The following is a 230686-nucleotide window of genomic DNA, read 5'->3' on the forward strand; positions in this document are numbered from 1 at the left end:
ACGATATGAAGCGGGTCATACTCGAGCTGTACCGGCAGCTTCAAGCAAGCGGGCTAAATGCCCAGATCAGCGCGCCGGACGGCGTCGAGATTACGGCGCTACTGGACGACGACGTCTACAAGACGTTCACGAATAATGAACGTTATACGGGCGGGTCGAACAGTCTGGGAGTCGGCAAGTACCGGGAATATATTAAGGACCTGCTTGGCGACCCGGAGCTGAAGGAAGCCGTGGGCAATAAAATCGCTTCGCATTCCTACTGGTCCGATTACAGCAACCCTGGCGATGACCGCCTCGGGTATCTGAGGGATCTTCTGAACGCCAATTTGATCAAATACGGCGCCAAGTATTGGATGAGCGAATATTGCATACTCGGTAGTTACGGACCCGGCCGCGATCTTGGCATCGATCCGGCATTGTACATTGCCAGAACGATTCATTTCGATTTGACCCGTGCCAATGCATCGGCTTGGCAGTGGTGGACGGCCGTTTCCAAAGAAGATTACAAAGACGGCTTGATCTATACGGATTACAACAATCCGGGCGACGAGCAAACTATTTTGGCTTCGAAAATGCTATGGGCGCTCGGCAACTATAGCAAATTCATTCGTCCAGGCGCCGATCGCGTCGCGTTAACAGGGCTGGATGAAGAGGCACGGAGCGGACTGTTCGGCTCCGCATACCGGCATGACGGAGAGAAGACCGTGACGGCCGTATTCGTCAACGACAGCGCGGAAGATAAACGCGTTAAGCTTGCTTTAAACGGAATCAACAAGCACGAGTCCGTCTTTGTCATGAAGCCGTATATGACTTCGGCCGACCAGGATCTTGCCAGAGGCGAAGATGTTCCGGTTCAGGCGGACGGTACGTTCGAAACGATCATACCGGCCCGTTCCGTCGTTACGCTGAACGGAGATATCGTAAAGGCGAACAAGAAGCCGGACGCTCCGGAGATCGTAAGCGTCAAGCCGCTGAACAAAGGGCTGCAAGTCGAATTCAGCGCCCCGAAAGGCGCGTATGAATATGAAGTGAGATACGGAGTGAAAAACAACATCCGGGAACTGAAATTAACAGAAATGACCGATGATGTTGTCGTCCTTGAAGGTTTGAAGAACGGTGACGAATACTTTGTTACTGTACGAGCCGGGAACGCTATGGGCTTCGGCCCGCCATCGGGGCGAGCCTATGGTATGCCGCAGCTGCTTGCACCGACGGGCGTAACGGCCAAGGGCGTCGATGGCGGCTTTACGGTGACCTATGATGCCGAGATTGGCGTTCCCGCCTATCGCGTTCGATACGGCACGCAGTCGGGAATATACGATCAACAATCGATAGCCGAAACGCCTGACGGCACCATTCAAGTCGACGGGCTCGTGAACGGCATGTCCTATTACGGGGTCATAGAAGCGGTTGACGGGCAAGACGCAAGTCCGTCATCCATCCAATTCCAAGTGAAACCAGATGTACCCGCCCCGGGCAAAATCATTGCCATACCGGGAAATCAAAAAGCGCTCATCGCATTTGCCCCGGTAGAAGGCGCCGTAGGCTATACCGTAGAAATGGTTTCCGGCTCGCCAAATAGCGATCCGGTGCAAAGCGGCAATAATGAAGTCGTGCTGGACGGGTTAACGAACGGATCGCCGATTGCCGTTCGCGTGGCTACCGTCGGCAAAGGCGGCAAAGGAACCGGTTATACGGAAACGGAGGTTACTCCGAGAGACGAAGAGGTCCGGTTCGAGGACGGTTTCAACCAAGCGGATCCGTCCCGATATCAGCAGGATGTAAGCCAGTGGGTGATCGATGACGGCTTGTTGAAGCATGATGGTAAAGACCAAGGCGAACTCAGCATCAAAAATATGCAGCTAATCGACGGCTCCGTTACGGCGGTCGCCAAGCATGCATCGGCGGACGCGGATTGGGGAATCGCTTTCCGCGGGAGCAGCTATTCGAAAGGCTATATGTTCGGCTATGAGAACGGTGTGCTGTTTATTCGGAGAGACGGACAAAATTTGGTTCCTCCGGTTGCTTTCGCGGCAAAACCAGGCGAGTATTATAAGCTGGAAATCCGGCTGAACGGGAAGCAAATCCAAGGTTATGTCGATGGAAATAAGGTATTCGATCTGACCGATACGGTTTACACAAGCGGGCGCGTTGGACTTCATAGCTGGTCCGGTGCGCAATTCGCCTACTTGAAGGCGGTTCGGGAAGCGGATAATCTGACATCGGTGCCTGAAATCTACCAGATGAAGGAGGGCGATGGTCAAGTCGCGCTGCAATATAGGGAAGTAGACGGTGCGGAAGCCTATGTCATTCGGTACGAGGAAGCAAGCGGAAGCGGCTCCGGTCCCGCCGAGGTGGCAGCGGCTCCGGGATTTACGACCGTTACGGGGCTCCAAAACGATATAACGTATTCGTTTAAGGTGGTCGCGATTCGGAGCACGGAAGAAGCGGAGTCGGCTCCCGTGGAAGCGACGCCAAGCCGGAGCGCCGGTACTGTGCTATACTACGTCGACGCCGGCGACGGGACGCCAAGCCAATTGGAGGATGGGGAAGTTCTCGGAGCGCTTCAGTCGCAAGAAGAGCAGGAATATGGCAGCGACCCCGTTACGGGCATGAAATGGGGGTACGAAGCCGATAACGGACTGACCTGGGCGCACACCTCTCCGACCGACGCCTATGAATCGATTCGCCAGTACGACGGAAACGAGAATGGCAAAGGTCTTGCTTATCGCTTCCAATTGCCAAGCGGTACGTATAAGGTGACGATCGGCTTCTTCGATCCATGGAAGGCAAGCGACCGTGTGATGAGTGCGACGATTAATGGAGAGATGAAACTGACCGATTATGTCATCGGTTCGAACCGGGAAGCGAAAGCGTTTGACAATATCGAAGTGAAGGATGGGGAGCTTGTCGTGAAATTCGTCAAGGCGGGCGGCTCCAAGCCGATGGTAAGCTGGATCAAAGTCGAAAAGTGATGCGATCCTGAGAGTGGATACCGCAACGAACACGATATGATAGAAATTCAGGGAGGTGGCTATTTGCCGCCTCTCTTTTTTTTTCAACGACTAACCAATCGACATACAAAACGGCGTAGAACATAATAACTGGAATTTCTCCCGTTAATGAGCCGCTCCACATCCACGTTATCGAATAGATTGAATTTCTCCTGTTAATATCTCCGTTATACGGTCGGGTGGGTGAGATTGTTTTCATTAACATGAGGAATTCCCTTTAATTCAAACATAGTTGACTTGTATGTTAGTTGATTAGTCCGTCGTAGTTTTTTTGCGTCGACCAGACAAGTTTGTAATCTTGCCATATTAATTGTAATTTTGTCGAATACGATATCATTGTCCGCCGCAAACATCGCAGCAAGTATGGTTTTGTCCGCATGCGGGGCGTCTAACGACAAAGGCAACGAAGAGCAGAACGGCAATGCCGCAATTGATGCGGACAAGGGCGCCAATGCCGATGGACCGGTCACGATTCGGCTTGCGTTGAATAAAGGCGAGGTATCGGATGACGAGGTAAAGGAATTTGAAACGAATAACCCTAATATCAAAATCGAAAGAGAGGAAATGGATCCGCAGTCGGTCCGAATCCGGGCGACGGTATCGGCACATTGGAAGGGTTCAAGCTCCAGCCGTCGTCACCGCTTATCAATGCGGGAACGCCGATGGCGACACCGGGAGTAACCGATTTCTACGGAAACCCGATTTATAATCAGGCACCGGACATTGGCGCTTACGAGGTGCCGATTGTAACCAACGGAGGCTTTGAAGCAGGAGCGTTAAGCCCCTGGTATAAATGGAACGACGCAGCGATTTCCACTACGAATACAAGAACCGGAAACAAAAGCTTAAGGATTGGAAACGGTCCGGCTTCGGTGGAACAGGTTATCGCGGTGAAACCTAACACCACCTACGCGCTGACCGGCTATGCGATGGTGCCGGCAGGACAAGAGGCGGTTATCGGCGTCAAGAATTACGGCGGTACCGAGGTCTTTACGACGATTGCAAGCACCAGCTATACGAAGGGGAAAGTAATGTTCACCACGGGATCGACTAATACGGCGGCAACCATTTATCTCTACCATCCTTCCGGCACTGGGAACGTTTACGGAGACGACTTCTCGGTAGCGGAGGAGACGGCAACCGTCTTGAATGGCAATTTTGAAAGCGGCGCGCTTAGTCCATGGACAGCTTGGAACAGCGCAGGTATTTCGACGACAAATGCAAGAACCGGAACGTATTCAGCCCGAATCGGCAGCGGCCCGGCTTCGATCGAGCAAGCCATTGCCGTTAAGCCTAACACGACTTATGTGCTAAGCGGCTACGCAATGGCACCGTCTGGGCAGCAAGTGATTATTGGCGTTAAGAATTACGGCGGATCCGAGGTTACGACAGCCATTGCAAGCACGGCTTATTCGCAAGGCACGGCAACCTTTACGACTGGAGTTGCCACCACTCAGGCGACCATTTATATTTATCACCCGTCAGGCACAGGAAATGGTTATGCCGACGATGTCACGGTTACCGAACAATAAACGAAGAGGGCAATCGGCTAACCCGGGTTTCATGACCGTCGGGCTAGCCTTTTGCGTTCAACGCATTGACGTTTCTTGAAAAGTCTGTATTAATTATCATGAAATGTTACTGTCTATTGAAGATAAGGAGTGCGCCATGCTGACCAAAGAACAAATTCAAATCCGCGATCCGTTCGTACTGGCTGTCAAAGCCGACAAGAAATATTACCTCTACGGAACGACGGATAAAAATGTATGGGAAGGAAAAGCGACCGGCTTCGATGTGTATGCGAGCACCGATCTTGATCGCTGGGAAGGGCCGTTCTCCGCTTTTCGGCCGGAAGAAGGCTTCTGGGCGGACCGGCATTACTGGGCGCCGGAAGTTTATCTTTATGACGGCAAGTATTATATGTTCGCCAGCTTTAAGGCTGAGAGCAAACGCAGGGGCACGCAAATTCTCGTATCGGACGATCCGGTCGGGCCCTTCCGGCCGCATTCGGACGGACCCGTTACGCCCGGCGATTGGGAATGCTTGGACGGCACGCTGCATGTCGACGAGGCTGGTCAGCCTTGGATGGTATTTTGCCATGAATGGCTGCAGGTGCAGGACGGCGAAATGTGCGCCATCCCTCTCGCGAAGGACTTGAAATCGGCTGCCGGAGAGCCCGTGCTGTTATTCCATGCTTCCGATGCGCCGTGGGCTGTAGGAAGCGAAGATGCTTCTAACGGGAAGAAGAACTTCGTAACGGACGGGCCATTCTTGCACAGCGCGGCAAACGGGGATCTCCTGATGCTGTGGTCAAGCCACGGCGCGAACGGTTATGCGATCGGCATCGCCCGTTCGGACTCAGGCGATATCAGAGGGCCTTGGGTGCAAGACCGCGAGCCGTTATTCGGACAGGACGGCGGCCATGGCATGCTGTTTACTACGTTTGAAGGGGAATTGAGGCTTGCTATTCATAGGCCCAATAACACTCCGAATGAAAGACCGCTATTTTTGCCGATTGCCGAGGAGAAGGGCAGATTAAGCATCAAACGGGAATTCAGCAATCCGATCGCCCTGCAAAGGGCGGACCCATGGATTTACAAGCATACGGACGGCTACTATTACTTTACCGCTTCCGTTCCCGCATACGATTGCATCGAGCTTAGAAGGGCAAGAACGATTCAGGAGCTCGGTTCCGCCGAACCGGTTGTCATTTGGCGCAAACACGATAAGGGCAGAATGAGCGGACATATTTGGGCGCCTGAAATCCATTATATCGACGGCAAATGGTACATCTATTTTGCCGCCGGCGGATCGGACGAGTACGAGACGGAATGGGAGATTCGCATGTACGTCCTTGAAAACGATGCCGCCAATCCTCTGGAACCGACATGGGCGGAGAAGGGCCAGCTCCGAACGCATTGGGAATCATTCGCTTTGGATGCTACTACCTTCGAGCATGGAGGCGCAAGGTATTTGGTTTGGGCGCAGCAGGGACCTGCCATGCAGGGAACCAATCTGTATATCGCCGAAATGTCCAATCCATGGACGATTAAAGAGAAGCAGGTCCTGCTCTCGAAAGCGGAATATGCATGGGAAACCGTTGGCCACAATGTAAACGAAGGACCTGCCGTGCTCAAGAGGAACGGGAAAGTGTTCATCAGCTATTCGGCAAGCGCTACGGACAGCAATTATTGCATGGGGCTTCTGACAGCTTTGGATACCAGTGACTTATTGGATCCTCAATCATGGACCAAATCGCCGGAGCCGGTGTTCCGGTCAAGCGAAGTAACCGGGCAATATGGTCCGGGTCACAACAGCTTCACCGTTTCGGAGGATGGGGCGGCCGATATTCTGGTCTATCATGCGCGAAGTTACAAGGAAATCGTGGGCGAACCGCTCTATGACCCCAATCGTCATACACGCACGCAAGAACTCTATTGGAATGAGGACGGAACTCCGAACTTCGGCATTCCTAAGTGAGTACCGAGAAGGAATATGTTGACTAGCGTTGAAGATGCGCTCGGCAATGAGTGATCCTAAGCTCGATCCGCTGCATAAAGCGCGGCGATAGCCTTTGGCTCCGACAAATGATTTGGAGGCGGCTTCCCTAGCCGCGCTCCATATTCATTCGCTGGGCGTTCCAACGCAACGCCAGTCTGTCGTTAGGAGACCTATTTCTTGATCAGATTCAAGAGAAGCGCCTGCTCCTCCGTTAATATAAATTCCTCCTGGGGCCAAAATTCCTCATCTTCGTCTCTGCCGAAGAGACGAAGCAGCTCCTTCCATACCCCTTTTTCCATTGCTTCCGAAGCGGAAATCATGATCTTCAATGTTGTCACCTCCTGCAAGCACTATACGTTTCATTACACTTATCATTGGGGAAATAAGCATTGTCTTATTCTTAAAATAATCTTTCACGGCAAAGTCCTCGCTCCGGGAGAGGCGATTCAAGCTGTAGGCAAGCTATCGCGACGTATGTGGTTGTGCATCGCAACGGAGCTTAGCTCCTGGACTGCTGCAGCTTCCGATAGGCACGGGGGGACAGGCCTGACAGCTTCTTGAACACTTTGCCGAAGTGGGAAAAGTTCTCGAAACCGCATTGCTCCGACACCTGCGTGACGCTCCAGTCCGTTTCCCGCAGAAGGTATTCGGCCTCTTTGACGCGGGTGACGTTGATGTATTGGGTAAAGCCGAAGCCCGTCACTTCCTTGAAGACGCGGCACAGGTGGCCTTTGCTTATAAAAAATTGCTTGGCAAGATCGTCCAGTTGAAGAGGTTCCCTGAAGTGCAAATTAATGTGACGGGTGATATCCGTTACCTTCCGCTGGACCGGAGTAAGCTCAATATCCGGCATAGCCTTGCGTTTCAAGAAGTGGCGGGCAATGAACAGAAGCAATTCTATCGTCATGTTGCGGATATGCAGTCGATAGCCCGGGGGACATTCGCTTAGTTCTCTAAGCAGAGACCCAAGAAGCTGCTCCACGTGCATCCGTTCCTTGAGGTTCAGCTTAACGACCGGATGGTCAGCGGCGAAGGGGGCAAACAGAAGATCCTTATCCTCCGACGATAATTCGGATAAATAGGCTTGCTCGATATGAAGGACCACGCGTTCATGATTCGGTGTGCTCCGTTCGGTCGTCTTATGAACGGCGTTGGAACCGATGAGCACCAGATCGCCGGGATGTACGTGGTAGACTGAATCTCTTATAAAGAAGTTCCTTTCCCCGCTAAACAAATAATAAACCTCGTATGCCATATGGTAGTGGCTGTTATTCATGGAATGATAGCCGATTCTCCGGTCGAATTCGATCCACAAAGGATCGTTTATCGTGCCGAAGGTTAGACTTCCTGGAAGTAATGGATCAGTCATGGAAGGCTCCTTTCGCAGATAAAAAGACTTCTTCGTCATCCAGTATATCAATATAAACGGTATTCCAGGTATATTTGTGCATAAATGCGGGGAAATCAATCCTTTATTCATGCTAATCTTAATACAAGAGAAGTAATAAACAAGGATCACGCCATGACGAAGATTAAAAATCTCATAGCTTTGAGTATACGGAGGAATAAACATGCGAAAATTCGAATGCGACGAAATCGAAGTAAGAGAGCTTATTGACCGGGTAGCACGCAGAACGATGAATATGGATTTCACTTGGAACTGGTCTTGCGGGGTAGCTTATTACGGGATTAGCAAGGCGTGGGAAGTCACGGGTAATCAAGATTACATCGACTTTCTGGTCAAATGGGTCGACGAATATTTGGAGCTCGGGCTGCCGCCTATGATGGTCAATGCTTGTGCCATGGGTCATACGATGCTGACGCTGCATGAGGCGACGGGCGACTCCAAGTACCTTGACCTGGCGCTGCTGAAAGCCGAATATTTGCGAAAGGATGCCATCCGATTCGGGGAGGGCGTGTTCCAGCATACGGTTTCCTCCAAAAATGACTTCCCTGAGCAGGCATGGGCGGATACGTTGTTCATGGCCGCCTATTTCTTGCTCCGGCTTGGATTCAAGCTGGACAAGAAGGAATACATTGACGATGCGCTCAATCAATTTTACTGGCATGAAGAGTACCTGCAGGACACGAAGACGAATTTGTTCTATCACGCATGGGACAATGTCAGAGGGGATCATCTCTCCGGTATTTACTGGGGTAGAGCCAATGCATGGGCCGCATATACGATGGCGCAAGCTTATAAGATGTTGAATCCCTTTATGCCGATGTGGATGCAAATCGGAGGAGCGCTCGGCGATCAGTTAAGCGCTCTCGTCAGGCTGCAATCGCCGAACGGGCTGTGGCGCACGGTATTGAACGATGAGTCCTCCTACGAGGAAACGTCGGCCTCCGCCGGCATAGCCGCTTCGCTCGTCATCAATGGCCATCCGCTGCATCAAGACTATATGGCCAAAGCCTACAAAGGCATATTGGCCAACATCGATGAAGACGGCTCGGTCCGGAACGTTTCCGCAGGTACGGCGGTCATGTATTCCGCCCACGATTACAAAGTCATCTCCAAGAAGAGAGTGCAAGGCTGGGGCCAAGGATTAACGTTGGCCTATCTGGTAGCGCTGCTTCAGAACAAGGAAGTCGTCAGTAATATATAGTTTAAACGCCCTGCGTATGCATGCTCCGGAATTGCTGCGGAGTCATGCCGACGAGGCGTCTGAAGCAGGAGCTGAAGTAGCTGGCCTGCGAGAAGCCAGTCTCGAACGCGATTTGCTTGACGGTTAACGAAGTGGAAGCCAGAAGACGTTTCGCTTGGATCAATCGCGATTCCAACAGGAAATCGGGAAAGGACATGCCGAATGTCTGACCGAACTTCCGGCTAAAGTAATGCGTGCTGTATCCCGCGAGAGCGGCGGCTTGTTCGATGGAGAACGGCTCGCTGCTGCGGGAGCGCACGTAGTTGGCGACGGCACGGATTTTATCGGCGGCTAGGTTGATCGGCTCGTTCAATCGGTCAGCTCCGAATTGCAGCTGGGTCAGCATTTCGTACAGCGTCGATGCGACGCGAAATTCATCCTCGATCCGGTAGGACCTCCCGAGTACAAGCAACTTGTCCATCAGCGCCTCGACTGGAGGCATATCCGCAATGGAGAACAGCCAGGGCTCGTCAATCCCTTTCCCGTCGAACAATTCCTCAAGTCGTTCCCCGAAGAAATGAACCCATCTGATATTCCAAGGCTCATAAGGGTCCGATCTATAGCTTTGCCGGAGACCGGGTCCATACAGAAATCCTTGTCCACCTGCCAGCTCATACCGTTTGCCTTCGGTGAACACGCAGCCTTTGCCATCCAGCACGATATGCAAATTGTAGAAACGGTCCAAATTGAATTCCGTCGTTCGATAACTTCGATTCACGCTATGTTCGGGAAAATCGCGGTAACCGCCGATAAAATCGGGAAAGCACACATGTCTCGGAAACAGAGGCTTTGGGAGAAAGATATGTTCGCGCATGTCGGTGCTCCTTTTCTTTGGTCGCATGATATTATAACAAGTTGCTCTTTTTATGAACATTATACAAGAAAAGTGATGTTTCATGATGACAATATTTTAATAGACATCGCATGTATTTGTTATTTTAATGCACCTATTGATCTTCTAAAATGGAGTTGTTACGGAAAGAAACAGCGTACAAGGGAGAGATGATGGATGCAGCAATTGCTATATGGCGTTGCCTATTATGACGAATATATGCCCTATGAACGGCTTGACGAAGATATCCGAATGATGAAAGCGGCGGGCATTAATCTCGTCCGCATCGCGGAGTCGACATGGAGCACGCACGAGCCGCAGAACGGCGTCTTCGACTTCACGAGCGTCGATCGCGTCCTTGACGCCATGCACAAGGCAGGCATTAGCGTCATTGTCGGAACGCCGACCTATGCGGTGCCGACATGGATGGTGAAGGAGCATCCCGACGTGCTGGCGGAGACGCCGAACGGTCCCGGCCGATACGGCGCCCGGCAGATCATGGATATTGCGAACCCGACTTATCTATTCTACTCTGAACGCATCATTCGCAAGCTGATCGGGCGCGTATGCGGACATCCCGCGGTTATCGGCTATCAGGTCGACAACGAGACGAAGCATTACCATACGAGCGGTCCGAATGTGCAGCTCCAGTTCGTCAAAGCGATGAAAAATAAATTCGGGACGGTTGAGCGGTTGAACGAGGAGTTCGGCCTCGATTATTGGAGCAACCGGATCAACGGCTGGGAGGATTTTCCCTCCGTCGTCGGCACGATCAACGGCAGCTTGGGCGCGGAGTTTGCGCGCTTCCAGAGGGGGCTCGTCACCGAATTTTTGGCTTGGCAAGCCTCAATCGTGAACGAATACAAACATGCGGATCAGTTCGTCACCCATAATTTCGACTTCGGCTGGCGGGACGGCTCGTTCGGCGTTCAGCCCGACGTCGATCACTTCGCGGCGGCGGAAGCGCTCGACATTGCGGGCGTCGATATTTACCACCCTTCGCAGGATTTATTGACAGGCAAGGAAATTTCGTACTGCGGCGACTCGACCCGTTCGCTCAAAGGGAGCAATTACTTCGTGCTGGAGACGCAGGCGCAGGCGTTTCCGCATTGGACGCCTTATCCAAGGCAGCTGCGGCTGCAAGCGTTCAGCCATCTTGCTTCCGGCGCCAACATGGTCGAGTATTGGCATTGGCATTCGATTCATAACTCCGCAGAGACGTATTGGAAAGGTTTGCTCAGCCATGATCTCGGTCCGAATCCGACCTACGAGGAAGCGATGACGATCGGGCGCGATTTCGCGAGGCTGTCTTCGAAACTGATTCATTTGAAGAAGAGCAACCGGGCGGCCATCCTCGTGAGCAACGAAGCGTTGACAGCGCTGGAATGGTTCCGATTGCCGGGGGGCAAGGCTGCTTACAACGACATCGTCAGGCTGATGTACGATCGTCTGTACGAGATGAACATTGGCTGCGATATTTTGCACCCGGGATCGCAAAACTTCGAAGATTACGATCTGATCGTAGTACCCGCTCTATATGCCGCTTCGGACGAGCTGCTCTCCCGCTTGAACCGATACGCGGAGAACGGCGGCCGCATCGTGTATACGTTCAAGAGCGGATTCGCGAATGAACATATCAAGGTTCGTACGGATGCTCAGCCCGGTCTGATCGGCGAAGCATGCGGCGTGCGATACAGCCAATTCATCGAACCGAAATCGGTATCGCTTAAAGGCGATCCGTTCGGGGTGGGAGCGGACAACAACGACGTTACGGTATGGATGGAGCTGCTTACGCCGACGACGGCGGAGGTGCTCGCTTGGTACGATCATCCGCAATGGGGCCAATATGCGGCTATTACCGAGAACCGCTACGGCAAAGGGATCGCGACGTATATCGGCTGCCTGCCGAGCGAAGCGGTTATGGGCAAGGTGCTGGAACGGGCTTGCAAGGACGCGGGATTGTGGGGCTTGGATCAGGAGCTTGCGTTTCCATTGATCGTGAAGAGCGGAACGAATGAAGAGGGACGGACGATCCGGTACTATTTCAATTATTCGGCGGGCACGAAATCATTCGCCTATCCTTACGCGAAAGGCACGGAATTGCTAGCTGATCGTCCGGTTTCCCAAGGAGAGCTGATCGAGCTGGAACGGTGGGGAGTCGCGATTATCGAAGAAGAAACGAAGATCTAAGGTTAAGAATTACGAATCTCTATTTTGAAGGGTCTGCCATTCGGCAGGCCCTTTCTTCATGGTTACAATCACGCTAAAGCAACCAATGACAACGATCGCAACTAATGACAATGCCCTGCAAATCCCCGCCGGAATGGCATGCGGCCGCCAATCTGATCAAGCAGGGACTATCGACGGCAATCAAGGGGCGCTCGTATGATGAAGCTGCAGATCCAATCACCCAAGCGCTTGCGGCTTGCAACGAGGAAACGAAAGGAAGGAAGCAGCATGTTAAAAAGGAATACAACGGCAATGCGCGTCTCTGCGCCGCCGGCCTCAATGTCGTCGACATTGGTCGGCAGGCTCATGCGGAACCGGTGGCTCTATATGATGGTTCTCCCGGGCTTATTGTACTTTCTCGTCTTTAAGTATTGGCCGATGTACGGCATCTTCATCGCCTTTCAAGACTTTCAGCCGTTTCTGGGCTTCTGGGACAGTCCGTTCGTAGGCTTTAAGCATTTCGAGCGTCTTTTCGGCGATTCCAACTTTAGGCTCCTGTTTCGGAATACGCTCATCCTGGCCACGTACAACATCCTGTTTTTCTTTCCGCTGCCGATTATCATCGCGCTTATGCTGGGCGAGCTAAGGCAGGAATTCACGAAGCGCATCGTACAAACGTTGGTGTACATCCCTCACTTTATGTCTTGGGTTGTCGTCGTGGGCATTGCCTACATGTTCCTGACGACGGAAGGCGGCATTATGAACGAGCTGCTGGTCCGTTTCGGCGGCGAAAAGATTAATTTTCTCGTGAGCAACGAGTGGTTCCGGACGATCATTACGGCCGAGGTGATGTGGAAGGAAACGGGCTGGGGAACGATCATTTTCCTTGCGGCGTTGTCCGGCATAGACCCGCAGCTGTATGAAGCGGCGCGGATGGACGGCGCGAACCGGCTGCGCCAACTGTGGCATATAACGCTGCCGGCCATTCGCAGCACCATCATTATTCTGCTCATCCTGCGTCTTGGCCACTTTCTCGATACGGGTTTCGAACAAATTTTCCTGATGCTTAACGCGATGAACCGCGAGGTCGGAGAGGTGTTCGACACCTACGTCTACTCCGTCGGGATCAGCCAGGGACAGTACAGCTTCAGTACGGCTGTCGGCGTCTTCAAGTCGATCGTCGGCTTGATCCTTGTCGTCGCAGCGAACCGTCTGGCCAAAAGATTCGGAGAAGAAGGCATCTATTAGAAAAGGAGCGTTGAACCGTTATGCCGATCAAGCAAAGCTGGGGGAGCCGGATATTCGATAGCTTGAACATCACATTGTTGCTTGCGTTCGCTTTGATTACCGTCATCCCGTTCATTTATGTCATTGCCGGCTCGTTCGCCACGCAGAAAGAATTGCTGATGCGCGGGTTTATCCTATTCCCGACCGAATTTTCCCTTGATGCGTACAAGTATATTTTCTCTACCCAAACGCTTGTCAGGAGCTTATCCGTAACCGTTTACATTACTGTCGTCGGCACGCTGATCAACATTTTCTTTACCTGCTTAATGGCGTATCCGTTAGCCCGCAAGGACATGGACTTCCGCAAGCCGATCTTAATGCTGATCGTGTTCACGATGCTGTTCAGCGGCGGGATGATTCCGACGTTTCTCGTCGTGAAGGAGCTGGGAATGATCGATACCTATTGGTCGCTGCTGATCCCGGGCGCGATCAGCGCCTTTAACTTGATTATAATTCGTAACTTCTTTCAGCAGCTGCCCGACGGGCTGGAGGAATCCGCCAAGATCGACGGCTGCAACGACCTGGGCATCTTTCTAAGAATCGTGCTTCCGCTATCCATGCCCGCGATTGCGACCTTCTCGTTATTTTACGCGGTAGGCCACTGGAATACGTTTTTTAACGCGGTGCTGTATATCAACGACAATACGAAATGGCCGATTCAAGTGCTCTTGAGACAGATTGTTATCTTGGCTTCAGGCGGCATTGGCGATTCGAATGCCATGGAGTCGGATTACGTCACTCCGCCGGATCAAGCGGTTAAGATGGCGGTAATCGTGGTATCTACTCTTCCGATCTTGCTTGTATACCCCTTTCTTCAGAAGCATTTCGCCAAAGGGGTATTGCTGGGCTCGGTTAAGGGATGAAGATATAATAGAGAGATGGCAAAGGGAGGATTTAAGCATGAACAGAAGACATCGGAATAGAAGATTGGCGAAAGCCGGAGTACTGCTAGCCGCAATCGCACTGAGCGTTACCGCCTGCGGGGGGAACAATGAAGAAAGTCCGAAGAGCAGCAACGGATCGGGGGGCGCGCAAGGACCGCTTCAGCTGACGATGATGCTGCCTACCTACAATCCCGAACAAATGCCCGCAGACAGCTCTGTTCTGAAGATGCTGGAGGAAAAGACGGGCACTAAGCTTAGCGTGTCCTGGGTGCCTTCCTCGACGTATACGGATAAGCTAAGCGCTACCGTCGCATCCGGCGAGCTGCCGAAAACGTTCGTCGCGCTGGAAGCGAAAGCCTCCTTCATTGTCAACGCTGCCCGTTCCGGCATGTTCTGGGAGGTCGGTCCGTATCTCAAAAACTATCCGAACTTGAGTAAAATGTCGGAGATCGTTTTAAATAACATCTCGATCGACGGCAAAGTTTACGGTCTGTACCGCGAGCGGGATCTTGCGCGTTTCGGGTTAATGATCCGACAAGACTGGCTGAGCAATCTGGGCATCCAGACGCCGAAGAACGTAGATGAGCTTTATAATGTTCTGAAAGCCTTTGCATCGGGAGATCCGGACAAGAACGGCAAGCACGATACGATTGGACTCGCCGTAGGCATGCAGGGGAATAATATAGCCGGCTTCAAGGACATTCTCGTCTATATGGGAGGTCCTAACGAATGGGAGCTTCAGGAGGGCAAGCTGGTTCCTGCTCATATGACGCAAGCTTATATGGATACGATGAAGTTCTACAAGAAACTGTACGACGAGAAAATCATTAACCAGGACTTCGCGATCGTCCAGGACGGCCGATCCGTTATGAATAAAGGCCAGGCAGGACTCTGGATCGATAATATGCTGGACGGCAAAGCCATCGAGGATAACCTTAAGAAGGTCGATCCGAACGCCAAAATGAACCTAGTCAATCGTATCTCTGGTCCGAAGGGCGATAGAACGCGTGCCGGATCCGGTTATTTGGGCATGTACATGATCCCGAAAACGAGCGTGAAGACGGAAGCCGAGCTTGAACAGATTCTGGCTTATTTCGATAAAGTGTCCAAGAAGGACAATCAGAACCTGATGAAATACGGCATTGAAGGGAAGCAGTATACGCTGGAGAACGGCGCATATACGCCGAATTCCGATCCGAAGGTTAGAGCCGAAATTACGGACGGCAACCAGTTTATGATTTTGCAGGACGGGGTCGTCAATTACGGAACCGAGCTTGAGCAGCTCAGCACGAAGCTGTTCCAGGACAATGCGACGATTGCCGTGACTAACCCTGCCGCGCCGTTCATCTCCAATACGGAGATCGAGAAGGGCAAGGAGCTCTCCAAGATCATAGCCGACGCTACCGTGAAATTCATCATGGGGTCGGTTAATGAGGACGATTGGACCGGCGCGGTCGATCAATGGCTGCAAAGCGGCGGCAGCAAGGTAATCGAGGAAATGAATGCCGAATACGCCAAGCTGGCAGGGAAATAAATAACGATGCCGGAGATGAGACGTCCGGATCCGCGTCATGGCTTAACACGGAGTTTTCTTGTACACTTGAAGTACTTGTAAGTTGTAAGGAAGACTACCAATTGGAGGCATTATGAGATTCCGGTCCTCGTCTTATTTATTGAAGCTGATGTTGTTGTCTATCTTGATCGGCACCTTGCCGGTCATCGTTCTGGGCACGTTCGCCTATTATAATGCCTCCCGAACGGTGCAGGAGAAAGTAGACGAGAGCAATAAGCTGCTGCTGCAGCAAATGCAGATGCGTGCCGAACAAACGCTCAGAACGATCGATAATTCGGCCACGCAGCTGCTGCAGTCGCCGATTGTTATAAGCGCTTTCAAACGTGATTTATCGAATAATGATTTCCAAATGGTGCATGAGCTCTATAAAGGCATTTCGCAAATTCAGACTTACGAGCTTGGGATCAAGGATGTGTTTCTGTTCAGCCTGAACAATAACTGGATGGTTTCGAGCAGCGGCGTCAACGAATACAGCGCCCCGGCGTTCAGGCCGGTGCTCGAAGCCTTCTCCCGGAGCGCGGCAGGTTCTTTCTGGAGCAGCGGATCGGAACAATTTCCGAATTCGTTCGAGTCGGTATACTTCGTGAAGAAATATCCCTTTAATTCTCTTAACCCGACAGGGATCATCTGCGTCGTATTGTCGTCCGATGTGATGAAAGAGCTGGATGCGTTTCTAAACGGCAAGTTCGGCAGCGCGTTCATCGTGGATCAAGACGCCAATATTATCGTTCACCGCGACCGTACCCAGCTTGGAAGCAGTACCCGGGAGCAGCCCTACTTGGAGTCCTTGGCCGAAACGAAGGGGACGATCGGGCAATATGCCGCGAAGCGCGACGGGGAGGACGTCACGGTCACCTACCGGAAGTCCGCCTACAACGGCTGGAGCTACGTATCTGTCATCTCCAACGATCAGGTGAACGAACAGAACAAAATTATCGGCTGGATCACTTTGCTGGTATGTCTGGTCATCCTGCTGGTAACGCTGGCCGTTGCCTGGTTCGGATCGAAGAAGATGTACAGTCCGATTCAATCCTTGTATTCCGCGCTCACCGGCGTTCCTTCTTCGAATGATAAGGAGAAGCCGAGCGGCGAGCTGCAGGTGATCGGAGACCGCGTCGATTATTTGATTCGAAACCAGTCACTCATCATGAACGAGCTTAAGGGACAGCAGATCCAGCTTAAAGAATTTTTTATGCAAAAATTGTTCAGCGGTACGATCCAGCCTGCGGATTTTGCGGAGAAACTGAGTCTGTACGGTCTGGAAAAGCCGTGGCCTTCCATGTGCGTCGTTGCCATTCAGATCGATACGCTCAAGGATACGAGGTATGAAGAAGGAAATCGGGATTTGCTCATGTTCGCCATCAGCAATATCGTCGGCGAGCTTGTCCTGTCCGAGCAAAGGCTGGTTCCGATCGTCAAATCGGATTGCCAGGTGACGCTGATCGGCTCCTCGAAGGCGGGGGAGGGCTTCAAAGAGCAGATTTTCAACTTGTCCGACGAAATCCAGAAAGCAATTTACCAATACCTGGAGATTAAAGTGAGCATCGGAATCAGCCGTCCGATGAGCTCGTTCGCGGATACCCAGCAGGCGCTTCATGAAGCGATGACCGCGCTTAAGGTCAGGGTAGGACTGGGACAAGAGTCGATTTTGTTCATTGAGGACGTTCAGCCGCAGAAGAGCAATCTGAACAGATTTCCGAATGCGGGAGAGCAAGCTCTGCTCGATGCGATCCGGGCCGGCAATGCGGAGCAATCGGAGAGCGCTTTGAAGCAATTGATCGGAGAGCTGTTCCAGCCCCGTGCGCAGAATCGGGATTATCAATTATCCTTGCTGCGGCTATTGATCGATCTTCTTAAATTCGGGCAGGAACTGTCTATTCCTATGGACCAAATTACAGAGGATGAAGCCTCCTTAATCCAGTCGCTGTTCAAGCTCCGGAACGTACAAGAGATGGAGCATTGGTTCTGGTCGATATTCGTGCTTCCTTACATTCAGGAATTGGGTACTCGCCGTGATTCCCAATTCAAGCATATATCCGAAGCGGTAATCGACATGATTACGCGGGAGTTTGATTCGGGGCTTACCTTGGAGGAGTGCGCTTCCCGCATCAACTATCACCCGCACTATGTGAGCCGCGTGTTCCGTCAGGAGACCGGCATTAATTTCGGCGAATATTTATCGCAGTACCGGATCGACATGGCCAAGAAATGGCTGAAGGAGTCCGACTTGAAGATCGTAGAGATCGCCGAGCGGCTGCAGTACAACAACTCCGCCAACTTCATTCGCTCCTTCCGCAAGACGGTAGGCATGACGCCGGGGCAATTCCGTGAAGAGGCGTAATTGCAATCACAACCTTCAACGCCTCCACGCCTTGTAACACTAATATATCCGCTTATTAAATGAAAACGGGATGGAGCAGGCGTTTTTTTTCGCTCCATCCCGTTTATATTTGATGCTTGCTTTAGCAGAATGTGGGTAAGCGAAAGCCACCGGACCTCTAGGCTCACGGGGGCCTTTCGGTCATATCCATGTCATGCATTGTCTCCGACGACATGCGTAAAGGCGGCTTCCCTGGCCGCATTGTGAGCAATTCTATGCAAGTAGTTGTTTTTCTTATGTTTGCCAATATACTTGATTTGAACGTCAACCTCGGGGAACAAACGACGTAGATTGGCTAGAGCGGCTAATAGTTCGTTTCTTCCTTGTTCGTCATGCGGATGCGAAAAACGGTCTTGTGCCAATATACGCAAAATACGGCTGCAATCGGTATAAATGACGGCGATTTTCGGTTGAAGCTTCAATAATGCCTTCGTAAGCGTTTCTAGACTAAACACGATCGCCTGCATTTCGCCGTAGTTCGAGCCTTGATCCCGTTCCAGTTGCAGTTTCTTGGCGGTTACGCTTACCATTCGATTATACGCCGTGCAGCAAGCGGCTCCGTAAATGTTGCGGGATGCGAAACCGGCGTAATCGCAGTAAAGGAACATCGTTCCTTTATTTACGATGTGTTGTCTGAGACTTGGGTTTGCGAGAGCTTTTTTGATAAGCAGGTCCTTTATTGCATCCATGAGCGCATCTCCTATAAATAGACGGAACGGTTTGATGATTATGCGATCAGGATAAACCGAACGGTTAACGTTTAAACCGTACGAAAGGAATTTCGTGGGAATCATCGGTTTACAGGAAGGAATAGGATCGCTTATCGTGAAATACATCGTTAAATGGAAAACGAGAAAAGGTGAACGAATATGACGGATTATAATAAAGCGGAAGAGCCGCATCGGGCGGAAGGGCTGCTCCGAACGAAGCTCTATTTGCCCGATAGTACCCCATCACATATCACGCGAAGCAGGTTGTATGAACAGCTTGCACGTTCGATGGACACTCGTCTCACAACGGTTGTCGCGCCGCCGGGGTTCGGCAAGTCGACGCTTGTGAGCGGCTGGATTCGGCAAGCCGGGCTGAGGAGCGGCTGGGTGTCCCTCGATGCCAAGGATAATGATCCCCTGCGATTTTGGCGCTATTTGCGGGGCTCGGCCTTGCAAGCGCTTCATGTCAATCTGTGTGGAGAAACCGGCCTTGGTGGGTTCGAATCCGCCGAAAGGATATCGGCGCAGTTGCTGCATACCTTGATCGAATTATCGGATCAAGGCGAATCTTTAATGCTTGTCCTCGATGATTACCATGTGATTGCAACGGAAGCTATACACGAATCGCTCTATGACTGGCTGGGCAAATTGCCCTCGACGGTCCACCTTGCGTTAATCAGCCGGCATGAAATTCCGATTCCGTTAGGCGCCTTGCGGGCCAATGGAAGGCTGAATGAGCTCAGCTTGACCGATCTGCGTTTCACGGATGAGGAGATTGATTCTTTTTGGCACAAACAGACCGGAGCTCCTCCGGATGGCAAAACCCTTCGTCATCTCGTCCGCAATACGGAAGGATGGGCTGCCATGCTGCAGCTATCGGCTCTATCCCATTCTGCAGGACAATACAGCGGCGCGATCAAGCCGCTAACCGGACGCAATCGGCATGTGGCCGATTATTTGATGGAAGAAGTATTCCGTCATATGGACGAAGAAACGAAGCGCTTCATGTTTCGGTCCTCGATTCTTGATCGTTTATGCCCTTCATTGTGCAGCGAGGTTTTGAATGAGCCCGATGCGGGAGATAGAATCCAAGAACTCGTGCGCCGTGGATTGTTCCTGATTCCGCTTGATGATGAACGGGAGTGGTACCGGTATCATCATCTGTTTGCGGATTTCCTGCGCGTCAAGCTCCAGGATGCGGAACAAGCAGAGACCGCCTTGCTGCATAGCCGAGCGGCTGCATGGTACGAACGCCACGGCTTTCTGGAGGAAGCCATCGAGCATGCGCTATCCGCAGGGGAGGAGCGCAGGGCGGCAACTTGGGTGCAACGGCATGCCCATGTCTGGTTGAAGGACAGAGAGACGGCGATGCTTCGCCGCTGGCTCGAGCGATTGTCTGCGTATACCGCGAACGAACCAGGCAATCTGTTGCTTTTGCTCTGGATTGATCTGATGGAGGGACGGACAGAAATGGCCGAGATGTTGCTCCGCAAGCTGAATACGGCGCTTGAGCGTATGAAAGCCGAGCCGCAGGGATCGGAATTTCTCCGTATGAGGGAAGAGGTCCGGATTCTTGAGAACTTTCATTCCGTCATGAGCGGAAATTTTGATCGTGCGCTTGCGCTAATTCAAGAGTACGGAGAGAGAGAGGACCTGCCGGGTCCAGAGACGCCGCTGCTGCTTAGCCTGGGACTTGAGCTTAATGAGGGAACGGTTCCGTTTATTCGAGGGAAATTCGGCTTTAACGGCCGGATTGATTATGCCGAGAGCTATCATCGCGCATACGGGGAATTTATCGAGAAGAACGGTATGCATGAGAGTACCTTTACTTCCTACCAGCAGACCGCAATGGCAGAGATTTGTTATTTGAACAACAAGCTGCCTCTCGCAAGAAGCTATGCGGAAGAGGGACTCCGGTTGGGAAAGAAATTCGGTACGGTCGGTTCTTATGTTCCGTCCGTACTCGTCTTATCGAATATTCTAATCGCGGACCGGCGCAATCAAGCATCGATAGACTTCATAGAAGAGGCGATGAGGCATTTGCGAAACCGACATCAGCATACGTCCGGATGGTACCGGATACTTGCGGCAAGCATGGTATGGCATCAGCTTCAAATAGGGGATCTGATAACTGCGCGCGAATGGGCGGATGAGCGCAAACAACGGACGGCTGCGGAACGGACGGCCTCTAAGAGCGTCCTATTTCCTAACGATGAAGATTTCATTTATATCCGGATTTTAATGGGGATAGGGGAATGGGAAGAGGCCTGCGAGAGAGCGCTTCATGCACGGACGATCGCAGAGACGGGAGGGAATCGATTAAGCGAACTTCAGGCTCTCCTCCTGCTCAGCGAGATTTATGCGTACAGGAACGATTCCGTCGAGAGCGGACGACTGCTGCTTGCGGCGGTGCGGATTGGCTGCCGGCAGGGATGTATCCGGCCATTCCTGGATGCGGGACCTGCTGTTATGGAGCGACTGGGCAAATACGAGGCGACGGTTTCCCATTCCTCTATGTGGTCAGAAAAAGAGCGGGTCTTTATTCGAATGTTGGGCCATCGTTCGGAAAATGCCGCTATAGGGGATGTTCAGGCAGATGCACGGTCTTCCAGGGGCTCCTTAGATGCCCTGACCGCAAGGGAAAGGGAGGTGTTGATTCTTATGGCGCAAGGTTTATCGAATAAAGCCATTGCAGCCGAGCTTGTCCTTACGGAAGGAACCGTGAAACTCCATCTCCATCGGGTGTATAGCAAATTGCAGGCGCAGGGCCGGGTACAAGCTCTTCGAATTGCGGAGAATAGCGGGCTGCTGGGAAAGTTATAACCTTCTTCTATATCCTTCGATAGACGCTCCCCTCCTCATGCGGAGGTAAGATGAGAGTATAACGAAAGAGGAGGGGAAATAACGGTGAGAACAGACTACGATGTCATTATTGTCGGCGCTCGAATAGCAGGCGCAACGCTAGCCTATGAGCTGGGGCAAGCCGGTTATAAGGTGCTGCTCGTCGATAAAGGTCGTTTTCCCAGCGACGTGCTGTCCACGCATAACTTGTTCAACAATTCACTGGCGATGTTGAGAGAGATGGGCGTATTGGATAAGCTGCTCGCTACGGGAACGCCCACCTATAAGCAGGCCTATGTACAGTTAGAGGATGCCGTCATTAAAGGGATATTTCCCGAGGTGAACGGAGAATCCGAATGCCTGTGCATTCGCCGGACCTATCTGGACCGCATTTTATTCGAACATGCCTGTTCGCTGGAAGGCGTCCATGCTCTTCAGCAATTCCGGGTGACCGGACTGCTGCGCGAAGGAGAGGTCGTTACGGGAGTCGAGGGGATCGAGTACGGCGGAGAAGCCGTGCGATATACAGCCAAGCTTGTTGTTGGGGCGGATGGCAGACGGTCAACGATACGCTCATTGGCAGGAAGCAAATGCCTGGCGTCTATCCCGACCGACTTTGCCTCTTATGTCGGTTACTTCAAAGGATTTTGCCAAGAAAATGAGCCGTGCACGGAGTTTTATAAGCTAGGGGAGCATATCGCGATCGTGTTCCCGACCAGTGATCAGCTTCATGTTGTCGGACTCATGTTTCCGCTCGCGAACGCGGACTTGGCGAGCCGAATGAAGGCGAACGCCGAGACGGTCTTTCGGGAAGTCATACAGTCCGGTTTCGGAGAAACATCCTTTGCCTTGCGGTTTCAGGAGGCGGAAGCGGCTGGTCCGATTCGCGGACTGCTGGGCTATGACAACGATTGGCATGAAGTAATGGGCAAAGGGTGGGCTTTGATTGGCGATGCTCTGTCTTTCAAGGATCCTGCGGTCGGGCAGGGCATGCATGATGCCATGTACAGCGCCAGGCTGCTGAAGGAGGTACTTGCCTCGCATGGTTTAGAGAACTTCCAGTGGGAGAAGATGGCGGCGCAATATGAAAGCGAGCTGACGGACAAGTGCCAGCCTTTGTTTCAAGTAGCTTGCGAGATGACTCGCAATGTGCCGTATACACCGGAGCAAAACATGGTTAATCGCCTCATCGCCGCTCATCCGAGGGCAACGAGCGCTTTTCTCGGCATGTATAATCATGCGAACGGGCCTGGGGAGCTTGGGAGATTGATCGGCGAAATGCTATCCCAGTAGCGTTACAGACGGTGAAAGCCACAAGACGCTCCTGAAACTGGAGGATCTTGTGGCTTTGTCCGGTTTTCTTAAGTGCGCTTGCGGCTTGAAGCGCCCCTTATTTTTGCAAGCCGTTCAGGTCATTCCTATCCGGGCGGACCGGTATTGTCCCGGCGTAATTCCCGTTTGTTTTCGAAACAGGCGAATGAAATAGTTGGCATTCTCGATGCCGATCCGCTGACCGATTTCGCCTACGGAAAGTTCCGTGTTTTCAAGCAGCGATTTGGCCGTCCGGACCTGCAGATCGTGAAGGTACTGAAGCGGGCTCATGCCGGTATATTTTTTGAGGCACCGGGCGACATAGTCGAAATGGAAATGAAGCGTCTGCTCCATATGCTTCGCATCGAAGGGGCGGGTCAAGCGCTGCTGCAGATAGGCGATCGCTTGGTCGCACAGCAGTCTGGAGCGGGGGGCATATTGCGTGCGAACCGCCGTTTGAAGCTCTACGAACAAACCGGCAAGCTGCGTCTGAAGCGGCAAGGAGTTTGCGGGCGATAAGGCATGATGCAGCTCCAGCATCCGTTGAAGCAACGGGACGATGTCAAGCGTGTTAACGCTGGTGAATTTCGGAACATACATAACCTGCCGGTGCGGAGCGACATCGTGATCGGTCCCTTTGGCTGAGGGAATGGACCACGGAATTTGCCCGCTATCGACCGTTCGGACAGGTGCAGGATGGACAAAGTGGATCCAATAAATTTCGGTTGTTTCTTCGCATGGACGATGCCCGACATGCACGCGGTTGGGCTCGAGGACCAGCATGGAGCCCTCATTGATTTCATACGGCACGTCATCCTCCGTCATATATAAAGTCCCTTTCATGACGAACAGCATGTCGTAAACATTGAACGAACGGACAAAATGCTGTTGACCAGGCGGCCAGAACGAGTGCCCAATCGTCAACAACTGCGGAAGCGGCGGGATCGTTAGTTCCAGACAATGAATGGCCGGCATCTCCTTTCTCATCGAAGCGTTTCCTAATTGTATCATGCAAAAATCCTGGAAGGTAGAAAACGTGCTATAAAAAGTCGCTTTTGAACCTGTCCGGGCTAATGGCGAAACGTATATAGTTAAGTTATACGAACCGGAAAGGAAGAGATAATATGCGATTCCGCCAAGTCCATCTTGATTTTCACACCACCGAGGCGATTGCCCCGATCGGAGCCCGCTTTGACAAGAAGCAATTTCAGGAAATGCTGAAGCTGGGCCGTGTGGATTCGATTACGGTTTTCTCCAAATGCCATCACGGCTGGGCATACCATCCGTCGGAGGCCAACGAGATCCATCCGGGATTGAGTTTCGATTTGCTTGGGGCCGTTATCGAGGCTGCCCATGAAATGAATGTAAAGACACCGGTCTACCTATCGGCCGGACTGGATGAAAAGCTAGCCAGGCGCCATCCGGAGTGGCTCATTCGGGACGAGAACGATCAAACGAATTGGGTCAAGGGCTTCATGGAACCAGGCTATCATCAGTTTTGCATGAATTCGCCTTACCTGGACATCCTGCTAGATCAGATCCGCGAAGTGTTGTCATGCTATGAGGTCGACGGCTTGTTTCTCGATATCGTCGGGGTGCGCGAATGCTACTGCCATAATTGCGTCCAGAGCGCGCAGAAGGAAGGCATCGATCCGCGAGATGTGAAGGCGATGCGGCAATTATGGGAGAAAACGTATGCTAACTATACCGCAAGGGTGAAGGAAACGGTCGAATCGGTTAAGCCGGGTCTGCCGATCTTCCATAATGGCGGACATATCGCGCGAGGCCGACGCGATTTGGCTGCCATGAACACTCATTTGGAGCTGGAATCGCTGCCGACGGGCGGCTGGGGCTATGATCATTTCCCGCTTTCGGCCAGGTATGCACAAACGCTTGGCGTCGATTTTCTCGGCATGACCGGCAAATTCCATACGTCGTGGGGGGAATTCGGCGGCTATAAGCACCCGAACGCGCTCCGTTACGAAGCAGCGCTCAGCATTGCCAACGGCGCAAGGTGCTCGATCGGCGATCAACTGCATCCCGACGGTCATATGGATGAAGCGACCTATGCGCTTATCGGAGCGGCTTACCGCGAGGTCGAGAGCAAGGAAGCCTGGTGCGTGAACGCGACAAGCATCGCAGATGTGGCGCTTTTGTCGCTGGAGGCAACCGGCGTGCATCCGGAGGCAGAGGCGGCGCAGCGCCAGACGCATTCCGATGCAGGGGCTGTACGCATGCTGCTTGAGGGGAAAATCCTGTTTGATGTCATCGATAAGGAGCATGATTTTACGGCCTACAAGGTGTTGATACTGCCGGATTATGTGGCGGTAGAAGACGAGCTGCGGGGCAAGCTGGAGCCGTACTTGCGGCAGGGCGGTAAGATTCTCGCTACAGGCTGGTCAGGGCTTGATCCGGAAGGCAGCCATTTCGCGATCGACCTTGGGGTACGGCATATGGGGGCCAACCCATACCGTCCCGATTATTTCCGCCCGTTCTTTAAGCCGGGGAGCTTGGGAGAGGCTTCCTACATTTTTTATTCTCAAGGACAGAAGATTGAGCTTGCCGACGGAAGCGAGCTTGGACGGCGCGAGGATCCCTATTTCAACCGCGATGTGTTTGAATTCTGCTCGCATCAGCATACCCCGAACAGCTATGCCGATGGAGGGCCAGGCATGGTGGAGAGCGACAGCGGAATCTATATCGCTTGGAACGTATTCGAAGATTACGCGACCAAAGGCAGTCTGATCTTGAAGGAAGCGGTTCTGCATGCGCTGAATCGTCTGCTTCCGGGCAAGACTATGCAAACGAGTTTGCCTGCTCAGGGTGTGGTTACGCTCCAGGAGCAGAAGGAAGAGAAGCGGCTGATCAATCATTTGCTGTACGCATCCCCGGTCCGCCGAGGGGATGGCATCGAGGTGATCGAGGATATCGTTCCGCTATACGATGTTAAGGTTTCTATCAGGACGATCAACCCCGTGAAGAAGGTGTATCTGGCCCCGCAGATGACGCCTCTGCCGTACAGCTACGAGGACCGGACTGTTTCCTACACGGTGCCCGTACTGGAGTGCCATCAGATGGTTGTAATCGATTATAATATAAATAAATAAGTACTACTTACTCTATCTAAAAGGATGAACAAATATGGACTTTAAACCGCTAGCCTCATTTATCGACCGGATCACCTCCTGGCGTATTCCTTGGGCGGAGGTTCAGGTCATTCACCGCAACGAAACGGTATTCCGCTACCGGAACGGCTACGTCAACCTGGAGGAGAAAACGCCGATCGACGAAGGACGGATAATCCATATTTATTCCATGACGAAGATCATGACCTGCGCGGCTGCGCTGCAGCTCGTTGAGAAAGGAGCAATGCTGCTGAACGATCCGATATCGGCCTACTTGCCGGAATACGCCGAGATGAACGTAAGGAAGACGCTTCCCGACGGCGAATTCGTGCTCGAGAGAGCTTCGAGGCCGATCTTGGTGCGCGATTTGTTCATGATGACGGCCGGCTTCTCCTATGATCTGGGGGCGCCTTCCATTCGGGACGTCGTAGAACGAACAAACGGCAAAGTGCCGACACGCTCCTTCGCGGAAGCGCTCGCCAAAGAGCCGCTGCATTTCGAGCCGGGTACCCGGTGGAATTACAGCCTATGCCATGATGTCCTCGCGGCACTCGTGGAAGCAGTGGACGGCAGGCGCTTCGGCGCTTATATCGAGGATGAAATTAGCGGGCCGCTGGGCATGCGCGATACGTGCTTCGATCTCTCGGACGAGCAGAAGAGCCGGTTGGCTCCGCAATACGAATATAACGAAGCGCTGGGCAAACCCGTGCGGAAGGACGGAAACGGCTACCGGATCGGAACGGAATTCGAGAGCGGCGGTGCCGGCTTGCTGTCAACCGTAAGCGACTATGCGCTGTTCCTGAATGCGCTCACGAATCACGGAACGAGCCTAAGCGGCGTACGCATTCTATCGCCGGCGTCGGTAGATCTAATGCGGACGGATCAATTGACCGATCGCATGCGCGACGATTACGGCTGGGAGCAGTTGAAAGGGTATGGTTACGGATTAGGCGTCCGTACCCATACCGCCAAGTCGGACAGCGGATCGCTGAGCCCGCTCGGCGAATTCGGATGGAGCGGCGCCGCCGGATGTTTGGCGATCATCGACCCGGATTCGCAACTGACCGTCATGTACGCGCAGCATCTGCTGAACAATCAGGAACCTTACGTGCATCCGCGTTTGAAAAATATTGTGTATGGCTGCATGTAACGTGCCGACAGGATAGGTAGGGGCCGATAACGTAAGAGGCGATCGAATTCAACTTCGGTCGCCTCTTGCGTTTATTTGACTGCATTGTTCGTTTAGAAATGGGGTGATCCTCATTCAACTGCAAAATGCGATATGAACGATGGAATGAACCATTGTTTCATCCTCTTAATGCATAATCGTAAGTCGCACTCTTCCAGCTTAACATGTTCTCTCACTCGTTCAAGGGAAAATATGTCGAAACATCGTCGAGTTATGTTAAGGGTGTAAACAAACATAATATCGAGAACAACGTCGTCTGTCGATCGTTTATACGTCACTTTACGTGTCATGATTATTTCCATTTAATGAAATTCCGAGGAAAGTGTCTTATGTTTTCTAACACGATCAGGAGGGCTGGAGAATGTATCGGTTATTTAGCGTTTCAGTCAAAGTGATGGACAGGCTTCGTTATACATACAAATTTATTTTAATCGGACTGCTTGTACTTATTCCAATGTCGGTTATGATTTATATTTTCCAGGATTCCATGAAAGGTTTGATTGATTTTTCGAAAAAAGAAAAACTGGGCGTTGAGTACATAGCGCCTGTATAATTTGATCGGTGAGAACGCGAAGCCGTTTCCCGCACAAGGGCTGAATCGGAAACAACCCCGAAAAAACGAGCTTATGATATAATTTTCAGAAATGCGTATGGTCCCCGTTTTGAAGAAAAGGAGGAACGAGAAACATGAGAGCGATCGTACTTGACGGTCCGGGTACACCGGACGCTATGAGGCTTGCAGAAATGCCTATGCCCGAACCAGGAACGGGTGAAATTCGCGTGCGCGTTCGGGCGGCATCGCTTAACCCGGCCGATTATAAAATTGCCGCAGGCGGCCATCCCAACTGGACCTACCCGTTCATACCCGGTCTTGATGTCGCCGGCATCGTAGAGGCAATCGGCGAAGGCGTTACCCAATGGAAAGCCGGCGATCGCATTGTCTACCACGGCGATCTAACGAAACCGGGAGGATTCGCGGAGTATGCCATTACAACGGCTCATACGGCAGCAGCCATTCCGCAAGGTCTATCCTTCGAATCGGCAGCGGCTTTCCCCTGCGCGGGACTAACGGCTTATCAGGCGGTTGTGCGTAAGATGCGAATCGGAAAAGGGCAGACCGTCTTCATACACGCAGGTGCAGGAGGCGTCGGCGGTTATGCGATTCAGCTTGCCCGACTGTTCGGTGCTTCACGGATCATCGCGAGCGCTTCGCAGGTTAATTTCGACTACGTGCACAGCTTGGGTGCGGATGTCGTCATCGACTACAATACGGAGGACGTGCATGGCCGCATTATGGAGCTGACGAACGGACGCGGCGTAGACGGTATCCTGAATACCGTGAATCGCAAGCTGGCGCAGACTGATCTAACCGCGCTTGCCTTCGGCGGACAGCTGGCATGCATTGCCGGCGCACCGGAAGTCGTCGCGGATTTTCAGCCGAGCTGGAAGACGTTCACCGTGCATAAGCTGATGCTAGGCGGAGCCCACATATCGGGGGACCATGCTGCGCAGGAAGGTTTGGCGCGTATGGCTGGTGAATTTATGGCGTTAATGCTCGAAGGCAAAATCGACCCGATGATCGGCGAGACGATCAGGTTAGAAGAGATTCCCGAAGCGTTGTCGCGGCTATCGCAACGACATGTCCGCGGTAAGATCGTCGCAGTGCTTGACGGGAATGGGAATCAATAACCGGCTGGGCGAAGGGTTCGTTCATGGCGTGGAATGTACGAAGTGGCTATATGGATCATTGCAGTAACTTTAGGTTGTTTCGCGCGATATCGAGAGCTATATTGGATATTCGCAACATAGACTTCTGTTTTGCACCCAAAAATGCCGTCAAGCGCTCAAAGTTACTGCGAAAATCAAACATAGCTCGACACCACCATTATTCCGCCCCAAGTTACTACGAAAATCCAACATAGCAGCCAGAGGATAGCTGCATACGCACAAAAGGGCTGTCCCTAAGCCAATGGCTTTTGGGACAGCCCTTTTTTTTGTGCGACTGCTCCATCTATTTGATAAAAGTGGAAAGGAACCTATGAATCTACCATCACGAATACTGCCACTTGGAACAATTGCCTATAGTCTATATAATGGGAGCACAATGCGTTTACGTCCCGTGCCGCTGCAAGGCTCATGCCGGACGGAGAGGAGGAAGGCCGTGTTTTATTCGCTTCGCAACCGCTTGATTGCAATCTTCGTTCTGCTGTTCGTACTCGCTTTCTGTACGATGTCGATCCTGATCTTCAACCAGTCTCGCTCCATTATCCGCTCTTATATCGAATCGTCCGCCCTTGAGAAGATGGATGAGTACGGCTCCTATATCAGCATGGTTCAGACGCAAGTATACGACCTTGCTTCCATTGTCTTCAATAGCGACACGGCAAAAAACTGGGATGCTCTGATCTCCGACCCGGATGCCGGCTCGGGGGAGAAAAACGCCGCGCATTACCGAATGAGCCAGTTTCTAACGCAAACGACGAACAGTTATACGAGCGTATCCTCCGTTACGGTCTACCGCCGCGAAGGGATGTGGGTGAGCAGCGGCAATCAAGTCGTGTTCGATCAATCGCTGGTGGACAAGCCTTGGTACCAAGATCTTATTAAACGTTACGAGTATTGGGTGCCCGCCCAGATGGACGAAGCCGAGATGAGGAACAACAATCCGCATCCCGTCATCGGCATGCTCATGCCGATCGGCTCGTTCGAGCCGGCTAATGCGAGAAGCATTATGAAGGTGAACGTAACGGCCGACTACTTCCTTGATCCTCTGGAAAGAATCCACTTGGGAGCGGGTGGAAGCATTTATTTGCTCGATCAGGATGGACAACCGATGCTGAGTCAGACAGAATACAACGCACACGAGAATATGCGCGAAACGGTGGATGCCGTTCGAGCCGGGTCCGGCAAGCAAGGCGTCGTGTATGTAACGAGCGATCAAGGGGATAAGGAGATTCTGGTCTACAAAAAGCTGGCAAAGACGAATTGGATGCTTGTCGGCTTCGTATCCGAGAAGGACTTGTATGCGCCGCTTATGAAGCTTCGCAATACGATCTTCATCCTTGCGACGGTGCTGATCGTCCTGTCGCTTCTGCTTGCTACGTGGCTGTCGCACGGCATAACGAAACCGCTTTCCCGGTTAATTACCGCGATGCGATACGTGGAGAGGGGCGACTTCGAAATCGCTGAGAGCCGCATTCCTGCCGCCAACTTCATCCGGAACGAAATCGATTATGCAAGCTCTACGTTCCGGCAGATGGTCGTTAGGCTAAGGCGCCATATAAAAGACGAGTTCGAGCTGAAGCTGCTGCGCCAGCAGGCGGAATACAAAACGCTGCTTATGCAAATCAATCCGCATTTCCTGTTCAATACGCTGGAGCTGATGAGCAGCCTTGCCATGCAGAAACGAACGGACGATACGGTGGAGGTTATTGAATCGCTTGGCAAAATGATGCGTTTCTCGCTGCGGATCAACGAGGATTTGATTCGGCTGGACGAGGAGCTCAAGTACGTGCGCTATTATGTGTCCATCCTGCACATCCGCTTCGGGGATAAGGTAAACATCGATATTGACGAGGAAGATGTCGGACAATTGGTCATCATTAAGTTCATCCTTCAACCGCTTATCGAGAATGCCGTTAAATACAGCTTTGAAAGCGGTACTGAAGCCCGGGTGCGCATAGGAGTGAGACGAGAACGAGGCAGCGTCCGTCTCACCGTATCCGACAAGGGACCGGGTATGCCGGAGAAGCTGCGGCGGCAGCTTGTCGAGCAATCGGTCCGCGCCGAGCTCGACTATATACTGAATAATAACGGAGGCCAAGTAGGTCTTGGCAATGTGTTGGCCCGCTGCCGGCTCTATTACGGCTCGCTCTTCGACGTTCGAATCGAAGCCGGCGAAGATGGAACCGGCACGACGATTGAACTCATTTTGCCCGAACAGGAGGAACAACGGCATGTATAAAGCATTGATCGTAGACGATGAACTCGAAATTCGCCAAGGACTTCGCTTAAAGATCGATTGGGAGAACCTTGGTTTTCATATAGCGGGTGAAGCATCGAACGGAAAAGAGGCATTGGACTTTCTATCGAATGAAGCGGTGGACGTCGTGCTTACCGACATGAATATGCCGGCCATGGACGGCATGGCTTTTCTCGACGCCTGCCGCGAACAATTTCCGACCCTTCGCACGATAGTCATAACCGGTTACGAAGACTTTCAATATGCGAAGTCGGCAGTGCGCAACCATGCCCGCGATTATTTATTGAAGCCGGTGGCAAGAGACGAGCTCGCGAGCGCCGTGACCAAAGTGAAGGAGGAACTGGACAACGAACGGCGGAGCCAAAACCAGGAATCCGTCATTCGTTGGCGATTGTCTCAGTATTACAAAGAAATGAAGGAGCATTTCATCGTACAGCTCGTCAAGGAGCAGCCGGAGCTGGACAGCTTCATGCGGCATCGCTCCCGCTTATTCGAGCTCGAATCGTGGCATTCGCAGGGCGTTTTCTTCATGGCTGCGGGCTTGCGATCCAAGCAGTTGACGGATAACGCCCAGGCGCGAACGCCGGATAAGTTCCGTTTGCCGTTCGATATTTTGTGTCGCGAGATCGCCGATCAGTTCGAGGGAAACGTTCAAGCGTTTCGGGATGCGTTATATCCCGGATTCATGTTTTTCGTCATTGCGGAGGATGAGGAGATCCGAGCTTCCGTCTCGCGGGCGCTTCGGGACAACGTTGCGGCGTTCATGGATTTTGAACTCAAGCTTGGAGAAGGGCAGCCAGTCACCGGCTTCGAACGATGGAAAAGCGGTTTTCTGTCCGCGCTTGCAGCTTGGAATATGCCGGATACGATGGATCGGCAAGCTGCTAAGCCGCCGGCAGGCCAGACCGTGCTATCGGAGAATACCGTGAAGCTCATGGAAAGGTACGTCGTTCGCGGCGAGACCGAAACATTCCGGCGGGAGGTCGGGCGAGAGCTCGAGGAGGCGTTCCGTTCATCGCAGCCGGCCTATGTGAAGACCGTCTTCCAGCTGTACCTGATGCTTGAGCCGATCGCGGGAGAAGCGGGCATCCGGCTGGAAGCAGACGAGCAGCTATGGCTTAGGCCCGACATGGTCCTCAGCCTGGACACGCCGGACAAAGCGCTTCATTTTCTGACCCGGATTGCCGACAAAATCATACGGCTGACGGCTGCCGAATCTGGCGCGGAAGAAGCGAAGTTCGTCCAGGCGGCCTGCCATTTTATCGAAGAAAATTATATGTACGATCTGAATTTGACGATGATTGCCGAGAAGTTCAACTATAATCCTTCCTATTTCTCCGAGATGTTCAAGAACAAGGTCGGGAAGACGTTTGTTCAATATTTGAACGAAACGCGAATGGCGCATGCGGTTCGCCTGCTGGAGGATACGGCCCTTGGCTTATGGGACATCGCGGAGCTAACGGGCTTCTCGGGCGCGAGCTACTTCAGCTCGCGCTTCAAGCGGATGTTCGGCGCCAGTCCTTCCGAATATAGACAAAGAAATAACGCATCTGTAAAAATCGATAGCGACATCCCGAATAAATAGCATTCATCGGCCTCCTCCCGTCGCCTATAATGAGCGTACAACAGGAAAGGAGGCCGCTTCCCATGCGAGCTACACGAAAAACGATGCAACGGCAGCACAACTTGACCGCTTACGGCTTTCTGCTGCCGTGGCTGATCGGGTTCTTCTGCCTTACGCTTGGTCCCATGTTAGGCTCGCTTTATTTGTCCCTAACGAAATACAATTTGCTAAGCGCTCCAAAGTGGGTCGGATTGTCCAACTACGTGACCATTTTTACGGATGACCAGACCTTCACGAACTCCCTGTGGCTTACCTTCAAATATGTCTTTATGTCCGTGCCGCTTCGCCTCGCGTTCGCGCTTTTGGTTGCGATGGCGCTTAATAAAGGTATTCGGGCGTTAGGCATTTACCGCACCATTTATTATGTGCCTTCGCTGCTTGGCGGCAGCGTCGCGATTGCCATCGTATGGCGGCAGATCTTCGACGGGAGCGGCTTGGTCAACCGTTTTCTGGGCTGGTTCGGCATTGAAGGACCTTCCTGGATCTCGCATCCGGATTACATCGTCTATACGATTATTTCGCTTTCGATCTGGCAGTTTGGTTCGGCAATGGTCATCTTCCTCGCCGGACTCAAGCAAATTCCGGGCGACCTGTACGAGGCTGCGCAAGTAGACGGGGCGGGCAAAGCGCGAAGCTTCTTCCGCATTACGCTGCCGATGCTGACCCCGGTTATTTTCTTCAACCTGGTCATGAGCATCATTAATTCGTTCCAGGCGTTCACGCCGGCCTTCGTGATCGGGGACGGACGAGGCGGACCGCTCGACGCTACGATGTTCTATACGCTGTACCTGTACATGAAAGGCTTCTCCTTCTTCGAGATGGGTTATGCTTCCGCGCTTGCCTGGATCATGCTGCTTATCGTAGGGGGATTCACGGCGATCGTATTTATGACGTCCAAATTCTGGGTATTCTACGGCGATAGCAAAGACGGGAGATGAAGCAAATGCAGATGAAAGCAATTGGCCTAGGCCTCTCCAAACACGCGCTGATTATCCTCTTCGGTATTGCCATGCTATACCCCGTGCTTTGGCTGATCAGCAGCTCGTTCAAGCCGAACGACATGATATTCACGCAGACAGGCTTGTGGCCTAAGGAGTTTACGCTCGATAATTATCGGAATGGCTGGAGAGGACTTCAGGACGTTTCCTTCGGAACCTTTTTCGCCAATTCCTGGATCGTCTCGATACTAAGCGTGCTAGGCAACGTCATTACATGCTCTTTCGCGGCTTTTGCATTTGGCAGGCTGAGCTTTAAATTTCAAAAGCTATGGTTCGCGCTGATGCTGGTTACGATCATGCTGCCTTACCATGTCACGCTTATTCCGCAATACGTCATCTATAGCGAGCTGCATTGGATTAATACTTACTTTCCGCTCGTGCTGCCCAAATGGCTGTCGCATGATTCGTTTTTCATCCTGATGATGGTTCAATTTATTCGAGGCATTCCGAGAGAGCTGGACGAGAGCGCGACGATAGACGGCTGCAGCCAGCGCCAAATTTACTTCCGGATTATTATGCCGCTTCTTACGCCGGCTCTCATATCCGCAGCGATCTTCACGTTTATCTGGTCGTGGGACGACTTCTTCAGCCAAATGATCTATTTGAGCGATATCAAATTGTTTACGGTGCAACTGGGCATCCGCTCCATGTTCGATCCTTCCGGTCAATCCGATTGGGGCGCGCTTCTTGCGATGTCGACCTTGTCGCTTGTACCGATTACATTGATCTTCTTGATCTTCCAACGGTATTTCATGGAGGGCATTGCGACGACAGGACTGAAATAAGGGGTCTGAAAAACGCGCGATCCGAAAAAAAGACAAGCGATGACCTAAAGAAATCAAATTCCAAGATCGGCGCTTCGCGATTAACCTAATTCATGTAATCGGATTCAACATAACTCGGGAGGTTGATTAGGATGAAGAGAAAGAGCTTATGGATCGGTATATTGGCTTTAATGATGGTTGTGCTTTCGGCTTGCTCAGGCGGAACTGGCAGTCCGGGCGCTTCGAACTCCGGCAATACGTCGAACAACGAGCAGAACGATGCGACGGAAAGCACTGAGCAGGTCGAGCTTCGCGTCATGTGGTGGGGCGATCAGAAACGGGCCGACATCACGAACCAAGCGCTTAAGCTATTCGAGAAAAAGTATCCGAACGTCAAGATCGTCGGCGAGTTCGCGCCTTCGACCGGTTATTTCGACAAGCTGAACACGCAGCTCGCCTCGGGTACCGCGCCGGACGTTTTCTTTCTTGGCGGCAATGTCGTCGATTACGCGATAAAGGATGTACTGCTGGATCTGACGCCCTATGTTGGACAAGAGCTGAATCTGACGGACATGGATCAGACGATGGTCCAATACGGAACGTTGAACGACAAGCTCGTGCATATCTCGGCTGGAGCGAACGCACGCGGTGTCATCATTAATAAATCGATGTTCGATCGTGCCGGCATACCCGTTCCTCAGGACGGCTGGAACTGGGAGGAATACGCTGCAATTAGCAAGCAAATTACCGATAAACTGGGCAGCGGCTATTATGGCACGTACAACCTGGCGGTAGATGGCATGGATATCGGACTTAAGCAAAATGGCAAGCAGCTGTACGACATGGCGAACGGCACGCTTGGCTTCGAAGAGGCGGACGCGCTCAAGTGGTTCCAGTATTGGGATGCAACGTCGAAAGCAGGCGGCGTCGTTCCTGCCGAGCTGCAAGTGTCCAATCCGCCAGGGGATACGAGCAAATCATTAATTATTACAGGTAAAGTCGCGATGAGCCTGATTCCGTCCAATCAATTCGCGGCACACCAAAGCTTGACCCAGGATGAGCTCATCATGGTGCAGCTGCCGCGCGGAGACAAAGGCACCGGCGTCGTCTTCGAGTCCAGCCAAGGACTGTCGGGCTATGCGAAAACGAAACATCCGAAAGAAGTCGCGCAGCTGATGAGCTTCTTCATTAACGATCCGGAAGTGGCGAAGATTCTCCGCAGCGACCGCGGCGTGCCTGTAACGGCCAGCAATCGCGCCTTGCTCGAGGGCGAAGCCAGCGCTGCCGACAAGATCGTCTACGACTATACGAGCCGCGTATCCAAAGCGACGGAGACCGAGCCGTTCGCCGTCAGCTACAACCCTCCGGGGAATACGGAATATTCGAAGCTCGCGGAATCGACCATGTACGAAATCGGATTCGGCCGCAAAAGCGTAGGGGAAGCAGTCAGTGCTTTCTATAGCGGAACGGTGAAAATTTTCAACAACAACCAGGAATAAAAAATATGCATAACGGGCTGTCTAGCGGCAGCTCGTTTCGCTATTGATGCGTAAAGGAGACGATCAACATGAAAGAAGCGCTGTTGCTGGACAAATTAAGGAGCTTGACCGTCGATGAACGGGTCGGCGAGCCGAAGAAGGAATCCGACCGCAGCGTAATGGCGGAATGGTGTAAATCCGGCGTGAAATTCGCGACCTCAACAGGCCGTCTGGAGCAGGTTTATTATGCCGCGTTGCGTTCGTTGCTAGATTGCATCGTACCGACGGGCGGCGAGAAGCCGATCTTGCATGAAGGCGGCATTTACCTCGGCTGTTGGTTGGAAAGCACGGGCACGATTAACGCCGAGCTGCTCTCGCGGTTCATGCCTTCGGTATCCGAGTCGACCTATCTTGCCTTTGCCGAGCATCAAAGGGAGGACGGGATGCTTCCTTATAAAATAACCGAGCAGGGTCCGTCGTATAGGCAGATTCAGCTTGTAACACCGCTAGCGCGTTCAGTCTGGAACCATTATTCGCAGAATGGCCGGGACAAGTCATTTCTGAAGACGATGTACGCGGCAATGATACGATATGACGAATGGCTGGCAAAATATCGCGATACGTTCGGCACCGGCTGCGTGGAGGCATTCAGCGCATTCGATACCGGGCATGATCTGTCGCCCAGGTTCTGGCATGTGCCGGATACGCCTCACTTGGGCGATGCGACGCAAGTAAATCCGGACTCGCCGATCTTGCCGTTTCTTGCGCCCGATCTTACCGCCAACGTCTACTGCCAAAGACTATATTTGGCGCGGATGGCCGAGGAGCTGGGGGAGTCGGGGGATGAATGGAGAGCGAAAGCGGAGCAGTCGCTGGATAGCTTGTACCGGTATTGCTTCGATGAAACGGACCATTTCTTCTACGATCGGGACCAGAATGGACAGTTCGTACGGGTGCAGTCCGATGTACTGCTGCGCGTCATGGCGTGCGAGGTAGGCGACCGGACGTTTTTTGATTCGATGCTGCGCCGTTATTTGCTCAATACGGGCAAGTTTTTCGCTAAATATCCGTTTACCTCGCTGGCGATGGACGATCCTCGTTTCGATCCTTTCTCCAGCTACAACAGCTGGGCGGGACCGTCCAATTTCCTTAGCTTGATTCGCGCCTCGCATGCTTTCGAACACCATGGGCGCCACGTCGAGCTGACTTGGGTGATTCAGTCGATCTTGTCTGCCGCGACCCGGTTTACCCGTTTCGCGCAAGCCGTTAGTCCTTGGACGGGGGAAGAAGGTTTCACCGAAGCGTATTCGCCTTCGATTCTATGCGTGCTTGACTATGTGGAGCGGCTATGCGGCATCATGCCGCGTCCTTCCGGTGAGCTGTGGTTTACCGGGCTTCGTCCGTATGCGATGGATCACGGCGAAGAGCCAACGGGAGATACCGCGTACGGCAGAACGGTGGATCAGAACGTATACGAGCTGCTTAATGGCGAGGACGGATCGGTCATCTACCGAAACGGAGAGCGCTGGATCTCATTCCCGGGAGGCATACGCGTCATAACCGATCGAAGCGGCATGCTGCTTGGTATTATTGGAATGGTTGCGAGGAAGGTGGAAGGGACGATCGCTTGGAACGGCTTGGACATTCCGTTCAGCGTTTCCGGCAATGAGCAAGTGGTTCTCGCAGGAAGTCAGTTCAGGGCTGGTGGGCCCGCAATCGGAATCGTTCCGCCTACTTACCGTTAATGTGCAAAGGGGAGCATAAGATGATGCTGGATTGCAAAGACATTCAAATTCGCGATCCGTTCGTGCTGCCGGTCCAAGGCGAAGGCAAATACTATATGTTCGGCAGCACCGACAAAAACATATGGGGCGCGGGAACGGGTTTCGATGCCTATGTCAGCCGTGACTTGCTTCATTGGGAGGGGCCTCATCCCGTCTTTCGGCCTGATGTGGACTTCTTCTCGGATACGAACTTCTGGGCGCCGGAGGTGTATGCCTACGACGGCCGTTATTATATGTTCGCCACGTTCCGCAGACGGGACAATGCACTGCTTGGGACCGCGGTACTTACGGCTGATCAACCGCTCGGGCCGTTTGTCCTCCATAGCGACGGTCCCGTGACGCCCGCTAGCTGGAGCTCGCTTGACGGCAGTTTGTTCGTGGATGAAGACGGCGTGCCGTGGATGGTCTTTTGCCATGAATGGCAGCAGGTCGGAGACGGCGAGGTTTGCGCTATTCGCCTAAGCAGCGATCTGAGCCGCGCGGAATCGGAGCCTGTCCTGCTATTCCGAGCGTCGGAAGCGGCGTGGGCCACGCCTTATGTGTCGCCGCGCTATCCGGATACGGCCAACTATGTGACGGACGGCCCTTTTTTATTCAGGGGGGAGACCGGTCAACTGTATATGCTGTGGGCGAGCTTCATCGACAACCAATACGCCTTGGGCGTGGCACGATCCGAATCGGGCCAAGCGACGGGACCTTGGGTACAGCAGGCGGAACCGCTTTTTCGGAACGACGGCGGACATGGCATGGTATTCCGCATGTTCGACGACCGGCAGATGCTCACCATTCATGCACCGAACCGGACGCCCGACGAGAGGCCGATTTTCCTGGAGCTTATCGAGCGAGATGGCGTTGTACGCGTAAAGGATTCCGACCAATAGGCGTAGAAAAACCGCAATTCATGGCGAATTGCGGTTTTTGTGCGCCTAGTGAATAGCCAACTTTAATTAATCTGAACCAGCTGCCATTGCTGATTGAGATCGCCGCGGTATAGATTTTGCTGAATCTTCGCTCCATCGGCTGCGGAGGAACCTACAACTTCGACTGCTTTGTTGCTGTTCACGTTGAGGACGCTCCAATAGCCGTTGCTCATCTTGATCAATCGGAACTGCTGCGCGGAATTGGAGAGATCCTGCATAAGTTGAATCGCTTCTCCGTTGTTTTTCGTTCCGTTACGAACATCCATGACCTTGTTGTCTGACGAGCTGACGCTTCGCAATTCGTAATAGTTATTGTAGGTGCCTTGATCCGTGACGACCCAGCGCTGTGCTGTCGTATTGTTGTCTGTCCACTGTTGAAGTTGCAGCGCGTTCGTGTTCTGGCCTCCTGGAACCTCGAGTATTTTGCCCGAAGCACGGTTGACGAGCTTGTAAGTTGCGCCATTCGCGACTCCATTCCATATGCCATTCCAAGGATTAAACTGCGCGCGTTCATAGTACCATTCGAAAATAAAGCGTGCCATGCCGTCCCTGGCCGTATTGCCATCATACATTAAACCGCCTGTCGGGTCTGCGAATGAGCTTCGCGTGCCGGGATCCAGCAAAAATCCGTTCATATGGACGGCGATGCTCACATTGCCCGCAGCCGTGAAGATCGCTTTGGTGTTTTTGCCGAAGCCCGCGTTCGAGCCGTTGAACAGATCCCAATAAGAGGAGTCTCCCGGCTGGGTCTTGAACCAGGTTGTCTCCGTAATATTGATTGGATAACTGTCGGCGCAAGGCTTAATATTAGTATCCCACTGCTGCTGCAAAGTTGCATAATTATCATTGGCGCCGTAGCCCGGGTACCAATGGACGGAATAACCGACATTGTTGAGCGGATCCGTAAGCGGATACGCAGCGCACAGCTGATAGTATTGATCCCAACCAAGTCCCGATGCCCAGATGACGTTATCCGCACCTTTGCCGCGAATCGTAGAGATCATGGAATTTTGGAAATTTTTGAGCGAGTTCCAGTATGCAACGAAATTGGATTGGGAAGGATGACCGCCCCATACCCCGTTGACATCGGATAGTACCGGCTCGTTAACGAGCTCGAACATCACATTGTCCGCGCTCTTGATGCCCGGCTGATCGGCGAGGTAACCCCAAATCTGATTGAATTTAGCGAGATTGTCCGGCGTTGTTGCTTGGTTATTGCTTAAAGTGAAATCAAGGCCGAGCGTGACATACAAGCCTTTGGTCTTGGCGTAGTTGATATAAGGAATGATGACGTTCTGAGTAACGGCCTGCAGTCCGGCAAAATTGTACGTGCCCGCCGCAACGTCGCCCATGTCTTCCCGGTCAATGAATAGACGTACCTGATTCATATACCATCCATGGTTGTTGCCGTATTTGGCAGAGGTGCTCGTAAAGGTGTCGGTAATATCCTTCAAATACGCCAAGATGGCCGCATGCCGGTTCCCGCCATTCTGGTTCAGATAGTAGTTGCTGTTCTGGTACGTCCAGTAAGAGCCCGAAGGCTGATGCCACCCGCTCAGCAACACGGGCTGCCCGCTGCTGTTCACCAACTGGTTGCCGCTTACATGGAGCTTGGACATCGGCATGCCGACCCACGCTTCTGCCTTTTTGCCGCTCAGCAGCATCGGCGACATCACCAGCGCCATAAGCAGCAGAAGCTTAACTGCCAAGCTGACTTTCTTCTTGATCATTAATACTCATCTCCTTTTTTTGTTTGGTATATGTAAATTCATGGTAGTACATAGGCAGGGTGAGGCGGACGGCAGATGGAGCGCCTAGAGCTGAGCAAGGAGAGAAAATAAATGAGGTGTGATACTTTCAGGAGAAAATGTATGCGTTTTCAAAAACGAGTGTACTATTCGGGAGATAACGCCGGCAACCTGTCTAATTATGGTTTTATGACCCTTCTAACTCTAACTTTGACGTACGAGCGAGAAGTATCCATTGACAGGTTGTTTACTCAGCGTGGAAAGTTTATACTTTTCGGCAGTTAACCAAGTAACAATAGGAAGGGGAATGAAATACGATGAGTTCAATTGACCATGATTCGATCAGACAAGCCGCTCCGCCAGGATTTGACCAGTACAGGGAGGACATTTCCCGCGGCAAAATAGAAACAATTGAATATTTCTCTGCGACGGTAGGCTGCAAGCGCCAAGCGATGATTTACCTCCCTCCCGGTTATTCCGAAGATCTAAGGTATAACGTTCTTTATCTATTGCACGGAATCGGAGGCGACGAGGCGGAATGGTACAAACATGCGGAGCCGCAGGCGATCCTTGATAATTTGCATGCAGAACGCAAGCTTGCGCCCATGATCGTGGTATTGCCCAACGGTCGTGCCATGGCGAACGACCGGGCGGAGGGAAATCTATTCGACCCGAACAAATTAAAGGCGTTCGAAGACTTCGAATTCGATTTGCTGCATGATCTCATCCCTTATATAGAGTCCAACTATTCGGTTCTGATAGGGAGAGAGAAGCGTGCTCTTGCCGGTTTATCGATGGGAGGAGGGCAATCGCTTAATATCGGTTTAGGAAATCTCGATCGATTCGCCTGGATTGGCGGTTTTTCTTCCGCCCCAAACACGAAGGAGCCCGAGCTGCTTGTCCCGAATCCGGAAGAAGCGTCGTCGAAGCTCAGACTGCTCTGGCTGTCATGCGGGCTTCTGGACAATCTTAAGCATGTCAGCGATCGGACGCATGCCTATTTGGAATTGAACAATGTGCCGCACATTTGGTACGAGGAGAGCGGAGGCCATGATTGGCCGGTATGGAAAAACGATTTATACCATTTTTCCCAACTCATTTTTAGGTAATCTGTCTAGCGGCTGTCGGTACACCGGTGAATAATAACCGGGGCTACGAAGATAATTGGAATTGGGAAAATTTTATTCAGGTCACGAAACGTTCATGACTTGGTAGGACGGTTGCGGGAAGTTAACCCGTTACCGTTCTTTTTCGTATGTCGCATATTTAGCCGCATTCCCGAGACATCATTTCCGACCGCAGCACGGTGTTCCCGGTTCGTGAAGCGGTTGTACCTCACCCCTGTAAAACGAACGACATGTTGACTTAGCGTGAGACTTGAGATCAAAAAATGACAACGCTTTCTTTAAAATGTTGGCTTACGAAGCTTTCTCCCTCTGATGTAGACTTGATATCAAGGGAGGGGCATATATGGATCTTGGCACACAAATGACAAACGGTTCAGCCGTTAAACAAAGTCGAACGGATTATTGGAAGCGATTCAAAAAACAAAAGGTACTTCATCTTTTCGTGGGGCTCGGAATGATTTTCCTGCTGATCTTCGCCTATTCTCCAATGTTCGGCATCGTGATGGCGTTCAAAAATTATTCCGTCTCCACCGGAATAAGAGGAATCTTCACAAGCGAGTGGGTCGGCCTTAAACACTTCGACGAGTTCGTCAACGATTATCAATTCGGAACCATTGTCCGCAATACGCTGGTCTTAAGTTTTCTCAAAGTGATCTTTGCCTTTCCGGCTCCAATACTGCTGGCGATTTTGCTGAACGAAGCGAAAAACCTACGGTTCAAGCGGTTTGTCCAAACCGTCAGCTACTTGCCCCATTTTATTTCTTGGGTAGTAGTAGTAGGAATAGGTTTCGCTTTCCTGTCTTCTGATATCGGCCTTGTCAATAAGGCGCTGATGAGTCTCGGTTGGATCGACAAGCCGCTCGACATTCTTACGAACCCCGATCATTTCTGGGGGCTTGCGGTAGGAAGTGCAGTGTGGAAGGAGATGGGTTGGTGGACAATTATTTTCTTGGCCGCCATAGCGGGAATTAATCCTTCCCTGTATGAGGCCGCGCAAATCGACGGCGCAGGGAGATTGGCGCGTATTCGCCACATTACGTTGCCCGGCATGCAGGGAACGATCATCGTCGTGCTGATCCTGACGATAGGCAGCATACTGGGCGGAGGTCTGGTAGGCTCCAATTTCGAACAAGCTTTCCTGCTAGGCAACAGCATCAACAATCCAACCTCGGAGATCGTGCAAACCTACGCGTTCAAGGTGGGATTAAGGGACGGGCGCTTCTCGTACGCGGCTGCCATCGATTTGATCCAATCTGTGATCTCCGTGACGCTAATCTTCTCCAGCAACTATATCGCCAAGCGATTGTCGGGATCTAGCTTATTCTAGGAAAGGGGAGACAGGCGATGACACTTAGCCAACGACAAAAGGATCGCATAATGGATGCAGGAGTCGCGATCGTACTGTTCATGATCATGCTGTGTATGCTTTATCCGTTTTATTACGTTCTGATTTTATCATTTAACAAGGGGACTGATTCGCTTCTCGGTGGCGTTTATTTGTGGCCACGGACCTTCACATTCGAGAACTATGCCCGCTTTTTGAATGATCCTCATTGGTATCAAGCCTTTTTGGTAACCATTTCGAGAACCGTTTCAGGAACCGTGCTGGGGGTTTTGTTTACCTGTCTTGTGGCGTACGGGCTCTCGCATCGCGATCTTATGTTTCGTAAATCGTATTTCACGATCGTTATTTTTGCGATGTATTTCTCGGGAGGACTTATTCCCTACTATGTGGTGCTTCGCTCACTTGGGCTTCTGAATTCGTTTGGCGTATACATCATCCCATCCATGCTGAGCACATTTTTCTTGTTGATTGCCATCTCGTTTTTCCGGGAGATTCCTCAAGAACTGAAGGAATCCGCGCATATAGACGGAGCCAGTGAAATCGTCATTTTTTACAAAATCATAATGCCGGTATCCATGCCCCTAATCGCGACTATGGCTCTTTTCACAGGTGTTGGTCAATGGAATTCCTGGCTGGATTCCGCTTATTTCGTACAATCGGAACAATTGAGAACGCTTGCATTCAGAATGATGGAAGTGATCAACAAGAGCAGTGCGCCCGTAGACGCTCTTGCCGCAGCGAATAAAGCGGCAGCCGGTGTTACGAGCTATTCGCTTCAGGTAGCGGCAATGGTTGTCTCCATTGCACCAATTGTATGCGTATATCCATTCCTTCAAAAGTTTTTTATCCAAGGTATTATGTTGGGTTCAGTAAAAGGTTAACCGATTCGCATAATATTAAAGCGCATGCTTTGATATATAATAAAACATTCATTGGAGGGGTTACATTGAACAAATTCAGAAGCAAGAAATTTTTGTTCTTATCGCTGGCAGTTATGCTGGTGCTTAGTTTGCTGGCCGCATGCTCCCAAAATACAGCTGATCCCGGAGAAAGCAAGGAACCCGGGAACGAAACGAGTTCGAACAGCGGAGAAGAAGTAAAGGAGCTTTCGTTGTTTATCGATGCTCCTTGGTATCCTGTAAAGGAATGGAAGGGTTCGGTTGCCGAGAAAATTACAGAGAAAACAGGCATCAAGCTCAAAGTTACGGTTGCAACCGACGATAAGCAACTTCCCCTCATGATCGCTTCGGGAGATCTTCCGGATCTTGTGTTCACCAACGCCAACATCGACCGGATGTCCGATTCCAAGCTCTCCTATCCGTGGAACGAGCTGATCGAGAAATATGCGCCTGAATTCAAGATCGACAATACAAGAATTGCAATTCATACGATGGACGACGGGAATTTCTATACGGTCCGCAACGCTTTTGCGACGCAGGAGGAAATGGCGCAGAACAAATATGCGATAGGCAACGATGGCAATCCCGGGATCGCCGTGCGTGAGGATATACTGAAAGAACTCGGCAATCCGTCCATTCAGTCGCTGGACGACTTTACGAAAGTACTGGGAATGGTTAAAGAAAAGTATCCCGATATGGTACCGCTCATTATGGATAAAGATTGGATCGAGCAATACTTCATTCAGCAGATCGGCGTGGAAGCACTTATGGATGGCTGGTACGAGCAAGACGGAGAAATTGAATATGCCATTAAGCATCCGAAAATGCTCGATTACTTCAAATTTATGAATAGCTTGTATCGAAACGGTTATATTCTGGCGGAGAATTTCGCTCATGCGAATGACCAAATCGACGATCAATACGCAACTAGCGGGAAGGCATTTGCTCATAGTCATACAGTAAGCGCGGCGGATATGGATAATATCGCTGTTAAAAAAAATGGAGGAGCTTATACGTTCAAGATGCTGCCGAGCGCCTTGTCAAGCGATGCTAAGTCGGTTAGTACGGGTCTTGGCTTTGCCGGCACCTTCATCACAAAGGAAAACCAAGATCCTGAAGCTTCAATTAAGTTCATTGAGTATTTGGCTAGCGACGAGGGCAAGAAATTGACGATGTTCGGGGTTGAGGGCGAGCATTGGACTTGGAACGAAGAAGGATATCCGAATCTGAACTATGATCCGTCGGACAGCGAATTCGTGAACAGCAACGGCATCAAATGGTGGTATTTGTATAATGACGGGATCACTGAAGGCATGCTTGGATATGTTCCGGGTACGCAAAAGACGCAAGCCTTGATGGAAAGGAAAGAGATGACGATATATAAACCGGAAATTGGCTTAATCCAGACGCAGCCGGATTCGGAGGAAAAAACGATTAAAACAAAAATTGACGAAATGATCAAAAATGAAAAGGTGAAAATTTATTTGTCAAAAACAGAGGAAGAAGCCATTGCCAATTACGAAAATATGATTAAAACCGCAGAGAGCATGGGCCTGCAAAAGCTGGTGGATTGGGCAAATCAAACGTATCAGAAGAAAAAGGATTTGTTTAAGTAAGAGGGTTGTCCGGTAGAGGCTGTAATTGCTTCTCCCGGACTTTGCTTGCTCATGGTAATGTAAAGACAAGACATAGCGATTAAGATCGGAGTGAGTTTGTCCCCATGAGCATTACGCGTAAAATGATTTTGGGATATATCATTCTTATTTTCATTCCGGTTCTCGTCTTCGGGTACCATTACTACACGCAAACTTATGGCAATCTGACCAGGCAGTTCGTGGAAAGCCGGCAAAAGATTCTCGAGCAGGCATATGCCAACATGAAAAGCGATTTTATACGCATTCAATCGGTTCAGCGTTTGCTGCAATATAATCCTTATGTCACGGATTATCTGGATGGCGTGTACCAGACCGACGCGGATAGCGTATATGCGCTTATTCGCTACATTCGGCCGCTGTATACGCAGTCGTTATTCGCCAATCCGGAGATTGAATCGATTGTCATCTACAAGATGAAAAATCGCGTTTTGCCGGTAACGGATCTTTTCCGTGATCAATCTTTGCTAAACGCGCAAATCGAAGAGAAAGTCGAACATTTGAAACCGGGCAAAGGGTTGTGGATACGCGAAGAGCCCGAAGCGTCTAAGCCTGACTTGATCTATTATCAGCATATTTACAATACGCAATTTACGGAAAGAATCGGGCTTCTGGAGATTCGGATTCGCAATAGTCTGATTGGGAATTTTTACGCTGCGGCCGGAGTGGAAGGGAATTGGCACGCCTTCTTGTTGTCACCTGATGGTCGACCGCTAAACGAAAGCGAGGCGGCATCGGCGCTTGACGAACAGACTCTACATCGGTTGGGGCAAGACGATAGCGCATTTTTCATCAATCGAAAGTCGATTGTCAACGGATTAAATATCGATGAACTGAACGTTAGAGTCGTTGTAGCGGGACAAGCCGGCGAAGTTTTTTATTCGATCAAGCAGCGAGAACGCATTTTAGTAACATTAATCGTCCTTTTGTTGGTCGGCTTGTCCGCTGCTTATTACGCGATGGCATCGACCATAACCAAACGGATTCTGAGATTAGCCAGATTTATGCGAACGTTGAATAACGATAATTTGAGACAGCACATCATTAAGCACGACAAGTTAGATGAAAGGGATGAAATTGGTTTTCTTACAGCCACCTACAACTCCATGGTTCAACGCGTGGACGAATTAATTAATCATGCACACCGCGCCGAGCTTCGGAATAAAGAAGCCGCTTACATGGTACTGCAGGCGCAGATCAAACCGCATTTTTTGTACAATACCCTTGAAACGATCCGAATGGTCGCCGAATCGAACAACGACAGAGAGGCCGCGGATATATCATTCTGGTTTGGGAAGCTAATGCGATACAGCCTGTCATCGAAGCAGGACGTGACGACTCTTGAGAGAGAACTTGAAATGATCACCTTCTATTTGAAAATCCACAAGATGCGCTTGCAGGCCAGACTAACTTACGAAATTGACGTTTCAGTCGAGGCGAAGCATATTGCGTGTCCTCGCTTTATATTGCAGCCGATAGTGGAGAATAGCATCGTGCATGGCGCGTCCGCCGTTCTCCGGCCCGTACATATTCGGCTTCAGGTCGAAGAGACGCCTGAAGAAATCCGGATCAGGATAGAAGACAACGGCCCTGGAATTGCGTTAGATAAACGGCTCGCCATTCAAAATCAAATAACGAATGGATCAGAGCTAAGATCGGAAGGGGAAGAAAGCCGGGGTATAGGCATTTATAATGTAGGCGAGCGTATCAAATCATTTTTTCGCGGCACTTCAAGGCTAGACCTTGAAAGCAGGCAAGGGGAGGGGACCTGCGTCACTATCATCATCGATAAAGGGGAGGCGAAGAATGAAAGTATTGATCGTGGATGACGAGCCATTGATTTTGAACGGCATTGTCAAGATCGTCAACGAGTCGATGCCTCTCGGTATGGAGGTTCGAGCTGCTTCCAGCGTGCCCGAAGCGCTTGATGTGATGAAAGCCTATCTGCCGGATGTTACCGTGACGGATCTGCACATGCCCGAGAAGAACGGATTCGATTTGATTGAAGAAGCCAGAGAATCGGGATTATGCGACCGCTTCATCATTTTGACCGGATACGAATACTTTGAATATGCGCGGAGAGCGCTGCGTGCGGGGGTCGTCGACTATTTGATGAAGCCGGTCGATAGGGATGAAATCGCGGAACTGCTGAAACGCATTGCCGAGGAGCTTCCCATCGAGCGTGATTCCAGCGGCTACGCTATTCATGCACAGCGCATCTTGGCCTACTTGGACAAGCATTATATGCAGGATCTTTCGCTGGAGCATCTTGCAGGGCTGATGGATCTACATCCGCACTATATCAGCAGATTGTTCAAGAAGGAAACGGGAGAAAACTTCGTAAACTATTTGAACGGCCTGCGGATTCGCGAAGCGAAGAAGTTGCTCAACCATCAGCAGCATCTTACGGTCAATGCAATCGGTCAGCGAGTAGGTTTCGAAAGCAATCATTACTTTTCTAAAGTATTCAAGAAATTTACGGGGGTTACCCCCGGCGCCTATCGTGAAGACTGCACTTAAACTGATACGGAATAGAGGTGTATGGCCATGTTCACCAATTTTAAACTGGATGATGTGAAGCTGATTGATCCCTGCTTTGTTCGCCGCCGGGAACTCGTTAAGCAATATGTGGCGGACTTCGATATCGACAGATTGATGCATACGTTCAGAATCAATGCGGGGATAGCTTCGAACGCAGAGCCGTTAGGCGGATGGGAGGATGTCGGGAGCGGGCTGCGAGGGCATTTTGTCGGTCATTATTTGTCGGCGTGCTCCAGATTTGCATTTGCAGACAAGGATGAACGTTTGAAGGCTAAAGCGACGGAGATCGTCGATATTATGGAGCAGTGTGCCAAGCCGAGCGGCTATTTGAGCGCATTCGAGGAAGAAAAGCTGGATGTGCTGGAGCTGGAGGAGAATCGGAACGTCTGGGCGCCTTACTATACGTTGCACAAAATTATGCAGGGGCTGATTGACTGTCATATCTATTTGCGCAGCTCCAAAGCGCTGACGCTTGCCCTGAAGCTGGCGCATTACATTCATGGTCGATTTCAGAAGCTTTCCTATTGGAAAATAGATGGGATGCTCCGCTGCACGAAGGTTAATCCGGTCAATGAATTCGGCGGCATCGGCGATTCTCTCTACACCTTATACGAATTGACCGGAGACAAGTCTATGCTTGAACTGGCCCGCGTATTCGACAGAGATTACTGGACCCTGCCGCTTGCAAGCGGCAGGGACTTGCTGGACAATCTGCACGCGAACACCCACCTGCCCATGATTATCGCCGCCATGCACCGATACAATATTACCGGCGAGGAACGGTTCAGGACGGCAGCCGTTAACTTCTATTCCTTTCTGCAGGGCAGAACCTTCGCGAACGGGAATAACAGCTCCAAGGCAACCGCTTATATCGAAGGCGGAGTATCCGAGAAGTCGGAGCATTGGGGTGGCTACGGTAGGCTGGACGATGCGCTGACAGGCGGCGAAAGCGAAAGCTGCTGCGCGCATAATACGGAACGAATTCTAGAGCGTTTGCTGGAATGGACGGGAGACGCGCGATATGCCAGACATTTGGAATCGCTGAAATACAACGCCGTGCTGAACAGCGCCAGCGATCGCACCGGCTTGTCGCAATATCATCAGCCCATGGGATGCTGCGCCGTCAAGAAATTCAGCAGCTTGTACGATTCCTTCTGGTGCTGCACCGCCTCGGGAGCGGAGGCGATGAGCGAGCTCCAGAAAAATATTTGGTTCAAAAGCGATGAGGCCATATTGCTTAATGCATTCATTTCTTCCTCGGTCAGCTGGAATGAAAAAAACGTGACCATCACGCAGCAAACCCGTTTCCCTGACAGCCTGAACTCCACGCTAGTTATCCAAGCGGCAGAGCCGACAGCGTTCAGGCTGATGCTGAGAGCGGAGGCGGTCAAGGCCGTAGCTGTCAATTCCGTTCATGTGGAGTTGGAGACAAATGACGGATATACCGTCATTCACCGAGTATTCCAAGATGGGGATATGATCGAGATCGACATTGAGGCATCCCTGCATCTGGTACCGTTGCAAGGCGATAAGGGCCGAGCGGCGGTTATGTACGGCAATGTTCTGCTGGCCGGGCTTACGGAGAGCCGTCTGCCGAAGGGCATCACTGATGAGGATATAGGAGAGCGCTTCGTCAGAACTTCTCCGGATATGCTGAAATTTGCCGTGGATGACGGTCATGTAGAGCAAATTTCCTTTGTCCCTTTGTACCGGATAGAAGAGGAAACGTATACCGTCTATCACGATCTGGATCATACTCTTCCGCGCAGCAATGGCCGCTTCTCCTTCGCACAGGACGGAAGCGCGGCTTACGAAGAAGCGTGAAAACAACAATTATTCATAATAAAGCAACGTAAAGCTATAGGCTGGAAAATCACGTTTATGATTTAATTTGAATAGGAAAAAACATTTGCCAAGTACACTGGTATGAGGGCACCGTACCCTGTCGGGTCTAGCGAAAGGATGAATATTCATATGGTAAAGCAGTATCTCTCGTCTCCAAAATCCCTTTTCCGCTTACAATGTAATGCAAAGCATAAATATCGCGCACACCTGGTCCCCACATGTGCATATTTGGGGGCTTATAACCTCTACAGGTACAAATCAAATGATTACTGATAGTTGAATGATAGAATGAAGTTGATTTCATAGGCTGTACCCATAACCTTTCATTTTGACATAAACGACATTTTGCATATTTGACCCTATCTCTTTTAGCTAGCATACCGCACAACTGCAAAGGCTTAAAATATAGGAGTTTTAGATTAACTCATCTTATGCAAAACCGACCAAACCAAAAACCCGTCAAAGCATAGTTGTTCATAAATAGCGGAAATAACTATGTTTTGCAGGGCATAATGGCATGATATGTAAGGTTGTTTCATCCTTTCACCAACGTTACACTTTTAGCAACGATATAAAAATGAAAGAAATGGAGAGATGATTCGATGGCCATGATGCAAATCAGCTTTTTTTCGGAATGCATGAAGAGGGAGGTAACTTTAAATGCACTGCTGCCGCTCGATCAACCCATTTCTCCTGGGCGGGAAGACGCGGCCGGTAAGCCTCTTAAGGCGCTGTATCTGCTTCACGGCTATTGCGGCAGCCATACGGACTGGATCAGCTTTTCGCGTATTCGAGAGCTATCGGACCGGCATCGCATTGCGGTATTTATGCCCGCCGGAGAAAACCGGTTTTATTTGGACGACGAAGAAAGTGATATGAGGTTTGGCGAATATGTCGGACGAGAGCTTGTGGAATTTACGAGGCGAACATTTCCCATCTCACACGAACGCTCCGACACATTCATAGGAGGTTTTTCTATGGGCGGATATGGGGCCATTCGCAATGGACTTCATTACGCGGATCGCTTCGGCCGGATCATCGCCTTATCATCGGCAATTCTGCCGTACAAAATCGCGAATATTCAGCCAGGTTATCATAACGGCATCGCGGGTTATGGATATTACAGAAGTGTATTCGGCGACCTTAGCTCCCTGCTTGGAAGCGATAAGGATCCCGAGGAGCTAGTTCGTCGGTTGAAGCAAGGTAATGGGAACATGCCGCATATTTATATGGCTTGCGGCACGGAAGATTTTCTGCTCGATGTCAATCAACGATTCCATCGTTATCTGAAAGACGAAGGGATCGAACATACCTACAAGGAAACCGCAGGCGCTCATACCTGGGATTTCTGGAACGATCGGATTGGGGAAGCGCTGGAATGGGCGTTGGGAGACCAAAGCTCACGTGACTAGTTATTAATTCAAAGTGTGCTATGATTTGACAGGTTGTTTGTCTTGAAGTGTACAATTACACTTTAAACATGTGAAGAATTTGAAAGAGTACGATAATAAATAAAGACCATCATATTCAATGAATGGTCTTTTTTGGGTTAAATATATTTTAGAATATCATTATTTTTTATTTTAAAATAACTAAATTAATAATAAAACAACCTTTTTGAATAAAAAAACACATCGTGATTGCAGCTTGATTCATTTAATATGGATACAGATCAACTGATACGACGCCGACATCTTTAAGAAAGATCATTCGAAGGAGGAGATTGATGATGAGGAAGAGGCTGTCGATTGTTATGTTAGCGGTTACATTGTTAATGGGGTTGCTTAGTAACGCCACGACGATGCATGCGCAGGATGAGGGGGAAGGAACATTCGACAATCCGCTGATCTGGGCGGATGTTCCCGATCCGGACGTTATTCGTGTCGGAGATGTTTATTACATGTCCAGTACGACGATGCATATGAACCCCGGCGTGCCGATTATGAGATCGTACGATCTCGTCAATTGGGAAATCGTCAATTATGTATACGACATTCTCGCCGACAACGACGAGCAAGCGCTTCGGAACGGTTCCAGTAATTATGGCCAAGGCTCGTGGGCAAGCAGTCTTCGATATCACGAGGGCATCTATTATGTAGCGTTCGCTTCTTACGATACCGGCAAGACGTATATCTACCAAACGGAGGATATCGAGAAAGGACCTTGGACGTCCTCATCTCTTGATGGCGTCTATCACGACATGTCTCTGCTGTTCGACGACGACGGCCGCGTGTACATGGTGTATGGCGGCGGCGATATCCGAGTGATTGAGCTGACTTCGGATGCAACCGCTATCAAACCGGGCGGGATGAACAAAGTCATTATCCCTGATGCAAGCCTGGTTGCAGGCCCTAACGTCGGTTTGAAGGCTGAAGGCGCGCACATTCAGAAAATAAACGGCTACTACTACGTCTTCACGATTACGTGGCCGACCGGCGGGATGCGCACCGAGCTTGTACATCGGGCGGATGCGATTGATGGAACTTATACGGGCCAAGTGGCCCTTAGAGATGCCGGCATCGCGCAAGGCGGAATTATCGATACAGTCGACGGCAAATGGTATGGGCTTCTGTTCGGCGACCGCGGCGCAGTCGGACGCATTCCGTATCTTGTTCCCGTCACATGGGAAGACAACTGGCCAGTATTCGGGGTTGACGGCAAAGTGCCGCTAACGATGGCCGTTCCGATCGAAGGAGCAGCATCGAACAGCCAATGGGTCGCTTCCGATGAGTTTTATCAAAGTCCGAATAAGGTTGGAGCTTCGCATACCGTGTTCGAGAACGACTCGCTAAACGGATCATTGCAACCGCTTGCAGGATCGATTGTCGATCTGCCGGCAGCTGCAATTGAACCGTTAGCTTCTACCAACGAGGGGCAAGAGCTGCTGGTGAATGGAGGATTCGAAGTCGGACAGGAGCCGTGGACCGGTCATGACAATGTGACGGTTGCCGTATCGATCAATGAAGCATACAGCGGAACGAACAGCTTGTTCATCAGCAACAGGGGGGCAACCGGCTCGGGACCTCAGCAGTCGCTTGCCGGCAAGCTGAAAGCGGGGGGCATCTATGCCTTTTCCGTCAAGGTGAAGTATGACGGAGACAGCGCCGTTCCCGCAACTAAGCAATTCAATATTGCATATCAAGATGGAAACTGGCAGACGATCAAGGTGCTTGGGTCCGCAACGATTACCAAAGGGACGTGGGGCACGATCGAAGGCACGTATACCGTTCCAGAGGATGCCGCGCTGCAATCGCCGCTTATCTTCATCGAAACAGTGTGGACGTCCGCTCAGGATCCGGTCAAGGATCGGATGGATTTTTACGTGGATGACGTATCGTTCAGAGATGTGACGCCGGATTCCAATTTGCTCGTTAACGGGGGCTTCGAGAATGGAACGGAGCCTTGGACAGGGCATCAGAATGCCGAAGTCTCGGTAACGAACGACGAAGCTTACAGCGGCTCGAGCAGCTTGTTTATAACTGGAAGAGAAGGAACGGGCTCGGGACCGCAACATATCATTGCCGGCAAAGTGAAGGCCGGCGGCGTATACAAGTTTTCAGCCAAAGTAAAATACAACGGAGACAGCGTCGTTCCCGCCTCTAAGCAGTTCAACCTTGCTTTCCAAGACGGAGACTGGACGACGATCAAAGTGATGGGCTCGGGAACGATTACCAAAGGTCAGTGGGGGACGATCGAGGGCACGTATACGATACCGGAGGATCTCGAGCTTAAATCACCGCTTATTTTCATTGAGACGGTATGGACGTCTGCACAGGATCCGGTCAAGGATCGGATGGATTTTTACGTGGACGACGTGAGGCTCGAGGACGTGACGCCAGCAGGCGGAGCGGATGGAGCGCAGCCTGGCGAGTACGATGACAACGGCTCGAATTTGGCGTTGGCATGGCAATGGAACCATAATCCGGACAACCGGAAATGGTCGCTGACTGAGCGCCCCGGATACTTGCGCCTGACGACGGGCAGGAAAAGCACGAACTTGCTCGATGCCAGAAATACGCTTACCCAGAGGACGTTCGGGCCGGAAAGCTCCGGCAGCATCGCAATCGACGTCAGCAAGATGAAGAACGGCGACTATGCGGGCCTTGCTGCCTTGCAGGCGCAATACGGCTACGTCGGGGTCAAGATGGACGGCAATGCCAAGTCTATCGTGATGGTGGACGGCAGCTCCGGCTCGGCGGTAGAAGTAGAGGAAGTTCCTTTGACGCAGGACAGGGTGTATTTCAAAACCGAGATGGATTTCAAAAACCAGACGGACAAGGCGTATTTCTACTACAGCCTGGACGGCATCGGTTGGACATCGATCGGCAGCGTGTTGCAAATGCGTTACACGTTGCCGCATTTCATGGGCTACCGGTTCGCCCTGTTCAATTATGCGACGAAAACGACAGGCGGTTATGTCGACTTTGATTATTACCGCATCGATAATGAGCTAAGGGGCGAGGGGAGTTCCGCGGACGTGCTGCAAGCCGAGCTCGGCGACGTTGACAATGTCATCGGAGTTCCAAATATCGAGCTGGACGTTCCTGTTACAATGGATGCGCTTCCGGCCGGCACCTACGAATCGATAGAAGGCTCCTTTAACATCCCGAATGAGCTTGAAGTAACGGGCGTGACCTTTAACGCGGACAATATCTCCGGGAATGCCGCTTTTGACTTTGCCGACCATAGGCTGCAGCTCGAAGTGACTGGCGAAAATGTGAATTACACGAGCGAAGCTTCGGACTTGTTCGCAACGATCCATTTGAAGGTGGCAAGCTTCGTCCCGACGGACAAAACGGTTCTAATCGAAACGGATTACATTCAAGCGGAGGGCGGAGACGTCGTTTATAACGTGCACGATGCAGCCGCGGACATTCATCTGAAAGCTCTGAATACAGAAGCGATCGCGAAGCTTCCAGGCTACTCGAATCCGCTCATGGATCATAAGCTTGGCGCCGATCCTTCTGCTCTCGTGTACGACGGCAGAGTGTATATTTATATGTCGAGCGACGAGTACGAGTATGATGCTAACGGTAATGTGAAAAGCAATTCGTTCAGCAATTTGAACCGAGTGTTCGTCATCTCTTCGGACGACATGGTGAATTGGACGGATCATGGCGCCATCCCGGTGGCAGGAGCGAACGGTATCGCCAAATGGGCGAATTTCTCCTGGGCGCCGGCAGCCGCGCATAAAGTCATTAACGGGCAAGACAAGTTTTTCCTCTATTTCGCCAACGGCGCGGGCGGCATCGGCGTGCTGACGGCGGATAGCCCGATTGGTCCTTGGACCGATCCACTGGGCAAAGCTCTGATTACCGGCAGCACGCCTGGCGTGCCGGGTGTCGTATGGCTCTTCGATCCGGCCGTACTCGTCGACGACGACGGCAAAGGTTATCTGTACTTCGGCGGAGGCATTCCCGGCGGCAACAATCCGACGCAGGAACAAGTCGCGAATCCGCGAACGGGGCGGGTTATGGAATTGGGTGACGATATGATCTCAACGGTCGGTTCGGCGGTATTGATCGACGCGCCGTTCCTGTTCGAAGATTCGGGCATTCATAAATATAACGGCAAATATTATTACTCTTATTGCTCGAATTTCTCGGGAACGCATCCGGAAGGAACGCCGCCAAAGGGAGAAATCGCGTATATGGTCAGCGACAGCCCGATGGGACCGTTCACGTACGTATCGCCCATATTGAAAAATCCGTCCGTGTTTTTCGGTGTCGGGGGCAATAACCATCATTCGATCTTCGAATTTGATGACGAGTGGTATGTTGTTTATCATGCGCAGACTGTCAGCAGGGAACTGCTGGGTGACGGCATGGGCTATCGTTCGCCGCATATCAATAAGGTAGAGATCTATGAGAGCGGAGCGATCAAGGATATCAAGGGGGATATGGAAGGCATTTCCCAGTTGAAAAACCTTGACCCGTTCGTCAGAACGGAGGCCGAGACGATTGCGTGGAATGCCGGAATTTTGACGGCCAAGTCGGATGCCCCTGGCGCGCAGGTTGAAAGCTTGAACCTGCATGTGGCGGATATCGAAGACGGCGATTGGATTGCTGCGGCGAACGCAGACTTCGGTGACAGCGGCGCGACAACGTTCCAGGCGAACGTCAGGTCCTCAGCCGGAGGCTCGATCGAAATTCGACTGGACAGCCCGCTCGGTGAAGTTGTCGGCACGCTTGAAGTGCCGGCTGGAGGCGAAGAGCCTCAGTGGCAACTGCTTGAGACGGACATCGCTCCTGTAATCGGCGTTCATCATTTATTCTTCATGTTCAAAGGAGCAGGCACTGATCCATTATTCGACTTCGACTATTGGGGCTTCGAAGAGGGGGATGTAATCGGCTGCGAGGTTATCCCGGTCGAATCAGCAACCATTGTAAGCAGCACAACGGCGATCAAAGTTAATGAGCAAATAACGGTAGGCTCGGCGATAACGCCTTGCGATGCGACCGATCCGGTCTATCGTTGGGAAGCAAGAGGCAGTATGGCTATAGTCGGCGATGCCGACAAGGATATGGTAGTCATCAAAGGGTTGTCGAAAGGCATGGGGACGCTTAGCTTAAGCGTGACCGCGGGCGGCGCGGAAGTGTCGGACGAGATGGAATTTACCGTCATTTCATCCGGCGGCGGCACGGAAACGCCTAGTCCGACGCCAATACCATCAGCAACGCCAAGTCCGACGCCGACGCCGACGCCAACGGCAAGACCTACGGCCACGCCAGCAACCGGCAATGACGGCAGCGGCATGGAAATCCTTATTAACGGCAAAGTCGAAAATGCAGGTACGGCAGTTGCTTCCGACAGGAACGGTCAATCGGTAACGACCGTTACGCTTGATCCAGGTAAGCTTGCGCAATGGCTTGAAGCGGGCGAAGACGGTGCAATCATCTCGATTCCGGTCACGGGCGGCGCACATATTGCAGTGGGTCAATTGAACGGCCAACTATTCAAGGTCATGGCTGGCAAACAAGCGGTGCTCGAGCTTGTAACGGATGCTGCGACTTATATCTTTCCTGCAGAGCATATCGAAATTGACGCGATTGCCGCTCAATTAGGCGTTTCATCCGTAGATTTGCAAAAGATAATGATTCAGGTGGAGATCGCGGGACCGACTGCCGACCAGCTGCTAGCGGCTCAGAAGGCGGCGGAACAAGGAGACTTCACAATCGTGATACCGCCAGTGTCGTTCACGGTTAGAGCGGTATTCGGAGAGAAGTCGATTCCGATTGAACGGTTCGGCGGATTTGTGGAACGTTTGATCGCGATACCGGACAACATTAATTCTGGCCTTGTCACGACGGCGGTCGTTATAGAAGAGGATGGAACGGTACGTCATGTGCCGACGAAGATCGTTGTCGTAGGCGGCAAACCGTATGCGAAGGTGAATAGCTTGACCAACAGCATGTATGCACTCATCCAGCATTCCATTGCTTTCTCGGATGTCGAGGGACACTGGGCGAAGGAAGCCGTCAACAATCTCGGCTCCCGCATGGTTGTGTCCGGCAGCGGGAACGGGTTGTACCTGCCAAGCGCAAATATGACGCGCGCCGAATTCGCGGCGATCGTTGTCCGGGGACTCGGTCTGAAGCCCGCGGAAGAGACTTCGGAATTCGCGGACGTGCAAGCAAGCGACTGGTACAGCGGCGCGGTTGCCACCGCCCGCGCTTACGGGCTGATCAGCGGATTCGAAGATGGCACGTTCCGTCCGATGGAAAAGATTACGCGCGAGCAGGCCATGGTTATTTTGGCAAAGTCCATGGAGCTTACGGGACTGAAAACAAAGCTTGCCTTACAATCGGCGGGAACGGCACTCGTTCCGTATGAAGATTCGGCAACTATATCGGCTTGGGCGAAGGAGGTTGCCGCTTTGAGCATCGAAGCGGGCATCGTAACGGGAAGGAGCGCGACGGCACTTGCGCCGAAAGCTTACATTACGAGAGCCGAAGTAGCGATTATCGTGCAGCGGTTGCTGCAAAAGTCCGATTTGATGTAAAGGATGTGCAAAATATCATAAATAGAATCAATCACGGCAGCCGACGAGTTCGGCTGCTTTTTTTGCATAAAGTAAAGATTGGATAACGTTATCAATTATTGCCCCTTGATTTTTTCGTCAATAATCAAGGAGAATAATAATTATGCATGAATAATTCGTTGCCGAGAAATGGGGATGTCATCATGCGGAAGCGAATAGGGAACAAGGCTGCTATCATGCTTGCCGTATTAATGTTTGTGCAGACGATTGCGGCATGCGAGGATCAGCGCCCGGCTGAGGAGCCGGATAAGAGCGGTACGGAAGAAGCGATCTATTCGGATCCGGGCTTAACCAAATACAATCCTCCGATCGAGATTTCGCTCGTACGGAATGTAAATGAAGATTTCAGCGACTTGATAAGCAATTTCCCGGGGGAGACGCTCGAAGACAATCGTTGGAGCCGGCTCTACGAGGATGTTCTGGGCATTCGGGTAAAATATGAATGGACGGCTAAAGACGATCTCTATTATCAGAAATTAGGTTCGGCGTTGGCATCGGGCAACATCCCCGATATCGTAAGAGTGAATGCACAGCAGCTGCGGCAGCTGGCGAACGAAGGTTTAATTCAGGATTTGACCGACGTATATGAGGAGTATGCGGCGCCGTTCACCAAGGACGTTTTGAGCCAGGAAGGGACCGGACCGTTCGAGGCGGCAACGATTGACGGGAAGCTGATGGCCGTACCGGAAACGGCGGCATCTGTCGAAGGAGTCCAATATTTGTGGATTCGGACTGATTGGCTAGGCAGGCTCGGACTTAAGCCGCCGAATACGATGAATGATTTACTTGCGATTTCGAAAGCGTTTACAGAAAACGATCCGGACGGAAACGGCAAGCATGATACGTTCGGACTGGCGCTCACGCAATATTTGTGGGACCCTGTCATGGGTGCGCTGGACTTTATGGCCGGCTACGGCGCTTATCCGAATATTTGGCTCGAGGATGATACCGGCAAGCTCGTGAATGGAGCCGTACAGCCTGAAGTTAAGCGAGCGCTCGCCGTGCTTCAACGCATGTACCATGGCGGTCAGATCGATCCGGAATTCGCGCTGAAGGACGGCCGCAAAGAAAAGGCGCTGATCGCGGAAGGGAAAATCGGCATCATGTACGGTGAGCAATGGGGATCATTCGTGGTTCAATCGAGCATTGAGAACGATTCCGATGCGGACTGGCAGCCGTACCCGATTGTGTCGGATACCGGCAAGTTGCCCAAAGTGCCGCTCCGATTTGCGACTAATCAATTTCTAGCCGTCAAGAAGGGGGTCAAGCATCCCGAAGCAATCGTGAAAATGATTAATTTGCACCTGGAGAAAAATTGGGGTGTAACGGCCGAATACGAAACGTATTACAGCACCCCATACCCGGCATGGCAGCTCTCTCCCGTTACTCCTTTTCCTTTGCTCAAAAATTACGAGGCGTTCCTCCAATTAGAGGAGTTCAGGACTACGGGAGACGAAGCAGTGCTTCACGATGAAGCCAAAGCAATCCAAAAAAACATCGATGCTTATTTGACGAGAAACGACACATCCGGATGGGGCTGGGAACGGACCTATGGACCGAAAGGGGCGTTCTCGATACTTAGACAATACGAAAAAAACAACCAGTTGCTTTTTGAGAGTTTCGTCGGCGTTCCGACGGAAGCGATTATCGAGAAGCACTCCATACTTGATGAGTTGAAAAACAAAACGTTTATGAATATTATTCTCGGACGGCCTATCGAGGAATTTGACCGTTTTGTCAAGGAATGGCATCGATTAGGCGGAACGGAAATGACGGCCGAGGTCAACGAGTGGTTCGCGGAGAAAGGCAGGAAGCCTTAAAAACGTGAGGCTTCGCTCGCGAACCTCACCTATTCGCTCCACGGACAAAGCTGCTTGCGAGGAGTTGTGTAAGATTGCTCAAGATACCTGTCAATTCCATGCGCCACGCCTTGTTTCTTAGGCTTGTCATCATGCATCTCGTCGTGATTCTGCCAATTATCATACTTGGCGTTTATTTGTATAACTGGAGCTACACCAACGCGAGCCAAGACATCTCGAGAAATACGTTGGCGCAGCTGTCATCGTATCTCGAAGACATGAACCGTGAGGTTGAATGGCTGGAGGTCCAGCAGTTCGATATGCTGCAGGATGGAGAGCTTACTAGGGTCGCGGTAACGTGGGATATGATGGACAGCGTAGAGAAGAAGGAAAGCATGGACTACTTGGTTCATCGGCTGACATCCATTAAGAACAGCAGCGCCTATATGAAGGATATATACATTCACATCCCCTCCATAGGCAAAACGCTTTCGTTCGGCAATGCCGTTCACGATTTGGAACGAGGCAGGTATGATCAAATTCGAGCTTTGTCTGAACGAAGCGGGGCAAAACGTCTGATCAGGCAGGGCGATTCGCTGCATCTCAGCGCTTTCAAGTACGGTGGGAAGAAGGGAAAAGAGCCGCTCTACATCGTACAGATTGAGCTTGATACGGCGAAGCTGAAGGAATCGCTGAACCAACTGAGCGTTTATCCCGAAAGCGGTTCATTCCTCATCGCCGAAGAGGCGGATTTCACGTTGCTTGGGAGCGATAAGTCGCCTCATATTTTAAACGAATATTTGCAAGCGCCGCGGCTTTCGGAAGAACGTTCCATGCTATTGAAAGCAGATGGACGATCCTACCATATCGACAAAGCGGAATCGTCTGAATTAGGCCTTGCGGTCGTGACTTTTTTGCCGGAGGAGACAGTGAAGAGGCCTCTTAACAAGTTCAATAAGTGGGCATGGCTGTTCACGGCAACCTCGATTCTTGCGATCGTCGTCTACTCGCTTTCGACCTACCGGCTCGTTCATCGGCCGCTGCTGCTGCTTGTTCAGAGCTTCCGCAGAATGGAAGGAGGGACGCTGGATATCCAGATCGAACACGAGAATAAGGATGAATTCGGTTATTTGTACGATCGATTCAATCAGATGTTGAACAAATTGCAATTGCTGATCGACCAGGATTTCAAGCAGAAGCTTATGATGCAGAAGGCGGAGCTGAAGCAGCTTCAGTCCCAGATTAACCCGCACTTCCTGTATAACAGCTTCTTCATACTCAATTCGCTCGCCAAGACGGGAGATACGGACCGTATCGAGCTGTTCACTAATATGCTAGGCGAATATTTCAGATTCATTACCCGTAACGGGGAAGATAACGTCTACTTATCGGAAGAGATCAAGCATGCCAGAATGTATACCGAGATTCAGAAGCTCAGGTTCTCCAGACGCATCAGCGTACAATTCGACGAACTACCGAAGGAAATGGAGCGTATTCGCGTGCCAAGGCTCGTCGTTCAACCGATCATCGAGAATGCATACGAGCATAGTCTCGAGAAAATGTCGGAGGAAGGATTTCTTCGCGTCTCGTTCGAGAGGCATGAGCCGGATTGGATGATCATCGTCGAGGACAACGGAAGCCAGATCGATGATGCTGCGATTCAAGCGTTGAACGACCAAATGACGAACAACGGCGAAGCGCATGAAATGACAGGCATCATTAATATTCATCGCCGCATTATGTTGACTTACGGTGAAGGCAGCGGATTATTTTTGTCCAGAAGCAAGTTGAACGGCTTGCGAGTCGAAATACGGATCAATCCAAAGGAGGCGGATGGAGATGCACCGACTGCTGATCGTCGATGACGAGGAAATTATTACAGACGGCCTCTACGAAGTGTTAAGCAATCTCATGCCGGATCAATTGGACGTATGCAAAGCTTATTCGGCCAAGGAAGCGTTGGATTGGATGGCGCGCACGCGCATCGATATCGTCATGACCGATATCGCCATGCCGGGCAAGAACGGCCTGGAATTGTCGGAAGAAATATTGACGTATTGGCCGAGGTGCAAAGTTATTTTTCTTACCGGCCATAGCGAATTTGACTACGCCTATAGAGCTTTCCAGATGCCTGACGTCCGTTATTTGCTCAAGACGGAAGGCTATGCGAAAGTGACAGAGGCTATACGGGGCGCCTTGCTCGACATTCAGCGCAGCAATCTCGAGAGCATGATGCTGGAGCAGTCGCGAGAGCAGAAGTATGCCTACGAATTTATGGCGCAAGGGGATTACATGAGGCAGCTGCTGCAAGAGAGCGACGCTCTTTGCGCGGAGCAAGGGCGGGTCATCGAGGAATTCGGCCATCTAAATATTGGTTTGGATCCGATGAATCCGGTTATGCTGGTGCTTGCTCGTCTGTCGTACCCTCCTGGGATAATGTATACAGAGAGAAGCAAGCTCCTGGTTTCAGCGAGAACGGTATGGGATTCTTTTCTGTTGGACCACGCGGATAGCATTGGCATCGTTGATAGGCATGGCGACCTGATGTGGTTTATTCAGCCATCCAGGGAGGTAAGCGGTATTCAAGGGGGGGACTTTATCCGCTATATGGAGGGAGTGCTCGAGCTTATCCAGGAAGCCTGCCTTACGTCTCTCGGATTAGAGATTACGTTGACAATAAGCGGTGCATGCTGCGATTGGATTGCCGTCACCCAGCAGTATGAAAGGCTGCGCCAGCTCCAGCAGTTGAAGATCGGCGACGGCATTTCCATGATTTTGCGGGATCGCGACGAGAATATGGACGGCTTCGGCGGAAAAGAAACATTCGTGCCGGGCCGCAAGGCGGAGATCATGGCCGCGCATCTGGAAGCGGGCCGGGCGAACGAGTTCTATGCGGATTGGGATCAGTTGTCGAGGGCTGCGCTGCAGTATAACGAGCATGCGCAACGATCGATTGAAGCGTACTATTCCGTTGCCCTGATGCTCTATTCGTGCTTGAACCGTCTGGGACTGCAAAATCGCCTCGACGACCACGCGAAGCTGATGCGGCTCGATTGCCATGCCTCCATGAAGGATGGATTTGCTTATTTGAAGCAAACGGCGGATGCGATCTTCCGCTACAAGAAAAGCGACGAACGGGATAGAACCTCGCAAGTGATCGACCGGATCTGTCAGTATATTGACGATCATCTGAGAGAAGATCTATCCTTAGTTCGACTAGCGGAAATCCATTACTTCAATCCGTCCTATCTGTCGCGCTTCTTCAAACAGGAACGAGGCATTAATCTATCCGAATATATCGATACATGCCGGGCCAGAAGGGCGAAAGAGCTGCTGCGTGACAACGATCTGAAGGTCAGGGAGGTCGCCGTGTCGGTCGGGTATGAAGCGGCTCATTCGTTCACGCGCTTCTTCAAGAAGGTAACGGGCATGACGCCCCAGGAGTACCGTGATTCTCTTAGCGCCAGCTAGTATTTTTATTTCAGGGGGCTGCCTCCATAACAGAGTTATGATGATTCATACCTTGCTGCTCTAAAAATTCATATTGGGATCGACCTCGTTATCCGCGCGCTGTTGTGGAAGGCGAGGTCTTTTTTTCGATATAGGGCTTGTCTGTTTCTGCAGAACTTACGCTCATCGCAATAGAGAGAATAAAAATGTTGTCCGATGAAGAAAGCGGCAATCGCCCCCTCGTATATGTAGGGGAGACGATTGCCGCTTTCACAATTCGCGCAATGTGCTAATAGATACGGTAGTTACCGCTTAAAGCCAATAGGGTAAAGAAGTACAGGCAATTGTCGTAATAACGCCGAACGCCGGTACGCAAGGGGGTATTCCAAAACAAATGGACAAAATGAGCGGCATCCGGACCGTCCGCGGCAAGCGACGCCATCGCATTCGTCGCCAGTAGGCCGATCGGATGCAGCGACGGTTCTTCGAAAGGCTTGCCGTCGATCGTGTAACGGCGATAGTCGGATACGTCGATATCGCGGAAGAACGCTTGAATGCGATTCGACTGCTCGACTTGCCACGGGTCCCTTCGGAACCATTCATAGTCAAGACCGATGTTCGCCGCAACTCGGTAGGCGTCGCTGAAGAAGTGACGGAAATCGCCGTGGGGCTGCGGTACGGCAGGTGTCCCGTCGTAGTTCGCGTATTCGGGCGAGAGTCCCGTTACCGGATGGCAGGCTTTCTGCAGATAAGCGCGGCTCGCCTCGGCGGCTTCTCTCCAGAAGGGCCTATCCTGCTCGTCCGCATGAAGCGCGAACAAGTCGTAGAAATGGGGCAGATGATAGGAAGGGTCGCTGAACGGCGATTCTGGTATGAACTTAATCAATTTGGTAGCCGGATCCCACATCGGATCGCCTTCGCCGTTCTCTCCTTGGTGTACGCAGGCGCGCAGAATCGTCTTCGCTTGCTCGGAATAGTCGAACGGCTCCGGCCCGTCACCCCATCGTTTCGAGGCGAAGATCAAAGCCATAGCGAAAAACTCTTCCCCGTCGGGCGCGGGCCCCTGAGAGATACGCGTACCGTCAGGCTTGCAGTGCCAGGCGAAGTAGTGCTTGTAGCGGCCTCCCTTATGCTGCATGAACGTCTTTGCGTAGTTCCATAGACGATCGAATTCATCCTTCTTATTCATTTGAACGGCCATCATCATCCCATATGACATGCCCTCGGATCGAACGTCCGAATTGCCTGTATCGAGGAAATAACCTTTATCGTCACCCAAAGGATAATAGATGCGCACGTCAGCGTCGCCATAAAACAACTCGTTCCATGCTTGCTCCAGCTTGGAGTCGATTTCGAGAGTCGAATACCCGAGCTCCTTGAACAAATTCCTGTAATCGCCTGTATGGAAAGCGCCTTGTATTGCGTTTGACACTGTCATAACCTCCATTGCTAATTTTGAACTCATCATAACATGGTCGAAGGTTAAGGAATTAAAGCGTTTTCTTTAAAAAATATAGCGTTTCCGATTATTCGAAGAGTGAGGGTTGTCTGTATGCATAGCGTAATCATTGTGAACGACGAAATATGCACACAAGGAAGGCGGCCGTTTTTCTGCTTCGACGGCGGTCGACGTCCCATTCCCATTTCTATTGTTGTATAATGGAAATCGCGTATGATCTAGCAGGAATTAATTCATGATGACCAATGTAAGAGGGGGATAGAGTGTGGATAAAAAAGCATCGGAAATTGCAGCAAATGAAATGCCGGAAGGAGCCCAGATTCTCTATGGCGAGTTTGCAGAGGGAGGAACTTATTATTCCTGTACTTACCGACCTGACGTCGTTTATGCGAACTATGGCGATGTAGTAAGAAGACTTCAGATTATTGTTCCTGGGCGGAGCGGATACAAATTTCCTTTAGTCGTTTTCGTTCAAGGCTCAGCATGGAGAAAGCAAGACCTCAACGCCGCCATTCCAAATCTCTGCCATATTGCAGCAAAGGGATATGTCGTAGCAAGCGTTGAAATTAGGGACACGGACATCGCACGATTTCCGGCGGCTATCGAGGATGTGAAATGTGCGATCCGGTTTATGCGGAAGAACGCAGAGGAATACGGAGTCGATCCGAATCGTGTTGCGGTATGGGGAGATTCTTCAGGAGGACATCTGTCCTTAATGACGGGACTTACCATAGGCGAATATGATAACGGCCTTTACAGCGAACAGTCGGATGAGGTTAGCGCGGTAATTGATTATTATGGAGTCTCAGACCTGCTTACATTAGGCAAGTATAACGATATTCTTGACCATGACGCAGCAGATTCTCCTGAAGGGTTATTTATTGGAGGAAAAGTAAAGGAGCATGTGGAGTTGGCGAAAAAGGCAAGTCCACTTTATCAAAATCTGGACAAAAGGCTTCCTCCGTTTCTCATTATCCATGGTGACAGCGATAAGATTGTTCATGTGAACCAGAGTATCGAGATGTATAAGGCGCTCAAAAATCATGGACAGCAAGTATTGTTTTATAAGGTTGTGGGCGCGGATCATGGGATAGGCATATGGAATCCTCAGGTTCTTGCTATTACAGCAAAGTTCTTATCCGCTAACTTACATCGGCCATTTTAAATATATGAGGCAAGGCACATGCTTCAAAGAAAGGAGCATACAGGAGAAGCCTGCCGAAATTACATTGAGAACAATGGCGATGTCCACAAATTGCGGAAGGATGCTTCGTTCCGCATATTGCAGCGTCATTCCAAAAGAACAGCTATTATAAGCGGCGGCCTGATCTCGGTAATATACCGGGGAGAGGCCGCCGCGTTTTTTTGAATCATAGTCCATTCGATATTAGCATACATCAACAAAGCGACTTCAAGAGGATAGCCGCATACATGTTCGGTGACGATGCCGAAACGTTTCTAGCGCTTGTTGATTTCCAGTCAGCTAATTTGGAGGAGATCGAGCCCTATTCGTCCGAAGCGCCGTATGGGATGTTGGTTCGCCGATCGGGCCGAGTATTCCAGGGAACAACCGAATGAGGTCATTAAATTTCTTGTGCAGCACTATTTCAAACACCACATAAGAATTGAGGAGACGTATATTCATGCAGAATCGAATGAAGTTCCGTTTGCCTCGCATATTCGGCGACGGAATGGTGTTGCAACGAAACACACAAGTGAAAATATGGGGGTGGACGCAAGGAGCCAGTGATAACCTACGGGTACATCAATAACAAAATTGCTTGCATGTGTAGTATTGCATTCAACATAGTAAATATGCGCCATCCGTACCGCTCCATGTAAGCATGTCTAGAATATTCATAACAAGGAAGATATGAATGATATTCGAGATCAAGAAGACGACGATTGCCGATTACGCTGATTCTGCCTCCGATAGACGTGCAAACCCGGAATTGGAGAGGTAATTATATAGAGTTTGTCGGGTTGTTAATTTGACTTAAAGTCGATAAATTGATGTAATAGTGAGGCCGAGGGATTATGCGCAATGCGATAGCAAATAAAAATGTTATTCGAAGAAGAAAGCGACGATCGTCCCTCGAGCTATATAAGGGAGTGAACGCCGCTTCTGTTTTTTCACCCAGATGGTTAAGAGATGTGGCAATTGATGTACCCATCATAACATGGTCGACGGTTAATGGAATTAAATCGATTTCTTTAAAAAATATAGCGTTTCCGATTATTCGAAGAGAGAGGGTTGCCCGCATGCATAGCGTAATCATTGTCGATGACGAGATTTATTTCCGCAAAGGTCTTATAAGGATGATTGATTGGGAAGGAAACGGCTATCAAGTGATAGGCGAGGCCGACAACGGAGAAGACGCGCTTGCGATGATCCGGGATAAAAATCCCGATCTGGTCATCACCGACATTCGGATGCCCGTTCTGGACGGTCTAGACTTAATCCAGGCGGCAGAGAAAGAGAAGCTTGATACGGAATTTGTCATTATTAGCGGACATAACGATTTCCATTACGCGCAGCAGGCCGTTCGTTTCGGCGTGCTGGATTACGTGCTTAAGCCGGTAGACGAGGACGACATCGTGGACGCGCTGGGCAAGCTGCGGGACAAGCTGACGAAGAAGCGGCAGCTTCAGGAGCGAAGACGCATGCTGTTGAGCGAGAAGCAGATCGAAGCGCTGATTCGCGGGGAATCCGAGGGAGCGGCGACAGAGGATTGGATGGAGCATGAGATGGCGTCTGGACCTCAGACGTTCACGTACGCGATGATCGAGCTGAACAATGTTCACCCGTGGAGCGACAGGAAGCAGCCATCGAAGGAAGAGCTGCGCGCAGCTATTCGGGAAGCGGTGCGGCAATTGGTTCCAAGCGCCTCCGATCCCATTCTCTATGAGCATCGCAGAACATACGGGTTGATCGTTCCGGGCCTGTATCTCACCGAAGCCGGAGGCAACGTACGTGCGTTTATGGAGCTTCTGTTATTGCGCCTTGACGAGCGGTATGAGCTCGAATTCCGTGCTTATACGGGAACAACCGTCCAACAATTGAACCATATCAAGGAATCGTATATAAGCGCCAAGGAAGCATTGAGTTACAAGTATTATAGAAGCCCCGATCGCGTCATTGCCATTTCGGATGTGAGCGGAACGGAACTTGTATACGGTCAATTGGACGATGACGTATGCCGAAGGCTGGTGGAGGCCGTTGAGGAGAACGATTCGAACGAGATGAAACAGGTAATCGACTCGTTATTTTCAGAATTTCGCGATAAACGGTTTTCACCTGAAGCAATCAAGACCGGCATTGTCCAATGCGTTCTTGTAATTTGCAAATCGATTAGGGGCATGGAAGGGGACGAAACCGAGCTTTCGTCCTTCGAACCGGTCATTAATTGGCATGACCATAACGTCACGCTGGAGGAGATCAGGCGCTTGCTTACCGCATTCGTCTTCGAGGCCGGCGATCTGGTGGGCACGCTGTATCGGACTTACGGCAAGGGCCGAATACACAAAGTCAAAACGTACGTGGATCAGAATTACAGCAAAAATATTAGCTTGAAAACCATAGCCAGCCAATTCTACATGAACCCCGCTTATTTGGGGCAGCTCTTCAAAAGAAATTACGGGTTGTACTTTAACGATTATTTGCAGAAGCTGCGCATTGCGGAAGCCAAAAAGCTGCTTCGGATAAAGGATCTGCGAATCTACGAGGTGGCTGAGCGTGTGGGCTTTAACAATCCTGATTATTTCGTTACCCAATTCGATAAGCTGGAGCGAATGACGCCATCCGAATATCGAAATAAATTAAACCTGCAATAGATTATTTGGGGAGAAATCAATAATTTTTGAGGAATTCGATGCAGTTAGGCGGGTAAACGAACGATGTAATCGCTTTTATACTTAGGTTGTACGTACATTTAGATTAAGAGAGGGGTAAGAAGAAAAGTGAAGAAAAACAAAGTTTTGCTTCTCAGCCTGGCTGCTGCCTTAATGCTGTCCGCCGTGACGGCCTGCTCCGGCAACAACAGCAACAACACGGACAAGCCAACTGCAACGAACGCCGCAACCGGTGATAACGGCGGATCGGAGCCGACAAAGGAAAAGGTAACGTACACGATCTACAACGGCGTGGCGGGATCCAAGGACGGCAACACAAACGAGACGACGATCGGCAAAATGCTCGAGGACCAAACGGGCGTCAACTTCAAGCTGGAGTTTCTCGTTGGCGACTTGAACACGAAGATCGGCACGATGATCGCGGCCAACGAATATCCGGACGTGCTTATTCCGGACGCGGCGATGGAAGAAGTTATGAATGCGGGAGCATTCATTCCGCTAGACGAGTTGATCGAGGAACATGGTCCAAACATCAAGCGGGTATACGGTAATAAGCTTGATCAAATGAGATCGGCTGACGGCAAGCTTTACATTCTTCCGATCGCCGCCCAGGTTGGCGAGTTCATTCCGGATCCGGAAGCGGGCGCAGGATTCTGGATTCAGCGCCGCGTGCTCGAGGAAGCGGGTTATCCGGTCGTTAAGACGCTTGACCAATACATCAAGCTGATCGAGGACTATGAGGCGAAGCATAAGGACGAGAAGCTGACAGGCCTCATTTCGCTTACGCATGACTGGAGATTCTTTGCAACGGCCAATCCGCCGATGCACTTGATGGGTTATCCGAATGACGGCAACGTCATGATCAATGGGGACACTCTGGAAGCGAAGACGTATGCCGGTGACGAAGCTACGAAGAAATGGCTGAAGACGCTGAACGATCTAAATGCGAAGGGCTTGTTCGACAAAGCTTCGTTCGTAGACAATTATGACCAATATATCGCGAAGTTGACGTCGCACAACGTGCTTGGCTTCTTCGATTACAAATGGCAAGTGGATAACGCGCTTAACGTGCTGAAGGATGCGGCGCGCAAGGATCCGTCCTTGGATAAGTACAGATACTTCCCGCTGCCGATTACATTCGACGAGAGCATTACTGACGCTTACATCGATGCAGAAGGAGGCGTTGTTACAAACCGCGGTATCGGCATCACGGTCAGCGCCAAAGATCCGGTCCGCATTATCGAATATTTCGACAACTTGTTGAAAGAAGAGAACCAAATCCTGACGTCGTGGGGTATTAAAGGCGAAACGTACGAGGTCAACGAAGAAGGCCGCTACTACCGTACACAAGAGCAAATCGACAAAATCAACGAAGCGTTCAACGAGGAATTCGGCTTCAAATATTATAGCTGGAACTGGCCAATGTACGGCGCCAACTCGACACTTTCCGACGGCAATGCCAAGGGCGTAGCCATTCAGCCGGAAGTGTTCCAAATGAGCCTGACGGAAGCGGATAAAGCAATTTTGGGCAAATACGGCGTTCAAACGTATTCCCAAATGTTCGCAAAGCCTGTATTCCGCCCATGGTATCCGGCATGGGGCTTCGCGAAGGAGCAAAATTCGCCGGAAATCATGTGGGAAACGAAAAAGGACGAGCTGACGAAGAAGTACTACCCGAAAATGGTTCTTGCTGATCCTGGCAAGTTCGAGTCGGTATGGGAAGATTACATGAAAGAATTCGGCAAACTGGATACAGCTGGCTATGAGAAGTGGACGACGGAAAAAGCCAAGGCGAAAGTAGAAGCTGTTAAATAATTTTTGTTAGAGATAGGCCGGGCCATGCACCTGTATTCACGTCCGGCCTATCGCTATTTCCGTACAGATGATTAGGTACCGGAAGGAGAGGAATTCATGGAGACTAACGCGATAGAGACAACGAGTATGCCGCCTTTGAAGGAGAAACCGAAAGGGATCAAGCTGTTCTTTGTGAAGCTGCTGCAGCAGCGTGCGCTTGTAATAATGTCAGTGCCATTTTTGATCTGGCTCATCCTATTTAAGTATGTTCCGATCTGGGGCTGGACGATCGCTTTCCAGGATTACAAGCCTGCACTCGGGTTTTGGGATCAGAAGTGGATCGGCTTTCACCATTTCGAATTTTTGTTCGGGGACGATCGGTTCCTGCGGGTACTTCGCAATACGCTTGCGATGAGTGCCATTAACCTTGTTTTTGGTTTTTTGACTGCGATTATTCTTGCGCTTCTGTTGAACGAGATACGGAAGGTAGCTTTCAAGCGGGTCGTACAGACGGTTAGTTATTTGCCGCATTTTATTTCTTGGGTCGTGGCGGCCAGCATCATCCAAACGACGTTGTCGCCAGACGGCATCATCAATGAACTGTTGGTTTGGTTTGGATTTGTGAACGAAGGAAATGAAATCTTATTTTTGGGCATTCCTGAATACTTCTGGACGATCTTCGGAGCAAGCTCGATATGGAAGGATATCGGATGGAACACTATCGTTTACTTGGCCGCTATGACAACCATAGACCCTGCGCAATACGAAGCGGCGGAGATCGACGGCGCGAACAGGCTTCAGAAGATGACGTTCATTACGCTGCCTGGCATCAAATCGGTCGTCATCGTGCTGTTAATCATGAATATCGGATATTTGCTGGAATCGGGGTTCGAGCCGCAATATTTATTGGGCAACGGCATGAACGTGGACTATTCCGAGAACATTGACATATTTGTTTTGAAATACGGCATCGCGCAGAGCAACTTCTCCCTTTCTATCGCGGCAGGCATGTTTAAGACGGTAGTAAGCTTCATCCTGTTGTTCGTAGCGAACAATGTTGCGAAACGCATGGGCGAATCCAGACTATTCTAGAACAGGAGGAAAATCAGATGGCTGCAAGCGATGTGAAACTGAACAAGAAATACAAAATCCAAACCTCGATCGGCGATCGTATATTCGACATCTGCAACTATACTTTTATGATTTTGTTGATGATCGTCACGCTATATCCGTTTATTAACGTATTGGCCGTGTCGCTCAACGACGCACAAGACTCGCTTAAAGGCGGCATTTACTTGCTGCCAAGGGTGTGGTCGCTGGACAACTATCAATACATTTTCAAGGAAGCGACGATCTTCCATGCCACATTGATCTCGATTTTACGTACGGTCATCGGAACGGTCTTGACGGTGCTATGTTCCGCCATGGTGGCCTTTTCGATCAGTAGGCAGGACTTTGTGCTGCGGAAGTTTGTTACGGTTGCTTTTATATTGACCATGTATTTTAACGGCGGCCTGATTCCTACTTTTTTGTTGATGAGAGATATGAATCTGGTAGGCAGCTTTTGGGTTTATATTTGGCCGGGCTTGATCGGCGTCTTCAACTTGATCATTATCCGTTCCTTTATCGAGAATTTGCCGGAGAGCATTCTTGAATCGGGCAAAATCGACGGTGCCGGCGATTTCCGGACGTTCTTCAGCATCGTGCTGCCGCTGACGACTCCCGTGCTCGCCACAGTGGCCTTGTTCTCGGGCGTCTCTCAATGGAATTCCTGGTTCGACGTGTTCCTGTACAACTCTTCGCATATCGATCTAAGCACGCTGCAGTACGAGTTGCAGAAGATCCTGCAAAACTCCAACACGACTGCCGGTACGTCGGGCATGGACGGCATGATAAGCGGCGCGAACGGAGCGCAGCAAAATACGGTCACGCCTCTATCCGTACGGGCAACTATGACGATCGTTGCTTCCGTGCCGATTATTATGGTATATCCGTTCCTGCAAAAGTACTTTGTCAAAGGCATGATGGTAGGCGGCGTAAAAGGCTAAAGGGTGTTGCCCCGGGTCTCGAAACGTTATTCCGTTTCTTAAACAGCAAAGTAAGACAGAATCAAGCACCCATGTTGGGTGCTTGATTCGTTATGATGTGTTTCGGACCTATCGTTTTTCCCGAATCCTAGAACTTGACGGGTAATGAATGAGTGTCAGGCAGGTTGTTCCTGACCCTAGTTGACCTTACTATGTTCAGTAATAGGGAAAGAGGTGACAGCTTGCTGACGGCAAAGAAGCGTCTTGGACTCGTATTCGCCCTGGTTGGGACGGCTGTGGCCATGTTCCTTCTCGTCCAGTCGAAGGCTGATCGGAACGAAGCGGAGCAAGAACCAACCCCTGCTGTATTGTCGGCTTATCTAAAGGAAGAGACGGTAGAGGTAAGCAAGGAGAAGGACAAAACCTATGACGTGAAATTACTCATCGACGACTTCCCGGATGGGGCAGAAGTTACGCAAATTCGCGTCTTGCTGCACATTCCGGCCGCGTTCGAAGCCAATGCGATCGTTCCGAACCCGAGCAACGTATCGGCGGCAACCGTCGCGTTCCAGCCTTCAGAGGAAGGCCTGGAGCTTCGGATCGGCAATGACGACGGTTCGGTTATTTCATTCGCCAACCTGGATGGCAGCAAAGAGCTAGCAACGATTACATTAAAACAAAAACGGGAGTTGATTCTGACAATGAAAGAAGAATTGAATGTAAGCAGCCTGGAGATCGTAGAATCCGATAATAAAAGCACGGCGTATGACGTGAGCGGAGCATCCGCCAAGCTGAGCTATGAGCCGCCGGCCAGCGCGATCGGCAAGCTTCCGCAGAACGGCAATCCGATCGTGTCGCATAAATTCGGCGCCGATCCTTACGCGCTCGTACATGATGGCCGCGTCTACATCTACAGTACTTACGACGTGCTGGAGTATGACGCAGCCGGTGAAGTGAAGGACAATTCATACGGTTCGATCAACCGACTGTCCGTCGTTTCTTCCTCCGATTTGATGAACTGGACGGATCACGGCTTCATCAACGTCGCTGGTCCAAAAGGCGAAGCCAAATGGGCTACGCAATCATGGGCGCCGGCAGCCGCCCATAAGGTTATCGACGGCAAGGACAAGTTCTTCCTGTACTTCGCGAACAACGCCAGCGGCATCGGCGTGCTGACGAGCGACAGTCCGACCGGTCCTTGGATCGATCCGATCGGCAAGCCGCTTATTTCGAGATCGGCGCCGGCTGCTGAGGGCGTAACTTGGCTCTTTGATCCGGCCGTGCTGGTCGACGACGACGGCAAGGGGTATATTTATTTCGGCGGAGGCGTTCCCGAGGGCAAAGACGAGAAGCCGGATACGGCGCGCGTCATGCAGCTTGGCGACGATATGATCAGCGTCGTCGGCGAAGCGGCCGTCATTCCGGCGCCGTTCATGTTCGAGGATGCCGGCATCAATAAAGTCGGAGGCACTTATTATTATACGTACTGCTCGAACTTCTACACCGGCGTTCGCCCTGAAGGAAGCCCGCCGGCAGGAGAAATCGCCTACATGACGAGCAATAATCCGATGGGACCGTGGACGTACCAAGGCACCATTCTGAAAAATCCCGGCCACTTCTTCGGCGTTGGCGGCAACAATCACCATGCCATGTTCCAGTTCGAAGACGAGTGGTACATCGCTTATCACGCCCAAACGTTGTCCAAAGCGATGGGCGTTCCGAAAGGCTATCGCTCAACGCATCTGAACAAAGTAAGCTTCGGAGCGGACGGAGCAATTCAAGCGATCGAAGCGGACTTAAAGGGTGTTCCGCAGCTTTATAAGTTTGATCCGTTCGTTCGCGTGGGAGCGGAGACGCTCGCATGGAGCGCAGGCATCGATGCGTTGCCGCAGAAGATGGATGATAGAGGGACGGCAGTCGCGGAAGTTGCGATTGGGGCCGTTCATAATGGCGATTGGGCGGCTGTGGCTGGCGTTGACTTCGGTAATGGAGCGTCCACATTCACAGCGTCCGTAGCGGGCGGAAGCGACGATGCCGTTATCGAGCTTCGTCTGGACAGTCCGGATGGTAAGCTGATCGGTTCGCTTGCCGTGCCTGAGGCGAACGGCTCTTCAAGCTGGAGCGAAGCAACGACGGCAGTGGAGGGCGCGGAAGGCGTTCACGATCTGTATTTCGTGTTCAAAGGCAAGGCAGATACAGAGCTGTTTACATTCAATGCATGGCAGTTCAGCAAATAAAGCAGCATACGTGGTTTGAGCAGCGCCAGTCGGATCATCCGGCTGGCGCTGCTCGTTTCATGTCATGAATTCCGCTTGCGTCACCGTGTAAGAGCCAATTTGATCTTACAGAGAGAGGCTGCGTTTGTGACCGCGTCTGTAAGTGCGCATAGGCACTTACAGAACGAATACGGAAGATCGAGTCCGCTTGCGCCTCTTAGCTTTGATGCAACGCTAGTGATTATCGTCCGGATGTCCTTTTTCTCCAAAACCTATCGTTTATAGGGTGAACGAACAAGAAACGAACAGGTACTTCTTCAGAAATGAAAACGTTAAAATGATAAATGACAACAATAAACGAGGAGGACAGCGATGTCGGCAAAGGTAAAGTTACCGATGGAAGTAAGCGGCGAGACGATACTGAAGGCGATCGGCCTAAAGCGTGTGTTCGGCAAAGGCAATGCCGCCGTCACCGCGTTATCGGACGTCCATTTGGAAATACCAGCCGGATCGATGGTGGCGCTCAAAGGCAGGTCCGGCTCCGGCAAGACAACCTTGCTGAATATGCTTAGCGCGCTTGACGAGCCCACGGAGGGACAGGTTTTTTTTCAAGGTAGAGAGATTACGCGTATGTCCGGCAAGGAGCGAAGCGCTCTAAGACGCAAGGAGATCGGCCTCGTATTCCAGTCCTTTGGGCTCATTCCGCTCATGAACGCATATGAGAACGTTGAATTCGGTCTGCGGGTTGCGGGCACGCCGGTTAAGGGCAATCGAGCGGCTGCGGAGCGTGCGCTGGAACAGGTCGGCATGAAGGAAAGGATGAAGCATCGTCCGGCCGAGCTATCCGGCGGAGAGCAGCAGCGCGTGGCGATAGCCAGGGCAATCGCCCATGAGCCCGTTCTGCTCATCGCGGACGAGCCAACGGCCGAGCTGGATAGCCGAATGGGCATTCAAGTTATGCGGGTATTCCGGGAGCTCGTGAATCGTTCCGGCATGACCGTCGTTCTTACGACGCATGACCCGGAGATTATGGAGCTTGTCGATCATGTCATTTCATTGGAGGATGGAACAATTGTATCGCAATCGAACTACGAATAACGGACGCGGAAGTTTGTTTCCGGGCGTGCGTCGTGCGGCAATCGCGCTTGCTGCTATGCTGGCGCTGTCCGGGTGCGGGCTGCTCCCCTCCGAACAGGAAGCGTTGCAGCCGCCGCTTGTACAGCCAGCGCAAGAGCAGCTCGATATCGTGGAGGCAAGCCTTGGATCCATTCAGACGTATTTGAAAGGAACGGCCCATTTCGTCTCCTCGAGCGCGGAGAATCTGTCGTTCAAGGATTCCGGAGGCCGTCTCAAATCGATTAAAGTGACGGTTGGCCAAGAAGTGAAGGCCGGCGATCTTCTCGTTGAGCAGGAGACGGGGGACCTCGAGCTTCAGGTTAGTCTGCAGCGTCTTAATTTGGAACGGGCGCAGCTGTTGTATAAGCAGGCTCACGACTCCGATGCATCGCCAACGGATCTCCGTTTGCGCGAGATCGACCTTGAACGCGAACGAATGTCGCTGCAGGCGATGGAGACGCGTCTTGCGAAATCGCGGCTGTATGCATCCATCTCGGGAACGGTAACCTTCGTGGAATCGCTGAATGCAGGCGATTTTGTCAACGCTTATCAAGCGATCGTATCGATCGCGGATACGTCTCGCATACAACTCACTTATGTCGCTGCGGATATGAAGGAGGTTCAGCCTGTTGAAGCGGGCATGCCCGTTAGTCTGAAGTATAAAGGCAAGGCGTATACAGGCAAAGTGCTGCAATCGCCTTCCAACGTACCGATCGGCGCGGACGGCGCCAAGGCCGAGCGCAATGCGGTAACGATCTACATGAGCATGGAAAATCCGCCGGCCGGCATCAATATCGGCGACAGCGCCGAGCTTACGATTGAGCTGCAGAAGCGCGAGAACGTCATCGTCTTGCCACGTTCGGCGATCCGCTCTTATATGGGACGCTATTACGTGCAAGTGGCAGAAGGCGAACGCCGCAAAGAGGTTGACGTCGAGGTGGGGCTGATGACGCCAACCGAAGCAGAGATCGTTAAGGGACTCGAGGAAGGACAGCAGGTCATTCTGAACAACTAACTAACAATGAAGACCGGGTACAAAGGATGTACCAGGCGCAAGGATGGGGTGTACGTATGGCCTTATGGACGATGATCATCCGCAAGATGGCAAACAACAAGTGGCTGCAGCTCAACCTATGGATCGGCCTCACCGTATGCGTGGCCTTGTTCAGCTCCATGCCGCTATATTCGGAAGCCATCCTGCAGCGGACGCTGCAAAAGGAACTTCAATCCGTACAGCTTCAAGACGGCGTGTATCCGGGATATGTCCGCATCGTCACGACCGTATCCAGGGCGGAAATGGACGAAAAGTCGATCGAGGCCATTAAGCGGGCCGATCGATTCGTGCAATCGATTCCGGATAGGGCGGGACTTGAATCTTTATCTTTTTATCAACAACGCTTCACACAGCGTATGAAGGTGTACGGAGCGGACGCTACGGATCAAGAGAAGCAATCGCAGAAGGCGGCGGGCAGCATCAAATCGCTCTCCGGCCTTGAGAAGCGCGTACGCTTGATCGACGGGGCCATGCCGGTTGTTCGCGCCGACGGCATTTACGAGGCGCTGGTTACGCAAAAATTTCTGATCGCGACGAAGCGCGACCTCGGGGAAGAACTGATCGCGGAAGCGCCGGACAAAACGAAGTTTCGCGTCATCCCGGTCGGGATTATGGAGACGAATCCTTCCGCCGATCCGTATTTGCCATTCCTCACGTCTGAGGACAGCGACGGCTTCATCATTCCTTTCGATCAATTTGAGAGCGATTTCATACTCGGAGGAAAGACGAAGCTGGCGAGCCTGGATTGGCGTTTAGCGCTGCAATACGAGCATTTGTCGATCGATACGATCGATGCGTTCGTAAAGGCCGATAAGGACATCAGACGTTACTTCCGCGGCCGCATCGGCGTCGACGAGGTGAACATCCCTGCCGCCTCGACGGTAGAGGCGTATCAGGGCAAGCAGGAGAAGCTTGACGTCATGATGCTTTCGCTCTATTCCCCTGTCATGCTGATGCTCGCCTTCTATCTCTATATGGCTGCCAATCTCATTATTGAACGCCAGAAAACGGAGATATCCGTCCTGCGCAGCCGAGGCGCCAGCCGCCTGCAGATTATGACGGCTTATACGTTCGAGAATCTGATACTTGGAGTCAGCGCACTTGCGGTAGGTCCGTTTCTCGGTATTCTGTTCACGAAAGTGCTCGGCGCATCGAACGGCTTCCTGGAATTCGTCGATCGATCGGCACTCGAGGTGAGTCTTAATAGCAGTGCTTATACGGTATCGGCGGTGGCGGTGGCGGCCGCAGTGGCACTAATCCTGATTCCGGCGTTTATGGCGACCAGAGTCAGCATCGTAAGCCATAAGCAGCAGAACGCCCGCCTTAATAAGCTATCGTTCTGGCATAAGACGGGCCTTGACTTTATCCTCGTCGGCTTAGCCGTGTATCTGCTATACAATTTCAACAAACGGCAGGAGGACTTGCAGCGGTTGGGACTTGATTCGGATGCCTTTCAGCTCGATCCGCTGCTGTTCTTGATGCCTTCGCTGTTCGCGCTCGGGGGCGGGCTGCTACTGCTGCGAGTATATCCGTGGTTTATTCGTCTCGTTTATGTGGCCGGCCGCAGATGGTGGTCGCCAGCGCTGTACAATACGCTCGTGCAGATTAGCCGCTCATCCGGACAATACCAGACGATTAAGCTATTCCTAATCATGACTGTCGCGACGGGTCTTTTCAGTGCCAACGCGGCCCGTACCATTAATGACAACATGGAGAGCAAGATTCAGTATGCCATCGGCGCCGATATGGCGATTATGACCCGTTGGGAAAGCGATGCGCGCCCATCGACCTACATGTCGACGTCCACGCCGCAAGGGCAGTCGGACACGACCAGCTCCAGCTCGAACCGGGTTCAATACATCGAGCCGCCGTTCCAGCCGTTCGAAGAGCTGGAAGGCATCGAAGCAAGCGCGAAAGTGTTCAAAAAAGAGAATGCGCGTTTCGTAACGCCTGCCAGCGGAGCGAGCGGATCAACCGCTCTCTTCGGCATCGACACGATGGATTTCGGACGGACGGCATGGATGAAGGATGGGCTGCTCGAACACCCGATCAACGGCTACTTGAATTTGCTTGCGCCTAATACGAAGGCGGTTCTTATCTCTCGCTCGATTGCGGAGAAGACGAAAGCGAGGCCAGGCGATACGATTGCCTTATCGTGGGACGGCCTCGATCAAGCGCAATTCATCGTCTACGGCATTATCGACTACTGGCCAAGCTGGAATCCGTTGCCGACCGGCGCCGGCAATAACAGTAAGGAAGTTATGCCTAACTTGATCGTTGGCCATCTTGGGACGATCCAGAACAGGCTTGCGGCAGAGCCATACGAAGTGTGGTTGAAGCTGAAGGACGGTGTCGCAAGTCAATCCGTCTATGACCAGCTTGCGGAGAAGAAGCTGAGAATCATCGGTCTACAAGACGCTACGCAACAATTGATTCAATCGAAAAACGATCCGTTCAGGCTTGCGATTAACGGGGTTATGACGCTCGGTTTCGTCATCTCGATGCTGATCAGCTTCTTCGGCTTCCTGCTGTTCTGGGTGCTCACACTCTCGGGCAGAACGCTACAATACGGCGTGCTGCGGGCAATGGGCATACCATTCGGGCAAATTATCGGCATGCTCGTCAGCGAGCAGCTGCTCACATCGGGTGCGGCGGTCATTCTTGGCGTCATTATCGGCAATACGATAAGCGAACTATTCGTACCGTTATTCGAAATATCGTTTGCGACCAAGGATCAAGTGCCGCCTTTCGAAATGATTCAACAGCTTAGCGACTATCTTCAGCTTTACAGCATCATCGGCTTAACGCTGACGCTTGGCTTGCTCATTCTCGGTTACCGCTTATCGCGAATCCGGATTGCGCAAGCACTTAAGCTGGGAGAGGAGTAAACGATGATTAAAAGCGAGGGACTCGTCAAAATTTACAAAATGGCAGACCTTGAGGTATTTGCCCTGCAAGGTTTGGACCTTCAGGTCGAGGACGGGGAGCTGATGGCGATCATCGGTAATTCCGGCAGCGGCAAGTCGACGCTTCTGAACATGCTCGGGGGTCTGGATAAGCCGTCTGCCGGCAAGCTGTTCGTAGATGGCAAAGATTTGCTGAAGTTCGGCGAGAAGGAGCTCGTGGCCTACAAGCGCGATACGGTCGGCTTCGTATGGCAGAATAACGCGCGCAACCTTATTCCCTATTTGACCGCGCTTGCGAATGTAGAGCTTCCGATGCTGCTGCGCGGCAAGCGGCGGAGGGCGCGGGCAATGGAGCTGCTGGAGGCGGTGGGCCTTGGCCATCGGATGAAAAACAGACTAAGCGAGTTGTCCGGCGGCGAGCAGCAGCGGGTAGCGATCGCGATTGCGCTGGCTAATGAGCCGAAGCTGTTGCTCGCCGACGAGCCGACGGGCTCGCTGGATACGAAAACATCGAATCAAGTGCTCGATTTGTTTCGAACGCTAAACCGATCGATCGGTATCACGATCGTGATCGTAACGCACGACCCGGCGCTGGCGCGCAAGGTAGATCGGGTCGTTCAGATTCGGGACGGCAAGACGTCGGCGGAGATGATCCGCAAAATCTCGTACACCGAGGAACTGGCCATGCTGGACGCCGAAAGCGCCATGCTGGAGGCCGAGAGCCATACGGAGTATGCCGTGCTTGATAAGGCAGGACGGCTGCAAATTCCTTCCAGCTTCCTTGATGTGGAAGGATTCAAAGACAATAACAAGGTACGCGTGGAGATGGAGGATGGCCGCATCGTCCTCTATCCGCAGTCAGGGAAGCAGACAGGCTGAGTTTTCCGAGCGCCATGTAGATTCGCCGCAAGGCGAGTTTGATGGATATATATTTTGAGGAGAGGTGTTGTTCACAAGATGAAACGTATAAAAAGATTCATGGCTTTGGGACTAGCTGCAGCGCTTATGTTAAGTGTTGCGATGGTAGGTTCGCTTACGTCCCGGACGCAAGTCCATGCGGAAGCTGCGGTTTCTAGTGAAGCGGAGGCGAGTGATGAGCCATCCGAAGCGCTTGATCGCATCGCAACGGACTTTGAGGACGGAACGGTGCAAGGCTGGCAACCTCGAGGCGGCAGTGTACTTCTGTCGGCATCCGGCGATGCGGCCTATTCCGGCGAATACGGGCTTAAAGTGGAAGGAAGAACGCAAGGCTGGAACGGCCCAACGTTTAACGTGACGTCGTTCATGCAAGTCGGCAAGACGTACGGCATTACGGCATGGGTTCGTCTGCCGGCGGGCTCGAGTGCCTCGTCCGTCGCCATGCTTGTCGAGCGGACGACCGACGGCACGGCATATTACGAATCTGTCACGTCCAAAACGGCGACGGATAGCGGCTGGGTGAAGCTGTCGGGCGAGTATACACTGAAAAATCCAGTATCGAACGCCGGCGTCTACTTCGAATCGTTCGATAATCCTACGTTATCGTTCTACGTGGACGAGTTCGTCATCGAGCGCGTTCCCGATCCGATTCCGATCGAGATCGAGCAGGATATACCGAATTTGAAGGACGTGTTCGCTGACGATTTCCTGCTTGGTGCAGCTTTGCTCGCTAACGAGATCGCAGATGCTGAAGGACCGGACGCCCAACTGGTCAAGAAGCATTTCAACAGCCTTACTGCAGGCAATGAGATGAAGTGGGACGCAACTGAGCCGGTCGAAGGGCAGTTCACTTTCGCCAATGCGGACAAAATCGTTGGTTTTGCGGAGGAAAACGGCATAGCGGTGCGAGGTCATACGCTGATTTGGCATTCCCAGACACCGAACTGGGTGTTCTATGACGAGAACGGCAATCTGGCCAGCAAGGAATTGCTGTTCGCGCGCATGAAGAGCCATATCGACGAGGTCGTCGGCCGCTACAAAGGGAAAATCTATGCCTGGGACGTCGTAAACGAGGTCATTGAGCCGGGCGACCGTAAGCCGAACGGCCTGCGCAACAGCTTATGGTATCAAATCGCAGGCGAGGAGTTTATCGAGAAAGCGTTCGAATACGCCCATGCTGCGGATCCCGATGCCGTTTTGTACATCAATGATTACAACACGCATTTTACGGATAAACGACAATTTATATACGACCTGATCAAGCGCCTCCAAGACAAGGGCATTCCGGTGCAGGGCGTCGGCCATCAAACGCATATCGGCATCGCGAGCCCTTCCATTCAGGAACTCGACGATATGCTCGCGGCTTTCCGCGATCTTGGCATCGAGCAGCAAGTTACCGAGCTGGATATGAGCGTTTATACGAATGACGCGGAGTCATACGAGTCATTCCCTCTGGAATTGCAAATCAAGCAGGCGAAACGTTACCAAGCGATCTTCGAAGTGTTCAAGAAGCATGCGGATCAGCTTACGGCCGTCATCTTCTGGGGCAAGGACGATTTGAATACTTGGCTGCGAACTTTCCCGGTCGATCGGAACAACTGGCCGCTGCTGTTCGACGAACGTCTCCAAGCGAAATATGCGTACTGGGCGCTTGTCGATCCGAGCAAAGTGCCGGTCGAGACACAAAAGGCAGCTGCGGTTGCCGGCACTGTGAAGGTGGATGGAAATCTGGATGATACATGGAAGTCGGCAAAGCCGGTAACGATTCAATCGGAAGGGAGCGCGGTTGCTTCCTACAGGACACAATGGTCATCAGGACAGTTGCATCTTTGGGTCGATGTGATGGATACGACCGTCAACGGCAACGATGCTGTCGAAGTGTTCATCGACGAGAATAACGGCAAGACGACATCCTACGAGGCGGACGATATGAAGTATACGTTCCTCAGGAGCGGCGCGAATCCGCACAAGCCGGCTGAATACAAGGCCGTCAAGTCCGCGACAGGCTACGTTATCGAGGCTTCGATTCCGCTGGCTAGCGCGGCACTTGCTCAAACGATCGGCTTCGACATAAGAATCGCAGATCGTTCCGGCAGCGACACCGCATTGACTTCGTGGAACGATATTCACCATAAGCAAGATGCCGATACGTCGGGATTCGGCGAGCTGGAGCTGATCGAAGGCCCTCGTCTGGCGAAGGCTGTAAGCGGGACGCCGGTCATTGATGGCGACATCGACGGCATTTGGACATGCGCGACCGCCCTGACGACAGACCGATGGGTACAAGGAACATCGGGTTCTTCAGCCAAGGTCCGAACGCTCTGGGACGGCAATCGCTTATATGTACTGGCGGAAGTAACCGATTCGCTGCTTACGAAACGCAGCGCCAACGTATGGGAGCAGGATTCGGTAGAAATATTCCTCGACCAGAACAATGCAAGAACGAATCCGTACGACGCGGACGACGGCCAGTACCGGATCAACTTCGACAACGAGCAGTCTGTTAGCCCGGGTTCTTCCAGCGGCAGACTCGTATCCGCAGCGAAGCTTACCGATAACGGCTATATCGTCGAAGCTTCCATCGCTTGGACCGGAACACCTCCGATGGCCGGCAGCTTGATCGGCTTCGATGTTCAGGTCAATAACGATCAGGACGATGACGGCGTTCGCGACAGCATCGCGATCTGGAACGATATGACTGGCATGTCATGGCAGAACTTGTCCGAAATCGGACTGCTGGAGATTATGAAATAATTGAAGTAAGCCGGTTGCTTATCTCGGATAAGCAATCGGCTCTTTCTATAGTAAAAAACCGCGTCGGCATAATTAACGAACAAAGTTGTTATCTGAGCTTACGTCGAAGTCGAAGGAATAGGATGAAAATTCCCGCTTAAAGCAAGCAAACTGGGTTAGTGGGGCAGAGTTAGGTTGGAAAATACATCCTATACAAGCGCATGAACCGGGTGAGAGGTTCAGTTTTCATCTAGTCGAAGCCTTAGGATGGGAAATCCCGCTTAAAGCGAGTGATTTAGGTAGTGTGACGAGATTAGGATGGAAAATACAACCTATAAAGCCCAGCTTACTCTAACTTTCTGAAGGGCAGCAGGGCTTTCTTTCGGATCACTGGAGCCAGATTACTGTAAGCGCTTACGCGGTTTTGGAGAACATTTTACGATATTCGTTAGCGCTTACACCCGTGTACGCCTTGAACTTCTTGTAAAACCAATCCATCTCCGTATAGCCGATCTCGTTCGCGATTTCATACACTTTCATGTCCGTATTCTCAAGCAATAGCTTTGCTTTTTCCATACGCTGTTGAAGCAAATATTCGTTGAAGGTCATATTTTCCTGAAATTTGAATTTTTGACCCAAATAAGAGCAATTGAAATGCAGGCTGTTGGAAATTTGCTTTAAGGTAATGTTTTGATTCAGCGCCTCATCGACATATTCCTTGACCTTCTCGATGATATTCGGTTGAGGCTGGGAATCCTTTTCCGACGGCGTCCATGATAGCGCTTTATTTTTGTCGATCGCGCAATCAAGCTCTCCTTTTACGGCGAGCAGACTTGACGTCAGCTCGATAGAAGAAATAGGGTCCGGCAAATAATCGCTTACTTGATAATAAAGAGCCTTCCGGGCAAGTTGGAAATCGTTGCTTCCGCCTATCAGGACAATCGGCACGCGGCTTTTCTGGCGAATATAATCGCAAAGATACAAGGCGTCGTTATGAGAGCCGTTCATGCCGATCAAGATGAGCGAAAAAGGATTTCGGTCAAGAAATTCGATAGCGTCCGCAGAGCTGTTGGCATAAGCGTCCAACTCGAATCCAATCCGATGCCACTCCGGCTTATGTTGCAACATCTCCATCGACGAAGGGGAGTCAAAGTCGACAAGCATCACTTTATACACGATGGTTACCTCCTAATTGCATTTGTGCGAGGCGTAAACGGCTATCGCCGTCCTGGCGGCAAAAGCTAACGTTTCGCGGTGAAATTTAAGCACAGTATAATCAGCAGATTATATACTTTCTTAAATTTGTACTTAGGGGTTTCCCTAGCGGGAGAATGACTACGCTTTAATTATGTGAATTGGACGTAAACGAAACAATGTGCTTTTCTTTGCATCGCCCACAGGTTTTTACTTCTTGCTCAAAAAACATTTTTTCGTGAAATGAAATGATTTCCAATCTAGAGTTTGACGGGTGATAGACCTGATTTCCAACAGGTTGTTGTTGGCCTTATGAAAGCGCTACACTTTCGGTGTAGTTCAATATGTTAAGGGGGATTCGCAATGAAGATTCGCAAATTAATGGTGCTGTTATGCGCATTCGTTCTCGTACTTTCCGCATGCAGCGGCGGTTCGGGCAACGGCAACAGCACGAACAACGGATCAAACCAAGCTACGAACAACGGCTCTGGCAACACGGCCACAGCTGCGCCGGAGGGTGAAGGAGAAGAAGATGCCAGCTCGCCGGAGATGGACTTCGACTTGGGCGGCAAAACGATCAAAGTCGTATCCTGGTGGGATATGACGATTCCGGAAGACAACCCCGACAATATTCAACGCAAGAAAAATCTGGATGAATTGATGAAGAAGCATAACTTCAAAATCGAATACGTCGCGATTGACTTCGGCGAGTACCAACAGAAGGTAACGGCTTCCTTGCTGGCCGGCGAGCCGATCGGCGACATCGTCCGAATGGGCAGAAACTATACCATTCCTACGCTGGTGAAGCAAGATTTGCTGTGGCCGGTTGACGAATATACGAAAAACACGAAAGTGTTCAATCAGCAGACAACGAACGAATACTTTACCTACGAAGGAAGAGGCTACGCTTTCACAGAAGGCCAGGGCAACCTAGTTCAAGGCATTTTCTACAACCGCACGCTTATGAATCAGCTTGGCATCAAGGCGTTGCAAGAGTATGTGAACGAGGATAACTGGAATTGGGATACGTTTTTACAAGTTGCGAAAGAAGCGAACAAAGATACGAACAATGACGGCAAGCTTGACACATGGGGACTTGCAAACTCACAGGTCGTGGAGCATGCGCTGTACTCGAACGAGGCTCACCTGACCAAAGGCAACAAACAAAATTTGGATGACCCTGCTACGCAAGAAGCGTTGAATTTCTTGTCGAAAATGGCAACGGAGCAAGTGTACAGACCGGGAGAGGGCGGCGATTGGACAGAGCCGGGTCAATTTTTCCGTCAAGGCAATACCCTGATGTATGCCGGCGCTCTTTGGGAGCTGAACGGCTTCAAGACGGATATGCCGGATGCGGACATTGGTTTCGTTCCGTTCCCGAAAGGTCCAAGCGCGACAGAATATCATTCCTACGAAGCCATGTACCAAGCGCTTACGATTCCGAAAGCGGTCGAGAATCCGGAGCAGCTGCTCTACATTTGGGAGAAAATCAACGATATCGATTCCGAATACGATTATCCGGATCAAGCTGCGTATGAAACGGCGTTCTCTAACGAAGATGACATTAACAATGCTCGGAAAGTGGCACCTGGCCTGATCGTATACGATCACGGCACGTACGGCGACGCTTTGAAGTTCTGGGATTTCGTTGGTGAGATCAACAGCGGGGTATCGGTGTCTACCGTCGTCGAGAAGTACAAACCGGTGTTCCAAGCGGCGATCGATGCGGTGTACGGTTCTTAACATGTTATAACAAGTGACCGACAGTCCCCATTTAGAAGTCATTCTAATGGGGACTGTCATTGAATTTAATCTCTTGCAGCAGGAGGGAGAAAAGTTGAACTTCAGAAAGAAGAACTACGTCGCGATTCTACTCGTTCTCGCCGTACTGGCAACGTCTATATGGGCGTTCTACCCTTCGGATTCGAAGGGTAGCGGACGCGCCATGGCAATGGCGGATTTCAGCGCCGTTACGGCATCAGCAGGAGAAGACAGCTATGATGCGTATTTGAATACCTACTCGGATGCTGAACGGCCAGGCGATGTAATCCGAATAGAGGGCGAGAGCTACTCAGCAACGGCCGGCGATGGATTCGTCATATCGGATCATCTTGACGGATTGGACGGCAAAGCAGTTGTAACACCGGAATCCGGCTCAATTAGTTGGGATGTGCAGGTGAAACAAGCGGGTCTGTACAATTTGAGAATTCATTATTTGCCGATCGAGGGCAAGAGCTCTGCGATCGAAAGGCAGTTTGCCATAAACGATAAAGTCCCTTTTCAGGGCGCGGAGATATTATTATTCGATCGAGTTTGGGGTAATCGACAGGACGAAATCGGGCGTGACGATCGCGGCAACGAAATCAGGCCTCGGCAGGTAGAGAAGCCGGCATGGCAGCTCGGAGCCTTCAACGATCGGAATGGATATTATGATGAGCCTTACTCCTTTTACTTTGAGAGCGGGGAGCAATCGATTTCCTTGACGGCCTTAAGGGAACCGATGGCGATTGATTATATTGAGCTGTACCAGGACCAAGCTTTGTTGACATACGAGGATTTGAAGAAAAAGTATGAGGCCGATGGAATCAAGCCGGTATCGGATCATTATATTGAAATCCAAGCCGAGGACGCGGTCGCAAAGTCATCGCCTACGTTGTATCCTCTGGCAGACCGGTCGAGTCCGACTGTCGTTCCGTACAATGTGTCTAAGCTTCGAATCAATACGATCGGCGGGACGAACTGGAAGCTTCCCGGACAGTGGATCGAATGGGAGTTCGAGGCGCCAGAGGACGGCTTATACCAAATCGCGTTGAAGCAGAAGCAGGATCAGCTGCGGGGCGTGTACGCTACGCGAAGCTTGACGATCGATGGACAGACGCCGTTTCAGGAAATGAAGCGCCTGCGGTTCAACTTCGACATGGAATGGAAGATGAACGTGCTTGGTGAAGATGAGCCGTATTTGTTCCATTTGACGAAGGGAACGCATCGTATTCGCATGATGGTGTCGCTCGGCGATATCGCGCCGCTCATTCGCACGATCGAATCGAGCGTGCTGAAGTTGAACGAGTTGTATCGCAAAATATTGATGATTACGTCGAATACTCCCGATCCGTTCCGCGATTACCAACTGGAGAAGCGGATTCCGGACATGGTACCGACGTTCGAGGAGCAAGCCGTCATCATTCAAAGCGTAGCCGATTATTTGGAGCAATCGACTGGCGAACGCAGCGACAAAGTAGCTGTTCTTCATACGATGGTCGGCCAATTGAAAGAAATGATCGAGAATTCGGAGACTGTCGGCAATCGCTTAAGCGCATTCAAGACGAATGTCGGCGGACTTGGCACATGGATTCTTACGGTGCGCGAGCAGCCGGTTGCACTAGATTATTTGATCGTATCCTCGCCAGGTACAAAGCTTCCAAGAGCGGAAGCGACGTTCTTCGAGGAGGTCAAGCATGAGCTTGGCGCATACGTTGCTTCATATACCGAGGATTACGACAGCATCGGCAATACGAGCGAAGAGCAAGACAGCAAGATTACGGTTTGGGTTACGACAGGCAGGGATCAGGCGCAGGTGCTAAAGAGCTTGATCGACGATTCCTTCACGCCGGATTCGAAAGTCGCGGTAGACTTAAGGCTTGTTCCAGGCAACATATTGCTGCCGGCAACGCTTGCTGACGAAGGACCGGATGTTGCAATGCAAATCGGAGAAGATGTTCCCGTGAATTATGCCATGAGGGGAGCGGCGGCAGACTTGACGCAGTTCTCTGACTTCGAGGAGGTCGCAGCTCGTTTCCATGACAGCGGACTTACGCCTTACAAGTATGACAGCGGCGTTTATGCCCTGCCGGAGCAGCAATCGTTCCCGATGCTCTTCTATCGCAAGGATATTCTCGAAGAGCTGGGACTTACGCCTCCGCAGACATGGCAGGATATTTACAATATGATTTCGGTCCTCCAAAAGCATAATATGGAGTTTTGGCTTCCGATCGAGGCTTCTAATGCGAGTCTGGTGCCGAACGCGACGTTCTCTGCGCTGCTTTATCAGAACGGCGGCGAGTTCTATCAGGATGAAGACAAAAAGACCGCGCTCGATACGGATATCTCCATGGAGATGTTCAAGAAGTGGACGCAATTTTATACCAACTACAAATTCCCTGTCATTGCGGACTTCCCGAACCGGTTCCGTACGGGAGAAATGCCGATCGGAATCGCGGATTACACGACCTATAATATGCTGACGGTATTGGCTCCGGAAATTAAAGGGCTGTGGGATTTCACGCTCGTTCCGGGTACGGAGCAGGCGGACGGCACCGTCAATCATCAGGTAGCCAGCCATACGACTGGCGTCATGCTGATGGAGAACGCCGATAACAAAGAAGCGTCGTGGGAGTTCATGAAATGGTGGACCAGTAAGGAAACCCAAATCGCGTACGGTCGCGAGATGGAAGGCTTGATGGGCGAAGCTGCGCGTTATCCGACAGCTAACGCCGAAGCGCTCGAGGAATTGCCATGGCCGGTCAAGGATTATAACAATTTGGCGAGCCAGTGGGAATGGGTAAGAGGCATTCCGCAAGTGCCCGGCGGCTACTTTACAGGACGCCATCTGGACAACGCCTTCCGCAGAGTCGTCAATGCGAGCGAGAACCCTCGAGAAGCCTTAAACGATTACGTCTTGTATATTAACGACGAAATCGAAATCAAGCGCAAAGAATTCAATTTACCGTATTAGTTTGGGGGTGGAATCCATTGCAAGCCGAAACAACCAGTCAAGCCGTGCCTAACCTTATCCATCCGAAGAAAAAATCGAGAATGGCCAATGTATGGACGGAATTGAAGAAAAACAAGCATTATTATTTTCTGATGAGTCCGTACATGTTGATTTTCTTCACGTTTACGGTCATTCCGGTCGTGTTTTCTTTAATTCTTAGTTTCTTTTATTTCAACATGCTCGAATTTCCTCGTTTCGTCGGATGGCAGAACTATTCCAGGCTGTTTCTGAACGACGATATTTTTATGATCGCAGTGAAGAACACCTTTCTCTTCGCGATCATAACCGGACCGGTCAGCTATATCGCGTGCTTCTTCTTCGCATGGATTATCAATGAGCTGTCGCCGAAAGTGCGGTCGGTCATGACCTTGATCTTCTACGCGCCGGCTATTTCCGGCAACGTATTTTTCATCTGGCTGATCGTATTTTCGGGCGACCGCTACGGCTATTTGAACGGACTCCTGATCAAATTCGGATTTATACTTGAACCGATTCAATGGCTGACCAATGAACAATACATTCTTATCATCGTTATGATCGTACAGCTATGGCTCAGTCTGGGCACTAGCTTCCTCGCTTTTATCGCTGGTCTGCAGACGATCGACCGGACGCTGATCGAGGCGGGCGTCGTCGACGGAATCAAGAACCGCTGGCAGGAGCTATGGTTCATTACGCTTCCTTCGATGAGGCCGCAGTTGCTGTTCGGCGCCGTCATGCAGATTACTGGATCGCTGGCTGTCGCGGATATTACCGTTGCGCTGGCGGGTTTCCCGAGCGTCAACTATGCAGCGCATACGATCGTTACGCACTTGATGGACTACGGCACCATTCGTTTCGAGATGGGCTACGCCTCGGCTATTGCGACAGTGCTGTTCGGTATTATGATCGGGACCAACAAATTGACGCAAAAATTGCTCAGAAAGGTAGGTGAGTAACGTTGGTCGTTAAAATGATGGCCGCATTCCGAACGCCGAAGAGGCTTAACCGTTCGTTTGCCGTCAGCTTTATCTTGTTCGCGTTTCTCGCCGTGTTCGGTGCGTTCATGGCGCTTCCGCTGCTTTATGCGGTGAATAACGCCTTCAAGCCGCTGGACGAATTGTTCATTTTCCCGCCGCGCTTCTTCGTGAACAATCCGACATTGGATAACTTTTACGATTTGATCGCCTTGATGGGCAATTCCTGGGTACCGTTGTCCCGTTATATCGCCAATACGTTGCTTATTACGCTAATCGGCACAGCCGGACATATATTGCTTGCTTCCGCAGCTGCGTACCCATTGGCGAAATACAACTTTCTCGGGTCAAAGGCGCTGTTCTCGATCGTCGTCCTGTCGCTTATGTTCTCGGGACATGTTACGGCTATTCCGAACTACATGGTGATGTCTTGGCTGGGCTGGATCAATTCCCATGCTTCGATTATCGTTCCATCGCTCGCGTTTCCGCTCGGGCTGTTCCTGATGAAGCAGTTCATCGAGCAGCTTCCGACGGCTCTGCTGGAAGCGGCTAAGATCGATGGCGCGAGCGAATACCGGATCTATTGGAGCATCGTCATGCCGAATGTGAAGCCGGCTTGGCTGACTCTTATGATCCTGCAGTTTCCTGCGTTATGGGGAACCGATGGGGGAAGCTTCATTTACAGCGAGAACCTGAAGACGCTCCATTACGCGCTCGGTCAGATCACTTTGGGAGGTATCGCTCGTGCAGGCGTCGGCGCTGCCGTCGCTCTTATCCTGATGGTCGTTCCGATATCGCTCTTCATCATCTCTCAGAGCAGCGTCATCCAGACGATGGCGACTTCCGGGATGAAAGATTAGAAGGGAGACTTGCACGATGTTGAAGAGCAAGACAAAACTAAGAGCTTATCTTCTTGCGGCGATATGCTGCGTATTCGGCTTAAGCGCGGGAGGTTCGCTTGCGCATGCGGCGGATGGAGGGGCCTCCTACAATTATTCCGTTTGGGGCGATACGGTCGTATCACCTTCCGCTTATGAAGCGACGGAATTGTTGACAGGCGATAAGCTGGGTGTCGGGGTATTCAAAGATCCGAGCGATCTTCATGTAACGCCGGATAACGAAATATACGTTCTCGATTCCGGCAACAATCGGATCGTTGTGTTGGATGAGGACTACAGCGAGGCGGCGGTTATCGACTCCTTCGAGCGCGACGGTCAGACCGAAACGTTCCTGAACCCGCAGGGGATCTTCGTTTCGGATGAGAAGCATCTGCTGATTGCCGATACCGGGAACAAGCGCGTCGTGCATCTCGACGACGAAGGCGGCTTGGTGAATATTGTTGAGAAACCCTCGTCCGAGCTGCTGAAGGAGAATTTCGATTTTCAGCCAGTCCGAGTCATCATGGACAAGGCGCAGCGCATCTATGTGATGGCGACAGGCGTGTTCGACGGTCTGATGGAATTTAGCGCGGAAGGCTCGTTTACATCGTTCATCGGAGCGAACCGCGTAGGGGTCGATCCGGTGGAGCTGTTCTGGAAGCGGCTGTCGACGAAAGCGCAGCGCAGCCAAATGGTCATGTTCACGCCAACGGAATTTACGAACATGGATATTAACGACGAAGGCTTCATCTACGCGACGAGCGGCGATACGGGCGACTCGATTCGGAAGCTGAATGCGCAAGGCAGCGATATATTGCGGAGAACGGGCTATTTCAAACCGATAGGCGATATTAATTATAGGCCTGCAGACGGACGTTCCAGGCTTATTGATGTCGATGTTACAGACAGCGAGATATACTCTGTCCTTGACTCGAAGAAAGGCCGAATCTTTACGTACAACGGCGATGGACACTTCATGTACGTGTTCGGCGGCATGGGCAACCGGATCGGCGAATTCAATACGCCGGTCGCTATAGAACGGGTCGGGGACGATTTCCTCGTACTGGACAAGGCGTTCGGTGAGATAACCGTGTTCCAAACGACGGAATACGGGCGGACGTTGAATGAAGCCGTCAGGAGCTACTACCGCGGCGAGGAAGAAAAGTCGTTCGAGCTCTACGAACAAACGATTAATATGAACGCGAATCTGGATTTCGCTTATTCCGGTATCGGCAAGTCGATTCTAAGGCAAGGCGATTATGACGATGCAATGCGTTATTTCAAGCAAAGTTTGGACCAGCGCAACTATTCGAAGGCGTTCCTGCTTCACCGCAAGCAAGTGCTGAGGGAACATTTCGGCATCATTATGACCGTCATCTTCGGCTTGATCGCCGTCGTCCTGCTCGCAAGGGCATACCGGAAAATGTTGGATAGAAAGAGGGGCGTTTCGGTTGAATAAAGAGCTTATTAAATTTCCGTTGTATTTGATCACGCATCCCTTTAACGGTTATTGGGAGTTGAAATACGAACAGAGCAAGAAGCTGAATCTTATGATGTCGTTCGGTATTCTGCTGTTGCTCATCCTGACCAACGTCCTAGGCAGCCAGTACAGCGGTTTTCTGGTCAATATTTATAATCCCGACCAAATGAACAGCCTGATGGAAATTACGTACGTGATCGTTCCGGTCTTGTTCTGGTGCGTGGCCAATTGGTCGCTCACGACGCTGATGGATGGAGAAGGGAAGTTTGTTGATATTTTCACGTCGACCTGCTTCGCGCTCGTGCCGATGGTCATTATCAACTTCCCATGGATATGGCTGAGCAACGTTATTTCCTTGCAGGAGACGACATTTTATTATTTTTGCAACAGTTTCGCCGCTTTATGGTCCATGTACCTGTTGTTTGTTGGAAATATGACCGTGCATCAATTTACGCCTAGCAAAACAATCCTAACGATTGCGCTGTCGCTTGTGGCGATCGGCTTCATGGCGTTCCTTTGCCTATTGTTCTTTAGTTTGCTCCAACAAATTGTGTCTTTCGTCACTATTATTTATCAAGAAATCACCTTGAGGAACTGAGGAAGGAGGAACGAAAGATGCGTATGGCCAGAAATGCCGTCTTGTCTGCGGTTCTTGCTGCAGGGCTGCTGGTCGCCGGTTGTTCCGGCGCGGGCAACGCCAATCAAACGAACGATGAGCAGCAGCTGGAGGCTGCATTCGAGCAAGGCAAGGCGCTTAACGCTTCGTTCACGGATTCGCGTATCGCGGGAATGAAGGGGATCGCCGAGAACGACCTGCTTCGACTGTTCATTAACGACGAGACGGGTGCTATAGCTGTGCTTAACAAAAGCAGCGGCGAGATATGGCATAGCAATCCGCTCGAAGCTGAGGCCGATCCGATCGCGACCGGAGTTAACAAGGGCTTACTGTCCTCGCAATTGAAGATCGATTACTATAACAGCTTCGGACAGGTTAATTCGATCAATACGTTCCTGGACAGCGTCGCATACAAGCAGGTTAAATATGAATCGATCGACAGCGGTGTTAAAGTGACCTATAAATTCGGCAAAGCGGAGAAATCGGCCATGGACCTGCCTCTCATGCTGAGCGCAGCGCGTCTCGAGGAGTTGTCCGGCAAGCTGGATAAAGCGGGACAACGCGCTTTGCGCATCGGCTATAAGGAGGATCCAGGTAAAGGGGTCTATGTTCGGAATGACCAAGCGCTGAACGGTCTTCAACTCGAACGCGCATTCAAGGCGTTCGAGGAAGCCGGCTATACGGAAGAGGATTTGCAGAAGGATATGGCAGAGCTGAACTACACGCAGGAATCGCCGGCGCCGAGAGTCTTTATGGCTTCTATCGAATATAAGCTGGACGCCGACAGTCTCGTCGTCAAGGTTCCGGTCGAGGAGATTAAAGCTCCAACTGAATATCCGGTCAGCACCGTCACGTTGCTCAGCTTCTTCGGAGCCGGGGGGACGGATGAGGAAGGCTCGATATTCGTGCCGGACGGTTCGGGCGCCCTGATCTCGTTCAATAACGGCAAAACCAAATATCCGGCCTATCAGCAGATGGTATACGGATCCGATCAAGCGTTGGAAGTGGTCGAAAATGCCGTTAACGAGCAGCCGGTCAGGCTGCCCGTATTCGGCATCATCAGGGAAGAAGGCGCGTTCCTAGGCATAATCGAAGAGGGTGCATCGGCTGCTAGCATCAATGCCGATATCAGCGGCAAATTGAACAGCTATAACTATGTGTATCCGACCTTCAACGTAACGAGCAAAGGGGAGCTTACGCTCCAAGCGAACGGGTCGGAGCGGACGCTGCCGAAGTTCCAAGAGCGTCCGACGAACAGCGATTTTACGGTGCGTTATGCTTTCCTTAGCGGAGAAGACGCTACGTATCAAGGAATGGCCGTCTATTACCGTCAGCATTTGGAACAAAGCGGCGGACTACCGAAGCCTAAGGCGGAGAGCGGCGAAGAGAACCTTCCTTTCTACCTTCAAGTTGTTGGAAGCATTGCGAAGCAGAAGCATTTCGTAGGCGTTCCGTACAAAACGCTAGAACCTCTTACGACGTTCGTGCAGACGGAGCAAATGATCGGCGAGATGAAGGATCTCGGCATAAACCATATCAAGCTTCGTTATTCTGGATGGTTCAACGGCGGACTCGACCACAAAGTGCCGGACGACCTATCGGTAGACAAAGGGATCGGCGGCGCCAAAGGCTTGCGCGGCTTGGTGTCATTTGCGAAAGAGCAGGATGTGGAGCTGTATCCGGACGTTGCTATTTTGACCGCTCATACGAGCAAAGGTTTCGACGAGAAGGATGACGCTTCACGGACGCTGCGCGCCGTTCCTGCGGCATTTTATCCGCTCGATCTGGCGCTCAATCGCCGGGACCGGAGCAAGTTGCCTTCCTATGTTGTCTCGCCAAGGCTCGTCGGATCGTACGTAGATACCATTTTGAAGGGAATGAAGGGCTACGAAACGGGCGGCATCTCTCTGAGGGATATGGCTGATCAATTAAATAGCGATTTCCGCAAAAACAATCTGATCGACCGTACGGAATCCGAGGATATTTCGGTTGAAGCTCTGAACGACATTCGCGAGGGGAATCTGAACATTATGGCAGAGGGAGGCAACGCTTACGCCCTTCCTTACTTATCGGATGTAACAAACGCGCCGATGTCGAATAGCAACTTTAAGCTCGAAGACGAAGCGATACCCTTTTACCAAATGGTCGTTCGCGGTCATATCGGCTATACGGGCTCGCCTTACAATTTGACGGCTTATACGAACGTTCGGCAATATATTTTGAAAAGTTTGGAATACGGCGCCGGCGTTTACTTCGAATGGATCCATGAGCCTAATTACAAGGTGAAGGATACGGAATCGAATGAATTGTATGCCGTCAATTACAAGCAGTGGCTAGAGCAGGCCGCCGACATTTACGAAGAAGTAAACGGCGTGCTGAAGGACGTGCAGAACGAGCGCATCGCCCTGCACGAGAAGCTTGGCGAAGGTTTGTTCAAGACCGTCTACGAAAGCGGGAAGTACGTCATCGTCAACTACAACGACACTGGGGCAACAGTGAACGGGATGACGATAGAAGCCGAGAGTTATGTGACGGGTGGTGAACAATCTTGAAACCGATAGCGAAGCGTCTATTTCGATCAAGGACGTACAATGAGCAGAAGGCGTTATGGGGATTCATGTATGTATTGCCTTGGCTGCTTGGATTTTTGTTTTTCTTCTTGATTCCTTTATTGTATTCGCTGCAATACAGCTTGAGCGAAATTGAAGCGAATGCCAATGGGATGACGATTAAGTTCATCGGCTTTGAGAATTTTAAAGAAGCGCTAACGGTGAATACGAGCTTTAACCGTATTTTGACCGAATCGGTCATCGATATGGTCGTTAACGTGCCACTTATCGTCATCTTCAGCTTGTTCCTGGCCGTATTGCTGAACCAAAAATTCGTCGGCAGGGGTATTGCAAGATCGATCTTCTTTCTTCCGGTTATTCTCGCCTCGGGCGTCATTGCAAATCTGGAAGCGGAGAGCCTTGTGCAAGCGATTAATGAACAGAACGCCACCGGTGGCGTATTCACAACCGGTACGATGGAACTGATGACAATTATGCTGAACTCCGGCATGAACGAAGATATCGTCATGTATTTGATGGATGCGGTCGAGAGGATTTACCAAATCGTCAGCCAGTCGGGCGTACAGATTCTCATATTCCTGGCGGGCATTCAGACGATTTCACCGCAGCTGTATGAAGCGTCCAAGATTGAAGGCGCGACTGGATACGAGGCGTTCTGGAAGATTACGTTCCCGATGGTCAGCCCGCTTATACTCGTTAACGTCATCTATACGATTATCGATTCGTTCTCCAGGAACGATATGACGACGCTCATTAGAGAAACCGGCTTTACGAGCTTTAACTTCGGTCTCAGCTCGGCCATGGCTTGGATCTATTTCCTGGTCATCATGATCATCCTGTTGATCAGTACGTACATCATATCCAAACGGGTCTTCTACCAGGAATAGAAGGAGAGTGAGAACGTTGCTTATGGAGCGATTGTTATCGTTGGAAAGCTGGAAGCGAGGGCTGTGGACGATTGTTCGGCTAGTGCTGATCATTGGCTTGTCATTCGTCATCCTGTATCCAATCATTCAAAAAATATCTACATCGATCAAGGATAAAGCCGACATGTATTCACCTATCGTCGTATTTATTCCCGAGCATTTTACGCTCGACAATTTCAAGCAGGCGATTACGATTATGGATTATTGGAAAACGCTGGTGAACACGATCGGGTTGTCGACCATGACGACAATATTGACCGCCGTATCATGCGCCTTTGCCGGTTATGCGTTCGCCCGGCTGAAGTTCAAAGGAAGCAACTTGCTGTTCGCGGGAGTCATTCTAACGATTCTTGTTCCGCCTACGACCATTTTAATTCCGATCTATATGAACTTGAAGGATTTTACGCTGCTCGGCTTGGTGCCGCTATTGACCGGCGGCAAATCGATTAATCTGCTGGACTCGTACTGGCCGTTCATTCTGACGTCGATAACGGCGAACTCGCTTAAAGCGGGGCTGTACATTTTCATCTTCCGGCAGTTTTTCCGGGGCATTCCGAAGGAGGTCGAGGAAGCGGCCTACATTGACGGAGCGGGCATCGGCTCGACGTTTCTGCGGATAATGCTTCCGAACGCCACACCGTCTATCATTACGGTATTGCTCTTCTCGTTCGTGTGGCAGTGGAACGACAGCTTCTTCACGACGACGTATTTGACCTCGAGTAAGGTCATGTCTACGCAATTGACGTCTCTGCCTTACAACTTGCAAATAATGCTTGAAGGCGGCGCCACGACCAACAAGGATCCGTTCTTCATGAGCATGGTGCAGGATACCGGCATTTTACTTGCGATTCTGCCGCTCGTTATTCTATATTTGTTCGTTCAAAGGTACTTTGTCGAAAGTATCGAGCGTACGGGTATCGTCGGATAAGGGCTATTGCGTCGCATCAAGCCAAGCGCCTTGCGGGGCCGGCCACTTCGGCCGGCTGCCCGCAGGGCGCTTGTTGCTGTTATACCCCTTCTGGAAAATATGCGTTGGTAGTATGTGTTGTAGCCGGGGTTGGGGATGAGTGCGAGTGCGAGAGTGAGTTAATCTATGTTGGATTTTTGCAGTAACTTTAGGTAATTAATGTGGAATTTTTGAGCTAAGTTGGAAATTTGCAGTAACTTCAAGCGAAAACCGTTCAAAAAGGCTGAAATGGGGGAGCTATATTGCAAAAATCCAATATAGACTTGCATTAGCGGCAAAAGGTGATGTATATATTACAAAAATCTACGCCTGTTGATTATCTAAAAAATGGTAGCAAAAAGACCGCTCATTTCTGTATAGTGTTTGTACCCCTACAAACTCTACGGAAGGTGAGACGGTCTCATGAACCATCGTACAATGTTAGCACCTATTCTGCAATCCATCATTCCCAAAGAAGAGATTCAACTCCTGTTACAGCAAGAAAACTATGTGGATACAGCGAGGAAATATACAGTCTACGAGCTCTTACTTTTCTTGCTGAAGCGGCGCTTCAACAATGGGATGGCTATCGGGACGGAGAAAAGCGAATGGTTGCCTGTGGGTTGCCCAAAGCAGATCACTCCACAATCTCCAAAAAAGCGAATGATGTTCCGTTCGGCGTTTTTAAACAACTGCTTCATCTGCTAATTAATAAATGCAACCGCACCACACGCAGACGCCTTCGAATTCCGAAAGAGCTGCTTGCGGTCGATTCAACTACAATTTCTGCCGGTCACAATCGGTTACCTTGGGCGCCATCGGTCAAAGGAGAGAAGAGCGGCATTAAGCTGCACGTGTCTTTGTTGACAGAGACAGGCGAACTCCACCGTGTAACGGAATCGACAGGAAAACAGCATGATTCGACCATGTGTATTGCGGTAACGGACTCGAACTTCATTCTGGTTGCGGATCGTGCATACGGGAATCACAAACAGTTCGATGCCTACATGGAGCAAGAACAACGGCAGTATTTTGTCATCCGGGTGAGAAATAACACGGTGCTGCATCAACCTGTTTATCGTGAACGAAAACGGCCCTATAAACATACGATTGAGCAAGATTTAACTTGCCAACTCGGAAAAAAAGCGACCTTAACCCGAAATCGATTTCGGGTCGTGAAGTTGAAGGATCCCAAAGGTAACCCGATAATTCTGGCGACCAACTTACATCGCCACTCGGCAGAGCGTATTGCTGAAATCTACCGACAACGCTGGCAAATCGAAGTGTTTTTTCGGTGGATTAAACAGCATCTGAATGTGCCCACGCTATTTGGAAAGACACCGAATGCTGTTTACGGACAATTGTACACCGCGTTAATCGTATACGTGCTGCTTCAGTACGTGTTCGTGCAGGGAAATAAACAGGTTCACTCAAGTGCACGGTTATCTTTTGCAGAGTTTGATCGACTAATCAGCTTTGCTGCATTACCACCCGAATGGGTGGTTTATTTGGCGCATCATCTTACATTTCCATAAACTAGATATTGGTAAATCAACAGGCGTACAAAAATCCAATATAGCCGCTAGGGGTAGGAACCTATTCTTGAATGAACGCTGCCTGTATGTCGGATATAGCTAAATGAGAGGTGGATTGAAATGAATCGAGTAAACAATAAATTCGTTTACATCGCAATATCAGCTATCGCACTAATTGCAGTTGTGGCAGTACTTCTATTGAACCGGTATCAACCTGAAACAGAAGGCGCCTTGAATGAAGCGGCTGCGCTGCAGACGGAAGTTCCGAATAGCGTTAATGCAGAGGATGAGTTGCATACGACAACGGTCGTAGAAAGCGGGACGCCGCAGCCCACATCGGAGCCGACTCCGAAGCCGACACCGACGCCGGAGCCGTCGGTCGAACAGGAGATCCCGTCACTTGCGGAGACGTTCGCCGGTTACTTCCCGATCGGAGCGGCCATCGAGCCTTCTCAGACGGAGGGGCTGAAGGCGGAGCTGCTTAAGAAGCATGTGAATTGGCTCGTAGCGGAAAACGTGATGAAGCCTGATGCAATCCAGCCTACGGAAGGCAGCTTCAATTGGACGAATGCGGATCGTCTTGTCGCTTTTGCGAAGGAGAACGGTATGGAGGTTCGTTTCCATACGCTTGTCTGGCATAGCCAAGTGGGCGCCTGGTTCTTTAAAGACGCCGAGGGCAAACCGATGGTTGACGAAACCGATGAGGCGAAGCGGGAAGCCAATAAGAAGCTGCTGTTAAAGCGGCTCGATACGCATGTCCGCACGATCGTAGAACGATACAAGAACGATATCCATTCGTGGGACGTCGTGAATGAAGTGATTGAGCCGGCCGATCCGGACGGCATGCGGGCCAGTGAATGGTACAAGATAACGGGTACGGACTTTATCGAGACGGCGTTCCGCGCGGCGCGCGAAGCGGGTGGACCGGAAGTGAAGCTGTACATCAACGATTACGGTACCGATAATCCAGCGAAACGGGACAGGTTGTACGAGCTAGTGAAGGAGATGCTGGACAAAGGCGTGCCGATCGACGGTGTCGGTCATCAGACGCATATCGACGTGTACGGACCGACGGTGGATTCCATCGTCGGATCGATGGAGAAATTCGCTGAGCTCGGTCTTGATAATCTCGTTACCGAGTTGGATATGAGCCTCTATGCGTGGAATGATCGCAGAGATCTTGGCAACGACATTCCGGATGATCTGCTGCAGAAGCAGGCGGACCGGTATCGCGAGCTGTTCGAGGCTTTCAGGGCGAACAAGGATATGATCGGCGGCGTCGTGTTCTGGGGCATTGCGGATGATCACACTTGGCTGAATAGTTTCCCGGTGACGCGTACTAATGCGCCGTTCCTGTTCGACAAGCAGTTGCACGCGAAGCCGGCATTCTGGGCTGTTGTCGACCCGGCGGGGCAAGCACAGCCATAAAGGTATAGGAGGAGTGGCACAATTCATGCCGCTCCTTGCTTTTTCACGTGAAGAAGCAGTTGTCAAGATTACGAAGCAAGAGAGGGGGTGAAGAAATATGGATAATCAATTGCTCGACTACTACCTAGCGCTCAAGAGCCCGGAAGCAGGCGAATGGAATTCATCACCGGAAAATTTGCATGCAGAGTGGCGAACGAGAGATTACATCAGAAAGTACGTTCCGCTCGAGGTGGGCTTCGAAGCGTGCAACATCGGAATCGGGACGGGAGATTGGGACGACTTCCTTGGCTATTGGCTGAAAGGGAGAGGACGGTTGACGAGCATCGATATCAATCGCGATATTTGCGAGCTATTCGCGTACAGGCAGCGGAGTGAGGGGCATCCCAATCCGTCGAACGTCATGAACAAAAGCTTATTCGATCCGGACTTGCCTCAGCAAGCGTTCGATCTCGTGACGATGATTGGCTCCACTATCGACGAAGCGGGGCAGATGAAGGACGGTTTGGATGCGTGCTTCGGCTTGCTGAAACCGGAGGGACGTCTCATGTTCATGGCTAGCCTTAAGAGTGTATCGCTTGATAGCCTGGAGCAAGCATTGAGCGATTTCGCCTATCGAATCGAACAATGGGAACGTTACGAAGAGATGCCGCAGTATCCGTTCTTCATCTGTATGATTCGAAGAGACGAATTAACTGAATAATTGGAGGTGTTTCATGTTAGGTGTTGGAGTAGCTTAATCGATAACCTATAAGTTGCTGGGTGAATCCCTATAGATAGACGGGTTGTTGCCGAAGCGTATGCAGGCTAGACTGTTGGGATGATAGACCATTCCAGGTATACAAAGGGGAGTTAGCAATGGACAAGACGACGATATCGAATCCGATTATCTGGGCCGACGTCCCGGATCCGAGCGTAATCCGTGTGGGAAGCACTTTCTATATGGTGAGCACGAGCATGCATTCGATGCCCGGCTGCCCGATCATGAAGTCTGATAACTTATTGGACTGGGAGCTCGTGAATTACGTCTATGATACTTTCGAGGATAACGACGCCCATAATTTGCTAGACGGCAAAGGCATTTATGGTAAGGGGTCATGGGCTGCCAGCTTGCGCTATAACGAGGGCATATTCTACGTTTGCTTCTCGAGTCTGGATATGAACCAGTTTTATATCTATACGACAATTGATATCGAGAAAGGCAAGTGGGAGCGCAACGTCATCCAAGGACTGCATCACGATCCAAGCATGCTGTTCGATGATGACGGCCGTGTATTCGTCTTCCATGGCAATGGGGATATACGCATTACGGAGCTGACAGCGGATGCAACGGCGCTTAAGCCTGACGGCATCAATCAACTGCTGCTTGAAACGGAACGGGAAGGCATTATGCTTCGTGCCGAGGGATGCCATGCCTACAAAATAAACGGCTACTATTATTTGTTCTTCATAGATTGGCCGAAAGTAGGGAACAAGCGCCGCAGACAGCTATGCTACCGTTCGCTTAATCTGCTCGGTCCTTATGAGCGCAAATTAATGCTTGATGACCATATGGATTACCGCAATAACGGCATCGCTCAAGGCGGCCTTATCGATACGCAGGATGGAGATTGGTATACGATGCTGTTCCAGGATCATGGAGCCGTCGGCCGCATGCCATGTGTTCTTCCCGTTGCTTGGGAGAACGATTGGCCAGTCTTGGGACAAGACGGCAGAGCGCCGCAGACGTTCGAAGTGAAGCTGCCGAGCACATCGCCAAAGCCTCTTGTCATCAGCGATGAGTTCGATTACGATATGAACCGGCTGGCGCTTAATTGGCAATGGAATCATAATCCTGACCCGGACAATTGGTCGGTCACGGAGCGTTCGGGTCATTTGCGCCTCACAACAGGACATCTTGCCAATGGCGTAGAATTCGCTCGCAATACATTGACGCAACGTACAGAAGGTCCAGCTTGCATCGGAACTACGGTACTGGACATAGCCAATATGCAGCCTGGCGACCGTGCAGGATTGGTGGCGCTGCAATACGTCTTCGGCTCAGTCGGTATCCAAGTTGACGATAACGGCGAACGTTACGTAGCAATGAGCGTCAATGGGAGAGCGGACGGAAGTGAAGGCGAGACAACAATCGAGCGCGCAAGATACGAAGGAGCACGGATCTATTTGCAAATCGAGTGCCAGTTCGATAATGGCGATCGCGAGGACATTGCACGCTTCCGCTATTCTTCGGACGGTGAGATCTGGCATTCAATCGGCGGGCCGCTGCAGTTGCATTACAAGCTGGAGCATTTCATGGGCTACCGTTTCGGGCTCTATAATTACGCTACGAAGCAAACAGGTGGATTCGTCGATTATGATTACTTCCATTATGAAAAGCTAGTTTAAGTTCAATGAGGAGAGTGAGCTTGCATGAATTATAAAAATCCAGTAATAACCGGATTCCATCCGGACCCGAGCGTTTGCCGTTCTGGCGACGATTATTATCTCGTTACGAGCTCCTTCGAATATTTTCCTGGCGTACCGCTATTCCACAGCAAGGATTTGGTGAATTGGACGCAGCTTGGTCATGTTCTGACAAGGCCAGAGCAGCTTGACCTGAGTCGCGCGCCAAGCTCCGGCGGCGTATTTGCGCCAACTATCCGCGAGCATAACGGCAGATTCTACATGGTAACGACGAATGTTACGGCTGGTGGTAATTTCTTCGTGTACACGGACGATCCGCACGGAGAATGGTCGGACCCGATTTTCGTAGACCATCCCGGTATCGATCCGGAGCTGTTCTTCGACGAGGATGGAACGGTCTATTTTACATCTTCATCCAATCAAGGCATCTATCAAAGCAAGATTGACGTGAAGACCGGCCTGAGGCTGTCCGAACCAACATTCCTATGGACGGGAACAGGCGGCCAGTATCCCGAAGCGCCGCATATCTATCGCATCGGCAACTGGTACTATCTGATGGTTGCCGAAGGCGGCACCGAGTACGGCCATATGGAAACGATCGCGAGAAGCGAGCGGCCTGAGGGGCCTTATGAAAGCTGCCCGCATAATCCGATCTTGACCCATCGCAGCTTGCTAAAGTCCATTCATGCTACGGGGCATGCGGACCTTGTCCAGACGCCGGAAGGAGATTGGTGGGCCGTATTTCTAGGCATTCGGCCGCATGGTTATCCGAACAAACACCATCTAGGCAGAGAGACGTTCCTTGCGCCTGTTACATGGACAGAGGACGGCTGGCCGATTATCGGCGACAACGGGACGGTAAGCGAGACGATGTCGGCAGGCAATCTTCCGCTGCAGCCAGCAGCTGCTGTGCCGGTTCGCGAGCATTTCGAGACTTCGAGCCTTGCTCCATGCTGGAACTTTATGCGTTCGCCTAATCCGGACAATTGGTCGCTGGGTGAGAAGGAGAGCTGTCTGACTTTGCGGGGCAACGAGACGACGTTGAATGAAATAGGAGCGCCGGCCTTCGTTGCTAGAAGACAGCAGCACTTTGATTGTGACGTAGCTGCGCATATGGCGTTTGCGCCGCAGCATGATGGTGAGGAAGCGGGCATAACAGTATATATGAACGATCGTTTTCATTACGAGCTTGCGGTGACCCGCATCGCTGGCGAGTGCAAGCTTATTTTCCGCAGAAAGCTTGGAAGCTTGTGGAAGATCGAGAATGAAGCGCCATGGACATCCGATTCTATCGTGTTGCACGTGAAAGCGACCAAGGAACAGTACAGCTTCGGGTTCTCTAGTAAGGGCGAAACGCCATTCTGGTTCGGAAGCGGTGAAACATCCCTGTTGGCAACGGAAGTGGCGGGCGGTTTCACGGGCGTGCTATTCGCTTTGTACGCGACGGGAAATGGCTCGAGATGCGAGTCGTCGGCTCACTTTGACTGGTTCGATTATGAAGCGGCAAAACAATGAATGAAATAATCTGTTCCTACTACGTTCACTAATAAATAAAGGCTTCTCCCTACGCTGGAGAAGCCTTTATTTGAATTGAGGTGACAGCTAATGAACGTGTTGGATGAGCAAGCTGGTATCGAAAGGGGGAGTGACTTTAGTTACTGAGGTGCAAGACGTATTGCTGGCCGGGTGAAAACTGGATGTCGCAGCAAAGGCCGATGAAGTTTAGAATCGAGCAAAAAAATGCATTTCAACTGGTTGGGGTAAGTAATAGAGTTACACCAGTAGATTCTGGTGAACATCCTGGTGTCGAACAGGTATGGAAATCAGTTGACCATCAAACGTATACTCAACTGAAATCACTTAACAACTTAGAACCTTATGGGGTGCTGCATGTAAGTTTCGGAGATGGAGTACGTGTGAAAGGTGATTATGATTATTACATGTCTGTTGCTTCAACAGAACCCTGTCCAGAAAACTTCTCACCACTCATTGTGCCAGCCTTGACATGGGTAATTTTTGAAGTGAAGATTCCTTGGGAGAAGGAAAAGTGGCACCGTATTTATGGGGAATGGTTTCCTTCCTCCGGATATGAGCAAGTTGTGGGTCCTATGATACAAGTGGGGCCTGAAATAGAAATAGGGCTTGAAAAACAGTTGTTATCGGAAGAAAAAGAAGTCGAGCTATGGATTCCTGTTTTGAAGGTCCGTTAAAGAAAGGGCCATCTGTCAATGGGTGGCCTTATAAATGAGATCAGTATGCAACGTAGCTTCATAGGAGGATAAAATATAACGAACAATCAGCTGAAAAAGCGTTTAAGGAAATTTTGAATTTTATTAAAAATTAAGTGGTGTCGCTTCTTGTTTGATCACTACCATAATCCTGAGACCTCATCCCTGACCGAGTGCAGTGGTGAGGTCTTTTTCGCTTAATAACAGAGACTTTATATTTAGAGTGATACCGTGGCACATCTTAATTAACAGAAAGTTAAAGATGTAGAATTTATGGGGTTGTTTTCCATTTTGCTCTGTAGTAAATTTTGAAATACTAATTAATCGATGACGCGCTTTTCAAATCGATGAATTAAAGCTCTTTACGATACAGAGGGGAAGAAACGACCGTGGGGAAGATAAACCTAACATTCCGACAGGCAGAAGCCAATATTGCCAACAACTTATTTGTGCTCAAGTTAGCATGGAGCATGCATCCGCAGAGAGTGCTGGCTGATTTTGCAGTTCAAGCCGGCAGACAGCTTGCTAATGTATTTTTTACCGTATATTTCATGAAGTACATCATTGAGTCAATATCAATCGAAAGAGACTTTCAGCAAATTGTCTATTTCATAATCATGACATTGGTTTTGATATTCGCATTAGTCTTGCTGGACAATTGGTATGAATATCGCTTCAGGCCTTTAAGTGATCTCAAGTTATATGAGAAGCTGTATCTCATTCTTTTTCGCAAGGCTGCATCCGTAGAATTGAAATGCTTTGAGGATCACGAGTTTTATAATAAATATACAAAAGCCATTCAAGAAGCCGATCAACGTGTAAGCGCTGTTCTTGCAAATCTCTCTCGAATTATATTCGTCTCGCTTGCAACGATTAGTATATTTACCGTGATGTACGTCATAGATCCGTGGGTTGTATGGTTTGCTTTATTGCCGATTATAGGGAATTTTTATTTTGGAAAAAAGCTGAACCGAATTCAGTTCCAGCAAAATGATGAGCGGGTACCCTACCAAAGAAAAATGGACTATGTAAACCGTGTCATTTATTTATCCCACTTTGCCAAGGAAATTCGGTTGTCCCGCATATTTTCGGTTCTGAGAAACACCTATATAGAAGGGTATGACGGTGTCGTTTCTGTCGTTCATAAGTATCGAGTAAAGGCAGGAGTTATTTCCTTTTTCAAGATATTTACTACCTTCACGCTCATATTCCAAGGAATTCTGCTGTATGGTGCTTATTTGGCTATTGTTAAGCAATCGATTTCTATCAGCTCCTTTATCGTACTTGGAAGCGCAATGGTCGGTGGCGCGTGGTCGCTCATCCGGTTGTCTGATAGTTTTGTAGAGATCAACAAAAACGGCATTTACATCGAAAATTTAAAAACTTTTTTAAGCTATGTCTCCGAAATCCAGGAGCATGCCGATCCAGTCAAACCAATCGCGCCGCCGATACAGCAATTAACATTTCGGCAGCTTCAATTTACGTATGATGGAGCCGTTGAGCCCTCTATTCGCCATATTACGATGGAAGTTAATAAGAATGAGAAAATTGCTCTTGTCGGACACAATGGAGCAGGCAAATCAACGTTAATCAAGCTCATGATGCGATTGTACGATCCCACTGAAGGGGAAATATTGTTAAACGGAAGCAATATAAAAGAGTTTGATCTTATGTCCTATCGCTCACTGTATGGAACCGTATTTCAGGATTTTAAGATTTTTTCGATGACGATTGCAGAGAATGTGCTTATGCGCGATGTAGACACTGAAGCAGACCGCCAGCTCGTCATAAATGCGCTCAAGAAAAGCAGAGTATACGATAAGGTAGCTACGTTGCCGGAGGGAATAGATACGATGCTTACGAAGGAATTTGATGATCAAGGGGTTGTTTTATCAGGCGGCGAGTTTCAAAAGATTGCGATCGCGCGCATTTTTGCGCAACAGGCCGAAATCCTCGTGCTTGATGAGCCTACAAGCGCACTCGATCCGATTGCGGAATTCGAAATTTTTGAAAGTATGATGGAAGCCTGCAAGGATAAAGCCGTTGTCATTATTTCTCACCGCATGTCATCAGCTATGCTGGCAGATCGAATTTATTACATGGAGGATGGCGAAATCCGAGAGTCTGGTTCACACATGGAATTGATGCAACTGCAGGGAAAATATGCGGAACTATTCTTAAAGCAAGCAGAAAAGTATGTTGATCAAGAAGAGTGGGCTGGGGTGGTGAATCTGCATGAAGCCTAATAAGCATAGCTTTACTCGGGTCCTTAAAAATAATTGGTTTATTATGAAATACGGGCTGCGCTATTCACGCAAATATATAATCTTTACATGCTTGTATGCATGCTTGCAGGAAATCGAAATTTTTCTCGAGCATGTCCTTTTGATTAAGTTTGTGTTCGACAGCGTTCAATATGGAACTTCCTTCTCTACCGTCGCTTTATATATCGGACTAACGATTTTGTTTATAGCAATCTGCTTTGTGCTGGATAGCATTTACTATCAGAGCGTTGAACCTAAAGGAAAAGAATTGTTATATCAAAAGATAAGGATGGATCTCTACGAAAAAGCGATTAGTACCGATTTGGCCAATTATGACGATCCCGTTTTTTATAATGATTATGTGTGGAGCGCCAATGATGCTCATAATCGAATTGATGCTACGATAAACAACATCAGAACAATGTGCAGATCCGTTACGGTTATCATGACCTCTATAAGCTTTTTCCTGTTCGTTGACAAGCTCGGTCTGCTGTTTGTGCTCGTGTCCTTCATTTTAACCCTGATTGTCAGCATGATCGCCAATAAAATCAGGTTCAAAATGAGAATGGAGCTTAACGAAAAGGATCGTAAACGAATCTATTTGAAGCGGTTGTTTTACTTGGCTGATTATGCGAAGGAATTAAGACTTTATTCCATCAAGGAGAAATTTTTTAGAGATTTCACTGATACACATAAAGAGATGCACGGAATCGTGCAAAAGCATTCGAAAAAGCAGTTCTGGTTAAACTTCTCCTCTGAGTATTTTTTTAATGAGTTGATTTTAAGCGGCATGTACGTCGTTTATGTTGTGTTTATGACATTAGTGAAAGGAACGTTAAGCTACGGAAGCGCGGTTACGCTGCTGAATTCATCCTGGCGTTTAAAGGGCAATTTGCAATATATGACGACGCTCATCAGCCAGATGCAAGAAAACAGCCTGTATATCGAGAAGTTAAGAAGCTTCCTGGATCAAAAGAACGGTCTGAAAGAAGTTGAAGATCCAATACCTGTGTCGGATAAGTTTACTGGATTAATGTTAAGAGAGTTATCATTCCAATATGGTCAATCCGGGCCGCCAATCCTTCAAAACGTAAATTTAAGCATCAGGCCAGGAGAAAAAATTGCAATCGTTGGCTACAATGGTGCGGGAAAAACGACATTGACGAAGCTGATCATGCGTCTATACGATGCAAGCTCGGGAGAAATTCGTTTAAATGGGATACCAATCGAGCAATTGAAGCTGGACGATTACCGAATGAAGATTAGCTCAGTGTTTCAGGATCATCAGTTGTTCGCTGCTACGCTTTCTCAAAATGTCGTCATGAACCATGTTGCATCAGGCGATTCCTATCTGATAAGAGAAGCGCTGGAGAAAAGCGGTTTTGGCAATAAGCTGCAATCTTTGCGATTGGGGACCGATACTTCCGTTACCAAGGAATTTGACGATACCGGAATAGAGTTATCCGGCGGAGAGGCTCAGAAGGTGGCGATCGCAAGAGTATTCGCCAAGCCGACTCTTCTTATTATATTAGACGAGCCTTCCAGCGCATTGGACCCTATGAGTGAATACCATTTGAATCAAGTCATGCTAGAGAAGGCAGAAGATCGACCGATCATTTTCATTTCCCATCGCTTATCGACTACCAAAATGGCGGATCGCATTCTTATGATGGAAAATGGTCAGATTATTGAGCAAGGTTCGCACGAAGAGCTTATGAGTCTTGATGGGAAATATGCTCAAATGTTTAACCTTCAGGCGTCCAGATATCGTGTGGTCGTTGGCGCAACATAATCCCCGGTATGAGCAAGCTTCACCAAATGTTAATTTGCGAAGTTCTTAAATATAACGTTATCTGAAATTGATGCAAAAATTAAAGGGAGATGAAGAGATGAATGCAAAAGTAAAACAGATTGAATGTGTTTATATCCCAATTACAAACCCGTATGAGTCTGCAAAATGGTACCAGAGGAACCTGGGCCTTGAACTAAGAAATCCAGTGACAGAAGATCAAGTACAATTAAAAGTAGGAGAGAACCAAGCGATATTTTTGATTAAGACTAAGGAGAAAACTACCCTGAACTATATTGAAGTGGGTGGGACAGAAATGTCAGCAATTACACTTGAAGTTACAAACATAGAAGAAATTTATAACAATATGAAAACAAATGGTGTGAGATTTGAAGGCATTAATGAAACAGAGGGTTGTGGGGATTTCTTTGATGTATTTGATCCTGACGGTAATAAGATATCTATTTGGGGCGGATGGAAATAACATTTGTATGACTTTTCGAGAAGGCATCAACATCAGATAGCCGGACACATCCGCACCGCCTAACCGCATCGCGGCCGCCCTTCGGGCTTAAGGTGGTGGGACGTCGTGAATACAAGAACGTTAGGCGAAATTAACGCAAGATCATTAAGAAATAATGAGGATATATGGCAAACATTTTTGCAATAATTTTATGTATTCTTGGATTTTTTATAATAATATACGAATGCTATTTAAAAGAGATAATTGATAGAAATCGAAAGACAATTGCTCAAAGAAATATGGAATACAAGAATGACTATGAAGCAAATAAACAATAGAACGATATTAACGATTTATCAAGTATTTCCAGAAGGCGTTAACATCACTTAACACCGTATTCACTCTTCGGGGCATTCGCCCCTCGGTCCGGCAGAGGTTCGAAGTGGATTCTAAGAGGCATTACAGTAGCGAGGGAGTAGGTTCAGCCGAACACACCTGCACCACCTAACCGCATCGCGCCGGGACTTCGTCCCTTTAGGTGGTAGGGCGTCGTGAATAAAAAACAATAAATGAAACCGCCAAAACACAAATGAAAGCAGGCGCATAGAAATGACTAATTCTAGACTCATTAAAGAAGATGAATTGGAAGATCTCTTGTTACTGTATAAGTACTTACAACCTTCAGATCCGGAACTAGTAAGAGATGATGGCTTAATTGCTCACTGGAACGATATTTTGAATGACAAGAATATGAATATAATTGTTATCGAACACAATGGAGTAATTGTAGCTTCATGTGTGTTAGTTGTTATAAAGAATCTTACAAGAAACGCAAGACCGTATGGTTTGATCGAGAATGTTATTACACATATAGATTACAGAAGAAAAGGATTCGGACAGATGGCTTTAGAAAAAGCTAAAGAAATGGCAAGAGAAAAGAACTGTTATAAACTAATGTTTTTGACTGGTTCAAAAAGAGATGAAGTACATAAATTCTATGAGAATGCTGGATTTGAAAAAGGAAAGAAAACGGGATTTATTTTAAGTATGTAAAGGTAATATTGATAGGTTATTCAAAGAAGTGGCGGCATCATCTAACACTGTATTCACGCTTCGACAGACAAGCTGCCTCTGTCCGGCATGAAGTTACAAGTGAATTCGAAGAGGCATTTCAGTTGCAGAGAAGCGGAATCAGCCGGACATATCCGCACCGACTAAGCGCATCGCGCCCCGGCGACTTTGTCGCCCAAGTCGGTGGGACGTCGTGAATGCAACAACGTTATACGAAACTGGATGTAAAGATTGGAGAAACCAAACCTATGAAAATACAAGGCATAAATCATTTTTGTTTTTCTGTCTCAAACTTGGATACATCAATTGAGTTCTACAAAAATGTATTTGAAGCAAAGCTGCTAGTTAAAGGGAGAAAACTAGCCTATTTTGATTTGAATGGTTTATGGATAGCTCTAAACCAAGAAGATATAGATAAGAACCACCAAATTAATCGAACATACACCCATATTGCTTTTACAGTTAATGATTCAGATATCGAACTACTATATAAGAGACTAATTGAATTGAGAGTAAATATATTATCAGGTCGGGAAAGAAACGAAAAGGATAAGAAATCAATCTATTTCTTAGATCCAGATGGACATATGTTTGAATTTCATACAGGTCAGTTGAAGGATAGATTAGATTATTATAAAGCAGATAAAGACCATATGATTTTTTATGAATAATAATGAATTTGTGAGTAGATTCAAGACAGCTTCGTATAACACCATATTTACGCATAGGGCATTCGCCCTCGGTCCGGCACGAAGTTAGAAGTGGAATCGAAGAGGCATATCAGCAACTAGGAAGATGATTCAGCCGGACACATTCGCACCACTTAACCGCATCGGCCCTTCGGGCTTAAGGTGGTGGGACGTCGTGAATACAAGAACGTTTTACGAAACGCTGATGTGAGTGGGAGATAACAAGATGCAAAGAGAAATGAGTGCAATCAATCGAGAGAGATGGAATCAGGGTAAGCGTCAAACCCAGCACACCTTCAAGAACCCAAATATACATGAGACAATGAAGGCATCCCAATTAAATTGGAGGTTGCCTTATGACAACAAAAGAAACCCAATCTATTACCCATGAATCTTCACTTGTCGTTCGTATCGGTTCAGTCCAAATTGAGATCCGTCCTGGCTTTGACCAACGGTTGCTTAAAGAAGTTGTGCAGTCACTGGAAGAGCCATGTTAACATTATCCAGCGTCCAGCATGTCTATCTTGCCACAGGATCAACAGATCTGCGGAAGTCTATTGACGGATTAGCCGCAATCGTGCAGGAAGGCTTTGGACTCAATCCCTTTTCTTCATGCTTGTTTGTTTTCTGCAACCGCGAATGTAACAAGATCAAGATTTTACACTGGGAGCACAACGGTTTTTGGCTGTTTTACCGCAGACTTGAACGAGGCACGTTTCAGTGGCCGAACGAAAGCGTGGGTACCGCAACCATTACCTCCCGCGAGCTTCGCTGGCTGCTGGATGGACTTTCGCTTAGTCAGCGTCAGGCACATCCAATAGTTACGGCTGATTCTGTCGTATAACTCAAATGTTCGCTGTATCGCCATACCTTGCGGCAGGGATGATGCGACATTTTCCGAAAGTATACGATATGGAAAATCGAGCGGAAAACTTAACAACAATCGAAAAACTGAATCAGCGAATTGCTAAGCAGGAACAGCAAATTTCTGAGCTTACTGCTTTACTCAGGTGGTATGAGGAGCAGAACCGTCTTGCGAAACAAAAACGTTTTGGTGCATCCAGTGAGAAGACGAACCCGGACCAATTGGAACTGAATTTGTTCAACGAAGCCGAGGTGCTTGCGACACCTGAAGGACAAGAGCCACAGATGGAGCAGGTGACCTACGAGCGCCGGAAGACGACCGGTAGGCGTGAAGTAGATTTTGATCGGTTACCGATTGAAACGGTGACTTATGAACTCAATGAGTAGGATCAGGCCTGTTCGTGCTGTGGCGGTTCACTCCATGAAATGAGCACCGAGATCGCCATTGTGCCGCCTCAAGTCAAGGTCATCCGCCACGTGAGGCAGGTTTATTCCTGCCGATCATGCGAGCGCAATGACATTCATACACCTATCATCACGGCACAGATGCCAAAGCCTGTCTACCCGGGGAGCCTAGCTTCGCCGTCAATTCTGGCGCATGTGATGTGCCAGAAATATGTGGAAAGCTTACCTCTTTATCGGCAAGAACAGCACTTTGCTCGTCTAGGCTTCACATTGTCCCGGCAAACGATGGCGAATTGGATGATCTACGGAGCGGAGAAGTGGCTGACGCCAGTGGTTAGCGCCATGAAAGAATACTTGCTGAAGAAAGATATCTTACATGCTGATGAGACCACGTTACAAGTGCTGCACGAGCCAGGCAAATCGGCCGAATCGAAATCCTATCTGTGGTTATATCGCAGCGGACGCGGAGAAGACCCAGCTGTTGTGTTCGATTACCAGAGAACCCGAGGAGGCGAGCATCCGCGAAACTTTTTGGCTGGATTCAAAGGCTATCTGCATGTCGACGGTTACCCAGGGTATCACAAAGTGGCCGATGTGACACTTGTCGCCTGCTGGGCACATGCACGGCGTAAATATGACGAGGCTTTAAAGGCGGCGCCGCCAGAGGCAAGGAACAATCCGGAAACGGTAGCGAAGCAAGGCCTGAAGTTCTGTAATGAACTCTTTGCCATTGAGCGGGATCTGAAGGAAGCATCGCCAGAGGAACGCTATACCGCACGGCAGGAAAGAAGCCTTCCTGTGATCGAAGCTTACCAAAATTGGCTGAAGCAACAGCGGTCCCGAACGTTACCTAAGAGTTTGACAGGACAAGCAATCGCCTACAGCTTAAATCAATGGGAAAAGCTGGCGGCATACCTTGCTGACGGACGACTCGAAATCGACAACAACAGAAGCGAACGGTCGATTAAACCTTTTGTAATAGGCCGGAAAAATTGGCTCTTTGCTAACACCCCGCGAGGCGCAAAGGCCAGTGCTAACATTTACAGCGTTGTCGAAACTGCAAAGGAAAATGGACTCAAGCCATTCGACTACTTGAAGTTTCTCTTTGAACAGCTGCCTCAGCTAACAGGTCAGCTCGATCCGCAGGCGCTAGAGCCATTCATGCCATGGTCAGCCTCGCTGCCAGCGCATTGCCGGCTAAAGTCTTAAACAGCAGATATTTCTCTCTCTCCCCTCCTAAGATGGGGGCTGTTTGAGCTTCAATTCAAAGGAGAAATCAATTTTTCGCTTTCTTAATGACCATGCTGATGGAAACCAAAAAAGAATGTACGTGTCTGTTAATAGAATGAACTTTTTGTAAGCAAACGGGATCTAATCTAGCCGTTGAAACTATATGCTGAACTCCTTTTAATCATAGCTCAGCATTACTAAGGGCACCTATAATTTGGGGCACACTATTAAAAGTGTGCTTTATTTTTATTTTAGGCTCTGTTAAATCTAGTTGTTGATTTTCAAGAACCAGAAAAAACCGCCTTTTTCAAGACGGTTGGATTGAGCTGATTGAACTATCGTTCCCAGTTAGCACAATGTTCTTACTGTGGTTTTTTATCATCACTTTTTTCAAAGAGATACAATATTAAAAACAAACCTATACAAATAAGTACAGACTCAAGGAAATCAGGTATATTATAAAATTCACGAAAAGTAAGTACCAGTAATATCCATATAAATGCCAACAACCATTTGTAAAAACTCTTTGTAAAAAATGTGAACATCACCATTCTCCCATCTTGTAAAAAAAGTGTCTTTTCTAATAGTAGCAAGTAAATTCCTAATACAAAACAGGTGAATTTTGGAGCTGCTGCCCGCTATCTTAATAAAATGAGCAGGCTACCACAGCGCCTTTTCAACAATATGTGTTTTTCACTATCGTACCCGTTAACATTCCTGTAGGTGTTAGTAGATTCAATTTGCAGAAAAACGAACGCCCCGCTAGGATGAGTATGTACTGGGTTGCAGCCCTCAGAACTCACCTTAGGAGGCGTTATTATGAAGTCTAGATTAATTAAAGCTCAAAATCAACGTGTAGAACGTATTTCTACTTCCACCCTTGTCATAGGCATTGACATTGCCAAGGAGAAACACGCTGCTCAAGCTATTAACTTTCGAGGTATTGTCCTCACCAATCGCCCTATTATGTTTTCGAACGACCATGTGGGCTTTGAGTATTTAATTAGCAGCATTCGTAAATTACAGAAAATGCACAGCTTGAATGACGTCGTTGTGGGAATGGAAAGTACCGGTCACTACTGGTTCAATATCGCCAATTGGTTAATGAAACAAGGTGTTTCAGTTGTCCTTGTCAATCCAATGACGACCAAACGCAATAAGGAAAACAGAGACAACTCCCCCTCAAAGAATGACCCAAAGGACGCTTTGGTCATTGCCGATGCAGTGAGTCGCGGGTTCTACACGCCCTTCTCTCCAAAAGAAGAAGCCTTCCGCCGCTTACGGGAAATTAGGTTTGAATTCAAAAGTATGTTCTCCCTCCTAATGAAGAAGCCCCAAAAGAAGTGCTATTCTTCTTGTCGCATTATTGATACGTAATACAAATCAAATTCAGAGATGAATGTTTCGATAGTGCTTTTGTTAAAAGAAGCTTTTATTCTAGAATCGTTACTTTCAGTTCTTGATGTTAATCTGAATAAGCGGGTTGAATTTGGAGGGATCGTCGGTAGCGGTTTTACGACATTTTCTATTATATTTTCCAGCAATTCTACTGAATTATCACTTATCTGAAAGAGACTTTCTGTCGCTGTGGCGTAGCTAGAATTAATTAGGTTGTACTCATCAAATAATTCTTTTGCTTCTTTATATTTAAGTTTCGCTTCTGGGAGTATTTCCTTAGCTTCATCAATTGTAATAGTATCTAATAAAGCGGCCGCATTTTTATCTGTTGGATTTTCAATAATTGCTAAGTTTAACTGTTCGACAGCTTTTTCATATTCTCCTTCTACCATGTATTCTTTAGAATTCTTCATATACTTATCAAATGCTGAGCAAGCCGTGCACATAAAAATTACCGAAAGAATCGTTATAAAATTTATTAACCGCACCTTAACATTCTCCCTATATATTATATGTATGTAATCGGCTATGCATCGACTAAAAGTAACATCGAATGGTTTTTTATTGGTTGCCTAAAACAGTTGGTGAGGTAATCAATACCATTGGGATTAAACCTGCCATCTCATTCAACTAACGGGGAACGTATGACATGGGGATGGGAAAAATCGAAGATTGTACCGCCTGGATCCAGTACCGTTGAATTTAAGCTGACTCCCAAAGATAACGGCACCCTCTTGGTGTTGACGCATTACGATCTGCCGGTAACGGAAGCAGCATCGCATGTGCAAGGTTGGACGCATTACATGCCTCGCCTGCAATTGATAGCGCAAGGCCAGGATCCGGGCGTCGATCCGTGGTCAGAACAAGCCATGCATTGATTTAACAAACAAACAGTAAACCTATTTTAAAGGAGATCATTAATGAGATGAATACAATATCTTGCAACTGTGGATTTAAGATTACGGATGAAAACAAATATAAAGCAGAAGCGGCTATGTGGCATCACGCCATTCAAGATCATACGGATATGCTGAAAAGCATGACTGTCGATATGCTGGAGCAGTGGCTCATGAATAAAGATGAGCAGTTAAAGGCGGGTGCGTAACGACAAGTGCGCAATGATTAGCTTAATGAAGTGAAATGGCGCGCGCGAGTATGCGCGCTTTTCATTTTTTGGAGGTATTCATCATGGTAGATGTATTAACAGAAATAACAATAAATTGTCCTTGTGATCAAGTATCGGAATATGCCGCTAATCCGGATAACGCGTCTGAATGGTATGTCAATATTAAATCGGTAGAATGGCAAACCCCCAAGCCGATTGAGGTTGGTTCCAAAATTGCTTTTAAAGCGGCTTTCCTTGGAAAAGAGCTTTCTTATGTGTATGAAATTGCCGAATATACACCAGGAAGAAAGCTTGTCATGAGAACGGCCGATGGTCCTTTTCCGATGGAAACGACATATACTTGGGAATCTCTGAGCGGTCATTCCACTCGAATGACTTTACGCAACAAAGGTAATCCTAGCGGATTTTCGATTCTGTTTACTCCGTTTATGTCTTTGATGATGAAGAAGGCCAACAACAAGGACTTGAAAAGAATCAAGTTCTTACTGGAAGAACGCTCGTCATAAATCCAACCCGGCTTAGGCCGCCACCCCAAACAGTCTAAGCATCACGATCCGGCGAATTGTGGATTTGTCATACCACGCCTCGCCTCCACCATATAAAATCACAACCGCATTTGAACTGCACCCCATTTGTTAGACACCATCTAACAAGTGGCTTTCCATACTTTAGTGCTTCTTGAAATGTTTACTGATTCAATTGCCGGACGAGGAGAGGCTTCTTCTATTTGTGGCGTTTTTCCATCATGCGGTATAAATAATAAGTACGGCCGACAATCATTGCGATAAATCCTAAACTGGACGCTGTTTCCTGTTCTAAACCAAACACCATGCAAAGGTTAGTAACCAGACCTCTCGTCAGCAGCGCAATTACTATTAATATTAGCGGTCTTACAAAGTTGTATCTTCTCATCCTTGCCCCCTGCTTTTGGACGGAATAGGTGTGTTTACTCCGGCAAGTATACCGATTGCAAGCCTGTTCGTCCAGGTTCTTTTTCGACAATCAAGGCAACCCTTCCACAACGAAAGGGACTGCGGTATACAACGGTCTGACACTGACGCAATGTTTGAAAATCGAGAGCTCGACCAGCATTTCGTTTACCACCGCTCAGACATCAACATTAACCTTGGTGTTCAATACAGCTGACGGCACAAAAATTAGGATTGACGGAACAAGCTATCCAATGACGAATGCTATTGTAAGCGTATCGTTTGCACCGGGAGCGCACACGATTACAAAAGATAGCATTACAAATCTGTATTACATGAAACTGGAATAAAGAGATTTCAAGCCTGTATGCACATATTAGGCGAATTGCGGATGTATACACCTACGGTTCGCCTCCCCCTCGTGAACACCATCCGTAAAAAAGGATGGTGTTTCTATAATTTGAGCGTCAACTACTGCAGTTTGGCAGGTTGCTGTTGCATGCGGCTAAATCTATCATAGAAGGGATAAATTAATCGCAGAAAGGATGATAGGGATGACAACGTTTAAAAATCCGATCCTGTCCGGATTTTATCCTGATCCGTCGATGTGCAGAGTCGGCGACGATTATTATTTGGTCACTTCTACCTTCGAATATTATCCGGGCATTCCGATTTTCCATAGTAAAGATCTAGTGAACTGGAGACAAATCGGTCATGTGATGAATCGCCCGTCGCAGCTCGATCTGGATGGTGTAGCGCCATCGGCCGGTGTTTTTGCGCCGACGATTCGTTATCATGAAGGAACATTTTATGTCATTAATACGCTGGTCGGAAAAAGAGGAAACTTTATTGTGACCGCTACCGATCCTGCCGGTCCGTGGTCCGATCCTTACTGGCTGGACTCGGAAGGCATTGATCCATCCCTGTTCTTCGATGATGACGGCAAAGCTTATTACACCGGAACAAGACCTGCTCCTGAAGGACCGAACTATTTCGGCAACTGGGAAATTTGGATGCAGGAGCTCGACCTGAATACGATGAAGCTGGTCCACGACAAGCATTCGTTATGGCGCGGCGCTCTGCGCGATGCGGTGTGGCCGGAAGGGCCGCATACCTACAAGATCAACGGGTATTATTATTTGCTCATTTCGGAGGGCGGCACAGGACCGGATCATGCGATTTCGGTTGCCCGCAGCGAGCATATTTTTGGACCATACGTCGGTTATAAGAAAAATCCGGTATTGACGCATCGGCATTTGGGCAACGGTTACCCGATCGTCAACGTCGGTCATTCCGATATTGTTGAAACAACTAACGGCGAGTGGTGGATGGTTCTGCTTGCATCCCGCCCTTATGGAGGATACTACCGCAATCTTGGCCGCGAAACGTTCTTGATACCGTTTACGTGGGAGGAAGGATGGCCGGTCGTCAAACCGGGCAAATCCATCGTAGAAATGGAAGAGGTATTGCCAAATCTGCCTGAGAAGCGGTGGATACAGCCGCCTGCCTGCGATAATTTTGAAACGGCTGAACTAGCCATGCAGTGGTTGTTTATTCGTACGCCGAGAGAGCCGTTTATGAGTCTTGATGAACGTCCGGGTCATCTTCGCTTGAAGCTTCGTCCGCAGACGTTAAAGGAAAACGACAATCCAAGCTTTGTCGGCAGACGTCAGCAGCACATTCACTTTCATGCACGTACCGTTATGGAATTCACCCCGCAAGCCGAGCATGAATCGGCGGGGCTTGTCCTGCTGCAAAGCAGTCAGTTCCATTTCCGCTGCGAGTATCTAATATCGAACGGGATAAAGGTGCTGCGTTTGACGAAATGCTCGCAGGGGAAGGATGAAGTGTTAGACGAACAGGCTGTAGATGCAGGCAAGCTGTATTTGACCGTTGAGGCGCATGAGCAGGACTATTCCTTCTATTATGGGGCGCGGGCGGATGAGTATCGTCCGCTGGCTGAGAAGGTTGACGGCCGCATCCTCAGCACGGACGTGGCCGGCGGTTTCGTAGGCGCTTGTCTCGGTATGTATGCAAGCGGCAACGCCCATGCAAGCGACAATTTTGCAGACTTTGATTGGTTCGAATACACGGGCTATTAATGTATATTAAGCATATTCTTAAGTATTACCGTACTTAAGGAGGGCTTATGGTCAGAGAAGGATTCAATAAGTTTTTCTAGGGCTTCTTATTTATAATGTTCGACTTCAGAATTCAGGGCTTCGATATTTTGCCGGATGCGGTCGGGTTTATTCTGTTTGTGTTGGGGTTTCAAGCGCTTGCCGAATACAGTGAATATTTCGTCAAGGCGAAAATCTTTAATTGGATTATGCTCGTACTATCTTTATTTCAGATCTACGAGCAACCGGTTCAAGGCGGGGACATTCATATTAATCCGTTAAGTATAGTCGTGGGATTGGTATCGTTCGTACTGATCCTGGTCATCGTGCATCATTTATTTAAGGGCATTAGAGACTTGGCGGTCAAGCGGCAGAGGTTCGACATTGAACATGATGCAGCGCGGCGTTGGGCATATTTTCTCGTGTTCCAGATTGCATCCGTGCTCCTTATCATCATGATCGTTGTCCCTCTGCTGTTCTTCTTGATGGTTATCGTTCTTTTTGTAGCGGCGATTGCCCTGATGGTTATATTGATGAGCTTCATGAAAAAATGCGGCGAGCAACTGTGAGGAGTGAATTAAAGCTTTTCAGCTCGCCATTCCTTCACTCGAAATCGCAGTCGCTATAAGGCAGGCATTTTCATCGAATGCAACCGCCATCGGATGTTGAGCTAACAGTCGAGCACTGATTTTAAGGTTGAGCCTTATTTCATAAAATAACTAGATTTTAACAGGTATTACAGCATGGATGAAACCGCTATAATAGTCAGCGAAAGGAGGGAGAACCGCTTATTTTGAGTAATAAATGAAAGCGCTTACGAAATATTCGAACTCTATCCTGATCGGAGGAATTATTGAATGTTGAAAAGGTTTAAATCGGTGTTCGCAGTTTTACTGGCTGTTACGCTGCTCTTGCCGCAAGGATTGGGAATGCTGGCTGATACAGCTGCAGCGGCAAGCACCGTCGTGTTGGAGCAGAGCTTTGAGGACGATCAGACGGGTGGTTGGGATCTTCTGCCGTGGGGAGGCTCCGGCAATGTGGCAGTGTCTTCGGATGCAGCCTCCGCGGGGACGAAATCGCTGAAACTGACGAACCGCTCGTCGAGAAGCAGCAGCCTTAGCAAGGTTTTAACCGGTATTATGAATTCGGACCGGATTTATGATATTTCTTTTAAAGTTAGACTGGGACAAGGAACGGACACGTTTCACCTGACTGCGGCGGTTACATCGGGCGGCAGCACCAACTACTCTTGGATTATCGGCGACAAAGCGGTTGCCGATACGGCTTGGACCACCTACGAGTTGAAGGGGTACGAGGTTCCGAGCAACACGACCGCATTCCGCGTCTATCTCGAATCCGTTACCGACTCGGCTTCTACGGCTGATGTATATCTTGACGAGTTCATGATCGTCGACGTCACTCCCGGCGAGACCGAAGAGCCCGGCGAACTTGACCAATCCGGTGTCATGGCGGACTTTGAGGACGGTCAAGGAGACTGGGTGAGACGATTCGGAGCCGGCGGGATAGAAGCGACCAATACGGACAATCACACGGCAGGCGGCGCCATGAGCTTGTTGACGACGGCAGCCGGTCAGTATGACGGACCGCTATTGAACATTCTTGGCAAGATGCACAAAAATCATGAATACAACTTATCGGTTTGGGTGAAGATGGCCCCAGGCCAGGAACAGACGCGACTCCGGATGAGCTTGCAGCTGGGCGAAAGCTCGTACGCGAATGTATCCGGTAACGCGACCGTAACGGATAGTCAGTGGGTACAGCTGAGGGGTAAGGTAACGATGAATACTACGCCTGTCATCCTGAACGCCTACGTGGAAACCGCAGACGATAATGGCGGGCCAAGAACGTTCTACATCGATGACTTCTCCTTAACTTACGCCGGCGCCCTTGAGGAGCCGCTTCCCATTCAGGATGAGCTCTACAGCTTGAAGGATTTGTATTCGGATTACTTTGAGATCGGGGCTGCCGTTGAACCGGATAGACTGTCCGGCACGGTGAGCGAATTGCTGAATAAGCATTTCAATTCGCTCGTTGCTGAAAACTCGATGAAGCCAGGATCAATCAGCCCGACTGAAAGCGCATTCAACATCTCGACCCCGAATACAATCGCGCAGTATGCGGATAACCATGACATGAAGCTTCGGTTCCATACGCTGTTGTGGCATGCGCAAGGCGCCGACTGGATGCTGAAGGATGCGAGCGGCAATTGGCTGGAGGCAACTGAGGCCAATAAAGCGCTGGTAGAAACGCGATTGAAAGATTACATCACAAGAGTGGTCACACAATATAAGGGCGTAGCGGATTACTACGACGTTGTAAACGAAGTTATCGACGAAGGGCGTCCGGACGGCATGCGGGACAGCTACTGGTACCGCATTACCGGGACGGACTTCATCAAATGGGCTTTCGAAGCGGCGCACGCAGCGGACCCTTCGGCAAAGCTGTACATTAACGATTACAACACGCACAGTCCGCGTAAACGCGACATTTTGTTCAACCTGGTGACGTCCCTTAGAGATGAAGGAGTTCCGATTGACGGCGTAGGCCACCAGACGCACATTAATATTAGCGGACCTTCCATTGAGCAGATATCGGAATCCATCCAGAAATTCGCCGAGGCCGGCTTTGACAATCAGGTCACGGAACTGGATATTTCCGTCTATACCTCGAACAGTACAAATTACGATCCGGTTCCGGAAGCTATCCTTCTGCAGCAGGGCTACCGATTCAAGGAATTGTTTAAAGAGTTGGTGCGCTTGGATGAAATGGGCAAGCATGCCGACCCGTCTACTGCCGCGTATAATCCTGAAGGCTGGATCAGCAATGTAACGTTTTGGGGAATCGCAGACGATCATTCATGGCTGCATAGGAGTGAAGATAACCGTTTTGACGCGCCGTTCGCATTCGATAAGAAATATCAGGCGAAACTTGCTTACTGGGGAATGGTGGAAGCCGTAAAAACCTTGATTCCTCCAGTGCTTCCGATCGTTGTGAAGGATGGCAACGCTGCTCAAGGCACTCCGGTAATCGACGGGGCTACGGATTTGGTGTGGGATACGGTGACTGCCCTTTCTACAGAACAAAGCGGGACATTGCAAGCGCAATTTAAAACGTTATGGGACGCTTCGAATCTGTACGCTCGCGTCGTTGTAAAAGACAACACGATCCGTCCAGGGGATCAAATCGAGCTTTTCGTACTGGATAATAACGAAATCAAACAATATATCATTCCAAGAACGGATACCTCGGTCGTTGAAGTGAGCGACGGATACATGGTTGAAGCCGCGATTCCGCTTACGGGAACCAACGAGCCGGGAGAAACGGTGCGGTTCGATGTGAGAGTAACGGATACGTTGGTTAATGACGGTTCCGAGCACGGCGGCAATGGCGCGGTAGTTTCCTGGAGCGATCTGAGCAATATGCAGAACGCCTACAGCGAAGGATATGGAGCGCTAACTCTTATTGAAGGCTCGAAAGTCGCTCAAATCCAGTACGGTACTCCTCAGATCGATGGAGAGATGGACAGCGTTTGGGCGTATGCGGAGGACCTTGACACCAATGTATGGGTACAAGGGAACAACGGCTCTACTGCGACAATTAAGACGTTGTGGGACAAACAACATCTTTATGTTTACGCGGCAGTGACCGATTCTCTGCTCAGCGATCAAAGTCCGAACGCTTGGGAGCAGGATTCCGTAGAAATATTCGTTGACCAGAACAACGGAAAAACGCAATCGTACCAGTCGGATGACGGCCAGTACCGCATTAATTTTAACAACGTTAAGTCATTCGGCGGCCGTGCAAATGCTGATAATTATCAATCCGCAGTGAAGCTGGTTGACGGCGGGTATATCATTGAAGCGGCTATTGCGCTGGACACGATTACTCCGAAAGGAGGCACAATAATCGGCTTTGACTTCCAAGTCAATAACGATGAGAATGGAGACGGCCAGAGAGACAGCATAGCCATTTGGAATGACCCGACAGGCCAGTCTTATCAGAACACATCGAGGCTCGGAGTTCTTCAATTCATGGAGCTTCCGAAGCCGGAGGTTGTCCAGGCAAGGGCGTTAAACCATCAGGTCGTTAAATTGAATTGGTCGGAGGCAGACGGAGCGATCGGTTACAACGTGTACCAATCGACTACGGCAGACGGACCTTTCGTGAAGCTGACGAATCAGCCGATTACGGACGTCAATTACGTGATCAATAAGCTTCGGCCCGGTACGACGTATTATTACTACATTACCGCTATGCATCCGAATGGGGAATCTGATCCTACAGTGCCGATCACAGCGACTACTAAAGTGAAATAGCTAGCGGTTAAGCATCCTGGCCTTGATTTACAATAGAGTAGACTCGGCGAGAGCATTCACCGAAATCCATTGTTTAGGAGGCGTGCGGAATGTTTAAACCAAGTACACCAAACCATCAAATTCGCGTGAATCAAGCCGGTTATCGCCCATCCGACCGTAAGCATTTTGTTGTTAACGGCGCGGGAGGATATTTTGAGATTATTGACCTGACAAACGGCAATGTGGTCTACACAGGCGGATTAGCAGGACCGATCGAAGATACTTCCAGCGGAGAGAGCATATTTCGCGGGGATTTCACTGAATACCGCTCCATAGGTACCTACTCGATCCGCATTCCCGCTTTAGGTACATCCTATCCGTTTCCAGTTGCGGAAGATGTTTATAATAACGTAACGGACGCATTATTGAAAAGCTTTTATTTCCAACGTTGCGGTATGGATTTGGAAACGCCGTATGCGGGAGTTTGGTCACACAAAGCATGCCATCTGGCACACGGTACTGTTTACGGGGATGAGTCGGAAAAACTTCCGTCTGCGGGCGGCTGGCACGATGCCGGGGACTACGGGAAATACACGGTGGCAGCTGCTAAAGCAGTGGCCGACTTGATGCTTGCTTACGATTGTTTTCCGTTCGCGAATCAGGAGCGATACCAAGCATGGCTTGATCGCTTTGGATCGATAGAACAAGAAGCTAAAAGAATCATGGACGATCCAAAGAAGAGAATTAAGATACCGGCTGACTACATTGGCAATGTTAGAGGAAAACGTGTCTTGAATCTACTCGGATCAAATGGAACTAAAGCAATATCAATAGCATTGATGGGGGCTAAAGAAGTAAAAGTAGTTGACATTGCTCCAGAAAACGCAAGATTCGGTATGGATCTTGCAAGGAAGGCTGCCGATAAGTTGGCAGCTTTTTTGTTGACTAATGAACAAGAACGGAATTTTCGTCGAGTATGGTATTTGTTGAAATGGTATAGTGATTCTCAGCAGGGGGTGACGAGTGTTGGAAGCTCATATTCAAACCGTTATTCATTACATCGACGAACACATAGAGGAAGGCTTCGATAGCAACAGACTTGCCGAGATCGGGGCTCTCTCCAAGTCGCACTTTTTCAAGCTGTTTACCCTTCTAACAGGATTTACACCGATGAATTACGTGCTGCGAAGAAAACTCCATTTTTTAAGAAGGGAGTACCAAATGTGGTAAATGTTCAAATCGTGGACAAGCCTTCAATGTACTTGCTCGGTGTAGAGGGGCGTATTGGCAATGAGCAAGGAGAAATGTCTATCGCCAGCGTGTGGGAGCACCATTTTCAAAGTTATCAACAACTATTCTCGAACGTACCGAATAGGGGTAGGCCGGAGGACGATGCAGAATATGCTTTAAGTTTATTGACGAGGACGGGAAGTTCATTTATTTCGTGGGCTTTGAGGTGGAGGAACTAGATGCTGTTCCTTACGGCGCGGCAGGCAAGCGAATCCCACCGCTGACATATGCTATGGCAACTCATGTGGGTCCGCCTGCCGAAACGTTGGGCCAGACCTTGGATTATGTCTATGGCGAGTGGTTCCTGAATAGTACCTACCAGACGGGGCATTTGCGCCTATCACCGATCTCCGTAATCGAGTACTACGATAAGCGTTGTTCGCTCACACCGCCGGAGATGGATATCTTTGTACCAATCAAGCTTCCTTCGGATAACAGGATAACGGAAGTGGCCCCTTTCAAAGCCGCATTTTATCGGGCAGTCGGCAATGACGCTGCCAAGCTGAAATACGAAGCGTTCGACGTCATGATCAATTGGGTGGAAAAGCATCGCCATGCGGGGAAAGATTACGAAGGCGGAATGTTTGCCGTAGCTGATGGGGTACATCATTTTTTGGAGAAAGATTGGGCAACGTTTATGAAATGGTTGGAGCAACATCCCGAATACAAGACTACGGGCGGGTGTTACGAAGAGTTTCTGATTGATAATGGTAAGGTCGATTATTATACAACGCTGCAATTCTATGAGAAGGTTGAGAAGCGATAATATTCACTTAGAGAGGAATGAGAAATTGAACGCTTTACGAAGAAGTGTGCCAGTGGGAAATGACCAGCGCTGTAGATACTTTGCGTAAATGTGGGCTTCATAACGCTATGCTCGCCATGGATCTAGGATGCGGATTAGGTCATTACACAATACCGGCAGCGATTTCTGTTGGATCGGAAGGGAGAGTCGTAGCTGTAGATTATGATAAGAAAATATTGAAAGGTACTTCTCAAAGACTACTAGATGCAGGATTATCTAATGTGGATATAACATGTGCCAACCATCTTGAGTTAGGCCATGTGCCTGATAGTAGTATCGATTTTTTAATGATCTATGATATGATTCACACGAATCCTAGAATAGAGATTTTTCCAGTTATCAAGCGCCTTTTAAAAAGTGGGGGAACTTTATCTGTACTAGCTTTTGGAGAAATAAGAATTCAAAAAAAAGAATATGGCCAATTTATCAAGTCTGAGATAGGGAAAAACATCACAGATCCATATCGTGAGGCTTTAACTAAATTACATAATGAAATCCAATTTTATGGTTTTAGTCTTTCTTCCGTAGTAGAGAGCGAAGGGGTGCATTTTGATCATTTTCATAGTGCTTACCATTGGAAAAAATACGGTGATGTTCGATTGGATTCACTTGAGAGAGGCGACATCTATAATTTTGCGAATGAGAAATAATTTTTGAGAGCGCGACGGTTTCTTCAATGAACTCCCGTCTAATATATAGATCGATTTGAGGAGGAGCAACTTGTCTGTTACGGAAGCAGAATTGGTTAAGAGGGCATGCAAAGGCGATAGCGAGGCATTCAGCGACTTAATCGGCAGATATGCGAATGCGGTATACGGGGCAGCGTACGGCAAGCTGGGCGATTTCCATAGGGCGCAGGATATTGCGCAGGAAGTGTTCGTCAAAGCTTTCAAGAAATTGTCCAGCCTTAAAGATCCCGATAAGCTGGGCAGCTGGCTGTACGCGGTAACGAACAGGGAGTGCTTGGATTGGTTGAGGTCGAGCAAAAACGAATCCGTATACGACCCGGAACATAACGAGAATATTCCGCTGCATGAAACTGCCGAAGATACATGGCTGAGGAAAGAGCTTCGTAATGAGGTCTGGCAAGCGCTTAGCAATCTAACTGAAGCTAACCGTACGGTCACGATTCTCTACTACATCGACGACTATAAGATCAGGGAAATCAGCAGTTTCCTCGGTCTGTCCGTCGAAGCGGTAGAGAGCAGACTCCGCAGATCGAGAACGATATTGAAGAAGGAGTTGCTAAGCATGGTTAACGAAAATCTGAATCAGAACAAGCTGAATGAGGAGTTCAAGAAGAAGGTGTTTCAGGACGAAAGAATGCCCGAAACACAATTTCGCCGCGTGGCGATGGTCGAGAGTGATTTTGACGACATCGATATGTACAAAACGAAGTTTGTTAACATTAATCTGGAAGGCGCGAGTTTCGATAATATCAATATGAGCAAGACCGTCTTCCATGACATTAACATGCATCATGCCAAATTCATCGAAGTCGGATTATGGGAAATCGAGATCGGTAAGTGCGTAATGGGTGGAGCTTACTTCCATGATATCGGCATGGAGGGCAAGAGCAATACGTTTGAGAACTGCGATTTAACCGGGACATCTTTTACAAACTGCAATCTTTCCAACGTGGAAATTAAAGACTGTGACATATCTGGACTTAAGATTAATGGGGTCTCCATCGAGGCTTTATTGGAGAACTATTCAAGCAACAAATAACAATGGAGGCCCTCTTCTCGCGAAAAGAGGGCCCAGCAATTTCTATAGCTTGTACGATTCGATAGCGATGGAGTTAGGACCCATTTTCCGCGCATCGTTAATGGTTTCGATAGAGTCTTCGATGACATTACGAATCTCCGTCATCGTTCTGACAGGCCCGACTAAGCCGCCAATGTAACAACCCATTTGCTTTGGACAGCCGATGCTATTGAAATCAAAGGCTTTCATATCGTCGACAATCGAATGGGCGATCTGCGATATCGTTTCCCGATCCGCTATGGCGAATACGACAAATTCATCTCCATGGGCGCGGCCAATGGCTGCGCGGCTTAAGGATGCTCGTACATTCGCAGCAATGATCTGGTAACAAGCGGCAATGACGTTGTCGCCGACATCGAAGCCGTAATCGTCGTTGACCTGTTTGAAGTTGCTGATATCGAAGCGAAAAACTGAGATATCCCCATCATCTGCCGAGCATAGGGCTGAGATGCTGGCTGCTTCATCAAGAAACATCTCCATATTGGGGATGTTCTTTTTGATTTCATGTGCTTTCGACTGTTCGATGGTTATGAAATCTATTTTCTTTTCTATATTAAAACCTTCCTTCTCGATTAAGGTGATTAGCCTATCAATTGCGATTTTTTTCTGGATTTGTTCATTGAGCAGCGAAGTGATTTCAATTCGCTTGCGAATCAATTGATGAACGATAATGCTGGTTTCGATGGGGCCGCTTAACAATTTTTTTATTTCGGTAAGGGAGAAATCTAGATTTTTTAGAATGACGATCCAATTTAATAGATGAGATTGGCCGGGCTCATAAGATCGATACCCGGTTTCAGCATCGATGGCCGACGGCTTCAGTAGACCAATCTCGTCATAGTGACGCAGCATTTTGGCAGTAACGTTATTTTGTACGGCGAACTCACCAATTTTCAAAGATGACACCCTTTCATGAAGAACTCCGGCCGGAATTGCTTAACCTAACGATAAACCTTCCCCCTATGGGAAAGTCAATATATTATTTTCCAAAAGCGTTTCCTATACTTCGACGGGTTGTTTGCAGCGCTTGCAAGGTCTAAACTATACGCGAGCAACGATAATAACCGATGGATCAAACGAGGAGGAGCAATCATTCATGAATCAATCCACATCTGCACAAACACCGAAGCTGCACGAAGTGTTCGGGCAGCATTTCCGAATCGGCGCAGCCGTTAATCCGAGGACGCTTGTCTCGCAGCGCGAGCTGCTGGCGCAGCATTTCAATAGCGTAACTGCGGAGAATGAAATGAAGTTCGAACGTCTGCATCCGGCCGAAGATCGGTATACGTTCGAGGAAGCTGACCGATTAATGGAATTCGCGAAAGCAAACAAGATGGCGGTCAGAGGGCATACGCTCGTATGGCACAACCAAACGTCCGATTGGGTGTTCGATAACGGCTCCGGCGGCTTGGTTGATCGCGATACGCTGCTTGCACGTATGAAAGCGCATATCGAAACGGTTGTTGGGCGTTATAAGGGTCAAATTTATGCATGGGACGTTGTGAACGAGGCGGTCTCCGACAGCGTGGAGGAGCAGCTTCGCCCGTCCAAGTGGCTGGACATTATCGGCGACGATTTTATTGCCAAAGCGTTCGAGTACGCACATGCGGCTGATCCTGACGCGTTACTGTTTTATAACGATTATAACGAGTCAGTACCAGCAAAGAGAGAGAAAATATACGCACTCGTCAAGTCGCTTAAGGAGAATGGCGTACCGATCCACGGCGTTGGACTTCAGGCGCATTGGAACCTGACTCATCCGACGCTGGACGATATTCGTGCCGCTATTGACCGATACGCATCGCTTGGACTGCAGCTGCATATTACAGAAATGGACGTATCGGTCTTCGCGTTCGAAGACAGACGCACTGATCTGACCGCACCTACGACTGAGATGATGCAGCTGCAGGAGGAAAGGTACGGTGAGATGTTCCAGTTGTTCCGGGAATATAGCGACGTACTGACATGCGTTACATTCTGGGGAGCAGCCGACGACTTTACGTGGCTGGACGGATTCCCGGTGAGGGGACGGAAAAATTGGCCGTTGCTGTTCGACACGAAGCATCAGCCGAAAGGCTCATACTACAAGGTGATTAGCCAACCGGAAGAAGCGCTTGAAGGCTAATAGCGAGCGAGAAGATGGCGGCGCAGGGTATTCCTGTGCCGCCATCTATTTGTTGATCCGCGGTCGCAGCCTGTCCGCATCTAGCTTTTCAATTCCAAAACCAATCAAAAAGGTGTGAACGAGCAACCTTGCTATCTGAAACGAAAAATGAAAGCCATTACGTTCTATGGTATACGAGAGAACCTCTGGAGGACATGATTTATGCGCCAAGGCTGGCATACAGCATGCATCTTGCCTATAGCGAAGACGGCAAGCATTATCAAGAATTAAATCATAATTCTGGCGTTCTGTTTGCCAAAGCAACGGATAACGAGAACGGGACGATGAATGCCAAAATTTAAAAATCCTTATCTCTTTCAACTAGTTAACGGTGATTTCGGCGTTGTTGCTGTACGTACGGAAGCGGATGGACAAAACGGCGAGCAGAGTAAAGGTTCGATCCTATTGTTTACTTCTTCCGATCTGCTTCAATATAAGGAAATCGGAGTGATTGATCTGAAAAATGTGACGACTATGTTAAGGTCGCGGCCTGCGAGTATGACGCAAGGAATCATACGTACGTGATCCGTTGGAACAATGAGAGCGGCGGTAACTATCGGAGCTTTATGACCGATCTCATCGACTTGGAAGGGGCGTCGTTGCCGGAGTAAGCAGAGCCTTATGATTGGGAGTCTGCGATAGCAAATATTGAGGGCATTGTGCCTCGCAACGTTATCCGCGTATCTAAGGAAACCGCTAGCCGCCTTGTGAGTAAGCTTACGGTTCCGACGAATATTGGGATCGAGCTTACCAAAATGTACAGCGAAAAGAAGACCTCAATACCCAGTATTAGGGAATGGAGGCCGTCTTTTGTTTAACCACATTAGGCTGCTCTGAAAAACCGAGTTCTTCAGTGGTCTCCTTTTAGAGAGTGACCTTTTATTTTGTATGTGATTCCTTGGACTCTAGTTACGATAAGCCAAAGCCCAGGATCGTAAACTTCTTGCCCACGTGCTTGGGCGACATCCCGATTTCCACCGTGTGTTCACGCGATTCTTGATCCGTATACAAGATGACGACATGGCAATGGGTCCATTTGACAGCCTGTGGGTCAACGACTTTCACAAGCGCGCCGTCTACGTAAATGTTAGCGCTCCCGTAATCGTCGCTTCCTGAATCTTTATAGACCAAAAGGAGACTTTTACTGCGAATCGTCATAGTAAAGTTGTGGTTACTCGAATCTGTCGTATGCATCCAATTGTTGGGGAATTGCGGCGTGCCGTAGGGATGGTCGTCCATCTCTGCCAGTTGAAGTTCGGTATCGGTTGCGTCGAAGCCTCCTTCCGATATCTTGGCTATGCTAGAGCCGTTGGCGCGATCCAATAAACGAACATGGACAAAGTCATTACCGATTACCGGCGGCTTGTCGATCACAATATCTTCACGATCCATGGCGGAACGGTCGGTCTCGGCGAACAGCCAGCCTAGACAATCGGCCATGATTGTATGACCTGCATTGGTCGGATGGTATATGTCGCTGAAAAATTGCTCTTTGGTAATGATGTTCCCCTCGTCCTTGGTTTTCTGAAATTGGTCCACCACCGCATCTTTTATGCTTACCATGGGAAGCTCATAATGATAACCAACGGGTGCAAGCCGCTCCTGCAAATTCCAGTTGCTTTCGAACACACTGAACAATAGGATGACGGCAGGCGCGTTGTCAGCAGTCAGAGCTTTTAATACCAGGCTTTCGTAACAGTTCCCTTCCGTTTCGTCGTCGGCGTCATTGACTGCAAATTCCACAATGACGATATCAGGGCGTACGGCCCCGTCTCTCAGAACATCCCTCTGATAACGAATCATCCCCAGCTCGGAGGGCGTGCCGCCCAATCCGGCTTTGATGAAACGAATAGAATCACCGCCGTCCTTGCCGAACATCGATTTAAAAGTGGAATATGACCGATAAGCATAGCATTCGGTATGGAGCGGATTGGCTCCCGCGCCGTGAGTAATGGAGCCGCCAATGTAGGCGACCGTAACCTCTTCGCCTCTTTTCGCTTTTTCGATGGCGGTTTTTAATCTCTTGTTGTTCCCTTTGTTTAATAGTGATTTGACAATTAATTCGCTGTATGCTTCGTCTGTCATAGATAATCTCCTCTCTGTTAAATTTAATCTATTAATCTTAAAACGAACGGGATGATAAGAAAACCCGCTGAATCATAGCTGTAGAAGGAGGAAATTGTTCTGCTGCAACCATGCTGTCATACTGAACGAGATAGGAGCAAGCGAGCAAGAGGCAGATATTACATCGTCCGCACAGCAGCAAAGCGCGTCCATTCAGGAAATATCGGCTGCCATCCAGCAGCTGTCTTCTCTTTCGGTTGACTTGAACGAATCGGTAAAGCCGTTTAAGCTGTAGTAGTATCGTTCGAGCACGCTGGGCCCTTCCGCCTTCGAGCGGGAGGGCTTTTTTGATTGTGTTGAAACTTTCCGTTAATGAAACGAGGACTCGAAACATGTCTGATGTGACCTTTTACCGCCATGAGGCGCTGCCTTTCTTGGAGGCTAAGCGATGTCTGAAGAGCGATCTAGCGTACCAAAAGCATTTTCATGAGGAATATTCGATCGGGTTAATCGATAAAGGTGTGACGAACGCTTGGTGTGACGGAACCATGCACCGGGTTGAGGATGGGAAGGCAATAAGTTTTCCGCCGGTGATGCTGCATGCCTGTCAGCCGGAGACGGGAATGGAGTGGAATTACAAAATGCTGTTCGTCAAGCAGGCTTGGTTAGAGCAGCTTGAGCTTGAGCTGCATGAGCGAGAACAGCTTCAAATCCCGTTTCTATTGGCCGAGGACAAAAATAAAGTCTGTCGCATTCAAATTAACCAGATCATGGATGCTCTTAGGGAAAAAGGCTCGCCGCTTGAGATCGAGACGGCTTTGATCGAGCTTATGCATGCGCTCGTAAGACGGAATGCTTCAGATTTGGTGCATGAGATAAAACAGGGCAAGCAGGAGCAGAAGTACGTCAAGCTAATCCAAGACTATATGCACGAGCATTTTACAGAGAAGCTAACGATGAAGGAGCTCGAGAACGTAACGGGAATAAGCCGATTTCATCTCATTCGGTTGTTTAAACGATGGAATCATCTGCCTCCGCATGCCTATCAGAATCTGCTCCGCATTAATTATGCCAAGGCAGAATTAATGAAGCAACGACCGATTGCAGACATTGCAACAGATGCGGGATTTTATGACCAGAGCCATTTTGCGAGAACGTTCGGCAGGATTGTAGGGGCAACACCGTATTCTTACACATTGTCATGTTAATAACACATAACAAAGAGCAATTTTGTACAATACCGTCAGCCCTCTACTCCGTACAATTGAAGGAACTTGAGTAAGGGAGAGATGTTGTATGCAATATGAATTAAATTTGGAAAAACAATTTTCAGCGGCTCTAAAGTCAATCGCTCGCCGTGAAGACCTAAAAACTTACGTAGAGCGGACGCCAGAGCTCTATATGCTGCTTCAGCAGGCCGCTTCTCGGTATGTTACAGGTGAAACTCGTCAAGAGGGAGTTGCCGCTAGCCGCCGGCTGGCCGCGGAAGGGTATAAGATTTCCATCGAATATATCGGTGAGAATACGACGGATGCTGACGAGTGCGAAGCGGCTGCTGCGGAGATGAAGGCGCTTATTCAAGATTTGGGTCGGGCCGGACTTCCAGCTCGCGTATCCTTCGATCTGTCGCATATCGGGCTTTCGTTGGATAAGGAGCTTGCTTACTCCCATCTGATGGATGTGGCGGCCTATGCCGGAACTGTCGAAACGGAGATGGAGTTATTCATCAGCATGGAAGAGTCCAGCAAGACGGAGGAAATACTCTCTGTCTACGCTAGGGCTGCAGCAAGTTATTCGAACATAGGCATTACGTTGCAAGCGCATTTAATTCGAACGAAGCAGGATTTGGAAGCTCTAGCTGCGTCGCCGCGTCGTATACGGATCGTGAAAGGCGCCTATCAAGAACCGGAAGACCGCGCAATCCCTCGATCTTCAGCTCTTAACGAACGTTATTTGGAGCTTGTGGAAAGCGCCATCCGCCAAGGACATCACGTGTCGATTGCCACCCATGATGAAGGGATTGTGGATGAAGGGCTAAAGCGCAGGTGGCTAGCTTATGGAAATGCCGAATTCGAGATGCTGTACGGTATTCGTCCGGAGCTGGGAAGCAAGCTGAAGGCAGCCGGGCACCCGGTAAGAATCTATCTTCCTTATGGTCATGAGTGGTATTTGTATCTGTGCCACCGAATTGCAGAGTACCCGCCGAATCTGTACCGTGCGGTAATCGATATCGTGAGTAAACGTATTTGAATCGTATTTGATATTGAGAAACCAGTCACGAATAGTGGCTGGATTTTTTCTTGTGCAGGCCAATTGTCCGCGTACTATCGGCGATTGTTGTGCGGCAAAGCGGAAAATGGTACGCCTTAGGCCACGATTGTACCTTTACGGAACAGGCGACTGTCGGTATCCTATTCAAGAAGTAGATTAGTTGAGGTTTGCTACCTAATCCATCATAAGCAACTGTAGCGGACAGTTGTTTTTTTATCTTAGCAGTATTGCGGTTTGAGGTATAATTAGTTATGATAGCGCTCTCAATGTTGAACCGGAAGGAGGCCTTGACTTGCCCAAATATTCACGGGTGTTCAGACGGTTTCTCATCTCTTACATTATTATTCTGATCATTCCAAGCATTGCGGGTTATATGTCGTACAAGACCGCGATAACCGTGACGGAATCCGTCTCGATCGAGAACAGCGTGACGCAGCTCCAGAAGAGCAAGGAGCTATTGGAACGACGTATGGCGGAGGTTGAAGGCTTCACGAGGCAGCTTGCGATCAATCAGGATTTGAACATTTTGATGAACGAAAACGGATCGGGCGATGCGTCCAATGTGTATGGGATTTGGAAAATGATGAGGAACGTCCTCACATTCGGCCAAACGAATGATTTTCTGAAGCATTATTATGTTTATTTGAGCAACTATAACGTACTCTTGACGCCGGGTTCGGCTTATTTCCGGCCGGAGCATTATTATGAAAGCTATCATTACGAGGATATGCCGTTCGAGAAGTGGAAGAGCACGGTTCTAGAAGGAACTCACCGGAGCGAGATGATGCCGTTAAGCCCGTTCATGGACAATAAGAACGAAACCTCGGTCGTGACCTATATGCAGTCTCTGCCTCTTGACAGCTTCACAGGTTCTTCACCAGCGGTCGTCGTCGTAATCATCGATCAGCAGAAAATGACCGATTTGCTGTCCGGCATAACGGACCGATACGGAGGATGGGTTCATATTTCCGACGCGGCCGGCCATACGGTTGGTTTGCAGGGTACCGATGAAGCCCATGTCGGCCTGCTATCGGCGGACAGCAGCTTCGATGGGGAGAAGCTGAGCCAATTTTACGAAGACGATCTTGTCATTACGATTCGCTCCGACACGACCAATTGGGTCTATAGAGCCGGCATTCCAAGGCATGTTCTGATGGGGAGCGCAAATCAAATCAAATACATTACGTGGTCTGTAACCGGCGTCGCGCTGTTTATAGGCGTTGCTGCGGGTTTGCTTCTCTCGTACCGGAACAGCGCTCCGATTATACGGATCGTCGGCGTTATGAAGGAGCAATTCGGGCAAGAAGGTCAATCGGAACGCAACGAATACGATTTTCTGCACGGTAATATTTCGCAGATGCTTACGAATAACAGACGGCTGGAATCCGAGCTGCATCGGCAAGCACCGCTCGTGCGCGACGCTTTCTTCAAACGTTTGCTTGCAGGCGAGTTCCAGACGAGGGATGAAATTATAGCGGCTGCCGTTCAGGCGAACGCCGGATTGACCGGCGACACAGGGTATGTCGGTATTATGCAAGTGAACGGTTACCCGTTGATGGACAACGTCGAGGTTCTGAACGAGCTGAACGCGGCACGTCTTATTTTGAAGCAGGCATTGATCGACACCGGAAGCTCGGTACGTATGACAGACATCGGCTCAGACAAGATTGTATTCCTCTTTGCCTATATGGATGAACCGACAGCGGTCGAAATCGGCAAGGATGAAGTGACGATGACGTTGGAGCGCATATCGCGGCTTGCGTTCGAGGAATACCGGATCTCGACGACCGTAGCGCTTGGCGGCATGTTCCAAGCGGTGACGGAAGTTAGTCAATCGTTCGAGCAGGCGAAGCAGACGCTGGACGTAGCCGTTCACCAGAACAGGAAAGAGCTGAGCTGGTTCGAGGACACGCGGCAAGAAAGTTCGACTTACCATTACCCGCTTGAGCTGGAGCTTCGTTTGATCGGCACCGTTCGTGCCGGCGAGCAGGAGGAAGCAACCCGGATTTTGCATACGATCATTTCGCAAAATACGGTGCATAGAGAACTTTCTTATGAGATGAAGCAGCAATTAGCTGGTGAAATGAAAGGGACTTTCTTGAAGCTGCTTGATCAGAAGGTATTCATCGAATCGGAATCGTTCGAGGAAATGAAGAACCGCATTATCGCCATCCAGCCGGCTGAGCCGCTGGAAGCGATTCAAGTCGAGCTGGCTGCCGTTATGAACGTGCTATGCGAAGTTGTTCATAGCCGCAAGAACGATAGTCATACGCGGACGGTCGAGCAGATCAAGACGTATATCGAATCGGCTTATACGGATTCCGCGCTGACGTTATATCGGGTAGCCGAGCAAGTGGAACGGCCCGAGAAATATATCTCGCAGCTGTTCAAGGAAGTGACGGGCGTCAATCTGTCTGATTATCTAGAGAACGTAAGGATGGAGCAAGCGGCCGAGCTGCTTCATAACGAAGTATTGACTGTTGACGAGATTGCCTCCAGAGTAGGCTATAACAGCTCGCACTCTTTCCGTAGGGCTTTCAAGCGGGTAAGAGGCGTATCGCCGAGCGTATTCAGACAGTCCGCCCTGGACGGATAAGGAGTGGAGCAAGTTGCAGAAGTATATCATTCGGCTCGTTGCCGTATTGCTGATCTCCCTTATTCTCGGAGGCTGTACGGATATGAATAATAAGCGAGATTCGGATGCCGGGAGCGGCAAGGATGCCGATGCCGTTCCTATCCGCGTGTTCGCCCAGCAGGATGCGTGGTTTGATCTTGCAACCAATGATTTCTCGAAGGAGCTGGAGAATAAGTTCAACGCGAAGTTTGAATGGATTGCCGTTCCTTTCGAAGGAGCAAGAGAGAGACGCCAAATCTCGCTTGCCGGCGGCGACTACGCTGATGCCTATATTCTGACTTCGTATATTGACCAGTTCTCGCAAGCGGACGTACTTAGGTACGGGCAACAAGGTGTCATCTTGCCTTTGAACGAGTTAATCGAACAGTACGCGCCTCATATCAAAGCCTCCATGGAACAGAATCCGACTCTAAGAGCATACAGCACGGCGCCGGATGGGAACATTTACGGCTTGGTCGGGTACAGCGAATGTTACCATTGCTCCTATCCTAGCAAGATGTGGCTGAATACGAAATGGATGGAGCAGTTAGGGCTCGCAATGCCGCAGACGACGGAGCAATTCAGAGAGGTGTTGCGTGCGTTCAAGACGAAGGACCCGAACGGCAACGGCGTAGCGGACGAAATTCCGCTTAGCGGCTCGATCGAGGATTTCGGCGTTCGCGTCATCCCTTTTCTAATGAACGGCTTCATTTATGACGACGACCGTACGTATCTTCATCTGACGGAAGGACGCGTCGATACGGTAGCCGACACGCCGGAGTGGAGAGAAGGGCTCGCCTATATCAAATCGCTATACGATGAGGGACTCATCGATCCGGGCGCATTCACCCAAAACGCCGAAGCTTTCAAGCGGATTGGAGAGAACGACGGCGAGCAGCTGCTTGGCGCGGCAGCGGCGATGCATCCGGCGATCTTCGTGGACGTCGGGCCGGACAACACGAGGGGGAGCGATTACAGACCGCTTGCTCCTTTACAAGGTCCGTATGCGTCATTCGCAACGTACAGTCGAATCGGCGTGGCGCCGGGAGCGAAGTTCGTCATCACGAATAAGGCAAGCCGCGAAGCGCAGATCGCTTTGATTCGGATGGTCGATTATATGTACACGCCGGAAGGCCAGGCTTTCGCCGAGGTTGGAGTCGAAGGCGTCGATTGGCGAAAGCCCGCACCGGGAGAGCTGGCGATGAATCCAGCCATGAAGCCGGCATTCGCCAGCATTCCGGATAAGGACGGCGAGAAACCGAATAACTCCAATTGGAGCGGGATGGGACATTTCTATATGCCGAAGGCATATCGCGAAAGCTGGGTGCAAGGCATGGATATTTATGCCCCTGACGGCTATGAGCGAAGGCTGATGGAAGCGACGAAGCTGTATGACGGACATAAGCCGGATGAGGTATTGTCGGTAGAAACGCTCTGGATTCATCCGGATGAGGCCGACGAAGTCAATTTTCTGCAGATTAACCTCAAAAATTACATCGAGGAGCATGCGCTGCAGTTCATTACCGGCAACCTGAACCTGGATGAGGATTGGGAGAGCTACGTGAAGGGACTTCGCGGTCTGAACGTGGACCGTTATGTGGTCATTATGCAGAAGGCGTACGACTCGGCTTTAAAATAATCATTCGGGTGCGGCAGCAGAACCGTCCCGCAAAGTCTATTCAGACTTTGCGGGACGGTTCTTTTTTATAGCTTGTTATATACGTATAAGCGGCATTTCGGGGCCACATTCGTGACAATGAGAGAAATGAATTCGACGAAATGAAGTTACTTCACCTGAGCAGACGTGTTTCACCGCGCCGCACGCGCGCAAACGTACGCAGAAAGGTCATTTGCACCTGCGAAATCGGGGTAACTGTACCCCGAAAAGAGCAACTGTACCTACCGCAAAGCCCTTGCTAACCATTATGATCAGCGGTATAGAAAGCGCTAACAATTCATCGCGGCAAGTGACTTAGGGAGGGATCGTTCTGAAAGATCAATTGGCTTTAAACCAAAGCGAAAGTGCCATTCGGCGAAGCGGGAAGCGGGGGCTGCTGGAGGAAGCGGGAAGGAGCATGAGAAAGCATTGGCAGCTTTATATGATTGTCGTTCCGCCCCTGCTGTTTTTTCTCATCTTCAAGTATTATCCGATGCTCAATACCGTGCTCGCCTTCAAAGACTACAACGTAATCAAGGGCATTTGGGGCAGCCCGTGGGTAGGGATGAAAAACTTCAATTTGTTTTTCGACAATCCGATGTTTTGGCCGCTCGTCAAAAACACGCTGCTCATTAGCGGTTATTTGCTGCTGGCAGGATTTCCGATACCGATTCTGCTTGCTTTGATGCTGAACGAGGTTCGAAGCGGACGGTTCAAGAAGGTTGTGCAAATGGTATCTTTCGCTCCGTATTTCATCTCGACCGTCGTCATGGTATCGATTATCATGTTGTTTCTGTCTCCGCGGCTCGGCTTCGTCAATATCGCGATGAACGCGATCGGACTGGATTCGGTCAATTTTCTCGGCGAACCCGGCATGTTCAGATCGATTTATGTATGGTCGGACATTTGGCAAACGGCAGGTTATTCGGCGGTAATCTATTTGGCAGCGATTGCCGGCATCGATCCTACGCTGTATGAAGCAGCCAAGGTAGACGGGGCATCCCGATTCCAAAAAATTCTTCACGTGGATCTTCCGGGCATTCTGCCTACTATCATGATCGTGCTAATTCTGAACGTAGGCAGCGTCATGGCGATCGGCTTCGAGAAAATATACCTGCTGCAAAATCCGCTGAATCTCGTCAATTCGGAAATCATCGCGACGTACGTGTACAGCGTCGGGTTGCTTAACGCCAACTACAGCTTCGCGACGGCGGTCGGCTTGTTCAATTCCGTCATCAATCTCATCCTGCTAACGTCGGTGAACGGCTTAGCCAAGCGGTTCTCGAACACAAGCATCTGGTAAGGAAAGGGGAGCATAAGCGTACCATGGCTGCACAAAGAACGAATTACAAAATCAAGGATTCGGCCGGGGACAAATTATTCCTGTTCATCATCTACATTATTCTGGTCCTAGTGCTTGTTGCGGTACTGTATCCGCTCATCTACATCGTCAGCAGCTCCTTAAGCAGTCCCGCGGCTGTGACGTCCGGCAAAGTATGGCTTTGGCCGGTAGACTTCTCGCTGGAAGGCTTCAAGGTGCTGTTCCAGAATAAGCAAGTGGTGTCCGGTTACGGCAACTCGATCTTCTATACGGGAGCGGGTACGCTCATCAGCGTCGTCTTAACGATCATGATCGCCTATCCGCTGTCGCGCAAAACGTTTTTCGGACGGAACGCGCTCATGATGCTCATTACGTTCACGCTGCTGTTCAGCGGCGGACTCATTCCGACGTATATGGTCGTCAAGGAAGTCGGTCTGATCGACTCCAGATGGGCGCTGCTCATTCCGAACGCGATCTGGGTATGGCAGGTCATCATCGCAAGGTCCTTCTTCCAGTCCTCGATCCCGGACGAATTGTTCGAAGCGAGCGAGATGGACGGCTGCAGCGATCTGCGTTTTTTACGGAGCATTGTTGTTCCATTGTCCATGCCGATCATCGCCGTTCTCGTCCTCATGTACGCCGTCGGCCAATGGAATGCGTATTTCGACGCGCTGATCTATTTGAAAACCGCCGACAAATTTCCGCTGCAGCTTATTTTGCGAAGCATCATTATACAGAACAACAGCGCGGCGGGATTGAACGATGCCATGAAGCAGGTCGAGCGTCAGCAGCTTGCCGAGCTACTGAAGTATTCGTTGATCGTCGTGGCGACGCTGCCCGTGCTTGTCATCTACCCGTTCGTTCAACGCTACTTCGTGCAGGGGATGATGGTCGGATCGGTGAAGGGCTAATGTCTGTCCCGCACAAACAATCTTTTAAGGAGGTGGCGCTTATGTAGGTTTGCTCGCCCAACATCGCGATATATCGCGTTAAGACCAACCATTCACTCAATAAAAAAGGGAGCGATACCATTGAAAAAGAGAATCGCGGGTTTATTCGCCATTATGTTGTCGGTAAGCCTGATGCTTGCCGCGTGCTCATCCAATAACAATCAGCCCGGCAACGCTTCGTCGCCGCCAGAGCAATCGGGCGACGCAGGAGAGAAGCCGTCCGGTCCGGTAGAGATAAGCGTATTCGCCGTACAGGAGCAGGGCATCGATCTTCCGACAAACAAATTCACCCAGCATGTGCAGGACATGTTCAACATCAAGTTCAACTTCGAGGTCATCCCGTCCGACGGGGCGAAGGAGAAACGCCAAATCTCGCTCGCGAGCGGCGACTATCCGGATGCCTACATCCTGACGGGCTACGTGGATCAATTCACGCAGACGGACGTGCTGAAGTACGGCAAGCAAGGCGTAATCGTGCCTCTGAACGACCTCATTGATGAATATGCGCCGAACATTAAAGCGGCTATGGAATCGAATGCCGACCTGAAGGCGTTTAATACGGCGCCGGACGGCAACATCTACGGGCTCGTAGCTTATGCGCAATGCTTCCACTGCTCGTATCCGAATAAGTTATGGCTCAACACATCTTGGCTGGAGAAGCTGAATCTGGAAATGCCGACGACGCCTGAACAATTCCGCGATGTGCTGCGGGCGTTCAAGAACGGCGATCCGAACGGAAACGGCGTGAAGGACGAAGTTCCGCTCAGCGGCTCGACCGAAGATTTCGGCGTACGGGTGCTTCCGTTCCTCATGAACGCGTTCGTCTATAATGACGACCGGAATTACTTGAACCTGACGAATGGAAAAGTCGAGTCGGCTGCAATCAAGGAGGAGTGGAGAGCAGGGCTGGCCTTCGCCAAATCGTTGTACGACGAAGGACTGATCGATCCGGGCGCGTTCACCCAAAATGCCGAGGCGTTCAAAAAAATCGGCGAAAACGCGGATACGCAAATTCTCGGCGCCGGCGCGGGCATGCATCCCGCCATCTTCGTCAATATCGACAAGGGCAATAAATATTCGGCCGATTACAATCCGCTTCCACCGCTTACCGGACCGAACGGCTCGTCGTTCGCGACGCATGACGGCGGCGGCGTAGCGCCTGGCGCGAAGTTCGTCATTACGAACAAAGCGAGCAAAGAAGCTCAAATCGCACTCATTAAGCTCGTCGATTACATGTACACATGGGAAGGGCAGACGAATGCGGCATCCGGCATGGAAGGCATCGATTGGGAACGCCCAGGACCCGAGGATGTCGCTCTTGGCGAAGGCGTCAAAGCGATGATCAAGGCGATCCCCGCTGCCGAAGGGGAAGCTCCGCGCAATGCCGGCTGGAGCGGCATGGGCCACTTCTATATGCCAGCCGAATATCGCGACAGCTTCGTGCAAGGGACCGACATTTACGATTCCAACGCTTACGAGCGCCGTCTCTACCAAGCGACGCTGCTTTACGAAGGCCATGAGCCTAAGGAGCTATTCCCGCTTTGGTCGGTATGGGTCGATCCGGCGGAAGCCGACGAAGCGAGCATCCTGCAGACGAACCTTCGCAAATACGTGGAGCAGAGCGCGCTGCAATTCGTTACCGGCAACAAGGATCTGACCAAAGATTGGGACGCTTATGTCAAAGGATTGAAGGATCTGAAGGTTGACCGTTATTTGGAAATCCTGCAGAAAGCATACGACACCTCGAATAAATAACGGAAAGCATGAATGAACCGCTGAGCCCGGACAATGGATTGATCCGGGCTCTCGGCTACATTGACGTAAAAGGGGATGAATGAAGTGGATAAGTCGATGAGAAAATGGCGCCTGTCTTTCCTTGCTTTCGTCATGTTCGCGGTGCAGCTTGCTTATGTGCCTCCGGCATTCAATGAAGCCGAAGCGGCCGATAACGGCCTTGGACAGAAGCCGTACATGGGTTGGAGCAGCTTCAGCATGCAGGTGTACAGCGGGAACAACGGGATTATTTCCGCCGCGCAGATTAAAGCGCAATCCGATGCGATGCATATGCTGCTGCAGCCGTACGGCTATGAATACATCAACATTGACGCCGGCTGGAACGGAGACATGGACGGATACGGCCGCCCGATTCCAAGCACGACGCATTATCCGAACGGCTTCCAGGAAGTGATCGACTACGTTCATGCGAACGGTCAGAAGATCGGCATCTACGGCATTCCGGGCTTGTCGCCGCAAGCTTACGAGGACGATCTGCCTATCTTCGGCGCGCCGGGCTGCTCGATGCGGGATATCGCCGCTCAGCCGCTGGCGCAGGCGGATTACTGGAATTTAGGCTACAAGATCGATTTCTCGAACCCTTGCGCCCAGAGCTACATTAACTCCATTGCGGACTTGTATGCCGAATGGGGCATCGACTTTCTCAAATTCGACAGCGTGACGCCGGGATCGGGCATCTCCGACCTGTCGCTGGACGCGCGCGACGACGTGGCGGCTTGGTCGGCTGCGCTTGCGCCGCACGGCATATGGCTGGAGCTGTCGTGGGCACTGGACATCAACTACATAGACACCTGGAAGCAGTATGCCAACGGCTGGCGCGTCGACTGGGATATCGAATGTTATTGCGGCACGGCAGGGCTGACGAGCTGGAGCAGCATCGCAAGGTTGTTCCCGAAGGCGGAGCAATGGTGGCCGCACGGCGAACCGGGAGGTTGGAACGACTTCGATTCGCTCAACGTGGGCAACGGGGCGATGGACGGCATTACGCAAGACGAGCGCAAGACTGCCATGACGCTGTGGGCGATGTCTGCCGCGCCGCTATATATCGGCAATGACATGACGAAGCTGGACAGCTACGGCCTTGAGCTGCTTACGAACGAGGAGGTCATCGCGGTCAACCAGAACGGCCGTCCGACCAGACCGGTATCGACCGAGACCGAGCAGCAGGTATGGTACGCCAATAACGGAGACGGCAGCTTTACGGTCGCATTGTTCAATCTGGACGACGCAGCCGCGACGGTTGAAGCCGACTGGAACGATATCGGACTATCCGGACCGGCATCCGTACGTGATCTGTGGAGCAAATCGGATCTCGGAACTTTCAATGACGGCTTCAGCTCGGCGAATTTGGCCGCTCATGGCTCCCGTTTGCTTAAAGTGACGCCGCTTGACGGGGCGGTAAGCGCCAATGACGACGATCACGGCTTCTCCTTCGACGGAGCTTGGAGCACGAACGGAGGTTATGAGGAAACCGGAGGCAAGCAAAATCTGCTCGTGTCCGTTACCGATTCCCGCGTTCGGAACAGCCTCATCGAACCAAGCTCGGCGAAGTTCAACAAGAAACCCTCCGCGCAAGCCGACATTTCGATTTCGTTAACGCTTAACGGCAATACGCTGAGCAGCGTTTCGAACGGTGGCGCGGCTCTATCGAACGGGACCGATTACACGGTGTCCGGCTCGACCTTGACGATCAAGAAGGAGTACTTGACCGGACTGCCCGTAGGCGAGACGAGGTTATCGGTCGGCTTCAGCGCCGGCTTGGAACAGACGCTCTCGATTACGGTCAGCGATACGACGGACGGCGTCATTGCGAACTTGAACGACGATGACTCGGCGATCGCCTACGCGGGCTCGTGGCATCGAAGCTGGAACCGCGGATTGGGCGATTACGGCGATGACGTCCACTTCACGGAGGCGAACGGCGATTACTTCGAATATGAGTTCACCGGCACGGGCATCGAGCTCATCACGGAGAAGCATGACTCGCAGGGCGAGATCGATATTTACTTGGACGGGGCGTTCCAACAAACTGTCGACACTTACGATGCCAACCGGCTTTCCCAACAAACCGTTTATGCCGTCACAGGCTTGACGGACGGCGTCCATACGCTGAAGGCGGTGAAGAAATCGGGCATCTTCATGTTGCTGGATAAATTGAAGGTAACGAAGCCGGATCTTATCCTCCCTTCGGAAGGAAGTTTTAACAAGAAGTCTTCGCTGCAGCGTGACGTAATGACCGAGCTGACGCCGGGCGGTCCTGCTCTCACAGGCATCACGAACGCCGGAACGCCGCTCGCATCGGGAACGGACTACACCGTCTCGGGCAGCGAGATAACAATCAAGAAGGAGTACCTCGCCTCGGAGCCGGAAGGTACGACAAGGCTCGTCTTCGCCTTCTCCGGAGGCGAAACGCAGATGCTGGCAGTTACGGTCGCGGATACGACGACCCAGATTATCTCGCTTAACGATAATGACTCGGCCATCTCCTACAACGGCTCATGGGGGTACAGTTATAGCCGCGGGCTTGGCGACTACAACGATGACGTTCACTATACGGAAGCGAACGGCGATTCTTTCGAATATGAATTTACCGGGTCCGGGATCGAGTACGTGACGGAGAAAGATTCCTCGCAAGGGGAAGTGGATATTTATTTGGATGGCCTATTCCAGGAGACGGTCGATACGTACCACTCGAGCCGGCTAACTAGACAAACCGTATATTCGGCGTCCGACTTGCCGGAAGGCACGCATACGCTCAAAGCGGTGAAGAAATCAGGCAATTACATGCTGCTCGACGAACTGAAGGTAACGTCGGCATCGCAGGTGCTGCAAAGCTCGATCAGCCCTACGACGGTAAGCTTCGATCAGCAAATCTCGGAACAGTCCGAACCGACCGTCACTCTTGCGCTTAACGGTAATTTGCTTACCGAAGTATCGAACGGCGCGAACGTATTGACCGAAGGGGTGGATTACACGTTAACCGGCAACGAGCTGACCTTGAAGCGAAGCTACTTGGCCGGTTTGGATATCGGAATGGCGAATCTGACCTTCGCCTTTACCGAGGGTTCCCCGCAAACGCTGGCCGTCGCGGTGCGCGATACGTCAAGAGGCCGTTTCGTCTCCGTGAACGATGCGGATGCGGGCATTGCGTATTCGGGAGCATGGCAGCACAGCAGAAACCGGTCATTCGGCGATTACAAGGACGATGTCCATTTCGCCGAAGTTAACGGCGCTTTCTTCGAATATGCGTTCCACGGCACGGGCATCGAGCTATTGACCGAAATGGATACGTCCCAAGGGGACGTCGACATTTACGTGGACGGCCAATTCCAACAGACGGTCAGCGCGTACCGCGACAGCAGGGCGGCGCAGGAACCGCTGTACGTCATAGCGGACTTGCCGGATGGCGTCCATACGCTCAAGGCAGTGAAGCAATCCGGCTCGTACATGCTTCTCGATCAATTGCGGGTGCAAAAGGCTTCGCGGTTAACGCCGGATAAGGGGGTGTTCGATAAAAATCCTCCGGAGAAGGAAGATGTGGTCGTTGCGCTGGAGGTGGATGGAAGCAATCTGATCGGCATCTCGAACGGCCACTATGAATTGAAGCAAGGCAAGGATTACAATCTGTCCGGGAATCAGCTAACCGTGAAGAAGCAGTACTTGGCAACGCTGCAGGCAGGCACCGCCGCTCTGACGCTTTCATTCAAAGCCGATTACCGGCAGGACGTGCTATACACGGAAACCAACGGAGATTCCTTTGCGTATTCCTTCATCGGTACGAGCGTGGAGGTAATCGGGCCGAAAGGGCCGCAGCAGGGCAATATCGACATCTATGTGGACGGTGCTTTCGTTCAGACGGTCAGCGCTTATCATGCCAGCCGGTTGACGGGCCAGAATCTCTTCAGCTCGAATGGCTTGACTGACGGACCGCATACGATCAAAGGGATAAAAGCATCAGGCGAAGTGATGCTGGTGGATCAGATTAAATACACGGTGGCCGAGTAACACAGCCAACAAATGACGGACCGGTTCTCTCATGGTTTGAAGAGAGCCCGGTTCTTTCCTTATAGCCAAGTCTACTATGCGAAGTATAAGATAAGAGTTGATAGGCTCCCCGCTGTACATTGACGGTGGGTTTGTATTAACAAAGATGCTTAATATAGCTGGAAGGAAGGGGCGAACACCGTTATGAAGTTAGTGGCGATCGAACAAGAAGGGCGATACAGACTCGGGGTAAAGCTGAATGACGGCATCATCGATATTTTATCGGCGCTTGAGCACATGCCGGATTCCGCGGTTCCGACGGATGCGATGGATGTCATTGCCGGAGGCGAACAAGCTGTGGCCATTTTGCGCAGTTATGCGGAGCGTTTGCTCCAAACGCCAAATTACGGGGCTGCCTTGCTGCTTCGCGAAGATGAGGTGCAATTCGGACCATGTGTACCGGCTCCGAACAAAATCATATGCGTTGGCTTGAATTACAGGCAGCATGCGATTGAAACGAATGCAGCCATTCCGCAATTCCCGATTTTGTTCAATAAATTCAACAATACGCTGACGGGTCACCTGCATGACGTCGTTTTGCCTGAACGAGTGACGAATCAAGTCGATTATGAGGCGGAGCTTGTCATCGTGATCGGTAAAACCGCTAAAAACGTTAGCAAGGAACAGGCATTGGACTATGTGTTCGGCTACTGCTGCGCGAACGACCTGTCCGCGCGCGATCTTCAAACGAGAACCTCGCAATGGCTGCTTGGCAAAAGCTGCGACGGTTTCAGCCCGCTTGGCCCCTATTTGGTTACGAAGAATGAGATCGCCGATCCGAACGATTTGGCTATCAAATGCTTCGTTAACGGGGACGAGCGCCAGTATTCGAATACATCGGACATGATCTTCCCATGCGACGAAATCGTGAGCTACATATCCCAGCACATGACGCTTGTTCCTGGCGATATCATCCTGACCGGAACTCCCGAAGGCGTCGTACTCGGTTATCCGGCGGATCAGCGCGTGTACTTGAATCCAGGCGATGTCGTGACGATCGAAATAGAAGGTCTGGGGAAATTAACGAATCGCATGGTTAGCGAGGCATAAATCAACACGCTGAAGGGCTTGAATAGCGGCCGGGTAAGTGTTGGCATATCGGAAAACGCCGTAAGCGTCTATCTCCGCTTGATTACACGGATTGTCGTAACGAAACAAATACCCCTTATCGATTCGATAAGGGGTATTTGCCGATTGTTTCATACATTGGCGAGGCGCGCAGATGGGTGCGCATCAATACGAAATGATCGGCCGTCCATTGCTCCGAGGACCGAAAGCCGGAGAATGGCGCGGCATCCAGACCGCCCTCCCCCGCAAAGGTTCTGGCAAGCGTAATATGCGGTTTGTAAGGACGATCCTCCGGGACAAAACCGAGCGGGCTTGTTCTCCTCACGACATCCTTATGTAAAGAACCTAGGCTTGGAAGGTCTCCGTCAACGGATGTCCATAAAATCCGGGGAGCTTTGGGAGGGCCGAACGTTCCGACGGTATTCAATCGAAGACCGAAGGTAGGAAGTTGAACGTCGGACAAAGCGGTTTTGAGCCTCTCAAGCTTATCCATGGGCGTCTCGCCGAGAAACTGAAGCGTAATGTGGTAATCGGCGGGATGCGTCCATTTGCGAAACGGAAGCTTTGTTTTATTTTGCTGGGCCCATCGCGTTAGATGATCCTTGATCGCTTCCGGCAATGGCACCGCGACAAATAAACGGACTTGCTCCGTGTGCGCCTTGTTCATTGCATATTTCACCTTCTCGTCTTTTTCTACGGAAATAGTGTAACCTATTTACCTTTACAAATGCTTTGTGATCCAAATCTTTCTACTATGGGAGGTAGATGATGAGACATTTCGTAGGATTGAAGGCAAAAAATACTAATTAAAAACAAAGTTAGTGCAGATATCCAACATAGACTGCCAACGACATGCCTATCCACATCTCTCATGCCTCTTGCGCTACGGGAAGCGTGAAGGCGAACGTCACGCCTCCAAGCTCGTTGCGCACATCGTAACGGCTGCCGTGCAGATCGAGAATCTGCTTGACGATGGCTAGCCCGATTCCGGTTCCGCCGCTTTCCCGGACGCGCGCCTTGTCGACGCGGTAGAATTGACTCCAAATAAGATGGCGTTGCTCCTCCGGTATAGGTTCTCCCTCATTATGGACGGTAAATCGCCATTCATCGTCGTCCCGAATAACCATGAACGTAACCGTGCCTCCATCCGAAGCATGCCTTACCGCATTGGACAACAGATTCGTAAGCACTTGCCCGATCCGGAACCGATCCCCCCAAGCGTAGACTTCGCCGTCCCGTTCCTCCGGCAGCGAAACCTCGATGTTCACGTTTTTTTCCGCTCCCAGCGCATGGGCGCGTTCGGCAGTCTCCTCGATCAGCATGGCAGCGTCGAAAGTGTCCCGATTAAGCTGGTACTGGCCGGATTCCAGATGGGACAGGTCCAGCATATCGCCGACAATCGCGGACATGCGCCGCGTCTCGTCCAAGATGACTTCCGCGTACCGCGCTCGCTTCGCGCCGGATCCGATATTGTCCTGCAACCCTTCGGCATAACCTCCGATCAAGCTAAGCGGCGTTTTGAGCTCATGGGAGACGCCGGCTACGAAATCCCGGCGCATCCGCTCCAGCGCCTTCTCCCGCTCGATATCTTTGCGCAGCTTATCGTTGGCTTCGTGAAGCTCCGACAGGGCACCTTGCAAATTATCCGCCAGAAAATCGAACGTCCTCGACAGTTCGCCGATCTCGTCCTTGCGGCGCCAACGGATGCGGGAGGAGAAATCGAGCGAAGCAAGCCTGCCGGCAAGTTCGTTGAGCGAGCGAAGCGGCTTGGTCAGGATGCCGGCGTACAGGAAAGCGAGGATCGGCACTAGCACGATGGCAACGCCAAACGCATACCAGGAGAAATCGCGTATGACCTTCGAAGCGCCGATGACCGGCTGCAGCGAGGAGATGGCGAACAGCACGGTCCCTTCGCCGCTTCCGTCCGATTCGACCGGAGCGACCGCAATCAGTTGATCGCCGCCGGAGCTCGCCGTGCCTGTACCGTGAGAGCGGTACACGAGCGTTTCGGATTCGTTCATGACCTTATCGAACGCTTGCTGATCGCGCCGCCATTCCTGAAAGGCGAGCATGAACTTCTGCGACTGCTCATCGAGTCCGGGCGGCAAAAACGAAGGCAGCCCGTTTTGCGGCGAATCGCCGTTTTCACGCTGTTTTTCTCTTTGGATCATTATTTTGCCTTTATCCATGGTTACAAGCGAAATCGTGGCAAAGTAATCGCTCTCGAACCGGAAAAAGGTTGAAGGGAATCCTTCGTCGCCGCCGGACGATTTTGCCGACTTCGCATACTGGTCGCGGATAAGGTTCATTTCCAGCTTAATGTCCTTCACTTGGCGCCGTTCGTAGAATGAAGCGAAGCTTCCCGCGAGTACCGCAAGCAGGACGCCAAGAAGCAGCATGATAACGACGAACGTGACGGCAAACAGACGGAAAGCGACGGAATGGCTTAACCGCGTCAAGGCGTCACCTTCATCCGGTATCCGGTACCCCGCAGCGTTACAATCCACTCCGCGCGGGCACCGAGCTTCTGCCGAAGCCGCTTCACATGCGTATCCACGGTGCGCACGTAACCGGCATAATCGTATCCCCATACCGCGTCCAGCAGCATGTCGCGATCGAGCACGCGGTTGCGGTTGCGGACGAAGTGCAGCAGCAGGTCGAATTCCTTGGACGACAGCGCAAGCGGGACGCCGTCCAGCGACGCTTCCCTTGCAGCCAAATCCAATAGCAGATCTTCTATTTTCAGGTATTCGCCAGCGGGTTCGCCGAAGCCGGCATTAACCGCCGAAGCCGATGCCGATTCGGCCCTTTTCAGCAGCGCTTTGATTTTGGCGATCAGCACCTTCGGGCTGAACGGCTTCGTTATATAATCGTCTGCCCCCAGATCGTAACCGAGCAGCTTGTCGTCTTCCTCTGACTTGGCAGTTAGGAACACGATCGGCACATTCGATCTGGCGCGAATGGCCTCGCATACATCGTAGCCGTCGAGTCCCGGCATCAGTATATCGAGAAGAACGAGCTGGGGCCTATGTTCCTCGAACTTGTCCAGCGCGTGGTCGCCCCGAGCGCATTCGCAATAGTCCAAGCTTTCTTCCTCCAAATAATCGGCGATCAGTTCCCGTATGCGCCGCTCGTCCTCGACTATCAGTACTTTTGGTTTCACGCTGTTCAGTCCTTCCTTCTTCTTGAGCCCGCCCGCACATTCCTTTTTTACAGCTTTATTGTAAGCGAGCGGCAGCGCCTTTGTCACGCCGGGACCTGTCACACGGCTGTCACAATGCATGGCTATGATGAAGGGCATGAAGGCGAATGCAAGCCTTGGAAAGGAGGCAATCATCTGATTCGAATCAGGCAACAATACCGGCGGGACGCGCCTTTCACGCTGCTGTTCCTGGCCCCGAGCCTTGCCGGTTTTCTCTTGTTCTTCATCGTCCCGTTCGGCGCGGTTGTCTATTACTCGGTGATCGACAATCCCGTTAACGGCAATTTCGTCGGGCTGAGCAATTACGAAGCGTTATGGGACAGCGGTTCGTTCCGCAAAGCGCTCGTCAACTCCTTGCTGTTCGCGGGCGTCAGCGTACCCTTGCTCTTTGCCGTATCGCTGGGACTGTCGCTGCTGCTTAGAGCGAAGCTGCCCTTCCGCCAATCGATGCGGACGATGTTCCTGCTGCCGCTCGTCGTACCCGTCGCTTCCGTGATCCTCGTATGGCAGACGCTGTTCCAATGGAACGGAGCCATTAACGGTCTCTTCCTGGCTTGGGGAATGAATCCCGTCGATTGGATGAACTCCAATTGGGCGTTTGCCGTCATGCTGGCCGTCTTCGTATGGAAAAACGCAGGCTATAACCTGATTGTTTTTCTCGCCGGTTTATCCAACATTCCGACGGAGCAGTACGAATCGGCGTCTATGGACGGAGCCGGACCGATCCGAGCATTTATGCACATCACGTGGCCGGGGCTTGCGCCGACATCCTTTTTTGTCGTCGTGATGAGCATCGTCCAGTCGTTCAAAGTATTCCGCGAAACGTATCTGGTGGCGGGAGCCTACCCGAACGACTCGATCTATACGCTGCAGCATTTCATGAACAATATGTTTGCCTCGCTGGACTATCCGAAGCTCACGGCTGCTGCCGTTCTGCTGTCGATCGTCATCGGGGTCACGGTCTACGTGCTGTTCCGGGCGGAAAGACGGTCAAGGGAGGCACTGCAATGACGGACGCCATGCGCAAGTCAATGACGGCCATGAAGCTCGCTTTTCTAATCCTGATCGCGCTGGCCATGTTATTTCCAGTCGTGCTGACGGTGAGCAATTCGTTTATGTCGGAGGAGGAGATCGGCCGGCATTACGATCTTTTGGACGGAGGCGATACCGCCGCCGCCGGAAAGAACGTGATGATCCGCCTCATTCCCGAGACGGTTACGTTATCGCAATTCGGGGAGGTGCTGCTGAAGCGGCCGAAGTTTTTGCTGCATTTTTGGAATTCGGTGAAGCTTACGCTTCCCATTATCGCCGGGCAGGCGATAATCGGAACGCTTGCCGGCTTCGCTTTCGCGAAATTGGCTTTCCCCGGAAGGGACAGGCTTTTTTTCGTCTACTTGCTAACGATGCTTATGCCGTTCCAGGTTACGCTCGTGCCGAATTATCTGGTGGCGGATAAGCTTGGTTTCTTGAACAGCTACGGAGCCATTATTTTGCCCGGTCTATTCGCTTCATTCGGCGTGTTCCTGATGCGGCAGTTCATGGCGAGCATTCCGGATGCCTATCTGGAGGCTATTCGAATCGACGGAGCGGGACATTTGCGGGCATTTATCCATATTGCGCTTCCGTTAGCCAAGCCAGGCATCGCGGCGCTCGTTCTCTTATCGTTCGTCGATAACTGGAACATGGTGGAGCAGCCGATTTTGTTTCTGTCCGAGCCGTTTCGCCAGCCGCTGTCCGTCTATCTGGCTACGATTGCCGAGGGAGCAAGGGGAGTTGCGTTTGCTGCCTCCGTGCTGTACATGACCCCGATGGTGCTTATTTTCCTCTATGGCGAAGAGCATCTGGTGGAAGGCATTCAAATGTCGGGCATTAAAGGTTAATCAGGAGAAAGGAGGCATGCAGACGAATATGGAACGACGAAAGAAGACGCTGGGCTGGTTGATCGGGCTGTTTTTCACGCTCCTTCTTGCGCTTACGTTTCTGTCCAACACCATTCAGGGGTTGTCGCTGCCTAAGGTATCCGTCCAGAAGCCGGATATGGGAGGTCTCGACCTGAACGTTACGGGCGACGGCTTCCTTCAGCCTGCGCATACCGCGCAGCTTTTTGCGGAAGGGGATTGGAAGGTAGAGGAGATTCTCAAAAAAAAGAACGACCGGGTGAAACGAGGCGACGCACTCGTTACGTTCGATACCGCTTCGACGAGAAGAACGCTGCAGGACGAGAAAACCCGCTACGAGCAGCAAAAGCTGCAGATGGCCAAGATGATGGATCAGATGAAAGCCGTGCTGAGCAGCGAGGATTCCGCCGGCGCCGATAATCAGAAGCGCGACCTCGAGAGCCACAAGCTGGATATGCAAGTCCAGGAGCGAAAAATTGCCGATCTGGAGAAGCAAATCGCGGAGGGCGGTACGTTGAAAGCCCCTGTGGACGGCATCGTGATTAACGTCAACGCATCGGAAGGAGCGGTTGCCAGCCGGGGACAGCCCATTGTCGAGATCGCCGACGATGCTGCCGGTTACCAGTTCTCCATCGTGGCGGACAGCAACGACGCTTCCATGCTGCGCATCGGCGACAAAGTGAGAGTGCAGTTGGACGAAGAACCGAGAAGAAGCATCGAAGGATTTATTTCGGATATCGAAGATGCGCCGACGGGCGGCAATGACGAAAGCACGGACGGCACGAACGAGACCATAACGTTCGACGTGACGGATGCCAAGCTGCAGCCGGGCTTGAAGGCTTACGTAAGCATCTCCAACCAGAGCCGTTCCATGGGAATGCAAATTCCGAAGTCCGTACTGGAGCAGGACAATAACGGTTATTTCGTGTACACCGTCATGGAAAAAGACGGGCCGCTCGGCACCGCTTATTACGCCGTCAAAACATACGTCACGATCAGAGACGAGAACGGAGATACGGCGGTTACGGATGGGCTGCTGCCTGACGAGCCGTTCATTACGGAATCCAGCGAACCGATCAGCGATGGAGATCGCGTCCGCTATTCCTAAATAATGCGAATGATACTGAGGAGGAAACAAAATGAGGAAGAGAGCAAAGGTTTGGAAATCGACAGCGTGGTTAGTACTGTGCGCCGCGCTAGCAGCGTGCTCGAGCGGCAATGACGGCAAGGAAACGAACGGGTCTCCCGCACCGGGCGACAACTCGGCCAAAACGGAAGACGGCAAAACCGTCATTTCGATGTCGGTCCTGACGAGTGACCGTTTCCTGATGGAGGCGGAGCAGAAGTTCGAGCAGCTTCATCCCGATATCGACGTCCAAATCAACGAGCTCGTGCCCGCGGACACGAGCGGCGGCGGCAAAATCGTCATGATGCAAGGCGCGGAAACGGGACCGAAGCCGGAGGATGTGGACAAGTACGCAAGCAGCGTCAATGCGGCGCTAATGTCGGGCAATGCGTCGGACATTATCTCGGCGGAGTATTTGCCGATCGATAAATATATAGAAAAGGGGCTTCTTGGCGATTGGGACGAATGGGCAAGCAAGGATGGCAGTTTCAACAAAACCGATTATTACGAAAAGGTGATGAGCGGCGTTTCTGGAGGTGAGGGCTGGTTTGGCGTTCCGACCTCCTTTTCGCTCGACGTCATGCTCGGCGACGACTCTCTGCTGGAGCAGAACAGTCTGAACGATGCGACATGGACATGGGATCAGTTCGTCGACCTTCTGGCGAAGACGAAGACGGACGGCAAATACGGCATGTCGATGATCAAGCCCGAAACGCTGCTTAAATACGTAACCGAATCGGTGTACGCGCAGCTCGTGAAGAAAGAAGGCAACAACGTCTCCTTCGATGAACAGGCTTTCCGCGCCTATATGGAGAAAGTCAAGAAGCTGTACGATGAAGGCTTGGCTACTCCGGAGATGATGGGACCGGAAAATACGGCCTTCCGCCTGCTCAGCATGGATTCTCCGATGAATGCGCTCTTGATGCCGCAGATGGAAGGGAAATCGAAAGCGATGCTCACTCCGCCGGCTTCCGGCACGGACGAGGGCTTGCCGTTCAAATCAAGCCAGGTGCTCGCCCTGAATGAGAAATCGGATGTAAAGGAAGCCGCTTGGACATTCGTGAGCTATCTGCTGTCCGAAGAGATGCAGTCCTCGAGAGCGATGATGAATTTTCCCGTAAACAAGGCGGCTTTAGCTAATGGACTCGCTTCAACGAAAGAAATGATCGAAGGAGGAGGAAACGGCGAAGGAGGCAAAAAAGCAAGCATCAGGCTTAGAGGCAAGGACGGCGAGGAAATGACGCCGACGATAAGCGAAGAGGATATGGCGCGCGTTACCGCTTTAATGCCTGAGGTTGGCAAATACGCCAATATCGATTCCAAGGTGCTGAGTATGATTAGCGAGGAATCGGCCGCTTACTTTACCGGCGGCAAATCGGCCGACGCGGTAGCCAAATCATTGTCAAACCGGATCAACACTTATTTGAACGAATAGCCGCAAAAGCCTTGAAGGCGTGCAAAGGGGTTGTCCTAAAAGCTACTGGCTTAGGGATAGCCCCTTTCTGCGTATGCAGCTAACCTCTGGCTGCTATGTTGGATTTTTGCAGTAACTTTGGCGGAATGAATGGTGGTGGGTAAAAACCCGTTTGTTTTGTTTTTGTTCTTTCCTGAGCGGGGGGACGTTCATTTTTGCGCAAAAGACAGCCCTCGCTCTTTGAGAGCTTCTTTCAGTATTCTAATCCCTTTAGGTCCAACGCCATGCAGCTTAAGGAGGTCGGCCTCCGTCACTTTCGTGAATTGCTGAAGCCTGAAATATCCGGCCGCCGTAAGCGCGCGGGTAGCAGGGCTGCTGATCTTAGGCAAATCGCTTTGTTCAGTCGGCTTGTTCAATGGATCCATTTAAAAACACTCCTTTCTATTCGATAATCGTTTGAACTTTCGACCCGCTGCGCATGTGCAGCTTGAATTCCCTAGGCGAGCATCCGTTGTGGCGCTTGAATAACTTGTAAAATTGGGCCATGTTGGTGATGCCGACCTCGCAGCTCACATCCATAATGTTGAGGTCGCTGGTCAACAACAGAAGCTCGGCTTTCTTGATCCGTTTGTAGTTGACGTATTCCACGAAGGAAAGCCCCATCGTTTTCTTGAAATATTTGATAAAATAATGATAGCTTAAATTAAGCAGCGCACACGCATCCTCGACTCCGATTTTTTCATACAGATGCATGTCTATATAGTCAAGCACCGGCCTAAATCGAAGTAATTCCGATTCCCCGGTATCGTTCAACACGTTGCGGGTATCGCTTCTTAATAATAAGAGAATGAGACGCTTGATCGCAGCGCTGACGGCAATTTCATAACCTCTCGTTCGCGTTTGCGATTCCTGGAAAATATCCATAATGAACGCATGAGCATCCCGTTTCACGGACTCGTTGCCATCGAAAATATAGTTTAGGTTATCCAGCGGTTCCGTATGCTCGGAGAAGCAAGATAAATACGGCATGGTGCTCTGGTCAAAATGTTTGCCCAGATCGATCTGGAACACGACGTAGTGCAGGTTGTCGGCAAAAGGCTTGTGGGAACGGTGCGGCTGGGAAGCTCCCAATACCATCACGTCGCCCGGCCCGAGGACCACGTATCCGTGTTTGCTTTGTACGCCTAAACGCCCGTCCAGCATGGCTAAAAATTCGACTTCTTTATGATAATGCCACGGGTGATTCTCCACTGGACCATAATGGCTTTCATTCGAGCAGATTTCCCATATTTTCAGAAACAGCAGCGGATTCTGATAGATGACCTCTTCATTGATAGCCTCGGCATTCGTGTCCATGTAAGTTTCGATGAATGGCATGTCATTACCTCCTAGAGAGCATACGCTTTAAGAAGTATAACACTTTTGAATACAAAAGAGGCATGATTCGGCATTCCCATGAGGAGCCGTGTTTTCTATACTTGGACTAACGATATCAATAACAAAGGAGCGTTCTTCAATATGGTAAAGGTAACGGTTTGGAACGAAAATCGTCATGAGAAAAGAAATCCGCTAGTCGGCGAAATATATCCCGAGGGCATTCATGGCACAATCGCATCTTTTTTGAAGGAAGCTGGATATACGGCAGGGACGGCTACTTTGGATGAGCCGGAGCACGGTTTGACGGATGATGTATTGAACAATACCGATGTGTTAATTTGGTGGGGGCATCTTGCGCACGACGAAGTAAAGGACGAGATCGTTCAAAAGGTTCGTCAGCGCGTATTGGACGGGATGGGGCTGATCGTCCTTCACTCGGGGCATTTCTCCAAAATTTTCAAGGTTCTTATGGGTACGAGCTGCGATCTGAAATGGCGCGAAGCCGACGAGAAAGAGCGTCTGTGGGTCGTGGCGCCAAGCCATCCGATCGCGGAAGGCATCGCCGAATATATCGAGCTCGAGAAGGAAGAAATGTACGGCGAGCATTTTGACATTCCCGCTCCGGACGAGCTGATCTTCACAAGCTGGTTCGAAGGCGGGGAGGTGTTCCGCAGCGGCTGCACCTTCATCCGCGGCAACGGCAAAGTGTTTTATTTCAGGCCGGGTCACGAAACGTATCCTACCTATTACAACAAAGACGTTCAGCGCGTCATTGCGAATGCCGTGAAATGGGCTAAGCCGGTAGAGCGTAATCGTCCTGTGTACGGCAATGCGCAGCCGCTGGAGACGATCAAAGCGAAATAATGCTCGTTTAATGAAGGAAGACGCTGGAACGATACGTTCCGGCGTCTTTTGTTATTTAAGATTGTTTTTGATTCATTTTATGTTATTGTTAAAAGAGGTTTGGATTTTTTTGGATGGTTGATAGGTCCACAAAGTCCCCAAAACAGCGAAAAGTTGATGCAATTATCCAACATAGCCCAACGCTAATTAGGTTTTCGTAGAATAGGGAGTGTCTTATGGCCAAAAAAATCTTATTGATTCTGCTGTTTACATGCTTGATGACATCCGTATCTGTCGTTTCCGCGGCGGATAAGCAGGTCCGATTGTACGTTAATGATATCGAAATCAAAACGATCGAACCGATTATTAAAGCAGGCGTTACGTATGTGCCTTTTCGCCAGTTTTTCGAAGCGTTAGGTTACACAGTTGGATATAATGCTGAAGCTAAAGAGGTATCAGGCCGTAAGCCAGGTTCAGAAATTAAATATTGGCTTGGTGAAGATATCGTCGAGCATAACGGTCAAGGTTATTGGTTCTTTGAAGAGGCACCTTTCATTCAGGGACAAGTATATTTCCCGCTCCGATTCATCGGCGACATTATAGGTTATTCGGCACGTTACGACAAGCAACAGCATACGGTTAACCTTACGCAATTCGGTTACGGTCAAGAACAAGCCATTCGTGAGCTTCTAACGAAATATTACCGAAATTTTAGTCCGAAACTATTAACTTCTGACAATCTTGAATTAGGGTACTATAATCTAGAGTTTGAATATGATGCCGATAAACCGTCAAGCGAGATTCCAGTAAGAGATTTTGTCATAACAATTAATACAATTGATTATAGTGCCATGAATGAGGCTGCTCTTCATGTGACTTATACCGAGAATACACAAGTAATGAATCAAAAGGAAGAATTTGCGCTAACTATTCGGCAAGAAGAAGGCATGTGGAAAATAGCCAAATCAACAATGATGTCTAGCACTTCGGAGTTGCCGAGCGATATTAATGAAACTGCAAAAGCAATTTTAGTCGATCATTATGATGAGCAAGAAGCTGTGCTATCGGATCTTAGAACGTATTACAAAGTTAGTAATGAGGAAAACTATGAACTAACCTATCAATATACATCTCCCTTATTTATTGATCATTGGAATAGTGCAATGGTTGATCCTCGAAGGACATGGGACGATGTATTAAGAGTGAATTTTATGATATCGGATGAGAGGGTAAAGTTATCCAAAGAACGCGTCGTTTTTCTAGGCGAGAAGGAAGCGGTCGTTCATGGCTTTATTGATTGGATCGATTTAACACAGGACATAGCAGAAGGCGATATTGTATATGAGGCGCTCATATATATGGATTATGCCAATGGGCATTGGAATTATCATTATGAGTATGATCTCGAACAAGGCTTTAACGATTGGTAACTGCTCGTTGACGAGTTGTTTTTACGAATGTGGTCTATTTCCGATCATCTTTTCAACCACTTCAATCGAAGTGGTTTTTTTATATGGGCAGAAGGTACATTTTGAAAAAGAATAAATTTGGCTGCGAGTGGGAAAATACTACAACGAATACTGGAATTCTAAAATCTACTAAACAATTAAGGAGTCGCATATGGTCAATGATCGGGGCAAGGCAGCGTTATTTCCTAAATCGGGCGGGCCGTACAGCGGTCTGTTTTTTATTGCGGGATATGACCAGGTGAATGAAAGCTTTATCGCAGGCTTGCAAGAGGATTCGAACACCGTTCAAGTGGGGTCATTCAGCGGAGGGCTGCGCCCGGAGGAAAAACAAACGCTTATCCAGACGATCATGGCGAATCGAATCGATAACGTCGATAGCAAGGTGGTCCGGATCAAGCCCGGCATATGCGTGGAACTTCAGTTTGAATCGGTGGAAAACAATCGGTTGATGCAGCCGGCCTTCCGAACCTTTCGCCTAACCGCACGCTGGACGGAATGCACGTGGAACAAGCTGATTATCGATAACGCACCTGTCTCGGGCGATGTGACTATTACCCATCCCGATAAAATGATATGGCCAGAGTCACGCATCGACAAGGAAGCGTATGCAGCGTATCTGCTGCAGATTTCGCCGTTGATGATGCCTTTCTTGCGCAATCGGATCTTGACGACCATACGGTATCCCCATGGCGTTCCGGGCGAATCCTTTTATCAGAAGAACCGTCCGGATTACGCCCCCGATTTCGTTCGATCCGAGACCGTCGGCGGCATCAATTATATCGTATGCAACGATTTGTCGACGCTGTTGTGGCTGGGCAATCAAGCCGCAATCGAATTTCATACCCCTTTTCATACCATCGGGATGGAAAAACCGCTCGACATCGTATTCGATTTGGACCCGCCCAGCGAAGACAAGCTCTCTCTCGCCATTAAAGCCGCAATAGAGATGAAAACGGTATTCGACGGCTTCGGCATTGTCAGCTACCCCAAGTTGACAGGCGGAAAAGGAATGCAGATTCATATTCCGCTCGGCCGCGATTCTGCTTTGACTTATGAGGATGCGAGAGTTTTTACGGCGTTTATCGCGAAGTACGTGACGGAAAAGCATCCGGAGGATTTTACGACGGAACGGCTGAAGAAAAACAGGGGAAACCGACTATATGTGGATTATGTCCAGCATGCCCCGGGAAAAACGATGATTTGTCCTTACTCCGCAAGAGGACGAGTTGGAGCGACGGTGGCGGCGCCGCTTTATTGGGAAGAGGTAAACGGGCGGTTAACCGCGGAAGCCTATACGGTTCGGACGGTTCTGGACAGGCTTGCGGCCAAAGCTTGTCCGATGCATGATTTCTGGGAGCAGGACAATACTCGGATATTAAGTCAGCTCATCCTGAAGCTTAAACAAACGTAAGGAAGAAAGACCGCAAAAAAACAATATTTTTGGTTAACAATCCTACATTACTGGCGACTTAAGGAAGCTATAATGTGCCTATGACATCCAAAGTTCATAGGGAAAGAAGGTTAACTATTATGTTGGTTCAGAACGAGCAAGCTTGGTTGAAAGAAGTCATCGCTAAGATTACAGCTAAGATGGAATGGGTCAGCGAGAAATCGAAGCATAAAATACCGTACACGACGATTGACGGAACGCATGACGATAGAGCGACCGAGAATCCGTCGGGGGCGGATGCGGACGGCATCAATTGGTGGACGAACGGCTTCTGGGGCGGCATGATGTGGCTGATGCATCATGAAACGGGCAATGATAAATACAAGGAAATCGCTCAAATATCCGAAACGAAGCTGGATCGGTGCTTTGAGGATTACTACGGGCTTCATCACGATGTCGGCTTCATGTGGCTGCCGACCAGCGTAGCCAACTATAAAGTAACGCAAAACCCGGAATCCCGCAAAAGAGCGCTTCATGCCGCCAACCTGCTGGCAGGCCGCTTCAACCTGGCGGGAGGTTTCATTCGTGCATGGAACGATCTTGACGAAGGGGATACGAGAGGCTGGGCGATCGTCGATTGCATGTTCAATATCCCTCTCCTGTACTGGGCTACGGAAGAAACGGGCGATCCTCGTTACAAGCAGATCGCAATGAGACATGCGGATACGGCGATGACCGCTTTCGTTAGACCGGATGGTTCGGTGAACCATATCGTTGAATTTGATCCTTTCAATGGCGGCATTGTAAAGACATATGGCGGACAAGGCTACGAGGAGGGCTCTTCCTGGACGAGAGGCCAAACTTGGGCGCTGTATGGCTTCATGATGAGCTATATTCATACCGGCAAGGAAGAATATCTGCATACGGCCAAACGCATCGCGCACTATTTCATGGCTAATATTCCGGCAGACGGCGTCATTCCGGTCGACTTCAGACAACCGGCCGAACCGAAGCTGGAGGACGACACGGCTGCGGCGATCGCCGCTTGCGGATTGATCGAGATCGCTAAGGCGGTAGGGCCATACGAGCAAAGCGTCTACTTGGATGCGGCGGTCAAGCTGCTTAAGACGCTGGACTCGCGAATCGACTGGACGGAGGAATCGGATAGCTTGGTGCAGAAAGGGTCCGCGGCCTATTATGCCAAGGCGCATCATCAGCCGATTATTTACGGCGATTATTATTTCATCGAAGCGATCTTCAAGCTGAAGGGCAATGACTTGTATTTGTGGTAATGACCGATGAATTGGACCCGGCATCCTCGCTGTCAGCGAGGGTGTCTTTTTTCATCCATGCTGAATATAGGCAGCTGAAATGTTGGGAAAGCTAGGTGGATATACCATGCCTTAACCAACATTTCAGTAAACTGGACAGGAGAGGACGTTTCATGCACATCGCGCCGTTTGCCTTGGAGCAGTGGCAAAACCTGCACGCCAAGCAGGCGAAATACAATCTTGCCGACACATGCGCCGACTGCTTAACGATGGAGCAGCTGTTGTCGATCGGCGGAGCTTCACCAGCAGGGCAGCTGCAGGCGATGTCTGCTCTGAAGCTCGCCTATGGCGAAACCCAAGGCTCGCAGCAGCTGAGTCAGCTTGCTGCACAGCGGTATACGAGCGTGACCGCGGACGGGATCGTCATGATGAACGGAGCCGCAGCAGCTAACGCTCTCGTCATGTTTATGTTGCTAGAGCCAGGGGACAGGATCGTTACTTTCCATCCGACCTATCAGCAGTTCCATGCCTATCCGGCTTCGCTTGGCGCGGAGATCGTCCTCGTTCCGCTGCGCCCGGAGAACGGCTTCTTGCCCGATCTGGCGGAACTTAGGCGGGCTGCGTCCGAAGGGACGAAGCTGATCGTCCTCAACAATCCGAATAACCCGACCGGTACGCTGCTGGACAGAGACATGCTTGAGGAAATCGTATCGATTGCCCGCAGCTGCGGGGCTTATATCCTTTGCGATGAAATTTGTATGAATTTATGGCCAGGCGAACGAGTCAGACCGGCACCGTCTATTGCCGATCTGTACGAGAGAGGAATCGCAACCTCCAGTCTGTCCAAGGCGCTGTCGCTTCCTGCGCTGCGGATCGGATGGATTGCCTGCGCCGACCGTGATATCATCAGCGAATGCATGAAGAGCCGAGATTATACGACAGTCAGCTGCGGTGTGCTCACGGACAGGCTCGCAGCCGAGGCGCTGATCCATTATGACCATATTCTTGCGCGCAGTAAGCAACTGCTGCGGAGCAATATTGCCGTTCTCCAGGAGTGGTCGGCCAAAGAGGAGGCATTCTCGTTCATTCAGCCGCAGGGCGGGACGGCGGCGTTGCTGAAGCTGCATTTACCCGAACGATCGGAGTCGTTCTGCAAGACGCTGCTGGATGAAACGGGGGTGCTGCTTGTGCCGGGTTCATGCTTCGGTCTTGAGGGCTACGCGCGCATCGGCTGCGCCGGAAAAACGAATGTTATGCGGCAGGGACTGACGCGAATAAGCGAATATGTTCGCCAAAGGAGCTAAGAACCGTACACTAACGGCTCTTCGCTCCTTTTTACATGAGACAGCAACACTCCCGTCAAGGCGTTTCTTCGAGATTGATGTCTTCCGCGTTCTGCATGAAGTCGATGTGGGTAAAGCCCCAACCGCACATGTCGGCTAGCACCTGCTGAAGCGAACGGCCATGCTCGGAAAGTTCATATTCGACCTTTGGCGGAATTTCCTGATATACCCGGCGGACGACAAGGCCGTCGCGCTCCATTTCGCGAAGCTGGTTCGTCAGCATGCCTTGCGTTATGTTCGGCAGCTTGCGTCTCAGTTCCCCGAACCTAAGCGTACCTTCATGAAGCAACAAGAACAAGATAAGCGGCTTCCACTTGCCTCCGATTGCTTGCAGCGTGGCGATGATTCCCGTCGTTCGACCCATCACGATTCCCTCCCGTATCTTTCTTGCTAAGACTGATACTTGCATTTTAACAGATGTATCCCGTTCTTGTGGAGTACGACGCTCAGGCATACTTAGTATGGTTTACCGTACCAAGTACGAAGAAACTGCCTACTTCCCTAAACTTTGCATTGAAGCCATAATGGGGGTGTAGATCGCGATTCTGCAATAAATCGACAAAGGACGGTTGTTATGAACATAATGATTATTGCCGTGCACCCTCGTATCTCTGAATCCCGGGTGAACCGCGCGCTTGCGAATGCTGCGATGGGGGAAGCGAACGTTACGTATCGCGATCTGTACGCCGAGTATCCGGACTGGTGCATCGACGCGGACAAGGAGCATCGACTGATCCTTGCGCACGACCGGATTGTGCTGCAATTCCCGCTATATTGGTACAGCAGCCCGCCGCTCCTCAAAAAATGGTTCGACGATGTGTTCACATACGGCTGGGCTTACGGTCCTGGCGGAAACAAGCTTCATGGCAAAGAGTTTGCCATCGCGACAACGGCAGGCGGCACGAAGAACGCTTACCGTTCCGGGGGCGACAATGAATATACGCTCAGCGAGCTGTTCCGGCCGATCGAGCGGACGATCAAGAGATGCGGAGGCACCTACTTGCCTTCGTTCGAGGTATACGGGGTGTCGGAAATCACTGATGATGGGCTTAAGCAGGAAGCGGCGAATTATGTTCGGTTCATTCAATCGTCTGCGTTTGCGCTCGCTCATTAAGGAGGCTGCGGGTTATACTGGAAGCAACCTATAGTTGTCAGGAGGGCGTCCAGCATATGCTGCACATCGTAAATGGAGATTCGGTCGGGGATCGACTGCGTCAGGGAGTTGTCCAAGGCGGAATTCTTGTATGGAGAGAAATCTATTCCGAAGGACCGGTCTTCGCCGACATGACGGATTCGGCAAACCGTTCTATGCGAGCCCGTTATTTGGAGAAGGCAATGGGAATTCCGAGCGCCGAATACATCCGTACATGCGAGGCGCAAGAACGTGTGCTGGATGAATGTCATAAGCATGAAGAAGTCGTATTGTGGTTCGAACACGATCTATTCGACCAGGCGATGCTCTGTTATTTGCTTCACTTGTTGGCGAAGCGGTCGTTTCCGGCTGCCAAGCTGAGCATGCTGTGTATTGGGGAATACCCCGGGATCCCGTTGTTTCGCGGATTAGGTCAACTTTCCGTGGAACAGTTAAGAACGCTGGCAGGCAAGCAGAAGCCCGTCACGCAAGAGCAATTGCTGGTAGGAAGCGCGCTTTGGGAAGCTTATGCTTCTGACGATCCGAGAACCTTGTATCGGCTGCTTCGATCAGATACGTCAGCGTTGCCGTTCGCGCGCGATGCGTTTCTAACTCACTTGTCGCGGTTACCTTCCACCCATAATGGATTAGGCATCGTCGAGCAAACGACAATGGAGCTCATAGCAGGCGGGGTTCATTTGCCTTTCGAGCTGTTCGATCAAGTCGGCGGCAAGCTGCATGGGCTCGGTATGGGCGACCTTCAATATTGGCATTGCTTGGCGCAGCTAACGCAAGGACCTAAGCCGCTCCTGCAAGCCGAAGGGTTGCAAGCATTCCCGAGCTACAAGGGTTCTCCTGCTTCCTTTGGCGAATGCAAAATAACGTTAACCGATTTGGGCAACCATGTACGGCTCGGGAATGCGGACCGCATTTCCGAGGTTGGAGTCGATGAGTGGTACGGCGGCGTTCATCTGCATGGCAATCACACGCCATGGAGATGGGACAGTGACCGGATGCAGATCAGCATGGCCAGTACGGAGGTTTAGATGGTTGCTGATTTGCTGCGTATCGGGAAGCTGAGCAAACGCAGCCCTGACCTTGGGGATCAACTTGCATTGTTGGACATACCTATAATATAATGACCGTAGTCATTTATGACTATGGTCATTTTTTGTGAGGTGAAAGCATGTTAAGGGAAGCGCGGAAACAGGAAACGAAGAAGCAAATTATTTATCATGCGGTAGCGCTATTTAAGCAAAAGGGTTACGAAAACGTCACGGTAGAGGAGATCACGAAGTCATGCGGAATCGCCAAAGGGACGTTTTTCAATTATTTCGAGAAAAAGGAACATATCCTGCTGCATGTGGCCGATTCGTATACGGGCCTTATGAGCGGCATCGTACAAAAGCAGCAGGAGGGCGAGCTTAAAAGCCGACTGCTGGGTATATTCGGCGCTGTATTGGCCATCTATGTCAAGCATGCCGATATTATGGGCCCGGCACTGATCGAATCCTTAAAAACGGCGATCCAATCCGATGATCGGCCAACCAATATCGCGGTGTTCCAAGAGACGATTCACGGGATTATCGAAGCGGAACGACAAAGCGGTTCTTTTCGCAGCCGCTGGGAATCTTCGATTATCGCCTCGCTGTTGACGGGAATATTCGTGAATGTGCTCGTTAACCGATTTTCCGGTTCGACAGAGGAAAAAATGCTGGATGAATTGGGACAGCAGTTGGAAGTCGTATGGAAGGGTGTAGCTTATGAATAGACTAAAGAAAATAGTAAGAAGCAAAACGTTTATCTTTTTGGTCGTCCTTATTGGATTCATTTATTTTAACAACAGCCCGATATTAACGAAGCCGCGCAGCGGGGATCCGCTTCTGCTGGCACATCGCGGCATGGCGCAAACCTATACGATGGAGGGTATCCAAAACGATACCTGCACGGCCGAACGGATTTACGAGCCGGAGCATCCCTATCTGGAGAACACCCTTGCATCGATGGAAGAGGCTTTCCGCTTGGGTGCCGATATCGTCGAATTCGACGTTCATATAACGAAGGACGATCGATTCGCCGTCTTTCATGACTGGACGCTGGATTGCCGCACGAACGCGGAAGGCGTAACGAGGGACTACACGATGAGCGAGCTGAAGACGCTCGATATCGGTTACGGGTATACGGCGGACGGAGGCCAGACCTATCCATTCCGAGGCAAAGGGATCGGATTGATGCCGTCCTTGACGGAGGTTCTTGATTATTTTCCGGACAAAGCGTTACTGATCGACGTGAAGAGCAACGATCCCGAGGAGGGCAAGCTTCTAGCCAAGTACTTATCCGAGCTGACCGAGGAACGCCGGAGCTTGCTAGCGGTATACGGCGGCGACGAGCCGATTGCCGCTTTGAAAGAACAGCTTCCCGATATGCGGGTGATGTCCAAAGCGACGATGAAGAGCTGCTTGATTCCTTATTTGGCGGTCGGATGGACGGGTTACGTTCCGGGTGCATGCGCGCATTCCGAGCTGCATATACCGGATAAGCTGGCGCCGATGTTATGGGGCTGGCCGGACAAGTTTCTCAATCGGATGGACAAAGCGGATAATCGCGTCATCGTCGTCGGCGGCGACGGCAGCGATTTCTCAAGCGGCTTCGACAGCACCGAGGATATGAATAGGCTGCCTGCAGATTACACGGGCGGGATTTGGACGAATCGGATTGACCGAGTAGCTCCCGTATACAGCAGTAAGTAGTATAATCGTAAAACGTCCTATCGAATAGCCGGCTCCCCTGAAAGCCGGATTCATTCGATAGGACGTTCTTATTTAGACGGATATAGCCGTTCGCCCGATGGCGTCTAGACGCTTTTTTGCTTCCGCATACACATCGCTTGGCAGTGGCCCCAGATCGGCGTAACGAAGGTTTTCCGCCAAATGGGCGGGATTTTTGGTGCCGACGATGGTCGTCGCCATGGAAGGGTGGGCCAACGTGAAACGCAGCAGGAACCCGGTCCGCTGCTCGCCATGCTCCAACAAATCATCCAGCTTCGCTTGTTCCCAAGCGTTCCAGCGATCCTCCGAGCCGCGACCGATTCCCGGCTCGCCTTGGCCAACGCCGCCGCGTACGATGATCCCGGCTCCGGTCTCCGCCGCTTTCGTCACCCAATCCTCATGCTCGCGCTCCAAGGCGGAATAAGGGAGCTGGAACGTATCGAATGCTCCCCAATCGACGAAAGCGGGTAGATTGGGCAAGTAGGAGGATACGCCGATAAAGCGCGCTTTGCCGCTGGCTTGAATTTCTTTCAGCACATCGACCAGCTGGCCTTCTTCGGCTTGCTGCACCGTCGGACCGTGCAGTTGAAGGACGTCGACATAATCCGTCTTCATTCTCATGAGGCTGGTGTCGATGTTATGAAGCAGATTATCGCGCGTCCAAAGATGCGAGGTCTCGTCATGGTCGCCGCAATCGGCGACGCTGCAGCCGCACTTCGTCGCAAGGATGAACTCGTCCCGGCGATGGCTGATGAAGCGTCCGATTAATTCCTCGCTTCTCCCGTAATCGTAGGAGGTGTCAATGAAGTTGATGCCCGAGTCGAGCACGGCATGCAGGATGCGCCCCGCATCGGCGTCATCGACCGGCCTTCCGCTCCATACGCGGGGACCGCGGATTTCCATGGCGCCGTAGCTGAGCTTGGTGACTTCCAGTCCGGTACGGCCTAATGTAGCTTTGTCCATCGATACAGCTCCTTTATTTTCCATATTGCAAGATCTATGTTCTTTATATCACGAGGATACTAGACTCGCAACATCGATAGCATCCTCGAAGCGCTCCGATAGGAGTTTTTCTCATAAACGGACGTCGCTGGATGGGCCGTTATCTTCGTTGCGGCGCGCTTCTTCCAGCTCGCGTTCCCACGTCAAATGCTGGTAAGGCGCTGCCGCGTTGTCGGATTCGAACCAATCCATGAAGTCCTGCCACATGGCCATCGTCCACGCTGCATCGATCTGCGCGGTCGTATAGACATTGGCGTTCAGACGGGCAAAGCCGAACACGTCGCGCACCTGCGATTTCTCCGCATGCGTTGCCGTCAGCTCGGCCAGATGGGCCGGGATGAAGATGACGCCGGCAGGCGTTCCGAGCACGACGTCGCCCGGGAGACAGACGGCACGGCCGATGCGTGCCGGGACGTTCATGCCGACCATCGTAACGTCGGCGATGGCCGTCGGATCGCTGCCGCGATAGTAGACGTTAATATTATCGATTTTCTCGATTTGCTGATTGTCGCGGATACCGCCCCAGATGACGGCGCCCCCGCTCTTGGTGCGGGTAGAAATAGCGGTGGACAGATTGCCGCCCACATAGGTTCCTTGATAGATTTTATCGAACATATCGATGACGACAACGTCCTCTTCCCCTAACGAATCGATGACCCACTGGTTGAAAAAGCCTCTGCGGCCCTCTTGCTCATGGCCGTAATTCATCAGCGTATCGTGCAGATCCGGACGCTTTGGCACCATGACGGCGGTGACTGCGCGGCCGACCATGATTTTGCCGGGATGAATGATCTTGAATTCGCCTTCGAACTGATAGTGATAGCCTCTTGACCAGAGCGGTCCCCATGCTTCCTCAAGCGTAATGCGGCTCAAACGGTCGAGCACGCTGGACGGCACTTTAGGACGGCCGTCCGGGAAGCGCTCGCCTTCCCATAGCGGCGAAAGCTGGATCGTATCTTCGGCATTATTGAATTTCATTGCGGACACCTCGCTTTATATTTTTGTTAGCTCCAAAGCCGATCGTTGGACCAATAGCCGTTCCATTCGTCCGTTGGCAGCCACAGACCGGGAATTTCCGGGTGGAGGTGCTGGGCGATGACCTCGTCGTTAAGCTCTTCGATGCCGAGACCAGGGCTATCCGGCACCTGAATGAATCCGTTCTGGACGAGCGGCTTCGGCAGCTTGCTGACGATCAGATCGTCCCACCAATCGACATCGACGGAATGGTATTCGAGAGCCAGGAAGTTTTCCGTGGCGGCTGCGGCATGTACGGCAGCTAGGCAGGCAATCGGGCTTTCGGCCATATGAATCGCCATCGCGACGCCGTATTCCTGAGCCATGTCGCCGATTTTTTTCGTTTCCAGAATGCCGCCGGTCGTCAGCACATCGGGATGAATGACGGATACGCCGCCCGATTCCAGCAGCGGCTTGAAGTTTTCTTTCAGATAAATGTCCTCTCCGGTGCAGATCGGAGTCGTTACCATGCCCGCAAGCTGGACGTACTGATTCGTGTACTGCCAAGGAATCATGTCTTCCATCCAAGCGAGGTTATACTTGTCGATGCGGCGGCCCAGCTTGATGCAATCCTGCAGGCCGATGTGCCCGAAATGGTCGACCGACAGAGGCACTTCATAACCGATAACCGCACGCACGTCGGCGACGTATTGCTCGAGCATGTCGAGGCCTTTTTCCGTCACATGAATGCCTGTAAACGGATGCGCGATATTGTAAATATCGTAGTGGCGGTTGCGGATCTCCCTCAGCTCATGCTCCGAGAGGTTCGAGTCTTTGCGAGAATACCAGGATTTGGACAGCGCTTTCATTTCCTCCAAAAAGCCAAGCGGGGCGCTGAGCGTTCCGGGTTCATGAATGATTTGGTTAATGCCGAGATCCATTTTGAGGAAGGTAAAGCCTTTTTCCATTCGTTTCTGCAGCGCCAAGCCCATTGCCGTGCCCGTAGCCTTGCCGTCGACGTCCGTATCGCAATACATGCGGATCCGGTCCCGGAATTTGCCGCCCAGCATTTGATAGATCGGCATGCCGTAGGCTTTGCCGGCAATATCCCATAGGGCGATCTCGATGCCGCTGACGCCGCCCCCTTGCCGGGAATGTCCGCCGAATTGCTTGATTCTGCGGAACAGCTTGTCGATATTGCACGGATTTTCGCCGAGAAGCCGGCTTTTGAGCAGCAGGGCAAACTGCTTGTCGGCGCCGTCGCGCACTTCTCCGAAACCGACGATGCCTTGGTTGGTGTACACCTTGATCAAGCTGCAGTGCATGGGAGCGCCGGCGATATCGGCAAAACGAATGTCGGTAATGCGAAGGTCCGACGGCTTGGAGTAGGTGTTGATATGGGCTAATGTGCTTTCATAGGTTTCCTGCTGGGTCATGGACATTGCTCCTTTGCGGAATATAGGCGTTAAGGTTGAATCATGAGCCGGTTACATCAGCATGCCGGCACCATCCGTGCGGATGGTCGAGCCTGTCATAAAAGATGTCTCGTCGGACGCGACGTAACAGACGAGAGAGGCGACGTCGGCGGGAAGTCCGACTCTGCCAAGCGGAAATTTTTTGCGGTCGAGCTCCTTATGCGTCGTTTTGAACTTGCCTACGTCGATCGCACCGGGGGCGATCGTATTGACCGTTATGCCGTAGCGCGCGAGCTCGATCGCGCTTTCCCGGCCGAGCATCTTGATGCCGCCCTTCGACATGCAGTAGACCGGATCGAAATCGGTCGGCCTCTTGCCATGGACGGAAGAAATATGAATAATGCGGCCGGCTTGTTTGTGTTTCATATAGGGAATAACCGCCTGCATGCATTGCCAATAACCTTTGAGATTGATGTTCATCACCCGGTCGTACAGCTCTTCCGTATATTCCAGCCAATCGATGTTAAGCTGCAGCGCGGCATTGTTGACCAGGATATCGATGCCGTCAAGCCCGGCGGCCGCCGCATCCACCATGCGAATGATTTGCTGCTGATCCGCTACGTCTGCCTGCACCGTCATGCACATGCCGCCGAATTCTTCGATTCGGCGCTGCGTGTCTTTGGCTCCTGCATCGCTTGCGTTGTAGTGGATGGCAACCTTGGCGCCGCGCCTTGCCAGCTCGCAGGCAATGCTTTTGCCGATGCCCGTGCCTGCCCCGGTAACGAGCGCCGATTTTCCTTCCAAGCTTAAGCTCATTGCGATCGCGTCTCCCCCTCTGCGGGCTTCAGCATCCGGTTATCCATGTAATGCATCAGGAAACCGCCATCCAAGCGAATATCCGCTCCGTTCAAATAGCTCGCTTCATCCTGGGCAAGGAAGAAGGCAAGCTCGGCCAAATCCTCGAACGATCCGAGCATAGAGCTTGGCACCTTGTAACGATAGGAATCGTATAGTCCCGACACACCGCTCCGAAAACAATCATCCGAGCCTTCGACGGGGCCCATCTCGATGACATTGACCCGAATGCCGTGCCGGCCGAGGAACAGCGCCGCTTCATGGGCAAGCATCTTCACCGCGCCTTGCGAGGCGCTGTAAGCGAAGGACGACCCGGTAGGCTTCTCGCTATGGATGGAGCTGGCGAAGATAACGCTTCCGCCGCCGCGGGCGGCCATCCGCTTGCCGATCGCCTGGGTGCAGAAGAAGGCGGATTTGGCATTCGCCTGCATCATTTCGACAAATAACGCTTCTTCGCAGGTTTCGACATCGGCGGACCGGATAACGCCGCAATTGTGAATCATGACGTCGACAGGTCCGATCTGCTTCTCGGCTTGGTCCAGCATGAACGATAGGTCGCGGCTGCTGCATAGATCGGCACGGGTTACATGCACCCTTGAGCCTGCGGCCCGGCAGGCAACCAGCCGTTCTTCCCATTCCTCGTCGCTAAGAAGGCTGTTCAGGATAAGATCCGTATCCGCCCGGCCGAACTTCGCGATAAGGGCTCTGCCGGACGCGCCGTCGGCATCCGCGATGAAGACCGTTTTCCTTGTCAAGCGAGTATACCCCCTTATGAATCGTGATGGCTTTCGGGTCCCGATTGTCGTTACATGACCATCTTACCGAGCGAATGAAAGGAAAAGCGATGCCGTAAAATTATGATTTTGTTTGATTTTTTACGGTCGGGGATGCAGGGGAAAGCCGGTAAATTTTTACCTTGACATTCTTGTTCGAACGGTCTAGCATCAAATTATCGATTATCGATAATCCATAAAAATTTCCAATAAGCAAGGTGGTGGAAACCGTGTCCATGGAAACAGTCAGTTCGATGCAAACGCCGATCTCTCTTAGCGAGCATGTCTATATCGCATTAAAGAGGCAGATTATGAAGGGTGAGCTGTTGCCCGGACACCGCATGATCGTTCTGGATATCGCCAAACAATTCAGCGTCAGCCAAGCGCCCGTAAGAGAAGCGCTGGAGCGGCTGAAGCAGGAAGGCCTCATTGTCGGCAAAATGAATAAAGGGTCGGCGGTCTCCGAGATTACGGCCCAGGAAATCCGCGACATTTACGAGCTTCGGCAAATGGTCGAAGGCCACGCGCTTCGAGCGACGATGAAGGTGCTGGACGAAAATGATATCGCTTATTTGGAAGGCGTCATAACCGGAATGCGGGAGGCGATCGATAAAGAGGATCCTTATCGGCTGGTCGAGCTGGATATGCTCTTTCACGGCTATTTTTATCTGCGATGCGGTAATGCGCTTTTGTACGATATCTGGAACAGCATCAAATCGAAGATTATGCGCTTTATTACGGTTACCAACCAGGACCACCAAGGCTACTCGATTCCCGACTCGCATACCGAAATTTTGGATCTTATCAAGTTGGGCGATGTCGATCTTACGGAAACGAAATTAATAAGGGGACTCGATTTCTACAAAAATTACACCGGAGATTAAGCACAAGAGCCTTAATGTTACATTCATCCTTTCTACAGAGAGGAGTGCCGAATATGAACCAACGGTTATTGGCGATGGATCTCGAACTTGGCTGGCGCAAGGAATCGCATCCTATTCGCGCCCGAACGCTGAACGATCTGCTCCGCGGCAGAGGCTTGTATGCCGGAGATATGAAGAGGAGCCTCGAAGAGGCGGGTCTTCACGCTTACTATGCTTACCCGGCTCTGGCTTTGTTTAGCGTGAATACCGAAGAAACGGATTTATGGACACGAAGGTACGCCGCCGATGAATGGTATGCGGTCATTAAGCGGCATGCGCCCGCCAACTGCGCGATCGTTCCGGACGACAAGGGCCATATCGGCGTCATTTTCTCATGGGACGACCAGTCATCCATAACAGACTTGTACAGCAGCATAACCGACCACGAGCACAGCTTCAGCCCTCAAACGATATCGCTTGGCATAAGCAATCCTTACCCGCATTTATCGGATCTTCATCTCTGTTACGATCAAGCTCTCTTCGCAATCAAACACCGATTCTACCAAAACCAGTCGCAGCCGATTTACTTTAGCGGCATCCATGCGTACGCGAATGATGCCGATTATCCCGAAGACAAGGAGGAAGAGCTGCTTCATATCCTGACAGGCGACCCTATATCCGCAACCGCAACCGTCGAGCCGGCGGTAGAAGCATTCTATGAGGCGTTGACTAGAAACGGCCCGTTGCCGGTAAAAAAGGTGTATGACGCCACGCTCCAGCTTCTCGTCAGCCTGCAGCTTCGGGTCAAATCCGCCTTTGGACAATCCCATCTAGGCAGCACGCCCGATATTGCGGCGCTGATGCAGCTGCAAACGCTGCAGGAGCTGAAGAGCTCGGTTTGCGGGTTACTCGAACAACTGGGCGGGACGTCATGCGCCTCCGATAAACTGAATCGGACCCTAATAAAGAGAGCGGTTACATTAATGGAGGACGAGTATGACAAAGCATCGCTCCACTATGTCGCCGCAAAAGTGTTCATTACCCCCGCTTATTTAAGTACCTTGTTCAAGTCGAAAATGGGCGTTACGTTCATTGAGCATTTGACCCGCATTCGAATTTCCAACGCCAAAAAACTGCTGAAGCAAACGCATCTGAAAAACTACGAAGTAGCCGAACGGGTCGGTTACCACGACTCCCGCTACTTCAGCCAAATATTCAAGAAGAAGGTAGGTCTGTCGCCAAGCGAATTCCGAGACGCCAATTAATGAAGCGAAACGATGTTATTGGGGGTTATTAACGAGGGATAAGGGAGAGTGTTACGTCATGAAGCTGGCCGAATTTTTCACTTCACATCCGAATCAGCTATGGCAGTTGGCGAAGCAAATGGGCGTTGACCATGCCGTCGGCCCTTTGCCAAGGGAAGAGAACGGATTGAAGCCATGGGATTATATGAATTTGCTCCATATGAAGCAGCGTTACGAGAATCACGGCATTCAGCTGCTTGTCATCGAGTCGGCGCCGCCGACGAATAAAATTAAGCTCGGTCTGCCCGGGCGGGACGAAGAGATCAAATGGATGCAGCAGCTTATTGCGAATATGGGCGCGCTCGGCATTCCCGTTTTATGCTACAACTTCATGGCGCAGTTCAATTGGTTCCGTACGTCGACGACGACGCGTACCCGGGGCGGGGCTCTGGTGTCCAGCTACGATCATTCCTTGATGCAAAACGCGCCTCTCACGGAAGCGGGCATCGTCACGGAAGATCAACTGTGGGAAAATCTGCGCTATTATTTAGAAAAAATCGTCCCTGTTGCCGAGAAGGCGAAAGTAAAGCTTGCGCTGCATCCCGATGATCCGCCCATTAGTCCGATTCGCGGCGTATCGCGTATTCTCCGCAATGCGGAAGCGCTGCAGCGCGCGATCGATCTGGTGCCGAGCGAGTACAGCGGGATAACGCTTTGCCAAGGCACGCTTGCGACCGCCGGGGAGCATATCCCGGACGTCATCCGCCATTTTGCGAAGCAGAACAAGCTGTTCTTCGTTCATTTCCGCGACGTGGTCGGAACGCCGGACAAATTCCATGAGACGTTCCACGATGACGGCAAAACGAATATGTACGAAGCGATGAAAGTGTATTACGAGGTCGGCTTCGACGGGCCGTCCAGGCCTGACCATGTTCCGACGATGGAAGGGGAGGACAATACGAATCCCGGGTACGAAACGCTAGGACGATTATATGGCGTAGGTTATATCAAAGGCTTGATGGAAGCCGCAGCCGCCGAACGGATGACGTCCGGCAGCACGGTTGACGGAATCGCAGTTCAATAGGGGAAGGAAGCTATGCATGCTGCGGATGCATAGCTTTTTTTCGCCCAGAAAGCATGTAGTGCATGCGGATGATGAAGAGTGAAAAAAAACAAACCATTTCATAAATCTATCACATATACACTTGTAAGCGATTTCAATAAAATGAGGCTTATAGATGCTACGAGGGGGGATGAATGTGAGATGAAGGCTGAAGCTGCGACTAAGCCTGCTGCAACAACGCTTCGCATGAAGAAGAAGCTGAAGGGCTCGAACGATAACAATCTGGCAGGCTACATTTTCATTTCGCCTTGGCTGCTCGGTTTTTTGCTGCTGACGTTATGGCCGATCATCCAATCGTTTTATTTGTCCTTTACGGAGTACTCGCTTCTCGAGGCCCCGACTTGGACCGGCACCGATAATTACGTCAACATTTTCACGAACGACACCGATTTCACGACATCGTTGAAAGTGACCTTTCTTTTCGTATTGTTTTCCGTTCCGCTCAAGCTGTTCTTCTCGCTGATGGTGGCGATCATGCTGAACAAAAATTTGAAGGGCATGAACCTATACCGAACGGCCATCTATTTCCCTTCGCTCATAGGCGGGAGCATTGCCGTATCCGCGCTCTGGCGGAATATGTTCAACTTGAACGGCTATTTCAATCATGTGCTCGCCTGGTTCGGGATCCAAGGCATCGGATGGATTACGAATCCTCATACTTCGCTCGGAACGCTGATCTTGCTCAATACGTGGCAATTCGGCTCTACGATGGTCATTTTCTTGGCCGGACTGAAGCAGATCCCGCAGGAGCTTTACGAATCGGCGTCCGTCGACGGCGCTTCGAAAGTGCGGAAGTTTTTCCACATTACGCTTCCGATGCTGTCACCGGTCATGTTTTTCAATTTGGTACTCGGCATTATCGGCTCCTTCCAAATGTTTACTTCCGCGTTCATCATTACGCAGGGCGGACCGATCAATTCGACGTACATGTACGCGCTGTTCCTCTACGATAAAGCGTTCAAGCATTATCAAATGGGGTACGCTTCCGCGCTTGCCTGGATCCTTCTCGTTATCGTTGCGCTTATGACCGCGATCAACTTCTTGGTGTCTCGCTACTGGGTTTTCTACGAGACGGACGGAGGTAAGCAAAAATGAATAAAACGTTAAGAAATAATCCGGTTGCGAGCCACTTGTTGCTGATCGTCTTCTCGCTCCTGATGTTGTATCCGGTCATCTGGTGGATCGGCGCATCGCTGAAAACGACGGCCGAGATGAGCTCGCCCTCCATCTGGCCTTCCACGCCGATGTGGGAAAATTACACCGAGGGCTGGAAGTTTTCACCTGAATTCACGTTTGGCCGTTTCTTCGGGAATACGCTCATCATGGAGTTCTGGAACGTGATTGGCGGCGTACTGACAAGCGCGATCGTGGCCTACGGCTTTGCCCGCCTGAACTTCAAGTTTCGCGGCGCGTTATTTTCGATCCTGTTGCTCACGATGATGCTGCCGGGACAAGTGACGATCGTTCCGCAGTATATTCTCTACAATAAGCTTCAATTGATGGACAGCTATATTCCGCTGATCTTGCCGCATTTCTTCGGCGGCGGCGCATTCTTCATCTTTTTGTTGGTGCAATTCATCAGAGGCCTCCCGCGCGAGCTGGATGAAGCGGCCAAAATAGACGGCGCGTCCGTATACGGCATTTTTTATCGCATCGTATTGCCGCTCATAAAGCCTGCTCTGGTGACGGTCGCGATATTTACCTTCATATGGAGCTGGGACGATTTTTTTGCCCAAGTATTGTATTTGAATTCGGTCGGCAATTTCACCGTCAGCTTGGCACTGCGCATGTATGTGGACCAGTTCGAAATCCAATGGGGCAAGCTGCTTGCCATGTCTCTGCTTTCGGTTTTACCGTCCGTTGTATTGTTTTTCTTCGCGCAGAAGCATTTCGTCGAAGGAATCGCCACAACCGGCTTAAAGGGATAGGGGAACATTCGGCTTCAAAATACGTTGTAAAGGGGAAAATAGCATGAAGCAAAGATGGTACAAAGGATTGACATTAATAATGCTTGCCGGTCTGCTCGCATTGACGGCTTGTGGAAGCGGGGGAGCGAACAACGAAGAGCAAAACGCTCCGAACGACAGCGGCAACGGCGACTCCAATGCCGCGGTGAAGCTCAAAATCATGTGGCAGGGACCGGACACCAGACATCAGGCGATGCTGAAAACCCAGGAAGTGTATACGAGCAAGCATCCGTCGGTGACCTTCTCGCCCGAATATATGGCTTGGGACGATTATTGGAAGAAGCTTCCGACGTTAGCGGCATCGCATTCGCTCCCGGACGTGCTTCATATGGATGGCGCGTACATTCATGAATATGCCACTAGAGGCACGCTCGAGGATTTGTCCGACATTGATCTGAGCGGAGTCATCGACGATAAGACGCTGGAAAATCTGAAAATCGACGGCAAGCTTTACGGCATCCCGATCAGCCGAAATGCCCAAGGCGTGGCGTTCAACAAAGAGGCTCTTGAAGCTGCCGGCATCGAGCTGCCGAAGAAAGACTGGACTTGGGACGAATATTTCGATTTCGCGAGGAATGCGCGAGCCAAGCTTCCGGAAGGCGTCTATCCGATCAACGATTCGAATACATGGGACCATTACCAGTACTATCAAACCGCACACGGCAAAGGCCCGATTATTCAAGAGGCGGGAAAGAAGTTTAATTTGGATAAAGAATTGTTCATGAAGTTCTACGGCATTCACGAGGAATTCCGCAAAAACAAAATCGTGCCTCCGGCGGACATGGTCAGTTCGTTCAAGGAAAACGACCCGCAAGCGGACCCGATGGCGAGCGGCAAAGTGATGACGCGAGGCGCATCGGTCGGTTCGGTAGGCGCACTAGAGCTGCTGATGCCGGGGAAAGTGGACGTCGTTAACGTTCCGGTCGGACCGGAAGGAGGCGGTTGGGCGCAGCCGACCATCTTCCTGAGCGTAAGCACCGATTCCAAGCATAAGGATGCGGCGAAGGCTTTCATTAAATGGTTCGTTACGGAGAAGGAAGCCGGCGAGACGTACGGCCTGAACTTCGGCATTCCGATCTACGACGAAATCTACGCGGCGTTGGAGCCTAACTTGGCGCCTAAGGATAAATTAGGCAAGAAGATGTACGATACGGCTAAGGATAAGGCGCTGCCGTTCTACCCGGCTGCCGCGGGGTGGACGGAATGGGTGGACAGCTACAAGAAAACGATCGATGCCGTCATGTTCGGCCAGAAATCGATCGAGGACGCGTATAATGAAATTTCCAAATCAGGTAACGCGATTGCCGAGAAGCAAAGCGCGAAATAACGACGAGTTATGTTGGATTTCTGCACGAACTCCAGGCTAAGGCGGTCGTCAAAGAGGCATAATGGTAAAAGTTAATACGAATATCCATTATAGCTCCCGGAAACGCCCCAAACAACGGAAAGTTACTGCGAGAATCCAACATAGCCTCATTCATAACGCGCAAACGAACAGACAGTGAGGCAACGTGCCAAACAAGGAAGAGAGGCTGTCCCAAAAGTATTCGCACGACATGGGAACATCCTGATTTACACGCGAAAGGACCTCGAATTCGCTGCAAAGCGGAGGTTGAGGTCCTTTTTATCGAAAAAATTCGTTTCCAAATGTGGTTCAAAGGATTACAAATGTGGGACAGCTTCAACTCTTTAACGGTTAGGCCTGATCGAGAACAAGCTCGAGTTGAACGGAAAGATCGTTTTCGGTTTCGAGCACGACCGTGTGCGGGCTCGTCATGCCGAAGTCGCCGAACGTCACTTGCGTGGTACCCGACAGCAGCAATTGGCCATCCTTGTACATCGCATTGGAATCGAACGTGACTTCCTTCTCGACGCCTTTAACCGTTAACGTTCCTTCGATCGTCAGCGGCACGGCCGTTGCTTCCGTAAATTCGGTCGCTTGCGGCGTAATGGCTGTCGCGGTGAAGGTCGCCTCCGGATATTGGGCTACGGCAAGCAAGTCTTCGCGATCTTTGACATGGCCGTCGCGCTGGTCGTTGCCCGAATCAAGCGACGTCATATCCAGGACGCCTTCGCCAGTCATCTTCGACGCATCGTTCAAATCGACGGTCCATGAGCCGCTTACCGCTTCATTGACGAAATTGACGGTTTCCTTCGATGTCGTGACCGACCAATACACCTTCGAGCCGCTGGCGATGTTCCATTCTCCATTAAGCTCGTCCACCGATACGGCGGCGCCGGCCGTAACTCCTTCGCCGGAGCCTGTCTCCTCTGAAGGATTTGCATTGTTTTCCTCGGAAGGAGCCATGACCGATTCAATCTCTACATTGTTGCCGAGATAGTTGTTCATTAGCGCGTATCCTCCTGCGCCGATGACAATGACGGCTGCGATGACACTGGTCCAAATGATTCCTTTTTTCTTCATGATTTCCCTCCATTATTTAGGCTGTCGCCTTCTACTTACGTTCATTGTACCCGGCGAATATGTCGGGAAGATGTCGAGGCCACGATCGCAATTCGGAGAACGGCAACGGGATTGTCGGAGCGCTCGACTGTTGCTACAATAGAGGGCAACGACTACGAGGGGGGCTTTCTGCGTGCAAACGATTATGGTTGTCGAGGATGAACCGGCCATTGCCCGCGTCCTTACCGTTTATTTGCGCAAAGCTGGCTTCGCCGTTGCGCTTGCCGCAGACGGGCGGCAGGCGCTGGACTTATTCGCGCAGGAACCGCCTGCGCTTATATTGCTGGATGTCATGTTGCCGCATATCGATGGCTGGGAGGTGCTGCGCAAAGTCCGCGAGACAAGCAGCTGTCCCGTCATTATGCTAACTGCGCGAGGCGGTATTGACGATCGGCTGAACGGTCTGAATGGCGGAGCCGACGATTATATGCCGAAGCCTTTCATTCCGGAGGAGGTCGTCGCCCGCGTGCAAGCGGTGCTGCGCAGACCTGCGCATTGGACCGACGGAAGCAGGCAGCGGCGATTCGGGAGTCTAGGTATTGATTTTATGGCACAGTCCGTATCCTTGAACGGTGCCGAAGTGACGCTTATGCCGCGCGACTTGGCCGTCCTGCTGTTTCTGGCGGAAAATCCGAATCGGATCTATACGAGGGAGCAGCTAATCGAGTTTGTATGGGGCGCCGATTATGAGGGCAGCGACCGTGCGGTCGACTTGTCGATCAAGCGGCTGCGCCAATCGTTGTCCCATTGGCCGGCGGAGCAAGGCGAGATTCGCACATTACGCGGAACGGGGTATCAGTTATGGATCGACAAATAAAGCAGACTTCGCTCTTGACCTATTGGACGATGCGCTATTTTATCATTTTGCTCGTCGGACTCGTACTGCTTGCCGCGACTGCGGTCTGGTGGACCAACCGGGAAACGCTGGACAGCCGGCTGCAGACCGTGGAACTATTGGCGCAGGAAATCGCCGCTCGGCTTAGTGGGCCGGAAGGAACGATTGAAGTACCGGACAACTTAGGGGAATATATCGACAAAAAGTCGCGCTTCTTCAAGCTCGGTCCGGGCATGTGCGTCATCGTGACCGATACCGAAGGCAAGCTGCTGTATTCGAATGACCCTCTGACGCAAGAGGATTTGCGTTCGAAGCTGAACGAGAATCTAGACAAGGCGATGCAGCCCGGAATGAAAGCGGTCATTGCGCCGATTGAACATGGCGGCAGCAAGATCGGCCAAGTGACGCTGCTGCAGCCTACTCAATCGCTGACCCATATTCCCGAGCTGAAGTGGGCGATCGGTCTGCTGCTCGTCAGTCTTACCGCGCTTGGCTGGCTGACGATCTACTTGCTGTCTCGCAAGCTCGTCCGCCCTATTCGCAATGTCGCTTCGGCGGCCCGCGAGATCAGTCTCGGTCACTATGACATTCAATTGGAGGCGAACGCGGAGGAGCAGGAGCTTAACGATATGATTCTATCCTTCAAAGAGATGGCCGGACGGCTTAAGCAATTGGAGCATTCGCGCAATTTCATGTTGGCGGGCTTGACGCATGAGCTGAAGACTCCCGTTACCTCGGTTAAGGGGCTTGTCCATGCCGTTAAGGAGAAGGTGGTGCAAGGCGTGGATGCGGATGAATTTCTCGCGATTGCGCTCGAAGAGTCGGGCAGGCTGGAGCGGATGGTCGCGGATCTGCTTGATTACAACGCCTTGGAAGCCGGGCTCGTACGCTTGAAACGCGAAGCGCTCGACGCTGCCGTGCTGGTGCCCGAAATTATTTACCAATGGACGCTGCATCAAGACGCGAATATTGGCGAGCCCGCGTTGTCGCTGCCCGGACATCCTGTCCGGATCGAAGGCGATCCGCTTCGCATTCAACAAATTATTGTGAATTTGCTCAATAATATCGTGCAATCCCGTCATCCGGATCGGCCGCTAAGCATTCGCGTCTCCCTAAGCGGGAGAGAAGACGGCTATGCCGAAATCGTCGTAGCCGATAACGGACAAGGCATTCCGCCTGGCGAGCAGGATTTAATTTTCGAGCGGTTCTTCCGCGGCGAGAACAAGAAGCACGCCGTGCGCGGCCTCGGTCTCGGTCTCACGTTCAGCAGGCTGCTGGCGCAAGCCCAAGACGGCGCGCTTATGCTTCGCGAAAGCTCGGAAGAGGGCAGCGCATTCGTTCTGACGCTTCCGCTCGCCGGCTAGCTTTTCGCTGCGTTATACCCCGTTTGCTTTCCTGTAGGCGGATGGGCTGATCTTCAACAGCTTCGTAAAAACGCGGCTCAAGTAAAAGCCGTTATTGAAGCCGCAGGCCAGCGCGATCTGCTCCAAATTAAGCTGAGTATCGACGAGCAAGGACTTTGCATGCTCCAGCCGAATATGGTTTAAATAGCGCGAGGGAGTCATCCCCGCGCTTCTCGTGAATCGACGGGTAAGCTGAACGGGACTGATTCCGAGCTCATCCGCAAGTCTAAGCATGCTCATGTCTCCGAAGCCGTTCCGTTGGATGTACAGCTTTGCTTGCTCGATCAACGGGTCGGACGGCTGCAATTCGACTTGATGATCGCCCGTTGCTATCGTTTGCAGGCAAAATAGCCATATATCGTTCAGCGCATGATTGTGCCAATAGAACTTCCGATCCATCTCGGCGGGAGCATGGGCCTGCTGCTTGAAGAACCTCAAATTATCGGCAAGCCTCTCCCTATGGCCGATGGCCGGCTTATATGCCGAAGAGGCTAAACGATGGTTGACGGCTAATTCCTCCTCTTCGCTTACAGCCGGGTCTTCCGATAAGGCGTCGAATGAAAATCCGATGAAATGGAACGACGGCGGATTAACGACGTCGCGGTGAAACGGCGTGCTTGGCGGACAAACAATGACGTCGCCCATCTGGGCTATTCCCTCGCTATCTCCAATCCGGTAACGAAAGGTGCCCCCCTCCACCGCAAACAACACCCAATGCTCGTAAGTGTCCACGCCGTATAGAAACTTCTCCTTATGATTCCAGAAAAAATGATGCAATAGATTGGGGAAAAGACCGGAGCTTTGAATCGTCATCCCGCAAAGCCTCCTAAGTGAAATAAAGTATATGCCATTATGATAGCGCAGTGCATGTTAAATAACGACCCCCTCGTTTAAGATGAAATTAATTCTTGGCTTGGAGGGGATCTGGATGAAGCTTGAGCAAGTGAAATCCGATATTACTGTCATTGGCGGAGGCTTGGCCGGGGTATGTGCCGCAGTAGCTGCCGCGCGTCTCGGACAAACCGTGTCGCTCGTTAACAACAGGCCCGTACTCGGTGGCAATTCCAGCAGCGAGGTTCGGGTATGGGTATGCGGCGCGACGGCGCACGGCACGCAGCGTTACGCGCGAGAAACCGGCATAATGGGAGAAATGTTCGTCGAAAATCAATACCGCAATCCCGAGGGGAACCCGTATTTATGGGATCTCGTCGTGCTCGAAACGGTACGCGCGGAGCCGAACATCCGCTTGTTTCTTAACACGGACGTGCATGAAGTAGAGGCGGATGGAGCGGAAGAGGAGCGCGTCATCGCTTCCGTTACGGGATGGATGATGGGCTCCGAGCGAAAAATCCGGTTTGAAAGCGACATGTATATCGACTGTACGGGGGACGGGCTTGCGGGTTTTCTGGCTGGCGCCAAATACCGGATCGGCCGCGAAGCAAGAGAGGAATACAACGAGGACTGGGCGCCGGAGAGGGCAGACGACATTACGCTTGGCAGTACGCTGCTGTTCTATACGAAGGAAGCGGACCGGCCGGTCCGGTATATTCCGCCAAGCTTTGCGAAGGACATTACGAAAACGACGATCCCGATGAAGCGGGTCATCCGCAGCGGCGACTCGGGCTGCCATTATTGGTGGATCGAATGGGGCGGCGAGCTGGATACGGTGCATGATAACGAGCGGATACGCGACGAGCTTTGGTCGGTTATTTACGGGATTTGGGATTATATCAAAAATTCAGGCAGCTTCGATGCCGATAACATGACTTTGGAATGGGTAGGATCGATTCCCGGCAAGCGGGAATACCGCCGTTTCGTGGGCGATTATATGCTGAACCAAAACGACATTATCGCGCAGGAGCCTTTCGCCGATCGAGTCGCCTTCGGCGGCTGGTCGATCGATCTTCATCCGCCGCAAGGCATGTATTCTACGGAAAGCGGATCCAAGCATCTATATTCGGACGGCATCTATCATATCCCGTTTCGCAGTCTGTACTCCAGCAACGTCGGCAATCTCATGTTCGCGGGCCGCGACATTAGCGCGACTCATGTCGCATTCGGCACGACCCGGGTAATGGCGACCTGTGCCGTTATCGGCGAGGCGGCCGGAAGCGGCGCCGCTATGTGCATTCAGAAAGGCGTAACGCCGCGTCTGCTGCACCGCGACCATATGAACGACTTGCAGCAGACGATGCTGCGGCAGGATGCGTCGATTATCGGAATCGCGGGAGCAGACCCGCTTGACCTGGCCCGATCGGCCCGTGTCACGGCATCGAGCACCTTAACTAAAGTTGCTGTAACAAACTCGTCGTACACGCATCCGCTGGACACAGATCTCGGCATCTTGTTCCCGGTGAATCCAACGCTCGAAACGGTCGAGCTGCTGCTGGATGCCTCGCAGGCCGCGACGCTCGAGGCGGAGTTGTGGCATACGGGCAAAGGCGAAAACTACGTGCCGAAGCAATGGGTGGCCGCGGCCTCCGTTAAGGTAACCGAAGGCAACGGGCAGTGGGTTAAGCTCGACCTGGCTTGGCGGCCGGATGCTGCCTGCAATGCATTTCTCGTCATTAAAGCGAATGAAGCTATCCAGCTTCACGGATCGGATAGCCCGTTGACCGGCGTACTGAGCTTCGAGAAGGGTCCGAAGCCGATCGTCTCCACTCTCCTCGAGGATCATCAGCCGGAACAGCCGGTAGCGCAGTGGAGCATGCGCCGCTCAAACCGTCGTCCGCTATGCTTGCAGGTGACGCCGAATACCGAGGCTTACGCCGCCCAAACCGTGACGGACGGCTACATCCGTCCATTCGCCGGTCCGCATCTGTGGATGTCCGAGAACATGTCCGCAGGCAAGCCGGAATGGCTGCAGCTGGAGTGGGAAGAAGAGCAATCGATCACCGAAATTCATGTCACCTTCAACGACGATGTCAATGAAGATTTAATCAACCTGCACCATCATCGCACCGATTTCCAAGCGATTCCCGAGCTCGTGCGAGCTTATCGGATTCAGGCGCTTGTTGGCGAGGCATGGGTTACGGTCGCGGAAGAGATGGAAAACCATAAGCGCAAAAAAGTGCATAAGCTGGAGCGCAAGATCATTTCCAAAACAATCCGATTATGGATCGACGAAACGAACGGAGGATCCCGTGCGGAGGTTGCCGAAATAAGAGTGTATGATCTATAATGAGACATACGAATTGACAGCGCTTTCATTTCATAAGGATTAAAGATTTGAAAGGAGAGGATATCATGGCCGTGAAGCCGCTTGGCGTACTGATCGTCGACGATGAAATTCCTCTGCGGCAAGAGCTTCGGATATTCCCGTGGGAGGCGTGCGGCGCCGAATGGATCGGCGAAGCGAGCAATGGCTCGGAGGCTTTGGAGCTATGCGCCGATTGCGTGCCCGATGTCGTCATTACCGATATAACGATGCCGGTCATGGATGGCATCGCCCTCACTCGGGAACTCCGGAAGCGGTATCCGAACGTACAAATCATCTTGTTAACCTGTCACAGCGATTTTCATTACGTACAAGAGGCGCTCCGCCTCGGAGCGCTCGAATATATTTTGAAGGTGTCGATGGAGGAGGAGGAGCTCAAGCAGGCGATGGTCAAAGTGAGAGCCGCGATCGCCAAGGAGCGTCTGGCTCAGGATCATGCGAAGCGGGAGCAAAGGCAGTCGCAAGCCGCTTTATTCGGCAAGCTGCTGCACGGCCAAATGCCGGGCAGCTCCGATTGGCATTCGATCGCGCTTAGCGAAGATCGTCCGGTATTGTTGGTGCGGGTGCTGCTGGACATTCCCCATCCCGCCTATCTGCACGTGAAAGAGCCTATTCAGAAATGGCTGAACGAAAGAGAAAGCTCCGATCCGGGCTGGTTAAGTTGGCTGACGGTACGCGACAGGGAATATTTCATGCTGATCAACTGCGAACGTCCTTCCGAGGACGTCTTGCAATCGCTTGGCATGGCCATGCAAGACTTGACGGAGCTGATGAATCGGGAATCGACAATGCTCGAGCGAAGCGCAACGGCCTATGCCCACGCGAGCGAAGCGGTCACATCCAAGGAAGGACTTGCGTCGGCGCTCGCTTATTCGAACGAGTGGAGGGATGCGCTTTTCTACGACCGATCGTCGGAAGAGAGCCGGGTGTTCGCCGGTCAGGCGTCGCCATTGACGGATATGTCCGAGAAGAAAGCGAAGGAAATTAGCGAACTGCTGAGAAAAGCCTCCTCGCGGTCCGTCGCAAGCTTGAAGGAATGCTTGCGCGGCGAGTTTATGGATTGGTGTCTCGCGGAGCGTATCAAGCCCGGCCAGTTGATGGAGCGGATGCTGAACTGGCAGGTCGAATGGCTCAAGGAACGGGAAGGAGCGGAACTGGGCGGGGTAAGTATCGCGCTGTTGATGGAGTCGGGTACTTTATCCCAAATGGTTGCTTGCATGATACGCGATATCGCGGCAGTCGAGCTTGGGAGGTCGCGCTCGCGCTTTGAAATTCGCTTGGCCGTGCAATGGATCAAAGACCATCTCAAGGAGCCGCTCTCTCTTCCCGTTATTGCCGAGCAGGTAGGACTGAGCCCGCATCACATCAGCAAATTGTTTCGCGAAGAAACGGGGAGCACGGTCAACCAATATATTACCCGCCTGCGCATGGAGAAGGCGATCGAGCTGCTGAGGCATTCGAACAAGAAGGTATATGAAGTCGCGGAAGAGGTCGGAATTCCGAGCTACCGTTATTTTACCGTTACGTTTCGGAACTGGACCGGGGTATCGCCTACGGATTACAAAAGGAATAGCTGAAGGCAAGGGAGAACGAGCGCGGAGGAAGGGTGAATATGACGAAGCTGTTTCATTGGTATGCCAGCCTTGGTCTTGCCACCAAGCAGTTTATTTACTTGTTCATCGTAACGCTGCTGCTCGTTCAAGTGTTGGCTTGGCGCAATCTGCATGAGGCTGAGAGCCTGCTGCAAAATCAAGTGATTCGCGATGCCGAGCTGCTCGTCAGCCGGACGAACCAATATATCGATGCAAGCTTGGACAACGTTGAAAATATGCTGCTCCTGCTCTCGACGCGCGCCGACTTGCTGGAGGAGGGGAATGAGGAAGCGGCCATGGAGACGCTTCGCAAGTTCGCCGGCATTAACAATTCAATCGCCAGAACGCTGTACATGATTCGGGCTGACGGCCATGTGTTCGCCAACTCGCAAGTATTCTATGACATTATCGGCAACCCCCGTTTGAAGCAGCTATATGATCTTGCGCTTATGAATTACGGAGCGATTAACGTGAGCGAGCCTTACGATTCGCCGATGTCCGGGCATACGCTTGCTTACGTATTGCCGATTTCAGATGCTGGGAATCAGGTGAAGGGTGTCGTTGTCGCCGAGCTGAATCTCGGTTTGCTTACGGAGCGAATTGCGCCGATGATCTATCAATCTTATATTTTGTTCACGAAGGACGGAAATGTCATTAATCGACTCGATTCTCGCGATAAGCTGCTTCCCTTCCAAGAGGCCTCCTATCCGCCGCAGCTGGAGGAAAGCTTCAGGGGGCGGCTCGCCGGGCTCAAAGTCGGTGTCAGCGGCATCGAAGGCGATTCCTCGAAGCCGCTGGTCGCCGTGAAATCGACCAAAAATCGTCTGGGCTGGTCGCTTGCGGCGTTTATCGAGGAGGATTATTTCTATCAGGATTTGCAGAAGCTGAACAACAATTACCGAACGGCGAGTATCGTTTGGATCATCATGCTGCTGATCAGCGCGTATCTGCTCAGCCGCTCCTTCACGCATCCGATCCGCAGATTCGTCGAGAAGATGGACCGGCTGAACGACCTGCAGGTCGTAGTGAAGCTGCCGGTCACAAGGAGGGACGAGATCGGCAGGCTTACGCAAAGCTATAATGCCATGCTCGAGCGGATTCAGAGTCTGCTGCAGAAGACGAAGTCGGCGGAGGAGCAGAAGAAGGAATACGAGCTGAAGATGCTGCGAAGCCAGATCGCGCCGCACTTTCTATATAATACGCTTGCGTGCATCAGCAGTTTGGCCAAGCAGCAGCGCATCGACGAGGTGCGCGATACGATCCGCTCGCTGGTCAAGCTGCTTAGCTTCAGCTTCGACAAGCAATCGGAGTACGTTTCGCTCGAAGAGGAGCTGGAAGGCCTGCGGATGTACATGCACATCCAGCAGGTTCGCTATGGCGAACAGTATCAATTTAAGCTTGATATAGACCCGGGACTGCTGCAATACCGGATTCTTAAGCTTACGCTGCAGCCGCTCGTGGAAAATGCGCTTTTCCATGGCTTAACGCCGAAGCACGGCGGTCTTATCGTCGTTAAAGGCGGGCTGGAGAAGGGCATTCTAAGGCTTTATGTCCGAGATAACGGGATTGGCATCGCGCGGGAGAAGATAAGCAGGCTGCTACTGGAGGATCATGACGGACAGCAGCGTTCGATGTACAGATTTACGGGCATCGGGGTGCGTAACGTGCATGAGCGGATTCGCATCCATCACGGCGAAATGTACGGCTTGCGGATCGGAAGCACGGAGGGAAAGGGAACCATCGTGCGCGTCGACATGCCCGTCCTTACCGAAAGCGACGAACGACTGAACATTTGGCAATAAAAAAGGATGAAAAAAGCTGTCCGCAGGTCTTAATAGACTTTGCGAGACAGCTTTTTTGGCATTATCGGTAGTTAGCTACGGAAATATAGAGGTTTACCGAGCTCCGATGTTCGTCCCCGCAGGCGTGCCAGAGCCGATCAAGTCGCTGCCGGCCGCGAGCTTCAGGAAATTGCCGAGATTCGGAGAACCGTCGGCGTTGCGCAGCACGGAAGGCGTTAAGCTGACGAAGTCGGCCGCGCTCGCGATTAAGCCATTCTGGTTCGTGCTGGCGTTGTTTTTCCACCAGACGTTGGACCCGGATACATCCGTGCCGCTCGTCTTGTCGCTGGAGCTTCCGCTTAGCGATAAATTGTTGGTGAACACATGCGTGCCTAAGTCAAACGCAAAGTTGCTTTGACCGTTGTTCCAGGACGTATTGTTCTTCATAACGATCGAGCCCGGATTGCTGTTGTAGGTGAACCCGTGCTTCTTATTGTTAAATGCGATACTGTTCTCGACGGTATGGTTAACCGCGATTTTCTCGCCTCCGAGCTTGAAACCGTTGCCGTCGCTATTCGTCGTAGACGTACCGTCGGAGGTTTGGCCGTTATTATAGGCGATGCTGCCTCGAATCGTTACTTCCCCGATCGCTCCCGTCTCCGTCTTGGCGTATAGATCCCAGCCGTCATCGACATTGTAAGCCGCGATGCAGCCGTCGAACACATTGCCCGGACCGACCGTCAGTTTGGCGGCGAAGCCGTCCGCATCTTCCCCGTTATCCGGATCGTAGTTGTCATGCGAGTAGGCATTGACGATTTCATTGTATTTCGGCCATTCGCTGAAGCCGGCGGAGGAATTGTAGCGGCCGAGTTGAAGCCCCGTATCGCGGTTATGATGCGTGACTACATCCTCGATGCGGTTGTAATTGCCGCCTACGAAAATGCCGTTATCGCCGGCTCCTTTCACCTCGATTCCTTGTACATGCCAGTAGTGGCCGAAAATTTGCAAGCCGCGGTTCGTGGAAGCGAACGATTGGGCCGCAAAGTCGAGTACGGGAACTTCGCTGCCGTAAGCAATCAGCTTCTTGCGGCTGCTGCTGGATGCGCCGCTGTTATTGCGTTCGATGGTAATGGTGGAGGAGAAGGAGTACGTGCCTCCCCGCATATAGATCGTTTTGCCCGGTGCAATCATGGTCAGCGCGGTGCTCAGATCGAGCGGGCTGCCGATCGTGCCGGAATTACTTGAATTGCCGCCCGGAGCGACGAACAGATCGCCGCTTGCAACAGGTGGCGTCGACGTTGGCGAAGGTGTCGGACTGGCTGTAGGAGTAGGAGTCGTTGTCGGGGCAGGCGTCGAAGTCGGCGTCGCTGTTGGCGCTGGGGTTATCGTAGGCGTCGGCGTGGGTGTCGATGAACTATCCGAGACGGTGACGTTATCGAACTTGGCTGCCGTCTTATAGGCGACAAGGCCGATGGCTCCCGAAGCGAGACTCGTATCGGTTGCCGACAGCACAAGCTGATTGTTGACATACATTTGAATGGCGGAGCCGGACAAGCTCAATTTGATCGTGTACCATACGCCGGTCGATATCGCATAATCCGTCGTTGCCAACGTTGACGAAGAGCCGCTTACCTTTTTGCGAAGCTCAAGCTTTCCTCCGTCGCTGTTATATAGCGAGGCTGCATAGAAGTTGTTCCCGTCTTGGTAACGTCCAGCAACATAAGTACGGTTCGTTCCGTTGAAATTATCGATTTTCACCTGCGCTTCCACGGAATAGTCGGTCCAGGCTTGGTTGCCCGCCGAGGTGCGTCCTTCATTCGAGCTGGTCTGGGAATAGACGTAGTTGCCGTTGTCCTGAACAACGGACCAGCTGCCTGTCGTTGCCGTCCAGCCCGTTGCTTGCCCTGCATCAAATCGCTCGGAGTAAAGCGTTCCCGCCGCTGCAGTATTTATCATGATAAAAGGAACAATCAAGCTAACCGAGACGATTATCGAAAGCCATTTGTAAAACGGTTTGGATAAATTGTTTTTCAACATCTAATCATACCTCCTCTAGTGTATGAAAATCGGTCTATCCATCCTGCGTGAACATGGTCGACGTGCAGACTTCACCCCCTTATGCCTCGGATTATAGAAAAAGGAAGCGATTACAACAATAATCATTAGCTCATATGAATTGTAAAAAAACGGATATAAAAGCAGAAAGGCTCCAAAATAGAGGCTAATGATTATGAAGGGAATGATCGAAACGGGGTAGCCAAGCTCTTGTAAATGCGAACATTTTTTACGTTTTTGTGCATATCGGGAGAACGTCAAGCTGTTTATACTTACATTATTGGAAGCGCATTCACATAAGGAGGGATACGATGGAAGCCAATCATAGCCTAACGCCCGCCCCTCGGATACGGCCTTCTCCGCGGTCAAAGCTGATTATGATCTTGACACTACTGTGGCGTTTTAAGGCCTTTTACATCATGCTGCTGCCCGGCGTCATTTATTTCATTATCTTTCGGTACTTTCCGATGTACGGGGTCATCATCGCGTTTAAAGATTTCGCGATTCTGGATGGCATAACGGGCAGCTCGTGGGTTAATCCGTGGTATAAGCATTTTCAGGATTTTTACGAGTCGCCTTATTTCAGCCAGCTGTTGACCAACACGCTGTTAATCAGCCTCTACAAGCTGATTTGGGGAACGCTGCCTCCGATCGTGCTTGCCGTTCTGCTTAACGAATGCCGCGTTCGCTGGCTGAAGTCGATCGTACAAACGTTGACTTACATGCCTCACTTCTTGTCTTGGGTCATTATTTTCGGCATTCTTCTGACGCTCTTCTCCCAGAACGGCGGTCTTATAAACCGCTGGATCGTGGAAGCGGGAGGAACCTCGATCCCGTTCCTGACCTCGACAGACTATTTCCGAAGCATTTTGGTCGGTTCGGAGGTGTGGCAAAATCTCGGCTGGGGGGCCATTATCTACTTGGCCGCAATGGCGGGCATCGATCCGACCCTCTATGAAGCAGCGAAGGTGGACGGCGCGAGCCGGCTGCGCATGATCTGGCATATTACGCTGCCTGGCATTAGAAGCATTATCGTCCTGTTATTCGTTCTAAAGCTAGGCCATCTGCTTGACGCCGGCTTCGATCAAATCTACATCCTGTACAATATACAGGTGTACCCGGTCGCGGACATTATCGACACCTGGGTTTACCGAACCGGCTTGCAGCAGCTTAATTTCAGCCTGGCGTCGGCTGTCGGATTGTTCAAGTCCGTAATCGGACTCATCCTTGTACTGGGCGCCAACCGCGTCGCTAAGAAGTGGGGGGAGGGTATATGGTAAGAGGTCTCGATGATAAAATATTTAACACGATCATATACATTATTCTCGGGTTATGCGGACTTGCCGCCGTATTGCCCATCCTGTATGTCGTATCGGTATCCATCACGCCTTTCGGGGAAGTGCTGCGCAACGGCGGATTTATATTGTTTCCGAGAGAAATAACGTTTTCCGCATACCGGACGCTGCTGACGGAGTCGAATATTCCGAAAGCGTTCCAAATCACGGTTCTTATTACGGTGATCGGCACGACTGTCAATCTCGTCTTGACGGGGCTGATGGCATATCCGCTTAGCCGCCGGAACTTGCCCGGCAGAAACTTTTTTTTGCTGATGATCGTATTCACCTTGTTGTTCAGCGGCGGACTCATTCCGACCTATCTGGTCGTGAAGTCGATGGGGCTGCTCGATTCCATCTGGGCGATGATTTTGCCAAATGCCGTGTGGAGCTTTAATGTTCTTATTATGAAAAGCTTTTTTGAAGGGCTGCCGGAGGAACTGTTCGAGTCGGCCCGGATGGATGGAGCCAAGGAGTTCCGCATCCTGCTGCAAATCGTTGCGCCGCTTTCCGTTCCAGTCTTGCTGACGGTTGGATTGTTTTACTTGGTCGGCCATTGGAACGAGTTTTTTCAAGCGATCTTCTATGTGACCGACCGCACGCTGTATCCGCTGCAGGTCGTCGTCCGTGAAATTCTGATGCAAAGTCAGCAACCGCTGGAGAACGCGGAAAATATGATGCCGACTCAGACGATGCAGATGGCATCCGTCATGATTGCCAGCTTGCCGGTCATCGTGATTTATCCGTTTCTTCAGAAGCATTTTACAAAAGGGATGCTGCTTGGTTCGATAAAAGGTTAACCGATGAAACCATTCAGAGAGGGGTTAAAATCATGAAGAAATTAGGGACTTTGCTAGTAGCCGTTTCATTGGCGGGAGCTTTGCTTACGGCTTGCTCGGGGGGGAACGGCAATAATAGCCCAGGAAATAATCCGGACGCTACCGCGAATCCTGGAGCAGAAACGGAGCAGCCAAGCAGCAAGCCGGTGAAGCTCGATATTATCGAGACCGGCAACAACCTGCCTTCGCCCGACAAGGATATCATTAAACAGGAGCTGGATAAGGCGCTGAATATCGACCTTAATCTGACGGTGTATCCCGCAGCGGACGATTATAACAATCAATTAAACGTTCGGATGTCCTCGGGCAACTTTCCCGATCTGTTCATGGTCGACCGGCAGCAGCTCATACAGTTCTCCAAACAAGGGCTGCTGCTCGATCTAACCCCTTACATGGATAAATTGGAGCAAACGGTAGCTTTCATCGGAGAGGACAGCGTCAAGAAGGGGATGGTCGACGGGAAAGTATACGGCATCTCCAAGTCTCCTCAAATCCCTTACAACACCTTATGGATCCGCAAAGATTGGCTCGACAAGCTGAAGCTGGAAGTACCGACGACCGTGGAGCAATTGGCTTCCGTAGCGGAGGCGTTCACGAAAAACGATCCGGACGGAAACGGCAAGCCGGACACCTTCGGGCTTACGGGCGGCAAGCTAGGCGCTTTCTCGACCGTATTCGGAGCATTCGGCGTAGGCATGCCGGGCAACTTCTACGAGAAGGACGGCAAAGTCGTCAATTCGCTGCATGAGCCGGCAATGAAGGACGCTCTGGCTTTTATCAAGAACATGATCGCATCGGGCTCTGTCGACCCCGAGCTGCTCGCCAATAGCGGTCTGCAGCATCAAGAGAAGGCGATCAAGGGGCAGGCGGGCATCGTATATATCGACTGGCCGAACATGACGAAGGAACAGTTCGTGGAACAGATCAAAACCGTTAATCCGAATGCGGAATGGCTGCAGATCGCCGCACCGTCGGGAGTAGGCGGACAATTCGACGGTTCATGGGACATCGGCGCGGCGCCTGGCCGATATGCCATTCCGAAAGCGCTGGAGAAAGATCCGGAGAAGCTGCAGCGGGTGTTCGATCTGCTCAACTATATTTCGAATCCGGACGGGGGCTCGCTGCTCGTGCAGTTCGGGGTGAAGGATACGCACTTCACGTTGGAGGACGGCAAGCCGAAGATGACGGACAAAGCGGGCGAGGTCGGCCATTCCTGGCTGTACCAGTTCACCGGCAGACCGGAAATGGAATATTTGCAGGCGAAGTTCGCCGCACAATCGGCTGCGATCGAGTTCGCGAACGATCAGCCGCGCATCGAAGCGTTGAACGGATTTGTCGACAATCCGGAGGGGTATAACCCGGCCGATGCGAACCGTTATTTGGAAGAGGAGATCGCGAAGTTCATTTACGATAAACGTCCGATAACGGAATACGACGACTTTATCAAGACGCTGGAGACGTCGATGAACTACAAAGCATTAGTGGACAGCGCCATGGAGCAGCTTAAGGCGCTCGGTTACGGGAGCTAAATAACGGGAACGAAAGCCGACCTCATTCATTGCAGGTCGGCTTGTTTTATTATACGCTGTGTGTTTTTCGGTACGACGAAGGATTGACGCCGCACAGCTTTTTGAAGCTTTTGCTCAAATGATGCTCATCGGTAAATCCGCAATGCTCGGCGATTTGGGCAAGAGTAAGCGATGAGTGTAGAAGGAGCTGCTTTACCTTGTCCATCCTCAGATTAGCCGCATAGGCGCCTGGCGTTACGCGGAACTCTCGCGTGAACAATCTTGTCAGCTGCACCTGGGTGAGACCAAGCTCCACAGCGATCGACTTTAACGAAATGCCGAATTCAGCTTGCTGCTGCAGAAGATGCAAGGCTCGCCCAAGGGTCGGATCCTCGCTGAACAAGGACTTCGCATGCTGCTCGGATTGCTCGATCTGAAGCAGATAGAGCAGATCCTTAAGAAGATGTTTCTTGTACGTATGACCAACGCTCGCTTGCAAGTATTGGGCTTCGCGAAATTGAGAGAGGGTGGACAGGAATCGTTTGTTGTTCAACAGCCGCAGCTTGCCGATTGCCGGGAAATCCGCTGCATGCCGCGGCTCTTCCAGGGGAGGGATCCATTGAAACCCCATGAGATGGAACGATAAACCGTCCGTTTGCCGGTAGAAGGTTAGATCGGGCGGGCATAATACGATGTCGTCCTTGACCGCCCTTCCGCTTTGGCTGCCCATTCTGTAATCGAAACCGCCCTCTTCTACGACGAACAACGCCCAATGATCATACGTATCATGCGTTTTCTGAAATTGAGGCGTATCCTTCACGTAGACATGGTATCGCAGATCGGGTTCCAGAAGTCGGCTGAACTCCATTATGTGACTACACCCTTTCATAGAGTGAAATTATTTACAAGTAAAATCAATTTTTAATACATTATAACATGATATCTCGCCATATATAATTGAATTAAATACAAGTAGGAGGTATGAATGATGAAGACAGCCGATCTGGAAATACCGGAATTAATGAAGCAATTTCATGAACAGGGGTATTTGGTTATCCCGAATATTTTGTCGCAGGAACAGGTGAAGCGCCTGAACGCCGCCATCGACGAAATTGTCTTGACTGAACCGGAAGCGCTTTCGCATAATATCTATAACAGCGTAGAACGCCATGCCGAGATCGCATCATTAATCGATCAGCCTGCCATCCTTCCGCTAATCGTTAATTTGCTCGGCCATAACATTCAGCTTCATATCTCCCATCTGACGATCCGACAACCGAACCCAAGCGAAGCCAAGACGGCCTCGCACAGCTTTATCGATTGGCATCAAGACGGCCCGCATCCGCAATTTCCCGTCATTAACGGCCTGACGGCAACCTACTATATTAAGGTTTGCTATATTTTAAGCGATATGTCGGAGCCGGATCGCGGCAATACGAAAGTCATTCCGGGCAGCCACAAGCAGCCTTATAACCCGAATCATAAGGATGTGCGCCAACAGCTCGAGGGAGAAGTGCAAGTATGCGGGAAACCGGGAGACGTCTTCGTGTTCGCCCAAAACCTATGGCATGCCGGCTCTCCGAACCGCTCCGAGTTCACAAGAAGGCAACTATTCCTCGGTTACAGCCCGATCTGGATGCGCCCTATCGATTATCATGCGGCCTCGGAGAGCATTCTGAAGGATGCCGATCCGATCCGCCGTCAGTTGCTCGGGCAGATCAGCGACAACAAATTTAAGTATTACGTACCGGAGGATTCGATGGTGCCTCTGAAATCGATGCTGATCCGTCCATAATGAACTTAGTTGGAAGGATGAACGAGATGAACGTCTATAATGCCGCTTCCGATCCAGCAAATCCGCGTCCCGGCCATAAGCTGGCCGACATTCCGGCCCATGATCCGTTCGTCGTGGCCGATGCCGCTACGGGCATCTATTATTTGTACACCGGAGGGAGTCCCCGCTTGCATGGTATGGACCGTTACGGCGTGCTGGCTTACAAAAGCCGAGACCTCGCCGATTGGGAGGGGCCTTACGTCGTATTCGCCATTCCGGATGGCGCATGGGCGCATCCGCTGCATGGTGCATGGGCACCCGAGGTGCATGCGTATAACGGCCGCTACTATTTATTCGTCACGCTGCATCATAACGATCGTCCGTTGGAAGGCGAGGCGCATGGCGGCTACCGGCTTCAGTGGCGCGGAACCGCGATAGCCGTTGCGGATTCGCTTGAAGGACCTTTCGAATTGATTGACCGGGAGGGTCCGATCCCGCCTTTGAATCATATGACGCTGGACGGGACGCTTTATATCGATGAGGCGGGTTGTCCGTGGATGGTCTATTGCCATGAATGGGTACAGACGGCCGACGGTACGATAGAAGCGGTCCGGTTGAAAGAGGACCTCTCCGGCCGCGTCTCGGAACCGATTTATTTGTTCAGCGGTTCCGAAGCGCCCTGGGACAATGGCGAGCTTCCTGCAGGCAGCTCGCGGTCCATGTATGTAACGGACGGATGCCAATTGTACAGAACAAGCGGCAACAAATTGGTTATGCTTTGGTCTACTTACGAAGCGGGCAGCTATGTCCAGACGATTGCCCGTTCCGTAACCGGAACGCTGGAAGGGCCGTGGGAGCAATTGGCCCCTCTCGTGGGGGATGATAGCGGGCATGGCATGATGTTTCGTACGTTCGAAGGGGCTTGGATGCTCATTCTTCACTCGCCGTTCCGGATGCCAGAATCCAGATGCAAGCTGTACGAAATGACGGATAGCGGCGATTCGTTTGTCGTGAAGTCGTAGTCTATATTGGAGAAGTATTTGAAATGTGCACTAAATTTCCATGGTTTGACCTTCATCAAGAGAGTGTCGATTCAATCGGCTACTCTCTTTCTGCAAGGTTTGAGCACGTGATATTAGCTATGTTGGATTTTCGCACTAACTTCGTTTGATAGGAGTAAGGTTAGAGGGCTATCATGGATTTCTGCATTAACTTTGTTCAAATACAGTAACTTTATGGTTATAAAGGAAAAAGTTATCGCAAATATCCAGCGTAGCTTGTGCGAACAAGCCAAAATGAAGAAAGTTGCTGCAAAAATCCAATGTAGCTGAACATAGAATGGACATTCTCAAAATCCAACATAACTATTGGGTTCAAATAAAAGAACGGCGGTATAGGATTGAATCCCTGAACCGTCTTTTTTTTATTTTGCAGCAAACTTTATGCAATTCCGCCGGGTAATTCTTATATAACAGCAAGAAAGAGGTGAACGAGGTGGATCAGGATACGATCGGGCGGATCGTGCAGGGAGACCGTGAGGCGTTCCGCGCTTTGTACGACGAGCATTTCGAATATGCGATGCGGACGGCGATGCTCGTAACGAAGAACGGAGAATGGGCCAAGGACGCGGTACAGGAGTCCTTCTTGCGGGTATACCGGAATATATGGCAATACGATAGAGGCAAGCCGTTCAAGCCTTGGTTCTACTGCATTCTGTTAAGGGAATGCTACAGGGTGATGGAGCGGGAGAAGAAGATCGTGCCGTTCGGGGAGCAATTGGATCGTTTCGCCGTGGAACAGAAGCTGCCGGATACGAGCTTGGACGTTTATGAAGCGCTGCAAGCCTTGAACGACCTTTACCGCATACCGCTCATTCTCAAATATTTGCATGATTACAGCGAGCGGGAAATTGCGGATATTTTAGAGCTCAACGTCAATACGTTGAAGTCGCGGCTGCTGAAAGGCCGAGAGAAGATGAGAGACATCTTGGGAGGAGAACCGCATGGATCAAAAGCTTAAGCAGCGTTTATTGGAACAATCGGATGCCAGCATTGGATTAAAGGATGAAATTTGGGGACGTTTGGAGTCGCAGTTGGACGCAACGTCTCCACAGGCAGCTTCCTATAAAGCAAAACGAAAATCGAGCAAATGGATGAAGACAACGACGGGAATCGCCGCAGCAGCAATCGCGTTGGTCGCATTCCTAGCTTTGCCGCCGGGAACGGCGCTCATGAAGAGCGTTCAATCCTGGTTCGCGCCGGAGAAAAAAATCGAAATCTCGGTGGAGGGTCAGAAGGAACAAACGAACGGGCAGGTGCATGTCGACGAGGAAAGCCGTTACGCGATCTACTATGACAAGGATCGTTACAAGCTGATCCCAGACGAGGGCAAAGATACGATAACGACGATCGAAGAGCTTCCGGCTCCTTATCCGCAGGTTTCGCTCACGATCGAGCAGGACGTGAAGCAGACGCCGGAGCAATTGGCAAATCAAGTAGCAGCGCAGTTGGCGGAACGATTCTCGAAGGTGGATGCGGTCGAACGGGTATCGTCTCCGGTTGACGGCTACCGCATCCATGCGATTAACGGCAATGACCGGTTAAGCGAAGTCGCGACCGTCTATGTGACCAGCAACAAGCTGAAGGGAAGCTTCGTTCTGTCGCTCGAATACTTCCTGGAAGCAGCAGAAGGACATGGCGCAAGATTTGAACAAACGGTGAAGCAGTTCGAAGTGCTAGGCCCATCGGAGCAATAACGTATTGCAGCCCCATTCGAGATCTAACCTCTCGTCTGGGGCTGTTTTGCGTTTGCGATCTTGTTTCGGTGCATACATAAAGAGCATACGGCTCCATGATCATAGGGTTCAAGCAATGGAATAATTATCCCTTTCATTTTAGTGTAATTTCAACCGATATAAATGGTTGACCGCAGAGGACCAATAACATTATGGAAGAGGAGATATTGGACATCATGAAAAAACAAAAAGGGCTGTTCGATAAAGCGAGAAACATTTCTTTGAGGGTTAAGCTTCCCGTATTAATTAGTTTGTTAGTCGTTATCGTCTTATTCGCAACGGCTGCAGCTATGTACCTATTCTCGTCCGAGTTGTTGCTTAGAAAGAGCAAAGATGAAATCAATGCGAATGCTGACCGTATTGGCGAAGGACTGATGACGGCCATGCAGCTGCAAGAGCAGTCATCCTTCCTAGCGTCAGATCATAATACGTATCGTGACCTATTGATCCTTCGTAAAGCAGGCACGTTGTCCGATGCAGCGTTCTTCGCTCCGTCGAATGAATTATTTGTTAAAGCGAATACGACGATTATGCATAGCTTTGAAGGCACGAAGGGCAATGAGTCTTTCCTGCTTCTTGATTACAATGGCATCATTGTTTCGGGAACAAACACGGACAACATCGGTCAATCGCGGGCCGACCGTGAATACTTTACCGAAGCGATGAAAGGCGAAAATTTTATTTCGGATGCCATCATATCCAAGAGCAGCGGGAAAATACTGCTTGCTTTCTCGATTCCGATTAAAGACGGAAGCGGACAAACGATCGGCGTTTTTGTAACGACCGTAGACAGTAAGTTTTTTGTGGATAAATTAGGCGCCATCAAAATTAACGGCCAAGGCAAAATTGAAATAATAAGCCGCGGCGGCATCGTTCTATACAGCTCGACGGATCCTTCCAGGAATGGAGAAAGCATCGGCGATGGTCCGGAAGTCAAAGCTTTTTTAGCGGATCGGGCTGTCGGGGAGATCAAGGTGTCGACAACGGAGCTTGGCAACGATTATCTTAGAATTAATAAAATCCCTGAATCCGATCTAATGATTTCCGTGATCGATTCCTATGAGGACATCAATCGTCCGATCCAAGATATGTTTACTAAAATACTGTACATTACGGCACTTGCTATTATCGTGGCAGTAGGTTTCGGGCTCATTCTATCGAGGTATATCACCAATCCGATCGCTCAATTAACCGTACTCTTCAAACGGTTAGCTTCCGGCGATCTAACCGTAACCGCAATCGGAAAATATGATAGCGAGTTCAAGGATTTGGCTGATAGCTTCAACAGCATGGCATCGCAAAACAAACAATTGATTTCTGATATGAACGATACCATTTCGGTGCTTAAGGCAAGTACAAGCGAGCTGGAGGAGACCTCCAAGCAGACCGCGCTGTCGATCAACGAAACCTCGGTAACATCCACGGAAATCGCCAAAGCGATGGAATCGCAGTCGCATGATACCGAGCATATCGTCGATAAGTTCTACGGATTCGGAGAGAAGTTTGTTTCGATGAGCGACAAAGCGCAATCGGTCAAAGAAAGAGCGGAGGAAATCGTTGAAGTATTTTACACAAGCAATGAAGTGGTCCATAACTTAATCCGAATCAATGATCAAAATGAAGAAGAGGTACAAAAAATATCCGCGATCACGCTAAAGCTGCAAGAGAGCTCTAACGAAATTAGCAAAATCACGGGAGCGATTAGCGAAATTGCGGGCCAAACGAATTTACTCGCTCTTAACGCATCCATTGAGGCGGCAAGAGCGGGCGAGAATGGCCGCGGTTTTGCCGTGGTTGCCTCCGAGATTCGCAAGCTTGCCGAGCAAAGCTCCAAACAGTCGTCTGAAATCAATGCGATTATCCAACAAAACCTATCGTATGTCATCGAGAACAATGACAGCGTCACGGAAATTCGCAATATTGCCGTGAAACAAGATGAGTTTGTAGGACAAACGCAAACAGCGTTCAAAACCATTTTAGATAAAATCATGGAAATTACGGATCAAATTAAAGCAATGGCCAGCGATGTTGCTCGCATGGAAATGGATAAAGACGAGGTTCAGCAATCCGCGCAAAGCCTTTCCGCTTCGGGAGAAGAAGTATCGGCATCCGTACAGGAGGTTACCGCTACGATGGTGGAGCAATCGGCAACCGTACAACAACTGGCCGATATGGTTGACACCATAGACCGTCTTACCAAAAACCTTGCGGAGGCCGCGTCGAAATTCAAGGTTGCATAATGAGCTTAACCATGCTGATGTGGTAAAATGAAAGGAACGAAAGATGATGAGGATGGAGGAGCAGGCCATGGAGACTCAGGTGACCGCTTATCTGAACCGTATCGGTTTCGTGGGGTCGGCAAAACCGACGCTCGATACGCTCAGCCGGCTGCAGTACGCGCATTTGCATACGATTCCGTATGAGAATCTAGATATCCTGAATGGCGTACCGTTATCTCTGGAAATCTCGCGTTTATTCGATAAAATCGTGAATCGCAGGCGAGGCGGTTATTGCTTCGAGTTGAATGCGCTGTTCGGCTGGCTGCTTGAGGAGCTAGGCTTCCAAGTAAAGCATTACTTCGGGCGATTCTGGCGGGATGAGGCGGTCGTGCCATGCAAACGAAGACATCATATCCTGCAGGTTGAGCTTGACGGGATTAAATATATCGTTGATGTCGGCGCAGGCGCGGCCGCTCCGCGTTGGCCGTTGAAGCTGCTGGACGGTATCGTGCAAGAGCAGCAGGACGAATGGTATCGTTTGATGGAAGACCGCACTTACGGCTGGCTGCTGGAGGAGAGGAAAGGCGACGAGTGGAGGACGATTTATTCGTTCACCGAAGAGCCGAACCTGCCATTCGACTATGTGACAACCTCTTATTGGTGCGAGAACAGCCCCGAATCGATATTTCGCAAGGGCGCTATGGTCGCTATCCGCACGGAGGAGGGACGCAACACGATTGCCGGGAAGGAGTTTCGTATTTTCTCCCAGGGCAGCGTAAATGCTTTCGAGCCAAGCCATGACGACCATTATTCGGAATGCTTGCGCAAGTACTTTGGTATATTAATAGATTAATTGTCATGCATACAAAAAAAGCTGCCGCAGCTAAGCGACAGCTTTTTTTGCTAGATCTCTTTTAGTGAAGCAGGATCGGTTTAATAACCGAGAATGTGATACCCCGAATCGACGTGAAGGACTTCGCCGGTAATGCCTCTAGACAGCTTGCTCAGCAGGAACATCGTCGCATCGCCGACTTCGTCCTGGTCGACGTTTTTGCGCAGCGGCGCCTTCTCCTGGATTGCGGAGAACAGGTCGGTAAATCCGGCTACGCCGCCTTTGGCGGAAAGCGTGCGGATCGGCCCGGAAGAGATCGCGTTTACCCGAATATTGTATTTGCCGAGGTCGTCCGCCAAATATCTGACGCTCGCTTCCAGCGCGGCCTTGGCTACGCCCATCACGTTATAGTTTTTCACGACGCGTTCCGCGCCAAGATACGATTGCGTAACGATGCTTCCGCCTTCCGTCATCAGCTTCTTGCATTCCTTAGCCATCGCGACGAGCGAGTAGGCGCTAATATCTTGCGAGAGTCGATAGCCTTCGCGAGTGGTATCGACGTATTCGCCTTGCAAATCTTCCTTCTCCGCGAACGCGACAGAGTGGGCAAGTCCATGGATGACGGGCACTTTCGCTTGAATCTCGCGGAAAGCGGCCTCAATGCTGTCATCATCGGCAACGTCGCACGATACACATAGAAGCGGTTCGATTCCATTGGCCGAAAGCAATTGCGTAAGCTTGTTAAAGGAACGTTCCTTCCTGTAAGTGAATATTAAGTTAGCTCCGGCTTCATGCAACGACTTTGTAATCCCCCAAGCTATGCTTCGCTCGTTGGCGATCCCCATAACGATTATATTTTTGCCGCTTAGTAATCCTGACATTGTATAAAACCTCCAAGTGCTGATCTGGTCGCATAATGCGCTGGAATGATTATAGCATATAATTAGTACCTAGTACTAACCTAGATTCGTCTAAACAAAGATCTACCCGACACGAGACGTTTCAGCGGAGACGTGAGAAGGACGGGTTTACCCGAGCATGACGATTGAATGAGCAGAGTCAGCAGCACGGCCGTAAGAGGCAAAGTTGCCGGAGCACCCACGAGATAGACATCCTTCCATTGCGGAGCAAATTTGTTCTTGTATTCATACAGTCCTTTAAAGTTATACAGTTTTTTTCCGTATGTATAGATGAGCTTGGCTATTACGGAATCGCAGACGTTCGCCAAGGGCGCTACTCCTAAGCTGCAGATTGCGTATTTCTGCTCCTTGGCCCATAACATGACGGAAAGGAACAGGAAGTCCATTGTCCCATGCGGACAAGCGTTGTTATAACGCATCAGATCCAGAGTTATTTGGCGTATGGAGACATCCTCTTCGGAGAAACCGGGTTCGACAGAAGGCGGGTCTCCGGCAATTGTAACAAATGCAGCAATGTTTCCGTCAGGGTCAGTTAGTATTGCTACAGGGAAGCGGCTGACATATTCAGGAGTAAAAGCACTCACCGAAAAGCTCTTTTCTTTCCGGTCGCGAAGCCACTCATCCGAAATCGCTTGAAGCTTGGACATGAGATCATTCGAATACGGAGGATGTTCGACCATTACGGAATAGCCGCTGCGATGAAATTTGTTCAGCCGATTACGAAGCTTGATCCATGCCTTGCCGTTTAAGTGAAACGGAGCAAGCTCGACCCGAGCCTCCTGTCCGATCTTCATGCCTTGCAGACCTAATCGCCTGTAGAGGGGAAGGTAAACGGAAGTCGTTTGATAGAAAACCGGCGTTCGCCGCCGCTCGCGGCAATAAGTGACGAATTGCTCAATGACTTTACGAAGCGCGTACGGATTTCCCACTGGATCGCCTAGCACAATATAACGATTTCCTATGGAACGAAATGCAAGGAACGCCTCTTGGTCCGTATCGCAGAACCATTGTTTGTCGCCAAGAAAATAAAGGTGAGCATGCGAATTGTGGCCATAGCCTTTTATAAGCTCGAGAAGCTTTTGTTCTGTCTGGATAAGGGGCAAAAGCAAACCTCCTGGATGCAGTATCTGAGTTGATAATCCTAACGATTACATACGCCATTTATATACATCGGAGTTTTTTGGATGATATTAAAGACAATGAATATGGATACTCAGGGAAATACAGGATGCGGACCGGAGGCGCCCTATCGGCGTTCATGGTTTCGCATGCTCTTTCGAATAGACAGCCGAGCGTTATCGGTTATAATGTCTGTACAAATATGTGTAAGTATGGAGGCGTCGTTATGACCGCGCTCAATTATTGCAAAGTACTAATCGTCGATGACGAGCAGCTCATAAGGCAAGGCATTAAGCACTTCATGAACTGGGAGCAGGAAGGCTTCCAGATCGTCGGGGAAGCGTCGAACGGAAGCGAAGCTCTGTCGCTGATCGAGGAGCTGCGCCCGCATATCGTCATAACCGATATCGTGATGCCGGTGATGGACGGCGAGGAGCTTACGAGAATCATCAAGCAGCGGTATCCGGCGATCGAGGTTATCATTCTTAGCAGCTTCGGCGAATTCAATTATGTACGGTCGACGTTCCAGAGCGGCGTTGCGGACTATATCTTGAAGCCGAAGCTCGAAATGCGCCATCTGCTCAGCGTGCTCAAGCTTGCCGCGAGCAAGATTCCCGGTCTTGGAGAGCAGCAGTCGGAAGCGGACGGCAAGCTGTCGGTCGACTCGCTGCTGGAGAAGCTGTTATCCGGCTACAACGATGAAGACAGCCTTTCGTCCGTAGGTCACTACTTCCCCCATCGGTATTATGCGCTCATCGGGACGAAGTCTGTGGAAGGAGCGGGTTTCGTTCAGGCAGCTCAAAAAATAGTTGCAGAGCTTATACCCGATTATGTTGCTCACGAGCTGCCGACAGGTTCGGAATGCACCACCCTGCTAATCAATACGGATGAAAGCGGACTTGATAAACTGCTGCGACAAGCCAAGCAATCGTTCCGGCAAGCTGCCGATTCCGTGGCAGACAAGGCAATCGTAATCGGCGAGCCTTTCGACAAGCTGGCCATGCTGCATGAACGATACGAAGGGAATTTGCTGAAGCTGATGGCCTACGGCTTCTTCCTGCCCGAAGTTCCCGTATTCATTTATAATGATTTACCCAAGCTGCAGGCGTCTATCGAGCCATTCAACTTGAACCGGTTCACCGATGAGTTCAAGCGCGAACGATTCGACGATGCATTCGATTATTTAAGCGGGCATGTCCATGCGCTGTCGGCGAATTATAGGATGAACGTGTTCGAGTTCAAGTCCTTTCTAGGCAACTTGATTTTCAATATGACGGTGCTGCTCGGCAATATGAAGTATGACAACAAGGAACTGGATAACAGCAAATTCACTTATTTCAGAGCGATAGAAGAAGCAGCTACGGCGAAAGAAGCGATTGCGGCGCTAGACTGGTTCATCGTGCTCGCGAAGGCATGCATTGCGGATAAGGCCGAACAGCCCGGCAACGTCAACATGAAGCGGCTGCTCGATTATATCGACGAGCATTATGCCGAACCGTTAAATCTGACCGAGATGGCGAAGCATTTTCACTTTAATCCGTCGTACTTATCGAACTATTTCTCTACCCATAACGAAGAAGGGTTCATCGACTATTTGCACAAAGTAAGGACTGACAAGGCGGCTTCGCTGCTGCGCAAGGGGGAGGCGATGATTTCCGAGATAAGCGGCATGGTCGGCTATTCGGATCACAGTTACTTCTGCAAAGTGTTCAAGCGCCATACCGGCCATTCGCCAAGCAGCTATCGCAGACAATACTTGAAATAAGGAATGAACCGATAATGATTAGACGGCTATGTGATCGATTCCGCAACAACAGATTATTCGTCAAAATGTTTCTCGTCATGCTTCTAAGCATCGTGGCGGTATCCATCGCCATAACATGGGTTACGCTCAATACGTCAGAGCGTCTCTTCATGCAGACGTTCAGCATAACGAATTCAAAGGTGCTTACCCAAATCGAGACGAGCATCGGCTCGTTGAACTATTCCATTGTGCTGGCTACTAACAATATGCTGCAAAGCGGATCGATAAAGAGTTTCCTGACGGAGAGCAGCGGGAATTCGAAATCGATAGCCAGAACCTATTTCGGCATGAATCAGCAAATGAAACGGATCACGTCTATCGTCGATGCGTACGAGATTGGCATCACGATAACCGGCAATAACGGCCGAAGCTTCGCGACCGACCGTTCGATCTGGCCGTTGACCGACAGCGAGCTGATCGTTCACCCGATCACGGAGCAAACGTTGAAGGAGCCTAAGAGGCTTCTCTATCAATTCGATTATGTCGAGCCTTCCGAGACGTCAGCGGGTCAGGCTTCCATTGTGGCTTCGAAGGCATTGATGGAGAGAACGACCGGTTTCGTTTACGGAGCCATGTACTTCTCCATTCGCGAGCGTGAATTCAAGCGTCTCTATGAAACCTATACGAGTCTTGGCAACGACGTCGTCATTCTGAACGGGAAAGGGATGATCATTTCGTCCAACCGCGCCGATTGGATCGGCCAGTCCGACCCCGATCTGCTTGCCAAAGCGCGTGAGATCGTGGAACAGTCGCTTGAATACAAGGATGTCGACCGTGACGGCAGGGATCAGCTGCTCATCTCCAAATATTTGGAATCGCTTGATCTCTATCTCGTGAACGTCATCGACAAAAAGACGGCAATCGGGCAACTGATGGATACACGCGCGATCGTGCTAATCGTCATAGCGATCGTCTCGATCGCCCTCCTCATTGTGTTCCTTATATCAGGCCGGCTGACGAAGTCGTTGTCCAGGCTTGTCAAGCAAATATCGACGATTTCCAAATACGACTTCGATCATTACGTTACGGTTGGCGGCAGCTATGAGACGAGACAGCTTGGACAGGCGTTTAATGCGATGCTCGACGAGCTGCATGAGTATGTGGACGAGCTAGTAGAGACGCAGCGGCGGCAGCGGAATGCGGAGCTCGAAGCGCTCCAGCAGCAGATTAATCCGCATTTCCTGTACAACACGCTGGCCTCCGTAAAATTCATGGTGCAGCAAGGCAGCAAGGAAAAGGCTGCCGAGACGATTAACGCCCTTATCTCGCTGCTGCAAAATTCGATCAGCAATGTTAGCGAAACAATTACCATCAGTCAAGAGCTCGTTAATATGCGGAATTATGTATTCATTAATCATGTGCGATATGGGGAGAAGATCAAAGTCAACTATTTCGTTTCTCCGGATTGTATGGGCTATATGGTGCCGAAGCTCATTATTCAGCCGTTCATCGAGAACGCCTTTTTCCATGGCTTCAACAAGAAGTCGGAAGGGCATATCTACATGCTGGTCGCCCAGGAAGGGAACGCGCTCGTCAGCGAGATCGTCGACAACGGCGACGGGATGGCGATTACCCCCGAGCAATTGCCCGATCAATCGAAGGGAAGCCGCCAGTTGTTTACCGGGATCGGCGTTAGGAACGTCCATGAACGGATCAAGCTGCTGTACGGAGACGAATACGGCGTTTCGATTATGAGCGAGCTGGGCGAAGGAACGAAGGTGAAAATCCGGCTGCCGCTGATCAAAGGGTAAAAATCGTCCAAGTTTCTAAAAATCGTGCAAACGATTTTGAGGCTTGGACTTTTCTTTTGTAATAATTTCACTAAACGAAGCAAAGATTATCCTAACGGGCACCCTATTCAAGATGCTACGATTAAGCAGTAGACGGGAAACCGCTTACAGCATTTTACAAAGAGAGATGGAGGTCTTTTTAGTGAAAAAACTATTGCCATTGCTGGTCGTGTGCGTCATGATTTTCACGGCTTGCGCGTCCAATGCGGACAACAAGAATGAGAATGCCGGTGCCGGTAACGCCGGCGGCGAAACAACCAAAGTTACGGTCTGGGCTTGGGATCCGAACTTCAACATCAAAGCAATGAATTTTGCAAAAGATACTTATGCACCCGATCACGCGGATGTAACGATCGACATTATCGAGAACGCTCAGAACGATATTGTTCAGAAGCTGAATACGGGCCTTAGCTCCGGTACGACCAAAGGCCTTCCAAACATCGTCCTGATCGAGGATTACCGTGCGCAAAGCTTCTTGCAAGCTTACCCGGACGCGTTCTATCCGCTCACGGACGTGTTCAAGACTGAAGATTTCGCCGATTACAAAATCGGACCGACTAGCTTCGACGGCAAACAATACGGACTTCCGTTCGACTCCGGCGTAACTGGCCTTTATGTAAGAACGGATTACTTGGAGCAAGCCGGCTACACAGTAGCTGACATGCAGGATATCACTTGGGATAAGTACATCGAGATCGGCAAAGCCGTTAAAGAGAAAACAGGAAAAGACTGGATTTCCCTTGACCCGAACGATCTAGGCATCATTCGCGTCATGGCGCAATCGGCCGGCTCGTGGTACTTGAAAGAAGACGGCAAAACAGCCGACATCGCAGGCAACGCCGCATTGAAAGAAGCAATGGAAACGTACAAAAAAATGATGGATGCCAACATCGTTAAGATCCATGCCGACTGGAGCCAATTCGTTGCTAACTACAACAATGGCGACGCGGCATCCGTTCCAACGGGCAACTGGTTCACGCCATCCATTACGGCTGCGGCTGATCAAGCCGGAAAATGGGCAATTGTTCCGCTTCCTAAGCTGACGAACAACGAGAAATCGGTTCATGCTTCCAACCTTGGCGGCAGCTCGTGGTACGTCCTTAACGTGCCGGGCAAAGAAAAAGCGGCTGACTTCCTTGGCGCTACGTTCGGCTCGAACGTTGAGCTGTACCAGAAGCTTGTAACGGAAATCGGCGCAATCGGTACGTACAAACCGGCAGCCGAAGGCGAAGCTTACAAGGCGGGTAACGAATTCTTCGGCGGCCAAAAAATCGTAACGGACTTTGCGACATGGACGGCAGAGATTCCTAAAGTCAACTACGGCATGCACACGTATGCGGTTGAAGATATTATGATTGTGGAAATGCAAAACTACCTGAACGGCAAAGCGATCGATCAAGTGCTCGAAGACGCTCAGAAGCAAGCGGACTCCCAATTGAAATAGTCTTCTTCTGACGAACCTTTAGCAATAGAAAACAACGGCCTTGGACATCGGCTGCCGGCGGATAAGCGGGCGGCGGGTGTCCAAGGTTCTTTTAGAGAGACAGAAGGAAACAATGTTTGGAAGGAGATGACAGTACATGAGAGAAGCCAAAGCTGTAAACTTACGCAACAAAACAAACGTCGTTGGCTGGTCATTTATCGCGATTGCGGTCATTATGATATGCGCTTTTTACTTCTATCCGATGATTCGAGCCTTATTGATGTCATTTCAATCGGGTACTGGAACGAATCTGTCATATGTCGGTATCGACAACTATACGCGGCTGTTCAGCGATTCCACGTTTATTACGACTCTGACGAATACATTCCTGTATCTGATTGTGCAAGTGCCGATCATGATCGTGCTTGCGCTGTTTATATCCGTACTGCTGAATGACAAAGACTTGAAGCTGAAGGGGTTTTTCCGGACGGCTATTTTTCTTCCGGCGGTAACATCGCTCGTTGCTTATTCGGTTATATTCAAATATTTGTTCGGCGCAGACGGACTGATCAATGCGATGCTGCTTAAGCTGCATCTGATTTCCGTGCCGATTCAATGGATTACAGACCCGTTCTGGGCAAAAATCACGATCATTATCGCCATTACATGGCGCTGGACCGGTTATAACATGATCTTCTACTTATCGGCGCTGCAAAATATCGACAACTCCATTTACGAAGCTGCGCGCATCGACGGCGCTTCCTCGTTCAAGCAGTTTACGAAAATTACGGTACCGCTGTTGAAACCGATCATTCTGTTCACGTCGATTACGTCCACGATCGGTACGCTACAATTGTTCGATGAGGTCATGAACATTACGAAGGGCGGACCGGGCAACGCGACGATGACGCTCTCGCAATACATTTACAACCTATCGTTCAAGTACACGCCCGACTTCGGTTATGCGGCGACGGTATCGTATGCAATCGTTATTCTGATCGTTATCTTCTCCATCCTTCAGTTCAAATTGGCAGGTGATCGCAATGACTAAGCTCAAGCGGATATTTATATACGTATTTCTAAGCGCGTCGGCGATCGTTTCGATTTTCCCATTCCTATGGATGATCACTAGCTCGACGAACCGTTCCATTGATGTAACGAAGGGCAAGCTGCTGCCCGGCAAATATTTGTTAGAGAACTTGGACAAAGCATTTAACGACGTGGACATCCTGCCGGCGCTGCTTAATTCGGCGAAAATTTCGATTTTGACAACCTTGCTTGCAATGTTGATCGCGTCGCTTGCTGGATACGGTTTTGAAATATTCAAGAGCAAAGCGAAGGATGTCGTGTTCAGCATCCTGCTGATCTCGATGATGATCCCATTCGCGGCGCTTATGGTGCCCTTGTACCGCATGTTCGGTACGATATCGCAGACCGTTCCGATCTTGGGCATCGATACGATCTCGTCCGTTATCCTGCCGACCGTAACGACCGCGTTCCTGATTTTCTTCTTCCGCCAGAGCACGAAGATGTTTCCGAAGGACATGCTTGAAGCGGGCAGAATCGACGGCTTGAACGAGCTTGGCGTCTTCTTCCGCATTTATGTGCCGACGATGAAAACATCCTACGCGGCGGCGGCGATCATTACGTTCATGTCGAGCTGGAACAATTACTTGTGGCCGCTCGTCGTGCTGCAATCGCCGGAGAAACGGACGATTCCGCTTCTTATCTCCAGTCTGGGTTCAAGTTACGCGCCGGATTACGGCGTCATTATGACCGTCATTCTGATCGCGACATTGCCGACAGCCATTGTGTTCTTTCTGATGCAGAAGCACTTCGTGGCGGGCATGACGGGATCGGTTAAATAGGTAACCGGCCGACAGAAGGCGACCATACATCTAAAGACAGAGTCAGCGAGATAGGAGAGGTTTGTCGATATGAAAGCAACGAAAGCAAGCTTGGACTGGTTGAGCGATGTAGCGGTATTCGCCGTGAATCGGCTGCCGGCCCATTCCGACCATAATTATTATGCAACACTGAAGGAAGCGCAGCGCAAGGAATCGATGCCGTGGAGGCATTCCTTGAACGGCGCTTGGAAATTTAATTATGCGGCGAACCCGGCCAGCAGGCCGGTTGATTTCTATAAAACATCGTTCAGTTGCGAAGGATGGAACTATATCGAGGTGCCCGGCCATATTCAACTGCAAGGTTACGGCCAGCCGCAATACGTGAACACGATGTATCCGTGGGATGGTCATGAGGACTTGCGTCCGCCGCAAATTTCATCGGATCATAATCCGGTCGGGAGTTATGCAACATCGTTCGAGGTTCCCGGCAATATGGCTGGAAAACCGTTGTTTATTTCGTTCCAAGGCGTTGAGACGGCTTTCTACGTATGGCTGAACGGCGAGTTTGTCGGTTACGGAGAAGACAGCTTCACGCCGTCGGAGTTCGAGCTGACGCCTTTCGTGAAGGAGGGCGACAATAAGCTTGCCGTTGAAGTATACCAGCGCAGCACGGGAAGCTGGCTGGAGGATCAGGACTTCTGGCGTTTCTCCGGCATCTTCCGCGATGTGTATCTGTATACCGTACCCGAGGTTCATGCGCAGGATGTCTCGTTGCGAATGGAGCTTAACGATTCATATGACAACGGTTCGTTGAACGTCTCGCTGGCGTTCCGCTCGGTAGTGCCGTCAGGAACGAAGGCGGTTCTGGATTTGTACGACGCCAGCGGCGTGTTGATCGTATCGGAAGTGATTGTCCTTGACGGCTTGGAGTCTGAACGCACTTCGCTTCAAGTGAAAAACCCTTCGCTGTGGAGTGCCGAACGGCCTTATTTGTATAGCTTGTATATTCGAATTGTGGGCGCGGACGGCAACGAGATCGAAGTCATTCCTCAGCGAGTCGGCTTCCGCCGTTTCGAGATGGAGGACAAGATCATGAAGCTGAACGGCAAGCGCGTCGTATTCAAAGGCGTTAATCGCCATGAATTCAATAGCCGCCGCGGCCGTGCGATTACAAACGAGGATATGCTGTGGGATATCAAGGCGCTAAAGCGCAACAACATTAACGCCGTACGGACTTCCCACTATCCGAATCAAAGCTACTGGTATGAGCTTTGCGACGAATACGGCGTCTACGTTATCGACGAAATGAACCTGGAGACGCATGGCTCATGGCAGAAGATGGGTGCGGTCGAACCGTCGTGGAACATTCCCGGTAGCAAGCCGGAATGGCAGGACATCGTAATGGACCGCGCGATCTCGCTCTACGAGCGCGACAAGAACCACCCTTCGGTCATCATTTGGTCGCTTGGCAACGAATCCTACGTCGGCGACGTGCTCGTGAACGTTGCGCGATATTTCCGTACGGTCGATCCGAGCCGCCTTGTTCATTACGAAGGCGTATTCTACGATCGGGCATTTACCGAAGCGAGCGATATGGAGAGCCGGATGTACGCGAAGGTCGCCGATATAGAGGAATACTTGAATAACGATCCGGACAAGCCGTACATTAGCTGCGAATACATGCACGCAATGGGCAACTCGCTGGGCGGCATGCGAAAGTATACGGATTTGGAGCAGAAGTATCCGATGTACCAAGGCGGCTTCATCTGGGATTACATCGATCAAGTGATCGTGAAGGAAAACCGCTATGGCGACGAATTCCTCGCTTACGGCGGTGATTTCGACGATCGTCCGACGGATTACAACTTCTGTACGAATGGCATCGTCTATGCGAACCGCGAGCTGTCGCCGAAGATGCAGGACGTTAAATTTTTATATCAAAATGTGAAGCTTGCACCGGAGCGCGACGGTTTGCTCATACGCAACGATAATCTGTTCGAGGATACGGGTGCTTTCGCGCTTGAGATCGCGCTGTTCCGCGAAGGCATCGAGGTTCATCGCTTCGAGGTGGAAGCGGCAGTAGCGGCAGGGAACGAAGCGCGTATCGCCTATAATATCGAGGAGCAAGTCGGCGAGCCTGGCGAATATGCGGTTCATGCTTCCTTGAAACTGAAGCAAGCTACGCTTTGGGCGGAAGAAGGCTACGAGATCGCGTTCGGCGAGCATATCTTCAAGGTTGCCGGTCAAGCTGTTGACGCAGCTGCGGCCCATGGCAAGCTGAGAGTTGCGAACGGGGACGTGAACATCGGCGTGCATGGCCGGAATTTCCGCATCATGTTCTCGAAACAGGCGCATACGATGACTTCGATCGTATTTGACGGACGCGAGATGATCGCCGCTCCGCCTGTGCCGCTATTCTGGCGGGCGACTACGGACAATGACAAAGGTTACTCCCAAGGCTTTGATTCCGGTCTATGGTATGCGGCGAGTCTTACCCGCAAAAGCGTCGGCATCGACGTGTCGGAGGCGAAGGACGGCAGCGCCATAACGGTAGCATACCGGTTCCGCTTCTCGATCAGCGAGACGGCGGAAGCTAAGATCGCGTATACGGTGAATGCGAACGGATCGGTTCGCGTTCAAGCGGAGTACAAAGGCGCGCCTGGACTGCCTCGTCTGCCGATCTTTGCCGTGTCGTTCAAGGTAAAGGCCGATTACGACCAGTTGGAATGGTACGCGATGGGCCCAGAGGAAAATTACGCGGACCGCGCGAACGGCGCTCGTCTATGCGTATTCGAGAACACGGCGGCCGACAACGTGGCAGCATACGCGGTTCCGCAGGAGTCCGGCAACCGTACGGGCGTCAGACGTCTAAGCGTAAGGAACCGGGACGGACACGGACTTCGCATCGTCTCGAGCGGCGAACCGGTCGAATGCAACGTATCGCCGTATACGGCATTCGAGCTGGAGAATGCGCAGCATCATTACGAGCTGCCGGAGGTTCACTACACGGTAATAACGGTCGCAGGGCGCCAGATGGGCGTCGGCGGCGACGACAGCTGGGGTGCTCCGGTGCACGAGGAATACACGATCTCTGGCGAGCAGGATCTCGCGTTCGAGTTCACGATTGAACGGGCATAAATGGATAAGATGGCGGTGCAAGGGTTTCCTTGTACCGCTTTTTTGTTTCGATTTTTTTTGCTTGCCGTACGTTGCTATACTGGATTTCTGCAGGATAGAGGCCTCTTATGAGGCTTCCTCAACCGCTATATTGGATTTTTGCATCAACTTTATTCTTGAACGGTCAACAAAGCGCTTTCCGGCGGAAAGTTAATGCACATATCCATTATAGGCTTGGAAAGACGTTCCAATCGGCGAAAGTTGCTGCAATAATCCAACATAGCCGCTAACACAGGGAACCTCAGCTGTTCAGAGCAGCAGATCAAAAACAATGAGGGCGGGGCCTCCGTCCTCTATTTTCTTTTGCACCCAGAGGCTCTATGATAGAGACATACCTTGGAAAGTTAGGTGATATCTTTTGGCAAAATCATTCGGGTTCGATAACCAGATAAATAGAACAAATACGCGCTCCTATAAATGGGATTATGCAGAAACGTTGTTCGGCGCGAAGGATCTTCTGCCGCTATGGGTAGCGGATATGGATTTCCTAACCGCACCCGCAATCACCGAACGTTTGGTCCAGCGCGCGCAGCTAGGCTCGTATGGCTATGCGGTACGTACGGACAGCTACCTCGACGCAATCGTGAGCTGGTATCGCCGCCGGCATGAATGGACGATTCAGTCCGACTCGATCGTGGACTCTCCCAGCGTCGTCACTTCGCTGAGCCTTGCGGTTCAGCTGTTCAGCGAGCCAGGCGATCAGATTGTTATTCAGACGCCGGTCTATTATCCGTTCTACGAAGTGATACGCGGCAACGATCGGGTTGTTGCGGCAAGCCGGCTGCGCATAGAGAACAATCGCTATGAAATGGACTTCGACCATATGGAATCGTTATTTCAAGGCGGGGCGAAGCTGCTGCTGCTATGCAGTCCGCATAATCCGGGAGGCCGCGTCTGGAGCGAGGATGAGCTGCGCCGGCTTGGCGATCTTTGCCTGCAGTATGGCGTTCACGTTGTATCCGACGAAATACATGGCGATCTCGTTCATCCGGGACGCCGTCATCTTCCTTTCGCATCGTTGTCGCCGGAGATTGCCGAGATTACGATTACTTGCCTATCGGCAACGAAGACGTTCAATCTTCCGGGCCTTCATACTTCCTTTATGGCCGTATCGAATGTCGAAGCCAGACGGAAGATCAATCAGCGAATGAAGCTGCTTGGCCTAAGCAATGCGGGCCACTTCGCCCAAGACGCGGTGGAAGCGGCCTTTAATAAAGGGGAAGCATGGCTTGACGAGCTTCTCGAATACATCGGGGAAAATATCGCGTTCGCGCGTCAATACTTGAGCAAACAACTGCCGCAAGTAAAGCCGATGATCCCGGATGCGACCTATCTGCTATGGGTGGATTGCCGATCGCTCGGTCTGGATTCGAAGGGCTTGAAGGAGCTCATGTTCCATCAGGCGAAGGTGGCGTTCAGCGAAGGCTCCGGCTTTGGCGAGGACGGTACGGGATGGCTGCGCATTAACGTTGCCTGTCCAAGGTCGCTATTGGCGCAGGCGCTTGAGCAGTTCTGCGAAGCGGCACGGAAGCTGTAATTATGGATCGATCGTCCCGCTGCTGAATATCGAAATGTTGCTATTCCATTCGAAGGCTCCCACAACGGGCTTCGGGCGAGTTATAGTGTAGGAGCAGCAACAAAATAGAAAGAGGAGGCTCATTCATTGGTGAACGCGGCTATTAACTATTTCGAATACGGGCAACGCGAGATCGATTATTTGACCAATGCCGATCCCGTGTTAGGAGCGGCTATCGAGCGTCTGGGCAAACCTGAGCGTGAGATTATCCCAGATCTGTTCACGGCCCTTGTGAATGCAATGGTCGGTCAGCTTATTTCGGTCAAGGCCGCCGATGCGATATGGGGCAGAATGCTGGAGCGTCTCGGCTCGATGACGCCGCAGCGTGTGGCGGAGCAATCGGTAGCCGACATCAAGGGCTGCGGTCTATCGCTCAAGAAGGCGGAAAACATTCATGCGATTGCTTCTTCTATTATGAGCGGCGAGCTGAATCTCCACGAGCTGACTGCGTTGCCGGATGCGGAGGTAGCCGCGAAGCTTACGTCACTCAAGGGCGTCGGCCATTGGACGGCAGAGATGCTGCTTATCCACGCGCTCGAGCGACCTGACGTTGTCAGTTGGGGAGACGCGGCGATTCGCCGCGGCATGATGAGGCTGTACGGCTTAAGCGAGCTAACGAAGCAGCAGTTCGAGGAATACCGCAAGCTTTACTCGCCCTATGGCTCGGTCGCCTCGATCTATTTATGGCAGCTATCGGCAGATTAACCATTTACGGCTCAAAGCCTTTCTGGCTAATATACACTTGTTCCTCCGGAAATTCCTCTATGAATCGGTCATAGACGATCCGATAAGCGCCGGGCTTGTACCAATCCTCAAGTCCGAGCCGCTTATAGATCGCTTCCACTCCGATTTTCCTCGTTCGTTTGCCTCCGCTGCCGTCGCCCATGAAATAATCGTCGATGCACACACGATTAACGAGCGGCTTCAGCAGCTTCGGAAACCGCCCGCTGCTTGGAAGCAAGGGCGCGATAGTCGCTTGCGCCGGAATACCGGCGTCGGCGAGCAACTGCAGCGTCTTCAGCCTTGCGGCAATCGGAGGGGCTTCGGGCGTGAACTGCTTGCGAATGTGTTCGAGATCCGTCTCCACCGTCATGCTGATTCGGACTTTATCGCCTAGCTGCGCGAACAAATCGATGTCGCGGCGTACGAGCGGGCTTCGCGTCTGTACAAGCACGAAGTCGGGCGGCTCGTCGACCATTGCCTCGAGCAAGGAGCGGGTGACTCGCTCCTTGTATTCGGCCGGCTGATAAGGATCGGTACTTGTCGACATAAAGATCGTGACAGCGCCTTTGCGTTTGGCAAGAGCGAGTTCCTTGCGGAGCAGCTTCGCGGCGTCCTGCTTAATATCGACCCATGTTCCCCATTGCTCTTGACGAAAGAGCGAAATCGGCATTTGCCGCACGTAGCAGTAGGAGCAGCTGAATGAGCAGCCTGCGTAAGGATTGAGCGTATGGCTGAATCCGGATAAATAACCTGTCCCTTTGTTAAGGATCGTCTTCGGATAGGTGTAAGTGTGCGATTCATTAGCCATGAACGACGTTTTCCTTCTCCGTTGTAACCTCGGCGCCGAAGCGGTTCTTCTCCAGCGTCAGCAACGCCGACTTCATGGCAATGCCGCCTCGAAATCCGGTTAGCGAACCGTTCTTGCCGATAACCCGATGACAAGGGACGGTAATAAGGACTGGATTCGCTCCGATGGCCGTACCAACAGCACGCACGGCAGATGGTTTGTCCACGCGGTTTGCAATATCCGAATACGAAGCGGTATGACCGTACGGAATCTCGCACAGTTCTTTCCATACAGTTAACTGGAAAGGGGTTCCTTGCAGGTCGAGCGGCATGCCGAAGCTGTCTTGCGTGCCTTGCAGATAGGCGATCAATTCCGTTTTGTAAGCTTGCAGCATTTCGTCATCGCGGATGAGCTCGCTGCCCGGGAATTTCTTGCTTGCCCACATGGCTATCTCATCAAGGGGTTGATTCTGCGAACCTATATAGCACAGTCCCGCAGTCGTTGCCGCAAGATGAAGCTTCCAATCGTCTACGGATAGTAGCGACCAATAGATAATCGTATTGCCGTTAGCCTTCATAAATTTAATCCCCTCTCTTATGCTGCCGCCGATAGCTGGCAGGGGTGCAGCCGACTTTCTGTTTGAACAGGGTAACGAAATATGGCGTATTCGTCATGCCGACCTGCGAACCGATTTCGGCTATTTTACGATCGGATCGTACGAGCAGCGTCTTGGCATGCTGAATTCTTAGGTCTTGAATGTACTCGGTTGGCGTTATTCCGCTAATTCGTTTGAACGTTCGCTGCAAATGATAGGGGCTGCTATGGCTGGTGTCGGCAAGCAGCTCCAGCGTCAAGTGCTCCTTATAATGGCTGACAATATAGTCGGTTACATGACCGATCCATTCTTCGTCCGGCAGTTTCTCGCCTGTCGGCTTGCATCTCTTGCAAGGCCGGAATCCGCCGGTTAATGCTTGCTCGGCCGTCAGATAGATGCGAACGTTTTCCTTCTTCGGCGGTTTGGATTTACAGGATGGACGACAGAAGATGGACGTCGTCTTGACCGCGTACCAGAACTTGCCGTCGTAATCCGCATCGTTATGAAGGATCGCCTGCCACTTCTCTTCCGTCAACCTTTCTTGCACCATGCTTACCGCTTGGTCCACCCCATCGTCGTGCTCCTCATTACGAGCTCTCATCCATCTCACCTCTGGCTTTAGTATACCCTCTAGGGCAGCCCACTGTACGCGATTTCCGATATAAAAGCAAGATAACGTAATTCAGGGGGCAGAAAGAGCCCCGTACGCAAGTTGGCGCACGGGGCTTGTTCCATGTATATTCCTACAGGTTGAATTCGCTAGGATTGAGGCCAAGCGCGTTGCAAATATCGGCTACGGCCGCTTTCTCGTGCGGATCGAAGTTGCCGTCTGCTGCGCCGATCGCGCTGCATACGCCGACGATTACGCGGGCGACATCTGGCTTGCCGCGGAATTTTCCGATTGCTTTCAGCGCTTCTTGCTTGCCGATCATGCCGTCGAATTCAATATTGCTAGCGAAATGGTTGAAGCGGTTAATGACATCGCCCATGTCGAATACTTTTAATTCCTCGCTGCGGCTTATGTAGCCCGACATTTTTTGTTTCTCGGCGGAATCAATCGAACCGTCGGCTCCGGCGACAATTGCGCATCCTGCCACGACAGCGTCCAGGAAATCTTTATTTTTGAATTTTTTAACTTGATCGGTCAGCCCTTGCTTGCTGCTTTGCAGCCAAGATTTAAATGTGCTCATTGTGGTAAGCCTCCTTAGATTTGTTATTTTCTATTGTAGTAGTATTGGAGGGTGGTTTGCAAATTTCGGTGTATTTTGTCGGAAGAGGGTGGCGCAATGCTACTAAATGGAAGGCGCTTGAATTTGCGAGCCTGGTTGCACTATAATGTGTAGTGGAGGGAGACGTATATGAAAATCAATCATTTTAAATACGATGAAATCGGCTTAAACCGATTTTTTGGCTCCTTGGAAGCGAAGGTCATGGAGCTCTTATGGAGTGCGGATGGGGACCTTAGCATTAAGGAGGTTCAGTTCCGTCTTGAGAAGGACAAGCCGGTCAACTTCAACACGGTCATGACCGTCATGAACCGGTTAGTGGACAAAGGCATTTTGCAGAAGAGGCATCAAGGCAGGCTTTCCTTGTATCGCCCGGTTCAATCGAAGGAAGCCTTCATCGACGAACAATCGAGGAAGCTGACCGAGAACCTGCTCGACGAGTTCGGTGGAGTCGTGATCAACCATATGCTCGATGCGATCAAAGAGGTTGACGAGTCGTTGATTCAGAGGCTGGAGGCTAGACTGCAGCAGCTTAAGAAGGACAGCCCATGACGAGTTGGAAGACGAAGTCGAATATCGTCCTGTCGTTAAGCGTGCTTATTGCTTTGGTCGTGCTTGGGCAAATCGGTATGTATGCGACTCATCTTATGTTCGGCATGAACGTTCATTTGAATATTTTTGAGTTCTGTCTCAGCTTGTTCAAGCAGCAGTCATTCTATTATAACCTGATTACTTATGCGATGAACGCTTTCATCGTCCATATGCTGCTCATTGCCATCATCCGATTGGTCCAGCAATACATGCGCTTAACTCGCTTCAAAGCTGTTATGAAGTCGCTTCAACTGTACCTGTTGACTGAACAATTAGAGCAAAGATTCGATGTCTTGCCGCGAGCATCCATGATCGTCATCGAGCATGCGCAGCCGCTAGCGTTCACGATGGGTTTTCGAAAGCCGACAATCGTCTTGTCAAGCGGACTTGTCCGGCTGCTCGACGAGCATGAGCTGGAGGCCGTCATTATGCATGAGGCGTTTCATTGGCGCAACTATGACGCGCTGAAGCTGTTTGTTTTGCAGTTGATATCGCAATCGCTCTGGTTCATCCCGCTAACGAGATGGTCGTACGCCAACTACAAGATCATGTGCGAGCTCCAAGCGGACGAGCATGCGATCAAGGAGACGGGCTCGGAGCTGGGACTAGGGGGCGCCTTGTTGAAAATGGTGCATAGCAGCGGCGTCCTCCGCAATGTGGCGGCGGCAAGCCCCGTACTGGCTTCGTTCTCGGACGAAGCCATCAATTACAGGCTGCAGCAGCTGGTTGAACCGCGGAGAACGATTCCGCTCAAGCTGGAGACGCCAGCCATCGTTATTTCGGTATATGGATTGCTGCTCCTCATGTCGATGACAATACTTGCAATGACTTAATGAATAGAAAGGTCGTGTCGTGAACCATTATGGAAACACATATTAACATGCACAATCAAGGATCGGAATCGGCAATTTGGCTGTACATCGCCGGACTTATATTTATAATCGCAATCGTAAGCTATGTACTGGCTGCCCGCAAGAACAAGGAAAGCGCCAATCGGATGAAGAAGGAAGCGAGGAACGTCCTGAAGCAGACGGTCAAGAAGTTCCGCCTTGCCGGACATTTGCTTATCGTAGTCGCGCTTATTCTCGTATTCGTTCATTATTTGCCGAAATGGATGCAGACGTACGATGTGGCGGAGTTGAACTACGACATGCAGATCGAAGTGAAGACCGATGAGTATTTTGGAGCGGATCATACCGACAGCACGGTCAATTACGAAATGAAAATTCCTACGTCCGGACCGCATAGCCCGCATGATCTGAAGTTCGGTTTCTACAATGAACGGCCTGCCTTCGAGATGCTTGTCCATAATCTTGAACACGGCGACATCATTATTCACTACCGTCCGTCCGTTACTCATGACCAAGTGACTTTGCTTCAATACTTGGCGAAGTTCCGCGAGGCAGGCGCAGGCGTGCTTGCCGTTCCTAACGATGAATTGCCGGAGGGCGCGGAGCTGGTCGTCACGGCTTGGACGAAGACGATGGAGCTCGACGGCTTCAATGAACGAGCGGTCGCCCAGTTCATTTACGACAATATCAACCGCGGACCGGAACAGATTCCGGCTAACATTCGCCAAGGCGGCGGAACGATGTAAACGGAATAGACGTCTGCCCGAGTGGCGGACGTCTGTTTTATGATTTGACATTGCTCCGTAATTAAAGCTATAATTCGTTAAACGATCGTTGAACGGAAAGGAGGCTCATGGCTGACATGGCTGGGAGCACACGTAAGGAACAAGCAGCCGAAACGAGACAGAAGCTGCTGGAGACAGCCAAGGCGCTTTTTGCCGAGAAAGGCTATCATGGCACTCCTGTACGTGCTATTAATCGGAATTTGAACATGGGAGACGGGATCTTATACCACTACTTTCCGGGCGGCAAGCGCGAGATTCTGTCCGTATTGATTCAGGAAAGCTTCGAGCGCCGTTTCATCGAAATATCGACCGTGAACAAGAACATCGAGCAATTGCCGATACGGGAAGCGCTTGTTGCGCTGCTTAGGCGGATGTACGAGTTGTTCATGGAAGATATGGACTCGGCACGTATTCTGGTGCGCGAAAGCGATGTGCTCGAGAAGGAAGAGCGCGACAAGCTTACGGGTTTTATTCAATCGCAGCAGTCGTTCTTCAGGGATTTCCTTCAAAGGCGGCATGAGCGGGGCGAAATTCGCGAGCTCAATTACAAACTCGCGGCGAAGCAATTTGTCGGCATGGGCATGCAGTTGATTCTTAGCGAAATTATAGGAATCGATTTTGTGCATGAACCCGATAAAAGCAGCTATATTAGAGAGATGGTCGATTTTACAGTTACCTTATGGGAGAATCCTTGAACACTGACAGTTAGCCGGCCGATGTTCAAGGATTTATTTAGACCATTAAATTGAGCGTACGTTCAATCAATGAAAATCGAACGCAGAGAGGGAGAACTTATAAGATGAGCATATTCAAAAACAAATTGACTTTATTGCTTCCGGTTATCGTTATTGTCGTTTTATTTATATTTAGCTTGACGGCTATTCCATCCATTAACCCTGCGCCGAAGCAATTGCCTGTCGCGATTGTGAATGAGGACGAGGGCGTCGATATTCCGAATCAAGGCAATGTCAATATGGGCGACCTCATCGTTCAAAATGCGCAAGCTGCCGCCAGCGGCACGGAAGCAGGCGAAGCTCCGATCAAGTGGATCGGCGTAGGCAGTGACGAGGAAGTTCAAGCAGGCCTTAACGATCAGCAATATTATGCAGCGCTCGTCATTCCTGCCGATTTCAGCCGCAATCAAGCGTCGCTGCGTTCACCAGAACCGACGCAGGCGCATGTTGCCATTTATGTCAATCAAGGCATGAGCACGATGGCTTCGACCATGGCGAGCCAAGTTCTCAACCAATTGGTTGACGGCATAAATGCGAAGCTGCAAGGCGAGCTTATCGCGTTCTTCGATGAGCAGGGCGGAACGATGTCGACGAAGCAAGCCGCAGCGTTCGCGGCGCCGATCGTCAAGGACGTAACGAACGTGAACGTAACGGGTGCGCATAGCGCGGGCGGCAACGCGCCGTTCTCGTTGTTCCAGCCGCTATGGATGGCGAGTATCGTCGGGGGTATTATTTTCTTATTCGTGAAAAAAAGCTTGAAGCTTACCTCCCCGATTGCCAAGCTAAAAGTGAATCTGGCTCAAGTGCTCTACGGCATCGTACTGGCATTAATTGCAGGCTACAGCTTCACATGGTTCGCGGATAACTGGGGGCTTAACATCCCGCGGTTCAATGAGACGGCGCTGTTCCTCGCGATCAGCTACATGGCTTTCTTCTTAATGATATCGGCGGTGTTCTCGTTAATCGGTATTAAAGGGATGGCAATCTTCGTCATCTTCTTGTTCTTTGGCGCGCCGCTGCTTAATATGCCTGCCGAGTTCCTGCCTTCGTTCTATCAAGACTATGTACTTACCTGGCTGCCGATGCGATTCATGATTGAGGGCCTGCGTGAACTGTTCTTCTTCGGACAGGGACTGTCGATGAACCATGCCACGACCGTTCTCGTCTGGCTCGCCGTTATAAGCATGCTCGCGCTGCTGGCATCCGCCTTCATTCCTTCCCGTCGGCGCGGCACGGTGAGCGAACAGTAACTTCGATAGGGTTGGGGCATAAAAAACAACCAAACCTTTCGTTTTTCGACTTCGCTCTTCGACAGTGTTTTTGGCTGATGATCGGTATACTGATTATTGTATTCTTCATGACAATCATCGGAGGGCTGATCGTTGAAAAATTCTTCTTTAAAGCAGCGTGTCGTATGGTTCATTAATGCCGAGACTGAGAAAGTGCTAAGCAACTTGAGGAATGGTGCGGTCAATAGGGACCACGCGCTGGGCAGTCTCCACACCTTGTATCAGGCCGCCTCGTCCACGAGGGACGCCGATATGATGGGCAATCTATGCCGGCTGATTCATCGGATTCGCGAGACCGATCAGAGGCTGGGCGTGTATCATTTCGCTGAAAGAAAAAGCGAGCCTATATAGGATGAACGGCTAACGAGGAAGAGGGCATTCCGATGATCGATCGGGTGCCCTTTTTTCGTTTTTCATCAAAGTCGAAGTCTATCGTTTGGACCGTTTTTTTCTCGATTTAGCTTTGGAAATAGTAGACGTTCCGTTACTGCCATCGGCGCCGCTTGGGGAGAGCCCTTCATCCTGGTAATTATATTCATAGATATGTTTTTCACACGGCACGCAATGGTGGCGTGTAACGACATTCACTTGATGAACGACTTCCACGATTTGCGGATGGTACACGTCGTTTACAACAGTGACAGGAGGATCGTATACGCGAACAGTTGGGCAAAATGGTTTGCAACACATTATTCTGTCAGCTCCTTTCCTAGTAGTCTAATATAGCTTATGCTCATCCCTTATAAGCGGCTTGTGCGAAAGCCTTACGAGACAAATGAGTATAATAGACGGTTAGTAGGGAATGACGGTTATACCACTCTATGTCTCGGCAAATATAAAACAAGCAGGACTGTCGCCAGTCCTGCTTGTCACGTTTTCGAAAGCTTCCAATTGAAGTTGTTCAAGTAGCTCTTCTTCTCCTCGAGCTGCTCGTCGGACGTCTGCTTGTTCCAGTCGTCAGGCTCAAGCAGCATGCCATCGCTCTTCAGCTTCTTGAGATGCGCCTTCAGTGAGCTAAGCCTCGTCAGCAAGGCCTTCACTTCCGCCGCTGACAGCAGGTCCGCAACGAGGAAGACGAGGTCGTCGTCCTGCAGCGCGATGATGCGCTCCGCCAAGTCCTTGTCGACGAACCGGCTGAGGCCCGGATATTCCTGGACTCCCTTGTGAACATCGGTGCGTTCTCCGAACGACATATCGTTATCGATGCCGGTAACGCCAAGAACGTTGCCGCTATCGTCCGTCTGGACGAAGAAGTTGCCCGTGTGGCGGTCGACCTGCATCGACAGCGCGTCCATGAGCTGCAACCGCGATAAGCTTCGCTGAAGCACGGGATCAGCGAAGTCGATTGTCGTTGTCTCGAACTTGCCCGCTTGCTGCCCCTTGGCCTTCTCCATGAAAGAACCGGATTTGACAGAGCCGCCGCTCTCGTGGAGAGCGAACTCCGCATGGGCGATAACGCCAGCGCCCAGCCACTTGTCAAGCCGCGAAGCCGCGACGTTGCGCGCCGCCATATGCGCATCGTTCGGATTGATGTTCGCTTTGTCGGTCGCAACCCAGTGCTCGGTGTCGGCGGAACGCTTCTCCGCTTCCGTTGCGTCCTGGATCTCGCTGCCTTCTACGATTTTCTGCTTGTCGCTTTTGAATACGCCTTCGCGATCGCCGAGATTGACGAAGTCGACGGAATTAAGGGCACCGCTGCCGCTTTCGCCGGTTTTGTTAATGTCGTTGATCGTAGTCGGCTCCATGCCGCGCAGGCTGGTCATGACGATAAACCATTTTGGCGGGAGAGAGGGAGGGGAGTCGACGTAATTCTGCGCTTTCAGCAGCACAAGCGCTCGTTCTCGCTTCAACCGCTCGAGGAATTGCACCATCGACTCCTGCTTTTCGCCCTCCTCCTTGCTCTGAATATATTGAAGCGCGGACTGCTCGACGCTTCCGTACAGCGACTTAAGAACGACCATCTGTTTCTTGATCTCGTCCGGCGTCCTGCCTACGTCCGTTTTGTCCACATAGTTATTGAACTTGTCGAGCAGGGAGAGGAAGGACTTCACCCGCGTGCTGTTCTTAATGAACAGGAAATTCGATTTCGGATCCAGCTCCTTTTCCATCTGCTTGCGGGTTGGCAGGCGTTGGATTGGAGCCTTCGAATTAGCGTTTCCCGCTTTGGAGGCAGGGGCAGCGGCAGCAGGATCGGCTGAACGCTGAACCGGACCGTTCGCCGCGGCGGTACGTCTGCCCATGCTCTCCGCCTCGCGCTCAAGCTTCGGATCGTCGTTAACGGGCAAGCCGCCTATTTCCGTCGTAGGCTTCACTCTGCCTGCGCGCTGCTGCACGATATGGGTCATTTCGTGACCGATCAGCTCCTGCCCTTGCGGCGATTCGGGATTATATTGTCCCGGCGCGAAGTGGATGTCATTGCCTTGCGTATAAGCAAGGGCGCCTACATCCGCGGCCGCAGAGGAATTGGGGTGAATGTTGACGGTGGAAGCGTCGACTTTGAACGCGGCTTGTATTTTGTCAGCTAAAGGCAACGGCAGCTGGTTACGGCCTGCACCTCCGGAGGAAGCGGAGGAGGCGCCGCCTTGAGCCGGGCTTACATCGCTGCCGCTCGCTTTCCGCTGGACGGCTTGTCCGCGATGCATTTGCAGCGCGGCCTGATTGCCGGCAGTTTGCTGGAATTGAAGCAGCTGCTGAGAGGGCGATAGGGGAGCTTGGCTTACGGTGCTCCCAGCCGCCTGAATATCGTTGGATTTTGAAGCGGCCTGCTTGTTCGCAGCCTTCTGATGGTGCTCGAAAGACATAGGCATACCTCTCTCCGGATCGGAATACGGCCCTAGGGCGATGAATGACGAATCATGTCGTTTTGTCGATTACGTATATTGTAATACAATTATTGGCACGAGAGAACATGCAATTTGATCGTAATGAGCCTTTAGGAAGGAAAGATTACGCTGAGGACGCAAAGAAATAGCGAGGACAATCTCCGCATTTGTCACGGGCTGCATAGTATGGCTTAGGAAAGAGAAAGCCTATTATGACGCAGAAGGGAAGCGGAGCTGTGAGTAGGCGACAGTTGATGATTATTTCTTTTATCGTTTACGGCTGTCTGGTTGTGGCAGGGGTTGTAAGCGCCGTTATTCATTATACGAAATAATAAGGGAAAGCCGAGCCTGCTTAACTAGCGGGCTCGGCTTTGCTCATGGTTGGTTTAATTTCGTTTTGCGGTATTCTTTCGGCACGACGCCTTTCTTCTCATGAAAGATACGCGAAAACGTTTTGTAGGAGCCGTAACCGACCTCAAGCGCAATCTCGGACACGCTCATCTCCGTCGAAACGAGCAGGCTGCATGCGTGGCGCAGCCGCAGGTCGTGCAAAAAATGGACGAACGTCTGGCCGGTCGTTTGCTTAATGACCTCGCTAATGCGTGAAATGCTCATCGAGAATTTGGCAGACAGGTCGGCAAGCGACAGATCCTCATGGTAATGGAGATGAATATGGTGGATGATCGGCCATACGGCGTTGCTTCTCTTGCTGGCCGGTTGTGCATCCTCGGGAATAGGTGCGGCCTTGCGCCGCTCGCGGTCGAAGTGGATCAGTATTTCCTTTAGCTTCAATTGAAGCAGCGTCAGTCGCCATGGCTTCGAGCTCCGGTATTCTGCGTACATCTCCTCAATGAGCGAGGCCATCTTCCCGTTTGCTTGCCCGTCAAGCTGAACGAAGGACGGAAGCGTGAGCTGCTCGATGAAATCGATAAGCGATTCGTCCCGACCGGGCCCCATAAGCAAGTCCATGCTGAAGTTGCAATTGTACAGGACAAGCGTGCTGCCTTGCTCGGTGAACAGCTCATGCACCTGATAGGGGAGGACGAAGGTAAACGTACCGGGCTTCATGATATGAGTCACATCGTTGATCGCTTCCGCGCCGACGCCGTCAACAACGAATGAGAATTCCAAAAAATCATGCCGGTGAGGGCGGAAGCCGCTATTAAGCCGGTTCAAGCTAATATGCAGCGGCGAAGAGGTGTCCATATTTGGATACGTTTTCAAATAATCGGGAAAATAGGTCATCTTCTAGGGCTACCTCCGAAAAACTGAGACTTTTATCGAAGAAAGAGCACGCTTTCTTTATTCTTTTATACTACCATAAATGAGGTAAGCTGACTTGGGTTAGCTTCCGCAGAACAAATAACGATGGATTATTATACATTTGGGAGGACTTTATACGATGGCAAGCGACAATAAAATTAGAATCGGCATCATTGGCGCAGGCAATATCGGCCGGGTGCATGCGGCGGAATTCTCTAACCTGGCGGACCAATGCGAGATTACGGCGATTACGGATGCCTATTTGCCTTTGGCGCAAGAGAGGGCGAAGGAATTCGGCATAACGAACGTAGCTGCTTCTCCCGAGGAGCTGATTGCGCGTTCGGACGTGGACGCGGTTATCGTTGGCGTACCGAATCAATTCCATGCTCCGCTTGCGATTCAAGCGCTTGCGGCAGACAAGCATGTTCTCCTCGAGAAGCCGATGGGGATTAACAGCGACGCTGCCCGACAAATTTTGAAAGCGAGCCAGGCATCCGACAAGGTTGTCATGGTCGGTCACCAAATGCGTTGGGAATCGGTTCCGATGCAAATCAAGGAACAGGTCGAGCGCGGTGAGCTAGGCAAAATTTATACGGCGAAGACGGGCTGGTTCCGTCGCAAAGGCATTCCGGGCTGGGGCACTTGGTTTACGAAAATGAACGAGGCAGGGGGCGGCCCGCTGATCGACATCGGCGTCCATATGCTAGACCTCGCGCTCTATTTGATGGGCAATCCGAAGCCGGTATCGGTGTACGGCGCAACGTATGCGGAGTTTGGTCCGAAGCGCAAAGGCATCGGAACATGGGGCAAGCCGAACTGGGACGGCACGTACGATGTGGAAGACTTGGCAACGGCGCTTATCAAGATGGAAGACGGCAGCACGCTGTCGCTTGAAGTGAGCTGGGCGGTCCATATGGATACCGACAATACGCCGTTTGTTCATTTGATGGGCTCCGAGGGCGGCGCAAGCTATCGCGGAGGGAATGGCAAGCTGTTAACCGAGAAGTTCGATCGCCCGATCGAGACGGCACTGACCAAAGCGGACAACGACGAAGGCGAGAGACGACGTCTCAGCCGCCATTTCCTCGAATGTATCCGCGATGGCAAGCAGCCGATCACGTCGGCGCTTACGGGCTACACGAACAACTTGATACTGGATGCGATTTACGAGTCGTCCCGCACGGGCAACGAAGTGAAGCTGAACTGGGATATTAAATAGAAGGAGGCAGTTGCGAAATGCTAAGAGGACTATCAGGCGCAGGTCTAGGCAAGCTGGACAGCGACGAGCAGTTTATTGAGCTTGCGGCAAAATACGGCTTTCAAGCCGTCGATCTCGATGCGCGTGGCCTGATCGAGCGCCATGGACTAGAAGGGGCGCGCGAATTGCTCGCGTCTAACGGAGTCGTGATCGGCTCGATCGGGCTTCCTGTGGAATGGCGCGGTTCGGAGGAGATGTTCCGTGAAGGCTTGAAGGAACTGGCTTCCGCGGCAGCAGCAGCGGCATCGCTTGGCTGCACGAGCTGCTGTACGTATATTTTGCCTTCTACGGATTTGCCGGCTGCGCACTTCATGGCATTGGCAACTCGCCGCTTGCGCACCTGCGCGCAAGTGCTTGGAGCATACGGCATCCGTCTAGGCCTTGAGTTCGTAGGCCCGCACCACTTGCGCACGCGCTGGGCGAATCCGTTCATATGGACGCTGCAAGAAACGCTCGATTGGATCGATGCGATCGGCGAGAGCAATGTCGGCTTGCTGTTCGACGCGTACCACTGGTACACGAACGAGCTTGGCCCGTCGGATATTGAAGCGCTGCGTCCGGAGCAGATCGTTCATGTTCATATCAACGACGCGCCTAACGTACCGGTCGCGGAAGCGCTCGACAACGGCAGGGTATATCCGGGCGAAGGCGTTATCGACTTGGCCGGCTTTCTTAGCTCGCTTCACAAGATCGGCTACAAGGGCCCGGTCGTGCAAGAAATACTGAGCGCGGAAGCGCCGCAAGGCACGGCAGACAGCCTCGCCGAGCGCTCCAAAGCCGGCTTCGACAAAGTGTACGCAGCCGCTGGGTTGCAATAGAAAATACGGAAGCCATCGATTCCTGTAAGGAGTCGATGGCTTCTTTTTCTTGAGCTGCTCCAATTTATTTAGAGGGACTAACTACCGTTAAATTCATGAAAATAAAGGTGTTAGATGGAATAGCGGGAATTTCTCCCGCTCATATATGGATCAATTGAAGGAACGGATGAATATGCTCGAAAATAACTGGAGCTTATCCCGTTATTATTTGGATCGAAGGATATTTGCAGAATATAGAAGGAGATTTTCCAGTTAATACGGGATTGTCCTTGGGATGCACTTCGACGTTTTATCATGAAGCCATTCTTTGGCAAACCTAGGGGCACTTTGATCAATGTGGAAATTTAATCCAATTTCCTGTTTGTCCGCAAGCTCATTGATGATCGACCGAAAAGGCGGCCGGCAACAGGTTGAATTTATGCATGTTGGATTTCAGCAGGATAGAATACCCCTAGAAAGCACTATTCGCTGCTATATTGGATTCTCGCATCAACTTTGCTTCGGAGATGCCACATGAAGGCCCTCCCGCGGAAAGTTAGCGCTGAAATCCAACATAGGTTAAAAAAACACCGTTCGACTGGACAAAGTTAATGCAGAGATCCAATATAGGCGCCTGTCGCAATATGCAACCGACCATTAGATTCGGTTGTCGCTGATCGAGACAGCGCCTTGTTGCTTTTCGCTAACCGTTAAATGCATGAACGAGCTTCGCCTTCGTTAGCGCTAGACGCTTCTCCGCGCCATGCGCCCGCAAAGGCTTGCTCCAAGAGAATCCGTCTCCTATGTATCTCGGAATGAGATGCATATGATAGTGAGCGAGGTCGTTGAACGCCCCGCCATTCTGGCAGATTGTGATGCCATCGGGCCGGAACGCATTTTTCAACGCGACGGAAATACGTCTCGACGCATCCATAACGGCATAAGCGGTATCGGTGTCGAGATCTTCCGCGTCGAGGTAATGCCTCTTGGGCAGAATGAGGGCATGTCCCTCGTTGAATGGCGCGATATCAAGCACGCAGGCGACGAATTCGTTCTCATAGACGACATTTACATCCGGTTCGGTACCGTTAGCGATTCTGCAGCCTAAGCATTCCATTCCATAACCGCTCCCATCCATTCGCTAATGTTCTTTTTCATTTTCAAACAAGAATCCGACTGTAATTGCAGACTTGCGATGCTATGATGTGAAGAAGGCGTAATGATATAGAATGGTAGCATGGCGCAACGCTAATTTCTATATGATTTTTCGTGAGATCTTGCGGGTGTTGCGGCAGA

Annotated in this window: 179 protein-coding genes and 4 pseudogenes (1 of these 183 only partly in view); 147 read left to right on the forward strand and 36 right to left on the reverse strand. The window is 50.8% G+C overall.

What is annotated here, in order from left to right; translation table 11 throughout:
* The 5 genes and pseudogenes from J2T14_RS05825 to J2T14_RS05845 form a co-directional block, all read left to right on the forward strand.
* Positions 1-2975 carry the 3' portion of a glycoside hydrolase gene (locus tag J2T14_RS05825; protein ID WP_307468838.1) on the forward strand. Its footprint begins 697 nt before the window's first position, so only the last 2975 of its 3672 coding nucleotides appear in the window; its start codon lies off the left edge, out of view; its stop codon occupies positions 2973-2975.
* A gap of 375 nt (positions 2976-3350) precedes the next feature.
* Positions 3351-3695 (forward strand): hypothetical protein, encoded by a 345-nt coding sequence (locus J2T14_RS05830; protein ID WP_307468840.1) that lies wholly within the window; start codon positions 3351-3353, stop codon positions 3693-3695.
* Complete coding sequence (locus J2T14_RS05835; RefSeq protein WP_307468843.1) at positions 3677-4546, forward strand: carbohydrate binding domain-containing protein; 870 nt, start codon at positions 3677-3679, stop codon at positions 4544-4546. Before J2T14_RS05830 ends, J2T14_RS05835 begins: the two co-directional genes overlap by 19 nt.
* 136 nt (positions 4547-4682) lie before the next feature.
* Positions 4683-5486: pseudogene (locus tag J2T14_RS05840) on the forward strand (glycoside hydrolase family 43 protein); the annotation flags it as partial.
* Positions 5487-5555: 69 nt separating this feature from the next.
* Positions 5556-6494 (forward strand): glycoside hydrolase family 43 protein, encoded by a 939-nt coding sequence (locus J2T14_RS05845; protein WP_307470376.1) that lies wholly within the window; start codon positions 5556-5558, stop codon positions 6492-6494.
* A 191-nt stretch (positions 6495-6685) separates the two neighbouring features.
* Here J2T14_RS05845 and J2T14_RS05850 read toward each other — a convergent pair whose 3' ends face one another.
* Positions 6686-6844 carry a hypothetical protein gene (locus tag J2T14_RS05850; RefSeq protein ID WP_307470427.1) on the reverse strand — a complete coding sequence of 53 codons (159 nt, stop codon included), beginning with the start codon at positions 6842-6844 and terminating at the stop codon, positions 6686-6688.
* Between the two features lie 170 nt (positions 6845-7014).
* Entirely contained in the window at positions 7015-7884 is an 870-nt protein-coding gene (locus tag J2T14_RS05855) for a helix-turn-helix domain-containing protein (RefSeq protein WP_307207275.1), read from the reverse strand.
* Between the two features lie 202 nt (positions 7885-8086).
* Here J2T14_RS05855 and J2T14_RS05860 point away from each other — a divergent pair, with 202 nt between their 5' ends.
* Positions 8087-9124: a glycoside hydrolase family 88/105 protein gene (locus tag J2T14_RS05860; protein WP_307468846.1), complete on the forward strand. Its 1038-nt coding sequence runs from the start codon at positions 8087-8089 to the stop codon at positions 9122-9124.
* Between the two features lies 1 nt (position 9125).
* Here the strand turns inward: J2T14_RS05860 and J2T14_RS05865 are convergent, their stop codons facing one another.
* A complete protein-coding gene (locus J2T14_RS05865; RefSeq protein ID WP_307207271.1) occupies positions 9126-9977 on the reverse strand; it encodes a helix-turn-helix transcriptional regulator in 852 nt (283 codons plus the stop codon).
* Positions 9978-10172: 195 nt separating this feature from the next.
* Between J2T14_RS05865 and J2T14_RS05870 the strand changes: the two genes are divergently transcribed.
* The 6 genes from J2T14_RS05870 to J2T14_RS05895 all read left to right on the forward strand — a co-directional run bounded on the left by J2T14_RS05870 (position 10173) and on the right by J2T14_RS05895 (position 18249).
* Complete coding sequence (locus J2T14_RS05870; protein WP_307468848.1) at positions 10173-12185, forward strand: beta-galactosidase; 2013 nt, start codon at positions 10173-10175, stop codon at positions 12183-12185.
* 58 nt (positions 12186-12243) lie between these two features.
* Positions 12244-12384 carry a hypothetical protein gene (locus J2T14_RS05875; RefSeq protein WP_307468851.1) on the forward strand — a complete coding sequence of 47 codons (141 nt, stop codon included), beginning with the start codon at positions 12244-12246 and terminating at the stop codon, positions 12382-12384.
* Between the two features lie 92 nt (positions 12385-12476).
* Positions 12477-13412 carry an ABC transporter permease gene (locus J2T14_RS05880; RefSeq protein WP_307470378.1) on the forward strand — a complete coding sequence of 312 codons (936 nt, stop codon included), beginning with the start codon at positions 12477-12479 and terminating at the stop codon, positions 13410-13412.
* A 20-nt stretch (positions 13413-13432) separates the two neighbouring features.
* Positions 13433-14314 carry a carbohydrate ABC transporter permease gene (locus J2T14_RS05885; RefSeq protein WP_307207265.1) on the forward strand — a complete coding sequence of 294 codons (882 nt, stop codon included), beginning with the start codon at positions 13433-13435 and terminating at the stop codon, positions 14312-14314.
* Between the two features lie 37 nt (positions 14315-14351).
* Positions 14352-15869 (forward strand): extracellular solute-binding protein, encoded by a 1518-nt coding sequence (locus J2T14_RS05890; RefSeq protein WP_307468854.1) that lies wholly within the window; start codon positions 14352-14354, stop codon positions 15867-15869.
* A gap of 112 nt (positions 15870-15981) precedes the next feature.
* Positions 15982-18249: a helix-turn-helix domain-containing protein gene (locus J2T14_RS05895; RefSeq protein ID WP_307468856.1), complete on the forward strand. Its 2268-nt coding sequence runs from the start codon at positions 15982-15984 to the stop codon at positions 18247-18249.
* Between the two features lie 191 nt (positions 18250-18440).
* Here the strand turns inward: J2T14_RS05895 and J2T14_RS05900 are convergent, their stop codons facing one another.
* Complete coding sequence (locus J2T14_RS05900) at positions 18441-18977, reverse strand: RNase H family protein (protein ID WP_307468858.1); 537 nt, start codon at positions 18975-18977, stop codon at positions 18441-18443.
* A 180-nt stretch (positions 18978-19157) separates the two neighbouring features.
* On the opposite strand from J2T14_RS05900, the gene J2T14_RS05905 reads away from it, so the two are divergent.
* Complete coding sequence (locus tag J2T14_RS05905; RefSeq protein WP_307468861.1) at positions 19158-21821, forward strand: LuxR C-terminal-related transcriptional regulator; 2664 nt, start codon at positions 19158-19160, stop codon at positions 21819-21821.
* Positions 21822-21905: 84 nt separating this feature from the next.
* Positions 21906-23132 carry an NAD(P)/FAD-dependent oxidoreductase gene (locus J2T14_RS05910; protein ID WP_307468863.1) on the forward strand — a complete coding sequence of 409 codons (1227 nt, stop codon included), beginning with the start codon at positions 21906-21908 and terminating at the stop codon, positions 23130-23132.
* Between the two features lie 114 nt (positions 23133-23246).
* Here J2T14_RS05910 and J2T14_RS05915 read toward each other — a convergent pair whose 3' ends face one another.
* Positions 23247-24137 carry a helix-turn-helix transcriptional regulator gene (locus J2T14_RS05915; protein WP_307468866.1) on the reverse strand — a complete coding sequence of 297 codons (891 nt, stop codon included), beginning with the start codon at positions 24135-24137 and terminating at the stop codon, positions 23247-23249.
* Between the two features lie 137 nt (positions 24138-24274).
* Here J2T14_RS05915 and J2T14_RS05920 point away from each other — a divergent pair, with 137 nt between their 5' ends.
* The 11 genes from J2T14_RS05920 (at position 24275) to J2T14_RS05970 (ending at position 38975) form a co-directional block, all read left to right on the forward strand.
* Positions 24275-26257, forward strand: a complete 1983-nt coding sequence (locus J2T14_RS05920; protein WP_307468870.1) for a beta-galactosidase trimerization domain-containing protein — start codon at positions 24275-24277, stop codon at positions 26255-26257.
* A 34-nt stretch (positions 26258-26291) separates the two neighbouring features.
* On the forward strand, positions 26292-27425 hold the full coding sequence (locus J2T14_RS05925; RefSeq protein ID WP_307468873.1) for a serine hydrolase domain-containing protein: 1134 nt from the start codon (positions 26292-26294) through the stop codon (positions 27423-27425).
* Positions 27426-27825: 400 nt separating this feature from the next.
* On the forward strand, positions 27826-28017 hold the full coding sequence (locus J2T14_RS05930) for a hypothetical protein (protein ID WP_307468876.1): 192 nt from the start codon (positions 27826-27828) through the stop codon (positions 28015-28017).
* A gap of 134 nt (positions 28018-28151) precedes the next feature.
* Entirely contained in the window at positions 28152-29153 is a 1002-nt protein-coding gene (locus tag J2T14_RS05935; protein WP_307468878.1) for a zinc-binding dehydrogenase, read from the forward strand.
* Positions 29154-29568: 415 nt separating this feature from the next.
* Positions 29569-31428 carry a cache domain-containing sensor histidine kinase gene (locus J2T14_RS05940; RefSeq protein ID WP_307468880.1) on the forward strand — a complete coding sequence of 620 codons (1860 nt, stop codon included), beginning with the start codon at positions 29569-29571 and terminating at the stop codon, positions 31426-31428.
* Positions 31421-33031: a response regulator transcription factor gene (locus J2T14_RS05945; protein ID WP_307468882.1), complete on the forward strand. Its 1611-nt coding sequence runs from the start codon at positions 31421-31423 to the stop codon at positions 33029-33031. The genes J2T14_RS05940 and J2T14_RS05945 overlap by 8 nt, the downstream gene beginning before the upstream one ends.
* A gap of 62 nt (positions 33032-33093) precedes the next feature.
* A complete protein-coding gene (locus J2T14_RS05950; RefSeq protein ID WP_307468886.1) occupies positions 33094-34008 on the forward strand; it encodes a carbohydrate ABC transporter permease in 915 nt (304 codons plus the stop codon).
* A 5-nt stretch (positions 34009-34013) separates the two neighbouring features.
* Positions 34014-34853 carry a carbohydrate ABC transporter permease gene (locus J2T14_RS05955; protein WP_307207235.1) on the forward strand — a complete coding sequence of 280 codons (840 nt, stop codon included), beginning with the start codon at positions 34014-34016 and terminating at the stop codon, positions 34851-34853.
* A gap of 131 nt (positions 34854-34984) precedes the next feature.
* On the forward strand, positions 34985-36331 hold the full coding sequence (locus J2T14_RS05960) for an ABC transporter substrate-binding protein (RefSeq protein ID WP_307468889.1): 1347 nt from the start codon (positions 34985-34987) through the stop codon (positions 36329-36331).
* 68 nt (positions 36332-36399) lie between these two features.
* Complete coding sequence (locus tag J2T14_RS05965) at positions 36400-38055, forward strand: MGH1-like glycoside hydrolase domain-containing protein (protein WP_307468893.1); 1656 nt, start codon at positions 36400-36402, stop codon at positions 38053-38055.
* A 23-nt stretch (positions 38056-38078) separates the two neighbouring features.
* Positions 38079-38975 carry a glycoside hydrolase family 43 protein gene (locus J2T14_RS05970; RefSeq protein ID WP_307470380.1) on the forward strand — a complete coding sequence of 299 codons (897 nt, stop codon included), beginning with the start codon at positions 38079-38081 and terminating at the stop codon, positions 38973-38975.
* 62 nt (positions 38976-39037) lie between these two features.
* On the opposite strand, the gene J2T14_RS05975 is transcribed toward J2T14_RS05970, so the two are convergent.
* On the reverse strand, positions 39038-40744 hold the full coding sequence (locus J2T14_RS05975) for an RICIN domain-containing protein (RefSeq protein ID WP_307468895.1): 1707 nt from the start codon (positions 40742-40744) through the stop codon (positions 39038-39040).
* A 335-nt stretch (positions 40745-41079) separates the two neighbouring features.
* On the opposite strand from J2T14_RS05975, the gene J2T14_RS05980 reads away from it, so the two are divergent.
* From J2T14_RS05980 to J2T14_RS06035, 12 genes are all read left to right on the forward strand, one after another.
* Entirely contained in the window at positions 41080-41871 is a 792-nt protein-coding gene (locus tag J2T14_RS05980) for an alpha/beta hydrolase (RefSeq protein WP_307468899.1), read from the forward strand.
* 361 nt (positions 41872-42232) lie between these two features.
* Positions 42233-43216, forward strand: a complete 984-nt coding sequence (locus tag J2T14_RS05985; RefSeq protein WP_307468902.1) for an ABC transporter permease — start codon at positions 42233-42235, stop codon at positions 43214-43216.
* A 17-nt stretch (positions 43217-43233) separates the two neighbouring features.
* Positions 43234-44115, forward strand: coding sequence for a carbohydrate ABC transporter permease (locus J2T14_RS05990; RefSeq protein ID WP_307468905.1), 882 nt, complete (start codon positions 43234-43236; stop codon positions 44113-44115).
* A gap of 65 nt (positions 44116-44180) precedes the next feature.
* Positions 44181-45749, forward strand: a complete 1569-nt coding sequence (locus J2T14_RS05995) for an extracellular solute-binding protein (RefSeq protein WP_307207217.1) — start codon at positions 44181-44183, stop codon at positions 45747-45749.
* Positions 45750-45853: 104 nt separating this feature from the next.
* Positions 45854-47614: a sensor histidine kinase gene (locus J2T14_RS06000; RefSeq protein ID WP_307468908.1), complete on the forward strand. Its 1761-nt coding sequence runs from the start codon at positions 45854-45856 to the stop codon at positions 47612-47614.
* Positions 47592-48305: a response regulator transcription factor gene (locus J2T14_RS06005; protein ID WP_307468910.1), complete on the forward strand. Its 714-nt coding sequence runs from the start codon at positions 47592-47594 to the stop codon at positions 48303-48305. The genes J2T14_RS06000 and J2T14_RS06005 overlap by 23 nt, the downstream gene beginning before the upstream one ends.
* Positions 48306-48332: 27 nt before the next feature.
* The gene (locus J2T14_RS06010; RefSeq protein ID WP_307468913.1) at positions 48333-50150 is read left to right on the forward strand and encodes a beta-L-arabinofuranosidase domain-containing protein; all 1818 of its coding nucleotides are present in this window, start codon (positions 48333-48335) and stop codon (positions 50148-50150) included.
* Positions 50151-50773: 623 nt separating this feature from the next.
* Complete coding sequence (locus J2T14_RS06015; RefSeq protein WP_307468916.1) at positions 50774-51583, forward strand: alpha/beta hydrolase; 810 nt, start codon at positions 50774-50776, stop codon at positions 51581-51583.
* A 314-nt stretch (positions 51584-51897) separates the two neighbouring features.
* Positions 51898-58173, forward strand: a complete 6276-nt coding sequence (locus J2T14_RS06020) for a family 43 glycosylhydrolase (RefSeq protein ID WP_307468918.1) — start codon at positions 51898-51900, stop codon at positions 58171-58173.
* A gap of 182 nt (positions 58174-58355) precedes the next feature.
* Positions 58356-60032 (forward strand): extracellular solute-binding protein, encoded by a 1677-nt coding sequence (locus tag J2T14_RS06025; protein ID WP_373458124.1) that lies wholly within the window; start codon positions 58356-58358, stop codon positions 60030-60032.
* 74 nt (positions 60033-60106) lie between these two features.
* Positions 60107-61876, forward strand: coding sequence for a sensor histidine kinase (locus tag J2T14_RS06030; protein WP_373458111.1), 1770 nt, complete (start codon positions 60107-60109; stop codon positions 61874-61876).
* The gene (locus tag J2T14_RS06035; RefSeq protein ID WP_307468923.1) at positions 61851-63482 is read left to right on the forward strand and encodes a response regulator transcription factor; all 1632 of its coding nucleotides are present in this window, start codon (positions 61851-61853) and stop codon (positions 63480-63482) included. The genes J2T14_RS06030 and J2T14_RS06035 overlap by 26 nt, the downstream gene beginning before the upstream one ends.
* A 268-nt stretch (positions 63483-63750) precedes the next feature.
* Here J2T14_RS06035 and J2T14_RS06040 read toward each other — a convergent pair whose 3' ends face one another.
* A complete protein-coding gene (locus tag J2T14_RS06040; protein WP_307468926.1) occupies positions 63751-64899 on the reverse strand; it encodes a glycosyl hydrolase family 8 in 1149 nt (382 codons plus the stop codon).
* 286 nt (positions 64900-65185) lie between these two features.
* Between J2T14_RS06040 and J2T14_RS06045 the strand changes: the two genes are divergently transcribed.
* The 13 genes from J2T14_RS06045 (at position 65186) to J2T14_RS06105 (ending at position 83557) form a co-directional block, all read left to right on the forward strand.
* Positions 65186-66085 carry an alpha/beta hydrolase gene (locus tag J2T14_RS06045; RefSeq protein ID WP_307468928.1) on the forward strand — a complete coding sequence of 300 codons (900 nt, stop codon included), beginning with the start codon at positions 65186-65188 and terminating at the stop codon, positions 66083-66085.
* Positions 66086-66103: 18 nt separating this feature from the next.
* Complete coding sequence (locus tag J2T14_RS06050) at positions 66104-66289, forward strand: hypothetical protein (RefSeq protein ID WP_307468930.1); 186 nt, start codon at positions 66104-66106, stop codon at positions 66287-66289.
* A gap of 62 nt (positions 66290-66351) precedes the next feature.
* Complete coding sequence (locus J2T14_RS06055; RefSeq protein ID WP_307468932.1) at positions 66352-66498, forward strand: hypothetical protein; 147 nt, start codon at positions 66352-66354, stop codon at positions 66496-66498.
* A 684-nt stretch (positions 66499-67182) separates the two neighbouring features.
* On the forward strand, positions 67183-68754 hold the full coding sequence (locus J2T14_RS06060; RefSeq protein WP_307468934.1) for a response regulator transcription factor: 1572 nt from the start codon (positions 67183-67185) through the stop codon (positions 68752-68754).
* Positions 68755-68880: 126 nt separating this feature from the next.
* Positions 68881-70587 (forward strand): ABC transporter substrate-binding protein, encoded by a 1707-nt coding sequence (locus tag J2T14_RS06065; protein ID WP_307468938.1) that lies wholly within the window; start codon positions 68881-68883, stop codon positions 70585-70587.
* Between the two features lie 96 nt (positions 70588-70683).
* On the forward strand, positions 70684-71658 hold the full coding sequence (locus J2T14_RS06070) for an ABC transporter permease (RefSeq protein WP_373458112.1): 975 nt from the start codon (positions 70684-70686) through the stop codon (positions 71656-71658).
* 17 nt (positions 71659-71675) lie between these two features.
* Positions 71676-72614, forward strand: coding sequence for a carbohydrate ABC transporter permease (locus J2T14_RS06075; RefSeq protein ID WP_307468940.1), 939 nt, complete (start codon positions 71676-71678; stop codon positions 72612-72614).
* 680 nt (positions 72615-73294) lie between these two features.
* The gene (locus tag J2T14_RS06080) at positions 73295-74830 is read left to right on the forward strand and encodes a glycoside hydrolase family 43 protein (protein WP_373458125.1); all 1536 of its coding nucleotides are present in this window, start codon (positions 73295-73297) and stop codon (positions 74828-74830) included.
* Positions 74831-75181: 351 nt separating this feature from the next.
* A complete protein-coding gene (locus J2T14_RS06085; RefSeq protein ID WP_307468945.1) occupies positions 75182-75907 on the forward strand; it encodes an ABC transporter ATP-binding protein in 726 nt (241 codons plus the stop codon).
* Positions 75882-76940, forward strand: a complete 1059-nt coding sequence (locus J2T14_RS06090) for an efflux RND transporter periplasmic adaptor subunit (RefSeq protein ID WP_307468947.1) — start codon at positions 75882-75884, stop codon at positions 76938-76940. The genes J2T14_RS06085 and J2T14_RS06090 overlap by 26 nt, the downstream gene beginning before the upstream one ends.
* Positions 76941-76996: 56 nt before the next feature.
* Positions 76997-79867 carry an ABC transporter permease gene (locus tag J2T14_RS06095; RefSeq protein ID WP_307468950.1) on the forward strand — a complete coding sequence of 957 codons (2871 nt, stop codon included), beginning with the start codon at positions 76997-76999 and terminating at the stop codon, positions 79865-79867.
* Positions 79868-79870: 3 nt separating this feature from the next.
* Positions 79871-80764 carry an ABC transporter ATP-binding protein gene (locus J2T14_RS06100; protein ID WP_307468952.1) on the forward strand — a complete coding sequence of 298 codons (894 nt, stop codon included), beginning with the start codon at positions 79871-79873 and terminating at the stop codon, positions 80762-80764.
* A 78-nt stretch (positions 80765-80842) separates the two neighbouring features.
* The gene (locus J2T14_RS06105) at positions 80843-83557 is read left to right on the forward strand and encodes an endo-1,4-beta-xylanase (protein ID WP_307468954.1); all 2715 of its coding nucleotides are present in this window, start codon (positions 80843-80845) and stop codon (positions 83555-83557) included.
* 393 nt (positions 83558-83950) lie between these two features.
* Here J2T14_RS06105 and J2T14_RS06110 read toward each other — a convergent pair whose 3' ends face one another.
* Positions 83951-84712: a response regulator transcription factor gene (locus J2T14_RS06110; protein ID WP_307468956.1), complete on the reverse strand. Its 762-nt coding sequence runs from the start codon at positions 84710-84712 to the stop codon at positions 83951-83953.
* A gap of 381 nt (positions 84713-85093) precedes the next feature.
* On the opposite strand from J2T14_RS06110, the gene J2T14_RS06115 reads away from it, so the two are divergent.
* The 24 genes and pseudogenes from J2T14_RS06115 (at position 85094) to J2T14_RS06230 (ending at position 115616) form a co-directional block, all read left to right on the forward strand.
* Positions 85094-86473 carry an ABC transporter substrate-binding protein gene (locus J2T14_RS06115; RefSeq protein WP_307207146.1) on the forward strand — a complete coding sequence of 460 codons (1380 nt, stop codon included), beginning with the start codon at positions 85094-85096 and terminating at the stop codon, positions 86471-86473.
* A 94-nt stretch (positions 86474-86567) separates the two neighbouring features.
* The gene (locus J2T14_RS06120; protein ID WP_307468960.1) at positions 86568-89462 is read left to right on the forward strand and encodes an extracellular solute-binding protein; all 2895 of its coding nucleotides are present in this window, start codon (positions 86568-86570) and stop codon (positions 89460-89462) included.
* A 17-nt stretch (positions 89463-89479) separates the two neighbouring features.
* Entirely contained in the window at positions 89480-90436 is a 957-nt protein-coding gene (locus tag J2T14_RS06125; protein ID WP_373458113.1) for a carbohydrate ABC transporter permease, read from the forward strand.
* A gap of 14 nt (positions 90437-90450) precedes the next feature.
* The gene (locus J2T14_RS06130; protein ID WP_307470384.1) at positions 90451-91314 is read left to right on the forward strand and encodes a carbohydrate ABC transporter permease; all 864 of its coding nucleotides are present in this window, start codon (positions 90451-90453) and stop codon (positions 91312-91314) included.
* A 16-nt stretch (positions 91315-91330) separates the two neighbouring features.
* Positions 91331-92791, forward strand: a complete 1461-nt coding sequence (locus J2T14_RS06135) for a hypothetical protein (protein ID WP_307207142.1) — start codon at positions 91331-91333, stop codon at positions 92789-92791.
* Complete coding sequence (locus J2T14_RS06140) at positions 92784-93410, forward strand: Yip1 family protein (protein ID WP_307207140.1); 627 nt, start codon at positions 92784-92786, stop codon at positions 93408-93410. The genes J2T14_RS06135 and J2T14_RS06140 overlap by 8 nt, the downstream gene beginning before the upstream one ends.
* 17 nt (positions 93411-93427) lie before the next feature.
* Positions 93428-95980 carry a DUF5696 domain-containing protein gene (locus J2T14_RS06145; protein WP_307468963.1) on the forward strand — a complete coding sequence of 851 codons (2553 nt, stop codon included), beginning with the start codon at positions 93428-93430 and terminating at the stop codon, positions 95978-95980.
* Positions 95977-96885, forward strand: coding sequence for a carbohydrate ABC transporter permease (locus J2T14_RS06150; RefSeq protein ID WP_307468966.1), 909 nt, complete (start codon positions 95977-95979; stop codon positions 96883-96885). Before J2T14_RS06145 ends, J2T14_RS06150 begins: the two co-directional genes overlap by 4 nt.
* A gap of 16 nt (positions 96886-96901) precedes the next feature.
* Complete coding sequence (locus tag J2T14_RS06155) at positions 96902-97852, forward strand: carbohydrate ABC transporter permease (protein WP_307468969.1); 951 nt, start codon at positions 96902-96904, stop codon at positions 97850-97852.
* 323 nt (positions 97853-98175) lie between these two features.
* Positions 98176-99405, forward strand: coding sequence for an IS4 family transposase (locus J2T14_RS06160; protein WP_307468970.1), 1230 nt, complete (start codon positions 98176-98178; stop codon positions 99403-99405).
* A gap of 120 nt (positions 99406-99525) precedes the next feature.
* Positions 99526-100833, forward strand: a complete 1308-nt coding sequence (locus J2T14_RS06165; RefSeq protein ID WP_307468973.1) for an endo-1,4-beta-xylanase — start codon at positions 99526-99528, stop codon at positions 100831-100833.
* A gap of 97 nt (positions 100834-100930) precedes the next feature.
* A complete protein-coding gene (locus tag J2T14_RS06170; RefSeq protein ID WP_307203487.1) occupies positions 100931-101533 on the forward strand; it encodes a class I SAM-dependent methyltransferase in 603 nt (200 codons plus the stop codon).
* Between the two features lie 155 nt (positions 101534-101688).
* Positions 101689-103218: a glycoside hydrolase family 43 protein gene (locus tag J2T14_RS06175; RefSeq protein ID WP_307468976.1), complete on the forward strand. Its 1530-nt coding sequence runs from the start codon at positions 101689-101691 to the stop codon at positions 103216-103218.
* A 24-nt stretch (positions 103219-103242) separates the two neighbouring features.
* On the forward strand, positions 103243-104751 hold the full coding sequence (locus J2T14_RS06180) for a glycoside hydrolase family 43 protein (protein WP_307203490.1): 1509 nt from the start codon (positions 103243-103245) through the stop codon (positions 104749-104751).
* Between the two features lie 182 nt (positions 104752-104933).
* Complete coding sequence (locus tag J2T14_RS06185; protein ID WP_307468978.1) at positions 104934-105446, forward strand: GyrI-like domain-containing protein; 513 nt, start codon at positions 104934-104936, stop codon at positions 105444-105446.
* A gap of 407 nt (positions 105447-105853) precedes the next feature.
* Positions 105854-107710, forward strand: coding sequence for an ABC transporter ATP-binding protein (locus J2T14_RS06190; RefSeq protein ID WP_307468980.1), 1857 nt, complete (start codon positions 105854-105856; stop codon positions 107708-107710).
* Positions 107700-109520 (forward strand): ABC transporter ATP-binding protein, encoded by a 1821-nt coding sequence (locus J2T14_RS06195; protein ID WP_307468981.1) that lies wholly within the window; start codon positions 107700-107702, stop codon positions 109518-109520. The genes J2T14_RS06190 and J2T14_RS06195 overlap by 11 nt, the downstream gene beginning before the upstream one ends.
* A gap of 97 nt (positions 109521-109617) precedes the next feature.
* Complete coding sequence (locus tag J2T14_RS06200; protein WP_307468982.1) at positions 109618-110001, forward strand: VOC family protein; 384 nt, start codon at positions 109618-109620, stop codon at positions 109999-110001.
* Positions 110002-110589: 588 nt separating this feature from the next.
* Positions 110590-111033: a GNAT family N-acetyltransferase gene (locus J2T14_RS06205; protein WP_307203499.1), complete on the forward strand. Its 444-nt coding sequence runs from the start codon at positions 110590-110592 to the stop codon at positions 111031-111033.
* Between the two features lie 266 nt (positions 111034-111299).
* Entirely contained in the window at positions 111300-111722 is a 423-nt protein-coding gene (gene fosB, locus J2T14_RS06210; protein WP_307470385.1) for a metallothiol transferase FosB, read from the forward strand.
* Positions 111723-112096: 374 nt separating this feature from the next.
* Complete coding sequence (locus tag J2T14_RS06215) at positions 112097-112237, forward strand: hypothetical protein (RefSeq protein WP_307468984.1); 141 nt, start codon at positions 112097-112099, stop codon at positions 112235-112237.
* Positions 112231-112584: an IS66 family insertion sequence element accessory protein TnpB gene (tnpB, locus tag J2T14_RS06220; RefSeq protein ID WP_045668860.1), complete on the forward strand. Its 354-nt coding sequence runs from the start codon at positions 112231-112233 to the stop codon at positions 112582-112584. The genes J2T14_RS06215 and tnpB overlap by 7 nt, the downstream gene beginning before the upstream one ends.
* Before the next feature lie 68 nt (positions 112585-112652).
* A pseudogene (tnpC, locus tag J2T14_RS06225) lies at positions 112653-114218 on the forward strand (IS66 family transposase).
* An 840-nt stretch (positions 114219-115058) separates the two neighbouring features.
* Positions 115059-115616, forward strand: coding sequence for an IS110 family transposase (locus tag J2T14_RS06230; protein WP_307468993.1), 558 nt, complete (start codon positions 115059-115061; stop codon positions 115614-115616).
* Here J2T14_RS06230 and J2T14_RS06235 read toward each other — a convergent pair.
* Positions 115586-116125 carry a hypothetical protein gene (locus J2T14_RS06235; protein ID WP_307468995.1) on the reverse strand — a complete coding sequence of 180 codons (540 nt, stop codon included), beginning with the start codon at positions 116123-116125 and terminating at the stop codon, positions 115586-115588. The genes J2T14_RS06230 and J2T14_RS06235 overlap by 31 nt on opposite strands.
* A 156-nt stretch (positions 116126-116281) precedes the next feature.
* On the opposite strand from J2T14_RS06235, the gene J2T14_RS06240 reads away from it, so the two are divergent.
* From J2T14_RS06240 to J2T14_RS06290, 11 genes and pseudogenes are all read left to right on the forward strand, one after another.
* Complete coding sequence (locus J2T14_RS06240; protein WP_307203500.1) at positions 116282-116515, forward strand: SRPBCC family protein; 234 nt, start codon at positions 116282-116284, stop codon at positions 116513-116515.
* Between the two features lie 47 nt (positions 116516-116562).
* Positions 116563-116742 carry a hypothetical protein gene (locus J2T14_RS06245; protein WP_307203501.1) on the forward strand — a complete coding sequence of 60 codons (180 nt, stop codon included), beginning with the start codon at positions 116563-116565 and terminating at the stop codon, positions 116740-116742.
* Positions 116743-116825: 83 nt separating this feature from the next.
* Positions 116826-117269, forward strand: coding sequence for an SRPBCC family protein (locus tag J2T14_RS06250; protein WP_307468999.1), 444 nt, complete (start codon positions 116826-116828; stop codon positions 117267-117269).
* A 485-nt stretch (positions 117270-117754) separates the two neighbouring features.
* Positions 117755-118042: pseudogene (locus tag J2T14_RS06255) on the forward strand (pectate lyase); the annotation flags it as partial.
* 204 nt (positions 118043-118246) lie between these two features.
* Complete coding sequence (locus J2T14_RS06260; RefSeq protein WP_307203504.1) at positions 118247-119794, forward strand: glycoside hydrolase family 43 protein; 1548 nt, start codon at positions 118247-118249, stop codon at positions 119792-119794.
* A gap of 95 nt (positions 119795-119889) precedes the next feature.
* Positions 119890-120381 (forward strand): hypothetical protein, encoded by a 492-nt coding sequence (locus J2T14_RS06265; RefSeq protein ID WP_307203505.1) that lies wholly within the window; start codon positions 119890-119892, stop codon positions 120379-120381.
* A gap of 288 nt (positions 120382-120669) precedes the next feature.
* Positions 120670-124149: an endo-1,4-beta-xylanase gene (locus J2T14_RS06270; protein WP_307469002.1), complete on the forward strand. Its 3480-nt coding sequence runs from the start codon at positions 120670-120672 to the stop codon at positions 124147-124149.
* An 89-nt stretch (positions 124150-124238) separates the two neighbouring features.
* Positions 124239-125219: a glycoside hydrolase family 9 protein gene (locus J2T14_RS06275; RefSeq protein WP_307469005.1), complete on the forward strand. Its 981-nt coding sequence runs from the start codon at positions 124239-124241 to the stop codon at positions 125217-125219.
* A gap of 308 nt (positions 125220-125527) precedes the next feature.
* Entirely contained in the window at positions 125528-126184 is a 657-nt protein-coding gene (locus tag J2T14_RS06280; RefSeq protein WP_307470386.1) for a GyrI-like domain-containing protein, read from the forward strand.
* Between the two features lie 59 nt (positions 126185-126243).
* The gene (locus J2T14_RS06285; protein ID WP_307469008.1) at positions 126244-126873 is read left to right on the forward strand and encodes a class I SAM-dependent methyltransferase; all 630 of its coding nucleotides are present in this window, start codon (positions 126244-126246) and stop codon (positions 126871-126873) included.
* Positions 126874-126943: 70 nt separating this feature from the next.
* Positions 126944-127951, forward strand: coding sequence for a sigma-70 family RNA polymerase sigma factor (locus tag J2T14_RS06290; RefSeq protein WP_307469010.1), 1008 nt, complete (start codon positions 126944-126946; stop codon positions 127949-127951).
* A 42-nt stretch (positions 127952-127993) separates the two neighbouring features.
* On the opposite strand, the gene J2T14_RS06295 is transcribed toward J2T14_RS06290, so the two are convergent.
* A complete protein-coding gene (locus J2T14_RS06295; protein WP_307469013.1) occupies positions 127994-128887 on the reverse strand; it encodes a diguanylate cyclase in 894 nt (297 codons plus the stop codon).
* A 199-nt stretch (positions 128888-129086) separates the two neighbouring features.
* Here J2T14_RS06295 and J2T14_RS06300 point away from each other — a divergent pair, with 199 nt between their 5' ends.
* The 3 genes from J2T14_RS06300 (at position 129087) to J2T14_RS06310 (ending at position 130679) form a co-directional block, all read left to right on the forward strand.
* Positions 129087-130115, forward strand: coding sequence for an endo-1,4-beta-xylanase (locus tag J2T14_RS06300; protein ID WP_307203514.1), 1029 nt, complete (start codon positions 129087-129089; stop codon positions 130113-130115).
* A 128-nt stretch (positions 130116-130243) separates the two neighbouring features.
* Positions 130244-130456: a hypothetical protein gene (locus J2T14_RS06305; RefSeq protein WP_307469017.1), complete on the forward strand. Its 213-nt coding sequence runs from the start codon at positions 130244-130246 to the stop codon at positions 130454-130456.
* Entirely contained in the window at positions 130443-130679 is a 237-nt protein-coding gene (locus J2T14_RS06310) for a hypothetical protein (protein WP_307469018.1), read from the forward strand. The genes J2T14_RS06305 and J2T14_RS06310 overlap by 14 nt, the downstream gene beginning before the upstream one ends.
* Positions 130680-131063: 384 nt before the next feature.
* Here J2T14_RS06310 and J2T14_RS06315 read toward each other — a convergent pair whose 3' ends face one another.
* Positions 131064-132239 (reverse strand): SGNH/GDSL hydrolase family protein, encoded by a 1176-nt coding sequence (locus J2T14_RS06315; protein WP_307469020.1) that lies wholly within the window; start codon positions 132237-132239, stop codon positions 131064-131066.
* 94 nt (positions 132240-132333) lie between these two features.
* Here J2T14_RS06315 and J2T14_RS06320 point away from each other — a divergent pair, with 94 nt between their 5' ends.
* The 10 genes from J2T14_RS06320 (at position 132334) to J2T14_RS06365 (ending at position 147919) form a co-directional block, all read left to right on the forward strand.
* On the forward strand, positions 132334-132513 hold the full coding sequence (locus tag J2T14_RS06320) for a hypothetical protein (RefSeq protein WP_307469022.1): 180 nt from the start codon (positions 132334-132336) through the stop codon (positions 132511-132513).
* Positions 132514-132610: 97 nt separating this feature from the next.
* Entirely contained in the window at positions 132611-133426 is an 816-nt protein-coding gene (locus J2T14_RS06325) for a helix-turn-helix domain-containing protein (RefSeq protein WP_307469025.1), read from the forward strand.
* A gap of 88 nt (positions 133427-133514) precedes the next feature.
* Positions 133515-134468 (forward strand): proline dehydrogenase family protein, encoded by a 954-nt coding sequence (locus J2T14_RS06330; protein ID WP_307469028.1) that lies wholly within the window; start codon positions 133515-133517, stop codon positions 134466-134468.
* A gap of 313 nt (positions 134469-134781) precedes the next feature.
* A complete protein-coding gene (locus J2T14_RS06335) occupies positions 134782-137085 on the forward strand; it encodes a helix-turn-helix domain-containing protein (protein WP_307469030.1) in 2304 nt (767 codons plus the stop codon).
* A 13-nt stretch (positions 137086-137098) separates the two neighbouring features.
* Complete coding sequence (locus tag J2T14_RS06340; RefSeq protein ID WP_307469032.1) at positions 137099-138742, forward strand: extracellular solute-binding protein; 1644 nt, start codon at positions 137099-137101, stop codon at positions 138740-138742.
* 436 nt (positions 138743-139178) lie between these two features.
* Entirely contained in the window at positions 139179-140063 is an 885-nt protein-coding gene (locus tag J2T14_RS06345; protein ID WP_307469034.1) for an ABC transporter permease, read from the forward strand.
* 23 nt (positions 140064-140086) lie between these two features.
* Positions 140087-140992: a carbohydrate ABC transporter permease gene (locus J2T14_RS06350; RefSeq protein ID WP_307469036.1), complete on the forward strand. Its 906-nt coding sequence runs from the start codon at positions 140087-140089 to the stop codon at positions 140990-140992.
* Between the two features lie 120 nt (positions 140993-141112).
* Positions 141113-142786, forward strand: a complete 1674-nt coding sequence (locus J2T14_RS06355; protein WP_373458114.1) for an extracellular solute-binding protein — start codon at positions 141113-141115, stop codon at positions 142784-142786.
* Positions 142787-142882: 96 nt separating this feature from the next.
* Positions 142883-146830, forward strand: coding sequence for a X2-like carbohydrate binding domain-containing protein (locus J2T14_RS06360; RefSeq protein ID WP_307469038.1), 3948 nt, complete (start codon positions 142883-142885; stop codon positions 146828-146830).
* A gap of 183 nt (positions 146831-147013) precedes the next feature.
* Positions 147014-147919 (forward strand): fumarylacetoacetate hydrolase family protein, encoded by a 906-nt coding sequence (locus J2T14_RS06365; protein ID WP_307469041.1) that lies wholly within the window; start codon positions 147014-147016, stop codon positions 147917-147919.
* Between the two features lie 115 nt (positions 147920-148034).
* Here J2T14_RS06365 and thpR read toward each other — a convergent pair whose 3' ends face one another.
* The 3 genes from thpR to J2T14_RS06380 all read right to left on the reverse strand — a co-directional run bounded on the left by thpR (position 148035) and on the right by J2T14_RS06380 (position 151187).
* Entirely contained in the window at positions 148035-148604 is a 570-nt protein-coding gene (gene thpR / locus J2T14_RS06370; protein WP_307469043.1) for an RNA 2',3'-cyclic phosphodiesterase, read from the reverse strand.
* Positions 148605-148806: 202 nt separating this feature from the next.
* Positions 148807-150396, reverse strand: coding sequence for a sensor histidine kinase (locus tag J2T14_RS06375; protein ID WP_307469046.1), 1590 nt, complete (start codon positions 150394-150396; stop codon positions 148807-148809).
* A complete protein-coding gene (locus J2T14_RS06380; RefSeq protein WP_307469049.1) occupies positions 150393-151187 on the reverse strand; it encodes a response regulator transcription factor in 795 nt (264 codons plus the stop codon). Before J2T14_RS06380 ends, J2T14_RS06375 begins: the two co-directional genes overlap by 4 nt.
* 27 nt (positions 151188-151214) lie before the next feature.
* On the opposite strand from J2T14_RS06380, the gene J2T14_RS06385 reads away from it, so the two are divergent.
* From J2T14_RS06385 to J2T14_RS06400, 4 genes are read left to right on the forward strand one after another with little or no spacing between them, the layout of a single operon-like run.
* A complete protein-coding gene (locus tag J2T14_RS06385; protein ID WP_307469052.1) occupies positions 151215-152150 on the forward strand; it encodes a carbohydrate ABC transporter permease in 936 nt (311 codons plus the stop codon).
* Complete coding sequence (locus J2T14_RS06390; RefSeq protein ID WP_307469054.1) at positions 152147-153019, forward strand: carbohydrate ABC transporter permease; 873 nt, start codon at positions 152147-152149, stop codon at positions 153017-153019. Before J2T14_RS06385 ends, J2T14_RS06390 begins: the two co-directional genes overlap by 4 nt.
* Before the next feature lie 16 nt (positions 153020-153035).
* Entirely contained in the window at positions 153036-154145 is a 1110-nt protein-coding gene (locus J2T14_RS06395) for an efflux RND transporter periplasmic adaptor subunit (RefSeq protein ID WP_307469056.1), read from the forward strand.
* A 31-nt stretch (positions 154146-154176) separates the two neighbouring features.
* Positions 154177-155598: an ABC transporter substrate-binding protein gene (locus J2T14_RS06400; protein ID WP_307469058.1), complete on the forward strand. Its 1422-nt coding sequence runs from the start codon at positions 154177-154179 to the stop codon at positions 155596-155598.
* A 188-nt stretch (positions 155599-155786) separates the two neighbouring features.
* Here the strand turns inward: J2T14_RS06400 and J2T14_RS06405 are convergent, their stop codons facing one another.
* Positions 155787-156002, reverse strand: a complete 216-nt coding sequence (locus J2T14_RS06405; RefSeq protein ID WP_307203536.1) for a DNA-binding protein — start codon at positions 156000-156002, stop codon at positions 155787-155789.
* Positions 156003-156018: 16 nt separating this feature from the next.
* Entirely contained in the window at positions 156019-156954 is a 936-nt protein-coding gene (locus J2T14_RS06410; protein ID WP_307469060.1) for a helix-turn-helix domain-containing protein, read from the reverse strand.
* A 141-nt stretch (positions 156955-157095) separates the two neighbouring features.
* Between J2T14_RS06410 and J2T14_RS06415 the strand changes: the two genes are divergently transcribed.
* The 5 genes from J2T14_RS06415 (at position 157096) to J2T14_RS06435 (ending at position 163231) form a co-directional block, all read left to right on the forward strand.
* On the forward strand, positions 157096-157818 hold the full coding sequence (locus J2T14_RS06415) for a ThuA domain-containing protein (RefSeq protein WP_307203539.1): 723 nt from the start codon (positions 157096-157098) through the stop codon (positions 157816-157818).
* 215 nt (positions 157819-158033) lie between these two features.
* Positions 158034-159227, forward strand: coding sequence for a copper amine oxidase N-terminal domain-containing protein (locus J2T14_RS06420; RefSeq protein WP_307469063.1), 1194 nt, complete (start codon positions 158034-158036; stop codon positions 159225-159227).
* A gap of 190 nt (positions 159228-159417) precedes the next feature.
* On the forward strand, positions 159418-160677 hold the full coding sequence (gene ligD, locus J2T14_RS06425; protein WP_307469066.1) for a DNA ligase D: 1260 nt from the start codon (positions 159418-159420) through the stop codon (positions 160675-160677).
* 119 nt (positions 160678-160796) lie between these two features.
* On the forward strand, positions 160797-161948 hold the full coding sequence (locus tag J2T14_RS06430; RefSeq protein ID WP_307469068.1) for a glycoside hydrolase family 88 protein: 1152 nt from the start codon (positions 160797-160799) through the stop codon (positions 161946-161948).
* Positions 161949-162100: 152 nt separating this feature from the next.
* On the forward strand, positions 162101-163231 hold the full coding sequence (locus J2T14_RS06435) for an aminotransferase class I/II-fold pyridoxal phosphate-dependent enzyme (RefSeq protein ID WP_307469070.1): 1131 nt from the start codon (positions 162101-162103) through the stop codon (positions 163229-163231).
* 55 nt (positions 163232-163286) lie between these two features.
* On the opposite strand, the gene J2T14_RS06440 is transcribed toward J2T14_RS06435, so the two are convergent.
* Entirely contained in the window at positions 163287-163634 is a 348-nt protein-coding gene (locus tag J2T14_RS06440) for a winged helix-turn-helix transcriptional regulator (RefSeq protein WP_307203544.1), read from the reverse strand.
* 210 nt (positions 163635-163844) lie between these two features.
* Here J2T14_RS06440 and J2T14_RS06445 point away from each other — a divergent pair, with 210 nt between their 5' ends.
* From J2T14_RS06445 to J2T14_RS06460, 4 genes are all read left to right on the forward strand, one after another.
* A complete protein-coding gene (locus J2T14_RS06445; protein WP_307469073.1) occupies positions 163845-164384 on the forward strand; it encodes an NAD(P)H-dependent oxidoreductase in 540 nt (179 codons plus the stop codon).
* A gap of 56 nt (positions 164385-164440) precedes the next feature.
* Entirely contained in the window at positions 164441-165448 is a 1008-nt protein-coding gene (locus tag J2T14_RS06450) for a DUF1835 domain-containing protein (protein WP_307469076.1), read from the forward strand.
* 140 nt (positions 165449-165588) lie between these two features.
* Positions 165589-166173, forward strand: a complete 585-nt coding sequence (locus J2T14_RS06455; RefSeq protein WP_307203548.1) for a TetR/AcrR family transcriptional regulator — start codon at positions 165589-165591, stop codon at positions 166171-166173.
* The gene (locus J2T14_RS06460; protein WP_307469078.1) at positions 166166-167152 is read left to right on the forward strand and encodes a glycerophosphodiester phosphodiesterase family protein; all 987 of its coding nucleotides are present in this window, start codon (positions 166166-166168) and stop codon (positions 167150-167152) included. The genes J2T14_RS06455 and J2T14_RS06460 overlap by 8 nt, the downstream gene beginning before the upstream one ends.
* A 72-nt stretch (positions 167153-167224) precedes the next feature.
* Here the strand turns inward: J2T14_RS06460 and J2T14_RS06465 are convergent, their stop codons facing one another.
* The 5 genes from J2T14_RS06465 to J2T14_RS06485 form a co-directional block, all read right to left on the reverse strand.
* Positions 167225-168133, reverse strand: coding sequence for an aldo/keto reductase (locus tag J2T14_RS06465; RefSeq protein ID WP_307469079.1), 909 nt, complete (start codon positions 168131-168133; stop codon positions 167225-167227).
* A 111-nt stretch (positions 168134-168244) separates the two neighbouring features.
* Positions 168245-169150 carry an RraA family protein gene (locus tag J2T14_RS06470; RefSeq protein ID WP_307203552.1) on the reverse strand — a complete coding sequence of 302 codons (906 nt, stop codon included), beginning with the start codon at positions 169148-169150 and terminating at the stop codon, positions 168245-168247.
* A gap of 26 nt (positions 169151-169176) precedes the next feature.
* The gene (locus J2T14_RS06475) at positions 169177-170562 is read right to left on the reverse strand and encodes a mandelate racemase/muconate lactonizing enzyme family protein (RefSeq protein ID WP_307469082.1); all 1386 of its coding nucleotides are present in this window, start codon (positions 170560-170562) and stop codon (positions 169177-169179) included.
* Positions 170563-170613: 51 nt separating this feature from the next.
* The gene (locus J2T14_RS06480; protein ID WP_307469085.1) at positions 170614-171357 is read right to left on the reverse strand and encodes an SDR family NAD(P)-dependent oxidoreductase; all 744 of its coding nucleotides are present in this window, start codon (positions 171355-171357) and stop codon (positions 170614-170616) included.
* On the reverse strand, positions 171354-172151 hold the full coding sequence (locus tag J2T14_RS06485) for an SDR family NAD(P)-dependent oxidoreductase (protein WP_307469088.1): 798 nt from the start codon (positions 172149-172151) through the stop codon (positions 171354-171356). Before J2T14_RS06485 ends, J2T14_RS06480 begins: the two co-directional genes overlap by 4 nt.
* Before the next feature lie 254 nt (positions 172152-172405).
* Between J2T14_RS06485 and J2T14_RS06490 the strand changes: the two genes are divergently transcribed.
* From J2T14_RS06490 to J2T14_RS06515, 6 genes are all read left to right on the forward strand, one after another.
* The gene (locus tag J2T14_RS06490) at positions 172406-173053 is read left to right on the forward strand and encodes a GntR family transcriptional regulator (RefSeq protein ID WP_307203557.1); all 648 of its coding nucleotides are present in this window, start codon (positions 172406-172408) and stop codon (positions 173051-173053) included.
* Between the two features lie 53 nt (positions 173054-173106).
* On the forward strand, positions 173107-174297 hold the full coding sequence (locus tag J2T14_RS06495) for a helix-turn-helix domain-containing protein (RefSeq protein WP_307469091.1): 1191 nt from the start codon (positions 173107-173109) through the stop codon (positions 174295-174297).
* 58 nt (positions 174298-174355) lie between these two features.
* Positions 174356-175360, forward strand: coding sequence for a mannonate dehydratase (locus J2T14_RS06500; RefSeq protein ID WP_307469093.1), 1005 nt, complete (start codon positions 174356-174358; stop codon positions 175358-175360).
* Between the two features lie 180 nt (positions 175361-175540).
* On the forward strand, positions 175541-176494 hold the full coding sequence (locus J2T14_RS06505; protein ID WP_307203561.1) for a carbohydrate ABC transporter permease: 954 nt from the start codon (positions 175541-175543) through the stop codon (positions 176492-176494).
* A complete protein-coding gene (locus tag J2T14_RS06510; RefSeq protein WP_307469097.1) occupies positions 176491-177327 on the forward strand; it encodes a carbohydrate ABC transporter permease in 837 nt (278 codons plus the stop codon). The genes J2T14_RS06505 and J2T14_RS06510 overlap by 4 nt, the downstream gene beginning before the upstream one ends.
* Before the next feature lie 43 nt (positions 177328-177370).
* A complete protein-coding gene (locus J2T14_RS06515) occupies positions 177371-178693 on the forward strand; it encodes an ABC transporter substrate-binding protein (RefSeq protein ID WP_307469099.1) in 1323 nt (440 codons plus the stop codon).
* 369 nt (positions 178694-179062) lie between these two features.
* Here J2T14_RS06515 and J2T14_RS06520 read toward each other — a convergent pair whose 3' ends face one another.
* Positions 179063-179791: a YceI family protein gene (locus tag J2T14_RS06520; RefSeq protein ID WP_307469101.1), complete on the reverse strand. Its 729-nt coding sequence runs from the start codon at positions 179789-179791 to the stop codon at positions 179063-179065.
* Between the two features lie 172 nt (positions 179792-179963).
* Here J2T14_RS06520 and J2T14_RS06525 point away from each other — a divergent pair, with 172 nt between their 5' ends.
* Positions 179964-180647: a response regulator transcription factor gene (locus J2T14_RS06525; protein WP_307469104.1), complete on the forward strand. Its 684-nt coding sequence runs from the start codon at positions 179964-179966 to the stop codon at positions 180645-180647.
* Positions 180632-182029, forward strand: coding sequence for a sensor histidine kinase (locus J2T14_RS06530; RefSeq protein WP_307469107.1), 1398 nt, complete (start codon positions 180632-180634; stop codon positions 182027-182029). Before J2T14_RS06525 ends, J2T14_RS06530 begins: the two co-directional genes overlap by 16 nt.
* Before the next feature lie 12 nt (positions 182030-182041).
* Here the strand turns inward: J2T14_RS06530 and J2T14_RS06535 are convergent, their stop codons facing one another.
* Positions 182042-182881: an AraC family transcriptional regulator gene (locus tag J2T14_RS06535; RefSeq protein ID WP_307469110.1), complete on the reverse strand. Its 840-nt coding sequence runs from the start codon at positions 182879-182881 to the stop codon at positions 182042-182044.
* Between the two features lie 115 nt (positions 182882-182996).
* On the opposite strand from J2T14_RS06535, the gene J2T14_RS06540 reads away from it, so the two are divergent.
* The 3 genes from J2T14_RS06540 to J2T14_RS06550 all read left to right on the forward strand — a co-directional run bounded on the left by J2T14_RS06540 (position 182997) and on the right by J2T14_RS06550 (position 188679).
* A complete protein-coding gene (locus J2T14_RS06540; RefSeq protein WP_307469111.1) occupies positions 182997-185249 on the forward strand; it encodes an FAD-dependent oxidoreductase in 2253 nt (750 codons plus the stop codon).
* 65 nt (positions 185250-185314) lie between these two features.
* Positions 185315-186862 carry a response regulator transcription factor gene (locus tag J2T14_RS06545; protein ID WP_307469113.1) on the forward strand — a complete coding sequence of 516 codons (1548 nt, stop codon included), beginning with the start codon at positions 185315-185317 and terminating at the stop codon, positions 186860-186862.
* 35 nt (positions 186863-186897) lie between these two features.
* On the forward strand, positions 186898-188679 hold the full coding sequence (locus tag J2T14_RS06550) for a cache domain-containing sensor histidine kinase (RefSeq protein WP_307469115.1): 1782 nt from the start codon (positions 186898-186900) through the stop codon (positions 188677-188679).
* A 93-nt stretch (positions 188680-188772) separates the two neighbouring features.
* On the opposite strand, the gene J2T14_RS06555 is transcribed toward J2T14_RS06550, so the two are convergent.
* Both J2T14_RS06555 and J2T14_RS06560 read right to left on the reverse strand, forming a co-directional pair.
* Entirely contained in the window at positions 188773-190044 is a 1272-nt protein-coding gene (locus tag J2T14_RS06555) for a right-handed parallel beta-helix repeat-containing protein (RefSeq protein WP_373458126.1), read from the reverse strand.
* Positions 190045-190089: 45 nt separating this feature from the next.
* Positions 190090-190695: pseudogene (locus J2T14_RS06560) on the reverse strand (family 16 glycoside hydrolase); the annotation flags it as partial.
* A gap of 395 nt (positions 190696-191090) precedes the next feature.
* Between J2T14_RS06560 and J2T14_RS06565 the strand changes: the two are divergent.
* Genes J2T14_RS06565 through J2T14_RS06575 form a run of 3 tightly spaced genes read left to right on the forward strand, consistent with a single transcriptional unit; the run spans position 191091 to position 194415 of the window.
* On the forward strand, positions 191091-191993 hold the full coding sequence (locus tag J2T14_RS06565; RefSeq protein WP_373458127.1) for an ABC transporter permease: 903 nt from the start codon (positions 191091-191093) through the stop codon (positions 191991-191993).
* A complete protein-coding gene (locus J2T14_RS06570) occupies positions 191987-192847 on the forward strand; it encodes a carbohydrate ABC transporter permease (RefSeq protein ID WP_307203572.1) in 861 nt (286 codons plus the stop codon). Before J2T14_RS06565 ends, J2T14_RS06570 begins: the two co-directional genes overlap by 7 nt.
* Positions 192848-192879: 32 nt before the next feature.
* Positions 192880-194415 carry an extracellular solute-binding protein gene (locus tag J2T14_RS06575; protein WP_307203574.1) on the forward strand — a complete coding sequence of 512 codons (1536 nt, stop codon included), beginning with the start codon at positions 192880-192882 and terminating at the stop codon, positions 194413-194415.
* A 49-nt stretch (positions 194416-194464) separates the two neighbouring features.
* Here J2T14_RS06575 and J2T14_RS06580 read toward each other — a convergent pair whose 3' ends face one another.
* Entirely contained in the window at positions 194465-195262 is a 798-nt protein-coding gene (locus J2T14_RS06580; RefSeq protein ID WP_307469118.1) for an AraC family transcriptional regulator, read from the reverse strand.
* 120 nt (positions 195263-195382) lie between these two features.
* Here J2T14_RS06580 and J2T14_RS06585 point away from each other — a divergent pair, with 120 nt between their 5' ends.
* From J2T14_RS06585 to J2T14_RS06610, 6 genes are all read left to right on the forward strand, one after another.
* Positions 195383-196189 carry a phytanoyl-CoA dioxygenase family protein gene (locus J2T14_RS06585; protein ID WP_307203576.1) on the forward strand — a complete coding sequence of 269 codons (807 nt, stop codon included), beginning with the start codon at positions 195383-195385 and terminating at the stop codon, positions 196187-196189.
* Between the two features lie 26 nt (positions 196190-196215).
* Entirely contained in the window at positions 196216-197190 is a 975-nt protein-coding gene (locus tag J2T14_RS06590; protein ID WP_307469121.1) for a glycoside hydrolase family 43 protein, read from the forward strand.
* Between the two features lie 472 nt (positions 197191-197662).
* On the forward strand, positions 197663-198187 hold the full coding sequence (locus J2T14_RS06595; protein WP_307469122.1) for an RNA polymerase sigma factor: 525 nt from the start codon (positions 197663-197665) through the stop codon (positions 198185-198187).
* Positions 198171-198923, forward strand: coding sequence for a hypothetical protein (locus J2T14_RS06600; protein WP_307469123.1), 753 nt, complete (start codon positions 198171-198173; stop codon positions 198921-198923). Before J2T14_RS06595 ends, J2T14_RS06600 begins: the two co-directional genes overlap by 17 nt.
* 215 nt (positions 198924-199138) lie before the next feature.
* Complete coding sequence (locus tag J2T14_RS06605) at positions 199139-201202, forward strand: methyl-accepting chemotaxis protein (RefSeq protein WP_307469125.1); 2064 nt, start codon at positions 199139-199141, stop codon at positions 201200-201202.
* A gap of 67 nt (positions 201203-201269) precedes the next feature.
* On the forward strand, positions 201270-202034 hold the full coding sequence (locus tag J2T14_RS06610) for an arylamine N-acetyltransferase family protein (protein WP_307469128.1): 765 nt from the start codon (positions 201270-201272) through the stop codon (positions 202032-202034).
* An 80-nt stretch (positions 202035-202114) separates the two neighbouring features.
* Here the strand turns inward: J2T14_RS06610 and fabI are convergent, their stop codons facing one another.
* Both fabI and J2T14_RS06620 read right to left on the reverse strand, forming a co-directional pair.
* Complete coding sequence (gene fabI, locus J2T14_RS06615) at positions 202115-202894, reverse strand: enoyl-ACP reductase FabI (RefSeq protein WP_307203583.1); 780 nt, start codon at positions 202892-202894, stop codon at positions 202115-202117.
* Between the two features lie 80 nt (positions 202895-202974).
* Positions 202975-204036, reverse strand: coding sequence for a phosphatidylglycerol lysyltransferase domain-containing protein (locus J2T14_RS06620; RefSeq protein WP_307469131.1), 1062 nt, complete (start codon positions 204034-204036; stop codon positions 202975-202977).
* 242 nt (positions 204037-204278) lie between these two features.
* On the opposite strand from J2T14_RS06620, the gene J2T14_RS06625 reads away from it, so the two are divergent.
* The 8 genes from J2T14_RS06625 (at position 204279) to J2T14_RS06660 (ending at position 216374) form a co-directional block, all read left to right on the forward strand.
* Positions 204279-205817, forward strand: a complete 1539-nt coding sequence (locus J2T14_RS06625) for a response regulator transcription factor (RefSeq protein WP_307469134.1) — start codon at positions 204279-204281, stop codon at positions 205815-205817.
* A 17-nt stretch (positions 205818-205834) separates the two neighbouring features.
* Complete coding sequence (locus J2T14_RS06630) at positions 205835-207607, forward strand: cache domain-containing sensor histidine kinase (protein WP_373458128.1); 1773 nt, start codon at positions 205835-205837, stop codon at positions 207605-207607.
* 181 nt (positions 207608-207788) lie between these two features.
* Entirely contained in the window at positions 207789-209090 is a 1302-nt protein-coding gene (locus tag J2T14_RS06635) for an ABC transporter substrate-binding protein (protein WP_307203587.1), read from the forward strand.
* A gap of 136 nt (positions 209091-209226) precedes the next feature.
* Positions 209227-210120 carry a carbohydrate ABC transporter permease gene (locus J2T14_RS06640; protein ID WP_307203588.1) on the forward strand — a complete coding sequence of 298 codons (894 nt, stop codon included), beginning with the start codon at positions 209227-209229 and terminating at the stop codon, positions 210118-210120.
* Complete coding sequence (locus tag J2T14_RS06645; protein WP_307469139.1) at positions 210113-210937, forward strand: carbohydrate ABC transporter permease; 825 nt, start codon at positions 210113-210115, stop codon at positions 210935-210937. The genes J2T14_RS06640 and J2T14_RS06645 overlap by 8 nt, the downstream gene beginning before the upstream one ends.
* Positions 210938-211006: 69 nt before the next feature.
* Positions 211007-214054 (forward strand): glycoside hydrolase family 2 TIM barrel-domain containing protein, encoded by a 3048-nt coding sequence (locus tag J2T14_RS06650; RefSeq protein WP_307469144.1) that lies wholly within the window; start codon positions 211007-211009, stop codon positions 214052-214054.
* Between the two features lie 397 nt (positions 214055-214451).
* On the forward strand, positions 214452-215630 hold the full coding sequence (locus J2T14_RS06655; RefSeq protein ID WP_307469148.1) for a MalY/PatB family protein: 1179 nt from the start codon (positions 214452-214454) through the stop codon (positions 215628-215630).
* Positions 215631-215756: 126 nt separating this feature from the next.
* The gene (locus J2T14_RS06660) at positions 215757-216374 is read left to right on the forward strand and encodes a DNA-3-methyladenine glycosylase family protein (protein WP_307203593.1); all 618 of its coding nucleotides are present in this window, start codon (positions 215757-215759) and stop codon (positions 216372-216374) included.
* Positions 216375-216378: 4 nt separating this feature from the next.
* On the opposite strand, the gene J2T14_RS06665 is transcribed toward J2T14_RS06660, so the two are convergent.
* The 4 genes from J2T14_RS06665 to J2T14_RS06680 form a co-directional block, all read right to left on the reverse strand.
* Positions 216379-217200, reverse strand: coding sequence for an SPL family radical SAM protein (locus J2T14_RS06665; RefSeq protein WP_307469151.1), 822 nt, complete (start codon positions 217198-217200; stop codon positions 216379-216381).
* Positions 217193-217756 carry a methylated-DNA--[protein]-cysteine S-methyltransferase gene (locus J2T14_RS06670; RefSeq protein ID WP_307203596.1) on the reverse strand — a complete coding sequence of 188 codons (564 nt, stop codon included), beginning with the start codon at positions 217754-217756 and terminating at the stop codon, positions 217193-217195. The genes J2T14_RS06665 and J2T14_RS06670 overlap by 8 nt, the downstream gene beginning before the upstream one ends.
* Positions 217757-217760: 4 nt before the next feature.
* Complete coding sequence (locus tag J2T14_RS06675; protein ID WP_307470389.1) at positions 217761-218324, reverse strand: bifunctional transcriptional activator/DNA repair enzyme AdaA; 564 nt, start codon at positions 218322-218324, stop codon at positions 217761-217763.
* Positions 218325-218517: 193 nt separating this feature from the next.
* Positions 218518-218964, reverse strand: coding sequence for a tellurite resistance TerB family protein (locus J2T14_RS06680; RefSeq protein ID WP_307203597.1), 447 nt, complete (start codon positions 218962-218964; stop codon positions 218518-218520).
* A 168-nt stretch (positions 218965-219132) separates the two neighbouring features.
* Between J2T14_RS06680 and J2T14_RS06685 the strand changes: the two genes are divergently transcribed.
* The 6 genes from J2T14_RS06685 to J2T14_RS06710 all read left to right on the forward strand — a co-directional run bounded on the left by J2T14_RS06685 (position 219133) and on the right by J2T14_RS06710 (position 223601).
* Positions 219133-219552, forward strand: a complete 420-nt coding sequence (locus J2T14_RS06685; protein WP_307203598.1) for a BlaI/MecI/CopY family transcriptional regulator — start codon at positions 219133-219135, stop codon at positions 219550-219552.
* Positions 219549-220424 carry a M56 family metallopeptidase gene (locus J2T14_RS06690; protein ID WP_307469154.1) on the forward strand — a complete coding sequence of 292 codons (876 nt, stop codon included), beginning with the start codon at positions 219549-219551 and terminating at the stop codon, positions 220422-220424. The genes J2T14_RS06685 and J2T14_RS06690 overlap by 4 nt, the downstream gene beginning before the upstream one ends.
* 47 nt (positions 220425-220471) lie before the next feature.
* Positions 220472-221188, forward strand: coding sequence for a DUF3105 domain-containing protein (locus tag J2T14_RS06695; RefSeq protein WP_307469157.1), 717 nt, complete (start codon positions 220472-220474; stop codon positions 221186-221188).
* Positions 221189-221304: 116 nt separating this feature from the next.
* Positions 221305-221922, forward strand: coding sequence for a TetR/AcrR family transcriptional regulator (locus tag J2T14_RS06700; RefSeq protein ID WP_307203601.1), 618 nt, complete (start codon positions 221305-221307; stop codon positions 221920-221922).
* A 104-nt stretch (positions 221923-222026) separates the two neighbouring features.
* Positions 222027-223211, forward strand: coding sequence for a YhgE/Pip domain-containing protein (locus tag J2T14_RS06705; RefSeq protein ID WP_373458115.1), 1185 nt, complete (start codon positions 222027-222029; stop codon positions 223209-223211).
* Positions 223212-223343: 132 nt separating this feature from the next.
* Positions 223344-223601, forward strand: a complete 258-nt coding sequence (locus tag J2T14_RS06710) for a hypothetical protein (protein WP_307203602.1) — start codon at positions 223344-223346, stop codon at positions 223599-223601.
* A gap of 518 nt (positions 223602-224119) precedes the next feature.
* On the opposite strand, the gene J2T14_RS06715 is transcribed toward J2T14_RS06710, so the two are convergent.
* Both J2T14_RS06715 and J2T14_RS06720 read right to left on the reverse strand, forming a co-directional pair.
* A complete protein-coding gene (locus J2T14_RS06715) occupies positions 224120-226051 on the reverse strand; it encodes an eCIS core domain-containing protein (protein WP_307469161.1) in 1932 nt (643 codons plus the stop codon).
* Positions 226052-226447: 396 nt separating this feature from the next.
* Positions 226448-227317 carry a helix-turn-helix domain-containing protein gene (locus J2T14_RS06720; protein ID WP_307203604.1) on the reverse strand — a complete coding sequence of 290 codons (870 nt, stop codon included), beginning with the start codon at positions 227315-227317 and terminating at the stop codon, positions 226448-226450.
* Between the two features lie 157 nt (positions 227318-227474).
* Between J2T14_RS06720 and J2T14_RS06725 the strand changes: the two genes are divergently transcribed.
* Both J2T14_RS06725 and J2T14_RS06730 read left to right on the forward strand, forming a co-directional pair.
* Positions 227475-228554 carry a Gfo/Idh/MocA family protein gene (locus J2T14_RS06725; protein ID WP_307469163.1) on the forward strand — a complete coding sequence of 360 codons (1080 nt, stop codon included), beginning with the start codon at positions 227475-227477 and terminating at the stop codon, positions 228552-228554.
* Positions 228555-228571: 17 nt separating this feature from the next.
* A complete protein-coding gene (locus J2T14_RS06730; RefSeq protein ID WP_307203606.1) occupies positions 228572-229411 on the forward strand; it encodes a sugar phosphate isomerase/epimerase family protein in 840 nt (279 codons plus the stop codon).
* A 682-nt stretch (positions 229412-230093) separates the two neighbouring features.
* Here the strand turns inward: J2T14_RS06730 and J2T14_RS06735 are convergent.
* Positions 230094-230507: an HIT family protein gene (locus J2T14_RS06735; RefSeq protein WP_307469169.1), complete on the reverse strand. Its 414-nt coding sequence runs from the start codon at positions 230505-230507 to the stop codon at positions 230094-230096.
* Positions 230508-230686 lie beyond the last annotated feature (179 nt).

This window comes from Paenibacillus harenae (assembly GCF_030812415.1).
Taxonomy (GTDB): Bacteria; Bacillota; Bacilli; order Paenibacillales; family Paenibacillaceae; genus Pristimantibacillus; species Pristimantibacillus harenae_A.

Bases quoted from the DNA above. Each gene is read 5' to 3' on its own strand.
- J2T14_RS05835 (WP_307468843.1), top strand. From the start codon at position 3,677: ATGGCGACACCGGGAGTAACCGATTTCTACGGAAACCCGATTTATAAT.
- J2T14_RS05855 (WP_307207275.1), bottom strand. From the start codon at position 7,884: ATGACTGATCCATTACTTCCAGGAAGTCTAACCTTCGGCACGATAAAC.
- J2T14_RS05860 (WP_307468846.1), top strand. From the start codon at position 8,087: ATGCGAAAATTCGAATGCGACGAAATCGAAGTAAGAGAGCTTATTGAC.
- J2T14_RS05865 (WP_307207271.1), bottom strand. From the start codon at position 9,977: ATGCGCGAACATATCTTTCTCCCAAAGCCTCTGTTTCCGAGACATGTG.
- J2T14_RS05870 (WP_307468848.1), top strand. From the start codon at position 10,173: ATGCAGCAATTGCTATATGGCGTTGCCTATTATGACGAATATATGCCC.
- J2T14_RS05875 (WP_307468851.1), top strand. From the start codon at position 12,244: ATGGTTACAATCACGCTAAAGCAACCAATGACAACGATCGCAACTAAT.
- J2T14_RS05880 (WP_307470378.1), top strand. From the start codon at position 12,477: ATGCGCGTCTCTGCGCCGCCGGCCTCAATGTCGTCGACATTGGTCGGC.
- J2T14_RS05885 (WP_307207265.1), top strand. From the start codon at position 13,433: ATGCCGATCAAGCAAAGCTGGGGGAGCCGGATATTCGATAGCTTGAAC.
- J2T14_RS05890 (WP_307468854.1), top strand. From the start codon at position 14,352: ATGAACAGAAGACATCGGAATAGAAGATTGGCGAAAGCCGGAGTACTG.
- J2T14_RS05895 (WP_307468856.1), top strand. From the start codon at position 15,982: ATGAGATTCCGGTCCTCGTCTTATTTATTGAAGCTGATGTTGTTGTCT.
- J2T14_RS05900 (WP_307468858.1), bottom strand. From the start codon at position 18,977: ATGGATGCAATAAAGGACCTGCTTATCAAAAAAGCTCTCGCAAACCCA.
- J2T14_RS05905 (WP_307468861.1), top strand. From the start codon at position 19,158: ATGACGGATTATAATAAAGCGGAAGAGCCGCATCGGGCGGAAGGGCTG.
- J2T14_RS05915 (WP_307468866.1), bottom strand. From the start codon at position 24,137: ATGAGAAAGGAGATGCCGGCCATTCATTGTCTGGAACTAACGATCCCG.
- J2T14_RS05920 (WP_307468870.1), top strand. From the start codon at position 24,275: ATGCGATTCCGCCAAGTCCATCTTGATTTTCACACCACCGAGGCGATT.
- J2T14_RS05925 (WP_307468873.1), top strand. From the start codon at position 26,292: ATGGACTTTAAACCGCTAGCCTCATTTATCGACCGGATCACCTCCTGG.
- J2T14_RS05930 (WP_307468876.1), top strand. From the start codon at position 27,826: ATGTATCGGTTATTTAGCGTTTCAGTCAAAGTGATGGACAGGCTTCGT.
- J2T14_RS05935 (WP_307468878.1), top strand. From the start codon at position 28,152: ATGAGAGCGATCGTACTTGACGGTCCGGGTACACCGGACGCTATGAGG.
- J2T14_RS05940 (WP_307468880.1), top strand. From the start codon at position 29,569: ATGCGTTTACGTCCCGTGCCGCTGCAAGGCTCATGCCGGACGGAGAGG.
- J2T14_RS05945 (WP_307468882.1), top strand. From the start codon at position 31,421: ATGTATAAAGCATTGATCGTAGACGATGAACTCGAAATTCGCCAAGGA.
- J2T14_RS05950 (WP_307468886.1), top strand. From the start codon at position 33,094: ATGCGAGCTACACGAAAAACGATGCAACGGCAGCACAACTTGACCGCT.
- J2T14_RS05955 (WP_307207235.1), top strand. From the start codon at position 34,014: ATGCAGATGAAAGCAATTGGCCTAGGCCTCTCCAAACACGCGCTGATT.
- J2T14_RS05960 (WP_307468889.1), top strand. From the start codon at position 34,985: ATGAAGAGAAAGAGCTTATGGATCGGTATATTGGCTTTAATGATGGTT.
- J2T14_RS05965 (WP_307468893.1), top strand. From the start codon at position 36,400: ATGAAAGAAGCGCTGTTGCTGGACAAATTAAGGAGCTTGACCGTCGAT.
- J2T14_RS05970 (WP_307470380.1), top strand. From the start codon at position 38,079: ATGCTGGATTGCAAAGACATTCAAATTCGCGATCCGTTCGTGCTGCCG.
- J2T14_RS05975 (WP_307468895.1), bottom strand. From the start codon at position 40,744: ATGATCAAGAAGAAAGTCAGCTTGGCAGTTAAGCTTCTGCTGCTTATG.
- J2T14_RS05980 (WP_307468899.1), top strand. From the start codon at position 41,080: ATGAGTTCAATTGACCATGATTCGATCAGACAAGCCGCTCCGCCAGGA.
- J2T14_RS05985 (WP_307468902.1), top strand. From the start codon at position 42,233: ATGGATCTTGGCACACAAATGACAAACGGTTCAGCCGTTAAACAAAGT.
- J2T14_RS05990 (WP_307468905.1), top strand. From the start codon at position 43,234: ATGACACTTAGCCAACGACAAAAGGATCGCATAATGGATGCAGGAGTC.
- J2T14_RS06000 (WP_307468908.1), top strand. From the start codon at position 45,854: ATGAGCATTACGCGTAAAATGATTTTGGGATATATCATTCTTATTTTC.
- J2T14_RS06005 (WP_307468910.1), top strand. From the start codon at position 47,592: ATGAAAGTATTGATCGTGGATGACGAGCCATTGATTTTGAACGGCATT.
- J2T14_RS06010 (WP_307468913.1), top strand. From the start codon at position 48,333: ATGTTCACCAATTTTAAACTGGATGATGTGAAGCTGATTGATCCCTGC.
- J2T14_RS06015 (WP_307468916.1), top strand. From the start codon at position 50,774: ATGGCCATGATGCAAATCAGCTTTTTTTCGGAATGCATGAAGAGGGAG.
- J2T14_RS06020 (WP_307468918.1), top strand. From the start codon at position 51,898: ATGATGAGGAAGAGGCTGTCGATTGTTATGTTAGCGGTTACATTGTTA.
- J2T14_RS06025 (WP_373458124.1), top strand. From the start codon at position 58,356: ATGCGGAAGCGAATAGGGAACAAGGCTGCTATCATGCTTGCCGTATTA.
- J2T14_RS06035 (WP_307468923.1), top strand. From the start codon at position 61,851: ATGCACCGACTGCTGATCGTCGATGACGAGGAAATTATTACAGACGGC.
- J2T14_RS06040 (WP_307468926.1), bottom strand. From the start codon at position 64,899: ATGACAGTGTCAAACGCAATACAAGGCGCTTTCCATACAGGCGATTAC.
- J2T14_RS06050 (WP_307468930.1), top strand. From the start codon at position 66,104: ATGCTTCAAAGAAAGGAGCATACAGGAGAAGCCTGCCGAAATTACATT.
- J2T14_RS06055 (WP_307468932.1), top strand. From the start codon at position 66,352: ATGTTCGGTGACGATGCCGAAACGTTTCTAGCGCTTGTTGATTTCCAG.
- J2T14_RS06060 (WP_307468934.1), top strand. From the start codon at position 67,183: ATGCATAGCGTAATCATTGTCGATGACGAGATTTATTTCCGCAAAGGT.
- J2T14_RS06070 (WP_373458112.1), top strand. From the start codon at position 70,684: ATGGAGACTAACGCGATAGAGACAACGAGTATGCCGCCTTTGAAGGAG.
- J2T14_RS06075 (WP_307468940.1), top strand. From the start codon at position 71,676: ATGGCTGCAAGCGATGTGAAACTGAACAAGAAATACAAAATCCAAACC.
- J2T14_RS06080 (WP_373458125.1), top strand. From the start codon at position 73,295: ATGAAAGAAGAATTGAATGTAAGCAGCCTGGAGATCGTAGAATCCGAT.
- J2T14_RS06085 (WP_307468945.1), top strand. From the start codon at position 75,182: ATGTCGGCAAAGGTAAAGTTACCGATGGAAGTAAGCGGCGAGACGATA.
- J2T14_RS06095 (WP_307468950.1), top strand. From the start codon at position 76,997: ATGGCCTTATGGACGATGATCATCCGCAAGATGGCAAACAACAAGTGG.
- J2T14_RS06100 (WP_307468952.1), top strand. From the start codon at position 79,871: ATGATTAAAAGCGAGGGACTCGTCAAAATTTACAAAATGGCAGACCTT.
- J2T14_RS06105 (WP_307468954.1), top strand. From the start codon at position 80,843: ATGAAACGTATAAAAAGATTCATGGCTTTGGGACTAGCTGCAGCGCTT.
- J2T14_RS06115 (WP_307207146.1), top strand. From the start codon at position 85,094: ATGAAGATTCGCAAATTAATGGTGCTGTTATGCGCATTCGTTCTCGTA.
- J2T14_RS06130 (WP_307470384.1), top strand. From the start codon at position 90,451: ATGATGGCCGCATTCCGAACGCCGAAGAGGCTTAACCGTTCGTTTGCC.
- J2T14_RS06135 (WP_307207142.1), top strand. From the start codon at position 91,331: ATGTTGAAGAGCAAGACAAAACTAAGAGCTTATCTTCTTGCGGCGATA.
- J2T14_RS06145 (WP_307468963.1), top strand. From the start codon at position 93,428: ATGCGTATGGCCAGAAATGCCGTCTTGTCTGCGGTTCTTGCTGCAGGG.
- J2T14_RS06160 (WP_307468970.1), top strand. From the start codon at position 98,176: ATGTATATATTACAAAAATCTACGCCTGTTGATTATCTAAAAAATGGT.
- J2T14_RS06165 (WP_307468973.1), top strand. From the start codon at position 99,526: ATGAATCGAGTAAACAATAAATTCGTTTACATCGCAATATCAGCTATC.
- J2T14_RS06170 (WP_307203487.1), top strand. From the start codon at position 100,931: ATGGATAATCAATTGCTCGACTACTACCTAGCGCTCAAGAGCCCGGAA.
- J2T14_RS06175 (WP_307468976.1), top strand. From the start codon at position 101,689: ATGGACAAGACGACGATATCGAATCCGATTATCTGGGCCGACGTCCCG.
- J2T14_RS06180 (WP_307203490.1), top strand. From the start codon at position 103,243: ATGAATTATAAAAATCCAGTAATAACCGGATTCCATCCGGACCCGAGC.
- J2T14_RS06185 (WP_307468978.1), top strand. From the start codon at position 104,934: ATGTCGCAGCAAAGGCCGATGAAGTTTAGAATCGAGCAAAAAAATGCA.
- J2T14_RS06195 (WP_307468981.1), top strand. From the start codon at position 107,700: ATGAAGCCTAATAAGCATAGCTTTACTCGGGTCCTTAAAAATAATTGG.
- J2T14_RS06200 (WP_307468982.1), top strand. From the start codon at position 109,618: ATGAATGCAAAAGTAAAACAGATTGAATGTGTTTATATCCCAATTACA.
- J2T14_RS06205 (WP_307203499.1), top strand. From the start codon at position 110,590: ATGACTAATTCTAGACTCATTAAAGAAGATGAATTGGAAGATCTCTTG.
- fosB (WP_307470385.1), top strand. From the start codon at position 111,300: ATGAAAATACAAGGCATAAATCATTTTTGTTTTTCTGTCTCAAACTTG.
- J2T14_RS06215 (WP_307468984.1), top strand. From the start codon at position 112,097: ATGACAACAAAAGAAACCCAATCTATTACCCATGAATCTTCACTTGTC.
- tnpB (WP_045668860.1), top strand. From the start codon at position 112,231: ATGTTAACATTATCCAGCGTCCAGCATGTCTATCTTGCCACAGGATCA.
- J2T14_RS06230 (WP_307468993.1), top strand. From the start codon at position 115,059: ATGAAGTCTAGATTAATTAAAGCTCAAAATCAACGTGTAGAACGTATT.
- J2T14_RS06240 (WP_307203500.1), top strand. From the start codon at position 116,282: ATGACATGGGGATGGGAAAAATCGAAGATTGTACCGCCTGGATCCAGT.
- J2T14_RS06245 (WP_307203501.1), top strand. From the start codon at position 116,563: ATGAATACAATATCTTGCAACTGTGGATTTAAGATTACGGATGAAAAC.
- J2T14_RS06250 (WP_307468999.1), top strand. From the start codon at position 116,826: ATGGTAGATGTATTAACAGAAATAACAATAAATTGTCCTTGTGATCAA.
- J2T14_RS06260 (WP_307203504.1), top strand. From the start codon at position 118,247: ATGACAACGTTTAAAAATCCGATCCTGTCCGGATTTTATCCTGATCCG.
- J2T14_RS06265 (WP_307203505.1), top strand. From the start codon at position 119,890: ATGTTCGACTTCAGAATTCAGGGCTTCGATATTTTGCCGGATGCGGTC.
- J2T14_RS06270 (WP_307469002.1), top strand. From the start codon at position 120,670: ATGTTGAAAAGGTTTAAATCGGTGTTCGCAGTTTTACTGGCTGTTACG.
- J2T14_RS06275 (WP_307469005.1), top strand. From the start codon at position 124,239: ATGTTTAAACCAAGTACACCAAACCATCAAATTCGCGTGAATCAAGCC.
- J2T14_RS06285 (WP_307469008.1), top strand. From the start codon at position 126,244: ATGACCAGCGCTGTAGATACTTTGCGTAAATGTGGGCTTCATAACGCT.
- J2T14_RS06300 (WP_307203514.1), top strand. From the start codon at position 129,087: ATGAATCAATCCACATCTGCACAAACACCGAAGCTGCACGAAGTGTTC.
- J2T14_RS06310 (WP_307469018.1), top strand. From the start codon at position 130,443: ATGCCAAAATTTAAAAATCCTTATCTCTTTCAACTAGTTAACGGTGAT.
- J2T14_RS06315 (WP_307469020.1), bottom strand. From the start codon at position 132,239: ATGACAGACGAAGCATACAGCGAATTAATTGTCAAATCACTATTAAAC.
- J2T14_RS06325 (WP_307469025.1), top strand. From the start codon at position 132,611: ATGTCTGATGTGACCTTTTACCGCCATGAGGCGCTGCCTTTCTTGGAG.
- J2T14_RS06330 (WP_307469028.1), top strand. From the start codon at position 133,515: ATGCAATATGAATTAAATTTGGAAAAACAATTTTCAGCGGCTCTAAAG.
- J2T14_RS06345 (WP_307469034.1), top strand. From the start codon at position 139,179: ATGAGAAAGCATTGGCAGCTTTATATGATTGTCGTTCCGCCCCTGCTG.
- J2T14_RS06350 (WP_307469036.1), top strand. From the start codon at position 140,087: ATGGCTGCACAAAGAACGAATTACAAAATCAAGGATTCGGCCGGGGAC.
- J2T14_RS06360 (WP_307469038.1), top strand. From the start codon at position 142,883: ATGAGAAAATGGCGCCTGTCTTTCCTTGCTTTCGTCATGTTCGCGGTG.
- J2T14_RS06365 (WP_307469041.1), top strand. From the start codon at position 147,014: ATGAAGTTAGTGGCGATCGAACAAGAAGGGCGATACAGACTCGGGGTA.
- thpR (WP_307469043.1), bottom strand. From the start codon at position 148,604: ATGAACAAGGCGCACACGGAGCAAGTCCGTTTATTTGTCGCGGTGCCA.
- J2T14_RS06385 (WP_307469052.1), top strand. From the start codon at position 151,215: ATGCATGGCTATGATGAAGGGCATGAAGGCGAATGCAAGCCTTGGAAA.
- J2T14_RS06390 (WP_307469054.1), top strand. From the start codon at position 152,147: ATGACGGACGCCATGCGCAAGTCAATGACGGCCATGAAGCTCGCTTTT.
- J2T14_RS06395 (WP_307469056.1), top strand. From the start codon at position 153,036: ATGCAGACGAATATGGAACGACGAAAGAAGACGCTGGGCTGGTTGATC.
- J2T14_RS06400 (WP_307469058.1), top strand. From the start codon at position 154,177: ATGAGGAAGAGAGCAAAGGTTTGGAAATCGACAGCGTGGTTAGTACTG.
- J2T14_RS06405 (WP_307203536.1), bottom strand. From the start codon at position 156,002: ATGGATCCATTGAACAAGCCGACTGAACAAAGCGATTTGCCTAAGATC.
- J2T14_RS06410 (WP_307469060.1), bottom strand. From the start codon at position 156,954: ATGCCATTCATCGAAACTTACATGGACACGAATGCCGAGGCTATCAAT.
- J2T14_RS06415 (WP_307203539.1), top strand. From the start codon at position 157,096: ATGGTAAAGGTAACGGTTTGGAACGAAAATCGTCATGAGAAAAGAAAT.
- J2T14_RS06420 (WP_307469063.1), top strand. From the start codon at position 158,034: ATGGCCAAAAAAATCTTATTGATTCTGCTGTTTACATGCTTGATGACA.
- ligD (WP_307469066.1), top strand. From the start codon at position 159,418: ATGGTCAATGATCGGGGCAAGGCAGCGTTATTTCCTAAATCGGGCGGG.
- J2T14_RS06430 (WP_307469068.1), top strand. From the start codon at position 160,797: ATGTTGGTTCAGAACGAGCAAGCTTGGTTGAAAGAAGTCATCGCTAAG.
- J2T14_RS06435 (WP_307469070.1), top strand. From the start codon at position 162,101: ATGCACATCGCGCCGTTTGCCTTGGAGCAGTGGCAAAACCTGCACGCC.
- J2T14_RS06440 (WP_307203544.1), bottom strand. From the start codon at position 163,634: ATGGGTCGAACGACGGGAATCATCGCCACGCTGCAAGCAATCGGAGGC.
- J2T14_RS06445 (WP_307469073.1), top strand. From the start codon at position 163,845: ATGAACATAATGATTATTGCCGTGCACCCTCGTATCTCTGAATCCCGG.
- J2T14_RS06450 (WP_307469076.1), top strand. From the start codon at position 164,441: ATGCTGCACATCGTAAATGGAGATTCGGTCGGGGATCGACTGCGTCAG.
- J2T14_RS06455 (WP_307203548.1), top strand. From the start codon at position 165,589: ATGTTAAGGGAAGCGCGGAAACAGGAAACGAAGAAGCAAATTATTTAT.
- J2T14_RS06460 (WP_307469078.1), top strand. From the start codon at position 166,166: ATGAATAGACTAAAGAAAATAGTAAGAAGCAAAACGTTTATCTTTTTG.
- J2T14_RS06465 (WP_307469079.1), bottom strand. From the start codon at position 168,133: ATGGACAAAGCTACATTAGGCCGTACCGGACTGGAAGTCACCAAGCTC.
- J2T14_RS06470 (WP_307203552.1), bottom strand. From the start codon at position 169,150: ATGAAATTCAATAATGCCGAAGATACGATCCAGCTTTCGCCGCTATGG.
- J2T14_RS06475 (WP_307469082.1), bottom strand. From the start codon at position 170,562: ATGACCCAGCAGGAAACCTATGAAAGCACATTAGCCCATATCAACACC.
- J2T14_RS06480 (WP_307469085.1), bottom strand. From the start codon at position 171,357: ATGAGCTTAAGCTTGGAAGGAAAATCGGCGCTCGTTACCGGGGCAGGC.
- J2T14_RS06490 (WP_307203557.1), top strand. From the start codon at position 172,406: ATGGAAACAGTCAGTTCGATGCAAACGCCGATCTCTCTTAGCGAGCAT.
- J2T14_RS06495 (WP_307469091.1), top strand. From the start codon at position 173,107: ATGAACCAACGGTTATTGGCGATGGATCTCGAACTTGGCTGGCGCAAG.
- J2T14_RS06500 (WP_307469093.1), top strand. From the start codon at position 174,356: ATGAAGCTGGCCGAATTTTTCACTTCACATCCGAATCAGCTATGGCAG.
- J2T14_RS06505 (WP_307203561.1), top strand. From the start codon at position 175,541: ATGAAGGCTGAAGCTGCGACTAAGCCTGCTGCAACAACGCTTCGCATG.
- J2T14_RS06510 (WP_307469097.1), top strand. From the start codon at position 176,491: ATGAATAAAACGTTAAGAAATAATCCGGTTGCGAGCCACTTGTTGCTG.
- J2T14_RS06515 (WP_307469099.1), top strand. From the start codon at position 177,371: ATGAAGCAAAGATGGTACAAAGGATTGACATTAATAATGCTTGCCGGT.
- J2T14_RS06520 (WP_307469101.1), bottom strand. From the start codon at position 179,791: ATGAAGAAAAAAGGAATCATTTGGACCAGTGTCATCGCAGCCGTCATT.
- J2T14_RS06530 (WP_307469107.1), top strand. From the start codon at position 180,632: ATGGATCGACAAATAAAGCAGACTTCGCTCTTGACCTATTGGACGATG.
- J2T14_RS06535 (WP_307469110.1), bottom strand. From the start codon at position 182,881: ATGACGATTCAAAGCTCCGGTCTTTTCCCCAATCTATTGCATCATTTT.
- J2T14_RS06540 (WP_307469111.1), top strand. From the start codon at position 182,997: ATGAAGCTTGAGCAAGTGAAATCCGATATTACTGTCATTGGCGGAGGC.
- J2T14_RS06545 (WP_307469113.1), top strand. From the start codon at position 185,315: ATGGCCGTGAAGCCGCTTGGCGTACTGATCGTCGACGATGAAATTCCT.
- J2T14_RS06550 (WP_307469115.1), top strand. From the start codon at position 186,898: ATGACGAAGCTGTTTCATTGGTATGCCAGCCTTGGTCTTGCCACCAAG.
- J2T14_RS06565 (WP_373458127.1), top strand. From the start codon at position 191,091: ATGATCTTGACACTACTGTGGCGTTTTAAGGCCTTTTACATCATGCTG.
- J2T14_RS06570 (WP_307203572.1), top strand. From the start codon at position 191,987: ATGGTAAGAGGTCTCGATGATAAAATATTTAACACGATCATATACATT.
- J2T14_RS06575 (WP_307203574.1), top strand. From the start codon at position 192,880: ATGAAGAAATTAGGGACTTTGCTAGTAGCCGTTTCATTGGCGGGAGCT.
- J2T14_RS06580 (WP_307469118.1), bottom strand. From the start codon at position 195,262: ATGGAGTTCAGCCGACTTCTGGAACCCGATCTGCGATACCATGTCTAC.
- J2T14_RS06585 (WP_307203576.1), top strand. From the start codon at position 195,383: ATGAAGACAGCCGATCTGGAAATACCGGAATTAATGAAGCAATTTCAT.
- J2T14_RS06590 (WP_307469121.1), top strand. From the start codon at position 196,216: ATGAACGTCTATAATGCCGCTTCCGATCCAGCAAATCCGCGTCCCGGC.
- J2T14_RS06600 (WP_307469123.1), top strand. From the start codon at position 198,171: ATGGATCAAAAGCTTAAGCAGCGTTTATTGGAACAATCGGATGCCAGC.
- J2T14_RS06605 (WP_307469125.1), top strand. From the start codon at position 199,139: ATGAAAAAACAAAAAGGGCTGTTCGATAAAGCGAGAAACATTTCTTTG.
- J2T14_RS06610 (WP_307469128.1), top strand. From the start codon at position 201,270: ATGGAGACTCAGGTGACCGCTTATCTGAACCGTATCGGTTTCGTGGGG.
- fabI (WP_307203583.1), bottom strand. From the start codon at position 202,894: ATGTCAGGATTACTAAGCGGCAAAAATATAATCGTTATGGGGATCGCC.
- J2T14_RS06625 (WP_307469134.1), top strand. From the start codon at position 204,279: ATGACCGCGCTCAATTATTGCAAAGTACTAATCGTCGATGACGAGCAG.
- J2T14_RS06640 (WP_307203588.1), top strand. From the start codon at position 209,227: ATGAGAGAAGCCAAAGCTGTAAACTTACGCAACAAAACAAACGTCGTT.
- J2T14_RS06645 (WP_307469139.1), top strand. From the start codon at position 210,113: ATGACTAAGCTCAAGCGGATATTTATATACGTATTTCTAAGCGCGTCG.
- J2T14_RS06650 (WP_307469144.1), top strand. From the start codon at position 211,007: ATGAAAGCAACGAAAGCAAGCTTGGACTGGTTGAGCGATGTAGCGGTA.
- J2T14_RS06665 (WP_307469151.1), bottom strand. From the start codon at position 217,200: ATGGCTAATGAATCGCACACTTACACCTATCCGAAGACGATCCTTAAC.
- J2T14_RS06670 (WP_307203596.1), bottom strand. From the start codon at position 217,756: ATGAAGGCTAACGGCAATACGATTATCTATTGGTCGCTACTATCCGTA.
- J2T14_RS06675 (WP_307470389.1), bottom strand. From the start codon at position 218,324: ATGGTGCAAGAAAGGTTGACGGAAGAGAAGTGGCAGGCGATCCTTCAT.
- J2T14_RS06680 (WP_307203597.1), bottom strand. From the start codon at position 218,964: ATGAGCACATTTAAATCTTGGCTGCAAAGCAGCAAGCAAGGGCTGACC.
- J2T14_RS06685 (WP_307203598.1), top strand. From the start codon at position 219,133: ATGAAAATCAATCATTTTAAATACGATGAAATCGGCTTAAACCGATTT.
- J2T14_RS06690 (WP_307469154.1), top strand. From the start codon at position 219,549: ATGACGAGTTGGAAGACGAAGTCGAATATCGTCCTGTCGTTAAGCGTG.
- J2T14_RS06695 (WP_307469157.1), top strand. From the start codon at position 220,472: ATGCACAATCAAGGATCGGAATCGGCAATTTGGCTGTACATCGCCGGA.
- J2T14_RS06700 (WP_307203601.1), top strand. From the start codon at position 221,305: ATGGCTGGGAGCACACGTAAGGAACAAGCAGCCGAAACGAGACAGAAG.
- J2T14_RS06705 (WP_373458115.1), top strand. From the start codon at position 222,027: ATGAGCATATTCAAAAACAAATTGACTTTATTGCTTCCGGTTATCGTT.
- J2T14_RS06715 (WP_307469161.1), bottom strand. From the start codon at position 226,051: ATGTCTTTCGAGCACCATCAGAAGGCTGCGAACAAGCAGGCCGCTTCA.
- J2T14_RS06720 (WP_307203604.1), bottom strand. From the start codon at position 227,317: ATGACCTATTTTCCCGATTATTTGAAAACGTATCCAAATATGGACACC.
- J2T14_RS06725 (WP_307469163.1), top strand. From the start codon at position 227,475: ATGGCAAGCGACAATAAAATTAGAATCGGCATCATTGGCGCAGGCAAT.
- J2T14_RS06730 (WP_307203606.1), top strand. From the start codon at position 228,572: ATGCTAAGAGGACTATCAGGCGCAGGTCTAGGCAAGCTGGACAGCGAC.
- J2T14_RS06735 (WP_307469169.1), bottom strand. From the start codon at position 230,507: ATGGAATGCTTAGGCTGCAGAATCGCTAACGGTACCGAACCGGATGTA.